At 61.0% G+C, this 228,304-nt stretch carries 220 protein-coding genes (1 of these 220 cut by a window edge); 92 read left to right on the top strand and 128 right to left on the bottom strand.

Annotation, left to right across the window (positions count from 1 at the left end; genetic code table 11):
• Positions 1-10: 10 nt before the first annotated feature.
• Positions 11-1,210 (top strand): succinyldiaminopimelate transaminase, encoded by a 1,200-nt coding sequence (gene dapC / locus ACU688_RS08960; protein ID WP_448184430.1) that lies wholly within the window; start codon positions 11-13, stop codon positions 1,208-1,210.
• Positions 1,211-1,380: 170 nt separating this feature from the next.
• Positions 1,381-2,112 (top strand): M12 family metallopeptidase, encoded by a 732-nt coding sequence (locus ACU688_RS08955; protein ID WP_448184429.1) that lies wholly within the window; start codon positions 1,381-1,383, stop codon positions 2,110-2,112.
• A gap of 29 nt (positions 2,113-2,141) precedes the next feature.
• On the opposite strand, the gene ACU688_RS08950 is transcribed toward ACU688_RS08955, so the two are convergent.
• The 39 genes from ACU688_RS08950 to ACU688_RS08760 all read right to left on the bottom strand — a co-directional run bounded on the left by ACU688_RS08950 (position 2,142) and on the right by ACU688_RS08760 (position 34,620).
• On the bottom strand, positions 2,142-3,785 hold the full coding sequence (locus tag ACU688_RS08950) for a Na+/H+ antiporter (RefSeq protein WP_448184428.1): 1,644 nt from the start codon (positions 3,783-3,785) through the stop codon (positions 2,142-2,144).
• Between the two features lie 839 nt (positions 3,786-4,624).
• Positions 4,625-5,131: a lysis system spanin subunit gene (locus tag ACU688_RS08945; RefSeq protein ID WP_448184427.1), complete on the bottom strand. Its 507-nt coding sequence runs from the start codon at positions 5,129-5,131 to the stop codon at positions 4,625-4,627.
• Positions 5,128-5,661: a glycoside hydrolase family 19 protein gene (locus ACU688_RS08940; RefSeq protein WP_448184426.1), complete on the bottom strand. Its 534-nt coding sequence runs from the start codon at positions 5,659-5,661 to the stop codon at positions 5,128-5,130. Before ACU688_RS08940 ends, ACU688_RS08945 begins: the two co-directional genes overlap by 4 nt.
• Positions 5,662-5,719: 58 nt before the next feature.
• Complete coding sequence (locus tag ACU688_RS08935) at positions 5,720-6,070, bottom strand: hypothetical protein (protein ID WP_448184425.1); 351 nt, start codon at positions 6,068-6,070, stop codon at positions 5,720-5,722.
• Entirely contained in the window at positions 6,067-7,458 is a 1,392-nt protein-coding gene (locus ACU688_RS08930) for a hypothetical protein (RefSeq protein ID WP_448184424.1), read from the bottom strand. Before ACU688_RS08930 ends, ACU688_RS08935 begins: the two co-directional genes overlap by 4 nt.
• A gap of 65 nt (positions 7,459-7,523) precedes the next feature.
• A complete protein-coding gene (locus tag ACU688_RS08925; RefSeq protein ID WP_448184423.1) occupies positions 7,524-8,180 on the bottom strand; it encodes a hypothetical protein in 657 nt (218 codons plus the stop codon).
• A 334-nt stretch (positions 8,181-8,514) separates the two neighbouring features.
• Positions 8,515-12,147, bottom strand: coding sequence for a TipJ family phage tail tip protein (locus tag ACU688_RS08920; RefSeq protein WP_448184422.1), 3,633 nt, complete (start codon positions 12,145-12,147; stop codon positions 8,515-8,517).
• Positions 12,148-12,200: 53 nt separating this feature from the next.
• On the bottom strand, positions 12,201-12,788 hold the full coding sequence (locus ACU688_RS08915) for a tail assembly protein (RefSeq protein ID WP_448184421.1): 588 nt from the start codon (positions 12,786-12,788) through the stop codon (positions 12,201-12,203).
• Entirely contained in the window at positions 12,785-13,567 is a 783-nt protein-coding gene (locus ACU688_RS08910; RefSeq protein WP_448184420.1) for a C40 family peptidase, read from the bottom strand. The genes ACU688_RS08915 and ACU688_RS08910 overlap by 4 nt, the downstream gene beginning before the upstream one ends.
• 2 nt (positions 13,568-13,569) lie before the next feature.
• A complete protein-coding gene (locus ACU688_RS08905; RefSeq protein ID WP_448184419.1) occupies positions 13,570-14,274 on the bottom strand; it encodes a phage minor tail protein L in 705 nt (234 codons plus the stop codon).
• Between the two features lie 48 nt (positions 14,275-14,322).
• Positions 14,323-14,673 carry a phage tail protein gene (locus tag ACU688_RS08900; RefSeq protein ID WP_448184418.1) on the bottom strand — a complete coding sequence of 117 codons (351 nt, stop codon included), beginning with the start codon at positions 14,671-14,673 and terminating at the stop codon, positions 14,323-14,325.
• Positions 14,673-18,101 (bottom strand): tape measure protein, encoded by a 3,429-nt coding sequence (locus ACU688_RS08895; protein WP_448184417.1) that lies wholly within the window; start codon positions 18,099-18,101, stop codon positions 14,673-14,675. Before ACU688_RS08895 ends, ACU688_RS08900 begins: the two co-directional genes overlap by 1 nt.
• 59 nt (positions 18,102-18,160) lie before the next feature.
• Positions 18,161-18,994: a hypothetical protein gene (locus ACU688_RS08890; RefSeq protein ID WP_448184416.1), complete on the bottom strand. Its 834-nt coding sequence runs from the start codon at positions 18,992-18,994 to the stop codon at positions 18,161-18,163.
• Positions 18,995-19,066: 72 nt separating this feature from the next.
• Positions 19,067-19,204, bottom strand: coding sequence for a hypothetical protein (locus ACU688_RS08885; RefSeq protein ID WP_448184415.1), 138 nt, complete (start codon positions 19,202-19,204; stop codon positions 19,067-19,069).
• Between the two features lie 113 nt (positions 19,205-19,317).
• Entirely contained in the window at positions 19,318-19,647 is a 330-nt protein-coding gene (locus tag ACU688_RS08880) for a hypothetical protein (RefSeq protein ID WP_448184414.1), read from the bottom strand.
• 39 nt (positions 19,648-19,686) lie between these two features.
• Positions 19,687-20,184: a hypothetical protein gene (locus ACU688_RS08875; RefSeq protein WP_010564196.1), complete on the bottom strand. Its 498-nt coding sequence runs from the start codon at positions 20,182-20,184 to the stop codon at positions 19,687-19,689.
• A 55-nt stretch (positions 20,185-20,239) separates the two neighbouring features.
• Positions 20,240-20,626: a DUF3168 domain-containing protein gene (locus tag ACU688_RS08870; protein ID WP_448184413.1), complete on the bottom strand. Its 387-nt coding sequence runs from the start codon at positions 20,624-20,626 to the stop codon at positions 20,240-20,242.
• Positions 20,619-21,122, bottom strand: coding sequence for an HK97-gp10 family putative phage morphogenesis protein (locus tag ACU688_RS08865; RefSeq protein ID WP_448184412.1), 504 nt, complete (start codon positions 21,120-21,122; stop codon positions 20,619-20,621). The genes ACU688_RS08870 and ACU688_RS08865 overlap by 8 nt, the downstream gene beginning before the upstream one ends.
• 3 nt (positions 21,123-21,125) lie before the next feature.
• Positions 21,126-21,296, bottom strand: a complete 171-nt coding sequence (locus tag ACU688_RS08860; protein WP_448184411.1) for a hypothetical protein — start codon at positions 21,294-21,296, stop codon at positions 21,126-21,128.
• Between the two features lie 9 nt (positions 21,297-21,305).
• Positions 21,306-21,638, bottom strand: coding sequence for a head-tail adaptor protein (locus tag ACU688_RS08855; protein ID WP_448184410.1), 333 nt, complete (start codon positions 21,636-21,638; stop codon positions 21,306-21,308).
• On the bottom strand, positions 21,635-21,952 hold the full coding sequence (locus tag ACU688_RS08850) for a head-tail connector protein (RefSeq protein ID WP_448184409.1): 318 nt from the start codon (positions 21,950-21,952) through the stop codon (positions 21,635-21,637). The genes ACU688_RS08855 and ACU688_RS08850 overlap by 4 nt, the downstream gene beginning before the upstream one ends.
• Positions 21,945-22,358: a HeH/LEM domain-containing protein gene (locus tag ACU688_RS08845; RefSeq protein ID WP_448184408.1), complete on the bottom strand. Its 414-nt coding sequence runs from the start codon at positions 22,356-22,358 to the stop codon at positions 21,945-21,947. Before ACU688_RS08845 ends, ACU688_RS08850 begins: the two co-directional genes overlap by 8 nt.
• A gap of 41 nt (positions 22,359-22,399) precedes the next feature.
• Positions 22,400-23,605 carry a phage major capsid protein gene (locus tag ACU688_RS08840; protein WP_448184407.1) on the bottom strand — a complete coding sequence of 402 codons (1,206 nt, stop codon included), beginning with the start codon at positions 23,603-23,605 and terminating at the stop codon, positions 22,400-22,402.
• 10 nt (positions 23,606-23,615) lie between these two features.
• The gene (locus ACU688_RS08835; protein WP_448184406.1) at positions 23,616-24,269 is read right to left on the bottom strand and encodes an HK97 family phage prohead protease; all 654 of its coding nucleotides are present in this window, start codon (positions 24,267-24,269) and stop codon (positions 23,616-23,618) included.
• The gene (locus ACU688_RS08830; protein ID WP_448184405.1) at positions 24,247-25,458 is read right to left on the bottom strand and encodes a phage portal protein; all 1,212 of its coding nucleotides are present in this window, start codon (positions 25,456-25,458) and stop codon (positions 24,247-24,249) included. Before ACU688_RS08830 ends, ACU688_RS08835 begins: the two co-directional genes overlap by 23 nt.
• Positions 25,458-25,649, bottom strand: coding sequence for a hypothetical protein (locus ACU688_RS08825; protein ID WP_448184404.1), 192 nt, complete (start codon positions 25,647-25,649; stop codon positions 25,458-25,460). The genes ACU688_RS08830 and ACU688_RS08825 overlap by 1 nt, the downstream gene beginning before the upstream one ends.
• A complete protein-coding gene (locus ACU688_RS08820; protein ID WP_448184403.1) occupies positions 25,646-27,373 on the bottom strand; it encodes a terminase large subunit in 1,728 nt (575 codons plus the stop codon). The genes ACU688_RS08825 and ACU688_RS08820 overlap by 4 nt, the downstream gene beginning before the upstream one ends.
• Entirely contained in the window at positions 27,374-27,859 is a 486-nt protein-coding gene (locus ACU688_RS08815) for a phage terminase small subunit P27 family (RefSeq protein WP_448184402.1), read from the bottom strand. It lies immediately after the preceding gene.
• Between the two features lie 135 nt (positions 27,860-27,994).
• Entirely contained in the window at positions 27,995-28,390 is a 396-nt protein-coding gene (locus tag ACU688_RS08810) for an HNH endonuclease (protein WP_448184401.1), read from the bottom strand.
• Positions 28,391-28,392: 2 nt separating this feature from the next.
• Entirely contained in the window at positions 28,393-28,722 is a 330-nt protein-coding gene (locus ACU688_RS08805; protein WP_046068884.1) for a phage holin, lambda family, read from the bottom strand.
• Positions 28,723-28,758: 36 nt separating this feature from the next.
• On the bottom strand, positions 28,759-29,607 hold the full coding sequence (locus tag ACU688_RS08800) for a phage tail tip fiber protein (RefSeq protein WP_448184400.1): 849 nt from the start codon (positions 29,605-29,607) through the stop codon (positions 28,759-28,761).
• 234 nt (positions 29,608-29,841) lie between these two features.
• A complete protein-coding gene (locus ACU688_RS08795; protein ID WP_448184399.1) occupies positions 29,842-30,195 on the bottom strand; it encodes an antiterminator Q family protein in 354 nt (117 codons plus the stop codon).
• Between the two features lie 3 nt (positions 30,196-30,198).
• Positions 30,199-30,516, bottom strand: a complete 318-nt coding sequence (locus ACU688_RS08790; RefSeq protein WP_448184855.1) for a hypothetical protein — start codon at positions 30,514-30,516, stop codon at positions 30,199-30,201.
• 8 nt (positions 30,517-30,524) lie between these two features.
• The gene (locus tag ACU688_RS08785; protein WP_448184398.1) at positions 30,525-30,875 is read right to left on the bottom strand and encodes a hypothetical protein; all 351 of its coding nucleotides are present in this window, start codon (positions 30,873-30,875) and stop codon (positions 30,525-30,527) included.
• 2 nt (positions 30,876-30,877) lie between these two features.
• Positions 30,878-32,173 (bottom strand): tyrosine-type recombinase/integrase, encoded by a 1,296-nt coding sequence (locus ACU688_RS08780; protein ID WP_448184397.1) that lies wholly within the window; start codon positions 32,171-32,173, stop codon positions 30,878-30,880.
• On the bottom strand, positions 32,170-32,478 hold the full coding sequence (locus ACU688_RS08775) for a DUF1364 domain-containing protein (protein WP_448184396.1): 309 nt from the start codon (positions 32,476-32,478) through the stop codon (positions 32,170-32,172). Before ACU688_RS08775 ends, ACU688_RS08780 begins: the two co-directional genes overlap by 4 nt.
• A gap of 198 nt (positions 32,479-32,676) precedes the next feature.
• Positions 32,677-33,366, bottom strand: a complete 690-nt coding sequence (locus ACU688_RS08770) for a replication protein P (RefSeq protein ID WP_448184395.1) — start codon at positions 33,364-33,366, stop codon at positions 32,677-32,679.
• Entirely contained in the window at positions 33,363-34,124 is a 762-nt protein-coding gene (locus ACU688_RS08765) for a helix-turn-helix domain-containing protein (protein WP_448184854.1), read from the bottom strand. The genes ACU688_RS08770 and ACU688_RS08765 overlap by 4 nt, the downstream gene beginning before the upstream one ends.
• Before the next feature lie 289 nt (positions 34,125-34,413).
• Positions 34,414-34,620, bottom strand: coding sequence for a hypothetical protein (locus ACU688_RS08760; protein ID WP_265085400.1), 207 nt, complete (start codon positions 34,618-34,620; stop codon positions 34,414-34,416).
• Between the two features lie 90 nt (positions 34,621-34,710).
• Between ACU688_RS08760 and ACU688_RS08755 the strand changes: the two genes are divergently transcribed.
• Complete coding sequence (locus ACU688_RS08755) at positions 34,711-35,538, top strand: S24 family peptidase (protein WP_448184394.1); 828 nt, start codon at positions 34,711-34,713, stop codon at positions 35,536-35,538.
• A 37-nt stretch (positions 35,539-35,575) separates the two neighbouring features.
• Here ACU688_RS08755 and ACU688_RS08750 read toward each other — a convergent pair whose 3' ends face one another.
• Complete coding sequence (locus ACU688_RS08750; RefSeq protein ID WP_448184393.1) at positions 35,576-35,893, bottom strand: DUF1654 domain-containing protein; 318 nt, start codon at positions 35,891-35,893, stop codon at positions 35,576-35,578.
• 356 nt (positions 35,894-36,249) lie between these two features.
• Here ACU688_RS08750 and ACU688_RS08745 point away from each other — a divergent pair, with 356 nt between their 5' ends.
• The 5 genes from ACU688_RS08745 to ACU688_RS08725 all read left to right on the top strand — a co-directional run bounded on the left by ACU688_RS08745 (position 36,250) and on the right by ACU688_RS08725 (position 38,848).
• Positions 36,250-36,633, top strand: coding sequence for a response regulator transcription factor (locus tag ACU688_RS08745; protein ID WP_448184392.1), 384 nt, complete (start codon positions 36,250-36,252; stop codon positions 36,631-36,633).
• A gap of 339 nt (positions 36,634-36,972) precedes the next feature.
• On the top strand, positions 36,973-37,254 hold the full coding sequence (locus tag ACU688_RS08740) for a hypothetical protein (protein WP_448184391.1): 282 nt from the start codon (positions 36,973-36,975) through the stop codon (positions 37,252-37,254).
• Positions 37,255-37,286: 32 nt separating this feature from the next.
• Positions 37,287-37,565, top strand: coding sequence for a hypothetical protein (locus tag ACU688_RS08735; protein ID WP_448184390.1), 279 nt, complete (start codon positions 37,287-37,289; stop codon positions 37,563-37,565).
• A 91-nt stretch (positions 37,566-37,656) separates the two neighbouring features.
• Complete coding sequence (locus ACU688_RS08730) at positions 37,657-38,004, top strand: YfdP family phage-associated protein (protein ID WP_033901780.1); 348 nt, start codon at positions 37,657-37,659, stop codon at positions 38,002-38,004.
• A 28-nt stretch (positions 38,005-38,032) separates the two neighbouring features.
• Positions 38,033-38,848, top strand: a complete 816-nt coding sequence (locus ACU688_RS08725) for a DUF2303 family protein (protein WP_448184389.1) — start codon at positions 38,033-38,035, stop codon at positions 38,846-38,848.
• A 71-nt stretch (positions 38,849-38,919) separates the two neighbouring features.
• Here the strand turns inward: ACU688_RS08725 and ACU688_RS08720 are convergent, their stop codons facing one another.
• Positions 38,920-39,519 carry a hypothetical protein gene (locus tag ACU688_RS08720; RefSeq protein ID WP_448184388.1) on the bottom strand — a complete coding sequence of 200 codons (600 nt, stop codon included), beginning with the start codon at positions 39,517-39,519 and terminating at the stop codon, positions 38,920-38,922.
• 88 nt (positions 39,520-39,607) lie between these two features.
• Here ACU688_RS08720 and ACU688_RS08715 point away from each other — a divergent pair, with 88 nt between their 5' ends.
• From ACU688_RS08715 to ACU688_RS08665, 11 genes are all read left to right on the top strand, one after another.
• Complete coding sequence (locus tag ACU688_RS08715; protein ID WP_448184387.1) at positions 39,608-41,692, top strand: DNA cytosine methyltransferase; 2,085 nt, start codon at positions 39,608-39,610, stop codon at positions 41,690-41,692.
• Positions 41,693-41,738: 46 nt separating this feature from the next.
• A complete protein-coding gene (locus ACU688_RS08710) occupies positions 41,739-42,266 on the top strand; it encodes a hypothetical protein (protein WP_448184386.1) in 528 nt (175 codons plus the stop codon).
• A 10-nt stretch (positions 42,267-42,276) separates the two neighbouring features.
• Positions 42,277-42,708: a hypothetical protein gene (locus ACU688_RS08705; RefSeq protein WP_448184385.1), complete on the top strand. Its 432-nt coding sequence runs from the start codon at positions 42,277-42,279 to the stop codon at positions 42,706-42,708.
• 94 nt (positions 42,709-42,802) lie between these two features.
• A complete protein-coding gene (locus ACU688_RS08700; RefSeq protein ID WP_448184384.1) occupies positions 42,803-43,483 on the top strand; it encodes a hypothetical protein in 681 nt (226 codons plus the stop codon).
• Positions 43,484-43,800: 317 nt separating this feature from the next.
• Positions 43,801-44,232: a hypothetical protein gene (locus ACU688_RS08695; protein WP_448184383.1), complete on the top strand. Its 432-nt coding sequence runs from the start codon at positions 43,801-43,803 to the stop codon at positions 44,230-44,232.
• A gap of 43 nt (positions 44,233-44,275) precedes the next feature.
• On the top strand, positions 44,276-44,518 hold the full coding sequence (locus ACU688_RS08690; protein WP_028619149.1) for an excisionase: 243 nt from the start codon (positions 44,276-44,278) through the stop codon (positions 44,516-44,518).
• Positions 44,499-45,602 carry a phage integrase Arm DNA-binding domain-containing protein gene (locus ACU688_RS08685; protein ID WP_198581408.1) on the top strand — a complete coding sequence of 368 codons (1,104 nt, stop codon included), beginning with the start codon at positions 44,499-44,501 and terminating at the stop codon, positions 45,600-45,602. Before ACU688_RS08690 ends, ACU688_RS08685 begins: the two co-directional genes overlap by 20 nt.
• A 50-nt stretch (positions 45,603-45,652) precedes the next feature.
• The gene (locus ACU688_RS08680) at positions 45,653-46,015 is read left to right on the top strand and encodes an ArsC family reductase (protein ID WP_038449177.1); all 363 of its coding nucleotides are present in this window, start codon (positions 45,653-45,655) and stop codon (positions 46,013-46,015) included.
• Between the two features lie 33 nt (positions 46,016-46,048).
• Positions 46,049-47,083 carry a 2,3,4,5-tetrahydropyridine-2,6-dicarboxylate N-succinyltransferase gene (gene dapD, locus ACU688_RS08675; RefSeq protein WP_448184382.1) on the top strand — a complete coding sequence of 345 codons (1,035 nt, stop codon included), beginning with the start codon at positions 46,049-46,051 and terminating at the stop codon, positions 47,081-47,083.
• Between the two features lie 64 nt (positions 47,084-47,147).
• Entirely contained in the window at positions 47,148-48,353 is a 1,206-nt protein-coding gene (locus ACU688_RS08670; RefSeq protein WP_448184381.1) for an aminotransferase class V-fold PLP-dependent enzyme, read from the top strand.
• On the top strand, positions 48,350-48,763 hold the full coding sequence (locus ACU688_RS08665) for a SufE family protein (protein ID WP_448184380.1): 414 nt from the start codon (positions 48,350-48,352) through the stop codon (positions 48,761-48,763). The genes ACU688_RS08670 and ACU688_RS08665 overlap by 4 nt, the downstream gene beginning before the upstream one ends.
• Positions 48,764-48,879: 116 nt before the next feature.
• Here the strand turns inward: ACU688_RS08665 and tcdA are convergent, their stop codons facing one another.
• Positions 48,880-49,689, bottom strand: coding sequence for a tRNA cyclic N6-threonylcarbamoyladenosine(37) synthase TcdA (tcdA, locus tag ACU688_RS08660; RefSeq protein ID WP_448184379.1), 810 nt, complete (start codon positions 49,687-49,689; stop codon positions 48,880-48,882).
• A gap of 217 nt (positions 49,690-49,906) precedes the next feature.
• On the opposite strand from tcdA, the gene ACU688_RS08655 reads away from it, so the two are divergent.
• The 4 genes from ACU688_RS08655 (at position 49,907) to ACU688_RS08640 (ending at position 55,089) form a co-directional block, all read left to right on the top strand.
• Complete coding sequence (locus ACU688_RS08655; RefSeq protein WP_448184378.1) at positions 49,907-52,498, top strand: glycosyltransferase; 2,592 nt, start codon at positions 49,907-49,909, stop codon at positions 52,496-52,498.
• Positions 52,499-52,702: 204 nt separating this feature from the next.
• Positions 52,703-53,854 (top strand): succinyl-diaminopimelate desuccinylase, encoded by a 1,152-nt coding sequence (gene dapE / locus ACU688_RS08650; protein ID WP_448184377.1) that lies wholly within the window; start codon positions 52,703-52,705, stop codon positions 53,852-53,854.
• Complete coding sequence (locus tag ACU688_RS08645) at positions 53,854-54,663, top strand: putative RNA methyltransferase (protein WP_448184376.1); 810 nt, start codon at positions 53,854-53,856, stop codon at positions 54,661-54,663. The genes dapE and ACU688_RS08645 overlap by 1 nt, the downstream gene beginning before the upstream one ends.
• 48 nt (positions 54,664-54,711) lie before the next feature.
• Entirely contained in the window at positions 54,712-55,089 is a 378-nt protein-coding gene (locus tag ACU688_RS08640) for a hypothetical protein (RefSeq protein WP_124526044.1), read from the top strand.
• A gap of 161 nt (positions 55,090-55,250) precedes the next feature.
• Here the strand turns inward: ACU688_RS08640 and ACU688_RS08635 are convergent, their stop codons facing one another.
• Complete coding sequence (locus tag ACU688_RS08635) at positions 55,251-55,460, bottom strand: cold-shock protein (RefSeq protein ID WP_017738302.1); 210 nt, start codon at positions 55,458-55,460, stop codon at positions 55,251-55,253.
• Between the two features lie 182 nt (positions 55,461-55,642).
• Between ACU688_RS08635 and plsB the strand changes: the two genes are divergently transcribed.
• Genes plsB through ACU688_RS08620 form a run of 3 tightly spaced genes read left to right on the top strand, consistent with a single transcriptional unit; the run spans position 55,643 to position 59,318 of the window.
• Positions 55,643-58,153 carry a glycerol-3-phosphate 1-O-acyltransferase PlsB gene (gene plsB, locus ACU688_RS08630; protein ID WP_448184375.1) on the top strand — a complete coding sequence of 837 codons (2,511 nt, stop codon included), beginning with the start codon at positions 55,643-55,645 and terminating at the stop codon, positions 58,151-58,153.
• Between the two features lie 51 nt (positions 58,154-58,204).
• Positions 58,205-58,606 carry a YbaY family lipoprotein gene (locus ACU688_RS08625; RefSeq protein WP_124526046.1) on the top strand — a complete coding sequence of 134 codons (402 nt, stop codon included), beginning with the start codon at positions 58,205-58,207 and terminating at the stop codon, positions 58,604-58,606.
• Positions 58,607-58,628: 22 nt separating this feature from the next.
• Positions 58,629-59,318 (top strand): DUF4197 domain-containing protein, encoded by a 690-nt coding sequence (locus ACU688_RS08620; protein WP_017738305.1) that lies wholly within the window; start codon positions 58,629-58,631, stop codon positions 59,316-59,318.
• A 36-nt stretch (positions 59,319-59,354) separates the two neighbouring features.
• On the opposite strand, the gene ACU688_RS08615 is transcribed toward ACU688_RS08620, so the two are convergent.
• Genes ACU688_RS08615 through ACU688_RS08605 form a run of 3 tightly spaced genes read right to left on the bottom strand, consistent with a single transcriptional unit; the run spans position 59,355 to position 64,123 of the window.
• Positions 59,355-59,948, bottom strand: coding sequence for a LysE family translocator (locus ACU688_RS08615; protein WP_448184374.1), 594 nt, complete (start codon positions 59,946-59,948; stop codon positions 59,355-59,357).
• Between the two features lie 2 nt (positions 59,949-59,950).
• Positions 59,951-63,016 carry an efflux RND transporter permease subunit gene (locus ACU688_RS08610; RefSeq protein WP_448184373.1) on the bottom strand — a complete coding sequence of 1,022 codons (3,066 nt, stop codon included), beginning with the start codon at positions 63,014-63,016 and terminating at the stop codon, positions 59,951-59,953.
• Between the two features lie 6 nt (positions 63,017-63,022).
• Complete coding sequence (locus ACU688_RS08605; RefSeq protein ID WP_305432910.1) at positions 63,023-64,123, bottom strand: efflux RND transporter periplasmic adaptor subunit; 1,101 nt, start codon at positions 64,121-64,123, stop codon at positions 63,023-63,025.
• A 93-nt stretch (positions 64,124-64,216) separates the two neighbouring features.
• On the opposite strand from ACU688_RS08605, the gene ACU688_RS08600 reads away from it, so the two are divergent.
• Positions 64,217-64,852, top strand: a complete 636-nt coding sequence (locus ACU688_RS08600; RefSeq protein ID WP_448184372.1) for a TetR/AcrR family transcriptional regulator — start codon at positions 64,217-64,219, stop codon at positions 64,850-64,852.
• 123 nt (positions 64,853-64,975) lie between these two features.
• On the opposite strand, the gene ACU688_RS08595 is transcribed toward ACU688_RS08600, so the two are convergent.
• Positions 64,976-65,758, bottom strand: coding sequence for a class I SAM-dependent methyltransferase (locus ACU688_RS08595; protein WP_448184371.1), 783 nt, complete (start codon positions 65,756-65,758; stop codon positions 64,976-64,978).
• A gap of 96 nt (positions 65,759-65,854) precedes the next feature.
• Here ACU688_RS08595 and ACU688_RS08590 point away from each other — a divergent pair, with 96 nt between their 5' ends.
• Positions 65,855-66,475, top strand: a complete 621-nt coding sequence (locus tag ACU688_RS08590; RefSeq protein ID WP_448184370.1) for an energy transducer TonB — start codon at positions 65,855-65,857, stop codon at positions 66,473-66,475.
• Position 66,476: 1 nt separating this feature from the next.
• On the opposite strand, the gene ACU688_RS08585 is transcribed toward ACU688_RS08590, so the two are convergent.
• The 6 genes from ACU688_RS08585 to ppc all read right to left on the bottom strand — a co-directional run bounded on the left by ACU688_RS08585 (position 66,477) and on the right by ppc (position 73,068).
• Positions 66,477-67,304: an isocitrate lyase/PEP mutase family protein gene (locus ACU688_RS08585; protein ID WP_448184369.1), complete on the bottom strand. Its 828-nt coding sequence runs from the start codon at positions 67,302-67,304 to the stop codon at positions 66,477-66,479.
• A gap of 27 nt (positions 67,305-67,331) precedes the next feature.
• The gene (locus tag ACU688_RS08580; RefSeq protein WP_448184368.1) at positions 67,332-68,192 is read right to left on the bottom strand and encodes a DUF72 domain-containing protein; all 861 of its coding nucleotides are present in this window, start codon (positions 68,190-68,192) and stop codon (positions 67,332-67,334) included.
• Positions 68,192-68,482: a hypothetical protein gene (locus ACU688_RS08575; protein WP_448184367.1), complete on the bottom strand. Its 291-nt coding sequence runs from the start codon at positions 68,480-68,482 to the stop codon at positions 68,192-68,194. The genes ACU688_RS08580 and ACU688_RS08575 overlap by 1 nt, the downstream gene beginning before the upstream one ends.
• Before the next feature lie 257 nt (positions 68,483-68,739).
• A complete protein-coding gene (gene tsaB / locus ACU688_RS08570) occupies positions 68,740-69,423 on the bottom strand; it encodes a tRNA (adenosine(37)-N6)-threonylcarbamoyltransferase complex dimerization subunit type 1 TsaB (RefSeq protein ID WP_448184366.1) in 684 nt (227 codons plus the stop codon).
• A gap of 90 nt (positions 69,424-69,513) precedes the next feature.
• Positions 69,514-70,161, bottom strand: coding sequence for an adenylate kinase (adk, locus tag ACU688_RS08565; protein ID WP_017738318.1), 648 nt, complete (start codon positions 70,159-70,161; stop codon positions 69,514-69,516).
• 279 nt (positions 70,162-70,440) lie between these two features.
• Positions 70,441-73,068 (bottom strand): phosphoenolpyruvate carboxylase, encoded by a 2,628-nt coding sequence (ppc, locus tag ACU688_RS08560; protein WP_448184365.1) that lies wholly within the window; start codon positions 73,066-73,068, stop codon positions 70,441-70,443.
• A 183-nt stretch (positions 73,069-73,251) separates the two neighbouring features.
• Between ppc and ACU688_RS08555 the strand changes: the two genes are divergently transcribed.
• From ACU688_RS08555 to lptF, 3 genes are all read left to right on the top strand, one after another.
• Positions 73,252-73,596: a pilin assembly protein gene (locus ACU688_RS08555; protein WP_124526056.1), complete on the top strand. Its 345-nt coding sequence runs from the start codon at positions 73,252-73,254 to the stop codon at positions 73,594-73,596.
• A 286-nt stretch (positions 73,597-73,882) separates the two neighbouring features.
• A complete protein-coding gene (locus tag ACU688_RS08550; protein ID WP_177343934.1) occupies positions 73,883-74,293 on the top strand; it encodes a DUF4398 domain-containing protein in 411 nt (136 codons plus the stop codon).
• Positions 74,294-74,349: 56 nt separating this feature from the next.
• Complete coding sequence (gene lptF, locus ACU688_RS08545) at positions 74,350-75,135, top strand: lipotoxin F family OmpA-related lipoprotein LptF (protein WP_207039837.1); 786 nt, start codon at positions 74,350-74,352, stop codon at positions 75,133-75,135.
• A 52-nt stretch (positions 75,136-75,187) separates the two neighbouring features.
• Here the strand turns inward: lptF and ACU688_RS08540 are convergent, their stop codons facing one another.
• The 7 genes from ACU688_RS08540 to prfB all read right to left on the bottom strand — a co-directional run bounded on the left by ACU688_RS08540 (position 75,188) and on the right by prfB (position 81,632).
• Positions 75,188-75,373 carry a hypothetical protein gene (locus ACU688_RS08540; RefSeq protein ID WP_448184364.1) on the bottom strand — a complete coding sequence of 62 codons (186 nt, stop codon included), beginning with the start codon at positions 75,371-75,373 and terminating at the stop codon, positions 75,188-75,190.
• 80 nt (positions 75,374-75,453) lie between these two features.
• A complete protein-coding gene (locus ACU688_RS08535; RefSeq protein WP_124526059.1) occupies positions 75,454-75,780 on the bottom strand; it encodes a PA3694 family proteiin in 327 nt (108 codons plus the stop codon).
• Positions 75,777-76,682 carry an alpha/beta hydrolase gene (locus ACU688_RS08530; protein ID WP_448184363.1) on the bottom strand — a complete coding sequence of 302 codons (906 nt, stop codon included), beginning with the start codon at positions 76,680-76,682 and terminating at the stop codon, positions 75,777-75,779. Before ACU688_RS08530 ends, ACU688_RS08535 begins: the two co-directional genes overlap by 4 nt.
• Positions 76,683-76,857: 175 nt before the next feature.
• Positions 76,858-78,135, bottom strand: coding sequence for a flavohemoglobin expression-modulating QEGLA motif protein (locus ACU688_RS08525; protein WP_017738326.1), 1,278 nt, complete (start codon positions 78,133-78,135; stop codon positions 76,858-76,860).
• Positions 78,136-78,178: 43 nt separating this feature from the next.
• Positions 78,179-78,895 carry a TetR/AcrR family transcriptional regulator gene (locus ACU688_RS08520; RefSeq protein ID WP_026136994.1) on the bottom strand — a complete coding sequence of 239 codons (717 nt, stop codon included), beginning with the start codon at positions 78,893-78,895 and terminating at the stop codon, positions 78,179-78,181.
• A gap of 106 nt (positions 78,896-79,001) precedes the next feature.
• Complete coding sequence (gene lysS / locus ACU688_RS08515) at positions 79,002-80,504, bottom strand: lysine--tRNA ligase (protein ID WP_448184362.1); 1,503 nt, start codon at positions 80,502-80,504, stop codon at positions 79,002-79,004.
• A gap of 32 nt (positions 80,505-80,536) precedes the next feature.
• A protein-coding gene (gene prfB, locus ACU688_RS08510; protein ID WP_102591687.1) for a peptide chain release factor 2 occupies positions 80,537-81,632 on the bottom strand; the annotation gives its coding sequence in 2 pieces (ribosomal slippage) (positions 80,537-81,559 and positions 81,561-81,632; 1,095 coding nt in all).
• A 358-nt stretch (positions 81,633-81,990) separates the two neighbouring features.
• Here prfB and ACU688_RS08505 point away from each other — a divergent pair.
• The 4 genes from ACU688_RS08505 (at position 81,991) to ACU688_RS08490 (ending at position 84,082) form a co-directional block, all read left to right on the top strand.
• Positions 81,991-83,141, top strand: a protein-coding gene (locus ACU688_RS08505) for an IS3 family transposase (RefSeq protein ID WP_448184361.1) whose coding sequence is annotated in 2 segments (ribosomal slippage) — positions 81,991-82,225 and positions 82,225-83,141 — 1,152 coding nt in all. Because the reading frame shifts where the segments join, the coding sequence is not laid out codon by codon here.
• A gap of 13 nt (positions 83,142-83,154) precedes the next feature.
• The gene (locus tag ACU688_RS08500; RefSeq protein WP_448184853.1) at positions 83,155-83,514 is read left to right on the top strand and encodes a pyocin-S2/colicin E7-DNase domain-containing protein; all 360 of its coding nucleotides are present in this window, start codon (positions 83,155-83,157) and stop codon (positions 83,512-83,514) included.
• Positions 83,511-83,762: a bacteriocin immunity protein gene (locus tag ACU688_RS08495; RefSeq protein ID WP_448184360.1), complete on the top strand. Its 252-nt coding sequence runs from the start codon at positions 83,511-83,513 to the stop codon at positions 83,760-83,762. The genes ACU688_RS08500 and ACU688_RS08495 overlap by 4 nt, the downstream gene beginning before the upstream one ends.
• A 65-nt stretch (positions 83,763-83,827) precedes the next feature.
• Positions 83,828-84,082 carry a bacteriocin immunity protein gene (locus ACU688_RS08490; RefSeq protein ID WP_448184359.1) on the top strand — a complete coding sequence of 85 codons (255 nt, stop codon included), beginning with the start codon at positions 83,828-83,830 and terminating at the stop codon, positions 84,080-84,082.
• Between the two features lie 86 nt (positions 84,083-84,168).
• Here ACU688_RS08490 and ACU688_RS08485 read toward each other — a convergent pair whose 3' ends face one another.
• The 8 genes from ACU688_RS08485 to ACU688_RS08450 all read right to left on the bottom strand — a co-directional run bounded on the left by ACU688_RS08485 (position 84,169) and on the right by ACU688_RS08450 (position 93,520).
• Positions 84,169-85,170: a diguanylate cyclase gene (locus tag ACU688_RS08485; protein WP_017738220.1), complete on the bottom strand. Its 1,002-nt coding sequence runs from the start codon at positions 85,168-85,170 to the stop codon at positions 84,169-84,171.
• Between the two features lie 51 nt (positions 85,171-85,221).
• Positions 85,222-86,232, bottom strand: coding sequence for a chemotaxis response regulator protein-glutamate methylesterase (locus ACU688_RS08480; RefSeq protein WP_448184358.1), 1,011 nt, complete (start codon positions 86,230-86,232; stop codon positions 85,222-85,224).
• Positions 86,229-88,517, bottom strand: a complete 2,289-nt coding sequence (locus ACU688_RS08475; protein WP_448184357.1) for a hybrid sensor histidine kinase/response regulator — start codon at positions 88,515-88,517, stop codon at positions 86,229-86,231. The genes ACU688_RS08480 and ACU688_RS08475 overlap by 4 nt, the downstream gene beginning before the upstream one ends.
• Positions 88,514-89,215: a chemotaxis protein CheW gene (locus tag ACU688_RS08470; protein WP_448184356.1), complete on the bottom strand. Its 702-nt coding sequence runs from the start codon at positions 89,213-89,215 to the stop codon at positions 88,514-88,516. Before ACU688_RS08470 ends, ACU688_RS08475 begins: the two co-directional genes overlap by 4 nt.
• Complete coding sequence (locus tag ACU688_RS08465) at positions 89,212-90,471, bottom strand: CheR family methyltransferase (RefSeq protein ID WP_448184355.1); 1,260 nt, start codon at positions 90,469-90,471, stop codon at positions 89,212-89,214. The genes ACU688_RS08470 and ACU688_RS08465 overlap by 4 nt, the downstream gene beginning before the upstream one ends.
• Positions 90,468-90,980, bottom strand: coding sequence for a chemotaxis protein CheW (locus ACU688_RS08460; protein ID WP_448184354.1), 513 nt, complete (start codon positions 90,978-90,980; stop codon positions 90,468-90,470). Before ACU688_RS08460 ends, ACU688_RS08465 begins: the two co-directional genes overlap by 4 nt.
• The gene (locus ACU688_RS08455; RefSeq protein ID WP_448184353.1) at positions 90,980-92,602 is read right to left on the bottom strand and encodes a methyl-accepting chemotaxis protein; all 1,623 of its coding nucleotides are present in this window, start codon (positions 92,600-92,602) and stop codon (positions 90,980-90,982) included. Before ACU688_RS08455 ends, ACU688_RS08460 begins: the two co-directional genes overlap by 1 nt.
• 210 nt (positions 92,603-92,812) lie before the next feature.
• Positions 92,813-93,520: a tellurite resistance TerB family protein gene (locus ACU688_RS08450; protein WP_448184352.1), complete on the bottom strand. Its 708-nt coding sequence runs from the start codon at positions 93,518-93,520 to the stop codon at positions 92,813-92,815.
• Between the two features lie 168 nt (positions 93,521-93,688).
• Here ACU688_RS08450 and ACU688_RS08445 point away from each other — a divergent pair, with 168 nt between their 5' ends.
• From ACU688_RS08445 to ACU688_RS08405, 9 genes are all read left to right on the top strand, one after another.
• On the top strand, positions 93,689-94,600 hold the full coding sequence (locus ACU688_RS08445; RefSeq protein ID WP_012722545.1) for a LysR family transcriptional regulator: 912 nt from the start codon (positions 93,689-93,691) through the stop codon (positions 94,598-94,600).
• Positions 94,601-94,732: 132 nt separating this feature from the next.
• The gene (locus ACU688_RS08440) at positions 94,733-96,190 is read left to right on the top strand and encodes a gamma-aminobutyraldehyde dehydrogenase (protein WP_448184351.1); all 1,458 of its coding nucleotides are present in this window, start codon (positions 94,733-94,735) and stop codon (positions 96,188-96,190) included.
• A 74-nt stretch (positions 96,191-96,264) separates the two neighbouring features.
• The gene (ydcS, locus tag ACU688_RS08435; RefSeq protein ID WP_448184350.1) at positions 96,265-97,416 is read left to right on the top strand and encodes a putative ABC transporter substrate-binding protein YdcS; all 1,152 of its coding nucleotides are present in this window, start codon (positions 96,265-96,267) and stop codon (positions 97,414-97,416) included.
• Between the two features lie 231 nt (positions 97,417-97,647).
• On the top strand, positions 97,648-98,682 hold the full coding sequence (locus ACU688_RS08430; protein WP_448184349.1) for an ABC transporter ATP-binding protein: 1,035 nt from the start codon (positions 97,648-97,650) through the stop codon (positions 98,680-98,682).
• Position 98,683: 1 nt separating this feature from the next.
• Positions 98,684-99,613 (top strand): ABC transporter permease, encoded by a 930-nt coding sequence (locus tag ACU688_RS08425; RefSeq protein ID WP_207039851.1) that lies wholly within the window; start codon positions 98,684-98,686, stop codon positions 99,611-99,613.
• Positions 99,603-100,412: an ABC transporter permease gene (locus ACU688_RS08420; protein WP_025856826.1), complete on the top strand. Its 810-nt coding sequence runs from the start codon at positions 99,603-99,605 to the stop codon at positions 100,410-100,412. Before ACU688_RS08425 ends, ACU688_RS08420 begins: the two co-directional genes overlap by 11 nt.
• A 115-nt stretch (positions 100,413-100,527) precedes the next feature.
• Complete coding sequence (locus ACU688_RS08415) at positions 100,528-101,952, top strand: gamma-aminobutyraldehyde dehydrogenase (RefSeq protein WP_448184348.1); 1,425 nt, start codon at positions 100,528-100,530, stop codon at positions 101,950-101,952.
• A gap of 177 nt (positions 101,953-102,129) precedes the next feature.
• The gene (locus tag ACU688_RS08410; RefSeq protein WP_448184347.1) at positions 102,130-103,992 is read left to right on the top strand and encodes an NAD(P)-binding protein; all 1,863 of its coding nucleotides are present in this window, start codon (positions 102,130-102,132) and stop codon (positions 103,990-103,992) included.
• Positions 103,993-104,343: 351 nt separating this feature from the next.
• Positions 104,344-105,969 carry a glucan biosynthesis protein D gene (locus tag ACU688_RS08405; protein ID WP_448184346.1) on the top strand — a complete coding sequence of 542 codons (1,626 nt, stop codon included), beginning with the start codon at positions 104,344-104,346 and terminating at the stop codon, positions 105,967-105,969.
• A gap of 51 nt (positions 105,970-106,020) precedes the next feature.
• On the opposite strand, the gene ACU688_RS08400 is transcribed toward ACU688_RS08405, so the two are convergent.
• The 3 genes from ACU688_RS08400 to ACU688_RS08390 all read right to left on the bottom strand — a co-directional run bounded on the left by ACU688_RS08400 (position 106,021) and on the right by ACU688_RS08390 (position 109,610).
• Positions 106,021-106,206, bottom strand: a complete 186-nt coding sequence (locus tag ACU688_RS08400; RefSeq protein WP_448184345.1) for a hypothetical protein — start codon at positions 106,204-106,206, stop codon at positions 106,021-106,023.
• 269 nt (positions 106,207-106,475) lie between these two features.
• Positions 106,476-107,582: an NADH:flavin oxidoreductase/NADH oxidase gene (locus tag ACU688_RS08395; RefSeq protein ID WP_448184344.1), complete on the bottom strand. Its 1,107-nt coding sequence runs from the start codon at positions 107,580-107,582 to the stop codon at positions 106,476-106,478.
• A 126-nt stretch (positions 107,583-107,708) separates the two neighbouring features.
• Positions 107,709-109,610 (bottom strand): potassium transporter Kup, encoded by a 1,902-nt coding sequence (locus tag ACU688_RS08390; RefSeq protein ID WP_017738240.1) that lies wholly within the window; start codon positions 109,608-109,610, stop codon positions 107,709-107,711.
• 386 nt (positions 109,611-109,996) lie between these two features.
• Here ACU688_RS08390 and ACU688_RS08385 point away from each other — a divergent pair, with 386 nt between their 5' ends.
• The 7 genes from ACU688_RS08385 (at position 109,997) to tsaA (ending at position 114,843) form a co-directional block, all read left to right on the top strand.
• Positions 109,997-110,317: a type II toxin-antitoxin system RelB/DinJ family antitoxin gene (locus ACU688_RS08385; RefSeq protein ID WP_448184343.1), complete on the top strand. Its 321-nt coding sequence runs from the start codon at positions 109,997-109,999 to the stop codon at positions 110,315-110,317.
• Positions 110,253-110,567 carry a type II toxin-antitoxin system YafQ family toxin gene (locus tag ACU688_RS08380; RefSeq protein WP_448184342.1) on the top strand — a complete coding sequence of 105 codons (315 nt, stop codon included), beginning with the start codon at positions 110,253-110,255 and terminating at the stop codon, positions 110,565-110,567. Before ACU688_RS08385 ends, ACU688_RS08380 begins: the two co-directional genes overlap by 65 nt.
• A 167-nt stretch (positions 110,568-110,734) precedes the next feature.
• Positions 110,735-112,075, top strand: a complete 1,341-nt coding sequence (rimO, locus tag ACU688_RS08375) for a 30S ribosomal protein S12 methylthiotransferase RimO (RefSeq protein ID WP_003231334.1) — start codon at positions 110,735-110,737, stop codon at positions 112,073-112,075.
• 107 nt (positions 112,076-112,182) lie between these two features.
• A complete protein-coding gene (locus ACU688_RS08370) occupies positions 112,183-112,680 on the top strand; it encodes a GNAT family N-acetyltransferase (RefSeq protein WP_448184341.1) in 498 nt (165 codons plus the stop codon).
• Between the two features lie 156 nt (positions 112,681-112,836).
• On the top strand, positions 112,837-113,547 hold the full coding sequence (locus tag ACU688_RS08365) for an rRNA pseudouridine synthase (protein ID WP_017738244.1): 711 nt from the start codon (positions 112,837-112,839) through the stop codon (positions 113,545-113,547).
• A 69-nt stretch (positions 113,548-113,616) separates the two neighbouring features.
• On the top strand, positions 113,617-114,078 hold the full coding sequence (locus ACU688_RS08360) for a YehS family protein (RefSeq protein ID WP_448184340.1): 462 nt from the start codon (positions 113,617-113,619) through the stop codon (positions 114,076-114,078).
• A 69-nt stretch (positions 114,079-114,147) separates the two neighbouring features.
• A complete protein-coding gene (gene tsaA / locus ACU688_RS08355; protein ID WP_448184339.1) occupies positions 114,148-114,843 on the top strand; it encodes a tRNA (N6-threonylcarbamoyladenosine(37)-N6)-methyltransferase TrmO in 696 nt (231 codons plus the stop codon).
• A 148-nt stretch (positions 114,844-114,991) separates the two neighbouring features.
• Here tsaA and fpr read toward each other — a convergent pair whose 3' ends face one another.
• Entirely contained in the window at positions 114,992-115,771 is a 780-nt protein-coding gene (gene fpr, locus ACU688_RS08350) for a ferredoxin-NADP reductase (RefSeq protein WP_124526086.1), read from the bottom strand.
• Between the two features lie 125 nt (positions 115,772-115,896).
• Between fpr and ACU688_RS08345 the strand changes: the two genes are divergently transcribed.
• Positions 115,897-116,823, top strand: a complete 927-nt coding sequence (locus ACU688_RS08345; RefSeq protein WP_017738246.1) for a LysR family transcriptional regulator — start codon at positions 115,897-115,899, stop codon at positions 116,821-116,823.
• Positions 116,824-116,826: 3 nt separating this feature from the next.
• Here the strand turns inward: ACU688_RS08345 and ACU688_RS08340 are convergent, their stop codons facing one another.
• The 3 genes from ACU688_RS08340 to ACU688_RS08330 all read right to left on the bottom strand — a co-directional run bounded on the left by ACU688_RS08340 (position 116,827) and on the right by ACU688_RS08330 (position 118,886).
• The gene (locus ACU688_RS08340) at positions 116,827-117,189 is read right to left on the bottom strand and encodes a diacylglycerol kinase (protein WP_017137081.1); all 363 of its coding nucleotides are present in this window, start codon (positions 117,187-117,189) and stop codon (positions 116,827-116,829) included.
• 75 nt (positions 117,190-117,264) lie between these two features.
• On the bottom strand, positions 117,265-117,915 hold the full coding sequence (gene erdR / locus ACU688_RS08335) for a response regulator transcription factor ErdR (protein ID WP_017738247.1): 651 nt from the start codon (positions 117,913-117,915) through the stop codon (positions 117,265-117,267).
• Positions 117,916-118,166: 251 nt separating this feature from the next.
• Positions 118,167-118,886 carry a tRNA-uridine aminocarboxypropyltransferase gene (locus ACU688_RS08330; protein WP_448184338.1) on the bottom strand — a complete coding sequence of 240 codons (720 nt, stop codon included), beginning with the start codon at positions 118,884-118,886 and terminating at the stop codon, positions 118,167-118,169.
• Positions 118,887-119,066: 180 nt separating this feature from the next.
• On the opposite strand from ACU688_RS08330, the gene ACU688_RS08325 reads away from it, so the two are divergent.
• Positions 119,067-119,501, top strand: coding sequence for a PA3611 family quorum-sensing-regulated virulence factor (locus ACU688_RS08325; RefSeq protein WP_207039862.1), 435 nt, complete (start codon positions 119,067-119,069; stop codon positions 119,499-119,501).
• Between the two features lie 290 nt (positions 119,502-119,791).
• Positions 119,792-120,904, top strand: coding sequence for an LOG family protein (locus ACU688_RS08320; RefSeq protein WP_448184337.1), 1,113 nt, complete (start codon positions 119,792-119,794; stop codon positions 120,902-120,904).
• A gap of 156 nt (positions 120,905-121,060) precedes the next feature.
• On the opposite strand, the gene recX is transcribed toward ACU688_RS08320, so the two are convergent.
• The 21 genes from recX to ACU688_RS08215 all read right to left on the bottom strand — a co-directional run bounded on the left by recX (position 121,061) and on the right by ACU688_RS08215 (position 136,049).
• Positions 121,061-121,528: a recombination regulator RecX gene (recX, locus tag ACU688_RS08315; protein WP_026136987.1), complete on the bottom strand. Its 468-nt coding sequence runs from the start codon at positions 121,526-121,528 to the stop codon at positions 121,061-121,063.
• 8 nt (positions 121,529-121,536) lie between these two features.
• On the bottom strand, positions 121,537-122,595 hold the full coding sequence (recA, locus tag ACU688_RS08310; RefSeq protein WP_017738252.1) for a recombinase RecA: 1,059 nt from the start codon (positions 122,593-122,595) through the stop codon (positions 121,537-121,539).
• Positions 122,596-122,679: 84 nt separating this feature from the next.
• Complete coding sequence (locus ACU688_RS08305; RefSeq protein WP_448184336.1) at positions 122,680-123,180, bottom strand: CinA family protein; 501 nt, start codon at positions 123,178-123,180, stop codon at positions 122,680-122,682.
• A 94-nt stretch (positions 123,181-123,274) separates the two neighbouring features.
• Positions 123,275-123,832: a glycoside hydrolase family 19 protein gene (locus ACU688_RS08300; RefSeq protein ID WP_448184335.1), complete on the bottom strand. Its 558-nt coding sequence runs from the start codon at positions 123,830-123,832 to the stop codon at positions 123,275-123,277.
• Between the two features lie 21 nt (positions 123,833-123,853).
• A complete protein-coding gene (locus ACU688_RS08295) occupies positions 123,854-124,864 on the bottom strand; it encodes a phage late control D family protein (protein WP_448184334.1) in 1,011 nt (336 codons plus the stop codon).
• A gap of 9 nt (positions 124,865-124,873) precedes the next feature.
• On the bottom strand, positions 124,874-125,086 hold the full coding sequence (locus ACU688_RS08290) for a tail protein X (RefSeq protein ID WP_448184333.1): 213 nt from the start codon (positions 125,084-125,086) through the stop codon (positions 124,874-124,876).
• Complete coding sequence (locus ACU688_RS08285) at positions 125,079-125,462, bottom strand: phage tail protein (protein WP_448184332.1); 384 nt, start codon at positions 125,460-125,462, stop codon at positions 125,079-125,081. Before ACU688_RS08285 ends, ACU688_RS08290 begins: the two co-directional genes overlap by 8 nt.
• Positions 125,462-126,568: a glycine zipper domain-containing protein gene (locus ACU688_RS08280; RefSeq protein ID WP_448184331.1), complete on the bottom strand. Its 1,107-nt coding sequence runs from the start codon at positions 126,566-126,568 to the stop codon at positions 125,462-125,464. The genes ACU688_RS08285 and ACU688_RS08280 overlap by 1 nt, the downstream gene beginning before the upstream one ends.
• Before the next feature lie 128 nt (positions 126,569-126,696).
• The gene (locus ACU688_RS08275; protein ID WP_448184330.1) at positions 126,697-127,269 is read right to left on the bottom strand and encodes a phage tail assembly protein; all 573 of its coding nucleotides are present in this window, start codon (positions 127,267-127,269) and stop codon (positions 126,697-126,699) included.
• Positions 127,270-127,422: 153 nt separating this feature from the next.
• Positions 127,423-127,929 (bottom strand): phage major tail tube protein, encoded by a 507-nt coding sequence (locus ACU688_RS08270; RefSeq protein WP_448184329.1) that lies wholly within the window; start codon positions 127,927-127,929, stop codon positions 127,423-127,425.
• A complete protein-coding gene (locus ACU688_RS08265) occupies positions 127,929-129,095 on the bottom strand; it encodes a phage tail sheath protein (RefSeq protein WP_305432879.1) in 1,167 nt (388 codons plus the stop codon). Before ACU688_RS08265 ends, ACU688_RS08270 begins: the two co-directional genes overlap by 1 nt.
• A 2-nt stretch (positions 129,096-129,097) precedes the next feature.
• On the bottom strand, positions 129,098-129,289 hold the full coding sequence (locus tag ACU688_RS08260; protein WP_448184328.1) for a hypothetical protein: 192 nt from the start codon (positions 129,287-129,289) through the stop codon (positions 129,098-129,100).
• Between the two features lie 80 nt (positions 129,290-129,369).
• A complete protein-coding gene (locus ACU688_RS08255; RefSeq protein WP_448184327.1) occupies positions 129,370-129,798 on the bottom strand; it encodes a phage tail assembly chaperone in 429 nt (142 codons plus the stop codon).
• Between the two features lie 9 nt (positions 129,799-129,807).
• A complete protein-coding gene (locus ACU688_RS08250) occupies positions 129,808-131,277 on the bottom strand; it encodes a phage tail-collar fiber domain-containing protein (RefSeq protein ID WP_448184326.1) in 1,470 nt (489 codons plus the stop codon).
• Positions 131,278-131,907 carry a phage tail protein I gene (locus ACU688_RS08245; protein WP_448184325.1) on the bottom strand — a complete coding sequence of 210 codons (630 nt, stop codon included), beginning with the start codon at positions 131,905-131,907 and terminating at the stop codon, positions 131,278-131,280.
• On the bottom strand, positions 131,904-132,899 hold the full coding sequence (locus ACU688_RS08240; RefSeq protein WP_448184324.1) for a baseplate J/gp47 family protein: 996 nt from the start codon (positions 132,897-132,899) through the stop codon (positions 131,904-131,906). The genes ACU688_RS08245 and ACU688_RS08240 overlap by 4 nt, the downstream gene beginning before the upstream one ends.
• The gene (locus ACU688_RS08235; RefSeq protein WP_448184323.1) at positions 132,896-133,228 is read right to left on the bottom strand and encodes a phage baseplate protein; all 333 of its coding nucleotides are present in this window, start codon (positions 133,226-133,228) and stop codon (positions 132,896-132,898) included. Before ACU688_RS08235 ends, ACU688_RS08240 begins: the two co-directional genes overlap by 4 nt.
• A 9-nt stretch (positions 133,229-133,237) precedes the next feature.
• The gene (locus tag ACU688_RS08230) at positions 133,238-133,849 is read right to left on the bottom strand and encodes a phage baseplate assembly protein V (RefSeq protein WP_448184322.1); all 612 of its coding nucleotides are present in this window, start codon (positions 133,847-133,849) and stop codon (positions 133,238-133,240) included.
• Positions 133,850-133,852: 3 nt separating this feature from the next.
• Positions 133,853-134,368, bottom strand: a complete 516-nt coding sequence (locus ACU688_RS08225) for a hypothetical protein (protein WP_448184321.1) — start codon at positions 134,366-134,368, stop codon at positions 133,853-133,855.
• Between the two features lie 21 nt (positions 134,369-134,389).
• Positions 134,390-134,719 (bottom strand): phage holin family protein, encoded by a 330-nt coding sequence (locus ACU688_RS08220; RefSeq protein ID WP_017738272.1) that lies wholly within the window; start codon positions 134,717-134,719, stop codon positions 134,390-134,392.
• 595 nt (positions 134,720-135,314) lie between these two features.
• Positions 135,315-136,049, bottom strand: coding sequence for a LexA family transcriptional regulator (locus ACU688_RS08215; RefSeq protein ID WP_207039880.1), 735 nt, complete (start codon positions 136,047-136,049; stop codon positions 135,315-135,317).
• 197 nt (positions 136,050-136,246) lie between these two features.
• Here ACU688_RS08215 and mutS point away from each other — a divergent pair, with 197 nt between their 5' ends.
• Positions 136,247-138,838, top strand: coding sequence for a DNA mismatch repair protein MutS (mutS, locus tag ACU688_RS08210; RefSeq protein ID WP_448184320.1), 2,592 nt, complete (start codon positions 136,247-136,249; stop codon positions 138,836-138,838).
• Positions 138,839-138,981: 143 nt separating this feature from the next.
• Positions 138,982-139,305, top strand: coding sequence for a ferredoxin FdxA (fdxA, locus tag ACU688_RS08205; RefSeq protein WP_017738276.1), 324 nt, complete (start codon positions 138,982-138,984; stop codon positions 139,303-139,305).
• A 487-nt stretch (positions 139,306-139,792) separates the two neighbouring features.
• Here the strand turns inward: fdxA and apbC are convergent, their stop codons facing one another.
• Positions 139,793-140,887 (bottom strand): iron-sulfur cluster carrier protein ApbC, encoded by a 1,095-nt coding sequence (gene apbC / locus ACU688_RS08200; protein ID WP_448184319.1) that lies wholly within the window; start codon positions 140,885-140,887, stop codon positions 139,793-139,795.
• 172 nt (positions 140,888-141,059) lie between these two features.
• On the opposite strand from apbC, the gene metG reads away from it, so the two are divergent.
• The 4 genes from metG to ACU688_RS08180 all read left to right on the top strand — a co-directional run bounded on the left by metG (position 141,060) and on the right by ACU688_RS08180 (position 145,410).
• A complete protein-coding gene (metG, locus tag ACU688_RS08195) occupies positions 141,060-143,111 on the top strand; it encodes a methionine--tRNA ligase (protein WP_448184318.1) in 2,052 nt (683 codons plus the stop codon).
• A gap of 83 nt (positions 143,112-143,194) precedes the next feature.
• Positions 143,195-144,388: an electron transport complex subunit RsxB gene (gene rsxB / locus ACU688_RS08190; protein ID WP_448184317.1), complete on the top strand. Its 1,194-nt coding sequence runs from the start codon at positions 143,195-143,197 to the stop codon at positions 144,386-144,388.
• Between the two features lie 93 nt (positions 144,389-144,481).
• On the top strand, positions 144,482-145,120 hold the full coding sequence (gene nth, locus ACU688_RS08185; protein ID WP_124526112.1) for an endonuclease III: 639 nt from the start codon (positions 144,482-144,484) through the stop codon (positions 145,118-145,120).
• A gap of 107 nt (positions 145,121-145,227) precedes the next feature.
• On the top strand, positions 145,228-145,410 hold the full coding sequence (locus tag ACU688_RS08180; protein WP_017738282.1) for a PA3496 family putative envelope integrity protein: 183 nt from the start codon (positions 145,228-145,230) through the stop codon (positions 145,408-145,410).
• An 88-nt stretch (positions 145,411-145,498) separates the two neighbouring features.
• On the opposite strand, the gene ACU688_RS08175 is transcribed toward ACU688_RS08180, so the two are convergent.
• The 3 genes from ACU688_RS08175 to ACU688_RS08165 all read right to left on the bottom strand — a co-directional run bounded on the left by ACU688_RS08175 (position 145,499) and on the right by ACU688_RS08165 (position 149,015).
• Complete coding sequence (locus ACU688_RS08175) at positions 145,499-146,131, bottom strand: response regulator transcription factor (protein WP_122719714.1); 633 nt, start codon at positions 146,129-146,131, stop codon at positions 145,499-145,501.
• A 628-nt stretch (positions 146,132-146,759) separates the two neighbouring features.
• Complete coding sequence (locus ACU688_RS08170; RefSeq protein ID WP_017738284.1) at positions 146,760-147,977, bottom strand: argininosuccinate synthase; 1,218 nt, start codon at positions 147,975-147,977, stop codon at positions 146,760-146,762.
• Positions 147,978-148,106: 129 nt separating this feature from the next.
• Positions 148,107-149,015: a flagellar protein MotY gene (locus ACU688_RS08165; RefSeq protein WP_448184316.1), complete on the bottom strand. Its 909-nt coding sequence runs from the start codon at positions 149,013-149,015 to the stop codon at positions 148,107-148,109.
• Positions 149,016-149,171: 156 nt separating this feature from the next.
• On the opposite strand from ACU688_RS08165, the gene pyrC reads away from it, so the two are divergent.
• Both pyrC and rnt read left to right on the top strand, forming a co-directional pair.
• Positions 149,172-150,218 (top strand): dihydroorotase, encoded by a 1,047-nt coding sequence (gene pyrC / locus ACU688_RS08160; RefSeq protein WP_032891786.1) that lies wholly within the window; start codon positions 149,172-149,174, stop codon positions 150,216-150,218.
• Positions 150,215-150,886, top strand: coding sequence for a ribonuclease T (rnt, locus tag ACU688_RS08155; protein ID WP_017738287.1), 672 nt, complete (start codon positions 150,215-150,217; stop codon positions 150,884-150,886). The genes pyrC and rnt overlap by 4 nt, the downstream gene beginning before the upstream one ends.
• A gap of 65 nt (positions 150,887-150,951) precedes the next feature.
• Here the strand turns inward: rnt and ACU688_RS08150 are convergent, their stop codons facing one another.
• Complete coding sequence (locus ACU688_RS08150; protein ID WP_003172097.1) at positions 150,952-151,554, bottom strand: peroxiredoxin; 603 nt, start codon at positions 151,552-151,554, stop codon at positions 150,952-150,954.
• Positions 151,555-151,795: 241 nt separating this feature from the next.
• Between ACU688_RS08150 and ACU688_RS08145 the strand changes: the two genes are divergently transcribed.
• The gene (locus ACU688_RS08145) at positions 151,796-152,014 is read left to right on the top strand and encodes a bacterioferritin-associated ferredoxin (protein WP_003208706.1); all 219 of its coding nucleotides are present in this window, start codon (positions 151,796-151,798) and stop codon (positions 152,012-152,014) included.
• A gap of 201 nt (positions 152,015-152,215) precedes the next feature.
• Positions 152,216-152,686, top strand: coding sequence for a bacterioferritin (gene bfr, locus ACU688_RS08140; protein WP_236460178.1), 471 nt, complete (start codon positions 152,216-152,218; stop codon positions 152,684-152,686).
• 68 nt (positions 152,687-152,754) lie between these two features.
• Here bfr and grxD read toward each other — a convergent pair whose 3' ends face one another.
• Both grxD and ACU688_RS08130 read right to left on the bottom strand, forming a co-directional pair.
• Positions 152,755-153,093 (bottom strand): Grx4 family monothiol glutaredoxin, encoded by a 339-nt coding sequence (gene grxD, locus ACU688_RS08135; RefSeq protein WP_448184315.1) that lies wholly within the window; start codon positions 153,091-153,093, stop codon positions 152,755-152,757.
• A 77-nt stretch (positions 153,094-153,170) separates the two neighbouring features.
• Positions 153,171-155,279 carry a molybdopterin oxidoreductase family protein gene (locus ACU688_RS08130; RefSeq protein ID WP_448184314.1) on the bottom strand — a complete coding sequence of 703 codons (2,109 nt, stop codon included), beginning with the start codon at positions 155,277-155,279 and terminating at the stop codon, positions 153,171-153,173.
• Between the two features lie 435 nt (positions 155,280-155,714).
• Here ACU688_RS08130 and argF point away from each other — a divergent pair, with 435 nt between their 5' ends.
• Both argF and ACU688_RS08120 read left to right on the top strand, forming a co-directional pair.
• The gene (argF, locus tag ACU688_RS08125; protein WP_026136991.1) at positions 155,715-156,635 is read left to right on the top strand and encodes an ornithine carbamoyltransferase; all 921 of its coding nucleotides are present in this window, start codon (positions 155,715-155,717) and stop codon (positions 156,633-156,635) included.
• Entirely contained in the window at positions 156,632-157,741 is a 1,110-nt protein-coding gene (locus tag ACU688_RS08120; RefSeq protein ID WP_448184313.1) for an ABC transporter ATP-binding protein, read from the top strand. Before argF ends, ACU688_RS08120 begins: the two co-directional genes overlap by 4 nt.
• A gap of 136 nt (positions 157,742-157,877) precedes the next feature.
• Here ACU688_RS08120 and ybaK read toward each other — a convergent pair whose 3' ends face one another.
• Complete coding sequence (gene ybaK / locus ACU688_RS08115) at positions 157,878-158,348, bottom strand: Cys-tRNA(Pro) deacylase (RefSeq protein WP_305432868.1); 471 nt, start codon at positions 158,346-158,348, stop codon at positions 157,878-157,880.
• A gap of 326 nt (positions 158,349-158,674) precedes the next feature.
• On the opposite strand from ybaK, the gene ACU688_RS08110 reads away from it, so the two are divergent.
• From ACU688_RS08110 to ACU688_RS08060, 11 genes are all read left to right on the top strand, one after another.
• Positions 158,675-159,532 carry an MIP/aquaporin family protein gene (locus tag ACU688_RS08110; RefSeq protein WP_448184312.1) on the top strand — a complete coding sequence of 286 codons (858 nt, stop codon included), beginning with the start codon at positions 158,675-158,677 and terminating at the stop codon, positions 159,530-159,532.
• A gap of 77 nt (positions 159,533-159,609) precedes the next feature.
• Complete coding sequence (gene glpK / locus ACU688_RS08105) at positions 159,610-161,115, top strand: glycerol kinase GlpK (protein WP_448184311.1); 1,506 nt, start codon at positions 159,610-159,612, stop codon at positions 161,113-161,115.
• Positions 161,116-161,198: 83 nt separating this feature from the next.
• Entirely contained in the window at positions 161,199-161,954 is a 756-nt protein-coding gene (locus ACU688_RS08100; RefSeq protein ID WP_061435475.1) for a DeoR/GlpR family transcriptional regulator, read from the top strand.
• Between the two features lie 302 nt (positions 161,955-162,256).
• Entirely contained in the window at positions 162,257-163,795 is a 1,539-nt protein-coding gene (gene glpD, locus ACU688_RS08095; protein ID WP_448184310.1) for a glycerol-3-phosphate dehydrogenase, read from the top strand.
• A 312-nt stretch (positions 163,796-164,107) separates the two neighbouring features.
• Entirely contained in the window at positions 164,108-165,034 is a 927-nt protein-coding gene (locus tag ACU688_RS08090) for a glutamate/aspartate ABC transporter substrate-binding protein (protein ID WP_010212760.1), read from the top strand.
• Positions 165,035-165,227: 193 nt separating this feature from the next.
• The gene (locus ACU688_RS08085; protein ID WP_017738299.1) at positions 165,228-165,974 is read left to right on the top strand and encodes an amino acid ABC transporter permease; all 747 of its coding nucleotides are present in this window, start codon (positions 165,228-165,230) and stop codon (positions 165,972-165,974) included.
• Positions 165,974-166,645 (top strand): amino acid ABC transporter permease, encoded by a 672-nt coding sequence (locus tag ACU688_RS08080; protein ID WP_017738300.1) that lies wholly within the window; start codon positions 165,974-165,976, stop codon positions 166,643-166,645. Before ACU688_RS08085 ends, ACU688_RS08080 begins: the two co-directional genes overlap by 1 nt.
• Positions 166,642-167,376 (top strand): amino acid ABC transporter ATP-binding protein, encoded by a 735-nt coding sequence (locus ACU688_RS08075; RefSeq protein WP_017738301.1) that lies wholly within the window; start codon positions 166,642-166,644, stop codon positions 167,374-167,376. Before ACU688_RS08080 ends, ACU688_RS08075 begins: the two co-directional genes overlap by 4 nt.
• A 201-nt stretch (positions 167,377-167,577) precedes the next feature.
• Positions 167,578-169,479, top strand: a complete 1,902-nt coding sequence (gene aauS / locus ACU688_RS08070; RefSeq protein WP_448184309.1) for a two-component sensor histidine kinase AauS — start codon at positions 167,578-167,580, stop codon at positions 169,477-169,479.
• A complete protein-coding gene (aauR, locus tag ACU688_RS08065) occupies positions 169,476-170,813 on the top strand; it encodes a two-component response regulator AauR (RefSeq protein WP_448184308.1) in 1,338 nt (445 codons plus the stop codon). The genes aauS and aauR overlap by 4 nt, the downstream gene beginning before the upstream one ends.
• The gene (locus ACU688_RS08060) at positions 170,813-171,148 is read left to right on the top strand and encodes a GlpM family protein (protein ID WP_017736168.1); all 336 of its coding nucleotides are present in this window, start codon (positions 170,813-170,815) and stop codon (positions 171,146-171,148) included. The genes aauR and ACU688_RS08060 overlap by 1 nt, the downstream gene beginning before the upstream one ends.
• A 56-nt stretch (positions 171,149-171,204) precedes the next feature.
• Here ACU688_RS08060 and ACU688_RS08055 read toward each other — a convergent pair whose 3' ends face one another.
• From ACU688_RS08055 to ACU688_RS08030, 6 genes are all read right to left on the bottom strand, one after another.
• A complete protein-coding gene (locus tag ACU688_RS08055) occupies positions 171,205-172,602 on the bottom strand; it encodes a sigma-54-dependent transcriptional regulator (RefSeq protein ID WP_448184307.1) in 1,398 nt (465 codons plus the stop codon).
• On the bottom strand, positions 172,592-174,361 hold the full coding sequence (locus ACU688_RS08050; protein ID WP_448184306.1) for a sensor histidine kinase: 1,770 nt from the start codon (positions 174,359-174,361) through the stop codon (positions 172,592-172,594). The genes ACU688_RS08055 and ACU688_RS08050 overlap by 11 nt, the downstream gene beginning before the upstream one ends.
• A complete protein-coding gene (locus tag ACU688_RS08045; RefSeq protein ID WP_448184305.1) occupies positions 174,361-175,485 on the bottom strand; it encodes a GNAT family N-acetyltransferase in 1,125 nt (374 codons plus the stop codon). The genes ACU688_RS08050 and ACU688_RS08045 overlap by 1 nt, the downstream gene beginning before the upstream one ends.
• Positions 175,486-175,564: 79 nt before the next feature.
• On the bottom strand, positions 175,565-176,476 hold the full coding sequence (locus ACU688_RS08040) for an alpha/beta hydrolase (RefSeq protein WP_448184304.1): 912 nt from the start codon (positions 176,474-176,476) through the stop codon (positions 175,565-175,567).
• Entirely contained in the window at positions 176,473-177,867 is a 1,395-nt protein-coding gene (locus ACU688_RS08035) for an aspartate aminotransferase family protein (RefSeq protein WP_305432861.1), read from the bottom strand. The genes ACU688_RS08040 and ACU688_RS08035 overlap by 4 nt, the downstream gene beginning before the upstream one ends.
• Positions 177,860-178,561: an MtnX-like HAD-IB family phosphatase gene (locus ACU688_RS08030; protein ID WP_448184303.1), complete on the bottom strand. Its 702-nt coding sequence runs from the start codon at positions 178,559-178,561 to the stop codon at positions 177,860-177,862. Before ACU688_RS08030 ends, ACU688_RS08035 begins: the two co-directional genes overlap by 8 nt.
• 217 nt (positions 178,562-178,778) lie before the next feature.
• On the opposite strand from ACU688_RS08030, the gene ACU688_RS08025 reads away from it, so the two are divergent.
• Entirely contained in the window at positions 178,779-179,549 is a 771-nt protein-coding gene (locus ACU688_RS08025; protein ID WP_448184302.1) for a MipA/OmpV family protein, read from the top strand.
• 134 nt (positions 179,550-179,683) lie between these two features.
• Here the strand turns inward: ACU688_RS08025 and ACU688_RS08020 are convergent, their stop codons facing one another.
• From ACU688_RS08020 to ACU688_RS08000, 5 genes are all read right to left on the bottom strand, one after another.
• Complete coding sequence (locus ACU688_RS08020; RefSeq protein WP_448184301.1) at positions 179,684-180,076, bottom strand: DMT family transporter; 393 nt, start codon at positions 180,074-180,076, stop codon at positions 179,684-179,686.
• A complete protein-coding gene (locus tag ACU688_RS08015; RefSeq protein WP_017736270.1) occupies positions 180,073-180,453 on the bottom strand; it encodes a DMT family transporter in 381 nt (126 codons plus the stop codon). The genes ACU688_RS08020 and ACU688_RS08015 overlap by 4 nt, the downstream gene beginning before the upstream one ends.
• Positions 180,450-181,370 (bottom strand): arginase family protein, encoded by a 921-nt coding sequence (locus tag ACU688_RS08010; protein ID WP_448184300.1) that lies wholly within the window; start codon positions 181,368-181,370, stop codon positions 180,450-180,452. The genes ACU688_RS08015 and ACU688_RS08010 overlap by 4 nt, the downstream gene beginning before the upstream one ends.
• 181 nt (positions 181,371-181,551) lie before the next feature.
• Entirely contained in the window at positions 181,552-182,205 is a 654-nt protein-coding gene (locus ACU688_RS08005) for a DsbA family oxidoreductase (protein ID WP_448184299.1), read from the bottom strand.
• 55 nt (positions 182,206-182,260) lie between these two features.
• Positions 182,261-183,280, bottom strand: a complete 1,020-nt coding sequence (locus ACU688_RS08000) for an alpha/beta fold hydrolase (RefSeq protein ID WP_124526135.1) — start codon at positions 183,278-183,280, stop codon at positions 182,261-182,263.
• Between the two features lie 182 nt (positions 183,281-183,462).
• On the opposite strand from ACU688_RS08000, the gene metR reads away from it, so the two are divergent.
• Entirely contained in the window at positions 183,463-184,380 is a 918-nt protein-coding gene (gene metR / locus ACU688_RS07995) for a transcriptional regulator MetR (protein ID WP_017736266.1), read from the top strand.
• 129 nt (positions 184,381-184,509) lie between these two features.
• Here the strand turns inward: metR and ACU688_RS07990 are convergent, their stop codons facing one another.
• The 5 genes from ACU688_RS07990 to ACU688_RS07970 all read right to left on the bottom strand — a co-directional run bounded on the left by ACU688_RS07990 (position 184,510) and on the right by ACU688_RS07970 (position 188,056).
• A complete protein-coding gene (locus tag ACU688_RS07990; protein ID WP_448184298.1) occupies positions 184,510-185,016 on the bottom strand; it encodes a GNAT family N-acetyltransferase in 507 nt (168 codons plus the stop codon).
• Positions 185,013-185,651, bottom strand: coding sequence for a LysE family translocator (locus tag ACU688_RS07985; protein WP_448184297.1), 639 nt, complete (start codon positions 185,649-185,651; stop codon positions 185,013-185,015). The genes ACU688_RS07990 and ACU688_RS07985 overlap by 4 nt, the downstream gene beginning before the upstream one ends.
• 24 nt (positions 185,652-185,675) lie before the next feature.
• Complete coding sequence (locus ACU688_RS07980; RefSeq protein ID WP_448184296.1) at positions 185,676-186,089, bottom strand: NUDIX hydrolase; 414 nt, start codon at positions 186,087-186,089, stop codon at positions 185,676-185,678.
• Between the two features lie 186 nt (positions 186,090-186,275).
• Positions 186,276-187,616, bottom strand: a complete 1,341-nt coding sequence (nosR, locus tag ACU688_RS07975; RefSeq protein ID WP_448184295.1) for a response regulator c-di-GMP phosphodiesterase, NosR family — start codon at positions 187,614-187,616, stop codon at positions 186,276-186,278.
• A gap of 167 nt (positions 187,617-187,783) precedes the next feature.
• Positions 187,784-188,056 carry a type B 50S ribosomal protein L31 gene (locus tag ACU688_RS07970; RefSeq protein WP_448184294.1) on the bottom strand — a complete coding sequence of 91 codons (273 nt, stop codon included), beginning with the start codon at positions 188,054-188,056 and terminating at the stop codon, positions 187,784-187,786.
• A gap of 181 nt (positions 188,057-188,237) precedes the next feature.
• On the opposite strand from ACU688_RS07970, the gene ACU688_RS07965 reads away from it, so the two are divergent.
• The 5 genes from ACU688_RS07965 to ACU688_RS07945 all read left to right on the top strand — a co-directional run bounded on the left by ACU688_RS07965 (position 188,238) and on the right by ACU688_RS07945 (position 198,338).
• Complete coding sequence (locus ACU688_RS07965; protein ID WP_448184293.1) at positions 188,238-189,857, top strand: FMN-binding glutamate synthase family protein; 1,620 nt, start codon at positions 188,238-188,240, stop codon at positions 189,855-189,857.
• An 11-nt stretch (positions 189,858-189,868) separates the two neighbouring features.
• Entirely contained in the window at positions 189,869-190,153 is a 285-nt protein-coding gene (locus ACU688_RS07960) for a putative quinol monooxygenase (RefSeq protein WP_448184292.1), read from the top strand.
• A 66-nt stretch (positions 190,154-190,219) separates the two neighbouring features.
• Entirely contained in the window at positions 190,220-190,516 is a 297-nt protein-coding gene (locus ACU688_RS07955; RefSeq protein WP_448184291.1) for a cupin domain-containing protein, read from the top strand.
• A gap of 124 nt (positions 190,517-190,640) precedes the next feature.
• On the top strand, positions 190,641-191,756 hold the full coding sequence (locus tag ACU688_RS07950; protein WP_448184290.1) for an OpgC domain-containing protein: 1,116 nt from the start codon (positions 190,641-190,643) through the stop codon (positions 191,754-191,756).
• A gap of 69 nt (positions 191,757-191,825) precedes the next feature.
• The gene (locus ACU688_RS07945) at positions 191,826-198,338 is read left to right on the top strand and encodes an NEL-type E3 ubiquitin ligase domain-containing protein (protein ID WP_448184289.1); all 6,513 of its coding nucleotides are present in this window, start codon (positions 191,826-191,828) and stop codon (positions 198,336-198,338) included.
• Positions 198,339-198,341: 3 nt separating this feature from the next.
• Here ACU688_RS07945 and ACU688_RS07940 read toward each other — a convergent pair whose 3' ends face one another.
• Positions 198,342-199,760, bottom strand: coding sequence for an amino acid permease (locus ACU688_RS07940; RefSeq protein ID WP_448184288.1), 1,419 nt, complete (start codon positions 199,758-199,760; stop codon positions 198,342-198,344).
• Positions 199,761-200,133: 373 nt separating this feature from the next.
• On the opposite strand from ACU688_RS07940, the gene ACU688_RS07935 reads away from it, so the two are divergent.
• The 6 genes from ACU688_RS07935 (at position 200,134) to ACU688_RS07910 (ending at position 215,492) form a co-directional block, all read left to right on the top strand.
• Complete coding sequence (locus tag ACU688_RS07935) at positions 200,134-205,014, top strand: hypothetical protein (protein ID WP_448184287.1); 4,881 nt, start codon at positions 200,134-200,136, stop codon at positions 205,012-205,014.
• Between the two features lie 85 nt (positions 205,015-205,099).
• Positions 205,100-208,213 carry a transglycosylase domain-containing protein gene (locus tag ACU688_RS07930; RefSeq protein ID WP_448184286.1) on the top strand — a complete coding sequence of 1,038 codons (3,114 nt, stop codon included), beginning with the start codon at positions 205,100-205,102 and terminating at the stop codon, positions 208,211-208,213.
• A gap of 74 nt (positions 208,214-208,287) precedes the next feature.
• Positions 208,288-209,259, top strand: coding sequence for a tyrosinase family protein (locus ACU688_RS07925; RefSeq protein ID WP_448184285.1), 972 nt, complete (start codon positions 208,288-208,290; stop codon positions 209,257-209,259).
• Between the two features lie 62 nt (positions 209,260-209,321).
• A complete protein-coding gene (locus ACU688_RS07920; protein ID WP_448184284.1) occupies positions 209,322-214,115 on the top strand; it encodes an NEL-type E3 ubiquitin ligase domain-containing protein in 4,794 nt (1,597 codons plus the stop codon).
• A 91-nt stretch (positions 214,116-214,206) separates the two neighbouring features.
• On the top strand, positions 214,207-214,728 hold the full coding sequence (locus ACU688_RS07915) for a PadR family transcriptional regulator (protein ID WP_448184283.1): 522 nt from the start codon (positions 214,207-214,209) through the stop codon (positions 214,726-214,728).
• On the top strand, positions 214,725-215,492 hold the full coding sequence (locus tag ACU688_RS07910; protein ID WP_448184282.1) for a siderophore-interacting protein: 768 nt from the start codon (positions 214,725-214,727) through the stop codon (positions 215,490-215,492). The genes ACU688_RS07915 and ACU688_RS07910 overlap by 4 nt, the downstream gene beginning before the upstream one ends.
• 114 nt (positions 215,493-215,606) lie before the next feature.
• Here ACU688_RS07910 and ACU688_RS07905 read toward each other — a convergent pair whose 3' ends face one another.
• A complete protein-coding gene (locus ACU688_RS07905; RefSeq protein ID WP_448184281.1) occupies positions 215,607-216,233 on the bottom strand; it encodes a Pr6Pr family membrane protein in 627 nt (208 codons plus the stop codon).
• Between the two features lie 4 nt (positions 216,234-216,237).
• Entirely contained in the window at positions 216,238-216,471 is a 234-nt protein-coding gene (locus tag ACU688_RS07900; RefSeq protein ID WP_017738479.1) for a VF530 family protein, read from the bottom strand.
• 150 nt (positions 216,472-216,621) lie between these two features.
• On the opposite strand from ACU688_RS07900, the gene ACU688_RS07895 reads away from it, so the two are divergent.
• Together ACU688_RS07895 and ACU688_RS07890 are read left to right on the top strand one after the other, a co-directional pair.
• Complete coding sequence (locus tag ACU688_RS07895) at positions 216,622-218,640, top strand: TonB-dependent receptor (protein WP_448184280.1); 2,019 nt, start codon at positions 216,622-216,624, stop codon at positions 218,638-218,640.
• 472 nt (positions 218,641-219,112) lie between these two features.
• On the top strand, positions 219,113-221,530 hold the full coding sequence (locus ACU688_RS07890) for a glucose/quinate/shikimate family membrane-bound PQQ-dependent dehydrogenase (RefSeq protein ID WP_448184279.1): 2,418 nt from the start codon (positions 219,113-219,115) through the stop codon (positions 221,528-221,530).
• A gap of 126 nt (positions 221,531-221,656) precedes the next feature.
• Here ACU688_RS07890 and ACU688_RS07885 read toward each other — a convergent pair whose 3' ends face one another.
• From ACU688_RS07885 to ACU688_RS07865, 5 genes are all read right to left on the bottom strand, one after another.
• Positions 221,657-222,076: a group I truncated hemoglobin gene (locus ACU688_RS07885; RefSeq protein ID WP_448184278.1), complete on the bottom strand. Its 420-nt coding sequence runs from the start codon at positions 222,074-222,076 to the stop codon at positions 221,657-221,659.
• Positions 222,076-222,933: a DUF3034 family protein gene (locus ACU688_RS07880; RefSeq protein WP_448184277.1), complete on the bottom strand. Its 858-nt coding sequence runs from the start codon at positions 222,931-222,933 to the stop codon at positions 222,076-222,078. Before ACU688_RS07880 ends, ACU688_RS07885 begins: the two co-directional genes overlap by 1 nt.
• Positions 222,934-222,944: 11 nt before the next feature.
• On the bottom strand, positions 222,945-225,293 hold the full coding sequence (locus ACU688_RS07875; RefSeq protein WP_448184276.1) for a putative bifunctional diguanylate cyclase/phosphodiesterase: 2,349 nt from the start codon (positions 225,291-225,293) through the stop codon (positions 222,945-222,947).
• A complete protein-coding gene (locus ACU688_RS07870) occupies positions 225,277-225,960 on the bottom strand; it encodes a methylamine utilization protein (RefSeq protein ID WP_448184275.1) in 684 nt (227 codons plus the stop codon). The genes ACU688_RS07875 and ACU688_RS07870 overlap by 17 nt, the downstream gene beginning before the upstream one ends.
• 222 nt (positions 225,961-226,182) lie before the next feature.
• Positions 226,183-228,304 carry the 3' portion of a putative bifunctional diguanylate cyclase/phosphodiesterase gene (locus ACU688_RS07865; RefSeq protein WP_448184274.1) on the bottom strand. The gene runs 215 nt beyond the window's last position, so 2,122 of the gene's 2,337 nt are visible here — the last part of the coding sequence; its start codon lies beyond the right edge, outside the window; it ends in the stop codon at positions 226,183-226,185.

The following is a 228,304-nucleotide window of genomic DNA, read 5'->3' as shown; positions in this document are numbered from 1 at the left end:
CGAGGCTTACATGAACAACGCTCTGAACCAGTTGCAGCCCTACCCGTTCGAGAAACTGCGCGCCCTGCTCGGCAGCGTTACGCCAAACCCGGCCAAGCGCCCGATCGCGCTGTCCATCGGCGAACCGAAGCACAAATCCCCGGAGTTCGTAGCCAAGGCCCTGGCCGACAACCTCGACCAGATGGCCGTGTACCCGACCACCCTGGGCATCCCGGCGCTGCGCGAGGCCATCGGCGCCTGGTGCGAACGCCGCTTCAGCGTGCCCAAGGGCTGGCTGGACCCGGCGCGCAATATCCTGCCGGTCAACGGTACCCGTGAGGCGCTGTTCGCCTTCACCCAGACCGTGGTCAACCGTGGCGACGACGCGCTGGTGGTGAGCCCGAACCCGTTCTACCAGATCTACGAAGGCGCCGCGTTCCTCGCCGGGGCCAAGCCGCATTACCTGCCGTGCCTGGACAGCAATGGCTTCAACCCGGACTTCGACGCCGTGTCGCCGGACACCTGGAAACGCTGCCAGATCCTGTTCCTGTGCTCCCCCGGCAACCCGACCGGCGCGCTGATCCCGGTTGAAACCCTGAAAAAACTCATCGCACTGGCCGACGAATACGACTTCGTCATCGCCGCCGATGAGTGCTACAGCGAACTGTACTTCGACGAACAAACCCCGCCGCCCGGCCTGCTGAGCGCTTGCGTCGAGCTGGGTCGCGAGGACTTCAAGCGTTGCGTGGTGTTCCACAGCCTGTCCAAGCGCTCCAACCTGCCGGGCCTGCGTTCCGGTTTTGTGGCCGGCGACGCCGACATCCTCAAGGCCTTCCTGCTGTACCGCACCTACCACGGCTGCGCGATGCCGGTGCAAACCCAGTTGGCCAGCATCGCCGCCTGGCAGGACGAAGCCCACGTATTGGCCAACCGTGACCTGTACCGCGAGAAGTTCGACGCCGTGCTGGCCATCCTCAAGCCGGTGCTGGACGTGCAAAGCCCGGACGGTGGTTTCTACCTGTGGCCGAATGTGAAGGGCGACGACGCCGCGTTCTGCCGTGACTTGTTTGTAGAAGAACACGTGACCGTGGTGCCAGGTTCTTACCTGTCGCGGGAAGTGGACGGTTTCAACCCGGGTGCCGGGCGTGTGCGCTTGGCGCTGGTTGCGCCGTTGGCGGAGTGTGTGGAAGCGGCGGAGCGGATTCGCGATTTCATTCAGCGTCGCAAGTAATCCTGTAAAACCCGCACTGTGCAACGCAGTGCGGGGCAGCCAGGCGCAAGTCGAGACGGAGCACTTTGTTCGCTGCACATGGAACCAGACACTCAGGATTAACCACCCAACGGGCGGACTCATAAACTGAATGGATGCTCTTGCCTGCCGACTACGGTCTTGGAACATTGATGATCAATAATCTCTCGCGCTACTCTTACAACGCCCCCGAACTCCCATACCCCCAAACAGCTGCCCCCGTACTAATCAGGCACGAACGTGGCATTGCCTCGACCCAACACTTATGGCCCCAAGGCTCAACGCTAAATATTTCATTGTTCGACATGCCGGATAAAGCAAAAGATTACATAAAGAAAAATATTAATCTTTGGCAGCCTTATACAAACTTGAAGTTCAACTTTATCAACACCAATGACGGTGACATTCGAATATCGGGCAAAAATGACGGTACAGGCAACTGGTCGGCCATTGGCACACAGGCAAAACAAAAGCCTCTGCACGAACCCACCCTGCACATCGACCTGATCCAGACTGCCGATATGCTCAACCACTCAATACGGCACGAATTTGGGCACGCACTTGGACTGTTACATGAACACCAACATCCGGATAACGACATACGGTGGGACAAGGAAAAACTGTACTCGGAATCCGAAAGTCTTGGTCATTCAAAAGAGGTCACCGACGAGAATTTCCTAAACCCTCCCGATTCGAAGACCACTATCACATCAGCCTACGATTCAAGGTCAGTGATGCACTACAAAGTTCCGTCGCAAGTCACAACCAATGGCGTCGGCGTGGATTTCAATGAGGATATATCGGAAGGCGATAAGCAATTTATCGCGCTCCTTTACCCACCCGATTCCGTCGACAAACCAGTGATCCATTTATTGGCCGATTAATGCTCAGCCAGGTATGGGACACAGGCGGGTCATTTCAGCGAGCCCAGGTTCGCCTCGCTCATATCCAACTCAGCTAATACCTCCCGCAGCACGTCATCCCCAATCTGGTGATGACGGCTCAAGCTATACAACTCCAGGCGCTGCGCCCGCAGGGCCTTGAGGCGTAACTTACGCTCAAGCAGGTCCATCTGTTGCGCCAGCGCCTGGGCTTCGGCCGAGTCGTTGAACACCTCCAACTGGTGCCGATATTCCGACATTAATCGCGCCTTCAACTCGGCCGCCAAAGCTGCCTGGGCGGCGTCCTGGGTTTCGGTTTCAGCGGGTTCCTCGGTTTCCAGGGCATGAATCGCGGCCACGGCGGTTTTCTTCCAAGCCTCGCGAACCTCGTTGTGGCGTTTCTCATCGGGGCTCTTTTCGATGCCACGCAACAGCAACGGCAAGGCGATGCACGCAGCAATCAACGACAACAGGATCACCCCTGCCGCGATAAAGATCAGCAAGTCGCGTTCGGGGAAGTCCTGCCCCGGCGCCAACAGCAACGGCACCGACATCACACCGGCCAACGTCACCGCACCGCGCACACCGCCGACGGTCAGCAACCAGCAGGAGCGCGCCGTCGGCACCAGCGTCAGCTCTCCTTTGCCACGCAGCCTGCGCAGCAAACCCGACAGCCGCCAGATGCTCTGCACCCAGACAAAGCGCAACACCAGCAACACCAGGAAGATCGCCACCACGTCCAGGCAGCGATACAACAACGTCGGCCACAACGTCGGCTCATGGCTGACCACCGCCTTGATGATGTCCGGCAGTTGCAGGCCCAGCAGCAGGAAGATCAGACCGTTGAAGGCAAACTCCAGCAGCGACCAGACACTGCGGTTAAGCAAGCGCGTGCTGGTCTGGCGCGGCAACAGATCGAGCCAGCTTTGCATCATCCCCGCGGCCACCGCCGACAAAATCCCCGACGCGCCCAAACGCTCGGCCAACACATACGCGGCAAACGGTAACAGCAACATAAACACCACATGCGTCGCCGGATCGTCCCAACCACGGGCGATCATCCAGGTGCGCAAGCGGCCCACCAGCCAGCTCAACGCCACGCCGACGGCCAGGCCACCGACCGCCACCAGCACAAAGGTGAGGCTGGCATCCGCCAGGGAAAACACCCCGGTCAACGCCGCCGCCAGGGCGAACTTGAAGGTCACCAGGCCCGACGCGTCGTTCATCAACGCCTCGCCTTGAAGCATATGCATCAGCGGCGTGGGCAAGCGGTTCTGGGAAATGGCCGACACCGCCACGGCATCCGTCGGCGACAATACCGCCGCCAGGGCGAAGGCCACGGGCAGCGGGATCGTAGGCAAGATCCAATGAATGAAGTAGCCAGCGCCGACCACGGTGAACAGCACCAGCCCTACCGCCAACGTCAGGATCGGCCCGCGCAGCCGCCACAATTCTCGCTTGGGCATGCGCCAGCCATCGGAAAACAACAGCGGCGGCAGGAACAGAAACAGGAACAACTCCGGGTCAAGCGCCACATGCAGCCCCAGCGTGGGCCAGGCCAACAAGGCGCCTGCGCCGATCTGCACCAAGGGCAACGGCAACGGTATGACACGCCCGACCAGACGGGAAACACTGACCAGCATCAGCAGGATAAGAACGGTGTAGGCGGTTTGCATAACGCGGGGTTCCCGGACAATCGACTTGCGAAGACACACTTGAGGCAACGACTGGCCGTTGAAGTGCCATATTCCCCGGCTATATTACTGGCCTGGCCGGCGCCTGGCATTTGCACATAAGTCGCACGCCGGCATGACGAGCGGCACCACAGGCCGCCGGTCGTGGCATAATCCGTGACCTTTCGTTTCCGTTGGTCCAAAGGGGGGCAATTCCTTGACCGCTTCAAGCAAAACCTTGCACCTTTTCGGCATCAAAGCCTGGGATGCCGCATAGAAAACGTTCAAGGCCTTTAATATCAAGGCCTTGAGACCGAAAACGCCCCCCTAAACCCCACACTTTTGTGACTCTTCTAAACCCAATAAACATTGGTCCAAACGGTTGCGTTTTGGGGAAGATGATCGCCGACAAAATCCCACCATCGGCGTCCTGCCGACGAACACCACTCCCAAATTCGAAATACCTCGATTACTGTATGCACATACAGCTTTTGAGTTACCCAGTATGAACATCGATCAAGACACGTGCGAGTGGCTCGGCTGTCCTACGCCCCTCGAAATGTACAAGCATCAGTGCGCCCTGCTCGAGGACGAGATAAGCGACCTACAGCGACACCTGGCCAAGGCGCGGGCAAATGTAGCCGGCCTGGTGCAGATGAACGACACACTGCTCATAGCCAAGGCTCGGACAGAAAGATCGCTCAAGGAGGCCCAGGACCGCTTATCAGGGGCTACCCAGGGGCAACCTGAGGCAGGGAGCTTTCGCCCCATCGACCTGGTTACAGAACAGCGCGACCAGTTGCACAGAGAGAATCAGCGGTTACTGCTGGAGCTGAGCGTGCTCAGGGGGCCACGGTCCTGACATACGCCTGGCACGCCCTCAGTGCGATCACGGCGTTATCCCCGTCGTCGGTGATGGCGACAATTCGTTGAGCATGCGCCGGGTCAAGTTGGGCTCGACGGGCTGCATGAACCACGCCGACGGCGTCGGTGGTGGTAGGCACGTCGCAGCCACTGGCTGAATCCGTGGTGTCGAGAAGGACTGACAGCCGGAGTTCAGCAGTAGCAAGGTGACCACGGATATCAGCCTGCTTGCGTTGTTCATCGGATAATTCCTTGGTGTGTTGTTGGTCCTGCACAGAGAGCTTCTGCTCTAGGGCCAGGCGCTTTCCCTGCTCGGCGCGGGCCTGGGATGCGGCGGCATTACTGATCGACGCCAAGTCATCCTTGTGCAGGCCCGCCTGCTCGGCGAGCTCCTCGCCCATCCGCCAATTCTGTACCTGCCAGGCGCCGCCAAAGCCGATGGCCAGCGCCAACAGGATCGCGACCAGGATCTGTCTGGGCGTCATGCCAGCACCGCCAGCGCCTTGTCGTACAGCACCTGGCGATCGGCCTGGCCGGTGAGCCCGCCATTGATGCGCCGGGTGATCTTCGCGAAGTCCTTCTGGTCTGCCAGGGTGTTCAGCCCGCGTGTAGACCAGAACCAGGCCGCCGACATGGCGGCGTGCTGCGGCAGCTCCAGCAACTCGGGCATGTTGATCAGGTCCAGGCCCAAGGCTTCACCGCACGCCGCGTAGTTCGCCCGACCGGTGATCTGGATAAGGCCGCGCCCACGGAACTTGGAGCCATCCCCCTTCACGGTGTTGCCCAGGTCAGCACGACCTTCGTATCCGGCCTGTTGCGCGGTCGGCCCCCAAATCTCGCGCACGTAGCGCAGCTGGCCTGACTCATGCCCCACCTGGGCAATGAATGCGGCGATATGTAGGCGCGTGACGATCCCGTACTTGCCCATGGCAGCGTTCAGCACCGGAACAAAAACGCCGGCTGGGCGGCCGGCATTGGGGAGGATCTGCAGCAACTGCTGCTCAGTGATCGGCATACGTTTCTCCAGGCAATAAAAAACCCGCTCGTGGCGGGTGTCGGTGTTCGGCTATGGGTCAGCTGGGCGCGACCGGGCGCTTGCTGCTGTCGGGGAAATCGGGGTTGGTGTCGGTCCACTTGCGCAGCTCACGCCAGTACATCTGCCACTGCTGCGCGGTGCCAAGGATTCCCTCCTCGCCGTACTCGATGGCGGTCACGGTGTCCTTTGCCCTGGGCATCTGCTCTTCACGCCACTGGTTTTCAGTGTCCGCCAGCTCCTGGGCGGTTGGCACGTACGGCGGCGGGATGTATTCGTCCCGCTTGACCAGCGTGCCGCCGATCTCTTTGACGTACTCAAAGATGTCGATGTCTGCAGCTACGGCCGTGACGCTGCCGTCTTCGCCAACAATGATGTAATCGTCCGTCATGCCCACTCTCCAATGATGACCACCTGGGTTGGCGCGCTGTTGGGGTCTACCAGGGTGGTCCCGGAAACCATCAGGACGCGAATTGCAGCAGTGTTTCCCGAGCCCGTGGTCGTCCAGTCAACCAAGAAGCTATCAACGTAGGAGGATCCACCACGGCCGCCGGTGAAGCCCAAAACCTTGAACCCAGCCTTCAGCGTCCTCGTCATGTTTATCGTGTACGTACCGACAGCTACGCGGGTTACCGACGCGATATTGTTCGAAGCGCTGAGAACTGGCGGGGCCGCCGTTGTGAAAGTGCCTACTGCAATAACCTGATTCGCCGCGACGATGTCCGACTTGAGTTGATACCTGGACAGCTCGGTCACAAACGCCGAGCTGTCGGTCGGGTAACCGGTGATGGTGCCGTACGAAACCGTGGTCGCCACGGACTTGTAAGTCCCATCCCCCGCCAGAAACTTTGCTTGATCGCCTGCAGCAGGCGCAGGAACTATGCCGGATCTGCCGACCGCGCTCGCGGTAGCCCCGAACATGGCGGGCAGTTGCGTGGCGTCCAGCACCGTCTTGCCGGTCGGATAAAGAACTAAGTAATCATCAGCACGGATGTTTTTGCCACTGGAGCGCCTGACCGCGACGGCGCTGGAGGTCCGATCAAACAGCATCATGGCCCAGTGGTATTCGTCGGTGTCGTCGGCGTACCCGATCTTGTACCCAGAAGATCCCGCATCAAATCTGGTGGTAGTGCTACCAAGCTTGTACGGGGAGTTGGCTGTATTTACACCCGTGGTAAAGCTTTTGCTGATGCCGAGATCCATGGAGTTCAAGTCTGCTGGTGAGGCTTTGAACCCAGGCACTCCCCAGCCGCTAACGGTGTTTTGGGTCTGTAGCTTGCCGATAGCCGTCAGAATTGAATCGGTTACCAGAACAACCGCCGAATTGGTGAGCACCATGCCGCCAAGGGTGCTTCCGATGGATCGCGCATTCGTCCACCAGCGGTTCGTGGTCCCTTCTGTGATTTTGTCGGTCGTTGGAAGTTGCGCTGTGGGCACGACACCTGTGACGTCCAATGAAGCGAGGCCGCCAGGCTGCGACTTCTGCCCAACAAGCTGCCACGCCGCGCTGGAGGCTTGTCGAAGCGCGTCCGCACTGTCCTTCACGTAGCCTTGCACCGGCATGATGGCGTAGACACCGGTAGCAACCGTTGCCCCCAAGTACCCAGGCGTAATGGAAAGGGTCGTGTTGCTGACGATGTTGTCTACTTCGTACCACGCACCATCGGGGCCACGGAAACCATCGCCGACCCGCGCATTGGCGAGGAACGCGGTGCCTGTACCGACAACCGCGGTCGAATTTTTCGTAACGGAAACAGTGCCCGCCCTGTACCAGCCCATACTTTTCTCCAGGCAATAAAAAACCGCACTCGGCGGTTATCGGGTTCAATTCGAAATATCAGCAGTTAGGAAATCGGCTTGGCAAAAACAACCGGGATAAACAGGGAGGTTTGCAGGTCAACACCGACCGCTTGAATTACCAGTCTGTCGTTGTGATATTCCCACACCGCGTACATATTCCCTTGCCTTGATGTACTTCCAGCAATATCCATCGCAATGTTGTTTAGAAGCATGTAATCGCCGCTCGCCAGGCTGGAGGGCGCTGTCCAGCTAAGTCGATAAACTCCCTGGCCAGTCTGAGTCGCCCCCAAATAGGTCCAGCCAGTTATTGACCTTGTGAATTGCGCACAGGGTGTGCCGCTATCAAATATCAACTTTGAGCTCGCATCCCAAATACGAAACCCAAAAGTCGCCGTCGGCTCTGACTTGAACGCCGCCGCAAACCACTTACCTGAAGTGCCTTGGCCCGCGATCCCTGCAAAGGAAAAGCCGGTCCATGCCCCCGATGATCCCTGAATCACGCAGAAACACAGCGTGTTGGACTGGTCCAGCCTGACGAAAACCAGGGGAGGCTCATCTGATGTAATGGTTTTCGGAAATGGCACATATACCCCTGTGCCATTGCCGCTCCATGTGCCTTTGCCAAGCACCACCAGTCTTGCAAATTCAGAGTCCAGCGTTACTACATCATTGTTATTGGTGAACGTGACGCCATAAGTCATCACCGAAACCTCATAACTAGAAGCCTTTGAGGGCTCAACCCAATCGGGCCCGTGGAAGTAGCTGGATTTCCAAAGTAGATCGTCACCCCTCCCGCACCAACAACGGGCGTGTATTGAATGGCATAGTTACTTTGCCCCGACGTGTCATAAGCCGCGATGGGGATGCAAACAGCCGAGTGGGTCGATGGGTCGATGCCGGGGATGGACACATACCGAGTCCTCCCTGGCGCCGGAATGCCAGCTTGAACGATCTCTGAATAAACAACCCGGACAGTAAACGAGTTTTCATCCAGCTCAAGGAGACCGGTCGGCCCCCACACCCTTACTCCATACGTCATGCGGAAAGATCCCCCCACTGGTAGCGCTTGATTCCGTTCTCGTCGAAGACCTTGCCTCCCGCGCTATTGATTACCTGCCGAGCCTGGCCACCGAAAGCGCTGTTGATTTCAAAGGTCCCGTCAAAGAACAGCTTCCAACCGGAAACGCCCGCAACATAGTTGTTGGACGCAATGTAGTTACCGATTTTGGCGTTGGTGATGGTGCCGTCCTGGATGAACGCCGAACGCATGAACACCTGGCCGTTCTGCACAGTGAACGGGGTGAACACCTGCCCGCCGGCCAATGTGGTGACGATTGCGAACCGATCAGCGCTCACCAGGAACTGGCTCCTAAGCACCTCGCCTTCGTCCTGCTCAATGCCAAGGCTAAAGCCAGCCGCGACTAATTGGCCGTTGGCGTTGACCTGCATCTTCACCGAATACATCGTTCTGAACTTGCCGTCAGTATCGCCCTGGGCCTTGCTCACGGTCTGGATATCCGCCGAGTTCCCTTCGATCTTCACGCCAACTTGCTGGATGGCCTGGGCGGTCGCCTGCCGATCCGTGGACACAACACGCTCCAAATTGGTCACGGTGCCTGCAACTTCGCCCACAGAAGCTGTGAGCTCAGTCTGGCGCTGCACAGTGGCCGCGTATTGCGAGGTGCGCACCGTCACTTCCTGCGCGAAGCTCGCCGTGGCGCTGTAACCCCCGAGCGCGTCCGCCAGGTCGCCTTCCCCATTGTCATCCCGGGAAGCCGCCTGCAAGGTCTGCAGGCTGGACGCCTGGGCCGTGACCACACCGCTCAGCTCGGTAATGCTGGTGGTGTTGGTCGCAACCTGGCGCGCCAGGCCATTGGCCGTGACCACAGCCTGGCCCACGTCCTGCCAGTAGATGGCATTCGGCGGAGGCTTGTTCGCAGGTACCGGCGCGATGGCCTGGTAGATCCGCTTGCCGACCACCACCAGGTCATCTACCAAGTAGGTCAACTTGGGATCGTAGACAGCCAGGCCGTCGAGCGCATCGATCTGCGCCTGCAAGCCAGGGATTTTGTCGATCTCGGTAATAATGTCCTTTCCGAGTTCAGTCCTGCCGATCTGGCCGGCGATCAAGTCGAGCACCGGTGCCGCGTCTGCGCTGGCCATCCCCATCACGCCGTTGCCGACGGGATAGAACGGGCCAACGTTGCCGGTGCGATCCACCAGGCGTGCCCAGAAGAAGAACTGCGCGCCGGCCTTGAGAGCCTGCATGCGGTAATTCGCCTGGGGGTAGGCCAAGTCGGAAAGCTTGGTGGCCGCCGACAGGTTGTTGGCCTGGCCATACCACAGCTCGGTGCGCTGGGTATCCTCGGCGCCGGGCGGGAAGGCCCAGCGAATGCCGATGCCGAACAGCTCGCTGGTGGTGGTCAGGGCCGCCACCGCCGGCGGCTTGCCGACCTTGCCGGCGAGGTTGGTCAGCGCAGATGCTGTTGGGATGGACGACACGTTAAGCGCGCTCACCGCGCGCACCCTGGCCATGTACTGGCCCGAGTAAATGCCGCGTACGTCAATCATCTGCTCAGCAGTGCGTGGCACGGCAATCCATTCCCGCGAGCCCCACTTCCATTCGACGTCATATGCCACGGCGTTTGGCGCCGCGTCCCAAGCGATTGACATGACCGTGATCGCAATCCCCTGCTCAATGACGACATGCTGGCTGAGCATCACGCGCGCGGGGGCGTCCTGGCTGCCGACCGGAATGCCGGTGATCGGGCGAGGATCTACCACCGCGCCGTTATCGACCGCGTCGAACTTGCTCGGGTCATGCTGGATTACTTCGAGCTGAAACTGGTGCCACTCCGGCCGCGTCACGTTGCGGACGTAAAACTGCATCAGCTTCAGATCTTCATAGTCAAGAATCCACCCGCTTTCTGCTTGGGGCTGCTCACTGAAATCAGCCATCACTGTGACGTTACGGCCGGCTACCGACTTGATCACCCGCGCTTCGGCCTTGCCGCTGGGCAGGTTGACCATCAGGCGAGCACCAACCGGGGCAACGGTATCGCGGTCCAGTGTTACAACCCGGCCAGCCGCCGCCGAGATACGCCCGCCGTTGTTTCGACCCACAAGCATTGGATCTGCAACAGCAATGACTTGGCCGGGCTTAGGAATGTCGCCGTCGAGGCCAACCCGGAACACACCGCCCTGAGTCTGTAACTTTTCGGTCAGCGCGGCCCACTGCCCGGCGCGCTGCGCCTGGCCAAGGGAGGTGCAGCCGATGGCGTCGATGGTGGTATCACGCACGATTCCGCCCAGCTCGACCATGGCTTCATCGTCGAAGACCGGCTCCTTGTCGGTTTCGAAGCCCTGATCGGGGTTGTCCCAGCCGACCATGTAGAGCGTGTGCCGGTCGCGCGCGCGGGTGCCTTCGTACTTGATGGCGCCGTTGTTCAGGATCTGCGTCTGGTTGTACGTGTAAATCGGGTCGCCGGGCATGTCGGCGTTGACCACGATCTGACTACCATCCCAGTAGGCCAGCCCGTGAAAGATCGAAGCGAGGTCTTGAAGTACAGCATAAGCCTCGGCCTGCTTCTGGAAATACAAGTTGCAGGTAAAGCGGGGCTCCTGGCCGCCCTTCCCGTCCGGCACCATCTGGTCGCAGTACTGACCGATGCGGTAGAGCGACCAGCGATCAACCATTGTCGCGTCGATTCGGTCGCCAAGGCCGTAGTACGGGTGTAGCACCAGGTCGTAGAAGATCCACGCGGGGTTATTGGTGTAGGCCTCCTTGAACGTGCCATCCCAAATCCCGTTGCTTGTACCTGCCCCCGAGGTTGCATAGGTGCGGGTGGCCGCATCGTAGTTGGCTGGTACGCGAATGATGCGCCCACGCATCAGCACGGCAATCTTGGCGATATCGCCACCGAAGGTCTGAGCGTCGTACTCAATGCAGCTCACGGCTGTGAGCGGGTATTCCTGATCGCTATCGACCACCTCGGCGATCGCCTTGACGACCATTTGGTCGGCAACCAGATCTGAGTTGGCGTTTGGGGTCAGGCGGCGAACGCGGATCGTCCACCGGCTACCCGCCGGCATCTCCAATCGGTGCGCGCGCTCGTACTCGGTAACGTTCTTGCGATCGACAAAGGAGACCAATGACTCAACGTAGGGGCCATTGTTGGTGGAAATATCCACGGCATAATCGATGCGCACGCCGTTGATGTTGCCGGCGGAATCCTGGCTGCGAAGCGTTGGCCAGCTTAGGCGCAGGCGTACCGCGTCGATCATCGGGTTGGTGATGGTGTGCAACCAGGGTGTGCCGTAAATCAGCTCCTGCTTGACGTCGATCTCGTTGCTGGACTCGGAAATACCTTCCAGGCGTTCTTGGTTGAGCTCGCCATTGCGGAACTGCCACTTCACATCCGGGTAGTTGGTCGTGCCATCAGGTGCCTGCACCTGGGTGCCGTCCAGCTTGACCGAGCGAAGACCATCCACCGGGCCAACGATTGGACCCCAGCTCCACATGTAGACGATTCGTGCAAGGGAGATCGACGGCACGCTGTTCTGGGCAATGCTCGGCTTTTTCTCTTTGGCCTGGCCGCCCTTTGCGCCCATCACTGCGCGGCGCTTGCGCGGCGTAATGCGCTGAGCCTTTTTTGCGACTGCGCTCATGCGCCCTCCAGAATGCAAAAACCCGCCGGAGCGGGTTGGTGGTGTTGGGTGAATCAGATGTTGTCCTGGGTGTAGATCCCGCCAGACTCGACGGCGCCGCCCACCTCCCGCTCCCCGTACAGCAATGGGTATGGGTTGCCCTGGGCAATGGTGGTGACCGCAGCACCGAAACCGTAACTCGGGTTGTTGCCGTCGTCGTTGTCGCCCTCGGCCGTGGCCTTGGTAGTCGGCGACAGCATCTGCACCACGCCGCCCAGGCCAACAGCAGCGCCGGCAGCGAGCAGACCCATGCCGAGGGTCGAGGTGGTGCCGCCGGTGAATAGGCCGGCGACGATCAGGACCACGCCGAGCAGCGTTTGGAACATCCCGGCCTGCTTGCTGCCCCGGATGATTGGCTGAATGCGGATGTCACCCTTGTCTCGGCCCGCCAGATCAAGCTCTTGCTCGCCCAGGTTGCGCTCATCGACAAACACTGCGAACACCAGGCCACGCTCTTCAGCGGTGCGCAGGTACTTTTCGAAGCCGGGCTTCATCATGCACAACGCGGCCATGGCGTCGCGGAAACTGTGCACGTCCAAGGTGAACTGCTTGCCGAACTTCTTGCCCAGCACGCCGCCGAGCTTGATGGTGCGCATGGTCATGGGCGGTAGTCCTTGTGCCGGAGGATCAACTTGACACGGTTTGCCATCGACCAGCCGTAGACCTCACGGACTGCGAGGCGGCCGGGCATATGGTGATAAACGAACGGGCCGGATCCGCCAAGCTTTGGGGCTGGCTCGCTGATCAGCGCGGGCTCATCGCCCAGGTAGATCCCGGCGTGGTTCGGGAAATAGCACTCACGGCCAGGCGTCGGTACCTGCAGCACCAACATGTCGCCCCGCTGCGCTTCGCTCACTTGGTAGAAGCCCGCGGCTGCAAAGTTGTCCTCGTACAGGCTTGGACCGCCCTTCTGCTCCCACCACAGATCGGAGCGCTCGAAGTTCGGCAGCTGCAGGCCCGCCTCCCGCGCGTACCAGTCACGACACGCCGCCCAGCAGTCGAGCAGGCCATGGGAGAAGTCGCGGCCCAGCAGAGGCGCCCGGAAGCCGGACGGCTTGAACCACTCAAACTCACCGCCGGGCCAGCCTACAATCCCCCAGGGCAGTTCGTGCAGCTCGCAACTCACGCGGTCGGCCATGCTGGGCGCCGGCGCTTTGTCTGGGTGGCTGTGGATGATTGCCAGCACCTCGCCGCGATCCTCGGCGGCGGCCATTTCCTTGTGATCGATCTGGAAGTGCTCACGCGGCGTGGCGGCCCGGTTGGCGCACGGCACGTACTCCCGGCCCGTCTCCGTCTTGATCAGCACCCCGCACGCCTCCGCCGGATAATTTCGCTCGGCGTGGCCGCAGATCTCGGCCTGCAATTTCTGACTGATACGCATGACTACCTCGAACTTGCGATAAGGCTCGCGCCCATGGATCCACCAAAGCGGCGGGTGTTGCCCCTCAGCTTGCAGCTGCTCCACCAACCACCGCACCGGTCCAGCGCGGGGTTGTCCGTGGGCTGGTTCTTCTTGTCAAACATGGCTGTGCCGGTATAGGCGCACGCTTCCTGCCGGTAACCGCCACGGCAGGCCCACCGGCAAAGCTTGGTGATCTGCTGGGAGGGCAGCATCTGCCCTTCCATGTCCGTGGGGCTGGACAGCGAGAACGTGACAGAGATGCTTGGCAGCGCCTCGGTCTTCTGCTCGATAAACCAGAGGTTGGTTTTCGATTGGTCGCTGGCTTCCGGGTTGCCGTCGGGGAAGTTGGCCGCGTCCAGGAAGTGGCGGAAGGTCTCGATCACCTTGACCCGGGCACCGGCCAGGTCGCGGAACTGGAAGCACAGAGCAGTGATTGCCCCGCGCACGCCGCCGAGCTCGTCGTCCACCTGCAGCGTCGGAGATGCCGGGCGGCCGTCTCCGCGAATGTCGAAGCCCTTGGCCTCAATCTGCAGTGGCGAGTACAGCTGCCCCTGCCAGATGATGTCTCCCTCATGCGCGTGTCCGTGGAAGCGCCAGAGCAAGCCGCCCAGACGCGTAGCGTCCAGCTCGTACAGCCTGATCTGGTTGCCCGGCTCAAGTTTTTGAATGTCGGAGTTGTAATTCATATGGCCCCAGAAACAGAAAGCCCCGCACTGGGCGGGGCTTGGTAAGAGTTATGGTCGGGGGTTGAACGTCTGCTTTACGGTGAAGGTGATGGTGTAGATGTTCATGCCGAGGGCTTTTTTCTTGTACCCGTTGGCCCGATACCATCCCTGAGGCTCTCCGGGCGGCGAGTAGCGGAAAGCCTTGTAGCCCTCATGCCGGTCAAGAAAGGCCAGCAGGTCGGGCAGCTCTTCTCCGGGACTGTTCTCGCCGGTGTGCACCAGGTTCCACACCTGACTCTTGGTGTTGATGCCGATGCCGCCAGCCTGAACCATGCCGTCGCCGAACTCGTTCTCCCAGGTGCGCTGGCTGATATCGCCATCGGTACCGACCTCAACGTCAAAGGTAAATGTCTCAGCCATCATCGCCTCCAAAGCCGGCCGCCCTGGCGCATCTCTGCGTCCAGGAATTTGCCGAACTGCGTTTCCAGGCCGGCAGACATCGCCTGCCCTTGACGCGCTGCATCCTGATCACTCATGCCGGGCTGAGCCTGTACGTTGATTGGTGCACTGAAGACAATCTGTGTTGGCCCGCTCGGAGCAGACTGGGCGCCGGCGCCAACCATTGCGGCCCGGCCGTCGCCAGCTGGCTCCAGGCTACCGACGCCGATTTGCGCATACGGCTGCTCGCTGCCCAGCCCCCTGTCGATCCTCGACAGCACAGCGTCAAGCTTGGCACTCGTTTGAGCGGTAGTTACCCGCTCGCCCTCTTGCAGGAACCAGGTGCCATCCTTAGGAACTGCGTCGATACCATCGTGCGCCATACCAGCCAGCGCGGTCATGCCGACTGCTGACGCCAGGGGGCCAGTGACAGCCATGGCTGTGGCCATTGCAGCAGGCGCAGCTGCCGGGCCAATGATTGGGATAGCAGCGGTCGAGGCAAAGGCGTTCAGGCCGGCCGTAAGCGACATGGCTTGCGCGTTCGCCCCCAGCGTGCCGGCGGCGCTCGCCTGAGTGGTCTTACCCACCAGCAACTGAATCCCCTGGTAGATCAACCACTGAGCCGCCATGTCACCCAATGCCTTGAGCATCGACTTGGCGAAGTTGCCAACCATGTCGCCCAGGGCGTCATCAGCATCCTCCGCCCCGCTGGCCACGTCCGAAAAGAACGTGCCCAGGCCACTGGTGCCTTCCTGCAATGCCGTGTTCGTGAGGTCTGCCGCCTGAGCCGAATAGTCACGGGCAGCATCGGCATAGTTGGCCCAGGCCTCGTTGACGCCATTCATCCAGTTGGTTTGTTGCTCATCTGTGGCGTCGTAGAAATCCTGCTGAGCCTGAAGCCGCTTGTCGAGTTCAGCCTGCAAAACTGCCGTCTCGTTCTGGTAGAGCTCCGGCGTGATCTCGCCGCTATTGCGCTGCTTTACCAGTTCGTTCACGTCAGCGGCGTACTTCTGCCGCATCGCAAGGTCGGCCCGCATCCGGTCACGGGCTTTGTCGCCCATCCCAACACCGGCCAGCTCCTGCTCAAAACCGTCCTTTGTGGTTTGGGTAGTCAGTGCCTGGGCATTCTTGAACGCTGTAAGCTTCAGGTCGTCTTCGTTGGCCTTCTTCAGTTTGTTCAGCGCATCCAGTTCGGCGGCCATACCCTGAAGCTTTTTCTTTTGTGCCTCGCTCAGCTTGCCGAGCTTGCCCTCCTGGAGTTCGAAGGAAAGCTTCATCACCTCCGTGGCTTCGTTCTGCTTGTTGCCGGTGGTGTTGATCAGTTCGATCTGGCGCTTGTAGCCTTCCTCGGCAGTATCAAACGACTTGAGTTGTTGCTTGGCGGCAGAGGTAGTCTCGGTAGCGTTCTTTCTAGTCGCCTTGGCAGCCGCATCGTCAGCGGCTTTCTGGGCGTCTTTCGCGGCGGCAGCAGAGCGAATAGCAACGATCTGCTCTTCGGTGAGCAATGTGTTCTCACGGATGAATCTGTTCGCCGCCTCAAGGCTGGTTTTGTCTTGGGCTGTGGCCAACTGCTTCAGAAGTTGATCAAGGTACTTCTGGCCTGCCTGGGCAGCGCCCGCCCGTGCAGCAGCATTATCACGCTCTGCCCGGGTGTTGGCATCCGTCTCCCCAGTGAGCTCTGCCAGCGCAGTTTTAAGCCTGGCGATGATTTCAGCCTTCTCGGCTGCAGCCCCGCCGCTCTTTTCGAGGGCGTTGGCCATCTCATCTGTGACACCTGGGACCTCCCGCACCTGATCGGCCACAGCCTTCCAGTCAACAACCATTCCAGCAGACTGATCGGAAGACGCTTTCTTGATGACGTCCATTGCCGACTGGAACTCAGCCGGTAACGGAGCGATGCCACCCATGAAACCGGACGCGCCAGCAAGGCCGGCACTCGTCAGGCTGCTCTGAAACTCGAAGGCGATCGAGCCCGCCGCAGTGGTCAGGTCGCTCTCAGCATCCTCAATGGAGGCCTTCAGCTCCCGGAGAGTGACAGACTGCGTTGCCCGGTTGAGCTTGTTGAATCGCTCAACGAGCTTATCGATCGGGTCACTGAGATCACCCAGCTTCTTCTCAAGCACGCTGGTGTTGTCACGCAGTGTGATGAATGCGGTCGCGGCACCAATAGCGAGAGCCGCTACACCAACAGGCCCGCCAAGAAGACCAAGCAAGCCACTACTTGCACGCCCAAGGCCTGCCTGTGCAGACGAGACGGCGGTGGTCGCCCTTGCCTCTGCCATGCGCGCTTCCGCAAGCTGCAGAGACATTTGAGCTTGTACGGCGGTACCTCGCGCAGCCACCGCCTCTTTCTGGGCAAGGAACACCGTTGTCTGCGCTTTTTGCTGCTCGGCCTGGGCGGCGAGGAGAACGGCGGTTGCCTGGGCTTTGCGCGCAGCCGCGTCCTTGTAGGCAGAGTACGTTGCTATTGCGGCAGAGTTTGCCGAGGTTACACCGTACCGAGTTAAAGCAGTGATGGCCGCGAAGATGGCGATATCTGCCAGGGTGGAAAAATTGTCACCGAGCACCGCGATGCCGCTGCCAAGCTTGCCAGTGAAGTCGGCGGTCTCGTCCAATTGGCCAATGTAAACGCTAAATGCATTGGACAGGTTCTGCAGCGCATCACGTACTGCAACACTCATGCTGTCAGCGAGAATACCATTGGCTTCCGAGGCCTTCTGCAATCCTGAAGTCAGGATGTCTAGGCCAAGCTTCCCCTGCGCGCCGAGACTGCGGATTTCCTCAGCTGTCTTACCCGTCGATTTGGCAATGGTGTCCACAACCGTGGGCATCGCCGCCAGAATTGATTGCCAACCGTCAGCCTCAACCTTTCCAGTCTGAAGCGCCTTCGAATAAGCATCGATGGCAGAACTGGCTTTATCTGCTGAAGCAGAGTTAGTCACCAGCAAAAAGCTAAAACTATCCATCACATCCAGCGCCTGGCTGGTGTTATAGCCCATGGATTTGAGACTGTCCGATGTGCGGATGTACAGCTCTTGAGCTTCGGCCAAAGGTCGGTAGGTGCGCTTTGCGGTATCGAGCAGGCGCTGCTGCACCAGATCGTATTCACCCACACTTACGGTCGCCATGCCGATACGATCGGACATCTGGCCGTAGGAATCAGCCGTCTCGATGATCTTGCCAATACCAGCAGCACCAATCGCTGCAGCGAGAGCCCCCTTAATCAATCCGGAAGCCTGCTGGGCGCGCTCACCGGTACGATCGAAGGCAGAATCTACACGGCCCAGGCTTTTATCGATCCTCCCCGAGGCTTGAGCAACACTGGAATCGGCACGCGCCATTTCCTGACGCAACTGGGCAGTGGTCGCCTCGATGCGGACGAGCATCCCCTGTACGTCGGTATCAGCCATGCTTTTCTCCGGGCAATAAAAAACCCACCGAAGTGGGCTTTCTTGATGAATGAATTAACTCAGAGCGTCTCTATGCTCATTTTTGCTTCGTCGTCGTATATCTGACCGGTTTTGATATTTACGACCTTAATCCAAAACACCTTTGCTTGGAAAAAGTAACTATCAATCTCTGACTCGTGCGGGCTGCTGATAGTTGGCGCGTGATAATCCCTCGCAGCCTGAACAAAGTCTGGTACCGGCATTACGGTAAAATTGACTCGAATATTCTCTCGCTGGCTCTCCATCTCTTTTGCCGATATTTTCAACTTGCCCGAAACGCTGTAGAAAAATATTGTCCCGGGTGCTTTAGGGACAGGGCTGAAAACGAGAAAATATCGGTCAATCTTCTGTCTCTCAATCAGAGCTGTAGCCCCAAAAGAGTTCTGTCCAGAGTAAGTCCCTCTAGAATAAGTATCCTCCCCAAGATCGAACGCCGGATAGTCGGTGTTGACCGCCTTCAGGGGATCCAGCCCACTCTTAAATCCACGCCCTTGAGCGTCATGCATTGAGACTCGCAACGAAAACTCACCGGTAACCCGATCAAACTTGATCGATGATGGCAGAACAACTCCGTTTACAGAAAAGTTTCCGAAGGAAGCCATCCTGCTCGCGAACGCAGCATCGGTCTCATACTCCCCTCTCGGCCCGCCAAGCCTTTTGAGTTCCCCGAGTAGGTCCTTAGCGGATGTAAAGCTCTTGGCTTGAACGTTTTTTCCAGCGGGATCGAATGTTATGAACACCTCTTTTTGAGCAGGCGCAACCTGGGCGCTGCCCGCAGAAGGCCGCACAGCAGGCTGAGGACCTGAGCACCCGTACAACACTGCCAATGCAGCAATCAAAATAGAAACACGCATCGCTTCACTCCCTGTATTTCCAGGGAATTTACCACTGCCTGATCTCAAAAAGCACTTATTGCTACCCCCATACTACTGAGCCTGCCGCCCCGTGAGCGCCTGCCGCAGCTTATCGGCCACAGTCGACGCAGATGGCTTACCGGCCTTGGCCTTGGCCTTTCCACCGCCGAAGGGATTCGTCATCTGCGCCCATTCGATCTTGGCGTCCATGGCCAGGAACAGCTCAGGAATCGGCGTAGACCAGGCAAGCTCCGGCGCCCACCCCAACCAACCAGTTGCAACCGCATAAAGCCGGTCGACGTAGCTGCCGTCCTCGACAGCACTTACGCCGCCGCCGGCGTTTCCTTTCCCGCATCAGGGCCTTTTGGGTTGTATAGCGCTACCAGGTAGGTATTGAGCTGCACGGACACGTCAAGGACGCCAGCCTTCCACACCTGCTCAGCGACGGCCTCGGCGGCCTTGCCACTCAAGCCAGCGCCGCCGGCGATGATCACCGCGCAACCGTCGACGCTCAGCGCGTTGATAGCCTGGGAGGCGCCGCGCAGCCCGCCGAAGTGGGCCTCAATGGCGCGCACCGCACCAAGCGTAGGCTTGAGGGTATAGGTCTCGCCGTCGAGTTTGATGTCGACGGTACCGAAAAGGGTCTTGCTCATACGTCGAATCCTTGGGGTTCGGGGCCGAAGCCCCTTGGGTTAAGCCGCGGCAGCCGGGAGAATTTCCAGGATGTCGGAGTTGATGCCGATGGTGACGTTGCGGCGAACCACGTTGTCAGCTGCGCCGGCGGCGACGGTGTTGTTCATCACCTTGCCACGCAGGTAGAACGTGGTCGGCAACAGGGCTGGGGTGGCATCAGGATCGCCATCGTTCAGCGTGATCTTGATGTTGTAGTCGCCCTTACTGCGATCCTTGTGAGCGATCTTCAACTTGGCTTGGCCCAGGTCGCCGTTGTCCAGGCCGACGGCCAGGGTCAGGTCACCAGCATCAGCGGTGCCCTTGTACTTACGAACTCGGCCATCGCGCAGCGACGTAAAGGTCACGGAGCTGAACGTGTCGCCAAACTCGCCCAGGTCTTCCACTTCGCCAATTTCGACGTAGGTGTCTGCCTTGTAGAGCGCTTCGGTGTCTGCGCCGTTCTTGCTGCCGATGCTGATCCGGCAGCCGGCGGCTGTGTTGAGGTTGTCGTCGGCCATGGGGGGTCCTCCAAAGGCACATTGGATAAAGCCGCGGTGCGGCCGGGTGTTTGGTTTAGTGAGTGGTGATAACGCGGACCGTGATCGATCCTTGGTAGGTAACGCCATCAGTATCGCGCTGGGCGTCGGCTTGCTCGACCCGGACCGACACTGCCCGGCCAACGGCCAGAGGTAAGCGGCGCTCATCCAGAGCAGCCACAACCTCACCGAGGATGCGCTTCACTTCGGCCTGGCCGTGGGCGTCCGACCAGACCGACAGGTAAATCAGGCGCTGTTCGCGCTTCCTGCCAGCGATGGGCGAGATGTTGGTGGATATCTCACGATCGATGGAAACGTATGGCATCGGCGAATCCATGGGTGCGCCATCGTAGACCTGGCATGAAACCTCAGCCCCAAGCCTGGCGAGCAGCGCCTCCTGCAGCGCAACAGACGGATCAGCCATTGGTAAGCCCCTTGCTCGCCTTGCTCAGCGTTCGACCGATAGCGGCCTTAATGTTGGCCACCACATACTCCCTGTTCACGTCCTTCGCCGGGCGAAGCCATGGATGCGCGGGGCGCGCCGGAATGTCAGGGTACTTGCCGAAGAAGTTAGAGCCATCGGCCTTATTCGTCGGCCGACGAGTTCTGCCTCCGGCACGCTTGTTGCCGGTGTAGCCCTTGGTCCCGTACTCGACAAACCGCAGGTAGAAGAACCGTTGCTTGCTCTTCTTGCCACGGATACCGATCTGGGCGTCCAGGCCGCTTTGGGAAACAAATACCGTCAGCGCGGCAGCAGCGGCACCAGTGTCTTTCGGGATAAGGTTTTTCATCGTCGAAAGAATCCGCTCGGCACTGTCACGCATCACCGGCGCCAACTCGTTATCCATGGATTGGTGGAGTGTGCGCAGCGTCCGCCGAAGCTTGAAGTCACCGGACATGCGCGAGCGGCGGGCGGCCATGGATTACTCCTTGGCCTTTCCGGCCTTTTCAGCGGCGGGCGGCGCATCGGGCGCAAGCTCGACCAAGCCGCGGCTTACCAGGTCGGCACCAAGCTTGGCGTCAACCGTGAATTCTTCACCCTTCTCCCGGTCGCCGGTAGCGCCGGAAAGAGTGCCCAAGGCAACTACTTTCATGTTTCACCTCTACGGATTGGGTACGTTTGAACAGAGCAATCGAAGCATGTCGCGCTCGTTGTTTGGCAGAGCGGCTTCGATAAGGTACGTGGTGGCGATACCGCTTGCCGTGTGCACCAGGCGGTTCCCAGCTACAGCATCAGGCCTGGGGCGAATGCGGACCTCGGCAGTGACCATCGCCCGCAGCTGTTCGGCTACAGGCGATACCCGCCCCGTCGGCAACGTGATCTCCGACCAGAGCTTGCCAATCTCGGCCCAAGTGATATCGAAGCCGCCTGACTTGTTCTTAGTCAGCACCGGCTTGTACATCACGCACCGGTGGCGCAGCGGTCCGGCTCTCATACATTCACCCAGCGGTGAGGCTTCCACAGAGCATTGGTTGCCATTGGCAGTTCCGCAGTGATCGTTCCGATCACCACCGTCTCGCGACTGGCGTACCAGTGGCCGATCAGCAACAGCGCCCCTTGCTTAATCGCCTTGGTCATCAGCAGCGCATTGCCGACTGGATCAGGCAAAGCCGTCTCAGGATCGACTAGCGTGCGATTGGTCCAGGTCTCAAACGCGCTGAGGGCTGCATCCGTGTAGCCCTGAATCAGCGCATTCTCGTCGTCATGGTCGACCCGTAAGTGAGCCTTGACGATGGGGAGATCAATCAACCTTCGGCACCAGCGCCTGAAGGGCTTCTTTGTTGGCGGACGGATCGAACTCGATCCCTTTGCCAACAAGCCAGGCCTTCAGATCGGGAACCTTCATCTTGAGCGGATCGGTTTCTTTCTGCGCATCGATCGCTGCGTCGATTTCTTCCTGCGAGCTGCGCGATGCGTAACCCTCAGGCGGATAGCTCAACGCCGGGTAGCCGGCCGCAACAAACTCAGCAATGGTCGGACCATCCAGCTTCAGACCATTGGCGTCCAGTTGACTGGGGTAAGACGCCACGCCCAGGTGCTCGACAGCCACAAGCGCGCAACGCTCCGAGACATCCTGCTCACCGGCCGCAACCTCAACTACATGATTGCCATCCGCAGAGAATGGGAACGGCTTTTTCACAATAATGATCGGCATAAATCCTCCAGCAGGCTGGGCGCCCGAAGGCGCCCGCCCATTTAGGCAGCGGCGCTCAGGGTGAGAATTTTCACGGCCTGGGAGTCGACCAGCATGCCGCCGACGCGCTTGGTGGTGTAGAAGCCAACGAACGGCTTGTTGGTGTACGGGTCGCGCAGCACGCGGGTCCCGATGCGATCCACCACGGTGTACGCGCGCTTGAAGTCGCCGAATGCGATGGCATTGGCGTCAGCCGCAACATCTGGCATGTCTTCGTTTTCGGTGATGCCGTAACCCAGCAGGACCGAGGGTGCGCCCGCTTCCAAGCCTGGGCGCCACAGGTAGTTGCCCTCGCTGTCCTTCAGCTTGCGGACGTAGGCAACGGTCAGGTTGCCCATCATCCAGGTGCCGTTGGCGCGATAGCCCGCCTTGAGGGCGTGAATCAGGTTGATCAGGCTGTCGCCAGTGATCGCGCCGGCGCTGCCGCTCAAGAGCTTTTGCAGAACGCCGAAGGCGCGAGCTTCGTCGTCTTTCACGTCCAGCCCGTAAGCCAGCAGACCTTTAGGCTTGTTGACACCATCACCTTTCAGGAAAGCATTGCCTTCCTTCTCAGCGAAGTCGCGGGCAACCTCGCCATTCAACCAGCCCTCGGCATCGAAGAAGATGTCGTCAAGGCTTGTCTGAGTAGCTTGTGGGTTGGCGTACAGCTCACCCATAAACGCAGAGATGTTGCCGAGCTTTGGAGTGTTGGTTGCCGGACGAGGGTCGGTTTCACCCACCCAGCCAGCGCCGTTGCCGCCGAGGTTAACCAGGCGCTTGTAGTCTGGGCTGCCGACGGTGATCTGGTTACAGACCTGACGCATAGGCGAGGTATCGCGCAGCAGCTCGATGATGCTGCGGTCCAGCTCTTCGGGAACCGCGAAACCGCCATCAGCATCAACGCCAACCTGCAATGCCTTGGCCTGCAGCTCGCCCAGGCCGGTCTCGATCCCCTTGCGCACAAATTGCATGAACGCGGTTTTGTGCTCGCTGGCAGCCTTGGTGCCAGTGCCGTCTGGGCGTTTGAGGCCCAACAGCTCTTTTTCCAGATTGCTTTTCAGCTCATCCAGCTCGCTCAGCTTTTCGTTGAGGGTATCGACCTGGCCGGACAGCTTGCCCTTTTCTTCTTCCAGGCCATCGATGCGCTTGTCATTGGTCTTTTTGAATTCGTCGAACTTCTTGCCCAGGGCTTCGGCGACGTCATCGATATCTTTCTTTTCAACAGCCATGAGAGGCTCCTTAAATGCGGGTCAACAGTGATTTGAGTGATTGCATTGCTTCGTCGGCATCCGCCTCTCGCGGTGAAACTGCGCCGTAGCCCTTGGCCATAAAGGCCTTGGCCTGGGAGCCAGAAAACCCAACCTCTCGAAGGGCTCGCTCCACTTTGCTGGGCGGTGGTGTTTCGCCGCGGGCCAGCAGAGATTTCACATCAGTGATCCGGGCCTCATCGTTCGCCGGGAACGTGACCAGGGAGAGCTCCCAAAGGTCGATTGCCTTCAGAATCCAAACGCCCTTTTCCTTGTCGTACTCGTAGTCATCGAGCATGTAACCGATTGAGGTACCGGTCAGGCTGCCTGCCTTCATGTGCGCATGCGCGCGCTTGGCAAGCGGGTCGTCGTCGATAAGTAGGCGACCTTTAAAGAACAACCCCACATCGTCCTCGCGCATCTCGGTGTAGATGCCGATCGGCTCGTTCATGTTGTGCTGCCAGAGCATGGCCGGTAGACGGCCCTTCTCTTTCCACTTGGCCAAACTGGCCGTGAATGCACCGCGAACAACCACGTCGCCGTAGCTATCCTCAACGCCGAACACCGAGCCATAGCCTTCGAACTCGCCGCTTTCGCTGACCGATTTAATCGTCAGCGGTCGGTCAAGACGCTGTTTTGTCTGCATCGTCGGCAGCCTCTGGTTTGGTGGTCATGTTCATTGGGGTGAGGTAGATGTCTCCGCCTTCGCGGGGGTTCTCGTCCTCCAGCTCGCGGCAGTCGTTGGGGCTCAAAATCCCCCACTGAATACCCTTGCCGTAGGATTCATACCGGCCCTTGAGATCGCCGCGCATCAGGGCACCGGCGTTGAACTTGGCGTAGTGAGTCAGGCGGTCTTTTTCATTTAGCAGACCGACCCGAATGCGGTGCTCGATGCGGGTCATGATCGGAACCAGCGAGTAGTTCACGAAACTCATGCCCATGTGCTCGATGTTGTTAAGCGTCATCTTCTCCATGCTGGCCACCAGGTGCGGCGGCACGCGGAACAAACCGCAGATCTGCGCCTCGGTCAGCTTCTTGGATTCGATGAACTGGGTGTCTTGGGCGCTCAGGCTGATCGGCTTCCAGTCCAGGCCCATCTCCAAGATCATTGGCTTATAGGCATTGGCCACGCCCATGTGCTCGCCCTGGAATTCCGTCTTCAGTCGTCCGAAGGCTTCGTCGGACAGTTGCTGCTCAGTTCGCAGAACACCACTGGTTACCGCGCCATTGGTAAACAGCTTGGCGGCGTGAGCATCCATAGCTTGGCCCAAGCCCAGAGCCTGGCGAGCGTAAGCTATGGGATTCAGTCCGTTGAGACCGTCGAGCGTGAACAAACGCACATGCCATATTTCATCCTGGGTTAGCGTTTTCGTACCCGATTTGAAATTGACTGTGTACTCAACCGTCCAGTCGTCTTTGAGTTTCGGTGTGACGATGTCCGGGTTGAGCGGTAGAAGCTCGACCACATTGCCCAGCGCCTTCACCTTGTAGGCGTAAAAGTTGCCACGAAGGCACAAGCAGGCCACCAGCATCTCCCAGAACTCCTGGGCGGTCATGTAGCTGTTTGGGGCCATGGTGATCAGCGGATAGAGCCTATGCGCCGTTGCCGGTAGTCGGACCCGACCAACCTGCTTTAACAGCCGGCATGGCAGCATTCCCATCGACTCGGCCAGCACCCGCACGCAGTTGAATACAACCAACTGCTGCATGGCGCTGGTAGTCGTGACGCGCTGACCAGCATTGCTTTCATAGCCAGCGCCCAGCGCTTGTGCAAGCTTCTCCGGCGTATCAATAACCTGAGGGGCGGCCTTCCTTCCAAGGAGCGAGCGAAGCATCAGCGGCCACCTCGCACAATCGAAACAATCGACAAGGTAATCAGCAGTGCCCCGCAAACTGTCAGCGCGAGCGGCTCACCCATCCATGCCCAGAGCCCTCGCGTCAACATAGCCAAACCAAGGACGCCGACGAGATCGGGAGCAGCTTCTTTCAGCGCCTCCAGTTTTGGCGGCTTGATTTCGTCGGTCATAGGGTTCGAATTCCGTGCTTTGAGATGTGGTCGGAGAGAGTGTCTTCGGGGTGAAGATTTGCCAGGACACGCCCAATCGTCATGATCAAAGCTACGGCGCCGTCAATTTTGTTGTCGTCGCCCTGCTTGATTGGGCGAACAATGTCGTCGTTGCCCGGCATGTTCTTGCCGATCACGTTGGCGATACACCAGGTCATAATCGGGTTGCCGTCATGGTGAAAACGACCCGACTCAATGGCTGCCTCCAACTCCTTCATGGGGTCGGACATGTTGGTGTAGTTCTGAGTGATCGTGATCGGCTCAAAACCCTGATCATCAAGGTCGTGACTCAGGCCGGTGGCACCGTGCGGGTCAATCGGGCATTCACGAATCGGCGCATAGCGGTTCGCTTCCTTGGTGTCCTCAAGGATTTCGCGATAGTCAACCTCTGCTCCGTCAGTCACATCTAGGTGCTTGGAGTGAATCCATGCCTGGAACCGCTCTGACATTCGTTTGTTGTCCGCATTGAACGCGGTGTCATAGGGGACCCAGAACTTCGGGGCGACGCTGTAGTAGTGGATTTTTTCATCAATCACACGCCAAAACAGTCGAGCCCTGGAGTTCATATCGAGCTTTCTCGCCAAGTCGAAACCGGCGTTCCACTCTTGCCCTTCGAACTGCTCCAGCGTCAGCGTGGTGTCTTCGCAAGACTTCCAGCTCTCCATGTTGTAGAAGCCGGATTTGGCACTCACCCAGAGGTTGAGGTGCTTTGTCTTGAAGGTGTTGGTGAATCTGGCTGAGCGAATTGCCCGGGCCTGCTGGCTCTCCAGATACTCCTGGAACACAGAGACGCCGTGGTTCGGGTTGGCCTTAGCCAGCATCTTCGGATCGGTCCAGTCATCACCCTCATCCAGCGTCCAGATCCATCCAAATAGCTCATCATCGGGCACGGTGCCCTCGAGCATTTCGATCACCTGACGGCGCTTGTCATAACAAGGACCTTCAATATCGGCGCCGGCGGTGGTGATGATGAACATCAACGGCTGCCGCCTGGCCCCCATGCCGGTGAGCATGGTGTCGTACTGGGCTGAGGTTGGGTGTTCGTGGTATTCGTCGACGATGGCGCAACTGGGTGAAGCGCCATCGCCGGGGTTGCCAATCAGCGGCTCGAAGCGACTGAAGTCCGACGGGATGTTCATGTTCGAGGCGTTCACCTCAATGCCCGCGGCCTGCACCAGCATTGGCGACTTGGTGACCATCAGCTTCGCCGGGCGAAACACTTCCCAGGCCTGTTTCTCTGTCGTGGCACCGGCATACACCTCGGCACCGCACTCGCCATCGGCTACGAACATGCTTATGCCAACACCACCAGCAACGACTGACTTTCCGTTCTTGCGGGGAACCTCCCAATAGCTTTCGCGGAAGCGCCGGTAGCCGCCCTTCTTCCTGACCCAGCCAAACGTCACCGCAATACCGAACAGTTGCCAGGCCTCAAGGGTAATAAGCTGTCGCTTGAATGCCCACTCACCCTTGGTGTGCGGCAACAGTTGCATCAGCTTGAGCTTCTTCTCCGCCTTGGCTGGATCGAACTTGAAACGGAACGCGCGCTTTCGGCTGGCAGCCACGTCATCGAAGTGGCGCTGCACTGCCTGATGGATGTAACGGCACGCAGGAACCTTCCCGCGCAACAGAGACCTGCCCCACGCCATCGCCTTATCAACGTTGGGGTGAGCGGACTTAGCCATTTAGGATCTCAGTAGTTGGGCGAATTCATTGGTTTCTTTCTCCTTGTTGCCGCCGATTAGGCGTGTCCGACTGGCCGGGTCGAGCCCAAGCATCGAACCGAACGTCACTATTTGGCGCATTGTTTCGTTGGCGGCGGTCAGTGCAGGGTTCTTTATCGGGCCGCCCTGTGCTCCAGCCACCACGATTCCGTTCTTCTGGACTGACTCCTGGGCCATGCGCCAGTTGTCATACGCAACGCAGAACGCTTCTACGTTGTGCAGATCGGTGATCGCCACGACGTTTTCGCGCAGTAACTCCGGCACAACCATGCGCCACATCTGGGCAGCGCGGTCGCTGAGCCACTCGGGCGGATCAACATCCGTGATCTTTGAAAACTCTGGCTCGGCCTTGTTGAGTGCTCGCTTGCCGGGATTTCCGGCGAGCAATTTCTTGGCCGTCGGCTTGGGTTTGCGACCACGGCCGGCGACCGTGGCGGTGCCTCCCATCGCGCAACTCCTGGATTTTTAATTTCGCGGGTGTAAGAAAAAGGCCAAGGGGACGGTCTAGCTCACGAAAAGCCTGAACTTTTCACCCTCCCCCTCCATTATTGAGAATCGACCTCATTTCGGCACACCAATCGGTCAATTCGCACGATTTCTCGATGGATTGCCCCAACCGCCGTCCTCGGATGCCGTCTTCCTGCTGTGGCAGGGGCGGCATAGGGCCTGCCAGTTCGAGCTATCCCAGAACACGGCCTTGTCGCCTTTGTGAGGGACGATGTGGTCAAGATCAGTAGCTGCGACCACCAAGCCCTGGCGCTCGCACTCAGCACAAAGCGGATGCTTGGCCAGGTAAGCCTTGCGAGCCTGCTGCCACTTGTAGCTGTACCCGCGCTGAGCGCTGGTCTCGCGCTGCCGCTCGCGGCGCTTGGCCTCCGCGCTCTTGCCGATGTCTGCGTGGTCGTCGCAGTAGCGTGGGTTGCGGGTCAGCACATTGCAGCCCTGGGCGTTGCACGGCTTCTTAGGCCTGAGCGGCATACTCAGGGCGTCCTAGTTGGCAGCTTGAAGTCCGTGACCCGGTCAGCTATCGACCGGATCTTCTCCACACCCAGGAAGCCAACCCAGCCACCAACGAAGGTGGCCATGCTCTGCGGCAGGCCGAAGAACTCCAGGCCGCTGATAATGGTCAGTGTCAGCCCACCACACAGCACACCTTCCACCAGCATCTGCCGGCGAGAACCACCACCATAGGTGATGCGCAGCACGGCCATGGCGAAGGACAGCCCGGCCGGGTAAAGGATCGGCGCATGCTGGCTCAGCCACGCAAGCATCAATGCCCAGGTGTCTGGCTTATCTGGCATGTTTGGCATCTCGATATCCTCCCGGTGAGGGAGTGAAGGAATGGATTAGCGGGAGCGGTGAAGCAGGCCGCCAGGCATGAGCTCGTTACGGATCACTGCCTTGACCTGATCGGCGAGATTCGAGCCCAGCGGATCAGCCTGCTCTTTCAGGTCACGGCCAAGCTTGGTCTCGCCGATCATGCCGGCGATGTCCTGGAGGATTTCCGAGGCGCTGCGGTCATTGATGGCGAAGCGATCAGCCGACACTAGGAACTGCGAAGGGTGGCCCAGGCCAAGTCCGCCGACGACGTACTGCCCGCTGGCGTTCACCTGCTTCTTCACCGACCAATTCACAATGGGCTTCCAGCTGATCATTGCATCAGCTAGGGCGGCTTCGCTGATGTAGACCTGGTCGCCATCAACCCTGAAGGGCAGAGGCTGATAAGGCGTAGACTCAGGCTGGTCCAGATTGCCAATCGTGTAACGCACAACGCCGTCACAACTGACGGTGGTCACGCCATTCTTGATGCTGATGTGCGAACCGGCCACCTTCGCCTTCTCCAGGCGATCAGCCAGCTCTTCCTCGGTCTCAAGGCGGGAGTAGCTCAGGAACAGGCGAGCATTGAATGACTCATCGCCGTAGCTCGCATCGAACTCTTCGAACTCTGCGGCGTGGCGGTACTCTTCCGGAACACGTTGCAGCTCAGCCTGCATGAACTGGAGAAGGTTGGCGGCATTCTTTGGCAAGTCGTACTTGCTCCAGCTGGCCACTTCTACCGACACCATCTGGCGCTCTGGCGCATTCGCCGCGCTACCGAGAGTGCAAGAGTGGATTTCGAAGTCGCCGGTCAGGGCGTTGAGCTTCCAGCCGGAAACGCCCGGCACGTAATTGCTGGATTGGATAGAGCCGGACATTTGCTGTGCCTCATAACGAGAAAAGGCCCGCCGGATTGGCGAGCCTCGATATAGATCAGCTCCAGCAGCACTCCCAGCTCAGAGCGATGGGTGTGGCGGAGCCGAAAACGAAAAAGCCCCGGCAAATGCCGAGGCTCATGGAAGTTCAGAAAGCAAAAAGCCCATCTCTGAGACGGGCTTTGCACGCGGAAAAACCGCAAAGTAACTGAAATCTATATGCAGGGACCGGGGCTGTCAAGCAGCCTGACGGCGAATGTCTAAGGCCCCATCTATCCAGGCAATGCCAGCCTTCCAAAGACCTCGCGTCTTCTCTTCGCCGAAGCCCATTTTCTTGCCGACCTCCATCAGCGACGTGTCGCGGCTGGTGTAGTAGCGCATCAGCACCTGGCCGCATTCGGGGTAGCGCTTGAGCAGGCGACCCATCAGGCCATCAATCATCAGCGCGTCGTCGTCGGTGATGATCGGCGACAGAACGGTGTTCTCGCGGGAAGCGCAGCAGGACACACCAGAGCCTAGGACGACCCAGCGGCCCCAATGCTCCAACAGATCCTCGGCGGTGCGTTCTTTAAAGCTCGGTGTGAAGGCCATGGCTCAATCCCCTGTGAAGTTGGTGGCTCCGGGGCCACGGCGGTTGTTGTCGTTGTACTGCGCTTCAGCACCGGCAGGATTGAAGCAGTTGAATTGTGCGATCTGGTGCTCGGCGGCTTGTAGACGAATGCTCAGCTGCGTCACCAACACCTCGAGCGGCAGCGCCTCGCCGGTGTCGGCGGTGACCCAGCCCGATGCATTGCACTGAGTGCAGGCCAGCTCATGGAAGACACCCTTGATCACTGCTCGACCACGGCATGCCGGGCACTTGGCCAGGTCGAGCATGGCGGTGCGGAATGCTGGGCCGTGGGACTTGCGAATCCGCTCGATCATGGTCGACCACCATCGCGCGCGCTCAGCTCACCAAGTACGAGACAAGCAATTCCGAAAGCTGGATCTCCGAGCCTTGTCACTCTGAGGATTTCGGTAAGCGCATCGCCCATCGCAACGCTTTCAGCCAGACCGCGATGAGCGCAATTTGCAAGGCGCACGTTATCCGCAATCAAAGCCAGGACAACTGCAGGAGTAGCGGCCTCACAGAACTCGATCAGCGAGCCCTGGGCGGTGTACATCGCGCCCGTGTCGCCGAGGATTTCGCTAAGTTCACAACCACTGGCTATCGCGACCTCTGCGACTCGCTTTAAATAGGCGAGGTCAGGGATTTTCTCTTGATTGTCCATTTTTAAACCTCGCCTATGGTTGTTTCTTGAATGGCCTTGCAGCCCTTGTCTTCCGTGGCTTCCAGCGGATTACCGGAATCTCCGAATCTAACGCCGGTCAACTGGTGAATCAGGGCAAAACCACGCTGGTCTAGATGCGCGTGCCACTTCTCCAGGGCTTCGCGCTTGCGGGCCATCACGTCCGATTGGATGTACACCTTCACGTTGTGGCCCATGGCGTGGTTGATCAGCAGCTCGCCAATCAGGTGATCGATGCCGATATCAGCCCATCCAGTCCTAGCCACCTTGCGCAGGTCATGGCTGGTCCATTCCCCACCTCCAAGTTTGGCGAACACGCCACTGGCCTGCCCTTCACTCAAGGCCGTGCCAGTGCGGGACGGGAATAGGAATTGACCTTCATACCCTCTGGCCTGCTGGACCTCGCGGTAACGGATCAACAGCTTGCGAACCTGGTCAGTCAGCGGCAGGTGATGCTCGACGCCGGTCTTGGTGTTCTCGGCCGGGATGAACCACTCGCGCTCAGCAATGCTGATGTGAGACCAGCGGGCCTGACGCGTTTCCCCAATACGGGTGCCATGGCAGAGCATCATCAAGGCCAGCATTCCCGACGCGGGGTAGAGCATGACCACCGTCAGCAACTGATCGAGCAGGCCAGGCAGCTGGACGCCACGCAGCCGGGACGGCTTAATCCCGACCTTGGCCTTGGAGAAGTCGCTGAACTTGATGGCGGTCATTGGATTGGAAGCGATCAGGCCCAGTTTGAACGCCTGTCGGAAGGCCAGGGCCAGCAGCTGGAATACCAGGCGCACGTAGTCGATGGACAGCGTCTCCTGAAGCGGCCACATCAGCTGGCTGTCCAAGGTGGCTTTGTCGATGCCGGTAAGCGGATGATCGCCCAGGCGCGGGATCAGGTGGCACTTGATCGCCGAGGCGCCGGTCTTCTTGCGCTTGCTCGACAGGTTGCGATCACGGGCCATGCGCTCGGCGTACCAGGACAGCAGCTCACCAACCGTGACCCACTTCGACAAACTGGAGCCCTCGCCCGCTTCCAGGCGCAGGCGGATGGTCGGCAGTGCCGCGATCACCTGCTTGGTGCTCAGGTCGGGAAAGCCACCTATGCGGTGCCATTGGCGCTTGTTCAGTAGGTACCAGGAGCCGCGCGTGCGGTTCTTGGCGAAGCGGAAGTGCAGCGCCGGGTGACTCGCGTCGCGCAGGTCGCGCACATGCTCAAGCTTGGCATTGCGGGCGATCTCCGAATCCGACAGCTTCACCGTCAGGGTCTTGATTTGGGTGCTCAAGCGCTCACCATTCCTTCTTTGATCAAAATGGCCTGAGTCCGCAAGACGGCCTCGGCGTGATAGAGGCGGATCTCGTCGTAGCTCATGCCCAGGGTGTTTCGGTTGGTACGGCCATCGCTCAGACTGTGGCAGTACTCGCAGGCCCAGGCCCCGATCAGGTCAGGCGGCTTCATGCCCGCACCGCAAATACCCGCCAGGCGGTAATGGGCCAGCACCACGGTCTCGGTATCGCCAGGACAACCCGGCAGGCGGACCTGGCAATCTCGCCCGCGCGCAGCCTTGGTCAGCTTGGTCTGGCGGGTCATGGGGCAACCCTCTGGGAGGTACGCAAATCAATCACTTGGTACGTCTCAGGCCACATCCCGCAGCCGTATCGAGCAGCCATGTTGCGGTCAGCGAAAAGCGCCATGGCGTGGTCTGGGGTGTCACCCAAGTCGAACTTGAACGAGCAGCAAAAGACCGCGTACGGGTACAGGTGGGGGTCGGGCGTAGCAAGGAGGCGGTCAGCCACGGGAACCTCCTGCGCGGCATGCGCGCAGTGCGGCCAAGGCCCTATTCCCTACATCGGGGGTGATTTTTGGTTTAGGCGCTGCAAGCTCGGCGGCCGGAACGGGCTCAAGACTCTCGCCCTGCCAGATTCGACGGCATTGGTTTAAGTACTGCTTTTCGAAGCTCGCCATGCCCAGTTCACGGGAGAGCAGCGGCAGGCTATGGAAGCCGGCGGCAGCCGTTGCGTGGTAGACGGCTGGGTGATACCACTTCGAACAGTTGCGCATGGCGGGATGGCAGTTGCGAAGCGCCTGTGCGTAAGCAGACTCGACACTCGGAAGCCCCAAACCTTCAGGAGCGAAGCACCAGCTGACAAAAACGCCGGGGGCCGGCACAAAAGCTGACTTGCTTGCACTCACCACCCTCATGCCGTGATCGATCTGTTCCATACGGCTGATGCCTGAGCGCATGAACTCTCCGAGCCACTCAAGCTTAGAGGCGTTCATGACAGCCTCGGTGGGCCAGGACTGTCGCCAAGCGCCGCATGCCCCGCGCAACCGAAGGAACAGGTCGTCGATGACAGCCTGGGTGGAGGGGTCGACAGGAACAACGGCCTGAGCCTGGTCAGGGCCCTGGTAGGCCGGATCGCATTGACGGCTAGCAACCAGTTGGCTTGCCACGACAGGTTTGTTAGCTCGGTTCATAGCCGTACCCCTTTCGATGCCCAGTCTTCACCGGCGGCGCCCTCTTCCACCAAGGCGGATCCGGCAGTCTGGGCTCGCTCGCGCTTGATCCAGCCCACCAGCTTGAAACACCAGCCAGCAGCGGTATCGAGTACGGATGTTTTTGCGACGAAGAAACCTTTGAAGCCGGCCAGCAGTTCGTCGGTCATCGAGTCGACTGGCAGACCCGCGATTTTCAGTTGAATCTGCAGCGCGTCTTCGGGCGGAAAGAAGTCGGCGAACATGGCGAAGCGCTGCCGATCATCTTGCGACTCCAGAGCCTGGCGATCTTGCTCGGCAATCAATTCCGCAAGCTCGCGCTGCTGCTGCTCTTCGGTTAATTGATGGTTAGATGATGTATTGGGTGCAGTGGCTGCACCCCGTTCTGTCGTAGGCTGCACCCCGTTCTGACCAAGGCTGCACCCCGTTACCTCTGGACGGGGTGCAGGTGCTGCACCCCGCTTTATCATGAGGTCATAGACAACTGGACGACGGTCGTGGCGGTCGATGTACACCGCAGCCAATGCCTGATTTCCGCGAACGATCAGGCCGCACTCTTCCAGTAGGTCGAGCTTTAGGCGCACGGTCCGCTCTGAAAGTCCGGTGTCATCGGTCAGCGTTTTTGCCGATGGGAATGCGCCCACGCCGTTGGAGCTGGCGTAGTTCGCCAAGCACAGCAGCACATGCCGAGCGCTGGAGTCTTTGAGGGTTTGCACGGGCAGAGAGAGCGCCCATGACATGGCTTGAACGCTCACAACGAGCTCCCTTTAAAAAATAGAGTGGCCGCAGGCGCAGGCTTGAAGTGTCGCGACACTTTTTCGGACTCGCCTGAAAGTGTCGAGACATTGCTGAAACTGTTGACTGTAGGGGCGTTTTTGATCACTATTCACCTCGAGATAAAGCTGTACTGAACCGCCCTGCCAGGCGGTTTTTTTATGTCTGCGATTTGGGTACTGGATGAATTAACAGCTCATCCAAAATCTCTATCTGCCCTTCCCGGGTTGGCGGAAAATGGCGTCATCGAACAGATTAAGCAGACTGTTTCAATGGCTGGGTCGGGTCGTCGTCTCGATTGGCGACCAACGCACCACTGGATTCTTTTTCAAGAACGCACTGCATTGGGTACGAAAATCCACCCGCCGCACGGCACTGGGAAACGCGGCTACCGCTAACGCGGAGCGCGTCACCAATGGCGCGACCGGTGCGGAAATATTTCAGGGCTTCGTCGAAGGTCATGGGGTGGGTCTCCATTGTCTTCGGCGAGTTTAGAGTTCTTAACAACACAAGGCAAGTTATCTAAACAGTGAAATGTTTAGAATCCTAAATATGGACTTTAAAGACCGCGTGACCTCGCGCATGAAGGCGCTCAACCTCAGCGCTACCGACATCAGCAAACTGACTGGCGTATCTAAGGCGACGGTCAGCTTCTGGGTGAGCGGGACCAATGGCGCAAAGGGCAAAAATCTTCTGGCGCTGGCGAAGGCTCTAGATTGCTCGCCGGATTGGCTGTCAGATGGCGTCGGTACACCAGATCAGGCTTCCAGCGACGACACTAGAGCCGGCATGTCTACGGTTGAGCTGATGGCAAAAATGCTCGCGTCTAGGGCAGGAAAGAATCTTTCCGAAAAGGCTAGGGAGACGATGCTCGCTGCAGCGGAGCAAGCTGATAGCCCATCCGAGAAAGGCGGGAATTTCGTCCCAGGCCACCTAGCGAGTCTTCGGCCAACCAACGAGGAAATCGTCATTCCTCAATACGATATTCGAGCTGCTATGGGGCACGGGCAGGTGCCGCCCGACTACACCGAGGTCGTTCGAAATCTTGTAGTGCGCGAGGAAATTCTTCGCGAGAAAGGGGTCACCTATACCTCCGCGTCATCGCTCGGCATGATCAACGGCTGGGGCGAGAGTATGGCTGGGACCATCAACGACAAAGACCTGGTAATAGTCGACAAGGGTGTCAAGGAATTCATCGGCGAGGGGATATACGTTCTCACTTGGCATGGAGAACTGTACATAAAACGCGTAATGCGCCTGGACGAAGAGTGCTACCGATTGATATCCGACAACAAGCATTATGAAAACCAAACGGCACGAATTGACGACGTAACTATCCACGCCAAAGTGCTGTTGATCTGGAATGCCCGAAAGGCATAACCAAAAGCCCGCCACCTAGCGGGCTTTTTTATGCTCATCAGAAAGGCGCGACATCTTCAATCGCATCCAACTCATCATGATCCTGGACCCGCGGATCTTCGTCCGCCGCCGCCTCCCAACTCAAAGTGACTGACTCATCCTCGTCGTTGAAGGTCATCTCAATACCGTCAACATCGGCGAGCACGCCCATAACCTCCTCCCACTCACGATCTCCATCGCTATCAAGCCTGTGGATGGTTGCCCACTTCCGGTCCTGGGCGATGGGATGGTTGATCATGTTGGAAACTCTGAGCGTCAGACGCTCAACTCCTGACACAGGTGTTTGCTGTTGAGGTTTCTTCTGCGGGCTCGCCATCAGCTGCTCCTTGATTGCTGTATATCCATACAGGTTTAAAGCAGGTTATCCGAACTTTTCTAATCGCGTAAGTCTTGACGCAGTCAGCGTTCAAGCGTACCTCAACGCCAAGAAAGTTAAGATAACTAAAATAACTGTTGACGAATTCTGTTTAGTTTTCTAAATTCACTCCATCGCCGAGCAGCAATCGGCAGAACACGACTGGTGAAGCCGCCAGATAGCTCGGGATCAGCGAAGTGATCTCCCAGCCCCTGAAAACGGGACCGACTGGACCAAGCTCTTTAAACAGAACGGAAGATTTCACTGGCTGGCCTTGGCGACAGGGCCAGACGGGAAACCAACCGGGAGTCACCACGATGGAAGCAACAATCATCAGCGGCGCATGGAAGGGTCATCTCGGACGAGGCCTTGCGCCGAAAGAATTGCAGTACCTGCTGGGCACGGCCCAGGGCATGACGGCCAAGGAGATCGCAAGGCAGTGCAATGTCGCGGCCTGCACCGTCGCCAAGCGCCTGTCCTGCGCAATGTTCAAGCTCGGCGTTACACGCCAGACCGCCGCGGTGGCCGAGGCGATGCGCCGTCAGATCATCTCGCCGATGTGCTTCGCCCTGGCGGCGCTGATCGCCATGCACGCAATGATCGGCGATGACGCAATGCGCCGTGATCGCCGGGTTCCTGAGCGCCGCACGGCTCAGGTGCGAGTGCTGCGCCAGGCGGAACGACCAAGCCTCACCGCGTAATCGAAAGCATCACTTCTGCCCATTCACTGAGTGGGCATCGGGATGCGGACGAAAACGCGGCCTATAACCGCCCACCTGCATGCAGCACCCCTTGAGAACGGTGGCCACTGCCAACCCAGTGAGCGAACAACGGAGGATTGGCAGCCATGTAAACGCGCAGAGAACCAAATGCTACAGGCGTTGACGTATGGGGGCATATGTCACGCAGCAAAAGCCCGGTTTCGACTGGGCTTTTTTACGCCTCGCCTTTATCCGTCAGCACCCTCCCCTACGCCCAACGGCAAACAGCAGGCGGTCAGGCTGCTGACGAATAAACGCAACCCCACTGAGGTATCCACCATGCACGCATCAATTAAACAGCGCGTCGACGGGGTTGCGGCCCTGCGCATTCGCTCCCGCATCGCCACCGCCGAGTTCTACGCCCTGATCGGCAAGGAGCAGCCAGTGCAACAGATTCGCTTCCAGATCAAGACGGTCGGCAACGCTTACCACATCGTGGAGCTCGCCACCGGCAAGGTGAAGGGCTTCCGCTGGAAGTGGAAGGACGCCAGCAACTTCGCTCAGGAGCTTGAATCTCGTGCGGACGGCGTGAAGGTGACGCTCTCAGGCGGTGCGCAGTGATCGGCGTTCCAATGCCCGACCCGCGGGACTCGATGATCGCCAACCTGAACGAGCAGATGAAAGCCTTCTTCGGCGAAGGCAACGAAGTGGAGCAAATCGCGCCGGGCGTCAGCGGCGAGAAGGCTGGCACCTACGGCGGCGGGCACAGCAACAAGCTGCGCGCCGAGCGCGACAAGATCGCGCCGCGCCTCAAGGCTCTCGTTGATTCAGGCGTGTCACTACACCAGGCGTGCCTGGGTGTTGGGATCGACCACAAGCGCGCCCGGCTTATCGCCCGAGAGAACGGGTTCAAGCTGCCTGACAACAAATGAGGCGGATCAGCAACCAGGTGCGCCAGCGCCTTCGCCAATCTCAATTCAACCTCCCACCCAGCGGCCTGTCGGCCATCCCGGAGAAACAGCCATGTCCACCGCAACCAACACCGCCGAATTCCTTGAAGAACTGAACGGCGGCGCCTTCGCAAGCCAGATCGGGCACGCGCTTTCCGAAGTGGCTTCCGGCGTAGTCGACCACGGCAAGGCCGGCAAGCTCGTCATCACCCTCGACTTCAGTCAGATCGGTGAGTCCAGCCAGGTGAAGATCAAGCACAAGCTCGACTACAAGGTGCCGACCAAGCGCGGCACCCGCAGTGAGAACACCAGCCTAGACACGCCGATGCACGTCGGCTCGGGCGGCAAGATCACCCTCTTCGCGGAAAAACACGACCAGCTCTTCACCCGCGAAGAAGCCCCCATCAAACCACGCACCTGATACCACCCTACCCACAAGGAACTGAAGAATGTCCCTGACCAAAGATGCGATCCAGCTCATCACCGACACCGCGCTCGAAGCGAGCGGCAAGACCCTGGCCACATTTACACCAACCGTCGTTCTGCCGGAAAACAGCCAGGTCGTGTGCCTGGAGAAATGGCAGGCCGGGCGCAGCCGCTTCCGTGGCATCTACTCTACCCACTCGCTGGCCGACTTCAGTGCGTACGTCGCCGACAGGGCCATCTCTACCGCGAAGGGCTTCATCGACCAGGATGAAATGACCTGCACTCTGCTGTTCAACCTTGGCACCGATGAGCTGCCAGGCCATGCAGATGACCGTGCAGTGCTGAAGCTGAAAGCATCGGCCGGCTATAAAGCAGCGCAATCCATCGGCGGCCGGGCCATGTCTCAGAAAGAGTTGAGCGACTGGATCGAAGACTGGCACCAGTATCTGACGCCGGTAGACGACGAAGGCAAAGCAATCCCTGTGGCCAAGGCGATCGCCGCGGTGCGCACCATCACCGTCAAGGCCACAAGCGAATCCGAAAACACCGTCGGCGATACCAGCGCCAGCCGTAGCGCCATGGACCAGATCGAGGCGCGCAGCAAAGAAACGCTGCCAGCTGCCCTGCTGTTCAGCGTGATCCCATTCGAAGGACTGACCGAGCAGCAAATCAACCTGCGAATTTCGGTGATTACCAGCGGCGCCGTACCCGCTTTGAAGCTGCGCTGGGTCGGGGAAGAAGTTCAGCGCGAAGACATCGCGCAGGAATTCAAGACTGTGCTTCAGGACAAAATTGGTAATAACGCGTCGCTCGCCCTCGGCGCTTTTGATCCGAAGTAACCAATCAGGCCGGGAAACCGGCCATTCCCAGCCCAATCAAGTAATCCCTACCACATAAGGAGGGCGCCGATCTAGGGTGATTTGGAGAGGCTTACAAGCGCCTTACACTGTTCAATTTGATGTTCCAAAACACCTACGCAAGTTGTGCTTATCCCTAACTCATAATGAAATAAGATCAAAGCATCTCGATTTGGATATAAATTGTCAGCAATTTTTAAATCAAGAGCTTCAACAGCGTATCTTGTTTCCAGAACCGCACTTACAAGCACTCGATCATGAAGCGTGAGTACGTCAACGCGATCCAGCATTGAAAGTGCTTTTTCAAGTCCGCTACGAACTTCGCGCCCGCTGATAGTGCCCTGACCTTTGCGCGGCTTGTGCTGGACTACTCGTAGAATGTGCTCAAGCAATCCGGTAACGGCTAAGCATTTCGCCACCTCTAGATTTCTACTCTCTACTTCAGCCCTAACGCTTTGTTGTCTCGCTATCCACCATGCAGCCCAAATAGAAATTATAGCGCCAACAGCCTGGACCCAACTTGCTACATCACCACTGTCAAGTTGAAAAACCCTTATGGCAAGTGCGCAGAGGTAAACACAAACCATAAATAGGCAGACGCTTTGAACGGAGCACCATGCCTGCATCAATGATTTAAAACTAATTTTTCGCATTCCTTGTCGCCTCACGAAATCTCGGCGGCAATATATCTGGTACCAGACCCCATTCCCACCGAATCACGCCAGCCGGCGAGGATCCCCTATGTCCGCACAACAGAAGAAACACCCCTTCGATTTCAAAACCCAATACGGACTCGGCTTCAACCCTCAGGACGATGAGATCGTTGTCGACTTCTTCTGTGGTGGCGGCGGCGCCGGCACCGGCCTGGAGATGGGCCTGGGCCGCACGGTGAACGTGGCGAAGAACCACAGCCCGCAAGCGATCAGCATGCACACAATGAATCATCCCGGCGCGCAGCACTTCACCACCGACGTGTTCGAGGGTGACCCTGACACAGAGTGCGGCGGCAAGGCCGTGGGCTGGTTCCACATGTCGCCGGATTGCACACACCACTCCCAGGCAGCCGGCGGCCAGCCGCGCAAGCACGAGATCCGCAACCTGTCGTGGATCGGCCTCAAGTGGGCCGGCATGAAGCGCCCACGGGTGATCAGCCTGGAGAACGTGAAGCAGATCCAGCAGTGGGGCCGCTTGATCGCCAAGCGCGACAAGGACACCGGCCGGGTGGTGACCCTGGACCTGGTGCCGCACCCAACCAAGAAAGGGAAAACCACCAACCGTGTGGCCGCTCCGGGCGAGCAAGTGCCGGTGTCGAACCAGTTCCTGGTGCCTGACCCGAAACAGCGCGGCCGCACCTGGCGCCGCTTCGTGGCCCTGCTGGAAGGCATGGGCTATGTCGTCGAGTGGAAGGTGATCAAGGCGTGCGACTTCGGCGCCCCGACCAGCCGGGAACGCCTGTTCATGATCGCCCGGTGCGATGGCCGGCCGGTGGTGTGGCCTGAGCCAACCCACGCGAAGAGCCCGGTCAAGGGCCAGCAGAAGTGGAAGACCGCCGCTGACGGCATCGATTTCACTGACCTTGGCAAAAGCATCTTCGGCCGTAAGAAAGACCTAGCCGACGCCACCTTACGCCGGGTTGCCAAGGGCATGAAGAAATTCGTCATAGACAGCCCGGCGCCGTTCATTGTCCCGATTGCGAACTGGTCGGGTGAGTCGGTGCAGTCCGCCGGGGAGCCGCTTCGCACGATCACCTCCTACCCCAAGGGCGGCGCCTTCTCGGTGGTCAGTCCGGTGATTGCACCGGCAACGCACCAGGGCAGCGACCGGATCAACGACCCGCTCGAACCACTGCCGACGGTAACCTGTGCGAATCGTGGTGAGCTGACGTTGATCAGTCCGGTGATGGTTGGGGCCGGCGGGCCGGTGTACGCCGGGCACCCGGTATCGGCAGATCAGCCAATGGGGACGCTCATGACCCGAAGCCACCGCGCGGTTGCATCAGCCTGCATAGTCCAGGCCGGCCACGGCGAAGGCTCTGGCGCTACCAAGCGCCGCTCCCACGGGGTGAACGACATCTGCGGTCCGGTCGGCACCGTCACTGCCAGCGGCGGCGGACAGTCTATCAGCACCGCTGTGATGATCCAGGCCAACGGCGGGTTCAACACCGTGCACGCCAAGGACATCCGCGACCCGATGACGACGGTGACCAACACCGGCAGCCAGCAGCAACTGGCGACGGCGCACCTGGTGCACATGCGTGGCAACTGTGATGCACGGGACGCCAACGACCCACTGCACACCATCAGCGCCGGCGGCCAGCACCACGGGTTGGTCAGTGCGTTCATGGAGCGGGCATTCGGCGGCAGCGTTGGCCAGGGCCTGGATGATCCGGCGCCGACCATCACCGCCGGTGGCGGCGGCAAGAGTTCGCTGGTGTCGCTCACCCTCTCGCCGGAACACGAAGCGGGCGCCCTGCGCGTTGCCGCCTTCCTGATCAGCTACTACGGCACCGAGAACGTCAGTGCCTGCGATGCACCAGCACCCACCATTACGACCAAAGACCGCCTCGCCCTGGTCACCGTGATGGTCAAGGGCACGCCTTATGTGATCGTCGATATCTGCCTGCGGATGCTCAAGCCTGCCGAGCTGTACAAGGCCCAGGGCTTCCCAGCCAGTTACATCATCACCCACGGCGCCGACGGCAAGCCTTTCACCATCACCCAGCAGGTGCACATGTGCGGCAACAGCGTCAGTCCGCCGCCGATGGCAGCACTCGCCCGCGCCAACGATCCATGGCGCGCAGAAGAACGCCAAGCACGCGCCGCATAACCCCCCCCCACTCCACCGCCCGGGCATGGCCCGGCAAGGACTCCCCGTGATCAACTTGTTCTGGCGCCTGATCGCCAAACTTCTTGCGCGCCCGGCGGTTGCCGCCTGGCTCATCGCCCGCGCCCAGCGCACACCGTATCTGCACATCATGTCCGCAGACGGCAAGACCCGCTACATGGGCCGCTGGTGGCTGTTCAACCCCTACTCCCGCGATACCCACAAGCCCGCGCTGTGGTGGTGCCCGTGGTCGTTCCGTGTGCACCACATCATGCGGCCCGATGAAGACCGGGACCTGCACGATCACCCGTGGGATGCCCGCACGATCATCCTGCGCGGCTGGTACAGGGAGCAGCGTCGGCATACATGGAAATCCGGAGGACACACCGACATCGATTACTGGCGAGAGCCTGGCGATACCGCGAGCCTTCGGCACGGCGAGTACCACCGAATCGATGATGTGTCGCCCGCCGGCGTCTACACCCTGTTCATCACCAGCAAGTGGCGTGGTGACTGGGGATTTCTGGTCAACGGCGTGAAGGTGCCATGGCGAACCTACACCGGCACAGACAATTGAGGTTCTAAGCATGAGCAAGGTAATTCAATCGGTTGAAGAACTGGACGCAGTGCTGCACTGGCGCGGCAAGCACGCGATCGCGGTCAGGGAGCGTGACGGCCTGCAGCTGAGCCTGAATACGGCGGATCAAACCATTGATGATCTCAGTGCTGCGGTTTCCCGGCGAACGAAGCGGGTTCGTGAACTGGAAGCGCGGCTGGCGTACGCCGTTTACGCCCTCAATGAGGTGGTCAAGGCGTCAGCTATATACGAAAAGCCCTTTGAGATTGCGACCCTAGCTATCGGTGAAATATCGGCCATGGCCGAGCAGCCCGCGCCGGTAACGGTGCGCGAGTTCGTCGCCAACCCGGTCCCAGACGATCAAATCGGCGACGACTGGACCAAGGGCTACGAAGAGTGCAAGCGCCGCGTTCTGGCTCTGATTAGTGCGCCCTCCCCATAAAATCTTAACGCCGCCGAGAAAATCTTAATTCTCGGCCCTCTCCCTCACTTTTTATTAACTCAAAGTCAGCCGCTATAGCGGCAAGGACGAAGTCATGTCTCAAGTAAAGGAGCGGCCGATCCTGTTCTCGGCGCCGATGGTGCGCGCCACCCTGGAAGGCCGGAAGACGGTCACGCACCGGGCAATCAGCCACAAGCTGACAAACCGCTTCGACGAGCCACGCGGCCAGGCAGATGTAGTCGCGGGCTATCCCCTGGTGGAGTGCGACGACGGCTACTGGCCGGCAATCAACTTCTGCCCCTACGGAAAGCCCGGCGATCGGCTGTGGGTGCGTGAGACCTGGTACTGCGATCACTTCGAAGTGATGCGCGGCCCCTACCTCAAGCCGGATGACCTGAACGTCAGCGAAGCAATCGATGACGGGACGATGGTCTACGCCGCCGACGGGCTGACCCCGTACGAAGCTGATCAGCCAATCTGGAAACCATCAATCCATATGCCGCGCTGGGCCAGCCGCATCCTGCTGGAGATCACCGACGTGCGCGTCGAGCGGTTGCAGGACATCAGCGAAACGCAGGCGATCGCCGAGGGCGTGCGCCTGATGCGCGACGGTAGCGATACGTGGGTGAGTCGAGAAGGCCCTGGAAACCTCTTCACGCCATGGCCCACCGCCAAAGAAGCATTTGGCGACTTGTGGAATTCCATCAATGGACCGCACGCATGGGCCGCCAACCCGTGGGTCTGGGCGGTTTCGTTCAAGCCGGTGACGCCATGATCGCCACCCTCTGGTTCGCCTACGTGTTCATCTACAAGGGGCCAAGGCCATGACATGCGTTCGGATTGAGCATGGGTTTATATGCCTATCTCCATTCTTCCGCTTACGTCTCGGCGACGGTACGTGCGTCTTCATGGCCTGGCATAACTACCTCGGCCCCACTTTCTACCGAGATCGGAATGAGCGCCGAGAGCTGGACGACTGGTACAAAAACCCGCTGATTTGCATTGCGCTCGACTGGTTTTGCAAACGCGGACACCGCGCCTAACCCCAAACCCCCTACATGCCTGCCGGTAAGCGGCGGGCGAGGTATTCGCATGTCTGAGAAAACTGTTAAAGCCATCATGGAACAAGCCCAGGTATTCGCCAGCAGCTGGTCGATGGTGGGCGGGCCATTCGCCGCTGACGACCAGCTCGAGCGCGCCGAAGATGAAAAATTGGAGCTGGAGAACCTCGTCAAAGGCGCGCTGGATGGCTCAGTAGGCGCCCCACAGGATGTCGGCGAGATGATCGAAGCGCTGCTTGCATGGCATAAACGGCAGACCGATCAACTGCAGATCATTACCGACAACTCCAAAGAAGGCACGACCCTTTCCCTGGGCATCGATGATCCAGTCGACATCGTTCTGACAAAAGATATGGCCAAGGGCTTGCGCATCGGGCTCGTCCTGGCAATGGATCGACTCGGCAAACTGCCCATCAGCGTCAGCCATGGCGATGATGAAGATCCTGACTCCGACGACGAATAACCCCTCCAACTTTCTGCCGCACAGCGCGGCGCGGAGCATCATCATGGCAAAAGTCACCCTGGATGAATGGGCGGCGGCCGAGTTCAAGACGCCGCCGAGCCCCAACACACTGCGCAAATGGGCCCGAGAGGGCCGAATCGCGCCAGTACCGGTCAAGCACGGGCGCAACTACTATGTAGAGTCCGACGCCCACTACCAAGAACCGGATCAGCAGCCCGTGCGGATTGTCGGCGGCAGCCTGATCAGCAGAATAGAGAGAGCACGCAATGGCGCCCAGGCCGCGTAACACCGGGTCGAAGGATCTTCCGCCCAATCTCTACCGCAAGACCGACGCCCGCAACGGCGTCACTTATTACACCTACCGCGACCCAGTCAGTGGTCGCGTGTTCGGCCTGGGCAAGGATAAGGAGGCGGCGATCCGTGAGGCCGTCGCCGCCAACCACGCAGACGCCATCAAGCCAACGCTCGCAGAGCGCATCAGCACCCCGGCGCCAGCCCCTGGCAAATTGTTCTCGGAATGGCTGGACGAATACCGCGAGCTGTTCGCCGAGCGCAAGCTGTCAGCCAGCAGCAATAAAAACGTGGGCATGAGGTTAAACCGCCTGACGGCAGTATTCGGTTCGAAGGGGATTAAGGACATAACAACGATGGATGTGGCCGATTACCTGACAGGCATGGCAAAAGAGGGAAAGGCGCAGATGGCCAGGGCAATGCGTTCGCTGTTGCGAGACGTGTTCGCCGAGGCGCAGGCGCGGGGGTGGGCAGACGCAAACCCGGTCGAGGTGACCAAGGCGGCGCGGGTGAACATCAAGCGCGAACGGCTGACGCTGGAACTGTGGAAGGCAATCTACGAGGAAGCCACGAAACCCTGGCTTCGCAGGGCAATGGAACTGGCGGTGCTCACCGGCCAGCGGCGTGACGATATTGCATCAATGCTTTTCAAGGACGTGCACGACGGCTTCCTGCATGTCGTTCAGTCCAAGACCGGGGCCAGGCTTCGGATCAGCACCGCGCTTCGCCTCGATTCGGTCGGCCTGGACCTGTCCACAGTAATAAAGCAATGCCGCGACCGCGTTCTGTCACAACACCTGGTGCACCATGCACAAGCTTCAGGTCGGGCAAAGGCTGGCCAGGCGGTAGTGCTGGACACGCTGAGCTCTGCTTTTGCTGAGGCGCGCGACAAAGCCGGCGTGAAGCTTGGGATAACTTTTGGCCGTCAGCCACCATCCTTTCACGAACAGCGCTCCCTCGCCGCTCGCCTTCACGAGCTCGAAGGCCGAGACGCCCAGAAACTGCTTGGTCACCGTTCGGCCACTATGACCGACCTGTACCGAGACAGCCGAGGCGCTGAGTGGATCGACGTGGCATAATCGACGGCTGAATTTTAGGGCGATATTGGGGAAGTTTTGGGGAAGAATTTATGCCCAATGAAATCAAGCACTTACAGCTTTACGGCATCAAAGCCTGCGACACCATGAAAAAGGCGCGCACCTGGCTCGATGAGCACGGCGTCAGCTATGAGTTCCACGACTACAAAACGGCCGGTATCGACCGTGAACACTTGACCCAATGGTGCAACGAGCACGGTTGGCAGGTGGTTTTGAACCGTGCGGGCACCACCTTTCGCAAACTCGAAGACGAACGCAAAGCCGATCTCGATCAGTCGAAAGCCATTGAATTGATGCTCGCACAACCTTCGATGATCAAGCGCCCGGTGCTGGATCTCGGTGACAGAACCCTGATTGGCTTCAAGCCAGATAGTTATTCGGCGGCCCTCAAGTAGGCCAGCCCTTTCCATTTTTGTAGAGGTAACAGCATGTCCAATTCCCTGTTCAGCCTGGGCTTCGGCGTCGGCACTCAGAACCGCCAAGGTGCTTGGCTGGAAGTGTTTTACGCACAACCGTTGCTCAACCCTTCGGCTGACATCGTCGCAGCCATCGCGCCGATCCTCGGCTACACCGAAGGCAACCAGGCAATCACCTTCACCGTCACCCAGGCCCTGCAACTGGCCGACGCGCTCAAAGGCGTCGATGCCACCCAGGCCGCCCTGCTCAGCCGCCTGGCTGAAAGCCACACCCCGCTGGTCGCCACGCTGCTGGCCGAAGACGCCGCGCTGACCTCCACGCCCGAGGCCTACCTCAAGCTGCACCTGCTGTCCCACCGCCTGGTCAAGCCCCACGGCCTGAGCCTGGCCGGTGTGTTCCCGCAACTGCCAAACGTCGCGTGGACCAGCCAGGGCGCCATCGACATCAGCGAACTGGCCGAACGCCAGCTGGAAGCGCGCCTGCGTGGCGAGCTGCTGGAAGTGTTCTCGGTGGACAAGTTCCCGAAAATGACCGACTACGTGGTCCCGGCCGGCGTGCGTATCGCCGACGCCGCGCGTCTGCGCCTGGGCGCCTACGTGGGCGAAGGCACCACCGTGATGCACGAAGGTTTCGTCAACTTCAACGCCGGCACCGAAGGCCCGGGCATGATCGAAGGCCGCGTGTCGGCTGGCGTGTTCGTTGGCAAGGGCTCGGACCTGGGCGGCGGTTGCTCCACCATGGGCACCCTGTCGGGCGGCGGCAACATCGTGATCAAGGTCGGCGAAGGCTGCCTGATCGGCGCCAACGCCGGTATCGGTATCCCGTTGGGCGACCGCAACACCGTGGAGTCGGGCCTGTACGTCACCGCCGGGACCAAGGTCGCGCTGCTGGACGAGCAGAACCAACTGGTCAAAGTGGTCAAGGCGCGCGACCTGGCCGGCCAGCCGGACCTGCTGTTCCGCCGCAACTCCGAGACCGGTGCCGTGGAGTGCAAAACCCACAAATCGGCCATCGAACTGAACGAAGCGCTGCACGCTCACAACTAAGCAGCCACTCGATGCCACTAGCGGGCCCCGCTCCTGGGGCTCGCTTATACGAGTCTTGAACACCATGCTAGTGCCCTCTCCCTGGCGCGCCGATTTCCCGGCCATCGCCACCCTGCAACGGCAAGACCAGACCTACCTGGACAACGCCGCCACCACGCAAAAACCCCAGGCCCTGTTGGATGCCATCAGCCATTACTACGCCAATGGCGCAGCCAATGTGCACCGTGCCCAACATTTGCCGGGCGCCCATGCGACCCAGGCGTTCGAAGACAGCCGCAGCAAGGTCGCGCAGTGGTTGAACGCAGGTGACAGCGGGCAGATCGTGTTCACCCACGGCGCTACCTCAGCGCTGAACCTCTTGGCTTATGGCCTGGAGCATCTATTCAATGCGGGCGATGAGATTGTCATCAGCGCCCTGGAACACCACGCCAACCTGCTGCCCTGGCAGCAACTGGCCAAACGCCGCGCCCTGGAACTGGTGATATTGCCCCTTGGCGTTGACGGCGTGATCGACCTCGCCGCCGCCGCCGCGCTGATCGGCCCGCGCACACGCCTGCTGGCCGTGAGCCAGTTGTCCAACGTGCTCGGGGCATGGCAGCCGCTGGAAGCGTTGCTTGCCCTGGCCCAGCCGCACGGTGCTGTGACGGTCATCGACGGCGCCCAAGGCATCGTTCATGGCCGTCACGACGTACAGGCCCTGGGCTGCGACTTCTACGTATTTTCCAGCCACAAGCTCTACGGCCCGGACGGTGTCGGCGTACTGTTTGGTCGCAACGAAGCCCTGCATCACCTGCGCCACTGGCAGTTCGGCGGCGAGATGGTGCAGCAGGCCGACTACCACAGCGCCAGCTTTCGCCCGGCGCCGCTGGGTTTCGAAGCCGGCACGCCGCCGATTGCCAGCGTGATCGGGCTGGGCGCCAGCCTGGATTACCTGAATTCGCTGGATCAGCAAGCGGTGATCGCCCATGAAGCGGCGCTGCATGACTACTTGCTGCGCGGGCTCAATGCGCGCAATGGCGTGCGCGTGTTGGGCACGCCTCAAGTAGCGTTGGTCAGTTTTGTGGTCGAGGGCGTGCACAATGCCGACCTTGCGCACCTGCTCACCGAGCAAGGCATTGCCGTACGCGCCGGTCATCACTGTGCGATGCCGCTGCTCAAGGCCATGCATTTGTCGGGGGCGATCCGTGTTTCGCTGGCCCTGTATAACGATTCCGACGACCTGGAGCGCTTTTTTGAGGCGCTGGATCAGGCGCTGGATATGTTGCGATGAGCTTGCCCGCTGATGCAGTGACAGCGCTTGAAGCGTTCCAGGCTGTCGGCAGCTGGGAGCAGCGCGCGCGGATGCTGATGCAATGGGGTGAGCGCATGCCTGCCCTGGCCGCTGAAGATAAGGTGGAGGCCAACCTGGTACAGGGCTGTGAAAGCCTGGTGTGGTTGGTGGGGCGTTTGCAGGATGGGCAATGGCAGTTTGCTGCGAGCAGCGATGCGCGGTTGATTCGGGGGTTGGTGGCGTTGTTGCTGGTGCGGGTGAATGGGTTGTCGGCTGCCGAGTTGCAGGCCGTGGACTTGCCCGACTGGTTCAATCAATTGGGGCTTTCCCGTCAACTGTCACCGTCGCGCAGCAATGGCTTGAATGCAGTCTTGCAGCGCATGCGAGCGTTGAGCCATACACAAAACTAAATGTGGGAGCGGGCTTGCTCGCGAAAGCGCCGTGTCAGTCGATGCATGATTGACTGAGCCACCGCATTCGCGAGCAAGCCCGCTCCCACATTTTGAATTGTGCAAGGCTCTGGAACCTAGGCGGGCTTGACCCGCTCCGAAGGCCGGCGCACCCCAGCCACAATCTTGTCCACCGCCTTGGTCGCCGCCACCATGCCAAAGCTGGCCGTGACCATCATCACCGCACCAAACCCACCGGCGCAGTCCAGCTTCACCCCATCGCCGACGAAACTCTTCTGCAAGCAAATGCTGCCGTCCGGCTTGGGATAACGCAGTTGCTCGGTAGAAAACACACACGGCACGCTGTAGTGACGGGTCACAGTGCGCGAGAACCCATAATCGCGGCGCAGGGTTGAACGCACTTTGGACGCCAGCGGATCGTTGAACGTCCGGTTCAGGTCGCACACCTGGATCAACGTCGGGTCGATCTGCCCACCGGCGCCGCCGGTGGTGATGATCTGGATCTTGCGACGCTTGCACCAGGCAATCAGCGCGGCCTTGGCGTTGACGGCGTCGATGCAGTCAATCACGCAATCAATGTTTGGCGTGATGTACTCGGCCATGGTGTCGCGGGTGACGAAGTCCGCCACCGCATGCACCGTGCAATCCGGGTTGATGCCACGCAGGCGCTCGGCCATGACCTCGACCTTGGGTTTGCCCACGGTGCTGTCCAGCGCATGCAGCTGGCGGTTGCTGTTGCTGACGCACACGTCATCCAGGTCAAACAGCGAAATCTCGCCCACCCCGCAACGCGCGATGGCTTCCGCCGCCCAGGAGCCCACGCCGCCGACGCCGACGATCGCCACATGGGCCGCTTTCAAGCGTTCCAGGCCTTCAATGCCATACAAGCGGGCGACGCCTGCAAACCGTGGATCTTCTGTACTCATGACCATTACCCCAAAAACCGGCGCGCATTATGGGCTACGCAGCGGCAAGTTTTAAGCTACAAGTTACAAGTTAAGAACTTAGATGGGCTTTCGCTGACTAACGTCCGGCTTTTCTCTGCTTGCTGTACGCTCAGGGAAGCGCCGGTGTAGGATGCGCGCCGTTCGGCGCAGGCCGACACCTCTTTTCGTTCCACACCCTTTGGAACCCGAAATAGCCATGGCATCGCGTAAATTTGGACTCAACTTGGTGATCGTGCTGGCAATCGCCGCACTGTTCACCGGCTTCTGGGCGCTGATCAACCGCCCGGTCACCACCCCCAACTGGCCTGAACAGATCTCCGGTTTTTCCTACTCGCCGTTCCAGCAAGGCCAGTACCCGCAGAAGAACCAGTTCCCGACCGACGACCAGATGCGCCAGGACCTGGCGATCATGAGCAAGCTGACGGACAACATCCGTACCTACTCGGTCGACGGCACCCTGGGCGACATCCCCAAGCTGGCCGAAGAGTTCGGCCTGCGCGTGACCCTGGGGATCTGGATCAGCCCGGACCTGGAACGCAACGAGCGGGAAATCCAGCGCGCTATCGAAATCGCCAACAACTCACGCAGTGTGGTGCGTGTTGTGGTGGGTAACGAAGCGGTATTCCGTAAGGACATCACCCCAGAAGCGCTGATTGTGCTGCTGGATCGGGTGCGCGCCGCCGTCAAAGTGCCGGTCACGACCTCCGAGCAATGGGACATCTGGGAAAAGAACCCGCAACTGGCCAAGCACGTCGACCTGATCGCCGCGCACATCTTGCCGTTCTGGGAATACATTCCGATGGACAAGGCCGGCCAGTACGTACTCGACCGCGCCAAGGACCTGAAGAAACTGTTCCCGAAAAAGCCGCTGCTGCTGTCGGAGGTTGGCTGGCCGAGCAACGGCCGCATGCGCGGTGGCAATGAAACGTCGCCGGCCGACCAGGCGATTTACCTACGCACACTGGTGAATAAACTCAATCGCCAGGGCTACAACTACTTCGTGATCGAAGCCTTCGACCAGCCGTGGAAAGTCAGCGATGAAGGCTCGGCCGGTGCCTACTGGGGCGTGTTCAACGCCGCGCGCCAGCAGAAATTCAATTTTGAAGGGCCGGTCGTCGCGATCCCGCAATGGCGCGTGCTCGCCATCGGTTCGGTGGTGCTCGCCCTGCTGTCGCTGACCCTGCTGATGATCGACGGCTCGGCCCTGCGCCAGCGTGGTCGCACCTTCCTGACCTTTATCGCGTTTCTCTGCGGTTCGGTGCTGGTGTGGATCGGCTACGACTACAGCCAGCAATACAGCACCTGGTTCAGTGTCACCGTGGGCATTCTCTTGGCGCTCGGCGCCCTCGGCGTGTTTATCGTGTTGCTGACCGAAGCCCACGAACTGGCGGAAGCGGTGTGGACTCACAAGCGTCGGCGTGAATTCCTGCCGGTCGAAGGGGACTCGGACTACCGCCCGAAGGTGTCGATCCACGTGCCGTGCTACAACGAGCCGCCGGAGATGGTCAAACAGACCCTCGACGCCCTCGCGGCCCTCGACTACCCGGACTACGAAGTCCTGATCATCGACAACAACACCAAAGACCCAGCCGTTTGGGAACCGGTGCGCGACTACTGCGAAACCCTCGGCCCGCGCTTCAAGTTCTTCCACGTCGCGCCCCTGGCCGGTTTCAAGGGTGGCGCGTTGAACTACCTGCTGCCGCACACCGCCAAGGATGCCGAAGTGATCGCGGTGATCGACTCGGACTACTGCGTGTCGCCCAACTGGCTCAAGCACATGGTGCCGCACTTCGCCGACCCGAAAATCGCCGTGGTGCAATCGCCGCAGGACTACCGCGACCAGAACGAAAGCACCTTCAAGAAGCTCTGCTACGCGGAATACAAGGGTTTCTTCCATATCGGCATGGTCACTCGCAACGACCGTGACGCGATCATCCAGCACGGCACCATGACCATGACCCGTCGCTCGGTGCTCGAAGAACTCGGCTGGGCCGACTGGTGCATTTGTGAAGACGCCGAACTGGGCCTACGGGTATTCGAGAAAGGTCTGTCGGCGGCGTATTACCACGACAGCTACGGCAAGGGCCTGATGCCGGACACCTTTATCGACTTCAAGAAACAGCGTTTCCGCTGGGCCTACGGCGCGATCCAGATCATCAAGCGCCACACCGCCAGCCTGTTGCGCGGCAAGGACACCGAGCTGACCCGTGGCCAACGCTACCACTTCCTCGCGGGCTGGCTGCCGTGGGTGGCGGACGGCATGAACATCTTCTTCACCGTGGGCGCACTGTTGTGGTCGGCGGCGATGATTATCGTGCCGACGCGGGTTGATCCGCCGCTGCTGATTTTCGCGATCCCGCCGTTGGCGTTGTTCGTGTTCAAAGTGGGCAAGATCGTCTTCCTGTACCGTCGTGCCGTGGGCGTAAACCTCAAGGACGCGTTCTGCGCGGCCCTGGCCGGCCTGGCGTTGTCCCACACCATCGCCAAAGCGGTGTTGTATGGCTTCTTCACCAGCAGTATTCCGTTCTTTCGCACACCGAAAAACGCCGATAACCACGGCTTCTGGGTGGCGATTTCCGAAGCTCGCGAAGAAATGTTCATCATGCTGCTGCTGTGGGGCGCCGCGCTGGGGATCTACCTGGTGCAGGGCCTGCCGAGCAATGACATTCGCTTCTGGGTGGTGATGCTGCTGGTGCAATCGCTGCCGTATGTGGCGGCGTTGATCATGGCGTTCCTGTCGTCGCTACCGAAACCTTCGGTAGCGGCGGAGCCTGCGGCCGCTGTGTAAAAACTTGCGCAATGCACTAAACGGCGGCCTCTGGCCGCCGTTTTGCTATAAGATAACGGCCGTTTTGCAAGACTTGGCCTGTGCCAATGCCTTATGTGCAACAGGGCTTTTGTGGAGCGGGCTTGCTCGCTCCCACATTGGATCTGCGCCAGTTTAAAGTCCTCATACGTCCTGCGCCCATTACACGCTTCCCGGAGTTTTCCCATGACGGCCCATGCCGACCTTTCGCCGACCCTTCAACTTGCCATCGACCTGATCCGTCGCCCCTCGGTGACGCCGATCGACGCCGATTGCCAGAAGCTGATGATGCAGCGCCTGGGCGACGCCGGTTTTGCGCTTGAGCCGATGCGCATCGAAGATGTGGACAATTTCTGGGCCACCCACGGCAAGCACGAAGGCCCGGTGCTGTGCTTCGCCGGTCACACCGACGTGGTCCCCACCGGCCCGGTGCAGGCCTGGCAGAACGACCCGTTCGACGCGTTGATCGATGAAAACGGCATGCTCTGCGGGCGTGGCGCGGCGGACATGAAAGGCAGCCTGGCAGCCATGCTGGTGGCGGCCGAGCGTTTCGTCGCCGACTACCCGGACCACAAGGGCTCGGTCGCCTTCCTGATCACCAGCGATGAAGAAGGCCCGGCGCACCACGGCACCAAGGCCGTGATCGAACGCCTGGCCGCACGCAAGGAGCGCCTGGACTGGTGCATCGTCGGCGAACCGTCGAGCACCACGCTGGTGGGCGATGTGGTCAAGAACGGCCGTCGCGGCTCCCTCGGCGCCACCCTGACCGTGCGCGGCGTGCAAGGCCACGTGGCCTACCCGCACCTGGCGAAGAACCCGATCCACCTGGCCGCACCGGCCCTGGCCGAACTGGCCGCCGAGCATTGGGACGACGGCAACACCTTCTTCCCGCCAACCAGCTTCCAGATCTCCAACCTGAACTCCGGCACCGGCGCCACCAACGTGATCCCCGGTGACCTGACGGCGGTGTTCAACTTCCGCTTCTCCACCGAGTCCACCGTCGAAGGCCTGCAACAGCGCGTCGCGGCGATCCTCGACAAGCATGACCTGGACTGGCACGTGGAATGGGCACTGTCGGGCCTGCCGTTCCTCACCGAACCGGGCGCGTTACTGGATGCGGTCTCGGCCAGCATCAAGGCGATCACCGGTCGCGAGACCAAGGCGTCCACCAGCGGCGGTACCTCGGATGGGCGTTTCATCGCCACCCTCGGCACCCAGGTGGTTGAGCTGGGCCCGGTCAACGCGACGATCCACCAGGTTAACGAACGCATTCTGGCCAGCGACCTCGACGTGCTGACCGAAATCTACTACCAGACCCTGATCAAGTTGCTCGCCTGATGCTCGCTTGCCCCATTTGCAGCGCCCCGCTCAACGCGGTGGACAATGGCGTCGCGTGCCCCGCCGGGCACCGTTTCGACCGCGCGCGCCAGGGTTACCTGAACCTGTTGCCGGTGCAGCACAAGAACAGCCGCGACCCGGGCGATAACCTGGCCATGGTCGAGGCGCGCCGCGACTTCCTCAACGCCGGGCACTACGCCCCGGTGGCCAAGCGCCTGGCCGAACTGGCCGCCGAACGTGCCCCGGCACGCTGGGTGGACATCGGTTGTGGCGAGGGTTACTACACCGCGCAAATCGCCGACGCCTTGCCCCAGGCGGACGGCTACGCGCTGGACATTTCCAAGGAAGCGGTCAAGCGCGCGTGCAAGCGCAACCCGGCGCTGACCTGGTTGATCGCCAGCATGGCCCGCGTGCCGTTGGCCTCAGGCAGCTGCCAGTTTCTCGCCAGCGTGTTCAGCCCCTTGGATTGGGAAGAGGCCAAGCGCCTGCTCAGCCCCGGCGGCGGCTTGATGAAAGTTGGCCCGACCAGCGGCCACCTGATGGAACTGCGCGAGCGTTTGTACGACGAAGTGCGCGAGTACACCGATGACAAGCACCTGGCCCTGGTGCCGGACGGCATGAGCCTGGCCCACAGTGAAACCCTGGAGTTCACCCTGAGCCTGGCCGAGCCTCAAGACCGCGCCAACCTGCTGGCCATGACCCCCCACGGCTGGCGCGCCAGCGCCGAGCGGCGCAGCGAAGTGATCGAGGCGGCCGAGCCGCTGTCTGTCACCGTGTCGATGCGCTACGACTATTTCGTGCTTCAATAACCGACTTTTCCGCGAATGGATTTTCGAATCCCGCAACGAGGAACATCCATGCGCCAACCCGATATCGAGATTTACCTGAAGGACGCCGACGTCGACTACAAAGCCGTCGCCGCCTGGCTGGGCGCCGCCCTGGGCCCGTGCACCGACTGGGTCCAGAAAGGCCAGACCTACAAGTGCAAGGCCGGCAACGTGCCCGTCACCTGGCTGCCCAAGGCTGTAGGCAAATGGAACAGCCTGTACCTGGAAAGCGACCAGACCCCGTGGGACGACGACATCGCCTGCGCCCGCGCCGCGTTTGCTGCGCTGAACGTCGAAGTGCGTTGCGCGCCGGGGACGTGGGTGGAAGAGGAAGGTGAGGAAAGCGCCGATCGCTGGATGCGCATCAGCGCGGATGGTGAAGAAGAAATCACCTGGAAAACTGCATAAGCCCTGAGTTGTGAACCCAATCAACTGTGGGAGCGGGCTTGTGTGGGAGCTGGCTTGCCTGCGATAGCATCACCCTGGTCTGCCTGACAGACCGAGCTGCTTGCATCGCAGGCAAGCCAGCTCCCACACAAGCCCGCTCCCACATGGGTTCAGCGGTGGTCTTAGAGACCCACCACATCCTCCGCCTGCAACCCCTTCTCGCCGGTCACCACGGCGTATTCCACCTGCTGGCCTTCGGCCAACGAGCGGTGGCCGTCACCGCGAATGGCGCGGTAGTGTACAAACACGTCCTTGCCATCATCGCGCTGAATAAACCCGTAACCCTTTGCATCGTTGAACCACTTCACATTGCCGGTTTCGCGCGTTGCCATTTGTCTTACTCCCACATGCTTTTTTATTGTTGAGTCGGTCGCATTGAACTGCCGAGTATAAGACAGGTTCAAAAACCATCAACTCAAGTTTACTTCGCTGCTTTTTTGCCGATTTTCGGCGAATACGGCACACTACCCGCCCGAGCGTCTGCTCGGTTTTTCTCACTTGAAGCAGCACGCCTATGACCCGCTCCCCGTTCCGCCGTCTGGTGTTTGGCACCTTGCGCCGACTGTTGTACCTCTGGGTTCGCTCAGAGACGATCAACCAGTCGTCCCTTACCCTCAACCTGGACCGCAGCCGGCCGGTGTTCTACGTCCTGCAATCGCCCTCCCTCACCGAATTGGCCGTGGTCGATGCCGAGTGCACCAAGGCCGGCCTGCCGCGCCCGGTGCTGCCGGTCGCGGTAGGGCCGCTGATGGAACCGGCGGCATTCTTCTACCTTACGCCCGAGCCCGACTGGCTCGGCCGCCAGGATAAGCGCGGTGCACCGCCGACCCTGACCCGCCTGGTCAACACCCTCACCGAGCACGCCGAAGAGAATGCACAAATCATTCCGGTCAGCGTGTTCTGGGGGCAGTCGCCCGAGAGCGAGTCCAGCCCTTGGAAGCTGCTGTTCGCCGACAGCTGGGCGGTCACCGGGCGCCTGCGACGCTTGCTGAGCATCCTGATCCTCGGCCGCAAGACCCGTGTGCAATTCTCCGCGCCTATCAACCTGCGTGAATTGATCGAGCACAATAAAGGTCACGAACGCACGGTGCGCATGGCCCAACGGATCCTGCGGGTGCACTTTCGCAACCTGAAGACGGCGGTGATCGGCCCCGACCTGTCCCACCGGCGCAACCTGGTCAAAGGCCTGGTCAACATGCCGCTGGTGCGCCAGGCCATCCTGGACGAAGCCGAACGGGAAAAAATCAGCCCGGAAAAAGCCAAGGCCCAGGCCCTGCGCTACGGCAACGAGATCGCCTCGGACTACACCTACACCGCGATCCGCTTCCTCGAAGTGGTGCTGAGCTGGTTCTGGAACAAGATCTACGATGGCATCAAGGTCAATAACATCGAAGGCGTGCAAAAGGTTGCCCAGGGCTACGAGGTCATCTACGTGCCGTGCCACCGTAGCCATATCGACTACCTGCTGCTCTCCTACCTGCTGTTCAAGAACGGCCTGACCCCGCCGCACATCGCGGCGGGCATCAACCTGAACATGCCGGTGATCGGCAGCCTGCTGCGCCGTGGCGGTGCGTTTTTCATGCGCCGCACCTTCAAGGGCAACCCGCTGTACACCTCGGTGTTCAACGAATACCTGCACACCCTGTTCACCAAGGGCTTCCCGGTGGAGTACTTCGTCGAAGGCGGCCGCTCGCGCACCGGGCGCATGCTGCAACCGAAGACCGGCATGCTGGCGATCACCCTGCGCAGTTTCCTGCGCTCCTCGCGCATGCCCATCGTGTTCGTGCCGGTGTATATCGGCTATGAGCGCGTGCTCGAAGGCCGCACCTACCTGGGCGAACTGCGCGGCGCGACAAAAAAGAAAGAATCGATCTTCGATATTTTCAAAGTGGTCGGCGCGCTCAAGCAGCGTTTCGGCCAAGTCGCGGTCAACTTCGGCGAGCCGATCAAGCTGGCCGAGTTCCTCGACACTGAACAACCGGACTGGCGCAGCCAGGAGCTGGGCCCGAACTACAAACCGGCCTGGCTCAACGAAACCACGAACCGCCTCGGCGAACAGGTGGCTCGTCACCTGAACGAAGCCGCTGCGGTAAACCCGGTGAACCTGGTGGCCCTGGCGCTGCTCTCCACCACGCGTCTGGCCCTGGATGAACAGGCCATGGCACGCCAACTCGACCTGTACCTGGCGCTGCTGCGCCGCGTGCCCTACTCGCCCCACACCACCTTGCCCGAAGGCGATGGCCTGGCGCTGATCAAGCACGTTTTGGACATGAACCTGCTGTCGGAACAGAGCGACGCCCTCGGCAAGATTCTGTACCTGGACGAGCAGAACGCCGTCCTGATGACCTACTACCGCAACAACGTGCTGCACATCTTCGCGTTACCGGCGTTGCTCGCGAGTTTCTTCCAGAGCAGCTCGCGCATGAGCCGCGACCAGATCCTGCGCTACACCCACGCGCTGTACCCGTACTTGCAATCAGAGTTGTTTATCCGTTGGTCGCTGGAAGAGTTGGACACTGTGGTCGATCAATGGCTGGACGCCTTTGTCGAACAAGGCCTGCTGCGCTTCGAGAACAACGTGTTCCTGCGCCCGGCGCCCAGCTCGCGGCACTTTGTGTTGCTGACGCTGCTGTCCAAGAGCATCGCCCAGACCCTGCAACGCTTCTACATGGCGATCTCGCTGCTGCTCAACAGCGGCCAGAACAGCATCAGCGCCGAAGAACTGGAAGATCTGTGCACGGTGATGGCCCAGCGGCTGTCGATCCTGCATGGCCTCAACGCCCCGGAGTTCTTCGACAAGAGCCTTTTCCGACATTTTATCCAGTCGTTGCTGGAGCAAGATGTGCTGCGCCGCGATGAAGCCGGCAAATTGAGTTACCACGACCTGCTCGGTGAATTGGCCGAAGGCGCCGCCAAGCGCGTGTTGCCGGCGGAGATTCGCCTGTCGATCCGCCAGGTGGCGCTGCACCGCGTGGATGACACGCCGGTCGAATCCGAGCCTCTCAAACCCGAAGAAAGCCGCTAGATTGAATAAGGCGCCGGGCTGTTTCCGGCGCCGCTGACAAGGAGCTGCACCATGAAAAAGATCATCCTCCTGGGCCTCACCGCCCTGCTCGGAGCCTGCCAAACCATGACGCCCGCACCCAAGGCCAGCCTCGATGGCGAAGTGTTCTACCTGCAACGCATCGCCCTGCCGCCAACCGCCACCTTGAGCGTGAGCCTGCAAGACGTGTCCCTGGCCGACGCACCGGCGGTGACCCTCGCCGAACAGAAAGGCCCGGTCAAAGGCCAGGTGCCGCTGCCGTTTCACCTGAGCTACGACCCGGCCCAGGTCAAGCCTGGCCACAGCTACTCGGTCAGCGCTCGCATCGAAGTGGACGGCAAGCTAATGTTTATCACCACCGAACGGCACTCTGTGCAGCTCAACGGCCAGGATCCACAACCGCTGCGCCTGCGCGTAGACGCCGTGGCCCACTGAACTCGATCAAAAGGAAGCGCCCATGCTCCGTAACTCCCTTCGCTTTACTGCCCTGTGTGCCGGCCTGCTGCTGGGGGCCAACGCCATGGCGCTGGACCTCTCCAGCCTGTCCCAGGGCGACGCTTCCGGCGGCCTCAAGGACGCACTGACCCAAGGCGCGCAGATCGCCGTGAAACAGCTTGGGGTACCGGGTGGTTTCAGCAACAACCCGGAAGTGAAGATCGGCTTGCCTGGCAAGTTGGGCAAAGTGGCCGACAAGCTGAAGATGTTCGGCATGGGTGACCAGGTCACGCAACTGGAAACCAGCATGAACAAAGCTGCTGAATCCGCCGTGACCCAGGCCCAGCCGATCCTGGTCAACGCCGTGAAAAACATGAGCGTGACCGACGCCAAGGGCATCCTCAGCGGCGGCCAGGATTCCGCCACCCAGTACCTGAATAAAAGCAGCCGCGAACAGATCCGCGCCAAGTTCCTGCCGATCGTGAAAGCGGCGACCGACAAGGTCGGCGTGGCCCAGCAGTACAACGCCCTGGCCGGCAAGGCTGCGGCGTTTGGCGCGGTGGATGCGAAGAGCGCCAACGTCGAGAACTACGTGACCGAGCAGGCGCTGGATGGGTTGTTCAAGATGATTGCGCAGCAGGAAGAGACCATTCGCAAGAACCCGGCGGCTGCGGCCACCAGTTTGGCGAAGAAGGTGTTTGGCGCGCTGTAAGCGTTGAACGGATCGCTCCCTGCAACGGGGAGCGATCTAATGCAGGACCGACTCCGCCAACCGCCCCACCATCAACGTGGCAAAGCAGCCAATGGCAATCGACGTCGCGCGGTTGATCTTCAATGGCGTCAGCCAGGCCTTTTGAATCCCTTCGAAACGACTGCCCAGCACGATCCAGGCAGACCCTACCGGTATCACCACCAGCGCCAGCGTGGCCATGAAGCCGGCATAACCGGGCAATGTGGCAAACGCATTGACGGGTGCGATGAACGACACGATCAGCAGGCCCTTGGGGTTCATGACCGTCAGCCAGAAGAAATACGGCCCCGAGAAACGGTCACCGCCTGAATCGACGGTACTGTTCTTGCGCTGCCAGAGCTTGTACGAGACATACAGCAGGTAACACGCCGCCGCCAGTTGCGTAGCCTTCAGCGCCCACGGCGAGAACGCCGCCAGGTACAGCAGCGCCACGCCCCACACCGAGACTTGCAGCAGGTAGGCCAGGCATTCGATAAGCGCGAGCTTCCAGGAGGCCCGGTAGCCGAACAACACACCTGCGCGAAACAGCAGCGTGTTGGTCGGGCCCGGGGCAAGCAATAACAACATCAGGGCTGAAACGGTGGCCAACATGATTACGCGACGTCCTTCCTCACTCGGAACCACGCAGCATACAGGGCCGGCAGGAACAATAGGGTCAACGCCGTCGCCACAATCAGCCCGCCCATGATCGCCACGGCCATCGGCCCAAAGAACACGCTGCGTGACAGCGGGATCATCGCCAGCACCGCCGCCAGGGCTGTCAGCACAATCGGACGGAAGCGTCGGACGGTGGCCTCGATAATCGCCTGCCACGGCGCCAGGCCCGCCTTGATGTCCTGTTCGATCTGGTCCACCAGGATCACCGAGTTGCGCATGATCATCCCCGACAAGGCGATGGTGCCGAGCATCGCCACAAAACCAAAGGGCTGGCGGAATACCAGCAGGAACAACGTCACACCGATCAAACCCAGCGGCGCCGTCAGAAACACCATTGCCGTGCGTGAGAAGCTGCGCAGTTGCAGCATCAGCAATGTCAGCACCACCACGATGAACAACGGCACGCCAGCTTTCACCGAGTTCTGCCCACGGGCGGAGTCTTCCACCGTGCCGCCGACGTCCAGCAAGTAACCGTCCGGCAGCTCGGCGCGTACGCCTTCCAGGGTCGGCAGGATTTGCTGGACCAGGGTCGCCGGTTGTTCCTTGCCGTAGATATCGGCACGCACGGTCACCGTTGGCAGGCGGTTGCGGTGCCAGATGATGCCTTCTTCGAAGCCGTACTCCAGGGTGGCGATCTGCGACAGCGCCACACTTTTACCGTTGTCGGTCGGCACCGCCAGGCTTGGCAGCAGCGACAGCTCGGTGCGTTCATGCACGGTGCCGCGCAGGAGGATCTCGATCAACTCGTTGTCCTCCCGGTATTGGCTGACGCTGGAGCCGGTGAGCGAGCTTTGCAGGAACTTCGACAGGTTGGCGGTGCTGACGCCAAGGGCGCGCGCGCGGTCCTGGTCGATATTGAGGTAGACGATCTTGCTCGGCTCTTCCCAGTCCAGGTGCACGTTGACCACGTGGGTATTTTCGCGAACCTTGGCCGCCACTTTCCGCGCCAGGGCGCGGACTTCTTCGATGTGCTCGCCGGTCACACGGAACTGCACCGGGTAACCCACGGGTGGGCCGTTCTCCAGGCGCGTAACCCGCGAGCGCAGTTCCGGGAATTGCTCGTTCAGGGTTTCGATCAGCCACGTGCGCAGGCTTTCGCGCTCTTCGATGGTTTTGGCCAACACCACGAACTGCGCAAAACTCGCCGCAGGTAATTGCTGGTCCAACGGCAGGTAGAAGCGCGGCGAGCCGGTGCCGACATAGGCCACGTAGTTGTCGATGCCGGCGTGTTCCTTGAGCAGCGCTTCCAGGCGCTTGACCTGATCGGCGGTGTTGCTCAGGGACGTGCCTTCGGCCAGTTTCAGGTCGACCATCAGCTCCAGGCGACCGGAGGCCGGGAAGAACTGTTGCGGCACAAAACGGAACAGCGCCACCGAGCCGATAAACAGCAGCAAGGTCAGGACGATCACGGTTTTGCGCCGACGCACGCACCACTCAACCAAACGTCTGACACGCTGGTAGAAGGGGGTGCCGTAGGGATCAGGTCCGTCGGTGCCGTGTTTAGCTGCGTGAATCTTCGCCAGGTCTGGCAGGAGCTTTTCCCCCAGGTACGGCACGAACACCACCGCGGCGACCCACGAGGCCAGCAACGCGATGGTCACCACTTGGAAGATCGAGCGGGTGTATTCGCCGGTGCTCGATTGCGCGGTGGCAATCGGCAGGAACCCGGCGGCGGTGATCAGCGTGCCGGTGAGCATCGGGAACGCGGTGCTGGTCCAGGCGAAACTCGCGGCCTTGAGCCGGTCGTAGCCCTGTTCCATTTTGATCGCCATCATTTCCACAGCGATGATCGCGTCATCGACCAACAAGCCCAAGGCCAGAACCAGTGCACCGAGGGAGATCTTGTGCAGCCCGATGCCGAGGTAATACATGCTGGCAAAGGTCATTGCCAGCACCAGCGGAATCGCCAGGGCCACCACCATGCCTGTGCGCACACCGAGGGAGAAGAAGCTCACCAGCAACACGATGGCCAAGGCTTCGGCCAGTACCTGGACGAATTCGCCGACACTGGTTTTCACCGCGGCCGGTTGGTCCGACACCTTGCGCAGCTCCATACCTGCCGGAAGATTCTTCTGCAGGCGTGCGAACTCGCCTTCCAGGGCCTTGCCCAGCACCAGGATGTCGCCGCCGTCGCGCATGGCCACGGCCAGGCCGATGGCGTCCGCGCCCATGTAGCGCATGCGCGGGGCCGGTGGGTCGTTGAAGCCACGGTGGATGTCCGCCACGTCGCCGATGCGGAAGGTGCGGTCACCGACGCGGATCGGGAAGTTGCGGATCTCCTCCACCGTCTTGAAGTTGCCCGACACCCGCAGCTGCACGCGCTCGGTCGGGGTTTCGAAGAAGCCGGCGGTGGAGACCGCGTTCTGCTCCTGCAAGGCCTGCTGTACCGCGGCCAGCGGCAAGCCAAGGGTGGCCAGCTTGAGGTTGGACAGTTCGATCCAGATCTTCTCGTCCTGTAGGCCGAGTAATTCGACCTTGCCCACATCCGGCACCCGTTGCAGTTGAATCTGGATGCGGTCGGCGTAGTCCTTGAGCACGGCGTAGTCAAAACCGTCGCCAGTCAGGGCGTAGATATTGCCAAAAGTGGTGCCGAATTCATCGTTGAAAAACGGCCCCTGGATATCCGGTGGCAGGGTCTGGCGGATGTCGCTGATCTTCTTGCGCACCTGGTACCACAGCTCGGGGATCTGCGCCGAGTGCATGGAATCGCGGGCCATAAAAGTGACCTGGGATTCACCGGGGCGCGAGAAGGACACGATGCGCTCGTACTCACCGGTCTCCATCAGCTTTTTCTCGATGCGCTCGGTGACCTGGCGCGAGACTTCCTGGGCCGTGGCGCCTGGCCAGTTGGTCTTGATCACCATGGCCTTGAAGGTGAACGGCGGGTCTTCGCTTTGTCCCAGCTTGGTGTAGGACAAGGTGCCGACCACCGCCAGCAGGATCATCAGGAACAGTACGATCTGGCGATTACGCAACGCCCATTCGGAAAGATTGAAACCCATCGGGGACTACTCCTTGGCCGCCAGATTCACCACTCGGTTGGAGCGGTCCACCGGGCGCACTTGCTGGCCCTCATGGAGCACATGCACACCCGCTGCGATCACCCAGTCCGTGGGGCTCAGGCCTTCCAGCACTGGCACGCTCTTCTCGCCAAACGCGCCGATGCGTACCGGCGTGCGTTTAAGGGTGTTGTCCGCCTGTACACGCCAGACGTAGGAATCGCCATTTTCTGCACTGAGGGCAGACAGCGGCACCGACAGGGGAATCACGCCGTCGGCCTGTATGAAAACACGAGCGCTTTGCCCCAGTTCAGCGGGGACCTTGCCACCGGTGAACGCCACACGCGCAGCGAAGGTGCGTGATTTTGGATCAGCGGCCGGCGACAACTCACGAATACGCCCGGCAAAACGCTGGTCGGGCTGGCTCCACAACTCGACGGACACCGGCTGGCCGATCTTGAATCGACCGAAACCTTGCTCCGGCAAGCTGATCAACACTTCACGCTCGCCATCGGTGGCCAGGGTGAACACCGTCTGGCCGGCAGACACCACTTGGCCCACTTCCACCGCACGCTTGGCGACAACGCCGTCCTGCGGCGCGCGCAACGTGGCATAACCGGCCTGGTTGCTCGACACGTCGAACTCGGCCTTGATCTGCTTGAGGCGCGCTTCGCCGGATCGGTAGAGATTTTCCGAATTGTCGTACTGGGAACGGCTGACCATCTGACGGTCCATCAGGGTCTTGTAGCGGTCACGCTCGGCGCGCACCAGGCTCAGGTTGGCCTCGGCGGCAGCGACCTGGGCGCGGGTGGCTTCCAGTTGCAGGCGCACGTCTTGCGGGTCCAGCTCGGCCAGCGGCTGGTTGGCCTTGACCCGCTCGCCCTCCTCCACCAGGCGCTTGCTGACTTTGCCGCCAATGCGAAAGGCCAGGTCCGGCTCATAGCGCGCACGCACTTCGCCGGGGTAGCTGTCCGTCGCCTGCGCCGAAGGTTGCGGTTGCACCACCATGGCCGGGCGGATAACGGTCTGGGGTGCTTCCTCGTGACCGCAGGCGGCCAGCAGGAAAGCCAAGCTGACAGGCAACGCAAGGGGCAGGAAAGTGCTGCGCATGCTGAAGGACCTTTCGCAAATGGAGCTAGGAATAATTATACTGGCCGGTATGTTATTAATACCAAACTCGCCAGTCCAGTATTAAAGGTGAAAATGTCCGACAATCCTGTAAACACCAATAGCCCCGGGCGTCCCAAGGACATGGCAAAACGCCAGGCTATCCTCGAAGCAGCGAAAATCCTGTTTTTGAGCAATGGTTACGCCAGTACCAGCATGGACGCGGTGGCACTGGAAGCCGGCGTGTCGAAGCTGACCGTCTACAGCCACTTCACCGACAAAGAGACCTTGTTCACCGCTGCCGTGGTGGCAACGTGCGAGGAACAACTGCCGGTGATGTACTTCGAGCTGCCCGCTGGCATACCCGTGGAGACGGTGTTGCTGAATATCGCGCGGGGGTTCCATCGGCTGATCAACAGCGAGGAATCGGTGAACCTGCACCGCCTGATGATGACCACCGGCAATCAGGACGTGAAACTCTCGCAGATCTTCTTCGAAGCCGGGCCGATGCGCATGCTGCAAGGCATGGAGCGCCTGTTGAGCAAGATCGACCAGAGCGGTGCGTTGAGCATCGACAAGCCGTTTACGGCGGCCGAGCACTTCTTTTGCCTGCTCAAGGGCACGGCGAATTTCTGCTTGCTGTATGGCTGTGGCGGGCAGTTGAGTGAGGAAGCCGCCGAGGCGCATGTGCGGGATGTGGTGGGGTTGTTTATGCGGGCTTATCGGGCCTGAGGCCTTGTGTTGTCTGGGCTGGCGCCATCGCAGGCAAGCCAGCTCCCACATTTTGATTTGTGAATACTTTCAAGTGTGGGAGCTGGCTTGCCTGCGATGAGGCCCTAAAGGCCACTAAACAACTCAGCCCTTGAGCGCCTTCTTCGGATAAATGTCATACCGGCTGGACTTGCCATCCAACGCGTGGCTCGGCTTGGGCCCCTCGATGCAAGGCGCCTTGCGTGGCCGCTTCACCACCACCCGGTGGCTAGCCAGGGCCAACGCCGCAGCGAGCAAGGCCGGGGCATCCGGGTCATCGCCGACCAACGGCCGGAACAGGCGCATTTCCTTCTTCACCAGGGCGGTTTTCTCACGGTGCGGGAACATCGGGTCGAGGTAGATCACCTGCGGCGGCTCGCCCTCCCAATTGCGCATCACGTCGATGGAATTGCCCTTGAGCAGCTTCATGCGCGCCACGATCGGCGCCACTTCAAAATCATCCGCTCCACGTGCCAGGCCGTCTTCGAGCAAGGCGCCGATCAGCGGCTGGCGCTCGATCAGGCTCATGTCGCAGCCCAGGCTGGCCAGCACGAAAGCGTCCTTGCCCAGCCCCGCCGTGGCGTCCAGCACCCGTGGCCGCACGCCTTGGGCGATGCCCACGGCCTTGGCAATCATCTGCCCGCTGCCGCCGCCGTACAAACGCCGGTGCGCCGCGCCGCCTTCGACGAAGTCCACGCGCACCGCCCCCGGTGCATCAGGCCCCAGCTGTTGCAGCTGTAGGCCTTGCTCGCCGACTTGCAGGGAAAAATCCGCATCCGCCAGTTGCAAAGGCAGGTCAAGCCGCGTCGCCCATTGTTCGGCAAGGGCCTGGAAACCCTCGGCCAAGGCCTCGACCCGGATGCGGCTGGCCGCTGGTTGTTCGCTCATCAATCGCTACGCTCAAAAATATTAAGGATCGGCAAACAACGGCCGATAAAACCAACAGTCAGGTATTTTGCCAGAGCTGAGCGTCGACCGAGAAAAATGTCAGACATTCTTCCCCAAACCATCGGTGTACTGCCGACCCATAACCACTACGGCCTGCGCAATACCCAAGCGCTGGCCGGGGTGAGTCATGTGTGGCAGGACTTCTTCGCCCGGGCGTTGGCCGAGCAGCTCGGCGGCACGCCGGACGCGCTCGCCGCCCAGGCGCCGGAACCGCTGGACCCGGAAGTTGAACCGCGCGCTGGCGCCGACCTGCTGTCACAGATCCTCACCCAGCGTGAGTGCGACGTGAAAGACACCGAGATCGCCCCGCCTGAGCCGCTGTTCCTGCCGATTGCCGAGTTCGAGACCGAATTGCTGCCACCGGCGGCCACACCGTTCCCGGACGACGAAATCGTCGCCCAACAGCGCCAGCAGAATTTCGACAGCGGTTGGGTCCGTCCCATCGTATTGACCGCCGGCCAACCATTGCCGGAGCCCGGCCCGGCCCCCGAACCGCGCCCGCTTCACCTGCCCATCGCCGAGTTCGAACTGGACCTGCTGCCACCCGCCGCCACGCCGTACCCGGACGAAGAACTGGTGGAGCAACAGAAGGCCCTGGACTTCGACTACTACTGGGCGCGCCCGCTGGTCACACAGAACCTGCGCCTGGCCGCCTGACTCAATCCTTGAAGAAAGCGTTGGCCTGGCTGAACGGCATCTTGCGTTCGGTGAAGGTAAACGTGCCCAACTCATACACCTCCTGCGCCGCCCGATAGAACTCGCCATACGCCGCCAACGCCAGGGCCGAGCCGACGCTGATGCGCCGCACGCCCATCTCGCTCAACTGCGCCACGCTTAGGTTCAGGCCGCCGGACATCAACACATTCACCGGCTTGGGCGCGACAGCCTTGACCACCGCCAGCACTTCCTCGGCACTGCGCAAGGCCGGCGCGTAGAGCACGTCGGCGCCGGCTTCGGCGTAGGCTTGCAGGCGGCGGATGGTGTCAGGCAAATCCAGGCGGCCATGCAGGAGGTTTTCTGCGCGGGCGGTCAGGGTGAAGGGAAATGGCAGGCTGCGGGCTGCGGCAACGGCGGCTTCCACGCGCTCTACTGACAAGTCGAAGGGATAGATCGGGTCAACCGCAATGCCGGTGGCATCTTCGATGGAACCACCGACGATACCGCTGGCCGCCGCGCGCAGGATGGTCTGGGCGCAGCCTTCGGGGGTGTCGCTGAAGCCGTTTTCCAGGTCCGCCGCCACCGGTAACGCGGTCGCCTGCACGATAGCGCTGGCATTACTCAAGGTGTCTTCCAGGGACAACGCGCCTTCCGCATCCGGGCGGCCGAGGCTGAATGCATAGCCGGCACTGGTGGTGGCCAGGGCTTCAAAACCGAGGCTGGCGAGCATGATCGCGGAGCCGGCATCCCACGGGTTGGGCATCACGAAGGCGCGATCACGCTCATGCAAGGCCTTGAAGGTTTCGGCGCGAAGGGTTTGGGCATCCATGTCTGGCTCCTGGCGAAAAAAGGAGCCTTAGAGTAACCCCAGTTGTTCCACAGCGGGCGCTCGATTCAGGGTCGGCAGCGGCGGCAGGCCGGGCAGACGCCCCATCAGTTGATCGTGGAAGCGCAGGGCCAGTTGCGCGGCCAGGCGGTTGTCCGAGGTGTGCAGGAACACGTAGGGCGTGCGGCCCTCTTCGATCCAGTCGGCGACTTTCGCGACCCACGGGACCAGGAACGGATCGTTGGCTTCCAGCTCGGGATGACCGATAAATCGCACTTGGGGAAACAGCGTCAGCGCTGCCGGGCGTGGCGGCACCTTGGGTTTTTTCGCTTGGGCATGCAGCACCGCCGCCGAAGTGGACGTGCAACTGAACAGCGCACGCGGGTCCAGGCAGATGCGCTCAACGCCCCTGTCCCGCAATAGCCGGTTGAGCATGCGCTCGGCATCGCCCTTGGCGAAGAACTCCGGGTGGCGCACTTCCACCGCCAGCGGGCGTTCCAGGCCGTCGATAAACCCGGCCAACTCGGCGAGCCGCTGTGGCGAGAACGTCGCCGACAATTGCAGCCACATCGGCGATACACGCTCACCCAGCGGGCTCATCAAGCCGACAAAACTTTCCGCTGCCGGCAACTGCTCGCGCAAGTCGCCGCCATGGCTGATATCACCCGGGAATTTCGCGGTGAAGCGAAAATCCTCGGGCATGATCTCGGCCCAGCGCTGCACCGTGGCGGCTGAGGGCCGCGCATAAAACGTGGTGTTGCCTTCAACGGCGTTGAAGACCTGGGAATAGAGGGCAAGGTAATCGCTGGAACGCGCATCGGCCGGGTACAGGTACTCGCGCCAGGCGTTTTCACTCCAGGACGGGCAACCGATGAAATAAGGCAGGCGCATCAGATGTGGATGTCGAGACCCAGCACTTCCATATCCCAATCGACAAAGCCGGCGGTGGTCAGGTAGCTGGCCAGGGCGGTGGCAACGCTTTTGCTCATGGAGCGGGGGAAGACCATGTCTTGCTGACGGGCGGGAAGACCGCTGATACGCGCTTGGGCATTGGCCTGCGCATCGGCTTGGACTTCGATGAAGTCCGGCGAATCCTCGACAGCGTCGTCCACCGTCGCGTTTGCCTTACGCGGCTTGCGCTTGATTGGGTAGGACTGTGAGGAAAAGCCATCAATACGCATGGGCGCGAACTCGCTATCGGTAATGGCATTTTAGTGGCGCAATCCGTAGCGCGCAAATGCTCTGGTGATAACTAGAACACATAATTTGAAAAAGGTTTAAAAGCTGGGGCAAATTCTGACGATTGGCGCATTTAGCGGCGCGTTTACGCTCGCGGAGGACCTGTGGCGAGGGAGCTTGCTCCCGCTGGAGTGCGCAGCGCTCCCGCTTTTTTTGGGGCCGCTACGCAGCCCAGCGGGAGCAAGCTCCCTCGCCACATTTACAGGCCGCGTTCGGCCTTGGTCTGCGCGACTTTATCGCGCAGGTAAACCGGCGCGGCCTGGTCGGCGGGAATCCCTTCGCCACGCTCGAAAGCGAAGCGGGCCAAGGTCAGCAGGTCTTCGGCGTGGGGCAACATCGCTGCATCCTGGCCCACCAACTGCACACCGATACGCTCGCCATAACCCCAGCCGGTGCCAGCACCGAACCAGTCACCGCTGGCGTCCTGCGGCAATACCGACGCCTCCGGCGGCTGCACGGCTTCGACGCCCACCAGGCGCATCTCCCCCGCCGTCTCGCGATAGCAGCCCCAATAGACTTCATCCATGCGCGCATCAATGGCCGCGGCCACCTGCTGGGCACCGTGCTCGCGCAAGGCGCGCTGGGCCAGCACGGCGAGGTTGGACACCGGCAACACCGGGCGCTCCAGGGCAAACGCCAGGCCCTGCACCACGCCAATAGCGATACGCACACCGGTAAACGCACCGGGGCCACGGCCGAAGGCGATGGCATCGACGGCAGACAGGGTGGTGCCGGCATCTTCCAGCAGCTGCTTGATCATCGGCAACAGCTTCTGCGCATGCAGGCGCGGGATCACCTCGTAGTGGCTCGTGACCTTGCCATCGTGCAGCAGGGCAACGGAGCAAGCTTCAGTCGCGGTGTCCAGGGCCAGCAGGGTGCTCATCGGTGTGGGTTTCCAAGTCGAAAAAAAGTGCGCCAGTATAAACAACAACGGCCCGCAAGCGGGCCGTTATAGATGAAGCAAATCGAGTGATCAGCTCAGTGCTTGCAGCACTTTGGCAGTGATCGCCTCGACCGAGCCAACACCTGGGATGTGGCTGTACTTCGGCTTGCCTTGGGCAGCCGACAGCTTCTGGTAGAAATCCACCAGCGGCTTGGTCTGGGAGTGGTAGACCGACAGGCGATGACGCACGGTTTCTTCGGTGTCGTCTTTGCGCTGCACCAGCTCTTCGCCGGTCACGTCATCCTTGCCTTCAACCTTTGGCGGGTTGTAGATGGTGTGGTACACGCGGCCCGAGGCTTCGTGAACGCGACGACCGGCAATACGCTGGACGATTTCTTCGTCTTCAACCGCGATTTCAACCACTGCGTCGAGTTCAACGCCCGCCTTCACCAGGGCTTCAGCCTGGGGAATGGTGCGTGGGAAGCCGTCGAACAGGAAGCCGTTCTTGCAGTCTTCCTGGCTGATGCGTTCCTTGACCAGGTTGATGATCAAGTCATCGGACACCAGGCCACCGCTGTCCATCACGCTCTTGGCGATCAGGCCCAGCTCGGTGCCGGCCTTGACCGCTGCACGCAGCATGTCGCCGGTGGAGATTTGTGGAATGCCGAATTTTTCAGTGATGAACTTTGCCTGAGTACCTTTACCGGCCCCGGGAGCTCCCAGCAGAATGACGCGCATTGATGTGCTCCTCAATTTTTTATAGAGATGATGCTCGGATTCGCCGCGTGGGGCCAATCGCGTAAAAATAGGATTCGGGCCGCCCAAACGGCCAAAGGCTGATCAAGATACACAGCGGGCCGTCACCATACAAGCCGCCAAAAGTCGCAGGAACCCGCGCAGGGCATGCGTCATAGGTAGGGTGTGCCTGGGTGCAACCCACCGCCACAAACGCCGACCGCCCATTTGCGGGCGGCCGCCGTGGTTTATCTGCAAGCCGTTGAGAACCCTTGGAAAACCTTAGCCGGTGTTGCGCAAACCAGCGGCAATACCGGCCACGGACACCAGCAGCGCCTGTTCCAGAGGGCTGTCCTGCGCCGCCTCTTGTTGGCGCGAACGTGCCAGCAACTCGGCCTGCAACAGGTGCAAGGGGTCGAGGTAGGTGTTGCGCAGGCGGATAAACTCCAGGGTGTCTGGACTGTGCGCCAGCAGTTGCGACTGGCCAGTCAGGCCAAGCACCACGCTGCACGCCTGCGACAATAGGTCGCGTAAGTGCGCACCCAATGGCAACAGGTCTGGCTGCACCAAGCGTTCGTCATACAGCCGGGCAATGTCCGCATCGGCCTTGGCCAGGACCATCTCCAGCATGTCGATGCGGGTGCGGAAGAACGGCCACTGCTCGCGCATCTGCCCCAGCAATTCACCTTCGCCACGCTCCAGCGCCTTGCTCAACGCGGCTTCCCAGCCGAGCCAGGCGGGCAGCATCAGGCGGGTTTGGGTCCAGCCGAAGATCCACGGAATTGCGCGCAGGCTTTCGATGCCCCCCGCACGGCGCTTGGCCGGGCGACTGCCCAGGGGCAAGCGGCCCAGTTCCTGCTCCGGGGTGGACTGGCGGAAGTACTCGACGAACTGCGGGTTTTCCCGCACCACGGCGCGGTAGGCGCTGACGCCGTCTGCCGCCAATTCGTCCATCAAATGGCGCCACTCCGGTTCCGGCGGCGGCGGTGGCAGCAAGGTCGCCTCCAGCACCGCTGCCAGGTAGAGATTGAGGTTTTGCTCGGCGATGTCCGGCAGGCCAAACTTGAAGCGGATCATTTCGCCTTGTTCGGTGGTGCGGAAGCGCCCCGCCACCGAGCCCGGCGGCTGCGACAGGATCGCCGCGTGGGCCGGCCCGCCGCCACGCCCGACGGTGCCGCCACGCCCGTGGAACAACAGCAGTTCCACCTGCTGCTCGCGGCAGATGTCCACCAAGCGCTCCTGTGCGCGGTATTGCGCCCAGGCAGCGGCGGTGGTGCCGGCGTCCTTGGCCGAGTCCGAGTAGCCGATCATCACTTCCTGCGGGCCTTGCAGGCGCGCGCGGTAGCCCGGCAGCAGCAACAGGCGCTCGATCACCGGGCCGGCGTTGTCCAGGTCGGCCAGGGTTTCGAACAACGGCACCACACGCATTGGCCGCTGCACGCCCGACTCTTTGAGCAGCAGTTGCACCGCGAGTACGTCCGACGCAGCGCCGGCCATGGAGATGACATACGAACCCAACGAAGCAGCAGGCGCGGCGGCAATTTCCCTACAGGTATTCAAGACCTCGGCGGTGTCTGCCGACGGTTTGAAGTAACCCGGCAGCAGCGGTCGACGGTTAGTCAGCTCCTTGGTCAGGAAGCTGATGCGCGCATCTTCGTCCCAGTCCTCATAACGGCCCAGGCCGAGGTAATCGGTGATTTCAGTCATGGCCGCCGAATGCCGACTGGAGTCCTGGCGCACATCCAGGCGCACCAGGAACAAACCAAAGGTCACGGCGCGGCGCAGGCAATCGAGGAGCGGGCCGTCGGCGATCACGCCCATGCCGCATTCGTGCAGCGACTGATAGCACAGCTCCAGCGGGTCGAGCAGGTCACGGTTGTTTTGCAGGACCTCGACCGGCGCCGGGGTCGCGGCGGTCAATGACGCGTGGGCCCATTGCCGCGTTGCACGCAGGCGTTCGCGCAACTGTTTAAGCAACGCACGATACGGCTCGACGCTGTCGCCGACCTTGGCCTGCAACGCCGGGCTGGCCTGCTGCATCGACAGCTCCGAGGCCAGGTGGTCGATGTCGCGCAGGTACAGGTCCGCCGCCATCCAGCGTGCCAGCAACAGCACTTCGCGGGTCACCGGCGCGGTGACGTTCGGGTTGCCGTCGCGGTCGCCGCCCATCCAGGAAGCAAAGCGAATCGGCGCGGCCTCCAGGGGCAGGCGCAGGCCGGTGGCGGCGTGCAGGGCCTGGTCGGCCTTGCGCAGGTAATTGGGGATGGCGTGCCACAGCGAATGCTCGATCACCGCGAAGCCCCACTTGGCTTCGTCGACAGGCGTGGGGCGCACGCGACGGATTTCTTCGGTGTGCCAGGCCTCGGCGATCAGCCGTTGCAGGCGCTCGCGGATCTGCTGGCGCTCGGCCGTGGTGAGGTCGCGGTGATCCTGCAACGCCAGTTGCGCGGCAATCGCATCGTATTTCTGGATCAGGGTGCGGCGCGCCACTTCGGTGGGGTGGGCGGTGAGTACCAGTTCGATCTCCAGCCGCGCCAACTGGCGGGCCAGGGATTCATTGCTGTGGCCTTCGCTTTGCAGGCGCGCCAGCAGCTCGGGCAGCACGCGGGATTCGAACGGCGCCGGCTGCGACTCATCGCGCCGGTGAATCAGTTGGTACTGCTCGGCGATATTGGCCAGGTTGAGGAACTGGTTGAAGGCCCGGGCCACCGGCAGCAGCTCGTCTTCCTGCAACTGGTTGAGACTGGCGCTCAATTCATCGCCAGCGCCACGCCGGTCGGCCTTGGCGCCCTTGCGGATCTGCTCGATCTTGTCGAGAAAACCGTCGCCGTACTGCTCTCGAATGGTATTGCCTAACAGTTCACCCAGCAGGTGAACGTCCTCACGCAAGCGTGCATCGATATCACTCATCAGCCAATCTCCAGCAGGATTCCGGGACGCGCAGGTCTGCCAGAGTGCCGCCAGCATCCATTTCTGACAAGACTTTAAACCTTGTGGGATGCAGCTAGTCTCAACACTGAGTCGCCGCGTTTATCCACGCGCGCGGCTGGTCACTCATCACCGCCTGCTATCGCGGGCTTTATTGAGGTTGCCATGAAAATTCGAGAACTGGCCCAACATTGGGAAGAGAACGCCAAGGGTCGCTTGACCAAGACCGAGTACGCGATCCATCTGGATATGGAGTCCGCCGCACGGCTGGCGGCCATCGCCGAGATGTACCCCAAGCGCCACCCTGAGGAACTGCTCGGCGAGCTGATCGGCGCCGCCCTTGAAGAGCTGGAAGCGAGCTTTCCCTACATCAAGGGCCAGCAGGTGATTGCCACCGATGAAGAGGGCGACCCGCTGTACGAAGACGTCGGCCCTACCCCGCGCTTCCTCACGCTGTCGCGCCGCTATCTGCATGATTTGTCAGCGGGAGCCGACGAACCGAAACACTGACACCTTGCGGTAAACCCCTTGTATTCCGGGCCTTTCGCAGGCCCGGCGTACCCCTGCGCAACGCAGAAGTTCCAAGTTTTTTCGCTGACCAATCAGTCAGATATTTTTTTAGGCAAATCGCCATCTTCTCTGAACTATTCAAAAAAGCCTCCGGTCACAGCCAGTAAGCCATCACTTGGAACGGCCGTTTGAACTGGCGTCATGTGCCTTATCCGCCGGGCCCGCAACCGACCTCCCAGGATGGATTTTGAAGTTTTTCAGGAGTTATCCAATGGAGTTGAAGACGATGAAGACCAGCACTGCCAAATCCTCGTTTAACCACCTGCGCGGGCTTAAATTGGCCGCGCTGGCAATCGGCACCAGCTTCGTTCTCGCGGGCTGCGCCGGCAACCCGCCGACCGAGCAATACGCGGTGACCCAGTCTGCCGTGAACAGCGCGGTCAGCGCTGGCGGTACCGAGTACGCCGCCGTGGAAATGAAGTCGGCCCAGGACAAGCTCAAGCAAGCCGAAATCGCCATGCACGACAAGAACTACGACGAAGCCCGTCGCCTGGCCGAACAAGCCGAATGGGACGCTCGCGTTGCAGAGCGCAAAGCCCAGGCCGCCAAGGCTGAGCAGGCTGTGAAGGACTCCCAGAAAGCTGTTCAGGAGCTGCGTCAGGAAGGCATGCGCCCGGCTGTGATCAAACAGCAATAAGCCGCCGCCACCCGATTGCATTGCACCCGATATCGAATTGAAAGGACGACATGACTATGCGTAAACAATTGATGATCCCTGCCCTGCTGGCGATGAGCGTTGCCCTGGCGGCCTGCTCCACCCCGCCGAACGCGAACCTGGAAAACGCACGGACCAACTACTCGGCCCTGCAAACCAACCCGCAAGCCACCAAGCTGGCGGCGCTGGAAACCAAGGACGCCAGCGAATGGCTGGACAAGGCCGACAAAGCCTATCGCGACAAGGAAGACCAGAAGAAGGTCGACCAGTTGGCCTACCTGACCAACCAACGCGTTGAAGTGGCCAAGGACACCATCGTTCTGCGCGAATCCGAAGCCAAGCTGAAAAACGCCGGCGACGACCGTGCCCGCGCCCTGCTGGAAGCCCGTGACGCACAGATCAAGCAACTGCAAGACAGCCTGAACGCCAAGCAGACCGATCGCGGTACGCTGGTGACCTTTGGTGACGTGCTGTTCGCCACCAACAAGTCCGACCTGAAATCCAGCGGCCTGGTGAATATCACCAAGCTGGCGCAGTTCCTGCGCGATAACCCGGACCGTAAAGTGATCGTCGAAGGCTACACCGACAGCACCGGTTCGGACGCTTACAACCAGAGCCTGTCCGAGCGTCGTGCCGCTTCCGTACAACGTGCACTGGCACAGCAAGGCGTGGATATTTCGCGCATCGTGACCCAGGGTTACGGCAAGGAATACCCGGTTGCCGACAACGGCAGCGTGTCGGGCCGTGCCATGAACCGTCGGGTGGAAGTGACCATTTCCAACGACAACCAGCCGGTCAAGCCACGGTCTTCCGTCGCTAACTGATTGATTGGCGCAGCATAGAAAAACCCACCGTGAGGTGGGTTTTTTTTGACGCTCAGAATTTGATCTGACGGCCGCTATCTTCGTCCGGCAGTATCAGGCTTGGCGTGCCGTATGAATTGTCCGAAAGCTTGGCCAGCAGCGTCTTGAGCGCCTGCTCCTGCGCGTCGCGGCGCTCCAACGCCGCTTGCCCCCTGGCCATGTCCAACATGTTGCGTATCGCACCGATCGTTATCGCCACGTTCCACCCCGTCCCGTGTAAGTTGTGTCACCTTGTGTGGTGCCTTACACAAAACGGTTCCAGATATTTCTGCGCGCGACTTACTGCTGCAACTGCGGTGTTTCCTGGCCCATGCAGCGCACCGCCTGTTTCTTGTTGTTCACCAGCACGCCACTGAGGCCTTTCTGGTCGGTATCAAACATCACCAACACGCCATCCACGCACTGTGCCACTTGCGCGGCCGGCGTCAGGGAAATCTTGTAATCCTCGCCGGGCACGGTCTTGAGCATGGTGAAGTCGCTGAGCAGCAGCGCGTCTTCCGGCTTGGCAAAGTGCAGGTAGCCGTAGAACCACAGGCAGCCGACGGTGCCGATAATGGTGCCGATGCCGGTGAGGATCAGCGGGATCATGTTGCGTTCTTCGCTCATTGCGGGCTCTCTGATGAATCAACTTTGGGAAGGGGATAATTCGGAATCTCGCCCAGGCGGCGTAGGCCGTTGAAGTGCTGGGGGTCGTCCAAGTAGCGCAGCATCACGGTTTGCCAGGTCTTGTCGGCAAAGGTCTGCACATGACCGCCACGGGTCAGTTGCAGCACTCGCGGCGGTGGCGCCGCTTGGTACAGGCGGATCACGTTGGCCACCGGCACAATCGGGTCGTCCAGGCTGTGGAACAGCAGTTTCGGCACACCGGTCAGCTTCGGCATGGCCTGGATCGCGCTGTCGGTGTCCGGCACCAGCCAGGACAAGGGCACCTGCAACGGCCATGTTAACCAGGAGGTGCTCAGGGCGAATTGTCCTACGTCACGATAACTGGCGGGCACGCCGTCCAGAACCAAGGCCTTGAGTTGCGGCTGACGCTCCGGGTGGGCCGCCAGGTAATGCACCGCCAGCGCACCGCCTAGGCTTTGGCCGAGGACGATCAAAGGCTGGTTTTGCGTTTCGGGAGCCTTGTCGAGCCAACTGAACGCGGCGTCGATGTCCTGATAAACCGCCGGCAATGACGGCTTGCCTTCGGACAGGCCATAGCCGCGATAGTCCAGCAGCAGTACTTGATAGCCCTGTTCCGGCAACCACCAGCTACCGCCCAGGTGCCAAGCCAGGTTGCCGCCGTTGCCATGCAGGTGCAGCACCGTGCCCTTGAGCGGTACGCCGGGTTTGGCCGGTAGCCACCAGGCGTGGAGTTTTACTCCATCGGCGGTGGTGAGGGTGATGTCACGGTAGGCCAGATGGGCTTTTTCCGGGGTGAACGGCAGGCCGGGTTCGGGGTAGAACAGCAGGGAGCTGCAGCCGTTCAAGGTCAGTAGCAGGCACAGAATGCCGAGGATTCTCATCCGTTGAAGCCTCGCTGAAATGTTGGACTCATCTCTCAAGCACAAATGAGATCAACTGTGGGAGCTGGCTTGCCTGCGATAGCGGTGTATCAGTCACAACTGTTTCAACTGAAAGACCGCTATCGCAGGCAAGCCAGCTCCCACATTTTTGATCCGGTTTCGTCAGGCAGATCCTTCAAAGAATGTTGGAGTAATCCGCCTCGATCCGATCCAGGCTCAAGTGGTTGAGGAAGTTGGAGAAGCACATCCACGCCGCCAGCGCGTTCATGTCGCGGAACTGCTCCGGCAAATACTTGGGCGGCACTACCAGGCCTTCGTCCACCAATTGGCGCAGGGTGCGCATATCTTCCAGGGTGGTTTTGCCGCAGAACAGCAGCGGCACTTGTTCCAGCTTGCCTTTGCGCACGGCGAGCTGGATGTAGTTGTAGACCATGATAAAGCCCTTGAGGTAGGACAAATCCTTGGTAAACGGCAGACCCGTCGGCACCGAGCCACGGAATACGCGGCTGGCGTTGCCGTAGCTTTCGGCCATTTCAAAGCCCTGTTCACGGAAGAACTCGAACACCTGCAGGAAGTCGGCGCCCTCTTCCACCATATGGATCGCGCGGGTGCGGTTGGTCAACTTGCGCAGGCGGCTCGGGTAGGAGGCGAAAGTGATGATCTCCATCAGGATCGCCAGGCCTTCCTGGGTCACGGTGGACGACGGCGGGCCCTTGGACAGGAACGTGCAGATCGGCTGGTTCTGCCCGTTGAGGGTGGTGCCGACGTGCACCAGGCCTTCATGCACTTCCAGGGCGCGTACGTCGCGGTCGTTGAACATCGCGTCTGCGCGGATCTTGATGTAGTCGGCGCCCGCCGCCGCGTCAGCGACGATACCGTCGGACTCGAACACGCGGATGGTTTCCTCGGCCTCGCCAAACACCTTGTTCAGGCGAGTTTGCAGCAGGGCCACGGCGTCCTTGGCGGTGAGGGTCTTGGCCTCGTCCTTCAAGTCGCCACGGCCGTCGATGTTGTTCAGGTAGTCGGAGAGCATCAGGCCGAGGTCGGCCAGGGTCGGGTCGCCGGCGTGGAACGCATCGGAGGCGGCGCCGTAGAGCTCCTGGGAGATCAGGCCGAAGTCTTCGGTGCCACGCGCTTCGAGCATGCGTACCACCATGCGGTACTCGCGGCACATGCGGCGCATGATCTGCCCCACCGGGCTGAACTGGCCAAGGCGACGGGTGATGTCGCGCTCGATGTTCTGGAACTCCAGCTTCACCGCACTGGAGTCGAACGACAGCGGCCGGTTGAGGTAATAGTCACGGCTGACGGCCGGCATTTCCTTGCCCTTGGCCTTGAGGAAACCCTGGCGAATGCTGTCGTCCCACTTCACGGCGTCGAGGACGCGAATCGGTGTTTGCGCCAGCACAATGCGATCAGACAAGGTGCGTATCGTCTGCTGGTAATCGTCCACCTGGAACTTCCTCTTTAAACGTTATGTGCCCCAGCAGCCTACGTCAGACCGACGCCAACACCAAATGCATATAGCGCTTGAGGATCTCAAGCATCTCTTCACCGGTCAGGCTGTCTGCACTGCCGAGCAGGCCCTGATACTCCATCCGACCGATTATAGCCGTCAACACCTTGGCATCCTGCTGCGGCTCGCGCGAACCCAACACCTGAAAAAACTGCCCGGTACCCTGCAACAGGATCTGCTGGTGAGAGCGCACCAACTCGGCCAGACGCGGGTTCAACAAGGCTTCCTGGCGAAACGCCTGCTCGGCCATCAAGTGTTCACGACGGTTGGTCAACTGGCGCATCACGTAGTCGGCCGTCAGCCGTGCGATGTCATCGGCCAGTTGCGAGCGCGACTGCGGGCTGCCATCACCGTAGGCGACCATCTCCCGCAACAGGCCTTCGTTGCGCACCCACAGCTTGCCCATGAACGCGGCGCTGCGTTCAACGTATTGGGCGAAGGTATCGGTGAGCAGGTCGTCGATGTCCTTGAAATAGTAGGTGGTGGCCGACAGCGGCACGCCGGCCTCTGCCGCCACTGCGCGATGGCGAACGCCACGTACGCCGTCACGCACGACGATGCGCATGGCCGCATCGAGAATATCTTGCCGGCGCTGCTCGCTGCCCCGGCGACTGGCCTTGCGGCCTTGGTACTGGACACTTTCCGCCACGGCAGCAGCAATGCCGGCGGCGCCTTCTTGAGCCATAACGCGGTTCACCACACACATCCTTGAATAGATCAAAACCTGGCGCTGTTTGCTTGACGCTTAATTACGCCGCATAAAAAAGCCGCCTTATAAAAGGCGGCTTCGGATTTCGCTACGCTTACGCTTGTGGCCGCATGTGCGGGAACAAGATCACATCGCGGATCGACGGCGAATTGGTCAACAACATCACCAGGCGGTCGATGCCGATGCCTTCACCAGCGGTCGGCGGCATGCCGTATTCCAGGGCACGGACGAAGTCGGCGTCGTAGTGCATGGCTTCGTCGTCGCCGGCGTCCTTGTCGGCCACCTGGGCCATGAAGCGCTCGGCCTGATCTTCCGCGTCGTTCAACTCGGAGTAGGCGTTGGCGATTTCACGGCCGCCGATGAACAGCTCGAAACGATCGGTGACGTTCGGGTTGTCATCGTTGCGACGGGCCAGCGGCGACACTTCGAACGGGTACTGGGTAATGAAGTGCGGCTGTTCCAGCTTGTGCTCCACCAGTTCTTCGAAAATCATCACCTGCAGTTTGCCCAGGCCTTCGAAGCCCAGCACCTTGGCCCCGGCTTTCTTGGCGATGGCGCGAGCCTTGTCGATGTCGGTCAGGTCGTCAGCGGTCAGCTCAGGGTTGTACTTGAGGATCGAATCGAACACCGACAGACGCACGAACGGCTCGCCGAAGTGGAACACCTTGTCGCCGTAAGGCACGTCGGTAGTCCCAAGAACAAGCTGCGCCAGTTCGCGGAACAGTTCTTCGGTCAGGTCCATGTTGTCTTCGTAGTCGGCGTAAGCCTGGTAGAACTCCAACATGGTGAATTCTGGGTTGTGACGAGTCGAAACGCCTTCGTTACGGAAGTTGCGGTTGATCTCGAACACTTTCTCGAAGCCGCCAACCACCAGGCGCTTGAGGTACAGCTCCGGCGCGATACGCAGGAACATTTCCATGTCCAGCGCGTTGTGGTGGGTTTCGAACGGCTTGGCCGCAGCACCACCAGGGATGGTTTGCAGCATCGGCGTTTCGACTTCGAGGAAGTCACGCGCCATCAGGAAGCTGCGGATGTGCGCGATCACTTGCGAACGCACACGGAACGTGTGGCGCACGTCTTCGTTGACGATCAGGTCAACGTAGCGCTGGCGGTAGCGCTGCTCGGTGTCGGTCAGGCCGTGGTGCTTGTCCGGCAGTGGGCGCAGGGATTTGGTCAGCAGGCGTACGTTGGTCATCTCAACGTACAGGTCGCCCTTGCCGGAACGGGCCAGGGTGCCTTCGGCGGCGATGATGTCGCCCATGTCCCAGGTTTTCACCGCGGCCAGGGTTTCTTCCGACAGGGTTTTACGGTTGACGTAGACCTGGATGCGCCCGGTCATGTCCTGGATCACCATGAAGGAGCCACGGTTGAGCATGATGCGACCTGCCACCTTGACCGGGATCGCAGCCTCTGCCAGCTCTTCCTTGGTCTTGTCGGCGTATTGCTTCTGCAACGCATCGCAGTAGTTTTCGCGACGGAAGTCGTTGGGGAAGGCATTGCCCTTGGCGCGCTCGGCAGCAAGCTTTTCCTTGCGCAGGGCGATCAGGGAGTTTTCTTCCTGTTGCAGGGCTTGCGGGTCGAGTTGTTGGTCGCTCATGTCTTTAAATCTTCCATCACAGAATTAGGGTGTTACAGGCCTGATTTCAGGCTCGCTTCCAGATACTCGTCGATGTCGCCGTCGAGCACCTTGTCGCAGTCGCTGCGTTCGATGTTGGTGCGCAGATCCTTGATCCGCGACGCATCGAGCACATAGGAACGGATCTGGTGACCCCAGCCGATGTCCGACTTGGTGTCTTCCAGCGCCTGGGAAGCGGCGTTGCGCTTCTGCATTTCCTGCTCGTACAACTTGGCCCGCAGCATTTTCATGGCGGTGTCTTTGTTGGCGTGCTGGGAACGTTCGTTCTGGCAGCTGACCACGGTGTTGGTCGGTACGTGGGTGATACGTACGGCCGAGTCGGTGGTGTTTACGTGCTGGCCACCGGCACCGGAGGAGCGGTAGGTGTCGATGCGCAGGTCGGCCGGGTTGATCTCGATCTCGACCTTGTCGTCGATCTCTGGCGACACGAACACCGCGCAGAACGAGGTGTGGCGGCGGTTGCCGGAGTCGAACGGGCTCTTGCGCACCAGGCGGTGTACGCCGATCTCGGTACGCAACCAGCCAAAGGCGTATTCACCCTTGATGTGCACGGTCGCACCCTTGATACCGGCGACTTCACCGGCGGACAGTTCCATGATGGTTGCTTCGAAACCGCGCTTGTCGGCCCAGCGCAGGTACATGCGCAGCAGGATGTTGGCCCAATCCTGGGCCTCGGTGCCACCGGAGCCGGCCTGGATGTCCAGGTAGGCGTTGTTCGGGTCCATCTCGTGGCTGAACATACGGCGGAATTCGAGTTTGGCGAGGTTTTCCTCGAGACGGGCCAGCTCGGCGACGACATCGCCCACTGCGCCTTCGTCGTTTTCTTCGACGGCCATGTCCAGCAGGTCACGGCAATCGGCCAGACCGGTGTTCAGCTCGTCGAGGGTATCGACGATCTGCGCCAGCGCAGCGCGCTCGCGGCCCAGTTCCTGGGCGTATTCAGGTTTGTTCCAGACAGCAGGATCTTCAAGCTCGCGATTGACTTCGGTCAGACGCTCATGCTTTTGATCGTAGTCAAAGATACCCCCGAATAGTTTCGGAGCGCTCGGACAGGTCCTTGATGGTGTTAAGGATCGGGTTGATTTCCATGGCGGGCAGCACTCGTTGGCGAACTTTTGAAAGCCGGCGAGTATAACGGCAAACGGGGGGAAGCGGCAGTCCGCTTGGTCGATTGTGGTGTGGAGACTTTCATCGGCGCCACCACTGGGGGCTGATCGGGTGACGCCAGCTGATTTGGTCGAAACGCTGATACCCGGCAAAAGCATACCGCTCATCTGTTTATTCAAATAAAAAATTAATGCTCTGTGAATGGCGCTCAGAGATCGCCGAGAAAACAAACCAAAGCCGCACTTTTTCTAAAACAAATACTTAAGCCTCCCCAGCCTTGAATCGCCCCCGGTTTCCTAGACACCTCTTTGCCTTAAACTGAGGCCAATTAGGAGGTGCCATGAGCAACCCACATTATCCCGAAGAATTCAAAATCCAAGCGGTCAATCAAGTGACCGAAAAGAAGCTGCCTGTCGCTGATGTGGCGGCGCGCCTTGGCGTGTCGACGCATAGCCTCTATGCCTGGATAAAGCGCTACAGCAAACCTCAAGCAGAACGGCAGCAAGACGACGATCAGCACGCTGAACTGCGTCGCCTGCGAGCAGAGCTCAAGCGCGTCACTGAAGAGCGAGACATCTTAAAAAAGGCCGCCGCGTACTTTGCCAAGGAGTGCGGTTGAAGTACGCCTTTATCAAGCAGCGAGCCGGCGACTATTCCATTCGACGGCTTTGCCTAACGTTAAAAGTCCATCCCAGCGGTTATTACGCCTGGTTGTCTGAGCCGCAATCTGCACGCGCTAAAGACGATCAGCGACTGCTGGGTTTGATCAAGCATTCATGGTTGGAGAGCGGAGGCGTTTATGGCTATCGCAAAATCCATGACGATCTGCGCGAGGTTGGTGAAGTTTGCGGGCGCCATCGTGTGGCAAGGCTGATGGGTCTTGAAGGGCTGCGCTCTCAGACAGGGTATCGACGCCGCCCTGGAAAGTACGGCGGTAAGCCAGCGGTCGCCTCACCCAATTTGCTGAAGCGCCAGTTTGATGTCGTGGAACCCAACAAGGTTTGGGTAACCGACATCACCTATATTCGTACGTATGAAGGCTGGTTGTATTTGGCGGTGGTGCTGGATCTGTTTTCTCGTCAGGTCGTTGGCTGGTCAATGAAGTCGCAGATGACCAGTGATTTGGCCATTGATGCTTTATTGATGGCGGTTTGGAGGCGTAAACCGAAACAAGAGGTAATGATTCATAGTGACCAAGGCAGCCAGTACAGCAGCTCCGATTGGCGTAGCTTTTTGAAGGCAAACAATTTGGTTGCCAGCATGAGTCGCCGAGGCAACTGCCATGACAACGCTGTGGTCGAGAGCTTTTTCCAGCTTCTGAAACGGGAACGGATCAAGCGAAAAATCTACACCACGCGGGAAGATGCTCGTAGTGATGTGTTCGATTACATCGAGATGTTCTACAACGTAAAACGCCGCCATGGTTTCAACAATCAGCTGTCATCGGTAGAGTTTGAAAAGCGTTACGCAATGAGCTTGCAAGGTGTCTAGATAATCCGGGGCGATTCAAAGTAGCTGGCTTGCAGGCGCGTATGAGGGTGAAGGCGCCCCAATTCCATCTCAAATTGCTGATCAGTTGAGAGGACAGCGGTTCAAAAACTTCAAATCATTTAGAGAAACGCTCTGGAAGCCAGTTGCCCAAGATTCAGAATTGGCACCACATTTCGATTATAGCGCTTTAGCGACAATGAAAAATGGACGAGCGCCCATTGTGAAAGAGAGTGACCAGCGGGGCAAAAGAATAAGGTTTGAGCTCCACCATAAAACATATATTTCTGCTAATGGCGAAGTGTACGGTATCGACAACATCGCGATACTGACTCCAAAAAACCACTTCAATACTCATAAGGAGCAAAAAAGATGAGCACACAAATAAGCGACATGACAGAAAATGAGTTCCTAACGCTCGTTGTAAAAATCCACAACGACGAGTACGCCACAGAAGAAGAGCACACCAATGCAATTCTCGCGTTCAAAGCCTTAGCTGAACACCCTACGGGCTCTGACCTGATATTTTATCCAGCGCCAGGAAAAGCCGGCCCCGAAGCTGTTGTAAAAGAAGTCAAAGAATGGCGATTGGCCAACGGCAAGCCTGGTTTCAAAACAGAGTAGGCACCAACCTTAAAACTTCGCCGTCGAGAAAATACCGATGGCGAAGACAAGAAAGGTAATTAAAAGTGAAAACTTCAATCTCCGACTACACCGAATCCGAATTTCTAAACTTTGTAATTTCTCTTTGTGACAGTAGCATTCGCAATGAGGAAGAAGACGTAAAAATGGTTTTCGAGTTTGAGCGTCTGGCCGAGCATCCCGAGGGATCTGACCTCATTTACTATCCACGAAAAGATAGAGAAGATAGTCCGCAAGGCATCGTAAAAGAAATAAAAGAATGGCGCCTGACCAATGGCAAGCCAGGCTTCAAAGCAGAGTAATTTACAAACTTAACTTCGCCACTGATTATGTATCGGCGGCGAAGTTTTTTATCTTCTAATACCGCCGAATTTTCCAGCGGAAAGGTTCACTCAATCCCCACCTGATTCCGCCCATTATGCTTGGCAGTGTAAAGCCCCTTATCCGCCGCCAATATCAATTGCCGACAATCCGTCCCCTGCTGCGGCGTCACCGTAGACAAGCCAATACTGATCGTCAGGCTAGCCCCCTCAGCCGGCGCAATATGCGGAATCTTCAACGCCGCCACCGCCATACGCAGCTTCTCCGCCACCAACCGCGCCCCACCCGGTGACGTATTCGGCAGCACGAGCGCAAACTCCTCTCCGCCATAACGCGCCGGCAAATCCGAAGGCCTACTGCTGGCGTCACGGATAGTCGCCGCCACTTTGCGCAGAGCTTCGTCCCCTTCAACGTGACCAAAGCTATCGTTATAGGTCTTGAAAAAATCCACATCAATCATCAACAACGACAACTGCGTTTGATCACGCATGGCACGGCGCCATTCCAGCTCCAGGTATTCGTCGAAGTGACGACGATTGGACAGCCCGGTCAGCCCATCGGAGTTCATCAGGCGCTGCAACACCAGGTTGGTATCCAGCAACTGCTGCTGGCTGACCCGCAGCGCGCGATACGCCGCATCCCGCTGCAACAGGGTCATGTAGGAGCGAGAGTGATAGCGAATACGCGCCACCAGCTCGATATTGTCCGGCAGCTTGACCAGGTAATCGTTGGCCCCAGCAGAGAACGCCGCGCTTTTAATCAGCGGGTCTTCCTTGGTGGAAAGCACGATGATCGGGATATTCGCCGTGGCCGGGTGGTTGCGGTATTCGCGCACCAGGGTCAGGCCGTCAAGGCCGGGCATCACCAGGTCTTGCAGGATCACCGTCGGCTTGATGCGGATCGCCTGGGCAATCGCCTGGTGCGGGTCGGCGCAGAAATGGAAGTCGATATTCTCTTCATGGGACAGGCCACGGCGTACGGCTTCGCCGATCATGGCCTGGTCGTCGACCAGCAACACCATGGCGGCGTTTTCGTCGGTCTTGATGTCGTCGATCTGTAAATCATTCATGTGCAGTCACCTGAATTACTACCTGCAAGCCAGCACCGCCGGGGGTCTTGATCATTTTGCAAAGACCTCCAGCAATCGGGGCGCAATTCTATCCAATGGGCGAATTTCAACAGCGGCATCAATCGCCGCCGCCGCTTTGGGCATGCCATACACCGCGCAGCTCTGCTGATCCTGGGCGATGGTCAAATATCCTTGTTCACGCATGAGCTTGAGCCCCTGGGCGCCGTCGCGCCCCATGCCGGTCAGCAATACACCGACCGCGTCGCCGTTCCAGTGGCTGGCGACGCTCTCGAAAAACACGTCGATGGACGGCCGGTAGATCTCGTTCACCGGCTCGGCGGTGTAGGCCAAGGTGCCATTTTTCAGCAGCCGGATATGGTGGTTGGTGCCGGCCAGCAACACCACGCCACTTTGCGGCGGCTCGCCTTCGCGGGCCAGGCGCACCGGCAGGCCGGAGGCGCTGCTCAGCCATTCGGCCATACCGGCGGCGAACACCTGGTCCACATGCTGCACCAGTACGATGGCCGCGGAAAAGTCCCGGGGCAAGCCCTTGAGCAGGATTTCCAGGGCGGCCGGGCCGCCCGCCGACGAACCGATCGCCACCAGGCTCTCGCGTTTGCCGGTCGCGCGCTGGGGCGCTGTTTCGGCCCGCACGCGGCTGCCGCGCTGGCCGATCAGCCAGCCAATATTGAGGATCTTGCGCAGCAACGGCGCCGCCGCGTCCTTCGGATTGCCCACACCGAGCGCCGGCGTGTCCACCACATCCAGGGCGCCATGGCCCATGGCTTCGAACACACGGCTGACGTTAGCCTGACGGTCTACGGTGACAATCACGATAGCGCATGGCGTCTCGGCCATGATCTGGCGCGTCGCCTCCACGCCGTCCATCACCGGCATAATCAGGTCCATCAGGATCAAGTCCGGGGTCACTTCAGCGCAACGCTGCACCGCTTCCAGCCCATTGTTCGCCACCCACACAACCTGATGCGCCGGCTCGAAACTCAGGGCACGGCGCAAGGCCTCCACGGCCAGGGGCATGTCATTGACGATCGCAATCCTCATCCCCGCGCCCCTCCAATCAGCTCCATCACCGCGTCAAGCAAGGCGTCGTCGTGGAAGCTGGCCTTGGCTAAATAATAGTCGGCGCCGGCGTCGAGGCCACGGCGTCGGTCTTCTTCACGATCCTTGTACGACACCACCATCACCGGCAACGATTGCAGGCGACTATCACGACGCAACAATGTGACCAATTCAATACCGTCCATGCGAGGCATATCAATATCAGTGATCAACAGGTCGAAATCCTCGGAGCGCAAGGCGTTCCAACCATCCATGCCATCCACTGCCACCGCGACTTCATAGCCACGATTGAGCAGCAATTTGCGTTGCAGTTCACGCACGGTGAGCGAGTCATCCACCACCAGCACGCGTTTGCGCGGCGCTTCGGTGGCCTGCTGGCTGCGCCGGGCGATCCGCTCCAGGCGGCCGGTGTTGAGCAGCTTGTCCACCGAGCGCAGCATGTCTTCGACATCGACGATCAACACCACCGAGCCGTCGTCCAGCAAGGCGCCAGCGGAAATATCCTGGACCTTGCCCAGGCGATCATCCAGCGGCAACACCACCAACGTGCGCTCGCCGATAAAACGTTCCACGGCAATCCCGTACACCGCATCGCGCTCGCGGATCACCACCACCTTCAACGTGTCCGACGGGCTCTGGCCGGCCGGGCGCTGCAACAACTGGCTGGCCGCGACCAGGCCGACATGCCGGCCCTCGTGCCAGAAATGCTGGCGGCCTTCCAGTTGCACGATGTCGTCGGGCGCCAAGTCGCACATGCGTTCGATATGCGCCAGCGGGAACGCATAGGCTTCTTCGCCGACCTCCACCACCAGGCTGCGCACCACCGACAAGGTCAGCGGCACCTCCAGGTGGAAACGGCTGCCCTGCCCCGCCGTCTGCTCCAGCACCACCGCGCCGCGCAGTTGGCGCACCATGTGTTGCACCGCATCCAGGCCGACGCCACGCCCGGACACCTCGGTGACCTTGTCGCGCAGGCTGAAACCCGGCAGGAACAGGAACGTCAGCAGTTCCTCTTCGCTCAGGCGCAGGGCTGTTTCCAGCGGCGACAAGTGCCGATCAACGATGGTGCCGCGCAGGCGTTCCAGGTCCACACCATTGCCGTCATCACTCAATTCCAGCACCAGCAGACCGGCCTGGTGGGATGCGCGAAGACGGATCAGACCTTCGGCCGGCTTGCCCGCCAGCAGGCGCTGCTCGGGCATTTCGATGCCGTGATCGACGGCATTGCGCAATAAATGGGTCAGCGGCGCTTCGAGCTTTTCCAGCACGTCGCGGTCAACCTGGGTCTTTTCGCCCTCGATCTCCAGGCGCACCTGTTTGCCCAGGCTGCGGCCAAGGTCGCGGACCATACGCACTTGCCCGGCCAACACGTCGGCAAACGGGCGCATGCGACAGGCCAGCGCCGTGTCGTAGAGCACTTGGGCGCGCTGCCCGGCCTGCCAGCCGAACTCGTCCAGCTCGGCGGTTTTTTCCGCCAGCAGGGCCTGGGCTTCGCTGAGCAAGCGGCGGGTATCGGCCAGGGCTTCCTGGGCTTCGAGGTTCAGGTCCAGGGTCTTGAGTTGGCCGTCCAGCGTGTCCAGGGCGCGCGCGCTCTGGCTTTGGATGCGCTTGAGGCGTTGCATGCTGGACAGGTAGGGCTTGAGCCGCTGGGTTTCCACCAGGGATTTGCTGGACAGGTCCAGCAGGCTGTTCAAGCGCTCGGCGGTCACGCGCAAGACGCGCTCGCCGCCTTCGGTCATGCGGCGGTTCTGGCGCGGCGGCTCAGCGGTGACCGGCGGCGCGGGCTCGGGCTCCGGCGGCAGCTCTTCAACCAGCGGCGCAGGTGCGGGCTCGGGCGCTGGTGGCACTGGCGGTGGCGCGGCCTTGACCGGCGCCTGGGACGGATCGAGCAAGCGCTCCATCAACGCCACATAGGCTTCGATATCCGCCGGGCCCACGGTGTTGCCCGGCGTGGCGATGCGCATCAGCAGGTCGGTGCCTTGCAGCAACGCGTCGATATGTTCGGGTTGCAGGTACAGCCGGCTTTCCTGGGCGCTGACCAGGCAATCCTCCATCACGTGGGACACGCTGACCCCGGCATCCACCCCGACAATCCGCGCTGCGCCCTTGAGCGAGTGGGCCGCGCGCATGCAGGCTTCAAGCTGGTCGGCCTGGGTCGGGTTGCGTTCAAGGGCCAGCAGGCCCGCGCTCAACACCTGGGTCTGAGCGTCGGCTTCCAGGCTGAACAGTTCCAGCAGCGAGGCGTCGCGCATCTGGTCGGGGGTCATGTGAGGCTCCGGGTCACGGCAGACAACAATTGCGCCTCGTCCAGCCATCGCAGGCTGCGGCCTTTCCACTGCAACACACCCTGGGTAAAGCGTGCGCTGGCCTGGGTGCCGGAGGCCGACGCCGCCTTCAAGGTGCGCTCGTCGATGGCATGGATGCCATCCACTTCATCCACCGGCACCACCACCGGGCCGTCCTGCGCGGCGATGATCAACATGCGCGGCATGATCCGCCCGCCGCTGGCACCATTGCTGGTGGCGTCCAGGCCGAGCAGTTCCACCAGCGACAGGCACGCCACCAGCGCGCCGCGCACATTCGCCACGCCGAGCAAGGCGCGGGAACGTTGGTGCGGCAGGGAATGAATCGGTTGCAACGGCGCCACTTCCACCAGGCAGCGGGTCGCGATGCCCAGCCATTCCTCGCCGAGACGGAACATCAACAGCGAACGCGTGACCACGTCTTCGTCGATTTCGACGGCGGCTTGCGGGCGCTGGTCGTCCTGCTGCAACGCATAGCGGTCCAACAACCGCGTGGCGGCGGCGGAGTACACCGCGCAATTGCGGCAATGAATATGCTCCGCCAGCAACGGGCAGGACTTGTCGCCATGGATGCCGATGCGGTTCCAGCAGTCGTCGATGGCTTGGGTGTCGGCCAGGGTCAGGTCCAGGCCAGCGGTGTCGAGCGCGTGTGGGCTACTCATCGTTTGGACTCACTGTCAGCTCGCTCGCTACGCGCGGCACGCGCCTGCAAACGGCGCGCCCCCGCACTGTCGCCCTGGGATTCAAGCAACGCGGCCAGGTGCATCAAGGCCTGCGGGTGCTGGGGTTCCAGGTACAAGGCTTTGCGGTAAAACCCCTGGGCTTCCAGGGCACTGCCCGCCACGTCGCTGAGCAGCCCCAGCCAGTAAAACACCTGGGCGGCCGGCGGGTGGTTGCTCAAATAGCGTTCACACGCGGCGCGGGCCTCGGCGCTTTTGCCTTCGTTGGCCAGGGTGGCGATCTGGCTGAGCAGATCCGCCGCGTCGGACGGCGGCGCCTTGATCGGCACCACCTGGGCACTGAACGAGCTGAACGGGCGCGGCTTGACCGGCAACGCCGCTGCACTGCGCGGCGGCGGCGGCGCGGGAATCGGCACAAACACCGGCTCCGGCTTGACCGGCTCGACATGCCGGCTGAACGCAAACGACTGCGGCACGCCAATCGACTTCATGCCGTGACGCCCCAACAGGCTGCCCTCGGCTGGGCCGATGAACAGCACTCCGTCCTCGTGGGTCAGGCCCTTGAGCACATCAAACACTTGCTTCTGGGTCGGCTGGTCGAAGTAGATCAGCAGGTTGCGACAGAACACAAAGTCATAGCTCGCCTCGTTCGCCAGCAGCGTCGGGTCGAGCAGGTTGCCGACTTGCAGGCGCACTTGCTCACGCACACGCTCGCTGATGTGGAAGCCGTCGGCGGACTCGTTGAAATGGCGGTCGCGAAACTCGATATCGGCGCCGCGAAACGAGTTCTTGCCATACACCCCGCGCCGCGCGCGCTCCACCGACAGCGGGCTGACGTCCAGGCCCAGCACCTTGAACTGGTGCGGCGCCAGGCCGGCGTCGAGCAAAGCCATGGCAATCGAATAGGGTTCTTCGCCGGTGGAACACGGCAGGCTGAGGATGCGCAGCGCACGCATCTGCTTGATCTCGGCCAGGCGCGCCTTGGCCAGGCGGGCCAGGGTGGCAAAGGATTCGGGATAACGGAAAAACCAGGTCTCGGGGACGATCACCGCTTCGATCAGCGCCTGTTGCTCGTCATGGGAGCGTTGCAGTTGCTGCCAATAATCATCGGGCGTCTGCGCCTGCACGGCCTGGCTGCGCTGGCGCACGGCGCGCTCGATGATCGCCTCGCCGACGGACGCGACGTCGAGGCCGATGCGCTCCTTGAGGAAGTTGAAGACGCGCGGGTCGCTGCTCATATGCTCAACTCGGCAGAGAACAGCAAGGCGCGCACGTCGTCGGTGAGCAGGTCACTCACGCCAATCCATTGCATCAAGCCCAGGGCATCTTCACGCACCGGCCCCAGGTACGGCGCCTGGCGGTTGTCCAGGCCATAGGCCTGGAACTCGGCGGGGTCGCAGCGCAGGGTGTCGGTGGCCTGTTCGAGGATCAGCCCCAGCCAGCGCGGCGCAACCTCGGCGCCTGGCTGGTAATTGACCAGCACCAGCCGCGTGCTGGTGCGCGCCTGGGCCGGAGCGCCAAAGGTCAGCGCGCTGAGGTCGATCACCGGCACCAGCGCGCCGCGATGGGCAAAGATCCCGGCGACCCACGCCGGCGCATGGGCGATGGGCTTGAGTGGCAGGCGCGGCAACACCTCGGCCACTTCCGTGGCCTTGAGGGCGTAGCGTTCGCTGCCGATGTGGAACACCAGGAACAACGCCTTTTTCGCTGCCGGGACGGCGCCGCGTTTAGCCGCGAGGTCGCTCATCAGACTTTGAAACGCGACACGCCGCTGCGCAGACCGACCGCAACCTGGCTCAGTTCATCAATCGCAAAGCTGGCCTGGCGCAGGGACTCGACGGTCTGGCTGCTGGCATCGCCCAACTGCACCAACGCATGGTTGATCTGCTCGGCGCCGGTAGCCTGGGCCTGCATGCCTTCGTTGACCATCAACACCCGCGGCGCGAGGGCCTGTACCTGATGGATGATTTGCGACAGCTGCTCGCCGACCTGCTGCACTTCAAACATGCCGCGACGTACTTCTTCGGAGAACTTGTCCATGCCCATCACACCCGCCGACACTGCCGACTGGATCTCACGCACCATCTGTTCGATATCGTAGGTGGCCACGGCGGTCTGATCGGCCAGGCGGCGCACTTCGGTGGCGACCACGGCAAAACCGCGCCCGTATTCACCGGCCTTCTCGGCCTCGATGGCGGCGTTGAGCGACAGCAGGTTGGTCTGGTCGGCGACCTTGACGATGGTCACCACCACTTGGTTGATGTTGCCGGCCTTCTCATTGAGGATCGCCAGCTTGGCGTTGACCAGGTCGGCGGCGCCCATCACCGAGTGCATGGTTTCTTCCATACGTGCCAGGCCTTGCTGGCCGGAGCCGGCCGCTACCGAGGCCTGGTCGGCGGCGGTGGAGACTTCGGTCATGGTGCGGACCAAATCCTTGGAAGTGGCGGCGATCTCACGCGATGTAGCGCCGATCTCGGTGGTGGTGGCCGCTGTTTCAGTGGCGGTGGCCTGTTGCTGCTTGGAGGTGGCGGCAATCTCGGTGACCGAGGTGGTCACCTGCACCGACGAGCGCTGGGCCTGGGATACCAGGGCCGTGAGCTCGGTCATCATGTCGTTGAAGCCGGTCTCGACCGCGTTGAATTCGTCCTTGCGCTCCAGGTTCAAGCGCTTGCTCAGGTCGCCGTCGCGCATGGTGCCGAGGATTTCGACGATGCGCTGCATCGGCGCCATGATCGCGCGCATCAGCAGCAGGCCGCACAGACCGGCCGCCAGGATCGCCACGGCGAGGGACAGGAACATGCTCAGTTTGGCGGCAGAGACGGCATCATCGATGGCGTTAGTAGCGCGATCGGCGACGTTCTTGTTTTCGGTGATGATGTCATTGAGCTTCATGCGGCCTGCGGTCCAGGTCGGCGTGAGCTGGCTGTCGAACTCCTTGCGCGCGGCCACGAGGTCGCCGCGTTGCAGGCTGTCGAGCACCGTGGCCAGGCTCTTGTTGTAGGCCTGATGCAGGGCTTCGAAGCGGTCGAACTCGGTACGGTCCTCGCTGCCGGCGATGGTTTGGGCGTAGTTGCTCATCTGCTGCACGATGCGCGCTTCGAAGGATTTGAACTCGGCCTTGTCGGCGTCGCTGAGCTTCTTGTCTTCGCGCAGGCCAAGCAATTCGAGGGTTTGCAGGTAGCTGTCGACCCAGGCGCTGCGAATCATCGAACTGAGGTAAACCCCTGGCACCGCGTCGTCGCGCACGGCGACTTCACTGTCTTCGATCTTCAACAACCGTGAATAAGAGACCACAACCATTAACAGCATGATGGCGATAATGACCGCAAAACTTGCCAAGATCCGTTGGCGCAGGGTCCAGTTCTTCACAGTAATTCCTCGCAGGGCCATTCAAATGGAGGGGAGTATAGCTGAGCAGAAGCCCTCATTAATCAACGGGTTTTGATGGAATGTTCACATAAAACAACTGTGGGAGGGGGCTTGCCCCCGATAGCGGTGTGCCAGCCACCTGTAAATTGGCTGATACATCCTATCGGGGGCAAGCCCCCTCCCACATTTTGATTGGTCTTTAGCCTGTGTTTATTGGCTCAAACGCACCTGTTTTTCCAATTCAGCCTTTAAACCCGGCTCAAGCTTGAGCTGGCGCGCCAACTCATCGAGGTAGGCCTTTTCCATAAAGTTTTCCTCGTCCACCAGCATCACGCTGGCGATGTACATCTCGGCGGCCATTTCCGGGGTGCCTGCCGCACGGGCGACGTCGGCCGGGTCCAGGGGTTTGTTGAGTTCGGCGTGCAGCCAGCTTTGCAGCTCGCGGTCGTTGTCCAGCTTGGTGAATTCACCTTCGATCAACGTGCGCTCGCGCTCGTCGACATGGCCGTCAGCCTTGGCGGCGGCGACCAGCGCCTTGAGGATGGCCTGGCTGTGTTGCTCAACCTGGGCCGGTGGCAGGCGGTCGATGGTTTGCGGCTCGCCCTTCGGCGCGTTGGCCTGTTGCGCCTGCCAATTGCCGTAGGCCTTGTAGGCAATCACGCCCAACGCGGCCAGGCCGCCGTAGGTCAGGGCCTTGCCGCCGAAGCTGCGCGCCTTTTTATTGCCCAGCAGCAGGCCCATGGCCCCGGCCGCCAGGGCGCCACCGCCCGCGCCGCCGAGCAAACTGCCCAGACCGCCGCCGCCCAGGAGCCCGCCGAGCGCACCTTTGTCGTCCTGCTTACGCTGACCGCCAGCCTTGTTTTGCAACATGTCCTGGCCAGATTTGAGCAACTGATCGAGCAATCCACGGGTATTCATTCGTAGCCTCCAGACACTTGGGTTCATAGGACCAATAGGCCCCCAGCGTAAAACTAAGTGCCAAAAAGCCCCGATCTAGAGTGCTTCCAGATGTAACGCGGCGACCCTTCGCTAAAACCGATATACACTCGAACAAATCTATAAAAACACCCCACTGGTAATTCCAGCATGATGACCTTGCGTCAAATCCGGCACTTTATCGCCGTGGCCGAGACCGGCTCGATCTCCGCCGCTGCGCAGACCGCCTTCATTTCCCAATCCACACTGACCCTGGCGATCCAGCAACTGGAGCAGGAAATCGGCGTCAACCTGTTCAACCGTCACGCCAAGGGCATGACCCTGACCCACCAGGGTCATCAATTCCTACGCCAAGCCCACCTGATTCTTGCCACCGTCGATAACGCCAAGCGCAGCCTGCAACAGAGCACCGACCAAGTGGCCGGGCAGTTGATCATCGGCGTAACCAGCCTGGTGGCCGGCTATTACCTGGCGGATCTGCTCACGCGATTCCAACGCGCCTACCCCAATGTGGAAATCCGCGTCATGGAAGACGAGCGCCCGTACATCGAGCACTTGCTGGTCAGCGGCGAAATCGACGTAGGCGTGCTGATTCTCTCCAACCTCGAAGACCGCCACGCCCTGCAAACCGAAGTGCTCACCCACTCCCCGCACCGCCTGTGGCTGCCGGCGCAGCACCCGTTGCTGGAGCACGACAGCATCAACCTCGCCGACGTGGCGCGCGAGCCGCTGATCCAGTTGAACGTCGATGAAATGGGCCACAACGCCCAGCGCCTGTGGGCCGGCGCTGGCCTACAGCCACGCGTAACCTTACGCACAGCTTCCACCGAAGCCGTCCGAAGCCTGGTGGCGGCAGGCCTGGGCGTGTCGATCCAGCCCGACATGACCTACCGCCCCTGGTCGCTGGAGGGCGACATTATTGAAGCGCGGCCGATTGCCGACCTCAGCCAGACCCTCGACGTCGGCCTGGCCTGGCGCCGTGGCACCGCGCGGCCGGCACTGGTAGACCCATTCCTAACCGTTGCCCGCGAACAGCCGCACCCACGCAAGCCATCTATTTAATCGAATGCTGCATTCAGTATTTAGTATTTGTTGACCTCGCGCCTGACCTCTAGTCTCTGTGCATCCATAAGAGAAAGGTCAGGCCCTCGTAAGAGAACGCCCATGGCCACACAAGAAAAGAGATCGCGAAAAATGTCCGGCGCGCCCACCCCGCTGCTCACTGCGTTGCTGATCGACGGCGAACTGGTCCAGGGCCAGGGTTTTGCCGAGCCGATCCTCAACCCGGCCACCGGTGAAGTCCTCACCCAGATCGCCGAAGCCAGCACCGAGCAAGTCGAAAGCGCGATCCTCGCCGCCCACCGCGCCTTTGCCGGTTGGTCGCGGACCACGCCGCAACAACGCTCGAACATCTTGCTCGGCATCGCCGATGCCATCGAAAAACAAGCCGATTACCTGGCCCGCCTGGAATCCCTGAACTGCGGCAAGCCGTTGCACCTGGCGCGCCAGGATGACTTGAGCGCCACCGTCGATGTGTTCCGCTTCTTCGCCGGCGCCGTGCGCTGCCAGACCGGCCAGCTTAGCGGCGAGTACCTGCCGGGCTACACCAGCATGGTGCGCCGCGACCCAATTGGTGTGGTCGCCTCGATTGCGCCGTGGAACTACCCGCTGATGATGGCCGCATGGAAAATCGCCCCGGCCCTGGCCGCCGGCAATACCCTGGTGTTCAAGCCTTCGGAACACACGCCGCTGTCGATCCTGGCCCTGGCGCCGGCCCTCAGCCAACTGCTGCCGCGCGGGGTGATCAACATTCTGTGTGGCGGTGGCGAAGGTGTCGGCAGCCATTTGGTCAGCCACGCGAAAGTGCGCATGGTCTCGCTGACCGGCGATATCGTCACCGGGCAAAAAATCCTGCAAGCCGCGTCGAAAACCCTGAAACGCACGCACCTGGAGCTCGGCGGCAAAGCGCCGGTGATCGTGTGCAACGACGCCGACCTGCAAGCCGTGGTCGAGGGCGTGCGCGCCTATGGCTACTACAACGCCGGCCAGGATTGCACCGCCGCCTGCCGCATCTACGCCCAGGCCGGGATTCACGACAAGTTGGTCGCCGAACTGGGTGCCGCGGTCAGCAGCCTGCGCTTTGCCGGCAAACGCGACGCCGACAACGAACTCGGCCCGCTGATCAGCACGCGCCAGCGCGACCGCGTGGCCAGCTTTGTCGAACGTGCCCTCGGCCAGCCGCATATCGAACGCGTCACCGGCGCCGCCGTACATTCCGGCGCAGGCTTCTATTACCAACCGACCCTGCTGGCCGGCTGTAAACAGAATGATGAAATCGTCCAGCGCGAAGTGTTCGGCCCGGTGGTCACCGTGACCCGCTTCGACGAACTGGAACAGGCGGTGGACTGGGCCAACGACTCCGAATACGGCCTGGCCTCCTCGGTGTGGACCCAGAACCTGGACAAGGCCATGCAGGTCGCGGCGCGCCTGCAATATGGCTGCACCTGGATCAACAGCCACTTCATGCTGGTCAGCGAAATGCCCCACGGCGGCTTGAAGCGCTCCGGGTATGGCAAGGATCTGTCCAGCGATTCGCTACAGGACTACAGCGTGGTGCGCCACATCATGGCGCGCCACGGCCAGCATCTCTAAAACAACAACTAAGCTCATGCGTCACCGGTTTGCGAAAAACTGCCCCGACCATAATTAAAGAAGAGGGAACCCCCATGTCCGCGCACAAGACCGCACTGCTCAGTGCCCTGGCCACCGCGCTGCTGGCCAGCGCCAGCCTGCAGGCCGCCGAACCGCTCAAGGCTGTTGGCGCTGGTGAAGGCCAGCTGGATATCGTCGCCTGGCCCGGCTATATCGAACGTGGCGAAAGCGACAAGGCCTACGACTGGGTCACAGGTTTCGAGAAGGAAACCGGCTGCAAGGTCAACGTGAAAACCGCCGCCACCTCTGACGAAATGGTCAGCCTGATGGCCAAGGGCGGTTATGACCTGGTCACCGCCTCGGGCGACGCTTCGCTGCGTTTGATCGGCGGCAAGCGCGTGCAGCCGATCAACACGACGTTGATCCCGAATTGGAAGAACATCGACCCGCGCCTCAAGGATGCGCCGTGGTACGTGGTCGGCCAGCAAACCTACGGCACCCCGTACCAGTGGGGGCCGAACGTGTTGATGTACAACACCGACGTGTTCAAGACCGCGCCCACCAGCTGGAACGTGCTGTTCGAGGCGCAAAACCTGCCGGACGGCAAGCCAAACAAGGGCCGCGTGCAGGCGTATGACGGCCCGATCTACATCGCCGATGCGGCGCTGTACCTCAAGTCGACCAAGCCGGAGCTGGGCATCCAGAACCCGTATGAACTGACCGAAACCCAGTACAAAGCCGTGCTCGACCTGTTGCGCGCCCAGCAACCGTTGATCCACCGCTACTGGCACGACACCACCGTGCAAATGAGTGACTTCAAGAACGAAGGCGTGGTGGCATCCAGCGCGTGGCCGTACCAGGTCAACGGCCTGGTCAACGAGAAGCAGCCGATTGCTTCCACCATCCCGAAAGAAGGCGCCACCGGCTGGGCCGACACCACCATGTTGCACAGCGAGGCCAAGCACCCGAACTGCGCCTACAAGTGGATGGACTGGTCGCTGCAACCGAAGGTACAGGGCGATGTCGCGGCCTGGTTCGGCTCGCTGCCGGCGGTGCCTGCGGCGTGCAAGGAAAGCGAACTGCTCGGCGCCGAGGGTTGCAAGACCAATGGTTTCGACCAGTTCGACAAGATCGCCTTCTGGAAAACCCCGCAGGCGGAAGGCGGCAAGTTCGTGCCGTATAGCCGCTGGACCCAGGATTACATTGCGATCATGGGCGGCCGCTAGTTTTCTGAGCTGAAGGCGCTCTCCCTGTGGGAGCCAGCTTCTGTGGGAGCTGGCTTGCCTGCGATGGCATCACCCCGGTGCAACTGATACACCGAGGTGCCTGCATCGCGGGCAAGCCCAGCTCCCACAGAAAAGCGCCCACATTGCTGACCGCGTTCACTGATTCCCAGATTTTTCAGAAGTCCAGGCCGGGCCGCTGCGACGACCCGCGCCTTTTCGGAGCACCGCACCATGACGCTTGCAGTCCAATTCACCCACGTTTCCCGTCAGTTCGGCGAAGTGAAAGCCGTTGACCGGGTTTCCATCGATATCCAGGACGGCGAGTTCTTTTCCATGCTCGGCCCTTCCGGCTCGGGCAAGACCACGTGCCTGCGCCTGATCGCCGGGTTCGAGCAACCGAGCGCAGGCTCGATCCGTATTCATGGCGAGGAAGCCGCAGGCTTGCCGCCGTATCAGCGCGACGTAAACACCGTGTTCCAGGATTACGCGCTGTTCCCCCATATGAATGTGCGCGACAACGTCGCCTATGGCCTCAAGGTCAAGGGCGTCGGCAAGACCGAGCGCCTCAACCGCGCCGAAGAAGCCCTGGGCATGGTCGCCCTCGGCGGTTACGGCGAGCGTAAGCCGGTGCAACTGTCCGGCGGCCAGCGCCAGCGTGTGGCCCTGGCCCGCGCCCTGGTCAATCGCCCGCGCGTGTTGCTGCTGGATGAACCCTTGGGCGCCCTCGACCTCAAGCTGCGTGAGCAGATGCAAAGCGAGCTGAAAAAGCTGCAACGCCAGCTCGGCATCACCTTTATCTTCGTGACCCACGACCAGACCGAAGCGCTGTCGATGTCCGACCGGGTGGCGGTGTTCAACAAAGGCCGCATCGAACAGGTCGATACCCCGCGCAACCTGTACATGAAGCCCGCCACCACCTTTGTCGCCGAGTTCGTCGGCACCTCCAACGTGATTCGCGGCGAGCTGGCCCAGCGCCTGAGCGGCAACCCCCAGCCGTTTTCGATCCGCCCGGAGCACGTGCGGTTTGCCGAAGGCCCGCTGGCTGCCGGCGAAGTGGAAGTCAGCGGCCTGCTGCATGACATCCAATACCAGGGCAGCGCCACGCGCTATGAGCTGAAACTGGAAAACGGCCAGGCCTTGAACATCAGCCAGGCCAACAACCAGTGGCTGGACATCAGCAGTGGCCATCAGGTCGGCCAGTCGATCACCGCCCGCTGGGCCCGTGAAGCCATGACGCCACTGACCGACATCGCAGGCGAGGTGTGACATGAGCCTGGCCCTTTCCCAACCGCCGATGCGCAGGTTTTCCAACCTGCTGTACCGCAAGCCCAACCTGTACCTGGCGATGTTGCTGATACCGCCGTTGATCTGGTTCGGCGCGATCTACCTCGGCTCGCTGCTGACCTTGCTCTGGCAGGGTTTCTACACCTTTGACGACTTCACCATGGCGGTCACGCCGGACCTGACCCTGGCCAACTTCGCCGCGCTGTTCCAGCCGTCGAACTTCGACATCATCCTGCGCACCCTGAGCATGGCGATCGTGGTGTCCATCGCCAGCGCCGTGGTGGCCTTCCCCATTGCCTACTACATGGCGCGCTACACCACGGGCAAGACCAAGGCGTTTTTCTACATCGCGGTGATGATGCCGATGTGGGCCAGCTACATCGTCAAGGCGTATGCCTGGACCCTGCTGCTGGCCAAGGGCGGCGTGGCGCAGTGGTTCGTGCAGCACCTGGGCCTGGAGCCGGTGTTGCAATTCGTGCTGGGCATTCCCGGCGTGGGCGGCAGCACCTTGAGCACCTCGCACCTGGGGCGATTCATGGTGTTCGTCTACATCTGGCTGCCGTTCATGATCCTGCCGATCCAGGCCTCGCTGGAGCGTTTGCCGCCGTCATTGCTGCAAGCCTCGGCCGACCTGGGCGCCAAGCCGCGCCAGACCTTCATGCAGGTGATTCTGCCGCTGTCGATCCCGGGGATTGCCGCCGGCTCGATCTTCACCTTCTCGCTGACCTTGGGCGACTTCATCGTGCCGCAGCTTGTCGGGCCGCCGGGTTACTTCGTCGGCGGCATGGTCTACGCCCAGCAAGGCGCCATCGGCAATATGCCCATGGCGGCGGCGTTCACCCTGGTGCCAATCGTGCTGATCGCGGTTTACCTGTCCATCGTCAAACGCCTGGGGGCCTTCGATGCACTCTGAGAAATCTTCGCTCGGTCTAAAGATCGCAGCCTGGGGCGGCCTGGTGTTTTTACACTTCCCGATCCTGATCATCTTCCTATACGCCTTCAACACCGAAGAAGCCGCGTTCAGCTTTCCACCCCAGGGATTTACCTTGAAGTGGTTCAGCGTGGCCTTCGCCCGGCCGGACGTGCTGGAAGCGATCAAGCTGTCGTTGCAGATCGCTGCCATCGCCACGCTGATCGCCATGGTGCTCGGCACGCTGGCCTCGGCGGCCTTGTATCGCCGTGAGTTCTTCGGCAAGCAGGGTGTGTCGCTGATGCTGATCCTGCCGATTGCGCTGCCGGGGATCATCACCGGTATCGCGTTGCTGGCGACGTTCAAGACCCTGGGCATTGAGCCGGGGATGTTCACCATCATCGTCGGCCACGCGACCTTCTGCGTGGTGATCGTCTACAACAACGTGATCGCCCGTCTGCGCCGCACTTCCCACAGCCTGATCGAAGCCTCGATGGACCTCGGCGCCGACGGCTGGCAGACCTTCCGCTACATCATCATGCCCAACCTCGGCTCGGCACTGCTGGCCGGCGGCATGCTCGCGTTTGCGCTGTCGTTCGACGAAATCATCGTCACCACGTTTACCGCTGGCCACGAGCGCACCTTGCCGTTGTGGCTGCTCAACCAGTTGAGCCGCCCACGGGATGTGCCGGTGACCAACGTGGTCGCGATGCTGGTGATGCTGGTGACGATGTTCCCGATTCTCGGTGCCTATTACCTGACGCGCGGCGGTGAAAGCGTGGCGGGGAGTGGCGGTAAGTAACTGACAACACATTGCCACTGTGGAAACGCGGTCAATGTGGGAGCTGGCTTGCCTGCTCCCACAGTTGAACCGGGTTTCTTCAGGGAAATATGAATAGTTTGTGGAGAGCTGAATCATGCAAACCAAATTACTGATCAACGGCCAACTGGTCACAGGCGAAGGCCCGGCCCAAGCCATCTTCAACCCGGCACTCGGCCGCGTGCTGGTGGAAATCAACGAAGCCAGCGAAGCCCAGGTAGACGCCGCCGTGCGCGCCGCCGATGCGGCCTTTGAAGGCTGGTCGCAAACCGCACCAAAGGACCGCTCCCTGCTGCTGCTAAAACTGGCGGACGCGATCGAAGCCCACGGCGAAGAGCTGGCCAAGCTGGAGTCGGACAACTGCGGCAAACCCTACAGCGCCGCGCTGAATGACGAGATCCCGGCGATTGCCGACGTGTTCCGCTTCTTCGCCGGCGCCAGCCGTTGCATGAGCGGGTCGGCCGGTGGCGAGTATTTGCCCGGCCACACCTCGATGATCCGTCGCGACCCGGTGGGCGTGATCGCCTCCATCGCGCCGTGGAACTACCCGCTGATGATGGTCGCGTGGAAAATCGCCCCCGCCCTCGCCGCCGGTAATACCGTGGTGCTCAAACCGTCGGAACAAACCCCGCTGACCGCGCTGCGCATGGTCGAACTGGCCGCAGAAATTTTCCCGGCAGGTGTACTCAATCTGGTATTCGGCCGTGGGCCAACGGTGGGCAGCCCGCTGGTGAACCATCCGAAAGTGCGCATGGTGTCGCTGACCGGCTCCATCGCCACCGGCGCGAACATCATCTCCAGCACCGCCGACAGCGTGAAGCGCATGCACATGGAGTTGGGCGGCAAGGCGCCGGTGATCATCTTCAACGACGCCGATATCGACGCCGCCGTAGAAGGCATCCGCACCTTCGGTTTCTACAACGCCGGCCAGGATTGCACGGCCGCCTGCCGAATTTACGCCCAGGCGGATATCTACGACGCGTTTGTCGAGAAGCTCGGCGCGGCAGTCGCCAGCATCAAGCATGGTTTGCAGGATGATCCGACCACCGAGCTGGGGCCGCTGATCACCGCGCAACACCGCGACCGCGTGGCCGGTTTTGTCGAACGCGCCGTGGCGCAGTCACATATCCGCCTGATCACCGGCGGCAAGGCCGTGGAAGGCAATGGGTTCTTCTTCGAGCCGACCGTGCTGGCCGACGCGCAACAGGACGATGAAATCGTGCGCCGCGAGGTGTTCGGGCCGGTGGTGTCGGTGACCAAGTTCAGCGATGAAGCCCAGGTGCTGGGTTGGGCCAATGATTCGGACTACGGCCTGGCGTCATCCGTATGGACCGCCGACGTAGGCCGCGCCCACCGTTTGGCCGCGCGTTTGCAGTACGGCTGCACCTGGGTGAATACCCACTTCATGTTGGTCAGCGAAATGCCTCACGGCGGTCAGAAACTGTCGGGGTATGGCAAGGACATGTCCATGTACGGGCTGGAGGACTACACGACTGTTCGGCATGTGATGTTCAAGCACTGACATTTCCCCTGTAGGAACCGGCTTGTTGTGGCGAGGGAGCTTGCTCCCGCTGGGCTGCGCAGCGGCCCCAAAAATATTGGGAGCGCTTCGCACTCCAGCGGGAGCAAGCTCCCTCGCCACAACAGCCCGCTCCCACATGGATCTCCCTATAACAATAAATATTCGTAGGTTTTCCCCATGGACATCACCCGCCGCGACTTCCTCAACGGCGTCGCCATCACCCTTGCCGCTGGCATGACCCCGCTGCAAATCCTGCAAGCCGCCCCCGATGGTCGCTACTACCCGCCCGCCCTCACCGGCCTGCGCGGCAGCCATGTCGGCTCGTTCGAAGTGGCGCACCAGATGGGCTGGGAAAAGAAGGTGTTCGACACCGAAAAGCTGCCGATCAACGAGACCTATGACCTGGTGGTGGTCGGCGGCGGCTTGAGCGGTTTGTCGGCGGCGTGGTTCTACCGCGAGAAGCATCCCAAGGCGAAGATCCTGATCCTGGAAAACCACGACGACTTCGGCGGCCACGCCAAGCGCAACGAGTTCCAGGCCGGCGGCCGCATGATCATCGGTTATGGCGGCAGCGAGGCGTTCCAGTCGCCCAACCACCTCTATAGCAAAGAGGTAAACGGGCTGTTGAAGAAACTCGGGGTGAATATCAAGCGCTTCGAAACCGCCTTCGACCGCCAGTTCTACCCAGGCCTGGGCCTATCGCGCGGGGTGTTTTTCGACAAGGAAAACTTCGGCGAAGACAAACTGGTGACCGGCGACCCGACGCCGATGGTGGCGGACGATGTGGCGCCAGACCAACTGAATGCGCGCTCCATCAGTGACTTCATCCATGACTTTCCGCTGCCCGAGGCAGATCGTCTCGCCTTGATCGAATTGCACACCGCGCCCAAGGATTACCTGCCGGGCAAGAGCGCCGAAGAAAAGGCCGACTACCTGGCCGCCACCAGCTACCGCGACTTCCTACTGAAGAACGTAGGGTTGTCGCAAGGTGCGGTGAAGTACTTTCAAAGCCGCACCAATGACTTCATGGCGTTGAGCATCGATGCCGTGGCTTCGGCTGACGCTTATAGCGTGGGTTTCCCAGGCTTTGCCGGGATGAACCTGGCGCCGATCAGCGAAGAAGCGGCGGCAGAGATGGAAGAGCCTTACATCTATCACTTCCCCGATGGCAACGCGTCGGTGGCGCGCCTGTTGGTGCGCAGCCTGATCCCGGGCGTGGCGCCGGGGCACACCATGGACGATATCGTGCTGGCGCCGTTTGACTACGCCCGGCTCGACCAGCCGACGTCCGCCGTACGGTTGCGCCTGAACAGCACGGCGGTCAGCGTGCGTAACGTTGGCGACGGCGTGCATATCGGCTACAGCCGTGGCGGACAACTCGCACAGGTGCGTGGCAAGCGCTGCATCCTGGCCTGCTACAACATGATGATTCCGTACCTGTTGAAAGACCTGCCGGCAACCCAAGCCCATGCCTTGAGCCAGAACGTGAAATACCCGCTGGTGTACACCAAGGTGGTGATCCGCAATTGGCAGTCGTTCCAAAAGCTCGGGGTGCATGAGATCTACGCGGCGACCCAGCCTTACAGCCGGATCAAGCTGGACTACCCGGTGAGCATGGGCGGCTACGACCACCCGCGCGACCCGACGCAGCCGATTGGCTTGCACATGGTCTACGTGCCCACCAGCCCCAACAGCGGCATGAACGCCCGCGACCAGGCGCGCGCCGGGCGTGGCAGGTTGTATGGGCAGACGTTCGAGCAACTGGAAGCGCAGTTGCGTGACCAGTTGCAACGCATGCTCGGGCCGGGTGGGTTCAACCATGAAACGGACATCCTGGCGATCACTGTCAACCGCTGGTCACATGGGTATGCGAGCTTCTCCAACAGCTTGTTTGATGACGCCGAAGAGAGCGAAGCGTGGATGGACCTGGCGCGCAAGCCGGTGGGGCATGTGAGCATCGCCAACTCGGATGCGGCGTGGAGTGCGTATGCTCATGCGGCCATTGACGAGGCTTACAGGGCAGTCGGTGAAGTGAGCTGAAATACATTCTAAATGTGGGAGCTGGCTTGCCTGCGATACAGGCACCTCGGTGTGTCAGTCATACCGTGGTGATGCTATCGCAGGCAAGCCAGCTCCCACAGAAGCCAGCTTTCACATTGGATCTTCATCTTTCTTGAGTAATGTGTCCGGCTGCGGTCCCGGAAATGTCTTGTCGCACTTGCAATGCCATCACCCCGCTATCAATCATTTTTCCTACACCATCGAACCGCTTAAGCTATCCGGCGTCTGTTTATTGTCCGTTGCGTTTGGCCGAAGGCATGTCCGAACCGTAATTTCTGATCCGCTACGTGCCAGGAACGGCGCGGGATTTGCTCACGACAGGTTGTCTCTATGCACCGCAGGAATTTGCTCAAAGCGTCCATGGCCATTGCGGCCTACACCGGGTTGTCGGCCAGCGGCCTGCTCGCCGCGCAGGCCTGGGCCGGAAACCGTGCCGCCGACGGCAAGGCTGTGACATTCGATTTTGAAACCCTCAAGGCCCAGGCCAAGCAACTCGCCGGCACTGCGTATAAAGACACCAAGCAGGTGCTGCCGCCGACCCTGGCGACCATGAGCCCGCAAAATTTCAACGCCATCGGCTATGACGGCAACCATTCGCTGTGGAAGGACTTGAACGGCCAACTGGACGTGCAGTTCTTCCACGTCGGCATGGGCTTCAAGACGCCGGTGCGCATGCACAGTGTCGATCCCAAGACCCGTGAGGCCCGCGAGGTGCATTTCCGCCCTTCGCTGTTCAACTACGAAAAAACCACGGTCGATACAAAACAACTGAAAGGCGACCTGGGTTTCTCCGGCTTCAAGCTGTTCAAGGCACCGGAACTGGATCGCCATGATGTGTTGTCGTTCCTTGGCGCCAGCTACTTCCGTGCGGTGGACAACACCGGCCAATACGGACTGTCCGCACGCGGCCTGGCGATTGATACCTACGCGAAAAAACGCGAAGAATTCCCGGATTTCACACAGTTCTGGTTCGAAACCCCGGACAAGGACGCCACGCGTTTTGTGGTCTACGCCCTGCTCGACTCGCCGAGCGCCACCGGCGCCTATCGTTTCGACATCGACTGCCAGGCCACCCAGGTGGTGATGGCCATCGACACCCATATCAATGCGCGCACCGCCATCGACCAACTGGGCATTGCGCCGATGACCAGCATGTTCAGCTGCGGCACCCATGAACGCCGCATGTGCGACACCATCCACCCGCAGATCCACGATTCGGACCGCCTGGCGATGTGGCGCGGCAACGGCGAGTGGATCTGCCGCCCGCTGAACAACCCGGCCAAGCTGCAGTTCAACGCCTTCGCCGACAAAGACCCGAAAGGGTTCGGCCTGGTGCAGACCGACCATGAGTTCGCCAGCTACCAGGACACCGTGGATTGGTACAGCAAGCGCCCAAGCCTGTGGGTCGAACCAACCACGGCGTGGGGCGAAGGCTCCATCGACCTGCTGGAAATTCCTACCACCGGCGAGACCATGGACAACATCGTGGCCTTCTGGACACCGAAAAAACCCGTGGCCGCCGGCGATTCGCTCAACTACGGCTACAAGCTGTACTGGAGCGCCTTGCCGCCGGTGAGCACGCCGTTGGCGCAAGTCGATGCCACCCGCTCCGGCATGGGCGGCTTCACCGAAGGCTGGGCACCGGGCGAACACTACCCACCGGTGTGGGCCCGTCGCTTTGCCGTGGACTTCAAGGGCGGCGGCCTGGATCGCCTGCCGGCCGGCACCGGGATCGAACCGGTGGTGACCTGCTCCCATGGCGAGGTGAAGGATTTCAGCATCCTGGTGCTCGATAACATCAAGGGCTACCGCATCCTGTTCGACTGGTACCCCACCAGCGACAGCGTGGAGCCGGTGGAACTGCGTCTATTCATTCGCACCCAGGACCGCACCTTGAGCGAAACCTGGCTGTACCAGTACTTCCCGCCGGCACCGGACCAGCGTAAGTACACCTGATGCAAAATGTGGGAGCTGGCTTGCCAGCTCCCACAGGGTTCAATTGTGCTTTCAGAACCGCGACACACTCTTCATCGCCCCAATCAGATACCGCATCGCCACCTGATCGTTTTCGGTCAGGGCGCGATACTGCGCCAGTAATTCGGCCTCATCCGAACTCAATCGTCGACCCCATAAAGACATTCTGCGGGTCACAAAAAACGCCACTGCACCCACAACACCATAGGACTTGGCCATGGACTACTACTCCTGAATTCAATCAACTGTTCCTGATGCCCATCAACCGCCTCCCGTGAAGCGCAATGCCTCAGCGGACAAACAGACTGACTCCCCGGGCCAGAAATCAGACTTACCCTAAGCGTAGAAACGATCTCGGTAACCGTGCGATTTTTTTAGAGTAATCACTTAAAAAATTATCGCGGTAACAAATACCTACAGTCACATCCCACGCACCCAGGCAAAAAAAAGCCCACCGGGTCAGGGTGGGCTCTGATGCCGCGTAGGGCTTAATCCCTCAAGTCAGACTCATGAATCGGCTGGTCCCGATGAGTCGCCCGCTGGTACTGCGCCGGCCAGATGGCCTTGCGCCCGCCCAGGTCGTCGTCGGCATGCAAGGGCCAGTACGGATCGCGCAGCAGTTCGCGGGCGAGGAAGATGATGTCGGCCTGGCACGTGCGCAGGATGTGCTCGGCCTGGGCCGGTTCGGTGATCATGCCCACGGTGCCGGTGGCGATGCCCGCTTCCTTGCGCACACGCTCGGCGAAGCGCGTCTGGTAACCGGGGCCGATGGGGATCTCGGCGTTGGCGGCGGTGCCACCGGAGGACACGTCGATCAGGTCCACGCCGAGTGCCTTGAGGCGGCTCGCCAGTTCCACGGTTTCATCCGGGTTCCAACCGTCTTCGACCCAGTCGGTGGCCGACACCCGCACAAACAATGGCAGTTCTACAGGCCAGACTTGGCGCACGGCCTCTGTCACTTGCAGCACCAGGCGGATGCGGTTTTCAAACGAGCCGCCGTACTGGTCCTGGCGCTGGTTACTGATCGGCGAGAGAAACTGATGCAACAGGTAACCATGGGCGGCGTGGATCTCAACCACCTCAAACCCCGCAGTCAGTGCGCGCTTGGCGGCGGCGACAAAGTCAGCGATCACTTGCTGGATCTGCCCTTCGTCCAGCTGTTTGGGCTGCGTGTGCTGGGGGTCGAAGGCTATCGGTGATGGGCCCACTGGCACCCAGCCGCCGTCGTCCGGCTTGACGCTGCCGTGCTTGCCGATCCATGGCCGGTGGGTGCTGGCCTTGCGCCCGGCGTGGGCCAGTTGAATCCCGGCCACCGCGCCTTGGGCCGCGATAAAACGGGTGATGCGTTGCAGCGGTTCGATCTGTGCGTCGTTCCACAGGCCCAGGTCCTGGGCGGTGATGCGACCGTCGGCAGTCACAGCGGTGGCTTCGGTGAAGATCAGCCCGGCGCCCCCCACGGCGCGGCTGCCGAGGTGCACCAGGTGCCAGTCATTCGCCAGCCCCCCTTCAGCGGAGTATTGGCACATCGGCGACACCGCGATGCGGTTGAGCAGGGTCAATTGACGGAGGGTATAGGGTTCGAGCAGCTGGCTCATGGCGCACCTCTTCTGGGTTCTATGGGCACTGTTCAACAGTGCTTAGAGCCTAGTCGACAACGGTGGATTGCACAGGGTTCAGAAAGGAAAGCAGGGGCCGATTGCCGGCCCCTGTGTTGCAAGAAACTACATTTCGACCTGGGTGCCCAGTTCGATCACCCGGTTTACCGGGAGCTTGAAGAAGCGCAGGTTGCCGTTGGCGTTCTTCAACATGAAGGCGAACAGGCTTTCTCGCCAGCGCGCCATGCCTTCGATCTTCGACGCGATGACCGTCTCACGGCTGAGGAAGTAGGTGGTGCGCATCGGGCTGAAATCCAGGTTATCCAGATGGCACAGCTTCAGCGCTTCGGGCACATCCGGCTCATCGGTGAAACCGAAGTGCAGGATCACGCGGAAGAAGCCGTCGCCAAAGGCGTCCACCTCGAAGCGCCGCTCGACCGGCACCCGTGGGATGTCTTCGTAGACCACCGTCAGCAGCACCACTTGCTCATGCAACACCTGGTTATGCAGCAGATTGTGCAACAGCGCGTGGGGCACGGCGTCTGGCCGCGCGGTGAGAAACACCGCCGTGCCCTGCACGCGATGGGGCGGCTGCACGCGGATGCTGCTGATGAAGATCGGCAGCGGCAGGCCACCTTCGTCGAGACGCTCCACCAGCAATTGCTTGCCGCGCTTCCATGTCGTCATCAAAACAAACAATACGATCCCCGCCAGCACCGGGAAAGCGCCGCCCTGGATGATCTTCGGCACGTTGGCGGCAAAGTACAGCCCATCCACCAACAGGCAGCAGACCAGCACCGGCACCGCCAGGATCGGTGGCCACTTCCACAGCAGCAACATCACCGCCGACACCAGGATGGTGGTCATCAGCATGGTGCCGGTCACCGCCACGCCGTAGGCCGAGGCCAGGGCGTTGGAGGACTCGAAGCCCAGCACCAGCAGGATCACGCCGACCATCAGCGACCAGTTCACCGCGCCGATGTAGATCTGGCCCTGTTCGGCACTGGAGGTGTGCTGGATGTGCATGCGCGGGATGTAACCCAACTGGATCGCCTGGCGGGTCAGGGAGAACGCGCCGGAGATCACCGCCTGGGACGCGATCACCGTGGCCAGGGTGGACAACACCACCAGCGGGATCAGCGCCCAACTCGGCGCCAGCAAGTAGAACGGGTTGCGCGCGGCTTCCGGGTCGCCCAGCAGCATCGCGCCCTGACCGAAGTAGTTGAGCACCAGTGCCGGCAAAACAAGGATGAACCAGGCACGGGCGATGGGCTTGCGGCCGAAGTGGCCCATGTCGGCGTACAGCGCTTCGGCGCCGGTCAGTGCCAGCACCACCGCGCCGAGAATCGCCACGCCAATGCCCGGGTGCGCCTCGAAGAAACGCACGGCCCACATCGGGTTCATCGCACTGAGCACTTCGGGGTGCAGGGTGATGCCATACACACCGAGGCCGCCCAGCACCAGGAACCAAGTCACCATCACCGGGCCGAACAGCTTGCCGATGTGGTCGGTGCCGTGTTTCTGGATCAGGAACAGCGCCACGAGCACGACCAGGGCGATGGGCACGACCCATTTCTCCAGGCCGTCGAACGCCAGTTCCAGGCCTTCCACGGCCGACAACACGGAAATCGCCGGGGTGATCATGCTGTCGCCATAGAACAGCGCCGCGCCGCACAGGCCACACACCACGAGGAAGCTGCGCAGTTTCTTGCGCTCCCCCGCCGCCCGCCGCGCCAGCGCAGTCAGGGCCATGATGCCGCCTTCGCCCTGGTTATCGGCGCGCAGCACAAACAGCATGTACTTGATCGACACCACCCAGATCAGCGACCAGAAGATCAGCGCCAGGATCCCCAGCACGCCGTCATGGTTGACTTGAACCCCATAACCGCCGTTGAACACCTCTTTAAGGGTGTAGAGCGGGCTGGTCCCGATATCGCCGTAAACCACCCCGACCGCTGCCACCAGCATGCCAATCGGCTTAGTGGTGGAATGCGCGGCGCCTGCCGCCGGACTACTTGCCTGACCCATCAACCACTCCTGCCCTTTGACCTGAGGTCTTTTATAAACAGCGCGTCTCAACTGACCGTAGCATGCGCTGTTTTACTTCTCGTAACAGACGTTTTATTGACCTTGGCGTTTTACCTGTGGGCAACGGCGCGAAGCATAGCGCAGCGGTTGGGGGATTTCGCGGTTCGCGTGTGTTGGCCTACAGAGATGAAGGCCATTTGAGCGCTATTTGCCTGCATTGAACTCTCTTATCGACAAGGCTACTTTGGCCTCCCTCTACGGTTTCCGACGCACGGATTGCTTGACCTCGTGTTCAACAGAAAAAGCGTTTGATCAAGTCTGTTGGGTGACCCCATACTGAAAACGTAGCCACGATGTAGCTACATTTTTTGTAGAGGAGTCCTGATATGTCCGCATTACTGAAAACCACTGACGTGCGTTGCCGCATAGACGAGGATTTGAAAGAGCGTGCCACTGCTGTGCTCAACGCGTGCGGGCTTAGCCTCAGTGAAGCCTTGCGCCTCTTCCTCCATCAGGTCGTGACAACGCAGGGTCTGCCCTTTGAGGTGCGCGTCCCTTCGGAAAAAACCGCTCGTGCCATGGCACAAGCGCGTGAGATTCGTCGCCAGTTCGACTCAATCGACGAAATGCTAGGGGACGCTGATGGCGAAACCGCAGAAGAAGCAAAAACGCGCCGACCTGCCAAAACAATGCGCACAGACGCCTGAATTCAAAAAGTCCTGGGAACGCTACAAGCGGGCCGGGCGCCGAGATATGAATGAAGTACGGACAGTGATGGTGCTGCTGTTCCTGGGCGAGCAGCTTCCCGCCGAATACCGCGACCATGCACTTACCGGCAATTGGGAGGGCTTCAGGGAGTGCCATATCGGTGGCGACTTTCTGATGATTTATGAAAACTCGCGGGCCGACTTGATCACCTTTGTGGATTTGGGGAGCCACGCTGAATTGTTCGCGTAGTCATTGGCGAATTCGATAGTGCCGCACTCGTCGCATTTCCCCGCATAAAGCTGGTCAAGCGCGTTGCCCATCGATAGAATTGCGCACTTTTTGATCAGAGGCACACCAAGTGCCCGTCCGCTGCCTGCCCTTCACGGCGGCGGCGTCATTCAATACCGAGGTTAGACATGTCCACCACCATCGCAAAAGCCAACCCCAAGGTTGGCTTTGTTTCCCTGGGTTGCCCGAAGGCGCTTGTCGATTCCGAGCGCATCCTTACGCAACTGCGTATGGAAGGCTATGACGTCGTGTCCACTTACCAGGATGCCGATGTGGTGGTGGTCAACACCTGCGGTTTCATCGATTCGGCCAAGGCTGAGTCCCTGGAAGTGATCGGCGAAGCGATCAAGGAAAACGGCAAGGTCATCGTGACCGGCTGCATGGGCGTGGAAGAAGGCAATATCCGCAACGTGCACCCGAGCGTGCTGGCGGTGACCGGTCCGCAGCAGTACGAGCAGGTGGTCAACGCCGTGCACGAAGTCGTACCGCCGCGTCAGGATCACAACCCGCTGATCGACCTGGTGCCGCCGCAAGGCATCAAACTGACCCCGCGTCACTACGCGTACCTGAAGATTTCCGAAGGCTGCAACCACAGTTGCAGCTTCTGCATCATCCCGTCGATGCGCGGCAAGTTGGTCAGCCGTCCGGTCGGTGATGTGCTGGACGAGGCCCAACGCCTGGTCAAATCCGGCGTAAAAGAGCTGTTGGTGATCTCCCAGGACACCAGCGCCTACGGCGTCGATGTGAAATACCGCACCGGTTTCTGGAACGGCGCGCCGGTGAAAACCCGCATGACCGAACTGTGCGAAGCCTTGAGCAGCCTGGGTGTGTGGGTGCGCCTGCACTACGTTTACCCGTACCCGCACGTCGACGAGCTGATCCCACTGATGGCCGCCGGCAAGATCCTGCCGTACCTGGACATCCCGTTCCAGCACGCCAGCCCGAAAGTCCTGAAAGCCATGAAACGCCCGGCCTTCGAAGACAAGACCCTGGCGCGCATCAAGAACTGGCGCGAGATCTGCCCGGAGCTGATCATCCGTTCGACCTTCATCGTCGGCTTCCCCGGCGAAACCGAAGAAGACTTCCAGTACCTGCTGGACTGGCTGACCGAAGCGCAGCTGGACCGCGTGGGTTGCTTCCAGTACTCGCCGGTGGAAGGCGCTCCGGCGAACCTGCTGGACCTGGCCGTGGTGCCGGACGACGTCAAGCAAGACCGTTGGGAGCGTTTCATGGCGCATCAACAGGCCATCAGCTCGGCGCGCCTGCAACTGCGCATCGGCAAGGAAATCGAAGTGTTGATCGACGAAGTCGATGAACAAGGCGCCGTAGGCCGCTGCTTCTTCGATGCGCCGGAGATCGACGGTAACGTGTTTATCGACGATGCCAGCGGTTTGAAGCCGGGCGACAAGGTCTGGTGCACCGTGACCGACGCCGACGAATACGACCTGTGGGCCGAAAAGCGCGACTAACGCTGTAAAGATTTGAAAAAGCCCTGCCTCTGGACAAGATGCGGGGCTTTTTTACGTCTATCGTTTTGCCCATCGACGCCAATCATATTCGGCAAGGGGCAGCAGGCATGCGTCAGCATTCGGTTATCCATACACCTAAAACCAGCGACTACGCGGAGTTGGCGCGGATTTGGGAAGCTTCGGTGCGGGCCACCCATGACTTTCTGCCGGACAGCTACATCGTGTTACTGAAAGACTTGGTGCTGAGCCGTTACCTGGACGCTGTGATGCTGATCTGCACCAAGGATCTGCGCCAACGCATCACCGGGTTTGCCGGCGTGGCGGCGGGAAAGGTGGAGATGCTGTTTATCGACCCGCAGCATCGGGGCCAGGGGCTTGGCCGGCAGTTGCTGCGTTATGCCATCGAACACATGAATGCCGATGAGCTGGACGTCAACGAACAGAATCCGCAGGCGCTGGGTTTCTACTGCAAGCAGGGCTTCGAAGTCATCGGACGGACGGAGCATGATGGTTTGGGCCAGCCTTATCCGTTGCTGCACCTGCGCCTGCGCTCTTCTGTGGGAGCTGGCTTGCCTGCGATGCGGGCAACTCGGTCATTCAGTTAAACCGAGGTGATGCCATCGCAGGCAAGCCAGCTCCCACACAAGCCAGGTCCCAGCAATGCCAGAGCTTCCACAAAAAACACCGGCACTGAAATGGGGCCGGGATTAACCGGCGCCAGGCAGGTACAATAGCCGCCCCCTTTTGTTACGGCCCTTGTCATGACTGACCCCATACGCCTCTCCAAACGCCTTATCGAACTGGTCGGTTGCTCCCGTCGGGAGGCTGAGCTGTTTATCGAAGGCGGCTGGGTCTCGGTGGACGGTGAAGTGATCGACGAGCCGCAGTTCAAGGTCACCACCCAGAAGGTCGAGCTCGACCCGGACGCCAAGGCCACCGTGCCAGAGCCGGTGACCATCCTGCTCCACGCGCCGGTTGGCGTGGATGCAGAAACGGCGATGGCCTCGATCAGCGCCGATACCCTGTCCGAAGAACACCGCTTCAGCAAGCGCCCGCTCAAGGGCCACTTCCTGCGCCTGACCGCCAGCGCCGACCTGCAAGCCAAGGCCAGCGGCCTGCTGGTGTTTACCCAGGACTGGAAGATTCTGCGCAAGTTGACCGCCGATGCCGCCAAGATCGAGCAGGAATACGTGGTGGAAGTGGAAGGCGACATGGTTGCCCACGGCCTCAACCGCCTGAACCACGGCCTGACCTACAAAGGCAAGGAGCTGCCGGCGGTCAAAGCCAGCTGGCAGAACGAAAACCGCCTGCGTTTTGCGATGAAAAACCCGCAGCCGGGCGTGATCGCGCTGTTTTGCGAAGCGGTGGGCCTCAAGGTCATTGCCATCCGTCGCATCCGTATCGGCGGCGTGTCCATCGGCAAGGTGCCGGTCGGCCAGTGGCGCTACCTGTCGGCCAAAGAGAAGTTCTAAGCCGCCGCCCCTTTCTCGACACCGCCGGATTTGGGCGGTGTCCTCAGTTGAATACCAGGATTACCCACCATGATTCACAACGACGTACTGCGTAGCGTGCGCTACATGCTCGACATCAGCGACAACAAGATGGTCGAGATCATCAAGCTCGGCGGCATGGACGTGACCAAGGACGACCTGCTGACCTACCTCAAGAAAGACGAGGAAGAAGGCTTCGTGTTCTGCCCGGACGACGTCATGGCGCACTTCCTCGATGGCCTGGTGATCTTCAAGCGCGGCAAGGACGAAAGCCGTCCGCCGCAGCCGATCGAACCCCCGGTGACCAACAACATCATCCTCAAGAAGCTGCGCGTGGCCTTCGAACTGAAAGAAGACGACATGCACGCCATCCTCAAGGCCGCCGAGTTCCCGGTGTCCAAGCCTGAACTGAGTGCGCTGTTCCGCAAGTTCGGCCACACCAACTACCGCACCTGCGGCGACCAGTTGCTGCGCAACTTCCTCAAGGGCCTGACGCTGCGCGTCAGAGCTTAAAGCAGCCACAAGCTTCAAGCTGCAAGTGAAAAGCTTGTGGCTCGCAGCTTGCAACTTGAGGCTCCAAAAATGCCCTACAACGTCTCACCCGTCGGCTTCGTGCGCTCCTGTTTCAAGGAGAAGTTCGCCATCCCGCGCCAACCGCAACTGGCGCCTGCCGCCCGTGGCGTGCTGGAGTTGGTGGCGCCGTTCGACGGCGGCGAGGCGGTGCAGGGTCTGGAGCAGGTCAGCCATGTGTGGCTGCTGTTTCTGTTCCACCAGGCTCTGGAAGACAAGCCGCGCCTGAAAGTGCGCCCGCCACGCCTGGGCGGCAACACCTCCATGGGCGTGTTTGCCACCCGTGCGACGCACCGGCCCAATGGCATCGGCCAGTCGGTGGTCAAGCTGGACAAGGTGGAGCCGGGGCGGCTGTGGATTTCCGGGATCGACCTGCTCGACGGCACGCCGGTGCTGGATATCAAGCCGTATGTGCCCTACGCAGACATCATCAGCACGGCCACCAATGACATGGCCAGTGGTGCGCCCACGCTGATTCCCGTGCAGTGGCTGAAGACTGCGCTGCACCAGGCACAAAACCACGCCCAGCGGCTGGATGAGCCGTTGGTGGCGCTGATTGAGCAGTGCTTGGCGCAAGACCCGCGGCCGGCGTATCAGACGCCTGGGCCTGAGCGCGAGTACGGCGCGCAGTTCTGGGATGTGGATGTGCGCTGGCACTATCCCGAGGCTGGGACGATATGTGTGCTGGAAGTACTTCCAGCAGAGTAAGTGCCGGAAACAAATGTGGGAGCCGCTTGTGTGGGAGCTGGCTTGCCTGCGATAGCATCACCTCGGTGTAACTGAAAAACCGAGTTGTATGCATCGCAGGCAAGCCAGCTCCCACACAAGCCGGCTCCCACATTTTTCTGAGCGGTGTTTACTTCTCGACGAACGCACGCTCGATCAGGTAATCACCCGGCTCACGCATGCGTGGCGAAACTTTCAGGCCGAAGCTGTTCAACACTTCGCTGGTCTCGTCCAACATGCTTGGGCTGCCGCACAGCATGGCGCGGTCGTCCTCGGGGTTGATCGGCGGCAGGCCGATGTCGGTGAACAGCTTGCCGCTGCGCATCAGGTCGGTCAGGCGGCCTTCGTTTTCGAACGGCTCGCGGGTCACGGTTGGGTAGTAGATCAACTTCTCACGCAGGGCCTCGCCGAAGAATTCGTTCTGCGGCAGGTGCTCGGTGATGAACTCGCGGTAAGCGACTTCGTTGACGTAACGCACGCCGTGGCACAGGATCACTTTTTCAAAGCGCTCATAGGTTTCCGGGTCCTGGATCACGCTCATGAATGGAGCGAGGCCAGTGCCGGTGCTGAGCAGGTACAGGTGTTTGCCCGGCTTCAAATCGTCAAGCACCAGGGTGCCTGTCGGTTTTTTGCTGATGATGATCTCGTCGCCTTCCTTCAAGTGCTGCAATTGGGAAGTCAGCGGGCCATCCGGCACCTTGATGCTGAAGAACTCCAGATGCTCTTCCCAGTTCGGGCTGGCAATGGAGTAAGCGCGCATGAGCGGGCGGCCGTTGGGTTGTTGCAGGCCGATCATCACGAACTGACCGTTCTCGAAGCGCAGGCCCGGGTCGCGGGTGCACTTGAAGCTGAACAGAGTGTCGTTCCAGTGATGAACACTGAGGACACGCTCGTGGTTCATGTTGCTCATGTACGGGGAACTCCTGGAAATAGGTCTGCGCCAAAGAGATAGATGCGCAATTGCACAGCATTCTAATGGCGGCGACAATATCTGTTAACTGGATTATTAAGATAAGGGTTATCGGTTATATCGATATGCGATTTACTCTCCGTCAACTGCAAGTCTTCGTCGCCGTCGCCCAGCAGGAAAGCGTCTCCCGCGCTGCTGGCCTTCTGGCCTTATCTCAATCCGCCGCCAGCACTTCGATCACCGAGCTGGAGCGCCAATCCAGCTGCCAATTATTCGACCGCGCGGGCAAACGGCTGAGCCTAAACGCCCTCGGCCATCAGCTGCTGCCCCAGGCTGTGGCGCTACTGGACCAGGCCAAGGAGATCGAGGACCTGCTCAACGGCAAGTCCGGCTTCGGTTCCCTGGCGGTCGGCGCCACGCTGACCATCGGCAATTACCTGGCCACCCTGCTGATCGGCAGCTTTATGCAGCAACACCCCGAGAGCCAGGTGAAGCTGCATGTGCAGAACACTGCGCATATCGTGCACCAGGTCGCGCACTACGAAATTGACCTGGGTCTAATCGAAGGCGACTGCAGCCACCCGGACATCGAGGTGCAAACCTGGGTTGAAGATGAATTGGTGGTGTTTTGCGCGCCCCAGCATCACCTGGCCAAGCGTGGCGTGGCGAGCATGGATGAGCTGACGCGTGAGGCGTGGATCCTGCGGGAGCAAGGTTCGGGCACGCGCCTGACGTTTGACCAAGCCATGCGCCATCACCGCAGCGCACTGAATATCCGCCTGGAGTTGGAGCACACCGAGGCGATCAAGCGCGCCGTGGAGTCAGGGTTGGGCATTGGTTGTATTTCGCGGCTGGCGCTGCGCGATGCATTCCGCCGTGGCAGCCTGGTGCCGGTGGAAACCCCGGACCTGGACCTGGCCCGGCAGTTCTACTTCATCTGGCATAAACAGAAGTATCAGACCTCGGCCATGCGCGAGTTCCTGGAGCTGTGCCGCGCCTTCACCGCTGGGGTTCAGCGCAGCGACGAGATCGTGCTGCCGAGCATTGCCTGAGCGTTAGATCAGGATCACGGCCCACACCAGGGTGATCATGGTCAGCGCGACGAATTGCGCGGCGCTACCCATGTCCTTGGCGTTTTTCGACAAGGGGTGGCGGTCCAGGGAGATCCGGTCGATCGCCGCTTCCACCGCCGAGTTGAGCAACTCGACGATCAAGGCCAGCAGGCACACGGCGATAAGCAAGGCGCGTTCGACCCGGCTGACATGCAGGAAGAAGCTCAATGGGATCAGGATCACGTTGAGCAACACCAACTGACGGAAGGCCGCCTCGCCGGTGAAAGCCGCACGCAGGCCATCCAGGGAATAGCCCCCTGCATTGAAGATACGTTTGATACCGGTTTGACCCTTGAAAGGCGACATAGACGTAGGCAACTGAACCAAAGAAGTGGGAAAACTAGATCACGCCAAGTCAAAAAAGCGTGAATCGGTAACAACTTAATGCTGCGAAATTGACTCAAGTTGTTGCAAGAGCAGCGCCGCCTGGGTCCGCGTGCGCACCCCCAGCTTGCGGAAGATCGCCGTGACATGGGCCTTGATGGTCGCTTCCGACACGCTCAGCTCGTAGGCAATCTGCTTGTTCAGCAACCCTTCGCAGACCATGGTCAGCACACGGAACTGCTGGGGCGTCAGGCTGGCCAGGCCATCACGGGCCGCCTTGGCTTCGTCAGACACATTGATTTCTTCAAACGCCTGCGGCGGCCAGGACACGTCGCCATCCAGCACACTGCGCACGGCGTTCTGAATGTCTTCCATGGCGCTGGATTTCGGAATGAAACCGCTGGCGCCAAACTCCTTGGAGCGCACCACGACATCGGCTTCTTCTTGCGCCGAGACCATCACCACCGGGATCTGCGGGTATTGCCCACGCAACAGCACCAACCCCGAGAAGCCGTAGGCGCCCGGCATGTTCAGGTCGAGCAGCACCAGGTCCCAGTCGGATTTTTCGGTGAGGCGGGCTTCCAGTTCGGCAATGCTGGCCACTTCGACCAGGCGCACGTCCGGGCCAAGGCCCAGGGTCACTGCTTGGTGCAGGGCGCTGCGAAACAGCGGATGGTCATCGGCTATCAGGATTTCGTATGTGGCCATTGATTAAATGATCCTGTTTTTTATGGGAGCCCTGATGGGTTCAGGGTTCGCCAATACACTAGGCGACGGCCAGGCAGCCATCGCCACAGGGCAAGTTCGACGTCAAAAGCACGTGGAACGACGTCGAAAATTCACGGTTGCGCCCCAATCGGCGCTCAGCATGCCCAGCGTAGCCTGGGGGGTCAAGCACTACGCCCTTGGGCATTTTAGCGGCGCGGGGTTTACGGTGCCATCATGCAAACGTCGTCTGGCTATACCGCTGGGATATAGGGTGCAAGACGAGTATGGACGCTGTCGGTCGGGTCCAGGGGTAATTGAAATTTGGCGGCCAGGTAATGGGTGCTGAAGACGTCAAGGTAGGCGTCCAGCACTTCACTGGCGGCGCCATCATCGGCCAGTTCCAGGCACAGCGCCGCGACCTCCGCAGTGCAGAAATGATCATCACGCTTGGAGCGGCGCAGCTTGTAGCGCGACAGTTGCTCAGGCGCCAGGCTCAGTACCGGCAAATGCTCCAGGTACGGGCTTTTGCGGAACATCTTGCGCGCTTCGCTCCAGGTCCCGTCCAGCAGGATGAACAGCGGGCGCTTGCCCTCCTCCACCTGCACTTGGCTGACAACCCGCTCGGGCACCACGAATTCGCCGGGGAATACGATGTAAGGCTGCCATTGCGGGTCTGCCAACAAGGTCAGCAAATTGGGGTCAACCTCGGTGCGCGACCAGGCGAACGCGGTGGTGTCGTCGATTACATCGGCGATCAGCCAGCCGGTGTTGCTGGGTTTCATCGGCTCAACGTCATGCATCAGCAGGCACATCGCCGACCTGGCCGCGACTTTCGGTCGCCAGGCGCACAGGCAGTACTCGGGAATAACTCGGCAGCCGGAGCAACGCTCGGCGCGGGAACCACGATTCAGGAACGGCCTGACGGCGCGTGCCAGACGCTGGGTGCGCAGGCGGGAGACGGCGTGGCTCATCGGATGCGCCGTTGGGACGGGTAAATCGACACGGTGAAAACTCGTGGAGGGCTTTAAGTGCCGGCAGTTTACCAGCGATACGCCTGGCTGTAGTGGCAACGGCTCACCTATAATTGCGCGCCACTGAACGCACAGCGCAGTGGCTGGTCTATGCACCAGTACCCGAATCAGGAGAGTTTCATGTTGCGTTCCATGCTGCGCCTTGCCGCCCCGTCCATCGCCCTCGCGCTGGTATTGCCTGTGGGCGCCCAGGCGGCCTCGCTGCTGGAGGCCCAAATGAACCGCAAGCTGCAAAGCGTCGCAGCTGAAAGCAACAAGGACCTGCCCCGGGAAATCGACGAAAAGACCCTGGAAGTGGCCTACACCGTTGAAGGCATGCAACTGATCGATCACCTCAGCGTACTGCCCGACCGCGCCGAACAGATGCGCGCCAACCCCAAGGCCGTATATTTCCAGCTCGGCCAGAGCGTGTGCCTGAACAAGGGTTACCGCGAGTTGATGGCCAAGGGGGCGGTAATGCGCTATGAAATCACTGAGAACAAGACCAACCGCCCCGTGGCGTCGGTGAAGTTTGTCGAAGCAGATTGCCCTGCCCCGGCGAAGAAGAAAAAGTAACGGCATGACCTTCGCGCACTGCCGTCCGGTGGTGCGCACTCCCCCGCCTCAAGTCCTTTCGGGCAGCTAGACTCTCTCTCGAGCAACCAATAAGTGGTTGCCAGCCAAGGGTTTTCCGGCTCATGATCAAGCCATCCCTACCCTTCAATCACAGCATTTCCCCTGCTGTTCTGTAACATTTTCAGGGCAAAAGAAGGTTGCCCCCAGCGGCAAGCAGCGACACATGCAGTGTCGTCGCCTCCGGCGAATGGCTCGTCGGCCACCCGGGCCCTGCAAGAAGGAGAAGTTGAATGCCTTACGAACCGAATGACCGCCTGCTCCAACATTTTGAACAAAACGGAGCCGACCTCACCCAGCAGGTCGAAGCGCAACTCCAGCTAATTGCCCCCAACAGCCCGAATACCCCTCTTTATCGCGACATGATCCTCACCGTGCTGCGCATGGCCCAGGACAACGGTGACCGCTGGAACGCGAAAATCACCCTGCAAGCCATCCGCGAATTGGACAACGCCTTCCGCGTGCTGGAACAGTTCAAGGGCCGGCGCAAAGTCACGGTGTTTGGCTCGGCGCGCACGCCCGTCGAAAGCCCGTTGTATGCCCTGGCCCGTGAAGTCGGTGCAATGCTCGCAAAATCGGACCTGATGGTGATCACCGGCGGCGGCGGCGGCATCATGGCCGCTGCCCATGAAGGCGCCGGCCTGGAACATAGCCTGGGCTTCAACATCACTCTGCCGTTTGAACAGCACGCCAACCCGACCATCGACGGCACCGACAACCTGCTGTCGTTTCACTTCTTCTTCACTCGCAAGCTGTTCTTCGTCAAGGAAGCCGATGCACTGGTGTTGTGCCCAGGCGGTTTCGGCACCCTGGATGAAGCGCTGGAAGTGCTGACACTGATCCAGACCGGCAAAAGCCCATTGGTGCCCGTCGTGTTGCTGGACGCTCCCGGTGGCGGCTTCTGGCAAGGCGCGCTGGACTTTATCCGCAGCCAGCTGGAAGCCAACCGCTATATCCTGCCCACCGACCTCAAGCTGGTGCGCCTGGTGTACAGCGCAGAGGACGCGGTGGCGGAGATCAATCAGTTCTACGCCAACTTCCACTCCACGCGCTGGTTGAAACGCGAATTCGTGATGCGCATGCATCACCCTCTCAGTGATCGAGCACTGGCCCATTTGCAAAGCGAATTTGCCAGCCTGCGATTAAGCGGGGAATTCCAACAACTCGCTTATACCGGCGAGGAACATGACGAGCCAAGGTTCAGCCATCTGACGCGGCTGGTGTTCAACTTCAACGGTCGCGACCAGGGCCGATTGCGAGAGCTGGTGGATTTCATCAACTTGCCGGAGAACTGGGCGCAGGCTCAGGGCAAGGTGCAGCAGAGAGTGGCGCCGGAGCCGGCGTGATTTTTTGAGCAAAAAAAAAGGCCCACTATTTCATAGTGGGCCTTTTTATGGATGGCTTGTAGTGGAGTGGTTGGGGCTGCTGCGCAGCCCAGCGGGAGCAAGCTCCCTCGCCACAACAAGCGCCCTCATCACAACAAACGCCGTCAAGATAACAACTCAGTCGTCCATGTCTCGCCCACTGAGTAGGCGGCTGATCATTTCCATCGAGAACCCACGATAACTCAGGAAGCGGCCTTGTTTCGCACGCTCCCTGGCATCGATAGGCAGATGACCAGAAAACTTGCGCCGCCAGGTCTCTTCCAGCTGCGACTGCCAACTGATACCGCACTCACGCAGGGCAAGGTCGATATCAGCACGTTGCAGGCCCCGCTGACTCAACTCTTCACGAATCCGCGCCGGGCCGTAGCCAGAGCGGGCTCGATAGGACACAAAGCTTTCAAGGTAACGGGCTTCCGACAGCAGCCCCTCTTCCGTCAAGCGGTCGAGAGCGGTGTCGATCATCTCGGGCTCCGCGCCGCGCTGACGCAGCTTGCGCGTCAGCTCGACTCGACCATGCTCGCGGCGAGCGAGCAGGTCCATCGCAGTGCGCCGAACGGCGACGAGTGTATCCAGTACAACTGTCATCGTTTGCTTCAGATATCAGTGTCGGCTTCTTCTACTTCTGCAACCGGCTCGCGGTTGGCGGCAGCCTTCACGTCTGGCGCTGCGGTCAGCAGCTTATCGCGGATCTGCTTTTCAAGCGTGGCGGCGATATCCGGGTTTTCCGCAAGGAACTTGGCCGAGTTGGCCTTGCCCTGGCCGATCTTGCTGCCGTTGTAGGCATACCAGGCGCCGGACTTCTCAACAAAGCCGTGCAGCACGCCCAGGTCGATCATCTCGCCGTTCAGGTAGATACCCTTGCCGTAGAGAATCTGGAACTCAGCCTGACGGAAAGGCGGGGCCACTTTGTTCTTCACGACTTTAACGCGGGTTTCGCTACCAACAACTTCGTCGCCTTCTTTCACCGCGCCAGTACGGCGGATGTCCAGACGGACCGAAGCATAGAACTTCAGCGCGTTACCACCGGTGGTGGTTTCCGGGCTGCCGAACATCACGCCGATCTTCATACGGATCTGGTTGATGAAGATCACCAGGCAGTTGGCGTTCTTGATGTTACCGGTGATTTTACGCAGTGCCTGGGACATCAGACGGGCTTGCAGGCCCACGTGCATGTCACCCATCTCGCCTTCGATTTCAGCCTTGGGTACCAGGGCAGCCACGGAGTCGACCACGATCACGTCGATGGCATTGGAGCGCACCAGCATGTCGGTGATTTCCAGGGCTTGCTCACCGGTATCCGGTTGGGAAACCAGCAGGTCGTCAACGTTGACGCCCAGCTTGCCAGCGTATTCAGGGTCGAGGGCGTGCTCGGCGTCAACGAACGCGCAGGTGGCGCCCATTTTTTGTGCCTGGGCAATCACCGACAGGGTCAGGGTGGTTTTACCGGAAGATTCAGGACCGTAGATTTCAACGATACGGCCTTTTGGCAACCCGCCAATGCCGAGCGCGATGTCCAGACCCAGAGAGCCAGTGGAAATAGCCGGGATCGCCTGACGGTCGTGATCGCCCATACGCATTACGGCACCCTTGCCGAATTGACGTTCGATCTGACCCAGGGCCGCAGCCAAGGCTTTCTTCTTGTTGTCGTCCATTAAAGTCCTCACGTAATCAATAAGGCCGGGGCGGCCAACACCTGTATAAGTAGACAGTATTGTTCCACAAAGATCGGGGATCGCCTACCCCTGATTTTCTATTTCTGCTGCAGCTCGTCGCAACAAGCCCTCTAGCGCGGCCTTTACCGTTTGTCGGCGGACCTCATCGCGGTTGCCGGTGAAGTGCTCAAGCTCGGCCGTGACGTCATCACCGACACCAAAGGCGAGCCATACAGTGCCCACCGGTTTGTCCGGCGAACCGCCATCCGGCCCCGCGACACCGCTGACCGCCACGGCAAAACGCGCCAGGCTTTTTTCCTGGGCGCCACGGACCATCGCCTCCACCACCTCCTGGCTGACGGCGCCAACTTTCGCAAACAAGGCTTCCGGCACATTCAGTTGCCGGGTCTTCTGGCGATTGGAATAGGTGACATAGCCCGCCTCGAACCAGGCCGAACTCCCCGGAATCCGCGTGATCGCTTCGGCAATACCGCCGCCGGTGCAGGACTCGGCGGTGGTGACGTGGGCATTGAGCACCTGTAGACGGCGTCCCAGTTCAGCGGCCAGTTGAGTAATTTCCTTCACGGTTGTCTCCGGAGGTAAGCGGGGGGTTCGCCTACCCTACAGGAGCCAATCGCACGTGCAAGTGACAGGCTGACACGCGCACATCCGCCGTTACCTAAAAAACACACAGAACCGCCTTCGCCCGCGCCCACAACCGCAATCGGTCCTCCAGCCCGTTGAGCCCGCCATTGATACGCCGCGTGATCGTGGTGAACTGGTCCTTGTCGGCCAGTTCATTCAGACCGTTGTTCTGCCAGAACCAGGCGGCCGACGCGACGGCCCATTGCGGCTGCTCCAGCAGCGTCGGTTCCCGCAACAGGCGATCATCACCGAACAACGCCTGGCTGCAGGCCAGGTAGTTGCGCCGGCCAGTGATCTGGATCAGGCCACGGCCGCGGTACCGCTGGCCATCGCCGTCCTGTTCTGGCGTGTTGCCCAGGCGCGCGGCCAGCAACCCCGTGTCGTACTTGCTCAGATACTGCTCGCTCCCAAGCTCACGTACGTAGCGCAATTCGCCGGACTCATGCCCGATTTGCGCGATAAACGCAGCGACGCGTCGGGCACTGTCGATCCCATACAGGGCAAACGCGGCATTGAACCCAGGCAAAAAAACGCCCGCGCCAAGGCGGGTTCCCGGCAGGATTTGCATCAGTTGCGCCAGTGTGATCTGCATCAATCGCTCCCTGAAAAGTGCCTATTCCGACAAACCGCCGGCAGTGATCGAGCTGCGATACCCCGCCACCGGGTCGCTCGAATTCACTACCTGGGTGATCGACCACCGCCCCTGCATGTAACCCGGCCAGGTCTCATCGAGCCGCAACAGCCCTTCGGCGGCCAGTAACGGATTCCCAGGGCAATCGATCACCAACTCCAACCCCTCGCGCCCGACCCTGCGCAGCTCAGCTTCCGCGACGGCACGGGCTTCCGCCGCGTTTTGACAGCGCTGGCGCACGGCCTTGAACGGCGCAATACCCACTTCAACCACATGCTGCTTGCCCCCCGCCGAATCCCACCAGGTGACACGGCTGCCCTGGTATTTCGCGCGCGTCTTGTCGTTGAGCGTGGCGGTGATAAAGGCCGGATCACCGGGGCGATTGTCCTGGGTCACGGACAATTTCACCTCCGGCAACTGTTGCAGGGTCAATGTCCGGGTTTTGCCGGCTTCGGCGAGGACATACAGTTCGTTGAACGGCTTGGTGATCGCGCAGTAGCGCTTGGCCAGCCGGGTAATGAAAGCCATGTCGCTTTCATTGGACTGGTCGATATGCGGCACCGGAACGCTTTCCAGCGACGGCGCCACACGCGGCGAAAACCCGTGCCGGCTGACCAACTGGCGAAACAGCGCACCCAGTGTGGTGGGCCCATAGCTGGCCGATCGACGCTGGCGATAGCCGCTCGCGTCCTTCTCGCTGAACGGTGCTGCTGTCGCGACAATCAGCAGGCGCATGGGAAACAGCACGGGAGTGCGCTGACTGATCAGAAACTGACCTTTTTCCACCAGCCCCGTTTCTTTGAAACCCACGCGCAAGCCAATCTTGCCGCTCAAACTCGGCAGGCCTTCCAGCCCCTCGATATTGAGGGTCAGTTCCAGCCGGTCAGACTGGATGCCGACCCCATCGGTATGGCTCCAGCGCATGATCCGCTGGTTGAGCAAGGCCGCGTTGGCGCCGTAAAATTCCACGATTGGCGTAAATCCCTGTGACATGCAGCCTCCTTAATCCCACGCCAGAACGGGGCGCAGCGCCGTCGGCCGCGCTTGCATTTCCGGCACGATCACCCAGACACCCGCCGGCAGCACCGGGCCGTACTCGGCAAGCTTGGGGTTCAGGCGCCACAGGGTTTCTTCGGCCGCATCATCGCAACGCCCCAGCTCGCGGTAGAGCAGCAGGTTGACCGAGTCACCGGCGATACTTCGTACTCTACGCATTGACGAATTCCTCCAGCTCAAGGGTCCAGGTCATCAGCATCGCCGTGCCGTCATCGATCACGTTGCTCTGGGTTTCCTGCACCGAATTGATCCGCCACAGGCCCCAGTTGCGGCCGATGCCATCCACCAGCGGCAACGGTGTGCGCAAGCCTTGCAGGGCACGCAACTCATCCAGGCGTTGCATGCCGATGCCATACATGGCCTTGCCGCTGAAGGTGAGCTTTTCCAGCTTCTGTCCGCTCTGGCGCGACTGCGGCTTGCTGGCAATAATCGCCAGGTCGCTCCAGCCGCCGTCGCTGTTACGGATCAGCGAGGCATAGGCAAAGCCCCGGGACAAACCAAAAATGAAATCGCCCAAAACCATCTGTTGTCGCATCAATCACCTCCTAGGTCGGCGAGAGCCGCATTGCGGCGAACCCCCAGCGCGTCCGTGACCATCGGCATGCATTGAAATTGCAGGGCGTGGATCACCTGGCTGACCACCTGTTGGGCGTCGGCTGGGTTCACACCGGTGATCTGGATACTCGGCGCAATGGAAACCTGCACGTTATCCGCGCGGGCACTGTTGAGCTCTTTGCTCACGGCATTCGGCGCTGGCAGACGATCACTGGGGCCGAACAACTTGTCACCCAGCCAGGCGCCCGCTTCGCTGCCCAGCAAACCACCGATTGCACCGCCGACCGCTGTACCGACACCGGGAAGAACCAAGGTGCCGATGGCCGCCCCCGCAGAGGCGCCCGCCCACGCTCCACCCGCAGTGCTCAGGCCGGAGCCGATGGCGTTGGCATCGCCGTTGCGTACGCCCTGGATCACATCCACGGCAGCTGCGGCGGCTCTCAATGGCCCGAGCCGGCGAATGCCGACGGATTGCAGTGCGCCGACAGCATCGGCCAAGGCGCCTGCACTTAGGTTGGGTGCGCTAGTGGCAACGCTAGCCCCGGCAAAGGACTGAAAACGTTGCGAGTTCGGCCCCCGCTGAAAGCTGTTTGACTGGCCCCCCAAGGCCTGGCGATTTCGCTTGGACGGACTGCGCCTGCCTGCGCTGCGCCCAGCGTTTTTTTTGCGCTCTTTGAATTGATTGACGGCCTCGTCCATGACCAGATCAACCGCTTTTTCTATGACCTTGTCTTTGATCGTGTCCAACAAGCCAGCGCCGGCAGCCTCGGGCTGATCCTGCGGCGAGCTCGCGGCCACATCGGCAGCCTTGGGCACCAGCGCATCGCCGTTGATGAACAGCGTGCTGTTGAGCGTCTCCAACGTCTCGCGCAGCCGCACGTTTTCCTGGGCCAAGGCGTTGATATCCACACTGAGCGTGACCAACGCAGAGCGCAGTTCCACCTGCGGCTGCGGGGCCCCATCCACGCTGACAGGAGCCACAGCGCTGGCGGAAAACGGCGCCAGCACATTGCCAAGGTCGGCGTCGCCGATCATCCAGCGCAAGTCCTCCTGGGCGAGCCTCATCCCATATTTAGTGTCTTGCATCCCGCTCTACTCCTGTTTGACGCCAAGGCGAGTGATCGCGATGTCGTAGCGGCGCATGGCTTTGGCGGCGTCCCATTCCAGGATCTCCGCTTCATTGACCGAGTAAACCAGCGGCACCACATCGAGGATTACGTCAATGTCCCGTTGCGAAAGAAGGCCGCCGGTTGATTTAAAAAATCGTCAATGCGCTCCTGCAACCCCGTCCAGTCGGGCACGGTCAGGCCGGCGAGATCGGGGATCATCAGCCCGGTGCAATGGGCGGTAATGAATTCGGCGCGGTCTTTGGCGGTGGCGAGTTTTTTCATCACCTTGGTCGCGCGCAGGGCGGGCATTTCCAGCTCGAGTTCGGCATGGGTGCGACCGGCGGCATCCACCGGCAGCAACAGTTGAACCGGTTGTTCGTGGCTCGATGGCGCCGGCTCGCCGAGGAAGAACGACGAAGGACGGGTCGACATCTCATGCACGAATTGGGCGATGGTCACGTAGTCCGGGCGCTTGAGTTGGTCGAGCTCTTTTTCCGACAGGCCGGTGGCGAGTTTCGCCAGTTCGAAGAACTGATCGTCCTCATCCTCACCGGCCCGGGCCAGCGCGTCTTTTTGCGCGGCGTAGTACAGCGGCTTGAGTTGAACCTGCTCGATCGTCGCGCCAGTGTCGGCGGTGATTGGCGAGAGCAGGCGGTGCAGCGGTGGCATCCAGGCCATGGGGCAAACTCCTTGGGTAACGTTGTAAAAAAGGGCGAGCGCCGGTCCCTGTGGGAGCTGGCTTGCCTGCGATGCAGGCGACTCGGTCATTCAGCTAGACCGAGGTGATGCTATCGCGGGCAAGCCCGGCTCCCACAGGGAACTCGATCGGCCTTAAGGCATCAGCACGGCGCGGCGTGCATCGCCGAGGATATCGACGCCATTGAGCACGAACTTCTGGGTGCGCACGTCGATGTCGATCACCGGGATGCCGTTTTCCAGGCGGTTGTAGGTGCGGCAGGACAGCTCCAGAGTGGTGGTGGCCTTCTCGCCCATTTTCAGCTTGGCTTCCGCCAGGGATTTGAGCTTGCCGCCGACCGTGTGGTAGGTGAAATAGGTCTTGCCATCCTGGTCCTGGCCGGCTTCGCGCACGTTCAGCAGGATGTCGTCACCCAGGCGCACACCCAGGGCCAGCATGATTTCCGGGCCGGCCCCTTGCAGGATCAACGTGGCATTGAGCACCTTGCCGCTCTTGGCCATTTCCTCGGCGATAAAGCGCCCGCCGGACATGGGCTCCATCTCAAACTCGATCGTCGGCGGGGTGAATTCCTCCACCGTCGCGGACAACGGCAGGCCTTGAAGGGTGGCCGCAATGGCCTGTCTGACTCGATTGGTAAACATTAGAGAACGTCCTCCAGGAACTGCTCGATGATTTCATCGCGGGCATTGAGTTGATAAATCATGTGTTCGTTCGGCGCGTAGCGGCCGTAGTCGATGACGATGAACCAGGTGCCGTTCTTGTACTTCTCGACACTGTTCAGTTCCGGGTGCAGGTACACGCTGCCGCCGGGGATGGTTTCGTCGGCGACCAGGGTTTGCAGCCAGTCGTTGATGCGCTTGACCTCCTGGTCCATGAAGGACTTGGTGAGGTTCTTGGCCATCGCTTTCTGGCCGGCCTTGACCAGCTTGCGGCTGATGGCATCTTCCAGGCCGACATAGCTGATGAACTTGCCGGTGATGGAGCGGTTACCCAGCAGCGAAAAACCGCCGAGGATGGTGCGGGCGTAGTAGCTCACACCGTAGCGGTTGAGCAGGTCGCCTTCGGTGGAGGTGTCGAGGATGTTGTACTCGACCACGCGGGAAACATCCTCGGCGAACGTCACCTGATTGCCCGGGCTTTCCCACTGCTTAACCTTCGCCAATGCGGCGATCGCCAGGGACGACGGCGCGAGGAACACATTCTTCTTCGCCGCCTTGGAGTACACCGACGGCATGTTGTGCACCAGCAGGCAACGGTCGAAGCCAAGGTCGGCACCGCCCAGTTCGCCGCTGTAGGTCACTTGGCCGGCGACCGCCACGTCCTTGCCATCCAGCACCACACGGGCCTTGATGCGCTTGCCGAAGGCCGCGAACTCACCGGCCACCGCCTTGACGCCGGTGAAGCCCGGGGCGCCGATGATGGTCAGGTCTTCCGGCACGCTGGCCAGTGCCGCCAGGCCCAGCTTGCGCCCGGTAACCGGCTCGTCACCGCCGATCACGTTGTTCTGGGTATCGGCCGCCGTTGCGCCCTCCTCCACGATCACCACGTAGACCGGCACCTTCACCACCTTGAGGATCTGGTACACCGCATGAAACAGCGTGCCCGACTCGGCGCCGGTAGGATCCAGCAACGCCTGGGCGGTGAAACTGTTGATACGGAACGGCGAATTTTTCGGGATCGACGCGTGGGCTTTCGGCGCGGTACCGACCAGGCCGATCACGTTATCGCCCAGGCCACCCATGGCCTCGGGGGATTCGGTCGCGTTGACGGTGATGCCGTTGTGCTCGAAGTTCAAAACCTCAGCCATGATTAGTCAGCCTTCTGGGTAGTGGCCTGTTTGGCCGGGGTGGCGTTAAGGACGCTGGTCAGTTCCAGGCGGCCAGCGGTGCGCAAGGCGGTTGCTTCGACGTCCAGCAGGTCGAGTTCCTCGCCGACGACAGACCAATGGCCGGCGTGGGTAGGGAATGGGACGAGGACGGTGTAGGTTTGGCGGGTGGGCATATGCACTCCATGCACAAAAAAGCCGCTCGAGGCGGCGGGGGTTGAATCAGGAAAGAAAACGCCCCGTCAGGGCGGGGCGTTTATTCGGTTTGGTTGGCGAGCCAGGATGGCGCTACTGGCCGCTGCTGGTCATTGGGGAAGTTCGGCGATTGCGGCCAATCGCGCAGTGATTGCACGTACAGCAGCAATTCAGAAAACTGCTCAGTGGTCAGCGTTGTGTTACCACCGATCTCAAGTTCGTCGCGATGACGCTCGCGCAGCCATTTAGCACTTTCAATTTCAGCGTCTCGCCACAGGCGCTCTACGACCGCAAGGTCGATCTCAATGACTGGCGCACTGATCAAATAGGGCTGGCCGTTATCATCGTGCGCCCGGATCTTGCCGAGCTCCGGGTTTGCAATAACCTGCAGAAAAACCTCATCCGAGATTTCTACTGCATCACTCGGAATATTCTCGCCATGGATCGCAGGCAAATACGTGCAGCCTGTCGATGGACTGTAAAAACGCATAAATTCTCCTTATCTGCCGAAAGCAAACCAGCGCGCAACAACCGTTGCCGCAGAGGTGACTTGTTTATCGCACGTCAAGGTCATGCCTTTTTTCGTGACCTGGTAAACGTAAGATCCGATCACTGAGCTCAAGATGTCGCTATCAACAGTCCAGTCGGCATAGAGCACAGAGTAGGGAAACTCAACGGGAAACGAGACGGGTAGCAAGCTATCGCCGCTTGTCTGGTAGTCAACGACGCCCCATTGAATGACCAAGCCGCCAAGCCAACTTGGGAAAACGAAATAGCCTGTTGGGGTAAAGCTTGAGGCAAAGCCGAGGCGCAGCTTCTTCGGCGTGACCGTGACCAGATCATTGGTGCTATCAAGCATTTGCACAGCCGTGGCGACTTTCGTTGTGCCTTGCTTGAGCTCGGTTGCCTGCGAGGTCAGTGATGCCAGTGCCGAAACGTCGATGACGCCCTGATTGACTGGGGCGCTCCACGCTTTGATGCACCAGATGACCGCCAGGTTTCGCGGGCGAGTACCGCCCAAACCGACGTTCTGGGTGGTCTGGGTACCGGTCGTATAAATGGAATAGCTGACGGGATAATCACTTTGCACAATAGGATCAAGGCCATGTCCACTCAAGGCCGCGCCGTTCGGCCCTGTATGCCACAGCCCCCCAACAGCCAGGCTTTCGGTGCTGTAGTCAAACGCCTGTAGCGTGCTTTTTTGCCAGCTGCCAACTTCTCGGCCTGCGTCAACGCCACGGCCATGATCCCAGCCGCGCAAGAATTCGCCGCGAGACTCAGGCAGCCGGAAGTTTCCGACACCTTCATCCCCCTTGTTGAACGCACCCCCCAGAAATCCGGACAAGTCGGGATAAGCTGCAGCGCTTTTGATACTCCCATCGATCTCAAGAAAGCCAGGCGGAACTTTATTCACGGGAAAGGCGATGACCGAGCCGACCGGCAACGCCGAGGCTTTGGCAATCATCGTATCGACCTCAGCCTTCGAATAAGTCCTCTTCTCCACGTAGTCCATCACCCACGCCCGAGTCGCCTTCACCACCGTGTCATCAATCAACAACGTCACATTGGCGGCATTGGTCGTCTCGAAAATCGAGCGGATGTAAAACTCTTTGCCGGCCCCCGACGTCGTCAACACCGGCTTGTACGACTCCGGGTATTTGACGATGGCGTACAAAATCCCGCTATCCGTCCACAGCCCGGCTTCCCGCACATACCAGCCGCCGACATTCGACGGAATGGTGACTTCGGCCATCAACCAGTTGGCGTTTTTTTCATCTTGAAACAGCGCGGTCAACGGCCCACGCCAGACTTCGCGTTTCAGCGCTTTTGCGTTGGCATCAGGGTTATAGACAGCGCCGTTGCCGTCGCCGACGGAGATCTGCGCCAGTTTGATCGGTACGCCCGCGGCCTTGCAGGCGGTTTCGTAGGCGATACCCGCGTTGGTGAGCAGGGTGTAATAGTCAGCCATTTAGTGCTCCAGTGGATAAAGGGTGGTGGTTTCGACGGTGTAGAGCGCGGCCGCCATGAAGGCGCGGCCGGAGGACTCGACCCCTGCCAGCACGTTGGGGTAGATCGCGGTGAGTTCGCCGCACAGCGTCGCAGCGCCGATACTGTGGCTTCCAGATGCACTGAGGCCCACCGAGATCGAGAGGATGTCGCGCTCGCTCTTAGCGTCGGCCAGTCGGCGGTCGAGCCGGGCATCGATGGTTTCGCTGTAAGGCAATTCGGTCCAGGCCCGCACGGCAAAGCTGTAGGGCACGCCCTTGGGCTTTTGCTCGTACCAAGCGCGCACTTCAGGGCTTAGTTGCAGGCCTTTGGCGGCGTTTTCCAGGGCTTGGCGAGTGCCAGCCTGGCGAGCGGTGGGCCAGGCGAGTTTGACCGTCAGGCGCTTCTCGGCCTCGGGGGCGGTGGTGCTCCATTCGTTCACCGCGCGGTCCGCTGCCAGGTAGGGCAAAAACGCTGCCGGCGTACGATCCGGGTCCATCAGTTGGGGAAATGGCGGTGTGACCCGTTCCAGCAAGTAGCCGAAGCCCAGATCCAGGGCCTTTTCGAGTGGTGAACTGTTGGCGGGCAACAGGCTCGTCTTGGGCTCACTCATAGCGTGCGCACCTCCACCTCGACGCCCGTGCAGTACGGGGCCTGGAACGCCGAACTGATGATCGGCGCCAGCGGTTCAAGGATCTGCAGTTGCGCAGCGCCGGCGCTGTGGATGGCGTAGTCGATCCAGCTCGGATCGACCCGACCCTCCAGGCGATGACAGGAATCGGCGTAGGTTTGCAGCAACTGTTGCGCGGCAACCTGGGTCAATCCCGAATCGGGGCCCGCGTTGATCTTGGCGACCACGCGGATCTTGTAGCGTTGGATCTGCGCGCCCTGGACCGTGACCAGATCGGTTTCCGGTCGTACATCGGGCCGTGCGAAATGTCGACGCACGCCGTCAAGCAAATCGGCAGAGGCGCTGCCATCGCCGTCCCGGGAGAGCACGGTGACCATCACCTCGCCAGGCGCGGTACGCCGACCGTTGCCATCCTTGATCCGTGCGGCATAGCCGTCTGGGTTGAAGGTGTAGCTGACCGTCACCACGCCCGGCGCGGCGCTTTGCACCTTGACCGCTGGCCGCTCGCCCAAGGTGAACACTTCGCGGCGATATTGCATGCGCGAGCCCGCCGCTGGGGCGTGGGGAGCCAGGTAATAGCGCAGGCGAGCGTCATCGTCGCTTTCCAGCGTCGGCGGCACAGGCGGGAAAGCCGCCGGGTCGCCAGGGTCAAGCACCTGGCGCTCCAGGCCCATGTCCGCGAGGCGCGCATCCAGATTGCTACCGGTGGCCCACCACGCCAGCATCTGCTTGATACGCGCGTTGTATCGGCGCTCGTGGGTTTGCAGGCGTACGCAAAACGCTTCCAGGGCCAGGGTCAGCAGCTCGCTTTCATTGTCGAGGCTGAGCTTGAGTTTGGCCGCACTTTGCGGCGCGCGGGTGGCCACGTAGTCGACGACGAACGCCTTGAACTCCGCCAATAGCGGCTCGAAGGCGTCGACCGCGATAATCGCCGGTTCCGCCAGTTGGTTCTGGCCAGGGATCAACATGCTCATGTAACGACCTCGAAAGATTGTTGGCGGTTTTTCCAGGTGCCGGCAAAACGCAGCAGCAAGCCGGCGCCCTGGCGGGTCGCGACGATGACCTGGGGTTGAAAGTCGGTGATGCCGTTTTGCGCGTTGTAGAACGCATCGGCGGCATGGCTCTGGGCGAGGATCAACAGGTCGTCGCCCAGGTTCTGGCCGAGCAGTTGCGGTATCTTCGAGCCATACAACGGGCGCTTCTGGCGAGTGCCTATGGGGGTGGTCAGCGCTCGGGTGGCACGCTGTACGAATTGCAGCCAGTCATCGACCGCTGCCCCGCTGTTCCTATCGATTCCGATCATGGCAAATCCTTATGCGCTGCTGATCACACGGCCGTGGTGGTCCACCACCGGGCCGCTCAAATGCACGCCGGCGGCATCCAGCAGCAAGCCGCTGGCGCCGAGTTGCAGGGTGATGCTGTGCTCTGTCAGCGTCAGCGTGGCGGCACCGACAGTCACGTTCAGCTGTTCACGGGAACCGCTGACGATGGTCGGCCCGTTGCTCCATTTGAACGTGTGGCTGGCATCGTCATAGTCGCTTTGGGTGCCGTCCTGATAACGGCGCCGGGTCAGCGAGGCCACGCCGGACACCGGCGGAAACAGACTACTGTTGAGGCCGAACAAGGCCACAGATTGTGCTCCGCCTTCGCCGCCGCCGTAGTTGAGCAACAGGCATTGCTCCCCCACCGAGGGAATGCGGGTTTCGCTCTGCGCACCGGCGCTGGGGTTGAAAAAACGGATGGCCGGGCTGAGTAAATCCCCATGACTGACCTTGCAGGTGTTGCTGGCGGCGTCGACCTCCTGGCACACGCCGATCCGGCAGAAACTTTCCGCACGGCGATACAGGTCTTCGAGCTGGGCTTCCATTTCCACCAGGCGCTCGACGATCGGCCCGAGTTGCATGCGCAGCAATGCGTCGAACATGGACTACTCCTGAAGTGGGCGATATTGATCCGGGTCGTTGATGTCGGAGACTTCCCAGGTGCGGGCAAATAACGGTTTGCCTGTGGGATCTTCGAGGAGGCGCGGGCCGAGGTAGAGGGTCTGGCTGAAGGACACGGTCCAGGTGTCGTAGTCCGTTTCCGCGCCGATCAACGCGGAAGGTGCTGCGACGATGGCCGTGGGCAAATCGCACTGATCCGGCGGCAGGCCCCAGCGGTTGTCCAGGGCCAGGTCCATCAGTTGACTGGCCAGGTCGCATGCGTCAAACGCTGCGGCCCCGCTGGCAACCATGACTTTGAGTGAAACCGACAACACATGCGCCTTGCGCCCCTCAAGGGAGCGTATGCCAGGGCCATTACGCTCCATGCCAATAAGCACGCCGGTCTTATCGCCGGTGCCAGTGAAGTCCTGGTGATTACCTACACGCAATTGTGGGAAAGCGCTCTTCAGCGCATCCTCAATCGCCATGGGCAGTTGGGAGGTTTTTTCAATAGAGGTCATCTTGTTGCGTCCTTGCAGCGGTTACTGCTGATCCGGGCGGTTGACGCCGATACGTTTGGCCGCCCAACGTTCATAAAGGCCGATGGCCACGTCTGCGCCGGCCATGGCGGTCAGACACCCCAGGGCGGCGGCGGTCCAGACCGACAGGCCGGCGGCGTACAACAGCATCACCGCCGAGACCCCGCAGACCATGCACGCCCCAGACCGCAGGGCCAGCCGGCGTACCAACGACCAGCCCCGGGCGCCCTCCTTGTCGGCGCGCCACATTTCACCGCTGACCCCGCCGATCAGGGCCAGCACGATCACCAGCCAGATCGGCATTTCCGCTAACGCTTGCTGCTCGTTTGTCATATCACGCCTCCTGGCTGAGCAATGCCGGCACGGTGCCGGGGTTTGAATACTTCCGTGTGTCGGTAGGCATTCCAAAAAGCCCGGCTGCCCAGGCTTTTCAGTAATGCGTCCCGCGAACTGTCGGCGCTACTGGCGCGGTACGGTTCTTCCCTCGATGTTTTTCCGACCACGATCCCTGTCTGCCGGATAACTGCTTCTGGTGCTTTACGCTGCACACCCGGGTCAGTTGCCAACCCTCTGAACCGTTGAGGCCGGTTCATCGCTGCCTGTTCTTGTCATGCGGTGTAACTAAAGAGCGTCGGCATCCTTGCCGGTGTTTCCTGGCGTCCTTGCCATCGCTCTGGTGGCGTCCGTGCCAATGTTGCGTGCCTTCCTTGTCTTCCTTGGCAGCATCCTTGCCGCCTCCACCAGGCCTTCTTGGCTGGCTTGAGATGGAGAATATGCATGTATGGATATACAGTCAATGCATTAATGCATTTATTTGCGAGCACTCAATGCGTATACGCATTAGAACCCTTGTAGGCATTGGCCCTGCCGGCTTTTGTCAGGCGAAAAAAAACCCGCACATGGGCGGGCTTTGTCTTACGCAAAGAGGTTAACGGGCGTACATACCCCACCAAAACACATGGCCGAGGATGCTGATCTGCTCATCCTGGATGTCCTGGAAACTGTAGTCCTCGTCCGGGTGTTCATCGCGATTGAAACTGCGCAGGCGAATCCCGGAAGGCAGGCGATAGAGCTGTTTCACCCGCAGTTGACCGTTATGGTTGATGGCGTACAAATCCCCATCGACGATATCGCCAATCCCGCTCTTGCCCGCGTTGACCCCAACCGTCGCCCCGTCACGCAGCACGGGCAGCATGCTGTTGCCACGTACGGTCACGCACTTGGCCTGGTCAAACTGCACACCGTTATGCCGCAGGCTGCGTTTGCCAAACCGCAAGCTGGCCTTCTCGCTTTCCTCGATGACGAATCTTCCTGATCCAGCAGCCAATTCAACCTCGCGCAGAAAAGGGATCGACACCTCGTCATCATTCACCGGGGTGTCATCGTCCCACAGGCTAATGTCCTTGAGTTCCGAATGGGTTGGGTCACGCAGGTCTTCGCGCAAGGCGCCGATGGCTACGCGTCCGCGCAGTTGGTCGGTGCTGACGCGAAAGTACTCGGCGATACGCGAGATGTGCTTGTCCGAGGGATCGACGATCTTGCCGCTAAGGATCCGGGACAGCGTGGATTGAGGCACGCCAGTGCGCCGGTGAAGCTCCATGGGGGAGATCCGGTCGCGGTCCAGCAGTTCTCGTAAGACGATAGAAACATTGCGTTTTTGCATAGCGCGGATAGTGACGAGAGTTTTTTGGGTTGGCAAATGCTAATCCGCATATTTTTTGCATTCGTAGCGCCTGTACACCTATCCGCTTGCGACCTGCGAAGCCCCGACCTTGCGTGTTAACCTTGCCGCCATCGCAAAATCAGCAGGGCCAAGCGCCCCTTTGCCCCACTCCTTTTAACGAATTTGCCTACTACCCAATGAGTAAAAACACGTCCGACTTGTCCTCCCACACCCCAATGATGCAGCAGTACTGGCGCCTCAAGAACCAGCACCCTGATCAGTTGATGTTCTATCGCATGGGCGACTTCTACGAGATCTTCTACGAAGACGCGAAGAAGGCCGCCAAGTTGCTGGACATCACTCTGACCGCCCGTGGGCAATCGGCCGGGCAGTCGATTCCGATGTGTGGGATTCCTTACCATTCGTTGGAAGGTTATCTGGTCAAGCTGGTGAAGCTGGGCGAGTCGGTGGTGATCTGTGAGCAGATCGGCGACCCGGCCACCAGCAAGGGGCCGGTAGAACGTCAGGTGGTGCGCATTATTACGCCGGGGACGGTGAGTGATGAGGCGTTGTTGGATGAGCGTCGCGATAACCTGATTGCTGCGGTGTTGGGCGATGAGCGTTTGTTTGGCCTGTCGGTGCTGGACATCACCAGCGGCAATTTCACTGTGCTGGAGATCAAGGGCTGGGAAAACCTGCTGGCCGAGCTGGAGCGTATCAATCCGGTGGAGTTGTTGATCCCGGATGATTGGCCAAAGGACCTGCCAGCGGAAAAACGTCGTGGGGCCAAGCGCCGTGCGCCGTGGGATTTTGAGCGTGACTCGGCGCTGAAAAGCCTGTGCCAACAATTCTCCGTGCAAGACTTGAAGGGCTTTGGTTGCGAAACCCTGACCCTGGCCATCGGCGCCGCCGGTTGCCTGCTCGGCTACGCCAAGGAAACCCAGCGCACCGCCCTGCCGCACTTGCGCGCCCTGCGCCATGAGCGCCTGGACGATACCGTGGTGCTGGATGGCGCCAGCCGTCGCAACCTGGAGCTGGACACCAACCTGTCCGGCGGGCGCGACAACACCCTGCAATCGGTCGTCGACCGTTGCCAGACCGCCATGGGCAGCCGCTTGCTGACCCGTTGGCTGAACCGTCCGCTACGGGACTTGAGCGTGCTGCAAGCGCGTCAGTCGTCTATTACCTGCCTGCTGGACGGTTACCGCTTCGAGAAGCTGCAACCGCAGTTGAAGGAAATCGGCGATATCGAGCGCATCCTCGCGCGGATTGGCCTGCGCAATGCGCGCCCCCGCGACCTGGCGCGGCTGCGCGATGCCCTCGGCGCCCTGCCGCAACTGCAAGCGGCGATGACCGAACTGGACACGCCGCACCTGCAACAGTTGGCCGTGACCACCAGCACCTACCCGGAACTGGCGGCACTGTTGGAAAAAGCCATCATCGACAACCCGCCGGCGATTATCCGTGACGGCGGCGTGTTGAAGACCGGATACGACAGCGAGCTGGACGAGTTGCAATCCCTCAGCGAAAACGCCGGGCAGTTCCTGATTGACCTGGAAGCCCGCGAAAAAGCCCGTACCGGCCTGGCCAACTTGAAAGTCGGGTACAACCGCGTGCACGGCTACTTTATTGAATTGCCGAGCAAGCAGGCCGAGTCGGCGCCGATCGACTATCAGCGTCGCCAGACCCTCAAAGGTGCCGAGCGCTTTATCACCCCGGAACTCAAGGAGTTCGAAGACAAGGCGTTGTCAGCCAAGAGCCGCGCCCTCGCTCGGGAAAAGATGCTGTATGAAGCCTTGCTCGAAGACCTCATCGGCCAACTGGCGCCGTTGCAAGACACCGCCGCCGCCCTGGCCGAGCTGGACGTGCTGAGCAACCTCGCCGAACGTGCGCTGAACCTTGACCTGAACTGCCCGCGTTTTGTCAGCGAGCCGTGCATGCGCATCGTGCAGGGCCGCCACCCGGTCGTCGAGCAAGTACTGACTACACCGTTCGTCGCCAACGACCTGTCGCTGGACGATGACACCCGCATGCTGGTGATCACCGGTCCGAACATGGGCGGTAAATCCACCTACATGCGTCAGACCGCATTGATCGTGCTGCTGGCGCATATCGGCAGCTTCGTGCCGGCGGCCAGTTGTGAGTTGTCGCTGGTAGACCGGATTTTCACCCGGATCGGTTCCAGCGATGACCTGGCCGGCGGCCGTTCGACCTTTATGGTGGAAATGAGCGAAACCGCCAACATCCTGCACAACGCCACCGAGCGCAGCCTGGTGCTGATGGACGAGGTCGGTCGCGGCACGAGCACCTTCGATGGCCTGTCCCTGGCATGGGCCGCAGCCGAGCGCTTGGCGCACCTGCGGGCCTACACGCTGTTCGCCACCCACTATTTCGAACTGACCGTATTGCCGGAAAGCGAACCGCTGGTGGCCAACGTGCATCTCAATGCCACTGAGCACAACGAACGCATCGTATTCCTGCACCACGTGCTGCCTGGGCCGGCCAGCCAGAGCTACGGCCTGGCGGTGGCGCAACTGGCCGGCGTGCCGAACATCGTGATCAGCCGCGCCCGCGAGCACCTCAGCCGCCTGGAAACCACGGCATTGCCCCATGAAACCGTGGTCACCAGCCCAGCCAAGGCCGCGAGCAAAAGCGCCGCACCGCACCAGAGCGATATGTTCGCCAGCCTGCCCCATCCGGTGCTGGAAGAGTTGGCAAAGCTTGACCTGGATGACTTGACGCCGCGTAAAGCGCTCGAAATGTTATATGCACTGAAGGTTCGGATATAACGCTGGCGCTTGCAAGCTGGTAGACTCTCGCGCGGTTTGGGATGCTGCAGGCTTTTTAGCCTGGCCTGCAGACTATCGCTCCCGAACCTCGCGAGCCCTGCCACAAAGGGTTTCGCTGCCGCCGCCTGAGGAGAGAATTAGAAATGACCTTCGTCGTCACCGACAACTGCATCAAGTGCAAGTACACCGACTGCGTGGAAGTATGTCCGGTGGACTGCTTCTACGAAGGCCCGAACTTCCTGGTCATCCACCCGGATGAGTGCATCGACTGCGCCCTGTGTGAACCAGAATGCCCGGCCGTCGCTATTTTCTCCGAGGACGAAGTCCCGGCAGAGATGCAGGAATTTATTCAGTTGAACGTCGAGCTGGCGGAAATCTGGCCGAACATCACTGAGAAGAAAGACTCGCTGCCGGATGCAGCAGAGTGGGATGGCGTCAAAGGCAAGATCAAAGACCTCGAGCGCTAACAGCGCCGCCGCCAGACAAAAAAAGGCCCTTAGGGGCCTTTTTTGCGTCCGGAGACTTTTCTACGGGCAAAAAAAAGGGGCGGTATGACCCGCCCACATTTTTTCCCTAGTCCCTGTATTCCTTTTCATCATCCTGATGAATCGCATCCTGCGACGTTCCTTCAAACCATCGTTCCTTGATGGCTGTGTCAATCCGTGGACACAGGGCTGATCTTAGAGACTTCCAAGGGAAGTACAACGGGATCCAACCCGTGGAATGGCACACAAAAACGCTCAACACGATTTAATTAATTGTTTAATTTCAAAAGCTTAGAAAAAACTCTCAGCGTTTCGAGGCGTACATGTCCGGTAAAAAAACCAAACACTTACGAAAAAGTAAGCAAATGCTTACACGAGCAATTGGGCAAAAGCGTAACGGCCACGTCCGGGGCATCTTCCGGGTATGAAAAAGCCCCGACGCTGTCGGGGCTTTTTCCCTTCACGCCTCTTAGTCGTCGCTGACAGTAATCGTCGGCATTGCCGGCGCCGCGGCTTCCTGCAAGACAATGCGTGCGCCAACATGACGGGCCAGTTCCTGATAGATCATGGCAATCTGGCTATCAGGTTCGGCCACTACGGTGGGCTTGCCACCGTCAGCCTGCTCGCGAATCAGCATCGACAGCGGCAGCGAGGCCAGCAGTTCAACACCGTATTGCGTGGCCAGCTTCTCACCGCCGCCTTCACCAAACAGATGCTCGGCGTGGCCGCAGTTGGAGCAGATGTGCACCGCCATGTTTTCGACAACGCCCAGCACCGGGATATTGACCTTGCGGAACATCTCCACGCCTTTCTTGGCATCGAGCAGGGCCAGGTCCTGCGGCGTAGTGACGATCACCGAACCGGCCACCGGGACTTTCTGTGCCAGGGTCAGCTGGATATCACCGGTGCCTGGCGGCATGTCGATCACCAGGTAGTCCAAATCGCCCCAGGCCGTCTGGGTGACCAGTTGCAGCAGGGCCCCGGAGACCATCGGCCCGCGCCAGACCATCGGCGTGTTGTCGTCGGTGAGGAAGGCCATGGACATGACTTCCACCCCGTGGGAGTCGATCGGCACAAACCACTTCTGATCCTTCACCTTCGGCCGCGTGCCTTCGGCAATACCGAACATCACACCCTGGCTCGGGCCGTAGATATCGGCGTCGAGGATACCCACGCGGGCACCTTCACGGGCCAGGGCCAGGGCCAGGTTGGCTGCGGTGGTGGATTTGCCCACCCCCCCCTTGCCGGAGGCTACGGCGACAACGTTCTTGACGTTGGCCAGCCCCGGGATCTGAGCCTGGGCCTTGTGCGGCGCAATCACGCACTGGATGTCGACCTTGGCCGCACGCACGCCGTCCAGGCCTTCGATGGCCATTTGCAGCATCTGCGCCCAGCCGCTCTTGAACAGGCCTGCGGCATAGCCCAGCTCCAGCTGGACCGACACCTGGTCGCCCTGTACCTCGATGGCACGTACACAGCCGGCACTGACCGGGTCCTGGTTCAAATAAGGGTCGGTGTACTGGCGAAGAACGGCTTCCACCGCTGCGCGATTGACGGCGCTCATGGGCTACTCCCGAAAAAAGACTGACTGAAACAGGCGGCTATCCTAACCGTTCCCGCCGTTCAGCGGCATGCTTTCGCAGGTCAGGAAGATGCTGAAACAGCTCCACGGGGTGAAATATATTTCCCGGCGCTTTATAGTGGCCGACCTCCGTTTCATCAAGTAGCCGAGCCCCATGTCCGAGCCACGCAAGATCCTCGTCACCAGCGCCCTGCCCTATGCCAATGGTTCCATCCATCTTGGCCATATGCTTGAGTACATCCAGACCGATATGTGGGTGCGCTTCCAGAAGCATCGCGGCAACCAATGCATTTATGTCTGCGCGGACGACGCCCACGGTTCGGCAATCATGTTGCGCGCCGAAAAGGAAGGCATCACCCCGGAACAACTGATCGCCAACGTGCAGGCTGAACACAGCGCCGACTTTGCCGAGTTCCTGGTGGACTTCGACAACTTCCACTCGACCCACTCCGAAGAAAACCGCGAGCTGTCGAGCCAGATTTACCTGCGCTTGAAAGAAGCCGGGCACATCGACCAGCGGTCGGTCACCCAGTATTTCGACCCGGAAAAGAAAATGTTCCTGGCCGACCGCTTCATCAAGGGCACCTGCCCGAAATGCGGCACCGAAGACCAGTACGGCGACAACTGCGAAAAATGCGGTGCAACCTACGCGCCTACCGAGTTGAAGGACCCGAAATCGGCCATCTCCGGTGCCACCCCGGTGCTCAGGGATTCCCAGCATTTCTTCTTCAAGCTCCCGGATTTCCAGCAGATGCTGCAAAGCTGGACCCGCAGCGGCACCCTGCAAGATGCCGTGGCCAACAAGCTCGCCGAATGGCTCGACAGCGGCCTGCAACAGTGGGACATCTCCCGCGATGCGCCGTACTTCGGTTTCGAGATCCCTGGCGAGCCCGGCAAGTACTTCTATGTGTGGCTGGATGCACCAATTGGCTACATGGCCAGCTTCAAGAACCTGTGCGATCGCACGCCGGAGCTGGACTTCGACGCGTTCTGGAACAAGGACTCCACGGCCGAGCTGTACCACTTCATCGGCAAGGACATCGTCAACTTCCACGCCCTGTTCTGGCCGGCGATGCTTGAAGGTTCGGGCTACCGCAAGCCGACCGGCATCGCGGTGCACGGCTACCTGACGGTCAACGGCCAGAAGATGTCCAAGTCCCGTGGCACCTTTATCAAGGCGCGCACCTACCTGGACCACCTGTCGCCGGAATACCTGCGCTACTACTACGCGTCCAAGCTGGGCCGTGGCGTTGATGACCTGGACCTGAACCTGGAAGACTTCGTACAGAAGGTCAACTCGGACCTCGTGGGCAAAGTCGTCAACATCGCCAGCCGTTGCGCCGGGTTTATCCACAAGGGCAACGCCGGCTTGCTGGTGGCGGAAAACGCCGCACCGGAACTGACCGATGCCTTCCTGGCCGCCGCACCAAGCATTGCCGACGCCTACGAGGCCCGTGACTTTGCCCGCGCCATGCGCGAGATCATGGGCCTGGCCGACCGCGCCAACGCCTGGATCGCCGACAAGGCACCGTGGTCGTTGAACAAACAGGAAGGCAAGCAGGCTGAAGTCCAGGCGATCTGCGCCACGGGCGTCAACCTGTTCCGCCAGCTGGTGATCTTCCTCAAGCCGGTGCTGCCACTGCTAGCCGCCGACGCCGAGGCGTTCCTCAACGTCGCACCACTAACCTGGAACGACCACGCCAGCCTGCTCAGCAACCATCAGTTGAACGAGTTCAAGCCGCTGATGACCCGCATCGACCCGGTAAAAGTCCAGGCCATGACCGACGCTTCGAAAGAAGACCTGGTCGCCAGCCAGACCGACACCGGCTCGGCTGCACCCGCTGGCAATGGTGAATTGGCCAAAGACCCGCTTTCCCCGGAAATCGACTTTGACGCTTTCGCCGCCGTGGACCTGCGTGTCGCGCTGATCATCAAGGCCGAAGCGGTGGAAGGTGCCGACAAGCTGCTGCGCCTGACACTGGATATCGGTGACGAGCAACGCAATGTGTTCTCCGGGATCAAGAGCGCCTACCCGGACCCGTCCAAGCTGGATGGTCGCCTGACCATGATGATTGCCAACCTCAAGCCTCGGAAGATGAAGTTCGGTATTTCCGAAGGCATGGTGATGGCGGCGGGCCCTGGCGGTGAAGAAATCTACCTGCTGAGCCCTGACAGCGGCGCCAAGCCAGGTCAACGCATCAAGTAAGCCTGCAAAACAGCCCTGTCGTTTCGGCGACAGGGCTTTTCCGCTAGTCCACTCTTCTCGCTTGCCGGATAATCAGGCTCTGTTTGTCTAGCCGGCATGCCAATGATCCCAGCATGAACCTCATTCAACGTATCGACGCGCTGCTGCCGCAGACCCAATGCGGCAAATGCGGGCACCCGGGCTGCAAGCCATACGCCGAAGGCATCGCTAAAGGCGAGGCGATCAACAAGTGCCCGCCGGGTGGGCAGGAGACGATCGTCGGCCTGGCGCACCTGCTGAGCATCCCCGTGCTGACGCTGGACGCCAGCCGGGGCGAAGCTCCAGCGCAGGTTGCCTACATTCGCGAAGCCGAGTGCATCGGCTGCACCAAGTGCATCCAGGCGTGCCCGGTGGACGCCATCGTGGGTGCCGCGAAACTGATGCACACAGTGATCAGCGACGAGTGCACGGGCTGCGACCTGTGCGTGGCGCCTTGCCCGGTCGACTGCATCGATATGCGGCCGCTGGTTGACCTAATACCGATGGTAGGTGGGTTGGCTGCCAACCAACATGAGCACCACGCACGCAGCCTCAAGCGTGACCGGGCGCGGCGGCGTTTTGAACAGCGCAACGGGCGCTTGCAGCGCGAAGAGCAACGCCAGCTGGCAGAGCGCCTGGCACGGGCCAAGCGCGCGGTGCCGACGCACACGGCACCCGCAGATGCAGGGCAGGCTGCCTCGGATGCAGCTATCAAGAAAGCCAAGATCGGCGTCGCCATGAGCCGTGCGCAGCTGCACAAATCCTTGAAAGCCTTCGGCCATCCGCCAACGTTTGAGCAACAATCGCAACTGATCATCCTGCAACAACAGTTCGAAGCGGCGGAGCAGGCACTCGCTGCGCTGGAGGCGAGCAGCCCACCGCCGCTGCCGGCCAACAAAGACCCAGAGCTCAAGCGCGCGAAAATCCAGTTGGCCATGCGGCGCGCCGAGTTGAAAAAGGCTCAGGAACAGCACGCCGACGAACAACAGCTGGCAACACTCAGCGCGGCATTGACCGCTGCCGAGCAAGCCCTGCATGACGCCGAGGCGATCTCCGAGCAACCCCGCCCCGACTTGCAGCGCGTGGAAAAACGCCCCATCGATGCCCAACTGCGCCAGCTTAAAACCGCCCTGGCCTATGCCCGTGCGGACGTCAGCAAGTTGCAGCGCCAACCGGGCGTCGACGCAGAAGCGCTGGCTGCGGCGCAACACAAACTGGAAGAGGTGCAGCGCCAGGTCGATACCCATGTCGGCGCCTGACCTCTATCCTGTTGAGGTTGTTGCATATAGGGCTCCGTGCCTGGAACCGCTTTTCACACTTACGCCGACCGTCTGCAAGGAACTGCCTGCCCCATGAACGCCGTAAAACGCCTGGAAATTTTCCGCAGGTTTCACGAAGACAATCCAGAACCGAAAACCGAACTGGCCTACTCCTCGCCGTTCGAGTTGTTGATTGCGGTGATCCTGTCGGCACAATCCACTGATGTGGGCGTGAATAAGGCCACGGCCAAACTGTATCCGGTGGCCAATACACCGGAGGCGATCCATGCCCTGGGCGTCGATGGCTTGTCCGAATACATCAAGACGATTGGCCTTTACAACAGCAAGGCCAAGAATGTCATCGAGACCTGCCGGATGCTGGTGGAGTTGCACGGCGGTGAAGTGCCGCAAACACGCGAAGCCCTGGAAGCGCTGCCCGGTGTAGGCCGCAAAACTGCCAACGTTGTGCTCAACACAGCATTTCGCCAGCTGACCATGGCGGTGGACACCCACATTTTCCGGGTCAGCAACCGGACGGGCATCGCCCGCGGCAAGAATGTGGTGGAGGTGGAAACCCAGTTGATGAAGTTCGTGCCCAAGCCCTATCTGCTCGACTCCCACCACTGGTTGATCCTGCACGGGCGCTATGTTTGCCAGGCACGCAAGCCACGCTGCGGCAGCTGTCGCATCGAAGACCTGTGTGAATACAAGGACAAGACGTCCGACGATTGAGTAATCATTGTTTTTTTCGATCAGTCGATTGAAAAAATCTTTTTTACCCATTCATGGATTATCGTTATAAGGAGCGCCAACGGCAGTCTTAGCCCGGAGTGAACCTTATGAGCACTGGCAAAGAACAACTGGATGTAGAAGACGACCTCGTTGCAGAATCGGAAGACGATGGCGAAGCCCCCGTTGCGGAGGTAGCCAAGACCAATCTAAGCAAACGTCGCACTATCGACAATCTTCTGGAAGAGCGACGCTTGCAAAAACAACTGGCCGATTACGACTTCGACCTCTGACCTGCCCGTTGACGACCAGAAGCCTCCCTGACGGAGGCTTTTTTCTGGCGGTCTCACTGGCCGGATATCACGTCAGTTGATGCCCCCCCTATACGAGCCCGTTGCGTTGGGCCAACTCAATCAGGTCGACCAGCGAGCGTGCATTGAGCTTGAGCAGCAAACGCGTCTTGTAGGTACTGACGGTCTTGTTGCTCAGGAACATGCCGTCGGCGATCTCCTTGTTGGTTTTACCGCGCGCCAACTGCTGCAGCACCATCATCTCCCGGCCCGAAAGGCGCTCGACCATATCGGCCTCACTCGCGTTGCCCATGGTTGAGCGCACCGAATTCAACGCCTGGTTCGGGAAATAGCTGTAACCAGAGAGCACCGCCTTGATGGCGCTCAACAACTCAGTCAAGTCCTGCTGCTTGCATACGTAACCCGCAGCGCCCGCCTGCATGCAACGCATGGAGAAATGGCCAGGCGCCTGAGACGTCAGCACCAACACCTTGAACGGCGCCGGCTGCTTGACGGAGGAAAGCCGGCAGATAACTTCCAGCCCATCGAGCTTTGGAATGCCAATATCCAATATAACGATGTCCGGCATATGTTCCCGTGCAAGTTGCAACGCATCGACACCGTTATCGGTCTCGGCAACGACCTCATAACCATGACGCTCCATTAGCATACGTACAGCAAGACGAATGACGGGATGATCATCCACGATCAGCACTTTATTCATAAGAAAGTCCAATTTCGCTGTTCGAATTATTCAGAGCAAACACAATAGCCTAGTCGTTTCCTGGTTGGCATAGCGTTCCCCCCTGAGTAACTGCACGCAGAGACCCAACCCACAACGATATAGGAATAAGCCTACAAAAAAACACTAACTCGGATGTATCGAGTTTTACGGAGGCTTTCAGACTTTTCTGGAACCACACATATCTTGAATGAAATATCCAACGACTCAGGGGTAGGAGGTAAAGGTAGCGCACACGACTTTCAGCAAATGTCCCTTGCTTAACGCCTTCGCGCAGATAAGTCGGCAAGAAAAACCCTGTCATTTCAGTTCCCTTAAACACATTCACTTACACCATAATTTCCTACAGATATTTCACTCAGAAACACCTATATCACACCTACATGAGTGAATTATCTGTAAGACATAGTTCCTATCCTGGTGTAATTAATTCATTTTCCACTTAATACGCCGACCTCTAACCCTTTCCTACCGCCATCAAATTCTCAAAAGACAACTTTCAACACTTTTTAAACATTAATAAACACAAGCCCTGACTCGCCTCTCATTTTTCAACAAGCAAAAAAAAGGCCCCTTGAACAAGGGGCCTCTCTTAAAGCGTCTGGGACACTCAGAACAACTTGCGACCTTTGTTGGCCGCAATGCGCATGCGCAATGCGTTCAACTTGATAAAGCCCGCTGCGTCCGCCTGGTTGTAGGCGCCGCCGTCTTCTTCGAAGGTAGCGATGTTGGCGTCGAACAGCGACTCATCGGACTTGCGACCAGTGACGATCACGTTGCCCTTGTACAGCTTCAGGCGCACAACGCCGTTCACGTGGGCCTGGGAGGCATCGATCATCTGTTGCAGCATCAGACGCTCAGGGCTCCACCAGTAGCCGGTGTAGATCAGGCTGGCGTACTTGGGCATCAACTCGTCTTTGAGGTGAGCCACTTCGCGGTCCAGGGTGATGGACTCGATAGCACGGTGGGCACGCAGCATGATGGTGCCGCCCGGGGTTTCGTAGCAGCCACGGGACTTCATGCCCACGTAACGGTTCTCGACGATGTCGAGGCGGCCGATGCCGTGTTCGCCACCGATACGGTTCAGGGTCGCCAGCACGGTGGCCGGAGTCATTTCGACGCCGTCCAGCGCGACGATGTCGCCGTTGCGGTAGGTCAGTTCCAGGTACTGCGGCTTGTCTGGAGCGTTCTCCGGGGAGACGGTCCATTTCCACATGTCTTCTTCGTGCTCGGTCCAGGTGTCTTCCAGCACGCCGCCTTCATAGGAGATGTGCAGCAAGTTGGCGTCCATCGAGTACGGGGACTTCTTCTTGCCGTGACGTTCGATCGGGATTGCGTGCTTTTCAGCGTAATCCATCAGCTTTTCACGGGACAGCAGGTCCCATTCACGCCAAGGGGCAATCACTTTCACGCCTGGCTTGAGGGCGTAGGCGCCCAGTTCGAAACGTACCTGGTCGTTGCCCTTGCCGGTGGCGCCATGGGAAATGGCGTCAGCGCCGGTTTCGTTGGCGATTTCGATCAGGCGCTTGGCGATCAGCGGACGTGCGATGGAGGTACCCAGCAGGTACTCGCCTTCGTAGACGGTGTTGGCGCGAAACATCGGGAAAACGAAATCGCGGACGAATTCTTCGCGCAGGTCGTCAATGTAGATCTCTTTCACGCCCATGGCTTGCGCCTTGGCACGTGCAGGTTCGACCTCTTCGCCCTGACCCAGGTCAGCGGTGAAGGTCACCACTTCACAGTTATAAGTATCCTGCAGCCACTTGAGGATCACCGAAGTGTCCAGGCCGCCGGAATACGCGAGAACGACCTTGTTTACGTCGGCCATGCCATCACTCCACGGGGTTGTACGGAAAGGCGACGATTCTACCGATCAAAACCGTGAAATTACAGGGGCGCGACAGCAAATGAAGATAAAGCGACAGATTATGTCGAACGAGCGACCGATGGTCACACGTTATGAGGTAGCGGCTGGGTTGCTTGGCCCAGTGGCCGTGGGCGCCGGCTTCTCGGGGGCTGCCACCCGTTCCAGCTGAATATTGACGCGGCGGTTGCGCGCCCGGTTGGCGGCATTGGTGTTGGGCGCCAGCGGGTAGCTTTCGCCGTGGAAACGCAGGGTGACCTGCGACTCCTGGATGCCGTTGACCTTGAAGTACTCCATGACTGCCAAGGCGCGCCGACGCGAAACATCGCGATTGGTCAGGCGATTGCCGCTGTTGTCCGAATGGCCATTGAGTTCGATGTGGTTGACGGTAGGGTCAGCCTTCATGAACTCAAGGATCACCGCCAGCTTCTGCTTGGCTGCGGCGTCCAGCTCAATGCCACCACCAGGGAAGCCGACTTCCGTCTGCTTGACCTGGTCGTAGTTCATCGGCAGCAACTTGGCGGTACACAGTTGGTAGTCGCTGTAGGCCTTGTTGAAGCGCACCGGCAACAGGCGGATTTCCGAGTAGCCGCCTTCGCGCCCGTAGTGCCGGACCGTCGGCGAGCGCCCCTCCAGCAAGCCGTTGAACAACCGCCCCGCCTGGGCCTGGGAACTGTTGAACAACACATCGCCACTGCCGGCCCGCACCGCACCCAGGTTGATATCACCCCGGCCAGGCTGCCACGGTGCAGCGGCGGCCAACAAGGTGGCCGAGCCTGCCCCCAGCGATCCGCCATAGGCTTTCAGACGAAATGTCGCCTGCTCGCCCGCCCGGCGCACGAACTCACCCGAACCGAAGTCGGTGATCGGCTGGGTCAGACGGCACTCAAACTTGTCGCCCTCCACCTTCCACTCAATATTCTCCAGACGTGTCTGGAACGTGAGGGCCATCGCAGGCAGGCTGGCGAACACACTGAGCAGGGCTAGATATTGCTGGCGCACGGGAGGCTCCACTGGTTTCTACAACACTTCAAAGCGTCATACATCGATAAGGCATACGAAAGGCTATCGGATGCATCCTGCAAAACTTGATAGCGAGTGCCTGCAAGAGTCTTTTCCGGTAGCATTCCCACCAGATTGACCCGCCTGGAATCCCCAATGTCCGACCGCCTGACCCTGCTGCGTCCCGACGACTGGCATATTCATCTTCGCGATGGTGCTGCGTTGCCCCAAACCGTGGCCGATGTTGCGCGCACGTTTGGCCGCGCCATCATCATGCCTAACCTGGTACCTCCGGTGCGTAATGCCGCTGAAGCCGACGCCTATCGCCAGCGTATCCTCGCTGCGCGGCCGGCCGGCAGCCGCTTCGAACCGCTGATGGTGCTCTACCTCACCGACCGCACCCAGCCCGAAGAGATTCGTGAAGCCAAGGCCAGCGGCTACGTGCACGCCGCCAAGCTGTACCCGGCTGGCGCGACCACCAACTCCGATTCCGGCGTGACCAGTATCGACAAGATCCTGCCGGCCATCGAAGCCATGGCCGAAGTCGGCATGCCGTTGCTGATCCACGGTGAAGTCACCCGTGGCGACGTCGACGTGTTCGACCGCGAGAAGATCTTCATCGACGAGCATATGCGCCGTGTGGTCGAGCTGTTCCCGACCCTCAAGGTGGTGTTCGAACACATCACCACCGCCGATGCCGTGCAGTTCGTCACCGAGGCTTCGGCCAACGTCGGCGCGACCATTACCGCCCATCACCTGCTGTACAACCGCAACCACATGCTGGTGGGCGGGATTCGGCCGCACTTCTATTGCCTGCCGATCCTCAAGCGCAACACCCACCAGGTGGCGTTGCTGGATGCGGCGACCAGCGGCAATCCGAAATTCTTCCTCGGCACCGACTCGGCGCCCCACGCCCAGCACGCCAAGGAAGCCGCGTGCGGCTGTGCCGGTTGCTACACCGCCTATGCGGCGATCGAGCTGTACGCCGAAGCGTTCGAGCAGCGCAATGCCCTGGACAAGCTTGAAGGTTTTGCCAGCCTCAACGGCCCGCGTTTCTACGGCCTGCCGGCGAATACCGACCGCATCACCCTGGTCCGTGAAGACTGGACCGCCCCTGCCAGCCTGCCGTTTGGCGAGCTGACCGTTATCCCGCTGCGCGCCGGTGAAACACTGCGCTGGCGCCTGCTGGAGGAAAGCAAGTGAGTGAAGACCATTACGACGACGAACACGAGCACAGTGGTGGCGGCTCCCGCCACCCGATGGCCGAGCGGTTTCGCGGCTATCTGCCGGTTGTCATCGACGTAGAAACCGGTGGTTTCAATTGCGCCACCGACGCGTTGCTGGAAATTGCCGCGACCACGATCGGCATGGATGAGCAGGGTTTTGTGTTCCCGGAACACACCCACTTCTTCCGCGTCGAGCCGTTTGAAGGCGCGAATATCGAAGCAGCCGCTTTGGAATTCACCGGCATCAAGCTCGATCACCCACTGCGCATGGCCGTGAGTGAAGAAGCAGCGCTGACCGATATCTTCCGTGGCGTGCGCAAGGCATTGAAAGCCAATGGCTGTAAACGCGCGATCCTGGTCGGGCACAACAGCAGCTTCGACCTGGGCTTCCTGAACGCCGCCGTGGCGCGGTTGGACATGAAGCGCAACCCGTTCCACCCGTTCTCCAGCTTCGACACCGCCACGTTGGCGGGCCTGGCTTACGGCCAGACCGTACTGGCCAAAGCCTGCCAGGCAGCCGGTATCGACTTTGACGGTCGCGAAGCCCATTCGGCGCGCTACGACACCGAGAAGACGGCCGATCTGTTCTGCGGCATCGTCAATCGCTGGAAGCAGATGGGCGGCTGGGAAGATTTCGGCGACTGAAGCCATTTCCCACCCATAAAAAAACCGGCCTTCTCAGGCCGGTTTTTTTGTACCTCGACTCTGGCTTACAGCTTGCCAGCGTTCTCGGTCAGGTAAGCCGCAACGCCTTCTGGCGAAGCGTTCATGCCTTTGTCGCCTTTTTTCCAGTTGGCTGGGCAGACTTCGCCGTGCTCTTCGTGGAATTGCAGAGCGTCGACCAGGCGGATCAGCTCTTCCATGTTACGACCCAGTGGCAGGTCGTTGATGATCTGGGAGCGTACAACGCCCTTGTCATCGATCAGGAATGCGCCACGGAAAGCCACGCCGCCTTCGGACTCTACGTCGTAGGCCTTGGCAATGTCGTGCTTCATATCGGCAGCCATGGTGTATTTGACTTTGCCGATGCCGCCATCATTGATGGCGGTGTTGCGCCAGGCGTTGTGGGTGAAATGGGAGTCGATGGAAACGGCTACCACTTCAACGTTGCGCGCCTTGAAGTCGTCCATGCGGTGGTCCAGAGCGATCAGCTCCGAAGGGCAGACGAAGGTGAAGTCCAGCGGGTAGAAGAACACCAGGCCGTATTTGCCTTTGATGGCTTCAGACAGCTTGAAGCTGTCAACGATTTCGCCATTGCCGAGGACGGCGGGTACGTCGAAATCCGGGGCTTGTTTGCCGACGAGTACGCTCATTGGGTATCTCCTGATGTTGGGGTGACGATTGAAGTAAAAGGACCCGCCCAGTCTGGCGCGCTTAAGCGACAGCCCTGTGACGCAGTCACGCTTCGTGAAGACCGACCATCATACACTGAAAAAACCGTTCGTCAGCGAAGGGGGCGTAGCAGCGAATACCCTACGAATCTACTTTGACAATCATTCTCGTTAACATTAAGATCCACCGCACTTAAGCCTTAAACCCGCGACGGTTCTCCCTATGTATGTGTGCCTCTGTACTGGCGTCACCGACGGACAAATCCGCGAAGCAATCTACGAAGGTTGCTGCAGCTACAAGGAAGTGCGTGAAACCACCGGCGTTGCCAGCCAGTGCGGCAAATGTGCCTGCCTCGCCAAGCAAGTCGTACGGGAAACCCTGACACAGCTGCAAACAGCCCAGGCCGCGATCCCCTATTCAGCAGAATTTACACACGCTTAAATAGGCGTGTTTTAAAGAACCGGACTTAGTGTCCGGTTTTTTTATGCCCGCAATTCAATTAGTTAGCGCCGAGACGCGGAACACAAACATTCTTATTCCGATTAATTTTCATTTATTATTCAATAACTTAGGTTTGACACTAAGGTTTTCGCCGCTCAAACTCCGCCTTATACACAGCGATTACAGGGCAGGACCCCAGTCATGAAAGGCGACATCTCAGTCATCCAGCAACTCAACAAAATCCTTGCCAATGAACTGGTCGCGATCAATCAGTACTTCCTGCATGCACGCATGTATGACGATTGGGGCCTGGAAAAGCTCGGCAAGCGCGAATACAAAGAGTCCATCAAGGCCATGAAGGACGCCGACGCGCTGATCAAGCGCATCCTGTTCCTCGAAGGCCTGCCGAACGTGCAAGACCTGGGCAAGCTGAACATCGGCGAGCACACCCAGGAAATGATCAGCAGCGACCTCAAGTTCGAACAGAAGAGCCACAGCGACCTCAAGGCCGCCATCGCTCACTGCGAAACCAAAGGCGACTTCGGCAGCCGCGAACTGCTGGAAGATATTCTGGAAGACCAGGAAGAACACATCGACTGGCTGGAAACCCAACTAGGCCTGATCATCAAAGTCAGCCTGGAGAACTACCTGCAATCGCAAATGGGCGAATAACGCCTAACGCGCAGGTACAAAAAAGCCCCGCTCTCTCACGAGAAGCGGGGCTTTTTATTGCAAGCGCATCAAGCGTCGGTCTTGGCCGCCGCGTTTGCCGCTGCGTCTTTGATCAGCGCTTGCAGTGAACCATCAGCCGCCATCTCAACGATGATGTCGCTACCGCCGACCAGCTCACCGGCCACCCACAGTTGTGGGAACGTAGGCCAGTTGGCGTACTTCGGCAGGTTGGCGCGGATTTCAGGGTTTTGCAGGATATCCACGTAAGCGAATTTCTCGCCGCACGCCATGATGGCCTGGGACGCCTTCGCGGAGAAACCGCACTGAGGAGCGTTAGGTGCGCCCTTCATGTAAAGCAGAATGGTGTTGGCAGCAATCTGCTCTTTGATCGTTTCGATGATATCCATGGAACACCTCGGCTGGAACTTTGCGACTCACAGGTCGGCACGGTGGCGCATTGTAACGCAAAATTCCAGCCGGGTGCTCAGGCAGCTGCGACCTGCACCGGAACGCCATTGAGCGCAGCGTTGCCCGACAACTCGTCCAATTGCCGTTCGTCGGTCAAGTCGTTCGCACTCGCCCCCGGCTGCCCACTGGCGATACTCATCTGCACGCCCGGGCGGCCATGCCCCCAACCGTGAGGCAGGCTGACTACGCCGGGCATCATGTCGAGGCTGGCCAGCACTTCCACCTCGATCATGCCGATGCGCGAGCTCACACGCACCCGCTGGCCATCACTCAACTGCCGGCTGGACAGGTCATCGGGATGCATCAACAGCTGATGCCTCGGCTTGCCCTTCACCAAGCGGTGATAGTTATGCATCCAGGAATTATTGCTGCGTACATGCCGGCGCCCAATCAACAACAGCTCGTCAGCCCCAGGCAGCGGCTGCGCTGCAAACCGCGCCAGGTCGGCAAGGATCACCGCTGGCGCCGCCTGCACCTTGCCATCTACGGTTTTCAGACGCTGGGCAAGGTTGGCCCTGAGAGGCCCCAAATCCACGCCATGGGGATGATCGGCCAGCATCGCGACGGACAGCTTATGCTCGGACGCTTCACCGTACGCCCCGGCCCGTAGTCCAAAGTCGATCATCTGCGCCGGCGCCATGGTCGGTTTAAGCGCCGCCCCCGTCCGCGCGGCGAACGCCTGGGCCAAACCGACAAAGATCTCCCAGTCATGCAACGCGCCTTGCGGCTTGGGCAAGATCGCCCGGTTGAAGCGGGTGACATTACGCACGGCGAACATATTGAAGGTGGTGTCGTAGTGATCGTTTTCCAGGGCCGAGGTGGACGGCAGGATCAAGTCCGCGTAACGCGTGGTCTCGTTGATATAGAGGTCGATGCTGACCATGAACTCCAAGCTATCCAGGGCCTGCTCCAACTGACGGCCGTTCGGCGTGGACAACACAGGGTTACCGGCAACCGTCACCAGCGCGCGGATTTGCCCTTCGCCCTCCGTCAACATCTCTTCGGCCAAGGCCGACACCGGCAACTCGCCGCCATATTCGGGGCGCCCGGAAACCCGGCTCTGCCAGCGATTGAAATGCCCGCCGCCGGTGGATGCCACCAGGTCCACCGCTGGCGACGTGCACAACGCACCGCCGACCCGATCCAGGTTACCGGTGACCAGGTTGATCAACTGCACCAGCCAATGGCACAGCGTGCCGAACGCCTGGGTCGAAACCCCCATGCGCCCATAACACACAGCCTTGTCCGCCGCGGCGAAGTCCCGCGCCAACTGGCGGATCTGCTCGGCCGGCACCGCACACTGGCGGCTCATGGCCTCAGCAGTAAACCCGGCAATGGCGCGTCGCACATCCTCCAGGCCTTCGACGGGCAAATGGCTGTCGCGGGTCAGGTTTTCACTAAACAACGTGTTGAGTACTGCAAACAGCAACGCCGCATCCCCACCAGGGCGCACAAATATATGCTGGTCGGCCATCGCCGCCGTCTCGCTGCGCCGTGGATCGACCACCACCACCTTGCCACCCCGGGCCTGGATGGCTTTCAGGCGTTTCTCTACATCGGGCACGGTCATGATGCTGCCGTTGGACGCCAGCGGGTTGCCGCCCAGGATCAGCATGAAGTCGGTGTGGTCGATATCCGGGATCGGCAATAACAAGCCATGACCGTACATGAGGTGACTGGTGAGGTGATGGGGCAACTGGTCCACCGAGGTTGCGGAGAACCGGTTGCGCGTCTTGAGTTGGCCGAGGAAGTAGTTGCTGTGGGTCATCAGCCCATAGTTGTGCACGCTAGGGTTGCCCTGATACACCGCCACCGCATTCTGCCCATGCCGGGCCTGGATGCCTGCCAGACGCTCGGCTACCAGCGCAAACGCTTCTTCCCACGGGATAGGCTGCCACTCGCTGCCCACGCGCAACATCGGTTGGTGCAGGCGATCGGGGTCATTCTGGATATCCTGCAACGCCACGGCCTTGGGGCAGATATGGCCACGGCTGAACGTGTCCAGCGCGTCACCCTTGATCGAGGTGATCGCCAGGCTGCCGTCGTCGGCGCGGGTGGTTTCCAGGGTCAGGCCGCAAATGGCTTCACACAGATGGCAGGCACGGTGATGGAGAGTCTTGGTCATGGCCAGTCTCTTTATTAGGGCTTTGATTCAACTATGGGCCGCGACCGGCTGGGGCGCCACCAAGGTTCGCCCCGTGAATCGGCGTACATCAGGCCAAGCCATGGGTAAGCATGAGTAAATGTTTCAGAAACTTCGCACATCGCCGCTGAAACCGACACAACCCGGCCCAGGCCCGCCCCGGCGGATTGCAAAAGGTTGCGGGGCCAGTGTACAAATGGCGCGCTGCTGTCAGGAATTCGTCTTCAAAAGCGCTCAGGCGCCCTTCTTGAACACCCCTAAAAACGTAGCCCCTATTGGTAAGACGCGACATTTAATGTCAATATCGCGCCTTCCCCTATTTCGTCGCCCCGTGCGGCTTTCGCCGCAGGTCTCGCCCGTTGTCACAATAAACAAGGCTTTGAGTATCTGCGGTCTGTTGCAAAAAGGTAGTTAATGATGAGCGCAAGGCACTTTCTCTCCCTGATGGATTGCACGCCCGAAGAGCTGGTCAGCGTGATCCGTCGAGGCATTGAGCTTAAAGACCTGCGTAACCGCGGCGTACTGTTCGAGCCTTTGAAAAACCGCGTGCTCGGGATGATTTTCGAGAAATCCTCGACCCGCACCCGCGTGTCTTTTGAAGCCGGCATGATCCAACTGGGCGGCCAAGCCATCTTCCTGTCATCGCGCGACACCCAACTGGGCCGTGGCGAGACCGTCGCCGACAGCGCCATCGTGATGTCGAGCATGCTCGATGCGGTGATGATCCGCACCTTTGCCCACAGCACCGTCACCGAATTTGCCGCCCACTCTCGCGTACCGGTGATCAACGGCCTGTCCGATGACCTGCACCCCTGCCAGCTGCTGGCCGATATGCAAACCTTCCTTGAGCATCGCGGTTCGATCCAGGGCAAGACCGTGGCCTGGATTGGCGACGGGAACAACATGTGCAACAGCTATATAGAAGCGGCGATCCAGTTCGACTTCCAACTGCGCGTTGCCTGCCCGGAAGGCTACGAGCCTGACGCCCGTTTCCTGGCACAAGCCGGCGAGCGCGTCACCGTTGTACGCGACCCACGCGAAGCAGTGATGGGCGCGCACTTGGTCAGCACCGACGTCTGGACCTCCATGGGCCAGGAAGAAGAAACCGCCAAGCGCCTGGCCCTGTTTGCGCCGTTCCAGGTGACCCGTGCCCTGCTCGACCTGGCCGCACCGGACGTGCTGTTCATGCACTGCCTGCCGGCTCACCGTGGCGAAGAAATCAGCCTGGACCTGCTGGACGACAGCCGTTCGGTCGCCTGGGATCAAGCTGAAAACCGCCTGCATGCGCAAAAAGCCCTGCTCGAATTCCTCGTCCCGCCGTCGTACCACCACGCATGAGCCAGCCATTCCTGCTGAACCTGCGCAATCTGGCATGCGGCTATCAAGATCAACGGGTGGTGCAGAACCTCAATCTGCACCTCAACGCCGGCGACATCGGCTGCCTGCTGGGCTCTTCGGGCTGCGGCAAGACCACCACCCTGCGCGCGATCGCCGGGTTTGAGCCGGTGCACGAAGGGGAAATCAGCCTGGCGGGCGAAGTGATCTCCAGCGCCGGTTTCACCCTGGCACCGGAGAAACGTCGCATCGGCATGGTGTTCCAGGACTACGCGCTGTTTCCCCACCTCAGCGTGGCGGACAACATCGCCTTCGGCATTCGCAAGCACCCGCAAAAAGACCGCGTGGTCGCCGAGCTGCTGGAACTGGTCAACCTGAAAAACCTGGGCAAGCGCTTCCCCCACGAGCTTTCCGGCGGCCAGCAACAACGTGTTGCCCTCGCCCGCGCCCTGGCGCCGGAGCCGCAACTGCTGCTGCTGGATGAGCCGTTCTCCAACCTCGACGGCGAACTGCGGCGCAAGCTCAGCCACGAAGTGCGCGACATCCTCAAGGCGCGCGGCACCAGTGCGATCCTGGTGACCCATGACCAGGAAGAAGCCTTCGCCGTGAGTGACCAGGTCGGCGTCTTCAAGGAAGGCCGCCTGGAGCAATGGGACACGCCCTACAACCTCTATCACGAACCGCAGACAACCTACGTCGCGAGCTTTATCGGCCAGGGTTATTTCATTCGTGGCCAATTGAGTTCGCCGGACTCGGTCAGCACCGAACTGGGCGACCTGCGCGGGAACCGGGCCTATCCTTGGCCAACCGGTGGTGCCGTGGATGTATTGCTGCGCCCCGACGACATCGTCTACGCGCCAGACAGTGCCTTGAAAGCGCGGATCGTGGGCAAGACCTTTCTCGGCGCATCGACTTTGTACCGCCTGCAACTGCCGACGGGCGCGCAGCTGGAGTCGATTTTCCCGAGCCATGCCGACCACCAGGTGGGTGCGGATGTGGGGATTCGGGTGGCGGCTGAACACCTCGTACTGTTCCAAGCGTCAGGCAGTGTTGCGGCGCAGATCCCGCAATCCGACTCAGGCGTACGCCGCTACAGCGCTGCTCACTGACAAAACCGAATCAAGAAATGTGGGAGCTGGCTTGCCTGCGATAGCGCCGTATCAGCCACTGCATCTTTGGCTGACACTCCGCTATCGCGGGCAAGCCCGCTCCCACAGTTAGATTTTCTGACATTTCAAAACAGGTTCAAGCCCGCCCAATCGGCGCAAATTTGGCCTGGGTATGCTCAGCCAGCACCGCTGCCGGCAACTCCACCTCCAACCCCCTTCTCCCCGCACTCACAAAAATCGTCGCGAACGGCTGCGCCGTCTCGTCGATAAATGTACGCAAGCGCTTCTTCTGCCCCAACGGACTGATCCCGCCCAGCAAGTAACCGGTAGAGCGCTGCGCCGCCGCCGGGTCGGCCATCTCGACTTTCTTGACACCTGCAGCGTGAGCTAGCGCCTTCAGGTCCAGACTTCCGACGACCGGCACCACAGCCACCAATAATTCGCCCTTCTCACTGCTGGCCAGCAAGGTCTTGAACACCTGCGCTGGGTCCAGCGCCAATTTCTCCGCAGCCTCCAGCCCATAGGATGCCGCCTTGGGATCATGTTCATAACTGTGGATACGATGTTCGGCGCGAACTTTTTTCAACAGGTCCAATGCAGGGGTCATGCTGGCTCCAGGCGTGGCAAACAGATGGCCAATTCTAGGCCAACCCCGCGCAAAACGCTCTACTGCGCACGCTTCGCCGTACACACACAATGTTACAAGCGTGATCATTCACCCGATCAATAGTTTGAAAGTGACCAATGGTTCACTTTCGACCTTTGACAGCCGTCATTCTTGTCTATATTTTTTCGTTTCCGAATGCTGTAGGAATGCACCTACAGCACTCGAGCAGTAAGCCGTGTCCGGGATGGGGATCCTTGCCACGGTGAAAATCGCGCAACACTCCGTTGAGAGCGTGCGCCAGACAAGAACAACAACTGAGGTTTTCCATGACAACTGCTCTTCAACAGCCTTCACTTTCGAGCCAATGCATGGCCGAATTCCTGGGGACTGCGCTTCTGATCTTCTTTGGTACAGGATGCGTCGCTGCGCTCAAGGTCGCGGGTGCCAGTTTTGGTTTGTGGGAAATCAGCATTATCTGGGGGGTTGGCGTCAGCATGGCGATCTACCTGAGCGCCGGTATTTCCGGGGCTCACCTCAACCCGGCGGTGAGTATCGCCCTGTGTATTTTCGCCGACTTCGAAAAGCGCAAACTGCCCTTCTACATTCTCGCCCAAGTCGCTGGCGCCTTCTGCTCGGCCGCCCTGGTGTACACCCTCTACAGCAATCTATTTTTCGATTACGAACAAACCCACCATATGGTGCGCGGCTCCCAGGCCAGCCTGGAGTTGGCGTCGGTGTTCTCCACCTACCCCCATGCGCTGTTGAGCACCGCCCAGGCGTTCCTGGTGGAAGTGGTCATCACCGCGATCCTGATGGGCGTGATCATGGCCCTCACCGATGACAACAACGGCCTGCCACGCGGCCCGTTGGCTCCGCTGCTGATCGGCCTGCTGATCGCCGTGATCGGTAGCGCCATGGGCCCGTTGACCGGCTTTGCGATGAACCCGGCGCGGGATTTCGGGCCCAAGCTGATGACCTTTTTCGCTGGCTGGGGTGAAATAGCCTTTACCGGCGGCCGCGATATTCCTTACTTCCTGATTCCTGTTTTCGCGCCGATTGTCGGCGCATGCCTGGGTGCTGCGGCCTATCGCGGGTTGATTGCCCGTCATCTGCCAAGTGCCGCTCCTGCTATAGCTGAAGAAACACCTGACACGGCTGTCAACGGCAAGACCCGTATTTCCTGATAGCGCCAGCCTGGACGTACCTGCCCTTTTGCGGCCCAGGCTGATTACCGACTTTCTTATTTCCCAAGGCATTCGACATGACCGATATTCAGAATAAGAACTACATCATCGCCCTCGACCAAGGCACCACCAGCTCGCGAGCGATCATCTTTGATCGTGACGCCAACGTGGTGTGCACCGCCCAGCGCGAATTCGCCCAGCATTACCCGCAAGCCGGCTGGGTCGAACATGACCCGATGGAAATCTTCGCTACCCAGAGCGCGGTGATGGTCGAGGCCTTGGCCCAGGCCGGCCTGCACCATGACCAGGTCGCCGCCATCGGTATCACCAACCAGCGTGAAACCACCGTGGTGTGGGACAAGATCACCGGCCGCCCGATCTACAACGCCATCGTCTGGCAGTGCCGCCGCAGCACCGAGATCTGCCAGCAGCTCAAGCGCGACGGCCACGAGCAGTACATCAGCGACACCACCGGCCTGGTCACCGACCCGTACTTCTCCGGCACCAAGCTCAAGTGGATCCTCGACAACGTCGAAGGCAGCCGCGAGCGTGCGCGCAACGGCGAACTGCTGTTCGGCACCGTCGACAGCTGGCTGATCTGGAAATTTACCGGCGGCAAGACCCACGTCACCGACTACACCAACGCCTCGCGCACCATGCTCTTCAACATCCACACCCTGGAGTGGGATGCGAAGATGCTGGAGATCCTCGACATTCCGCGCGAGATGCTGCCGGAAGTGAAGTCGTCGTCGGAAATCTACGGCCGCACCAAAAGCGGCATCGCCATCGGCGGTATCGCCGGCGACCAACAGGCCGCGCTGTTCGGCCAGATGTGCGTCGAAGCCGGCCAGGCCAAGAACACCTACGGCACCGGCTGCTTCCTGCTGATGAACACCGGCGACAAGGCCGTAAAGTCCAAGCACGGCATGCTCACCACCATCGCGTGCGGCCCGCGTGGCGAAGTGGCCTACGCCCTGGAAGGCGCTGTATTCAACGGCGGTTCCACCGTGCAGTGGCTGCGTGATGAGCTGAAAATCATTAACGACGCCCATGACACCGAATACTTCGCTGGTAAAGTGAAAGACAGCAACGGCGTGTACCTGGTGCCCGCCTTCACCGGCCTGGGTGCTCCGTACTGGGACCCGTATGCCCGTGGCGCACTGTTCGGCCTGACCCGTGGCGTACGCGTGGATCACATTATTCGTGCAGCCCTGGAGTCCATTGCCTACCAGACCCGTGACGTGCTCGACGCCATGCAACAGGACTCCGGCGAACGCCTCAAAGCCCTGCGTGTGGACGGCGGCGCCGTGGCCAACAACTTCCTGATGCAATTCCAGGCCGACATCCTCGGCACCCAGGTCGAGCGCCCGCAAATGCGCGAAACCACTGCACTGGGCGCGGCCTACCTGGCTGGCCTGGCGTGCGGCTTCTGGGGCAGCCTGGACGAGTTGCGCGGCAAGGCGGTGACCGAGCGCGAATTCGAACCGCAGCTGGACGAAGCGGCCAAAGAGAAGCTCTACGCCGGCTGGCAAAAAGCCGTTAGCCGCACCCGCGACTGGGAGCCCCACGAAGGCGCCGAATAAGCCAACGTCCGGTTGTAACTGGCCGGGAGCGGATTCCTGCGGCATCATGGGCCACTTTTGTATGGCAGCCCAAAGGACGCCCAATGAATCTGCCTCCCCGCCAACAACAAATCCTCGAACTGGTCCGCGAACGCGGCTACGTCAGTATCGAGGAAATGGCGCAGCTGTTCGTCGTCACCCCGCAAACCATCCGCCGCGATATCAACCAGCTGGCGGACGCCAATCTGCTGCGCCGCTACCACGGCGGCGCGGCCTATGACTCCAGCGTCGAGAACACCGCGTACGCCATGCGCGCCGACCAGATGCGCGACGAGAAACAGCGTATCGGCGAAGCCATTGCCGCACAGATCCCCGACCACGCCTCGTTGTTCATCAATATCGGCACCACCACCGAATCCATCGCCCGCGCGCTGCTCAACCACAACCACCTGAAAATCATCACCAACAACCTCAACGTCGCCACCATGCTCAGCGCCAAGGACGACTTCGACGTGCTGTTGACCGGCGGCAACGTGCGCCGTGATGGTGGCGTGGTGGGCCAGGCCAGTGTGGATTTCATCAACCAGTTCAAGGTGGATTTTGCCTTGGTGGGCATCAGCGGCATTGATGAAGATGGCAGTTTGCTCGACTTTGACTACCAGGAAGTGCGGGTATCCCAGGCGATTATTGCCAACGCGCGCCAGGTGATTCTGGCAGCGGACTCGAGCAAATTCGGGCGAAACGCCATGATTCGCTTGGGGCCGATCAGTTTGGTGGATTGTTTGGTCACCGACCAACAGCCGGTGCCGGCGTTGGTGCAGTTGTTGAGTGATCATAAGGTGCGGCTGGAAGTCGTTTAAACCTTCAGCTTCTCCGGCGACTGCACCGCTGCCTTCGCGAGCAAGCCCGCTCCCACACTTGACCGAGTTCCAGCTTAGGAATGCGATCAAATGTGGGAGCGGGCTTGCTCGCGAATGCGATCCACCTAGCACCAACCTCCCAAGCCTGCATCAGGCTCATGTTCACAAATTTTCCTTCCCCACCCCTTCGATGAATTTTTTCAATCAAAGTCGGGTGGCTGCGCGCGCGTTTATCAGCTACCATTTTCGCAATTGAACATTAATGTTCGAATTCCAAGACGAAAAAATCGCGAGGCCAGCCGATGAACCCTTCCACCTTGCCTGCTCCACCGCTTGCCGAAGTCTATGATGTCGCCGTAATCGGCGGCGGGATCAATGGCGTTGGCATTGCAGCAGACGCAGCCGGGCGCGGTTTGTCGGTGTTCCTTTGCGAAAAGGACGACCTGGCCAGCCACACCTCCTCCGCCAGCAGCAAGCTGATCCACGGCGGTCTGCGCTACCTCGAACATTACGAATTCCGCCTGGTGCGCGAAGCCCTCGCCGAACGTGAAGTGCTGCTGGCCAAAGCCCCGCACATCGTCAAGCAGATGCGCTTCGTATTGCCGCACCGCCCGCACCTGCGCCCGGCGTGGATGATTCGTGCGGGCCTGTTCCTGTACGACAACCTCGGCAAGCGGGAAAAACTCGCCGGTTCGAAAAGCCTCAAGTTCGGCCCCGACAGCCCGCTGAAAAGCGAAATCACCAAAGGCTTCGAATACTCCGACTGCTGGGTCGATGACGCCCGCCTCGTGGTGCTGAACGCCATGGCCGCCCGTGAAAAAGGCGCGCATATCCACACCCAGACCCGCTGCATCAGCGCGCACCGCAGCAAGGGCCTGTGGGAAATGAACATGGAACGTGCCGACGGCAGCCTGTTCTCGATCCGCGCCCGCGCACTGGTAAACGCTGCTGGCCCGTGGGTCGCCAAGTTCATCAAGGATGACCTCAAGCTGGATTCGCCCTACGGCATCCGCTTGATCCAGGGCAGCCACCTGATCGTGCCGAAACTCTACGAAGGCGCCCACGCCCACATCCTTCAGAACGAAGACCAGCGCATCGTCTTCACCATTCCGTACCTGAACCACCTGACCATCATCGGCACCACCGACCGCGAATACACTGGCGATCCGGCGAAAGTTGCGATCACCGAGGGTGAAACCGACTACATGCTCAAGGTGGTCAACGCCCACTTCAAGAAGCAGCTGAGCCGCGACGACATCGTGCACACCTACTCCGGTGTACGCCCGCTGTGCAACGACGAGTCCGATAACCCGTCGGCCATTACCCGCGACTACACCCTGGCGCTCTCCGGCGGCACGGGCGAGGCGCCGATCCTGTCGGTGTTCGGCGGCAAGCTGACCACCTACCGCAAGCTCGCCGAGTCGGCGATGGCGCAACTGGCGCCGTACTTCACGCAGATGCGCCCAAGCTGGACCGCCAAGGCCAGCCTGCCTGGCGGCGAGGACATGACCACGCCCGAAGCCCTGGCCGAAGCGATTCGCCAAAAGTTCGACTGGGTACCGAGCGAAATCGCGCGCCGCTGGTCCACCACCTACGGCAGCCGCACCTGGCGCCTGCTAGAAGGCGTGCAGTCGCTGGCGGACCTGGGTGACCACCTCGGTGGCGGCCTGTACACCCGCGAAGTCGATTACCTGTGCACGGAAGAATGGGCAACCCAGCCTCAGGACGTGCTGTGGCGTCGCACCAAGCTCGGCCTGTTCACCACCCCGGAGGAACAGGACAACGTGCAGCGTTATCTGTCCAAGGTTGAGCGCAATCGCGGCAAGATTGAAGCGGCCTGACAGACCGATCGTACAAAAGCCCCTGCACCGTAAGGTCCAGGGGCTTTTTTATGCGCTCGATCATTCGGTTTTCCGAACGCAACTCCCGCACCTATTCGGTTTGCCGGATCAATTTTTGGAAAACCCACCGTCACACAAAGTTAATCACCTTATAAATCATAGAGTTAACCTTTTATTTAAGGTCTGGCACGACTCATGCTCTACACTCCATGACGATTGCCTGAGACGCCTCAGGAGCCGTCACGGGCATTCGCTGTACAAGAGAGCCGTCTAGCCGGCTTCATAAAAAAAACAAATGTCGAGGAAGTATTGATGCGCATCGTTCCCCATATCCTGGGCGCAGCTATCGCTGCTGCTCTGATCAGCACTCCAGTTTTCGCCGCCGAACTCACCGGCACACTGAAGAAAATCAACGACTCCGGCACCATCACCCTCGCGCACCGCGACAGCTCCATTCCGTTTTCCTACATCGCGGATGGTTCGGGCAAGCCAGTGGGCTACTCCCACGACATTCAGTTGGCCGTCGTTGAACAACTGAAAAAAGACCTGAACAAGCCCGATCTGAAGGCCAAGTACAACCTGGTGACTTCGCAAACCCGTATTCCGCTGATCCAGAACGGCACCGCGGACCTCGAGTGCGGCTCCACCACCAACAACGCCGAACGCGCCCAGCAAGTTGATTTCACCGTCAACATCTTCGAAATCGGCACCCGCCTGCTGGTCAAGAAAGACAAGGATGGCAAGCCGTCCTACGCTGACTTTGCCGACCTGAAAGGCAAAAACGTGGTGACCACCGCCGGCACCACCTCCGAGCGCATCATCAAGGCGATGAACGCCGACAAGCAGATGGGCATGAACGTCATCTCCGCCAAAGACCACGGCGAATCCTTCCAGATGCTGGAAAGCGGCCGCGCCGTAGCCTTCATGATGGACGACGCCCTGCTGGCCGGTGAAGAAGCCAAGGCCAAGAAGCCGGACGACTGGGTCATCACCGGTACTCCGCAGTCCTTCGAAGCCTACGCGTGCATGGTGCGTAAAGACGACCCAGCCTTCAAGAAAGCTGTGGATGACGCCATCGTCGCCCTGTACAAATCCGGCGAGATCAACAAGATCTACAGCAAGTGGTTCGAGAGCCCGATCCCACCAAAAGGCCTGAACCTGAACTTCCCGATGAGCGACAAGGTGAAGGAGCTGATCGCCAACCCAAGCGACAAACCAGCGCCTGACGTAAAAATCTGATACCTGACTAAGCTTATCTCCTGAGGGAGCCAACCCTCCCTCAGGCGTCTGTTACTACCTGCTGGCTTTATTTGGAACACTCGACCTGGCGGTTTTCGAGCCGATCTTGTGTGCCTGGCGTTCACCGTCGGGCGGGAATGGATTTTCCCCAAGCGGGTGCTTGTACATTGATCGACTTCGAGGGGAGACCCTAATGAATTACAACTGGGACTGGGGCGTGTTCTTCAAGTCCACCGGCGTGGGCAGCGAGACTTATCTCGACTGGTACATCGCCGGCCTGGGCTGGACCATTGCCATCGCTGTCGTGGCATGGATTATCGCCTTGCTGCTGGGCTCCATTCTGGGGGTCATGCGCACCGTGCCAAACCGCCTCGTATCGGGCATCGCGACCTGCTACGTGGAACTGTTTCGTAACGTGCCGCTGCTGGTGCAGCTGTTCATCTGGTACTTCCTGATTCCCGACCTGCTGCCGCAAAACCTGCAGGACTGGTACAAACAAGACCTCAACCCGACCACCTCGGCCTACCTGAGCGTTGTCGTGTGCCTGGGCCTGTTCACCGCCGCCCGGGTGTGCGAGCAAGTGCGTACCGGCATCCAGGCGCTGCCACGCGGCCAGGAATCCGCCGCGCGCGCCATGGGCTTCAAGCTGCCGCAGATCTACTGGAACGTGCTGCTGCCCCAGGCCTACCGGATCATCATTCCGCCGCTTACCTCGGAATTCCTCAACGTGTTCAAGAACTCCTCCGTGGCGTCCTTGATCGGCCTGATGGAATTGCTGGCGCAGACCAAGCAGACCGCCGAATTCTCGGCCAACCTGTTTGAAGCCTTCACCCTGGCCACGCTGATCTACTTCACCCTGAACATGAGCCTGATGCTGCTCATGCGCCTGGTCGAGAAGAAAGTCGCAGTGCCCGGCCTGATCTCCGTGGGGGGTAAATAATGGAACTCGATTTCAGCGGTATCATCCCCGCTATCCCGGGCCTGTGGAACGGCATGGTCATGACCTTGCAGCTGATGGTCATGGGCGTGGTCGGCGGCATTGCGTTGGGTACGGTCCTCGCACTGATGCGCCTGTCGTCCAACAAACTGCTGTCGCGTGTGGCTGGCGCTTATGTGAACTACTTCCGCTCGATCCCGTTGCTGCTGGTGATCACCTGGTTCTACCTGGCGGTACCGTTCGTGCTGCGCTGGATCACCGGCGAAGACACCCCGATCGGCGCGTTCGCCTCCTGCGTCGTGGCGTTCATGATGTTCGAAGCCGCGTATTTCTGTGAAATCGTGCGGGCCGGCGTGCAGTCGATCCCCAAGGGCCAGATGGGCGCAGCGCAAGCGATGGGCATGACCTATGGCCAGACCATGCGCCTGATCATCCTGCCCCAGGCGTTCCGCAAGATGACCCCGTTGCTGCTGCAACAGTCGATCATCCTGTTCCAGGACACCTCGCTGGTCTACACCGTGGGCCTGGTGGACTTCCTCAACTCCGCCCGCTCCAACGGCGACATCATCGGCCGCTCCAATGAGTTCCTGATCTTTGCCGGTGTCGTCTACTTCATCATCAGCTTTTCCGCCTCGCTGCTGGTCAAGCGTCTGCAAAAAAGGTTTGCCGTATGATCTCTATCAAGAACATCAACAAGTGGTATGGCGACTTCCAGGTGCTGACCGATTGCAGCACTGATGTCAAAAAAGGCGAAGTGATCGTGGTGTGCGGGCCGTCCGGCTCGGGCAAATCCACCCTGATCAAGTGCGTCAACGCGCTGGAACCGTTCCAGAAGGGCGACATCATCGTGGACGGCACCTCCATCGCCGACCCGAAGACCAACCTGCCGAAACTGCGCTCGCGCGTGGGCATGGTGTTCCAGCACTTCGAACTGTTCCCGCACCTGACCATCACCGAAAACCTGACCATCGCGCAGATCAAGGTGCTGGGCCGCAGCAAGGAAGAAGCCACCAAGAAAGGCCTGCAACTGCTTGAGCGCGTGGGCCTGTCGGCGCACGCCCACAAGCATCCCGGCCAGCTCTCCGGCGGCCAGCAACAACGGGTGGCGATTGCCCGCGCGTTGGCCATGGACCCAATCGTCATGCTGTTCGACGAACCGACCTCGGCCCTCGACCCGGAAATGGTCAACGAAGTGCTCGACGTGATGGTGCAACTGGCCCAGGAAGGCATGACCATGATGTGCGTGACCCACGAAATGGGCTTCGCCCGCAAAGTGGCCGACCGCGTGATCTTCATGGACGCTGGCAAGATCATCGAAGACTGCCCGAAAGAAGAGTTCTTCGGCGACATAAGCGCCCGCTCCGAACGTGCGCAGCACTTCCTTGAGAAAATCCTGCAACACTAAAAAGCAGCCCCGTTCTCCCTGCGGGAACCGGGCCTGTGCAGGCACTGGCTCTTGTGTGGGAGCTGGCTTGCCTGCGATGCAGACACCTCGGTGCAGCAGTGACACCGAGGCGATCCTATCGCAGGCAAGCCAGCTCCCACACAAGCCCAGCGCCCACACAAACACCGGGCCAACAGCTCTGGTTGACCCAAGGCATCTGTGATGAAATGCGACCCCAACCAATTTCGCGCCGCACCGCCATCACTTGCCGTGAAACCACGCCTGATTCGCCAACTGTTCCTGCCGCCGTTGATCATCGCCCTGATGATCGGCCTGGGTTATGTCGGCTTCTGGATCAGTGAGTACTATGGCATCCGCACCCTCAGCGATAACGGCGAACGCCAGCTGGAGCTGCACGCCCGCACCGTCGAAAGCGAACTGAGCAAATACACCTACCTGCCAAGCCTGCTGGAGCTGGAAGCCAGCGTCTCCAAGCTGCTGGCCGAGCCGAGCCAGGAAACCCGCAAATCGGTCAACGACTACCTTGAAGGCCTGAACCGACGCAGTCGCAGCCGGGCCATCTACGTGATGGACACCACCGGCCGCGTGCTGGCCACCAGTAACTGGCGCGATGCCGACAGTTACCAGGGTGAAGACCTGTCCTTTCGCGCCTATTTCCAGAACGCCGTACGCGGCCAGCCCGGGCGTTTCTACGGCATCGGCAGCACCAACGGCGAGCCCGGCTACTACCTGGCCCATGGCCTGGAAGAACACGGCAAGATCATCGGCGTGGCCGTGGTCAAAGTGCGCCTCGAAGCCCTGGAAGAGCGCTGGCAGCGCGCGCGTCTCGAAGCGTTTGTCAGCGATGAGAATGGCATCATCATTCTTTCCAGCGACCCGGCCCGCCGCCTCAAGGCCGTGCGCCCGCTGAGCGATGACACCAGGGACCGCCTGGCCCACAGCCTGCAATATTACTGGGCGACGCTCAACGAGCTGGAACCCCTGGCCCGCGAACGCCTCAACGAAGGCACCGAGAAGCTCACCTTCCCGGCCAACAGCGAAGTGGTCAACGACGAGCACGAAGTCAGCTACCTGGCGCAGACCCGCCCGCTCAACGACACGCCGTGGAACTTCACCCTGCTCACCCCGCTCAACGACCTGCGCCGCGCTGCGATCAACCAGGGCATCCTGGTGGCCGTGGCCTTTGGCCTGGTGGCCTTCCTGCTGATCGCCTGGAACGAGCGGCGCAAGGTCATCGCCACCCGCCTGGCCGCGCGGGAAGCCTTGCAGGAAGCCAACAGCCAGCTGGAGCGTCGGATTGCCGAACGCACCACCGACCTGCGCGCCAGCAACGAACGGCTCAAGGGCCAGATCCGCGAACGGCGCCAGGCCGAAGAGACCCTGCGGCGCGCCCAGGATGAGCTGGTACAGGCCGGCAAACTGGCGGCCATCGGCCAGATGTCCACCAGCATCGCCCACGAATTGAACCAGCCGCTGGCCGCGCTGCGCACCTTGTCCGGCAATACCGTGCGCTTCCTGGAACGCGGCGCCCTGGACACCGCCAGCGCCAACCTCAAGACCATCAACGAACTGATCGACCGCATGGGCCGTATCACCGCCAGCCTGCGCTCGTTTGCCCGACGCGGTGACGACCAGGGCGAAGCCAACTTGGGCAAGGCGGTGGACGCTGCATTCCAGGTCCTTGGCGCCCGCCTGGACAGCCTGCCGTTGACCGTACACAGGGACTTTTCCCACGCCCAATTGCAGATTGATCAGACGCGCCTGGAGCAGATCCTGGTCAACCTGATCGGCAACGCCCTCGACGCCATGCAAGCCCAGCCCGCCCCCGAACTGTGGCTGGACGGCAGCAGCGCCGACGGCAAATACCGCCTGCACGTGCGCGACAACGGCCACGGCATCGACGCCGAGGCACGCAAGCATTTGTTCGAACCGTTTTTCACCACCAAACCCGGTGAGCAAGGCCTGGGCCTGGGCCTGACCCTGTCCGCCAGCCTCGCTGCGGCCACCGGCGGCAACCTTGCCGTGGAGCACCCGGTGGGTGGTGGTACCGCCTTTGTCCTGTGCCTGCCGTTGGTAGGCGCTCAAAAAGCTGAGCCGACATGACTACTGATCCCAAAGACCTCACCGTCCTGATTGTCGAAGACGATCCCCACGTGCTGCTGGGCTGCCAGCAAGCCCTGGCCCTGGAAGATATTCCCAGCGTCGGCGTGGCCAGCGCCGAAGAGGCGCTCAAGCGTATCGGCGAGAACTTCGCGGGCATTGTCATCAGCGATATCCGCCTGCCGGGCATCGACGGCCTGGAGTTGCTGACCCGCCTCAAGGCCCTGGATAAGAGCCTGCCGGTGGTGCTGATCACCGGGCATGGCGATATCTCCATGGCCGTCGGCGCGATGCGCAACGGCGCCTATGACTTTATGGAAAAACCCTTCTCCCCCGAACGCCTGGTGGACGTGGCCCGCCGTGCCCTGGAGCAACGCGGGCTAGCGCGGGAAGTCTGGGCGCTGCGCCGTCAACTGGCCGAGCGCGATTCCCTGGAAGGCCGCATCATCGGCCGCTCGCCGGCCATGCAGAACCTGCGCGAGCTGATCGCCAACGTTGCCGACACCTCGGCCAACGTGCTGATCGAAGGCGAGACCGGCACCGGCAAGGAACTGGTCGCCCGTTGCCTGCATGATTTCAGCCGCCGCCACAGTCACCAATTCGTCGCCCTGAACTGCGGCGGCCTGCCGGAAAACCTGTTCGAAAGCGAAATTTTCGGCCACGAAGCCAACGCCTTCACCGGCGCCGGCAAACGCCGCATCGGCAAGATCGAACACGCCCACGACGGCACGCTGTTCCTCGACGAAGTGGAAAGCATGCCGATCAACCTGCAAATCAAATTGCTGCGGGTGTTGCAGGAACGCACCCTCGAACGCCTCGGTTCGAACCAGAGCGTGGCCGTGGATTGCCGGGTGATCGCTGCCACCAAATCCGACCTCGACGAGTTGAGCCGCGCCAGCCAGTTCCGCAGCGACTTGTATTACCGCCTCAACGTGGTGACCCTGGAACTGCCGCCCCTGCGCGAACGCCGTGAAGACATCCTGCAACTGTTCGAACACTTCTTGCAGCAGTCATCCCTGCGGTTCGACCGCGCCGCGCCGGAGCTGGACAACCAGACCGTGTCGAGCCTGATGAGCCACGACTGGCCGGGCAACGTGCGCGAACTGCGCAACGTCGCCGAACGCTTCGCCCTTGGCCTGCCAGCGTTCAAGAAAAGCGGCGCCACCGGCAGCGGCCAAGGCCTGGCCTTCACCGAAGCGGTGGAAGCCTTCGAACGCAACCTGCTGGGCGACGCCCTGCAACGCAGCGGCGGCAACCTGACCCAGGCCAGCCTGGAACTGGGCATGGCCAAGACCACCTTGTTCGACAAGGTCAAGAAATACGGGTTGAGCCACTGATGGATCTATTCTTGAAAGCCGCCCTGGGCGCGGCCGTCGTGTTGATCCTCGCCGCGCTGGCCAAGACCAAGAACTACTACATCGCCGGCCTGGTGCCGCTGTTTCCGACCTTTGCGCTGATCGCCCATTACATCGTCGGCAAAGGCCGTTCGGTGGAGGATTTGAAGACCACAATCCTGTTCGGGATGTGGTCGATCATTCCGTATTTTGTGTATTTGGCGACGTTGTATGTGGTGGTGGATCGGTTGCGGCTTGAAGCATCGCTGGCCGTAGCAACGGTGGCGTGGTTGATGGCAGCAACGGTGCTGGTCAGCATCTGGACACGACTCGGTTAAAAATGTGGGAGCTGGCTTGCCTGCTCCCACATTTGGATCAGTGATCAACAGAAAGATCAGCGAACTATTTTGTCGACTTGGATACCGAGCTTTTTCAGGCGATACCAGAAGCTCCGCTCCGAAATCCCGATCTTCTGCGCAGCCGCCGCCTGCACCCCATTGCTCTCCTGCAACGCCGCCAGAATGTAAGCCTTTTCCACCTCCGCCAGCGCCGCATCCAGGTCCTGCGGCACCCCCGGCCCATCACTGAGGATCGCCGCAACACCGCCCTCACTCGGCCGCGACGCAAACAGATACCCCGGCAAGTCGATGTCTTCGATCACCGGCGTAGCCGCCACAATCGTCGCCCGTTCCACGCAGTTTTGCAGCTCACGGATATTGCCTGGCCAGTGATACGCCGCCATCGCCTGCAACGCCTCGGCGCTGAAGCCGGTGATGCGCTTGCCGGCCGTGGCGCTCAGGGTCTGGGCGAAGTGGCGGGCCAGCGGTGCGATGTCTTCCACGCGCTCGCGCAAGGCCGGCAGGGGAATCGGGAACACGTTGAGGCGGTAATACAGGTCTTCGCGAAACTCCTTGTTGGCCACCGCCTCCAGCAGGTTCTTGTTGGTGGCGGCGATCACCCGCACATCCACCTTGCGCTCGCGGGGGTCGCCTACCGGTTCGATCACCCGCTCCTGCAACGCCCGCAGGATCTTGGCCTGCAACGCCAACGGCATGTCGCCCACTTCGTCGAGAAACAGCGTGCCCTTGTCCGCCTGCTGAAAGCGCCCGATCCGGTCCGACACCGCGCCGGTAAAGGCGCCTTTGCGATGGCCGAACATTTCGCTTTCCAGCAAACCCTCGGGGATCGCCGCGCAGTTGACCGCCACGAACGGTTTGTCGGCACGGCTGCCGTGCTTGTGGATGGCCCGCGCGACCATCTCCTTGCCGGTGCCGCTCTCGCCGGTGAGCAGGATGGTCGCGGCGCTGTCACGCACGGCGTCCACCGCCTGCAACACGCTGCGGAATGCCGGGCTGTCGCCCACCAGGCTGTCGAACTGGGCGTGTTCATCCAACTCGGCGCGCAGGCGCGCGTTGTCGCGCAGGATGTCGCGAAACTGCAAGGCCTTGGCCACCGTGATGTCCAGCTCGTCGATGTCGAACGGTTTGGCGATGTAGTCATAGGCGCCGTTGCGCATCGATTGCACAGCGTTCTTCACCGTGCTGTAGGCGGTCATCACGATCACCGGCACCTGGGGATAGCGCACCTTGATCTCGGCCAACAGCGCCGGGCCGTCCATGCCGGGCATACGCCAGTCGCTGATCACCAGGTCTATGTCTTCCTGCTCCAGCACCTTGAGCGCGTGCAAGCCGTTGCCGGCGACAAACACCTGCACCTCGTTCTGGCCCAGGGCCGATGCGAGCAAGTCGCAGAGCTTGGGCTCGTCATCGACTACCAGAATGTTATGCGTCATGACTGTCCTCGTCGTCTTCGCCGATAGCCGGAATGTACAGGCTGAACGTGGCGCCGGCATCTTTCTCGCTGACGCACTCGATGCTGCCGTCGTGACTTTCCATGATCGAGTAGACCTTGGCCAGCCCCAGGCCGGTGCCCGAGGCCTTGGTGGTGACGAACGGGGTGAAGATGCGCTCGATCATTTCCACCGGGATACCCTGGCCAGTGTCGGCGATGCTGATCAGCGTGTTGTCGCCGACGCTGCGAATGCCCAGGGTCAGGCGCCCGCCGTCGGGCATGGCGTCGATGGCATTGAGGATCAGGTTGAGGCACGCCTGCTTGAGTTGCTTGGCGTCCGCGTAGATCGTCGCGCCCGGCGCCTGGTCGTCGACCTGCACATCGACGTTGTGCGCCGCCAGTTCCGGCGCGCAGAAGCCGAGGATCTCGTCCACCAGCGGCCGCGCCGGCTGCAACACGCGCAACGGCGGGTTGGGCTTGGCGAAGTCGAGAAACTCGGTGATCAGCTCGTTGATGCGGCTGACTTCGCTGACCACGTATTCCAGGTGGCGCTTGTCGGTGTCCGCCAGGTCGGCACGCCGGTGCAGCAGTTGGGTGGCGGTCTTGATAATGCCCAGCGGGTTGCGGATTTCGTGAGCCAGGCCCATGGCGACTTCGCCCAGGGCATGCAGGCGATCACGCCGGCGCAGTTGCGCTTCGAGGTGATGCAACTCGCCCAGGCGCTCGGTCATGTGGTTGAACGTGCTGCTCAGTTGCGCCAGTTCATCGCCACCGCTGACCGCCACGCGGTGCTGGTAATTGCCGGAAATCACCGCATCCACGCCTTCGGACAAGTCGCGCAAGGGCCGGGTCAAGCGCCGTGACACCAACACGCCCGCACCCAGGGACAGCGCCGAGCTGACCAGGAAGATCAGCACAAACAGATTGCTCTGGTTCACCAACCCCACCAGGCTGGAATGACGCAACAGGCCGCTGAAGATCACGCCCTGCAAATCGCCGGCGTCGTTGAAGATCGGCCAGTACAAACCGCTGTAGTTGTTGGTGAACTGCTCGCTCGGCTGCTTGGTATTGCGCATCGCCGCTTCCACATCCTTGGGGATGCGCGAAGGGTGATCCTGGAAACGCTGGGTGGAGAAAATCTCCGAGAAGCCTTTCGGATTGGCCAGGTACAAACGCAGGTCGAGTGAATGCACTTCGGCCACGCTGGTGAGGAAACTGCTGTCCAGGTAGGTCGCCACCAGCAGCAAGTAATCGACGCCTTCCTTGCTGGTTTCGAAGGTCGAGACCACGATCCCGGTGTCCACCCCCGACACGCTCACCGTTTGCAGCACTGCGTTACTGGTCAGGCTGATCTGCTTGACGATGTCATCTGAGGCCGTGCTGAACATGATCTTGTGGTCGCTGACGCGAATCAGCGCGACCACATCGATGTCCGTCGCATCGGCAATGTCGGCGGTCAAGCGGTCGTGCTTGGCGGCCAGGCGGTCCGAGGGCGGGCTGGCGTAGCGCAGGAACAGTTTGGCCATGCGCGCGTTGTCGTGAACGATGTCACCAATCTCGTCCTTGACGATGCGGGTGGACTCTTGCAGCCAGATCCGCACGTTGCTGTCGAAAATCTGCGACAGGGTGGTCGCGGCCAACTCGGCGGCGATCATCGTCGGGATCACGCTGACCAGCCAGAACGCCAGCACCAGCTTGCGCTGGACGCTCCAGCGTGAAATCGCAAACGGACGGGCTTTCTGGCGGGTCTTGGTGATCATCAGGTTTCGCTTATCGCAGCAGCCATGGCAGGGTCGGAACGATCCGGTCGAATAAACAGTTTTACAAGCTTGAGCAGGCCGTTGACCAGCCGGTTGCGGTGGCGGAAGAACACACTGTTGCCCTGGAACTCGCAGCCCAGGCGCAGCTTACTGGCATACCCGGCCTGCCCGCACTCGTACAACGCAATATTGTGTTCAATACAGTAGTCCACATTGGTCAGCCAGCTGCGGAAGTACAGGTTGTAGTCGCGGGTGAATTCGACGTCATGCCCGAAGAACTTGTCCACCAGGCGGTGCTCGTCCACCAGGATCAGGTTGAACGCCACCAGGTTGTCATCCACCCAGTACAGAACACACACCGCGCGTTCTCCGAGGCGTTCGAGCACACCGGTGAAGTAGCCGGCGGGCAGGCGCTCGAACTGCAAGTCGGCGCGGGTGAGCGTGGCTTCGTACAAGCGCATGATCTCGGGCAGCACGTCGTCGATAGTGCGCCGCCACTCCACCCGTGGCCCCGGTGCGCGCAGTTTGCGCCGCAGGTCCTTGCGCGTGGATTTGCCCAGGGAACCGAGGTAAGCGTCCACCGAGCCGTAGGGCAGCGGCAACACGCCCGTGGGCAAGCTCGGCATGCTTTGGAAGCCGGCGGCGCGACAGCTGTCGGACCAGTGTGGATCGTTGCTCGGTGCGTCCTTGACCGCGACGAGGCCGATGCCGAACTCATCGGCGTCTCGGCGTGCGGCGGCGAGCAGGTGCTTGAGCAACAGCGGGCGGCGCGATTCAGGCACGCTGCTGGCGAAACCCACATCGCAGCGCTCGGCCACCGGTGAGCCGAGGGCATACAAGCCCAACTGCAAAAGCCCCGGCCACAGTCGGTCCAGGCGTTCGGTCAAACGCTTGCCGGCGCCTGACACCGTGGTGTCGAGGCGGTAATGGGTGATGAACGCGGCACCTACGGCCACCAGCGCTCCATTGTCGTACACCGCAAGGTATCGCCATTGGAAATCCGCGATGGCGGCGTTTTCCACGGCGACGTAATAGTCCCAGTCCTCCAGGGCACCGGGAAAACAGTCGTTCCAGGCAGCACGTTGGATCGCCCGGATACTCGCAAAGGCTTGACTCGTAATCACATGTGATCCCTTTGTGGCGAGGGAGCTTGCTCCCGCTGGGCTGCGCAGCAGCCCCATCAATGCCACTGAGCTTTTCCGGTTAAATCGAGGTGGCTGTTTTTAGGGCAGCTTCGCTGCCCAGCGGGAGCAAGCTCCCTCGCCACGAAAAGCCAGGGGCCACAACAGAGGTGTGTTGCTCGACGAATTGCGCACTCAGCTCAATGACCCGGCGGTATTGCAGGTCCACAGTGATCATGTGGTAGCAGTTGTCCAACAGGATCTTGGTCACCGGCCCGCCCAGGTGGCGCTCGACGTAATCGGCGTTCCAGCGGCTGGTGATGTCGTCCTCGATGGAATGCAACACCAGCGCCGGCACCTTGACCTCGGGCATGCGTTTCTTGACCACGGCGTTCATCCGGTGCAACTCGCGCACGGTGATGCCCTCCATGGTCAGCAAGCCCGCCTCGCTGCTTTCGCCCTCCTTCATCTGCCGTTCGACGATGGCCCGCAGGCGTTCGTTCTTGATGCCGTAGGGCGGCTTCTCTTCGAAACTGCAGATATGCACGCCGAATGGAATCTTCATCAGCAACGGCGTGAGGAACGCCAGTTTGTTGATGCTCCAACCGTCGTACTTCAAGGTGGTGGAATACATCAGCAAGCCGGCGACTTGCCCCGGATGCTCGGCGGCCACGTACATCGACATCACCGCGCCCATGGACAAGCCACCGACAAACACCTGCTCATGCCGCTGCTTGACCTGGACGAAGGTCTTGCGCACGCCTTCGTACCAGTCGCGCCAGCCGGTGGCCTGCAAATCGCTGTTATCGCCGCAATGCCCGGCCAGGGTGGGCACGTACACCGTGCAGTTGCCCGCCTTGGCCAGGCCCTTGGCGACCTGACGCAATTCCGTCGGCGTGCCGGTCAGGCCGTGGATCAACAGGATCCCGACCGGACCTTCACCGAGAACGAAACCGGCATCGCCTTCACCGAGGTCGATCTCGATGTTGCTCACCGTTTGGTCGCCCGCACCAGCAGTTGCTCCAGGAGTTTCAGGCCCAGGTCGATTTCCGGGTAGCTGATTTCCAGGGACGGCGCCAGGGTGATCACGTTCTTGTAGTAGCCGCCCACGTCGAGGATCAGGCCGAGTTTCTGGCCGTCCACGATCATGTCGCCTTTCATGCCTTCTTCGACCATGTAGTCCAGGGTCGCCTTGTCCGGGGTGAAGCCGTCCGGGCCGCAGATTTCGCAGCGCAGCGCCAGGCCGAGGCCGTCGACGTCGCCGATGATCGGGAAGCGTTTTTGCAGGTCTTGCAGGCCTTCGAGGAAGTATTTGCCCTTGGCCATGACCATCGCGCCGTAGTCGACTTCGCTGGTCATCTTGAACATTTCCAGGCCCACCGCCGTGCCCAACGGGTTGGAGGCGAAGGTGGAGTGGGTCGAACCTGGCGGGAAGACCTTCGGGTTGATCAGCTCTTCACGGGCCCAGATGCCGCCCAGCGGGTTGAGGCCGTTGGTCAGCGCCTTGCCGAACACGATCACGTCCGGTTGCACGTCGAAGTGCTCGATCGACCACAGCTTGCCGGTGCGGTAGAAGCCCATCTGGATTTCATCGCTGACCATCAGGATGCCGTGCTGGTCCAGCACGTGCTTGAGCTCGCGGTAGAAGTTCATCGGCGGGATCACGTAGCCGCCGGTGCCCTGGATCGGCTCGACGTAGAACGCGGCGTATTCACACTGATTGGTCTTCGGGTCCCAGACGCCGTTGTATTCGGTCTCGAACAAGCGGGCGAATTGCTGCACGCACTGGCTGCCGTATTCTTCCTTGGTCATGCCTTTCGGGCCGCGGAAGTGGTACGGGAACGGGATGAAGTTGGCACGCTCACCAAAGTGGCCGTAGCGGCGACGGTAGCGGAAGCTGGACGTAATCGACGAGGCGCCGAGGGTACGGCCGTGGTAGCCGCCTTCGAAGGCGAACATCAGGCTCTTGCCGTTGGACGCGTTACGCACAACCTTCAAGGAGTCTTCGATGGACTGCGAACCGCCGACGTTGAAGTGCACGCGACCGTCGAGACCGAACTTGTTCTTCGCGTCGACCGCGATCATTTCCGACAGCTCGATCTTGCCCTTGTGCAGGTACTGGCTGGCGATTTGCGGCAGGGTGTCGATCTGTTGTTTCAGCGCATTGTTCAGGCGCGGGTTGGCATAGCCGAAGTTGACGGCCGAGTACCACATTTGCAGGTCGAGGTAGGCCTGGTCTTCGGTGTCCCACACGTAGGAGCCTTCGCAACGGCTGAAAATGCGCGGCGGCTCGATGTAGTGGACGGTGTCGCCGTAGGAGCAGTACTTGGCTTCTTTATCCAGAAGGATCTGGTCTTCGGCGGTAGCGATGCGGATATCAGACATGGTGGAAGAGTTCCTGGTTGTCGGCAGCAGTAAAGGAGGTGGCGTTGGCGGCGTTGCCCTGAGGGAGCAGCGCCAGCAATGCAGGCACTTCGGCAAAGGTGTGGAAGCGCGCATGGGGAATCTGGTGGGTGACGCAGTAATCGGCGAGGCTGCCCTTGGCAAACACGAAGTCGGCGGTGGAGGCCACGCACATATCGGACTTGCCGTCGCCGATCACCAGCACGCGCTTGTTGCGCGGCGTGGATTTGCACTTGCAGTTGCCGGACGCGGCACGGCAGGCATCACTGGAATACGGGAAGTCGATGCGCCAGCTATTCTGGTCAACCTGGCGCAGGCGGTTGGCGAGGATCGGCAGCAAGGTCACGTAGTTGCGCGACAGGATGCGCGCGATGCCCTGCTCGATGCCGTCACTGACCACTTCGATGGACGCGCCCTGGCCGATGACCTGATCGACGAAATCGGGGAAGTCCGGGTCGATCTCGACGCTGTCGAAGTACGCCAGAAGTTCGGTTGGGGTGGCCTTGATCAGCGCCAGTTGGCGGCTCAGGCATTCGCGTGAACCGATATGCCCATCCAGCCATTGCTGCTCGATGGTTTCCCACTCGGGGCCGGCGAAGCGTTGGAGGACGTTGTCGATGACATCGGTGGGGGTGATGGTCCCGTCGAAGTCGCACACGATATGCCAGTCAATCATTGTGGTTACCTTGAAGAGGAGCGCGCTGTGTGCGCTTTCACAAGGGGTAGAGCAGGGACTGTGCCAACCGGCGAATCCCCAGCGGGGCTGGGCTTGCGGGCGGGTCTGTGTCGTGGGAGCTACAATTTTTGTAGCTTGCTACAAACAAGATCAGTGCTTGCGCGAAGACCGCCCTTCGCGCGTTCATGCGCGCATGTCTAGAGAAGGAAGCCGTTCCATGCATAAGGTCAGTGTTGCTGTATTCGCCGGTTTACTCGGGCTGTGGGGCTTTGCCAGCGCGGCCCGGGCCGAAGGCATCAGCGGCGAAGTGGGCGCGGGCCTCAGCTACCAACCCCACGACCCCACCGGCAGCCGCTACGAAACCCGTCCCGTGCCCTATGTGGATTTGGACTGGGGCAACGTCAGCCTGAGCACCGATGACGGCCTGAGCTGGAGCGCGCTGAATACCCAGGGGTTTACCGCCGGGCCCTATATCAATTACTTGCAGGGGCGTACGTCCAACGGCTCGCTGCAAGGCCTGCGCAATGTCTCGGACATGGCCGAAGTGGGCGGTTTCATCCAATACGCCCCGGCCGAGTTCTGGCGCGTGTACGCCCAGGTGGGCCAGGCCGTTGGCGGCGGGCGCGACCAAAGCGGCGTGCTCGGCAAGGTCGGCGGCGAGCTGGGCTACCCGCTGGGCGGCGGGATCATCGGCAGCAGCGGCCTGATGGCGCACTTTGCCGACGCGCGCCAGACCCAGACTTATTTTGGTGTGGACGCCAATGAGTCTGCTGCGTCGGGGTTTCGGCCCTATAACGCCAGTGCGGGGTTCCAGAACCTGACGCTGACGCAAAGCTTCGAGTTTCCGCTGGCGCCCAATTGGTCGTTGCTGACCAGTGCCAGCTGGGTGCATTTGGTGGGTTCGGCGGCGAACAGCAGCATCGTCAAGGACACTGGGGATGTGAACCAGGGGCAAGTGCAGACCGCCATCAGCTACAAATTCAACTGACTCACCGCAGAGCAAAAAATGTGGGAGCTGGCTTGCCTGCGATGGCGGTGGATCAGTCAGTACAGCAATAACTGATAGACCGCTATCGCAGGCAAGCCAGCTCCCACAGGGGTCCGCATTTCATGGCAGGTGTTTTAGTTTTCTTCGCCTTCGGCCAGCAGCGCAATCCCGCCAATAATCACCGCCACTCCCACCCAGTGCAGCGGGCTGATATGTTCCCCCAGCCCCAGCCACGAGCCGAGCAACACCACCACAAACACCAATGAACTCAGGGGAAACGCCAGGGACAAACTGCTGCGCCGCAAGATCAGCATCCACACAAAAAACGCGCCGATGTAGCAGGCAATCGCCGCGAGAATCCCCGGGTTGCGCGCCACATCCGCCAGCCACTGCCAATTGAAATCCATCTGCCCCAATTGATCGCCGGCCATCTTGGTAAACAACTGCCCGGCGCTTTCGGTGCAGATCAGCAAGGCCCACAGCACCACCGTGCCGAAGCGCCCATGCAACCACGCGTGCGTATTCATGCCTGCCCTCCTGCAATCGCCACCAACATCACGCCCAGGGTAATCACCCAGGTCCCCGCCCAACGGCGGCGGCTGACGGTCTCGCCCAAAACCACTTTGCCCACCAGTACCACCCCGCAATAGGCCAACGCTGCGGCCGGAAACAACAGACTCAACGGCGCGCGGGACAAGGCTTCCAGCCAGACAAAAAACTCGATGACGTATGCCCCGATCCCCGCCCACAACAGCGGCGCATTGAACACCTGGCCCCAGAACGCATTCAGGCGAAAGCCGCCTTCCAGCTCCGGCAAGCGGTCCAGGCCGAGCTTGAAACACAATTGGCCGATCACATCGAGCACGATGGAAAACGCCACCAGCAACACTACGGTCAACGTCACGGGAACAGCTCCTCAAACAGGTCGATCAGGGCTTCATTGGTCGCGGCATTGCGCTGCAAATCCTCGGCGCTCCAGCGCTCGGCCGGTGGTTGGTCGGACTTGGCCTCCCAACGCTTGAACGCGTTGCTGAACGCCGGTTGTGCAAACTCGCCACACACGTCGATACCAATGATCCGCTTGCCCGCCGCCAAGGCGCGCAGGGCTTGCAACAGATGGGTCAGGCGCATGCCGCCCTGGTCCCAGTTGGTGGCGGCGTCTTCACTGGCCAGCACGTCTTTGTCGATGGTGATCCAGATCGCTTCGGTGGGCAGGCTGGCGATCATCTGCTCGAGAAACACGCCCCAGTCCAACTCGGCGAGGTTGCGCCAATGCAGGTGATTTTCCTGCTGTTGGTGACCGGCGCCGTCCCCGACCCGGCCCCAGACTTTCGACGGCGGATGCTGCCAGGGAAACAGCTGCAAATGCCCGCGCTTGAGCGCCCCCAGGTTGCCGCCGCGCAGTTGCGGGTTGTGCAGGTCATCGCTGCACGGGCCGAGGGTGACGATGCGTTTGATCGCCGGCATTTTCAACGCGCGGTTGACCCACGAACCACAGTGCCGCTTGGGCGCAAAGCGCACCCAGTCGGGGTGGTTGTCGAAGTGGATCAGGCTGATGGGTTCTTTGAGGTCGGCGAGAAACGCCGGCGTGAGGTGGTGATAGTCGCCGGAGCCGACAAACAGGATTTCCGGGCGTGCATCCACCGGCCGAGGGCGCTGGGCCAGGCGCGCGGCGAAGGAGTTCCAGGTTTTTTCGGTGGACCACAGGCGCAGCTTCGGGCCCAGGTCCAGCAGATCGAGGCGCGTGGCCTGACCGCTGGCCAGACGCCGGGCAATCGGTGCCTGGCCGGTAAGGCTGTGGTCGAGATCAAGAATATTCAAGGCAGAGGTGCCCCCTTTATGGCTTCAGGGGGTCAATGCAAGGGCCGGGCCAGCACTTATCTCAAGCACAACGAGGAACCCATGTGGGAGCTGGCTTGCCTGCGATAGCGGCAGTGAATCTTGCATCGCTATCGCAGGCAAGCCAGCTCCCACATAAGCCCGTGCCCACATCGGAACGGTGTCAGGATTTGGCGTCGTTGATGATCTGCCGAATCGCCCCCACAAACGCCTCGGCCGGCTGCCCGCCGCTCACCGCGTACTGGTCGTTGAACACAATGGTCGGCACCGATGTCACCCCACGGGACACCCACAACTCCTCCTGCTCACGCACCTCGGCAGCGTATTCATCAGACGCCAGAATCTCAGCCGCGCGCTTCAAGTCCAACCCAACGCTTTCGGCAATGATCGCCAGGGTCGCGTGGTCGGAAGGGTCCTGGCCGTCGCTGAAATACGCCTTGAACAGCGCTTCCTTGAGGTTGTACTGCAAGCCTTCCAACCCGGCCCAATGCAACAGGCGGTGGGCGTCAAAGGTGTTGTAGATACGGCTCTGCCCATCGGTACGGAAGGCGAAGCCCAGCGCGGCGCCCATGTCGCGGATGCGCTCGCGGTTGGCCTGGGATTGCTCGGCGCTAGCGCCGTACTTTTCAGTGATGTGTTCGACGATGTTCTGCCCTTCTGCGGGCATGTTCGGGTTCAGTTCGAACGGCTGGAAATGGATCTCGGCCTGCACCTCGGCGCCCAGTTGGTCGAGGGCTTCGGTCAAGCCGCGCAGGCCGATGATGCACCAGGGGCAGGACACGTCGCTGACGAAATCGATTTTCAGGGGAGTACTCATGGCTAACCACCTCGTAGGCAAAAACGCGCCGCAAAGGTTGCACGATACACCAATGTCACAACACCTTCGAAGGCTCGCCCAGGTCAATCTGCGCCCAGTGCGCGGCGTCTTCGCGATGGGCTTGCAGGTACGGCAACACCGCTGTGAGCAACGGCGCCTTGAACGCTTCCTGGAAACGGTGGGCCATGCCGGGAATCAGCTTCAATTCGCTGCCCTGGATATGCGCGGCCAAATGCACGCCGTGCATCACCGGCAACAACGGGTCGGCGGTGCCGTGCACCACCAGGGTCGGCACGCGCAGTTGGTTGAGCAACGGCACGCGGCTTGGCTCGGCAAGGATCGCCATGATCTGGCGCTTGACGCCGTCCGGGTTGAACGCGCGGTCGTAGGACAGCGCCGCCTGGTGCAGCAGGGCCTGACGATCATCTTTCACATTCGGGCTGCCCAGGGCCGCCAGCAGATCGGCCTGTTGCTCCAGCGCCACTTCGCGATTGGGTGCGCTGCGCCGGGACAGCAGTTGCACCAGTGCCGCATTCGGTGCCGGCAGGCCTTCAGCGCCGGAGCTGGTCATGATCAACGTGAGGCTTTCAACGCGCTGCGGGGCCATGGCGGCCAGGTGCTGGGCGATCATGCCGCCCATGCTCGCGCCCAGGACGTGGAATTGGCGGACCTGCAACGCGTCCATCAGGCCGAGCGCGTCGTCGGCCATGTCGGTCAGCGTGTACGGCGCCGACACCGGCAGGCCGAGCTTGTAGCGCAGCACTTCAAAGGTCAGGTTGGCACTGGCCGGTGCCTGGCGCCAGGTGGACAGGCCGACGTCGCGGTTGTCGTAGCGGATCACCCGGAAACCCTGCTGGCACAGGGCGACGACCACTTCATCCGGCCAGTGGATCAACTGCCCGCCCAGGCCCATCACCAGCAGCAACGCCGGATCGGACGCACGGCCGATGCTCTGGTAGGCAATGCTTACCTGAGCCAGATCGACCGTTTGGGTCGGGACATTGACATCACATCGAGAAGCCGCAAAAGACGGCAGGCCGAACAATAGAGCGGCCAGTAAAAGCAACACGCGCATGAAAAACACCGAAACGCAGAACCCCAGTAGAGCGCGAGTCTGATGAAGTTTGTTCAAGCGCGCTGCCACAGTTCCATGACAGTTTAATGAAGAGTGCCCAGCGGTCATGGTCGACACAACCGGCAACATGAGACAAACTCACGCGATTGCGCTTCGTCACAAATTGCCTTCATGGAGAGCCCGTGCTCGAGATCCGTCACCTCAAGACCCTGCACGCCTTGCGCGAAGCCGACAGCCTGGTGGAAGCCGCCGAGCGCCTGCACCTGACGCAATCGGCGTTGTCCCACCAGTTCAAGGAGCTGGAGGAACGCCTGGGCATGCAGCTGTTCGTGCGCAAGACCAAGCCGCTGCGCTTCACCAGCGCCGGCCTGCGCCTGCTGCAACTGGCCGATGCGGCCCTGCCGCTGCTGCGCGGTGCCGAGCGTGACATCGCGCGGCTGGCCGGCGGCACCGCCGGGCGCCTGCACATGGCCATCGAATGCCACAGCTGTTTCCAATGGCTGATGCCGACCATCGACCAGTTCCGCGACGCCTGGCCGGAAGTCGAGCTGGACCTGGCCTCCGGTTTTGCCTTCGCGCCGCTGCCAGCCCTGGCCCGTGGCGACCTCGACCTGGTGGTGACCTCCGACCCGCTGGAGCTGCCGGGCATCACCTATGTGCCGCTGTTCACCTACGAAGCCATGCTCGCGGTGGCCAACCAGCATGCGCTCGCGGGCAAGTCCTACATCGTGCCGGAAGACCTGCTGACAGAAACCCTGATCACCTACCCGGTGGAACGCGACCGCCTGGACATCTTCACCCGCTTTCTCGAACCCGCTGACGTGGAACCGGCCCAGGTGCGCACCTCGGAACTGACGGTGATGATGATGCAACTGGTGGCCAGCGGCCGTGGCGTGTGCGGCATGCCGCACTGGGCGCTGCATGAATACAGCTCGCGCGGGTATGTGAAGGCCAAGCGTTTGGGTGAGAAAGGCTTGTTTGCGACGCTGTATGCGGGGATTCGTGCGGACATGCTGGATGCGCCGTATATGCGCGATTTCTTGCTGACGGCGAAGGACACGTCGTTTTCGACATTGGATGGCGTCAGCGCCGTTCGCTGAACGAGCGCTCTCTCACAAACAAAGTGATCCAACTGTGGGAGTTGGCTTGCCTGCGATAGCGGTGTATCAGTAGCAGATGTGCAAGCTGACCCACCGCTATCGCAGGCAAGCCAGCTCCCACAGGGGTTATCACTGGCCCGAAAGTTCGCGCCACATGTGGATCTTGTCGAAGTACTCCACGCCCACCCGCACCGCCAGCGGTTCCAGGCCGTATTGGATGAAACCGCAACGCTGGTACAGCGCAAACGCCGCGTCATTGCCGGCGGTGACAGTCAGTTGGATGACCTTGAGGCGCGGCTGTTTGCGCGCCTCGTCCAAAGCTGCCTCGACCAACTGACGGCCCAGGCCTTGTTGCTGATGAGCGGCATTCACATACATGCCAAACAACGTCACCTTGTGCTTGGCCTTCTCCCGAGGCTCATACGCCAGGCCGACAATACCGACCAGTTCATCCCTGGCAAAAGCACCGAGCAAGCAATCCAACGGGCTGTCCAGGCGCTTCTCCCACCAGCTCAACGGCATCCGCGCGCGCTCGGCCACGCTGGAGGTGAACGCCTGGGGATAAACGCCATACGCTTGCAGCATCAACGCCCGATACGCCTCGGCATCCTGGGGCGCCAGCGTGCGGATGATCATGCGCTGCGGCGCTGCTCAAGCATCAGCCGCACCGCCAGCGCCGCCAATACAAAGCCCATGAAATAGCGCTGCACCGCCAGCCAGGTCGGGTTGTTGATAAACCAGCTGGCGATGCTCGCGGCGAACACCGCGATCAGCGCGTTGACCATAAAGCTCACGCTGATCTGGGTGAAGCCCAGCATCACGCTCTGGGTGAACACCGAACCGTGCTCCGGGTTGATGAATTGCGGGAACACCGAAAGGTAGAACACCGCGATCTTCGGGTTCAGCGCGCTGGTGAGAAAACCCATGGTCACCAGCTTGCGCGTGGAGTCGGGCGGCAGTTGCTGGGCTTCGAACGGCGAACGCGCGCCGGGTTTGACCGCCTGCCAGGCGAGCCATAGCAGGTACAGCGCACCGGCCCATTTCAGCACTTCGTAGGCCATCGGCACCGCGAGAAACACCGCCGTCAAACCCGCCGCTGCGGCGAACAGGTGCACAAAGAACCCCGCCACCACGCCCAACAACGAGACCAGGCCCGCCTTGCGTCCCTGGCAGATCGAACGGGAGATCAGGTAGATCATGTTCGGACCGGGGGTCAACACCATCAGCAGGCAGGCGGCGGCGAAAATCAGCAACTCGTTGAGTGGGATCACGGTTCAGTCCTTTGCGCCTGCACGTCAGGCAGTGGTGGTCAGCGATGCGCGATAAAACGGCAGGATCAGGTCACGTGTCAAGGGCGCCAACACCAGGCCGCCATCGCCGGCCGGGTCAATCCAACGGACTTCTTCGATTTCAGCGGCGGGGTGCACCGGTACGTCGATATTCACCTGGAACAGTTGCGCGTCCACGGTGAAACCCGGCTCGTTGGCCGCCGGTGCCGAGAAGTGGCCGAGGTAGACGGCAGCGCTTGGGTCGATACGCAAGTTGAGTTCTTCGTGCAACTCGCGCGCCAGGGCCTCGGCCGGTTGTTCGCCGGCATCAATCTTGCCGCCCGGCTGCATGAACGCCTGGGTACCGCGCTTGCGCACCAGCAGGGTCTGGCCGTCGCTGCCGATCAGGAGGGCGGCGGCGATGCGGATGGTGGTTGGCATTGGGAGGGCTTCCTTGGCTGCGTAAAAGGGCGCAAGGATCACATGATCGTTGGGAACGCCGCAATCCAATGTGGGAACCGGGGTTGTGTGGGAGCTGGCTTGCCTGCGATAGCATCACCTCGGTCTACCTGAACAACCGAGTTGCCTGCATCGCAGGCAAGCCAGCTCCCACATTTTTTACTGCGTTCAACCTGGAGTTTCAGCGTGGTCCTTGATGAACACGCTGTACCGCGCGCCTTCCATGGTCTCGAAGGCAATCAACTTATCCACCAACGGCAAGTTCAACACCTTGCCCGCATTAAGCAGCAACATGCCGTTATCCGCATTCAAACTACGCGCCAGCACCATGCCCTCCGCAAGCTCCCGGGTGCCGAGCACTTTGACGTTGGGGTCGCCCAGGGTCACGTCATTGAGGTAAGTGGCACAGACCTGCACAAAGTCCTCGACCATCACCGGGTCGTACAGGCGCCCGGCGTATTTGCGGATGTACAGCAACGCCTCATCGCTGTTCATCTGCCGCTCCAGGATCAGGCCCTTTTGCAGCTCGATGAAATCCACCGCCAGTTTCAACAGGCGCGAACCCGCAGGAATCGCCTCGCCCTTGAGGTGATCCGGGAAACCGCTGCCGTCCCAGCGTTCCTGGTGATGGCGGATCAGCCGCGCGGCGTCTTTCATCGGGTCCAGGGTCATCAGCAGCGATTCGCTCTGGGTGGCGTAGGCGCGATACCGCTCGCGGTCACTGCTGTGCAGCAGGTCCGAGGGCGAGGCCATCATGCTGTCGCTCCAGCTCAACTTGCCGATGTTGTAGAGCGCGGCGGCCATGGTCAGGTCGCGGTTGCTGGCGTCATCCACGCCGTGGGCCACGCACCAGGTGCGCACCAGTTCGATGATCTGCCGGTTGGTCTGCTTGGCGCGCGGCAGGCGCAGGTTGGCCAGCAGCGAGAACACTTCGGTGCCAGTGGCGTAGCTGTGTTTGAGTTCTTCGTAGGCCAGGTCGAGCATGTCGGCGGTTTGCTGCAATTCACTGGTGCGCGCGGCCACGTGTTTTTCCAGGGAGGCGTTGAGCTGCTTGAGTTCGTCGTTCTGTTGCCGGGTCAACTGCTCAAGACGCAGGCGTTCACGCTCGGAATGCTGATGGGCCAGAGATTGGCGCAGGGCCAGCAGCAACTCCTCGTCGTTCCAGGGTTTGCTGAGGTAGCGATAGATCTCGCCTTCGTTGATGGCTTTGACGATCAGGGTCAGGTCGGTTTCACCCGTCAGCAGGATGCGCACGGTGTGCGGGTAGTGCTGGTGGATATGCGCCAGCAGCGAGGCACCGTCCATGTCCGGCAGGCGCGCAGCGCTCATCACCAGGTCGATCGGTTGGCTGGCGAGAATCGTCAAGGCGTCAGCGGCGCAGGCGGCGCTGTACAGGTCGAAGGGCTCCAGCCGCAGCAGTTGGGTGAGGCTGTGGAGGACGTCCGGGTGGGCATCGATCAACAGCACCACGGCACGGTCGGCATCGGTAAAGGTAACGGACTCTCCCATGGGACACCTCGGATCGTCGGTGTGCGTTCCTTAGGGTATGGGCCTGCCTTCCTGGCGATTACTGAGTAGTTTAGTAGGTTTTTCTAAAAATGATGGCCTTTAGATATCAACGCATAAAAAAGCCGCTCCCAAAACAGGAGCGGCTTTCGCAGTGAATCCGACACGCCTCACGCGTCGGCTTTTTTCGGGCTTGAGCCAAACGACGCAAAACGCTTGTTGAACCCGGCAATCCGGCCTTCGACCTGGGTCTTGCGCTGTTGCCCGGTGTAGATCGGGTGCGAGGCACTGGATATGTCCAACGGAATGTAGGGATAGGTATTGCCATCGCTGTGTTTGTGGGTGCGGTCGCTGTCGGCGGTGGAGCCGATCAGGAAGAACACGTCAGCGGCGGTGTCGTGGAACAGCACGGTGCGGTAGTCGGGATGGATTCCAGCTTTCATAGGGCCTCCGGGGCATACTTAGTGTTATACAGTAACGCAAATAATGCACCCAAACGAGAACCGATTGCAATAAGAATAGACCTGCGGATTCTATGCGGAACAATCCCTTAGGTTGTCTGTGGTTTCCTTACTGGCGCAGAATGGCGGATCGACCTCAAGCGTCCGAACCCAAGGAAACCGTATGAGCCTGTCTTTGCTAAGCCGTTACGCCTTCTTTGCCGTGTGCGTCATTTTCACCCTCGCCAGCCTTCCGTTTATCCAGCATGAGTGGCTGTGGCCGATCACCGTGGTCACCGGCATTCTCAGCCTGATCGGCATCTTCGACCTGCTGCAAAGCCCCCATGCGGTGCGCCGCAACTACCCGATCCTGGGCAATATCCGTTACCTGGTGGAAGCCATCCGCCCGGAAATCCGCCAGTACCTACTGGAGTCCGACAGCGACGCCCTGCCCTTCTCCCGCGCCCAGCGTTCGCTGGTGTATTCGCGGGCCAAGAACGAATCCGCCGACAAACCCTTCGGCACCCTGATCGACGTGTATCAGTCTGGCTTCGAGTTTATCGGCCACTCCATGCGTCCGGCGCCGTTGAGCGACCCCAGCGCGTTTCGCGTGATGGTCGGCGGCCCGCAATGCAAGCAGCCGTATTCGGCGTCGGTGTTCAACATCTCGGCGATGAGTTTTGGTTCGCTCAGTGCCAACGCGATCCGCGCGCTCAACCAGGGCGCCAAGCTCGGCAACTTTGCCCACGACACCGGCGAAGGCAGCATCAGCCCCTACCATCGTGAAAACGGCGGCGACCTGACTTGGGAGCTGGGCAGCGGCTATTTCGGCTGCCGCACCAGCGACGGCCGCTTCGACCCGGAACGCTTTGCCGTGCAGGCGCAGAACCCGCAAGTACGCATGATCGAAATCAAGATGAGCCAGGGCGCCAAACCCGGCCATGGCGGCATCCTGCCCAAGCACAAGGTCACCCAGGAAATCGCCGAGACTCGCGGCATCCTGATGGGCGAAGACTGCATCTCGCCGTCGCGTCACAGCGCGTTTTCCACGCCGATTGAATTGATGCAGTTCATCGCCCAGTTGCGCGAACTGTCGGGCGGCAAACCGGTGGGCTTCAAGTTCTGCCTGGGCCACCCGTGGGAATTCATGGGCATCGCCAAGGCCATGCTCGAAACCGGCATCCTCCCCGACTTTATCGTGGTGGACGGCAAGGAAGGCGGCACCGGCGCGGCACCGGTGGAGTTCACCGACCATATCGGCGTGCCGCTGCGCGAGGGCCTGCTGTTTGTGCACAACACGTTGGTGGGGCTGAACCTGCGCGACAAGATCAAGCTCGGCGCCAGCGGCAAGATTGTCAGCGCGTTCGATATCGCCAGCGTCCTGGCCATCGGCGCCGATTGGGCCAACTCGGCGCGCGGCTTTATGTTTGCCATTGGCTGCATTCAGTCCCAGTCGTGTCACACCAACAAATGCCCGACCGGTGTCGCCACCCAGGACCCACTGCGCCAGCGCGCCCTGGTGGTGCCGGACAAGGCCCAGCGGGTGTTCAACTTCCACCGCAACACCCTCAAGGCCCTCGCGGAAATGCTTGCAGCTGCCGGCCTCGATCACCCGTCGCAACTGTCGGCCAAGCACTTGGTGCGGCGCATGTCGGCGACCGAGATCAAGCTGTTCTCGCAACTGCATGTGTTCCTCAAGCCCGGTGAATTGCTGACCGGCGAGGTGAATGGCGAGTTCTATTCGCGCATGTGGCAGATGGCGCGGGCCGACAGTTTTGAACCCCATGAAGTTGTTGCCGCTTAAGGAGCCGCACTGTGTTGAAGGTCATCGCCGAAGATTTCATCAAGCCCGAACACGTGGAAACCGTGCGCGGGTGGTACGCCGAACTGGTGGAAAAAACCCGCCTGGAACCGCTGTGCATCGCCTACGATCTGTTCATTGATCAAAAAGACCCCGGGCACTTTGTCTTCATCGAGCTATGGCCCGACCAGGCTGCCCTCGACACCCATTGCCAGACCGAACACTTCACCCGCCTGGTACCGCAGATCAATGCCTATCAAGCCCAGCCATGCCGAGTGCTGCTGATGGATGCGTTCTGAGTCAAACACCTACCCCTCCCTGCTGAACCGGACCACCGACGGCATCGTTGAAACAAGGAGATTCACATGCCGTTACTGGACTTCGTTGCCATTGCCGAACAGTTGCCCGAAAGCTGGAAATCCACGCGCCTGGGCCAGGTCGGCCCGGCGCACATCAAGGTGTTGCGCATGGATGCGCAGGCGTATGAGGAAGAGACCCACGCTTACAACGAAGGGCTGCTGGTGATCAGCGGCCAGTTGCTCTTGAACCTTGCCGATCAGGTCATCCGCGTCGAGGCCGGCCAGATGTACCTCGTGGAGGCTGGCGTTGCCCACGGGGTCCTCGCCGGCAGCCATGGCACTTTGGTAATCATTGATGTCTAGAGACATTCAGTAATACCCAACCTTTGCATTTGCTTACAAATACCGCCAACCTGCGCCCGCCCGACGTGAGGCGCCCTCGCGCCTGCCCGTCATTACTCAAAAATTTGTACAAGAGCCCGCTGCCATGCTGAACGGACGCGACCCACGCATCGATTTTTTTCGGGGCTTGGCGTTGATCTTCATTTTCTGGGATCACGTCCCCCACAACCCCCTCGGCCAGATCACCCTGCGCAACATCGGCTTCAGTGATGCGGCAGAAGTCTTTGTGTTCCTCGCCGGTTTTGCTTCGGTGCTGGCCTACGGCAAGGTCCTGCAACGCGAAGGCTATTGGATGGCCTGCCTGAAAATCCTGCGGCGCACCTGGGTGCTGTACGTGGTGCACATCTTTTTGCTGGCGATGCTGATGGGCATCGTGTTTTTCGCCAACAGCCATGTGGAAACCCGCGACCTGGTGCAAGAGATGGGCATGACCCATTTCATCACCCACCCGCAGCAGGCGTTGCTGGATGAGCTGCTGTTGCGCTTCAAGCCCAACCTGATGGACCCGTTGCCGCTGTACATCGTGTTGCTGGCCAGCCTGGCGCTGGTGTTGCCGCTGATGCTGCGCTGGCCCCTGGCGGTGGTGGCCGTGTCGCTGGCGATTTACCTGCTGGCGCCGTGGATGGGCTGGAACCTGCGGGCCATTGAGGATGGCGTGTGGTACTTCAACCCGGTCACCTGGCAGCTGCTGTTTGTGCTGGGCGGCGCGGCGGCGATTCGCAGCGGGCAACCCAAGCCAGCCCAGAGCCCGCCGTTGCAGCGCCAGCCGCTGTTTGTCGCGGCAGCGGTGTACGTGGTGGTCACCGGCCTGATCACCGTGGGGTGGCGCTGGCCCGAGATCCATGACGCGCTGATGCCAGCACTGATCAGCGACTTGATCTACCCGATCAGCAAGACCGACCTGTCGCCGGTACGCCTGTTGCACTTCCTTGCCCTGGCCTACGTCACCGCCAAATTGCTGCCCGGCGCCGGTTGGACGCACAACCTGGTCGCCGCACAGGTGTGCCGCATGGGACGCTTTTCCCTGGAGGTCTTCTGCCTCGGCGTGCTGCTCGCGCCGTTGGCCGACATGCTCAATGCCATGGCCGGCGATGCAATGGCGATGCAACTGCTGACGGCCGTGGTGGGGGCGTTGCTGATGGCTGCACTGGCCGCCTGGCTGGACTTGAACAAACGCCTGAGCCAACGCCGCGCTACATAGGTAGCGCCCGTCACGGTTGGGCGAGTGTTCCCATTTCCTTCCACATCTCACTGTGAAAGGAAAAGGCCCATGCCCAACCACCACCTTCTCAACGGCCTGTCCGGCCATTTGCAGTCCAGCGAGTCCTGGGGCCGGCAACAGGCCCTGGAACTGCTGCGCCACATCCTGGCGCAGTCGATGAACAGCCTGACGCTCGAACAACAGCGTGAGTATGTAAGCCTGCAACGCAACGCCATCGCCGCGCTCAAAGCCGTCGAAAGCGAAAACACTCGCCTGGTCGAACAATTCAAGACCAGCGGCCTGGCCCAGCTACGCAGCAAGCTCGGCGGTCTCGACCCGCAAAAGATCTTCATCAATACCCGTTATCTGGAAAAACTCGATACACCCTTGCCGTGGGAACCACGCAGCAGCGCCATCGGTGGCTTGACCCAATCCCCACGGTTCCGGCGCGCCGTGGATGAATGGAAGTACCGCGCACACGTCTCACGAATGTCGCTATGGGAGGCGGCGTGCCTGAACTTCGATTTCGGCACCGGCAACCCGCAGGCGTCCGGGCACAGTTATGTGGATGCGTCCTACCTGACCGGCGTCGACGAAAAACAACTGAGCGTCAGCCAATTCATTGCCATCTGCCGCGAACTGGACCTGGGCGGAAAACTGCACACCCGCCTGGCTGCCACGCTGGGAGCGGGCGGCACGTTGCAAGGTTTGATCGAGACCTGCGCCCGCGCCCATCTGCGCTTCGAAGCACTGGAGGCCTATCGCAGCCGCGCCAACAGCGGTGTAACGCAAGCCACCTACGACGCGCTGGTGGGCACCATCGAGGGCACCGGCACGGCGCTGCCCTTCGACACGTTGAGCATGGACATCGACCACACACTCCTGGCTGCGGTGCCCTTTACGCCATCCGGCACCAGCATCCCCGTACCTTTGTTGCTGATCCATGTGGGAAGCCTGGGGGTGGTGTCCTACTTCCCGTTCCGCCCCGGTGGCGCCATGCGCTTTCATCTGGACGCCCAAACGGCGGGGGCGCAGTTTCTGGCCGACCTCAAGGCCAGCCACGCCGCAGGCGACCTGGGCTGGTTCTCACGGCAGTTACCCATCACCGAGATCAACCAGTTCAGAGACCTGTTGCGCGAAGAACCACGCCCCGAAGGCCTGAGCCTGGTGGCGGGCTATCTCTATGACAGCTTCCACAGCCTGTTCCCGCAGAGAACCCTGGAGCACTTGCGGTTCATCAACGACCCCAAGCCGGCGCGCGCGCTCAGCCTGGTGCAAGCCCTTACCTATCGTCATACCCAGCACTACCAGGCCAATCTCGGCATGCTCGCCACCGGGCGGTCAGAGCGCGACTTGCAGGGCGTCATCGACGGTGCGGCGGCCATGGCCACCGAGATCATGGAATTGCTGATGACCCCCGTACCCGGTGGCGTTACCGGCCTGAACCGGCTGATGCAACTGGTGGTGTTCGGCAACCTGGCCTACAGCCTGATCATTGGTATCAACGAGGCTGCCAAGGGTCAGGCCAGTGATTTCGCCGCAGCCATGACCGATGTAGTGGATCTGGCCATCAATGGCCTGTTGATCTCAACCGCCGGGCGGGTGCACCGCCAACGCATCGAGGGGCTGCTGCAACGCCTGGGAGACCCGCGCAAAGTACCGCGCAGCGACGGCACCCTCGAGCTATGGAAACCCGACATCACTCCTTACGCCATCGCCAACCAGCGCTTGCTCGACGGCCAGATGCCGAATGCCCAGGGCCTGTACCTGATCAATGGCGAGCAATACGCGCTTGTGCAACAAGGCTCGTTGAAAGTGGTAGCACAAGTCACTGCCAACCCCAAAACCCTGGGTTTCGTGCTCAAGCGCAAGAACGGCAACGGCTTTGCCGCACCCGTGGTGTTCAACCCCAAGCTGCAAGCCTGGGTGCTGGACCTGCATGGCGCCGGCCAACTCACCGACGCTCAACTGATCGGGCAAATGCTGCCTAACGGCGAAGCCCCGGTGCCCGCCGAGCAAGTGCGGAACCTGCTGCGCAGCACCGCCGTGCCCCGCGCCATCCTTGACAGCATCTGGGCTGGCGAGCCGCCGCCGGTCAACCTGGTTGAAGCCAGTCGACGGGTGCAGGTAGACCGGGTCATCGAGCAACTGAGCAGCAGTTTTCATCGCAGCGGATCGATGCCAGCCCATGCCGGCAGTGCGGTGTTCGGCTTGCTGGTGCAACTGCCGGGCTGGCCCGCTATTGCGGCCATTCATGTACACGACCAGCAAGGCCGCCTGCTGGAAAGCCACGCCGCCAACGAAGCCACCACCCACGCCATCAACCTCAAGCGCAAGGACGACGGCACCTACATCGCCCTCGATGCGCCGACCACATCCGCACCGACCCAGGAGGCGCTGTTCGAGCTGATCATCCGCCAGCAACCCGCCAACTCGACCCTGGGCAAGGAAGGCAGCCCGAACCTCACCGAGGCCCAGCGCATTGCCCGCCTGCGTCTGCAAATCAGCGGCCTGGCGAGCAAGGAACGCATTGCCTTGTTCCGCGCTCTGACTCGTTATGCCGGACAGGCCCGGCACCAAGTCCCGGCCGACGACCCAGCGCGGATATTCGTGCCGATCAAGGCACGCATCGAAGGCGTGGAAGTCACTCCCCTGCTGAGCAAACTTCAGGCGCAGTTCCAGCCATTGAGCCCGGCCAACCTTTATCAGTTGCTGGAAAAAACACCGCTGGACCCCAAGCAGCAAAGCGCCTACCTCAACGACGCCACCTTACCTGCAAACGTACGCGAACACCTTGAGCAACACCGCACCGCGTTGCGTATCGACGCGGTGATCGACGGCCTGTACCACCCGCGAGCGTTCAGCCGCGACACCGACCAATGGGCGCGGGAGTTCACCGCCAGCCTGCTGCTGGAGCGTCTCAAGCGCCACTTCACCGTCACCGAGATCGTCGACGGCCAGGCGCAAAACCGCTACAAGAACACCGGCCCCGACGACACCACCGTCGAACTGCTGCACTACGGCGACGGCCGCTACGAAGCCTACGACATGCGCAATGCCGGGCCGATCCCGGTATCGCCGGCCGTCGACAGTTTTTACCTGGCCATCGCCTCAGTGCTGCAACCCCACGAACGCACGTTGCTCGGCATGACATCGGCCAGCGACGCCCAAGGCCTGCGCAATACCTTGGGCGACCTGATGAGCGAACGCCGCAGCCCTGCTGGCCTGGTGAGCCTGCTCGACTATTCGCTGGGCCAATACCAACAGAACCTGGTGCTGCCCCTCGACCTGCAACCCAACCCCGAAGGCTTGTACGACTGGGAGGGCAACCAACTGCTGCCGCTGTACGGCGCGTTCTACCCGGTGACTTACGATCAGAACGTGCGCAAGTGGCGCCTCAAGCACCCGCAAAAAGTCGGGGTCGATACCCCACGCCTTGAGCACAACCGTCACGGCGCCTGGCGCCTGGACAGCGAAAGCCCACTGGCATGGGATGACCATCACCTGTTCTCACGCCTGGGCAGCGTCGATTTCAACGTCGACCAACTCACCGCCGAGCGCATCCTGAAGATTACCGATACGCCCAGCCGGGCCTTGCGAGAGGTACATTGTGCCGCGCTGCCACCGCCGCCCTTGCTCAAAGACAGCAGCAAACGCTTTGGCATCGAGCGTCAGGTCCTGCATTTCATCAAGGCCATGACCACCTATTCGGCCACCCGCACCGCGCGCCCGTCTCTGCAATTGCTGCTGGTGTGCGGGCTGCCCCAGTGGCCCCAGAGTCATGTGCTCGAACTGCACGACGACAGCGGTCGCACCGTTGCCCATTACCCTGCGGCCAATGCTGCTGCACCGCAGAAGATCCGCCTGTCCCAAGAGCAAAGCCGCAGCGTGGAGCCGCTGACCCATCTTGTACGTGACGATGCACTGACCCGCGCTCTGCTCGATGAATTGCCCGAGGGCCAAGAGGAGCGCTTGTTCAAGTTGGCAAAGAAAATCGCCGAACACGCTTACCGCGAACGCGACCAGTTGTTCAACACCCTTTATGCCCAAAGCGAGCGCAGCAGCCACCCCCTGCACAATCGCTTGCGCAGTCATTACCCAGCGTTACCCACCAGTGCCCTCCAGGCCTTGCTCGACCACGCCACCCCCAAGGAAATCAAGCAGCTGAACGACAAGGACCAGGTGCCGTTGCGCCTGAAAGAACAGGCCAGGCTGACTACCAATGACCTGCGCCTGAACCGCGCTTTCGAAGGCTTGTACCTGAGCACCTTGAATAACCCCGACAGCGAAAAAATCATCCTGCATGCGCTCAAGCTGGTGCCCGGCTGGCCCACCGATCTGCGGGTCGACATTCATCAAGGCAGCGCCGCCGGCCCGTTGCTGGAAAGCGCCGGCTACCTGGCAGGCAGCCAGCGCAAAATCCTTGCGAGGGTCGACGGTCGTTACCAGGCCTACGACGCCGAGGGCAGATTGATCACCGATGCAGGAGACGTCACCACCGACCTGCTCACCGCCCTGTGGCGCACACTGGATGACAGCCAGCTCACTGCCCTTGGCCTGGATGACAGCGGCGACCTGACACCGCTGCGCACCGCCATCGCCGACCTGGCGCTCGACCAGCGTGTGGCCATCAAGGATCTGCTGGGCTTGCCGCACATCCCTTATTGGTTGCAACCGCCAATGCCCGTACACAGCACCTTCACCGCCTACCCGTTCAGCCTGCGCAATCTATGGCCATTCGGCGGTACCCAGGCGGCAGACCTGGTAAGCAAGGTCCGCGAGCTTTACCCCAGGATGAGCCGTGCCGATGCCAACCAATTCATCGACTCCCTGAATATGAATGAGCCGGCGGCACTGCTGGAGCTGGAGCGGCGCAAGGCGGAATACCAGGCCCTGGAATTCGGCCTGGATCGGTGGGCGAACGCCGAGTATCCCAACGATGCCAATGATCCGCTGGGCCTGAACCTTGGGCGCCGACGGCTTACAGCGCAGCAGATTCTGCGCGCCTGGCGGCGCGAGACACGGCAGACAATCTACGGCGGCCTGTTCGATGCTCATGGCCTTGAGCTGCAATTGAACGGCAACAACCTGCCGGATGCGGACTTTATCCTGGGCACTCGGGGCTTCGAGCATATCGAGTACCTTAAGATTTCCGGCGATGCCTTCCCACCGACGGGCAACGACTTCCTGGGCAAATTCACTGGACTCAAATCGCTGCGGCTGGACTGCATGATCACCGAACTGCCCAACAGCATCACCAATATGCTGCAACTGGAGCAGCTCGACCTGAGCGACAACAACATCACGCTCACAGGAGAATCACGGCAACGTTTGGCCGGCATGACGCGCATGGAAGAGCTGAACCTGGACGGCAACCCGCTGGGCTTGACGCCGGACGTCTCGGCCATGAACCACTTGCTCAACCTGAGCCTGCAACAGACCGGTATCAGCCAATGGCCCATTGGGGCCGAACGACTCACGCAGTTGCACAGCCTGCTGCTACAGGACAACCAGATCACCACCATTCCCGAGTCGCTGTTCACCAACGCCGCGATGCGTACGGCCAATCGCGGCACCATCCTGCATGACAACCCGCTGAACGCCGCCACCCTGCAACGCTTGACCGAATACAGCATGAGAACCAACACGGTACTGGGTGGGGCAATGCCGGGCGCCTTGCATGTGTCGCCAGCGCCGACCGACTTCAATGCTTGGCTTGAAGGAGTGCCCACACGCGACCATGCACAACGCAAAACGGTGTGGGAGCAGCTCAAGAACCATGAAGGCGCAAGCCCCGATGATGTGTTCCGCGTGCTGCGGGACCTGACCCTGGCCCATGACTACCGAACAGCTTCACGGACAGCCGCCCTGGTTGCCCGGGTATGGCGCGTGCTGCAAGGCATGGCCGAATCCCATGAACTGCGCGAGACCATATTCCTCAACACCTACCTGGCGGGCACCTGTGGCGACGGCGCCATCCTGGCCCTGAGCAACATGGAAATCCTGCACCGCCAACACCAGGCCATGGTGCGCCCCAACTCCAACCAGGCCAACCGGGACCTGCTGGAATTGGCCGAAGGGCTGTTTTACCTGCGCAGCCTGGATCGACTGGCCGACGACCACCTGATTGCGTTGCGCAATGAGCGTGGCCCCCAAGGACAGCAGCCGGATGACGTGGAGGTCAAGCTGTACCTGCGCCTGCACTTTCGAGAGACCTACAACCTGCCGTTGCAGCACGAAGAGCGGCTTTACGCACCGGGTCACGACCTGACGAACCTGGCCCTGACCCGAATCACTCAGGCGATGGCCGCATTGAAGGCCACCAGCGGCGCCGCGAACTCCATATTGATGGAGGAATTCTGGATCAAGTACCTGGAACGCAGCCTGCCGGAGCCCTTCGCCACCATCGATGAGGTGGCGCGCTCCAAGCTCGAAATACTGAAACAGGAAGTGCCCGACACCCGCTCCATGGATTACCAGGAGCGACGCCAGTCCATCAAGGAGGAAAAAGCAGCCGAGCTCAACCGCCTGGTCAGCCAGCTGACCCGTGCGGCCAAAAGCGGCGCGCAGCGGGCCGATTGAGTCTCACAGCGATTGCGCGGCGACACTGCTGGCGTTGGTCGGCTGCAACTTGAATACGTAGTACAACACCGTCAGCAGCACCAGGAATGCCGGCCCCACGTAAAGCGCAACGCGGGTATCCGGGAAGTACGCCATCAGGCCCACCACCAGCACCAGGAATGCCAGTGCCAGGTAGGAACTGACCGGGTACAACCACATGCGGTACTTGAGCCCCGCCTGCTCGGCCGGGCTCAGGCTTTTGCGGAACTTGAGCTGGGCCAGCAGGATCATCAGCCAGGTCCAGATCGCACCGAAAGTGGCAATGGAGGTGACCCACACAAACACCTGATCCGGCACCAGGTAGTTGAGCAACACGCCCAGCAACAAGGCAAAGATCGACAACAGCAGCGCCTTGCGCGGCACGCCATTGCTGGAGGTGGTGCCGAAAGTGGCGGGGGCCTGGCCGTTCTGCGCCAGGCTGTAGAGCATGCGCCCGGTGCTGAAGATACCGCCGTTGCACGACGACAACGCAGCGGTAATCACCACGAAATTGATGATGCCAGCGGCGGTCTTGATACCCAGGCGCTCGAACGTCATCACGAACGGGCTGCCCTGGGTGCCGATTTCATTCCACGGGTAGATCGACAAAATCACGAACAACGCGCCGACGTAGAACAGCAGGATGCGCCAGAACACCGAGCCGATGGCACTCGGAATGGTCTTCTGCGGGTTCTTCGCTTCGCCGGCGGTGAGACCGATCATCTCCACGCCCAGGTAGGCGAACATCACCATTTGCAAGGACATCAACACGCCCTGCACGCCGTTGGGCATGAAGCCGCCATGACTCCACAGGTTGGAAATACCCAGCGCCACGCCGTCGTTGCCAAAGCCGAAGGCGATGATGCCGACGCCGCCGATGACCATCGCAATGATCGTGACGATCTTGATCAGCGCGAACCAGAATTCGAATTCACCAAAGGCCTTTACCGCGATCAGGTTGATCGTGCCCATGCTGATCAGAGCCGCCAGGGCCCAGATCCAGCGCGGTGTGTCGGGGAACCACACGCCCATGTACACGGCGACGGCAGTGATCTCGGCAACGCAGGTCACCAGCCACAGGAACCAGTAGTTCCAACCGGTGAGAAAGCCCGCCAGGGGGCCGAGGTAGTCTTGGGCATAACGGCTGAACGAACCGGCGACGGGGTTGTGCACCGCCATTTCGCCGAGGGCGCGCATGATCACCAGGATGGCCAGACCGCCGATGATGTACGACAGCATGATCGCCGGCCCGGCCATCTCGATGGCCTTGGCCGAACCGAGGAACAGGCCGACACCGATACAGGCGCCAAGGGCCATCAGGCGAATGTGCCGTTCACCGAGTTCGCGTTTGAGCGGGCCGCCTTGAGCGGTCTCGCCGTGGGGCAGTGGGTTGCCGACTGGCATAGGGGTACAACCTCATTTTGTTATTGGATTGACCGTCGCGTCTGCGAGGGGCAAGCCGGTAAGCCTGCACCTTTACCCAGACCGGGCTGCTTCGTGAACGAGCCCTTCGAGCGGGGGTGCAGTATAAAAAGCCAGACCCAGTGCCATTCACCATAAAAGCCTGGAAATTGAGTGAAAGTGCCTGATAAACAACTCAATTACAGCACTGTTGGCCTGCATCGAGGGGCAAAACACCTGATTGAACAGCGCAAAGTATCGCACGCCAGCGTCATACCCGCCTAAGTGCGATCCCCCATGGACAACTCGGAAGTGTCGCGCTGAAACCTCCACGCTCACTGGGCACGATGGGGTTTCCCCGCTCAGGACTTCACACATGGATACCCCTCAACGCGCCCTCGGCGACCAACTGCTGATTGACGACCTGATTGACCACCTTGCTGCGGGGCTGGCCGACGGCCCGCTTTTGGTCCCCGCCCATTCCTCACCCGGCCAGTGGTTGCAGCGCTACCAACAGGCGGTCGGACATCCTTTGCGCCAGCAAACCCTGCAATGGGTAATCGACCCCGACGGGCTCGGCCTGCCCGCAGGCGACCCGCCGCCACTGACTGCTCGCCAGGTGCTCAGGTTCTACGGTTACCCATCGCCCCGCACACCGGCCCAACGCGGCGTGGTGCTTGACGCCCTGCGTCAGGACAAAAGTTTTGCCGGCCCCATGTTGCCGGAAGCGTTCGCCCGTCTGCACCAGGATGTGCAAACCCTGGTCACACAATTGCGCACGCTTATCACTCGGCTGGAATTGGCCGACGAGCCCTTCAACTTAGCGGCGTTGACCCAAACCCGATGCACATTGACCTCCGGTTCATTCTGGGCAGAAACGATGGACAACGCGGCGGCGTGGCTGCAAGCGACAGTCGAACACCCAGCGTTTCTCGCCCTGGCACCCGTCCAGGGTCTGACGCCACACGACTATGAGTTCGACCCCGGCACAGGCGCCATCAGCGGCACGCGTGCTGATGGCTCGCGGGTCGAGATCGACCACGCACAGCTGTTGGCATTGCCCCTGGCAGGCCAGTTCGACCAACTGAACATGCTCGGCACACAGTTGAATCTACGCATTCGCCAGGACGCACGCTGGAGCCTGGCGCAACTGCTCACGCTGCATCAGCTACCCCTGCCCACAGATCGCGAAAGCGCCTGGGACTTGCAAGAGCGGCTACAACAAGCCCGTCCCGTGGCGATACCGCTCGCGTGTGACTTCGCCAATTCCGACATTGCCTTGCAGCACTACGCACAGGCATCTGAAGCCTTGCCGGCAAAACCGCGTTGGGGTAACTACTGGGAAACCCTGGAACCGGGTGCCCTCATGCTGACAGGCGAACAGCGCATCCAGGTGATAAACACGGTGACGCGCTTTTTACCCAGTTCCGACACGCGCCTGCTAGACCTGCTGCTGGGCACGTCGGTGCTGGATGAGCCGGACGCCTGCCTGCATCGCCTGCTCAACAGCGCGACGGCGCAACAGTTGGCGCGACAGTTACTCGTGGCCGTGGGCTGGTACGGCCAGCGCGCAGACGAATCGACCAGCCACGCCAGCTATGACGCGTTGGTGCTCGGCGCACTGATCCTGAGCCTTGACCGGCAGGCCGGTGAAGTCCGCTACCGCGTCGCGGGGATGGACCTGAACCACGCACGCTTCTGGGGACACCGTTATGCAGACCTGCGCGACGAAGTGGCCATGCACCTGGTCAACTGCGGCGTCGCCAGCGCCCGCACTGCCCCACTTGCCACCCATCTCATGCTCGCTGGCGTAGCGCCCGAATGCCTGGTGCGCGACATCCCAGGCTCGCTGTACTTCATGCGCTCTTATGCATGGATGATCTTCAAGCAAGGCGTGCTGCAAGCCGAAGCGCTGGCCCGCGGGGTCTCGCGGCAACTGAGCTACATCGACGTGATGACCCTGGGGGCCAGCGAAGGCCCCGCCGACGAACAGCCCTGGCGCGAGCATTGCGCCACCGTCAGTCTGATCGACTGGGGCGTAGCAAATGCACGACTGCATCCCGGCCGCCAGAGTGTCGAGTTGGCAGCGGTGCAAGCGCTCAAACAGCACCTTGCCACGCGCGTCAACGCCCTGCGGCACGCCAGCGCAACCCTGGCCACAGCGCTGACCACACGCTACGCCGTCGCCCTGGCGGACTTGCAACGGGTGTTTCCCGACCAGCCGCTGCTGGAACGGCCCTGCCTGCTCTGGTCCGGCGGCCCCATGAACCCGCCGCCGTACAAGCCAAAAGACGGTGGGCCGCAATTGAGCCTGGTTCATTTGCACATGAGCGGGCATTTGAACCCCATCGACACGATGTGGCGGGCCAGTGACTCAGCGCTGTCGTTGAGCACCCTCAAGCCCCGCTTCAATCAGTTGGGCAACGTCAACGCGTTGTTCAATCAGGCGGCGCAAGCCCATGTCACGCGGCTCAAGCAGGCCTACAGCCTGACCCTCCAATACCTGCTGGTGCAGTTGCCGCTGTTTGACCGCCAGGCCGTGCAACAGGGCGAGGTACAGATATTGGTCGTGCGCCAGCCGGCCAAGGTGCCGCTGGACCTGGAGCCTGCCGTCGACAAGCAGGCGCGAACCGGGCGCTTTGGGGTGCTGTTACGGTGTGATTTTCGCGATCAGACGCGCTACTACGAACTCTTCCCGTTGATCAACCAGGTTCAGTACAACCCGCGCCTGCCTGCCGATCTGGACATCGGCGGCAAGCCGCTGCATATCGTCACCGGCAGCCCAACCAGCACGCGCCCGCAAAGCGTGCTCATCACCGGGACTACGGCCGCACTCGACTGGCAGGCGTACGCCAGCGGCAATGTGCCCAGGCCCGACCAGACGGCCACGGTGGTGATTGACCGGCTGCCCCAGCCACTGCCGGCGGACACCGCCGACGACCTGAGCTTCGACTCACCACGCAGCATCGCCCTGGCGCAGGCGATCGCCAACCAGCACTTTTTTCTCGACATCGATACCTTACTGGAGGCGGCGCGTGGCTCCACGGTGCTGGAAGACCAGCAACGCGCCCTCGACGCCCTGGTCCAGGGTATTTTGAGCCTGGTGCCCTTTTTTGCCTGCGTCCCCGAACTGGCGTCAGGGGATACCCGTCGCGTTATCGACGGCAGCTGGCGATGCCTGTTCGATGTGCTGGGCCTGTTCGCCCCCACGCGACTGTTCGTCTCGCGCAGCCTGGCAAGCCTGAAAAGCGCCCTGCCGGCAAGCCGCAGGCTGCTCCAGTTGACCGCCTTCAGCACCCGCTATCTGAATGCCACACTCAACCCACTGGACAGCGTGCCAAGCCTATTGAACCTCGGCCGCCTGGGCTGGCTGCAACTGAACCAGGCGGGCGAGCACCTGCTGGACACCGCCGTGGGGCTGGCACGCAAACGACGGGTGCAAGGCGCCGGTATCGACTACAGCCGCCTGCTTGATCGGGCCGATGTCGGCCTGGCCAAGTTGCCCCAGGCCGAGGGCATCACCTCGCTGTTAGTCGTGCACCGATCGCAGGCCTGGCATGGGTTTGATCCTTTCAGTGGCAAACCCTACGGCCCCGCCCTTGAGCCTCTGCACCTGGATTCAGCACTGCCAGTGATACCGATGCACAACGCCGACGGCTATAAGGCCTGGGTGGTGGAGCCATCGTTCGACACCCCACCACTGATCATTCATCGCGGCGACGCCATCGACCTGCTGCACAACAACCGCCTGTGGCGACTGAACCCGCAACGGCCGGCCCAGCTCAACGAACTCGCCTCGCCCGCGTACCTGCAACTGGCCGAAACGTTCGCGACCAGTTGCCCCACAAGCCGCGCCAAACGCAGCCCGGTGCCGCTGCTGTGCTTCAGCAAAAAGCTCTACTGGTTTCACCGTTCGATTCATAGGCGCCGCGTACAAGCCCTTGACCACCTGCGCGTGGTGCCGGGGCCAAGCATCGGCGGGGCCGCCCGCAAGTTGGTGCTGCACCGTCGGGTGTACGAGGTGGCACCACGGGAGGGCGAGTTCCAACTCATGGCCCTGCGTCCTCGCGAACCGCTGGTCTACCGCCAGCACGTGAGTGCCCGACGTATCGACCACGAGCCGCAATTCGGCCTGCCCGGTGATGAACTGGACAACCTGCTGGAGAACCAGACCCAAGTGCTGAATCTCGCGGGCATTGTCGATGGCATCGACGACAGCCGCACGCTCAGGGCATTGGATGTGACCTTGCCAGGCGTATTCACGCAGCCGCAATGGGTGGTCGAAGCCGATACCGGGGTGTTTTATCGAACGCCTGCCACCCCCACCGGCCCCGACACCCTGCAACTGCAACAACTGGACTACAGCCGTGGCGGCACTGACCAGGCGCTGATTGACGCATTCTGCCAATGGCGCCATCAGCACCTGAAGGCGGCGGGCCTGATTCCCGACCAACCGCTGGTGATGCTGCCGCCCCTGGAAACCCTTTACCTCCAGCTGACCCGGCGCGGCATCGAACCCGAACGCTTGGCCCGGATCCGCGAACAGGCCGCCAGCCTGAGCGTGATGAAACAACGTGAACTGCTGTTGAACCTGTCCGACCAAGGCCGTCACCTGGACATCACCGTGGTCAGCCGCCCGGTCCAGCTCGACATCTGGCCGCCGCGTCCGCCCGCCGCCAGCGGCCTGTCGATCAACCGCTATCTCGCCGAACAAGCCAGCGCCAGCACCTTGGCGCAGGTGGAAAAGACGGGCATCGGCTCGGCCAATATCATGGGGCCCACCCTCCAGGATGCCCGCCGCATGCAAGTGGCCGAACCCGTGGTGATGTGGCAGTACAGCAAACTCGGCGATGCCGATTACACGGAAGTCATCCTCAAGACCGGTGCCGGGAACTGTGACCAACTGGCCCATATTGCCCATGAACTGATCCGCACCAACGGCGGCACGGCAACGATCTGGCACACGGTGCCTGCGGCCCACGCCTTTGTTGTCGTCGGTGCTCACCCCCTGTCGTTGACGCACACCTGGCATTTCAGCGAAGCCGCCTGGAGCGGGCTGTGGATATGCGACCCCTGGACCTCGATCACCTGTCATGCCCCGGATTACCTGCGTGTACTGCGCGCCAAAATGTTCGAGTGGGACTCCCAAGCCATTGCGGTGCAATTCAATGATGCCGGGAACCAGCGCTGGGCCAGGGCCAGCGATCCACGCTGGCTGCAACTGCTGACGGACAGCCGCAAATACCCGCGCGCCTGAGGCGCGCAGAATTCCCTCACACCTTGCGCCCACCGACTAAGCTTCAACCAAGTCCGATCAATCTGCGTGCAGGGATCAATCGACTATGGGCGCACTGTGGCAAACCGAATCAAGCAAGGCTGCGAAAGTACAGGGCAGTTCGGACCCAGCGCCTTTACCCCAAAATAAACCTCGCCCGCGCTATTGGCTGCGACTGTTCTGGCTGATCGTCCTGCTCGCCCTGATTGCCCTGGGCTTTGCCGCCAACAAAGAGATGCGCACCTCACGCTTGCAGGCCCAGGAACTCAGCCGCCTGGCCCGCGACCTCACCTACCAGGTACAACCCGGTGCCAGTGACGCCATGGTCTATCCCGGCGCCGGCCCGTTCGACCGACGCCTGGGCTACAGCGACCTCGGCACGTTCCTGCCACGCCTGCTCAAGCGCGGTTATGTGATCCAGGCCCAGGCGCGCTTCTCACCGCAACTGATGGACTACAGCGCCAAGGGCCTGTTCGTGCCCTATGCGGAAAAGATCCAGGCCGGGCTGTCCATCACCGATTGCCGCGCCGTGCCGTTGTACCGCTACAACTACCCGCAACAGCTGTATGACAGCTTCACGTCGATCCCGCCGCTGGTGGTCGACAGCCTGTTGTTTATCGAAAACCGCGACCTGCTTGACCCCGCCCAACCCCAAGCCAACCCTGCCGTGGACTGGCCGCGCTTTGCCAAGGCAGCGTGGTCGCAAGCCGCCAAATGGCTGCACTTGCCCGGCCAGAGCGCCGGTGGCAGCACCCTGGCCACCCAGCTGGAAAAATACCGGCACTCGCCGGACGGCCTGACCTTGTCGGGCGGGGAAAAACTGCGGCAGATGTTTTCTGCCGCCGTGCGCGCCTACCAGGACGGGCCCGATACGTTGCCCGCGCGCCAGAACATCCTGCGCGACTACCTCAATAGCGTGCCCCTGTCGGCAGTGCCCGGGCATGGTGAAGTGCATGGCATGGCGGAGGGGTTGCGGGTGTGGTACGGCGCCGACTTCAACCAGGTCAACCAGGCCCTGCGCGGCCCGGTGAACGCTGAGCAAGGCCTGGCCCTGAGGCAAGTGTTGTCGCTGATCATCGCCCAGCGCCGGCCTTCCCATTACCTGGCCAAAGGCCGCGATGAACTGGCACAGCTCACCGACAGCCACCTGCGCCTGCTGGCCCAGAATGGCGTGATCGAACCGGCGCTGTTGAAGGCGGCGCTGGCGAGCAAGGTCACTTATCGCGACTGGGTGCAGCAACCCACCGTGCAGCCGATAGAAACCAACAAGGGCATCAGCGTCGCGCGCAGCCGCCTGGCCGCCCTGCTCGATCGGCCGCTGTACGATCTCGACCGCCTCGACCTGTCCGCCACCAGCACCCTGCAAGCGCAATTGCAGGGCCAGGTCAGCGACTACCTCAAGCACCTCGCCGACCCCGATTACGCCCGCCAGATCGGCCTGCTCGGCGAGCGCCTGCTCACCCCCACCAGCACCGCGCAAGTGCGCTACAGCTTCACCCTGTTCGAACTGACACCGGACGGCTCGCGGGTGCGCGTGCAAACCGACAACACCGACCAACCCTTTGACATCAACGAAGGCAGCAAGCTGGAACTGGGCTCCACCGCCAAGTTGCGCGTGCTCACCACCTACCTGCAAATCATCACCGAACTGCACGCCAAGTACGCCGCACAAGCGCCTGCGGCGCTGAAAAAAATCCCCGTGGACGACCAGGACCGCCTGAGCCGCTGGGCCCTCGACTACCTGATCCAGGCGCCGGACAAATCCCTGGCCAAGATGCTCGATGCCGCACTCGACCGCACTTATTCCGCCAATCCTGGCGAACGTTTTTTCACCGGCGGCGGGCTGCACACCTTCCACAACTTCCGCAGCCAGGACAACGGCCGCAACCCGACCCTGCGCGACGCCCTGCGTGAGTCGATCAACCTGCCGTTCATTCGCCTGATGCGCGACGTGGTGCGCTACGTCACCTACTCCGGCGAGAACAACAGCGCCGAATTGCTCAAGGACGATAACGACCCACGCCGCCAGGAATACCTCGCCGGTTTTGCCGACCGCGAAGGCACCACCTTCCTGCGCAAGTTCTGGAAGAAGTACCAGAAGAAAGACACCCAGGCGCGACTCGACACCTTCCTCGACAGCCTGCGCCCCACGCCGATGCGCCTGGCGGCAGTGCACCGCTACCTGCTGCCCAATGCCAGCCAGGAGAGCTTCAACCTCTTCGTGCGCGCGCACTTGAACGGCGTCAAAACCACGGAAAAACTCACCGACGAACGCCTGCAAAAACTCTACAAGGATTACGGCCCCGGCACTTACGACCTGCCGGACCAAGGCTATATCGCCAAGGTCCACCCGCTGGATCTATGGCTGCTGGGTTACCTGCTCAACCACCCCGACGCGACCTTCACCGACGCGGTCAAGGCCAGCCAGTTCGAACGCCAGGAGGTCTACAGTTGGCTGTTCAAGAGCCGCCATCAAAGCGCGCGGGACAGCCGCATCCGCACCATGCTGGAGATCGAGGCGTTCCTCGATATTCATCAGCGCTGGCAAGCCGTGGGCTACCCTTTTGACCACCTGGTGCCGTCACTGGCCACCGCCATCGGCAGCTCCGGCGACCGCCCGGCGGCGCTGGCGGAACTGATGGGGATCATCCTCAACGACGGCGTTCGGCCCCGCGTATTACGCATCGACACCCTGCTCTTCGCCGCCGATACGCCCTACGAAACCCGTGTGCTCAACGACCCTGCGCCGGGCAAGCGGGTAATGCCGATCGAGGTGGCCCAAGCCTTGCGCGGCGCGCTGTCCCAGGTGGTGGATGCCGGTACGGCCAAACGCGTGGCCGGCAGTTTCAAGCTCGACGATGGCACCGCCCTGGCCATGGGCGGCAAGACCGGCACGGGGGATAACCGCATCGAAGCCATCGGTGCCGGTGGGCGGATTCTCAGTTCAAAATCCATCAACCGCACGGCGACCTTTGTGTTCTACCTGGGCGAGCATCACTTCGGCACGCTGACCGCCTTCGTGCCCGGCCAGTCAGCCGAGCATTTCACCTTCACCTCGGCGTTGCCGGTGCAAGTGCTCAAGGGCATGGCACCGATCCTGCTGCCGTACCTGCAACCGGGCGAGCTGACCCAATGCCTGCCCACGGCCTTACCCATCGCCACAGCAGTCTCCGACAACTAGCGTCTCTTTGGATGATGGTAGGCACACAGCAGGGTTTCTAGATTGAGCACACATCAATCCAACAGAGACCCGCCATGAATATCCGGATCAACCACCGCCACATGACCCGTGAGCAGAAAACCCAGTTTATCGAGGCCATCCTGCGCTTGAAAAACGACACCCCCAGCGTGCTGCGCCCAGGCCTGCAAAGCCGTTATGACGACTTTGTCCAGGTGCATAGAAATGCCTTGGGCGGCCCCGATCAGTTCCAACCCATGCCACACCGCAGCCCGTTGTTTTTTCCCTGGCACCGGGTGTTTCTGCGCCAGTTCGAGCGCGCCTTGCAAACCGCGGCGAATGATCCAAACGTGACCCTGCCGTTCTGGGACTGGACCTCGCACGGCCCCAGCGATCCGTTCACACCGGCCTTCCTGGGCGGTAACGGCGACCGCGAGCAGAACCAGCGCGTGGTCAACGGCCCGTTTGCCCTTCAGGGCGGGCGCTTTGAAGTGAAAGTCTGGGACACAGAACTCGGCGACCCCGGCTTGCGCCGCGATTTCGGCGGTGAAAGCGGCGCGTACCTGCCCAATACCGATCACCTCAATGTCGCGCTGTCCAAAACCCCCTACGCCTCGGGGCCCGACACCTGGTTGAATGTCTGCGAAGGCATGCTGCATGACCCGGTACATCGCTGGGTGGGCGGCAATATGGGCTTTGCGTCCTCACCGAATGACCCGGTGTTTTTCCTGCACCATTGCTACCTCGACCTGCTGTGGGAACGCTGGAAGCAACAGCACCCCACCATCGAGCCGTACTTGCCGCAAACCGGTTGGGCAGGCCTGGACCTGAACGCCACCCTGGTTTTCAACGCGCCCGATAAACCGGCGCCCTGGACCCAGATCTGGACCGTGCGCGACGTACTCACGACCGACGCGCTGGACTACACCTACGGCCTGTTCCGCGCTGTCACCCCCAACTGCCCGGTCACCCTGACACCCATGCCCACGCGCACGCCCACGCCCACCGGGACAGTGATTGACGTCATCGGCGACGATCTAATTATCTAACCCCAGCCATCCATTCGCCGGCCCTAGGCTGATGACCTTGTCCAGATCCAAGGTCATCCGCCATGCCTAAAGGCCCGCACTACCCGCTGATCCAACGCAGCCTGCCCGACTGGCTGCACACCACCGCCTGGCCTCGGGCGCAAGCGCTGAGCCAGGTGCCACTGACACGCGTGCCGGCGCTGTTGCGCACCGCTGCCCGGGACCATGCTCCCCTCAAGGCCGCCAATGCACGGGCATGGCGTACACAAAACAGCGTCGACAAACGCCTTGAACAGCTGCAAGACCTTCACGCCTTCGCCATCCCCTTGCTCAGCCAAGCGCTGCGGGAACGCTATGGGCTCGCCCTCGATGTACGCGCCACGCACCTGTTCCTGGTGATCGCCAAGGGTGCGCTGGTCAAGGGCAGCACCAGCCGCACCCTGTCGCTGCTGGAGGCGGCGCTGCAAAACTTCGCCAGCGATGAAACCTTTACCGACAGCTCCAGCTACATCACGCGGCCGGACGCACGCGGTCACTTCATGATCGAGGCGCACAAGGAGCAGATCAGCATCGCGCAGTTTGTCGCGCTGTGCCGCGAACTGGACCTGGGCGCGCAATACGCGCGGCACCTGCAACAGCACTTGCTCACCCCGCCGGAGCTGCAAGCCGAGGTGATCGCCAGCCAGCAAGCCGCACTGAGCAGCGCCGCGCACCTGGCGCTGCTGCACGGCGCCATCCCGCCGGCCACCTTCCACCTGCTGCAACATGCGGTGAAGGGCGAACGCGGGGTGATGCAGTGTTATCGGCTGCGCCTGCAAAACACCCTGCTCACCGGCATCCTGCTGATTGCCGCCGACCTCGACCTGGCCACGGACGCCGCCCGCGTCGTGGTGTACATCCCCCATGATCCCCACGGTGCAATCGAGGATTACCCCAGCACCGTGGCGTTCCGCACGGCACTGCTGGAGAAGTTGAAAGCCCCGGCGTACCGTGAGTTTTTCAGCCAATTTGTCGACCAGTCGCAACGCGCGACGTTTTTCAGCAGCCTGCAACAGCGCCCCAGCTTTGCCGCCACACGTATTGACGGTGAACTGTGGCCGCAGCTCTACCAGGCCGCGCTGAACAAGATCCTCAATGACGGCCGCGCGCTTGCCGTCTCCACCGCCGATGCCGACCGTCGTGCGCGCTGGGCCTGGTGGGACACACTCGGGCAAACCCTCGAAGGCGCGCTGAACGTGGCGCTGTTGGTGGTCACTCCGTTCGTGCCGTTGCTCGGTGAAGTGATGCTGGCTTACACCGCCTACCAATTGCTCGATGAGTTGGTGGAAGGCGTGGTTGACCTTGCCGAGGGTCAGGCGATGGAAGCCGCCGGGCACTTGGTCGGGGTAGTCAGCGATGTGGTGCAACTGGCGGCGTTCGGCGTAGGTGGGCACTTGGCGCAATCGGTGTTCGTCGACGGGCTCAAGGCGGTCGAGGTCAATGGCAAGACACGCTTGTGGAACCCCGATCCACGGCCCTATCGACAAAACCTGCAACTGCCTGCCGACTCGACCGCCGATGCCATCGGGCTGCACACACACCTCGGGCAGCGGATCCTGCCGGTTGAGGGCGAGCACTACGCCGTGCAGCTGGACGCCGGCGAGTACCGCATCCAGCACGCCACCCGCGCCGACGCCTATGCGCCACCGATTCGTCGAAATCTCAGCCCGCGAGCCTGGAGCGATCAGCGTCGCCTGGCAGAGCTTGGGCCGCTGCCCGAACAGGTTCTGCGCACCAGTGGCCACGACCACGCCACGCTGCGCGCCGTGCAGACGGACAACCTGGCGGCGCCCCTGCTGGAGGACACGCTCAAGCGCGTGCGCCTCAACCGTCAGGCCGATGCGCTGCCCGACCAATTGCGCGCGGGCCTGCCGGTGGACCAGGACACCTACTGGAGCCCCCATATCGCCTGCGAACTGCCGGGCTGGCCAGCGGACCGGGCAATCCGGGTGTACGAACACAGCGACCTGAGCGGCGATCACCTGCACTTTGGCGAGGCCGACGCGCAACACACCCTGGCCATCAGCCGCGACGACTTGAACCTGGGCAAACTGCCGCAACGGCTGGTGGACTTCCTTGATGCGCCCCAACTGAGCGCGCTGCTCGGCACACTGCCGGATGACCGCGCCGCGCAGATAGGGCTCCTGCGCAATCGCATGGCCGACCACCTCGCCCAGCGCCGAGGGGCGATGTTTGCCTACCTGTATCGCCACAGTGAAGACCTCACCAGTACACGTGGCCTGCTGGTCCGCGACACCTGCCCAGGCCTGCCGAAAGCCTTGGTCAACGAGGTGCTTGCCCAGGCACGGCCCGATGAACTGGCAATCATGGACAGCGAAAAACGCCTGCCCCTGCGCCTGAAAAACCTCGCCCGCGAGCAACACTTGCAGGCACGCGGCGCCCACGCGTACCAGGGCTTCTACGACCCCGCGCTGTTCGGCCCCGCCACCGAGCAAATGGTGCTCGACACCCTGCGCCTGTACAGCGACAGCCTGGAGGATTGCCGCATCGAGATCCGCCAGCACACCTTCATCGCCAACCTGCGCGCGAGTGCCGGGCCACTGGGCGCCCAGCACCGTCGCCTGTTGCTGAAAACCGATGGGGTCTACGAGGTATACGATCACCACCAGCAACGCCTGCAACCCGCCGGAAATTTTTTCGATGCGCTGCTCAGCGCCTTGCCCGTGGCCAAACGCCCGGTGCCCGAGCCCACGGCATTCAAAGGCTGGGTGATGGACACCCTGCGCGCCCGCGAACCCCGTCGTACCGTGCTGGCCGACCCGCTGAGCCGGGCAACACCGCCCAAGGATGCCCAAGTGCTGGTGCAAAAACCCATGCATTCCCTAGGTGCCTGGGTCAGCCAACTGTTCCCCGGCAGCCTCGAACAACGGGTCAAGGCGCTCTACCCCTACGCCGACCAGGCCACTATCGACACCTACCTGCCAACCCTCGACGACCCCCTCCAGCGCCAACGCTTCGAGGCCCGCGAAATCGAAAAAGCTGAGTTACAGCACGACCTCAGCAACTGGATCAACACAGCCCCCGCGCACGAAACGCCGAACCAGGGCCAACAACGCCTGTACCTGGCCAAGGCATTGCTGCGCACCTGGGAAGAGCACCTCGGCGCCGATGCCAGCGGCGTCCGCTTGAGCCTGCAAGGTGTGCGGCTGACCGGCTTGCTCGCCGACTTGCGCCTGCGCGCCAACTTCGAACATGTCCTGCACCTGGAAATCATCGACGGCCAACTGCTCAATAGCGACACGCCGTTACTCAATCATTTCCCCCACTTGCTCAGCCTCAGCCTGCGCAACAATCAGTTGACCCGGTTGCCACAAGGCTTGAGGGGCATGGCCTCACTGACACACCTGAGCCTGGAGGCCAACCCGATTCAATGGGACGCGGCAAGCCTCGGGCAACTCAGCGGTTTCAGACGCTTGCGTCAGCTCTCCCTGGCGTACAACCGTCACTTGGTGCGTGCGCCGGACATCGCCGGGCTGTCGCACCTGGAAGCCTTGAGCCTGCGCAACACGGCCATCAACCAATGGCCCGACGGGCTGTTCGCGCAGCCCCGGCCCCAGGGCTTTTACCTGGATGTGCAAAACACGGCGATCGACAACCTCCCCCAATTCTTGCCCTGGCAACCCCAGGCCGAGTTGCTCGCGCGGGCCCGCCTGGACCGCAACCACCTGAGCCCCGAGGCCGAGCAGCGCCTGGTCAGCTACCGCCTGGAAGCCGGCCTGGACCCGTATCGCAGTTACCCGCCGAAGGGCGATGCACGCTTCTGGCTGGAATTGGAACAACCGGAACACCAACCCTGGATGCAGCAATTGTGGCAGGACATTGAAGCAGAACACGGCTCCCAAGGTTTCTTCGAAGTACTCAAGAGCCTGGAGCCCTCGGCGTTTTTTGAAGATGAAGGCGACGCCACGCTGTATGAGCGTGGTCGCGAAGACTTGGCCGACAAAGTCTGGCGCATGCTGCTGACCATGGAGGGCGACCAAGACCTGCGCACACGGCTCTTCCAGATGGCCAGCAACCCGTTGACCTGCGCCGATGCGGGGGCGCATACCTTCAATGCGATGGGCTTTGAGGTGCAACTGGCGGAGATCAACCGCGACCTGCGCGGTGAGTTGCAGACACTGAAACTGGCCCACCTGGCCAGGGGCAAGTCACGCCTTGAGCGCCTCAACAGGACCGCGCAGGCCGATATCCGCCAGCGCATCAAGCCGCGAGAAGACGGTGGACTGGGCCTGCGTTTCAGTACAGAGATGATCGACGGCGAACCCGGCACCGTCGATGAAGTGGAGGTGTACCTGGCGTATCACAGCGGCTTGAAGGGCCGGTTGAAGTTGCCATGGGTGTCGCCACATATGCGCTATCGCGAAACCGCAGACGTCAGCCTCACGCAGCTCAACCATGCCTTCGACCAAGTGATGCGCCTGGAAGCGCACGGCGGGCTGGCGGACGGCATGCTGGAGCAAGGGTTCTGGGACCGGCACCTGCGCGAAACCCACGCCGCACGATTCCAGGCCAGCATTGAGCGCGCCAACGCCTTGATCGACCCCCTCGACGATCTGTTGTTTGCCCAGAGCGAATGGGCCAGTGCCAGCGAAGAAGAACGCAGCGTGCTGCAACCGCGCTTGCTGGGCCTGGCCGATGCCCTGAACGTCCCACACGCCGATGTCCTCACCGGGCAACCGATGCAAACGCAGACCTACGAACGCCTCCTGGCTGCCGGCTTTACCGAAGACATGCCCAGCGAACAAGACCTCGCCCGCCGCCTGACCCGGGACGTGCTGTTGCGGTTGGAGACCTACGAGGCCGGGCCCGATTCATGACCGAGGAGGGATCACCGTCCGTCGGACGACCTTGCACGCTCAATAAGATATATCTTACGTTATATCTAGACACACACAGAGGCTCCTAACCATGCGAGACCATCCTCACCAGCGCGACGGCTTTGACCCGCGCGCAGGCCGCGGTCGCGGCCCCCGGGTATTTGCACCCGGCGACTTGAAATTACTGCTGCCGGCGCTGATCGCCGAACAGCCGTGCCACGGCTATGACCTGATCCGCCGGATCGAAAGCCTGTTCGACGGCGCCTACACCCCCAGCCCCGGCGTGATCTACCCGACCCTGACCTTTCTGGAAGAGAGCGACTTGATCCAGGGCGACGCCGATGGCGGAAAAAAGCGCTACACAATCACCGACGCCGGTCGTCTCTTCTTAAGCGAGCAACAGGTGGCGTTGGACGGCGTGCGCATGCGCATCGACGTGAGCAAACGTTCGCTGCGCGGCCATGACCGCCCGCCCGAAATCCACGAGGCGGTGCACAACCTGCGCCATGCCTTGCACTCGCACCACGGGCGCTGGAGCCCGGAAGAAATCGTTCGTGTCGCGGCGCTGCTCAATCGCACCGCTCAAGCCATTGCCGACGGGAAAGACCAATGAATAGCCAAGTGATCCACCGCGTCAGTCACGAAATCAAACGCCGCCGCCTCGAAGTGCTGCGGGTGGTCGATATCACCCCGCGCATGCGCCGCATCACCTTGGGCGGGCCTGAACTGGCGGGGTTTGTCAGCCTGGGCAGCGACGACCACATCAAGCTGCTGTTCCCGCAGAACGCAGCGGAACAGGCCGCACTGGAAAGCCCGACCTTCAGCATCAAGGGCGACGGCCCGCAACCGGCGATGCGCGACTACACGCCACGGCGGTTCGACCTGGACATCGGCGAGTTGGACATCGATTTTGTGCTGCACGGCGATGGCCCTGCGTCCACCTGGGCCGACCAGGTGCAGGTCGGCCAGTACCTGTATATCGGCGGGCCACGGGGGTCGATGATCGTGCCGGATATCTTCGACAGCTACCTGCTGATCGGCGATGAAACCGCCCTGCCTGCCATTGCGCGACGCTTGGAGGAATTGCCGGCTGGGCGCAAGGTGCTGGCCGTGATTGAGATCGCCAATGCCGCAGAAAAGCAGGCGCTGCAAAGCGCTGCCGATGTTGAAGTGATCTGGGTGATTCGCGGTCAGGATGACCTGCTCGATACCGTGCAGAAGCTGACGCTGCCGAGTGGCTCGCTGTACAGCTTTGTGGCGATGGAAACCAAGGTGTCGCGCCAGGTACGGCGCGTGTTGCTGGATACGCACAAGGTCAACGAAGAGTTCCTCAAGGCCGTCGGCTACTGGCGTGCCGAAGGCAGTGAAGAAGACTAACTTCCTGAGGAAGAGTAACCCCTGTGGGAGCGGGCTTGCCCGCGATAGCGGTAGGTCAGTGCCAGATGTGCTGACTGACACTGCGCTATCGCGGGCAAGCCCGCTCCCACACTTTTAAGCCTGCGGTGATTTCAGGACTTTATCCAGCCCCACCACCGCCAGCGCAATCACCACAACCCCCACCAAAATCCCCCCGGCATTCACAAACACCTGTGGATATCCAAGGCTGTCCACATCAATGAACGGGTACTGATACTGCCCCAGCAAATGCCCCCGCAGCAGCACATAGGCGAAGTACACCAACGGGTAAATCACCCAGGCGCCGATGTGCTTGAGCCGCAAAGTGCCCTTCGGCACACACCGCCACCAGTAGATCAAGAACAGCACCGGCATCACGTCGTGGAGCAATTCGTCGGCGATAAATTGAAAGCCTTCGGGCTGCCATAAATGCCGCAGCAACAGGCTGTACGCCAGGCCCACCACCGCGATGCTCACGGCAATACCGCTGCTGATCGCGGGCGCGAGAAAAAACCGCTTCGCGGGCGAGTCACGCGTTACCAGCGCATAACTCAACACCACCACCGCCAACGTGTTGCTCAGCACCGTGAAGAAACTGAAAAAGTTGACCAGCCCGCCCAACAGGCTGGCGCCGCTGGACCAGCGCGAATAGAAAATCAGGTATTGCTGGATCGCCAGCCCCACCCAACCCGCCAGCGCCGCCGCCGCGACAAAGCGCTTCACCGGCTCAATCCAGCGGGCGTTTGGTGCGCATCAGCTTGACGTACAACCCTTCGACTTTTTCCCGCGCCCACGGGGTCTTGCGCAGGAACGTCAGGCTCGACTTGATGCTCGGATCGCTCTTGAAGCAGCGGATATCAATGCGCTCGGCCAGGCCGTCCCATTCGTAGTGTTCCACCAGGGTGGTGAGGACGTGTTGCAGGGTCACGCCGTGGAGTGGGTCGTTGCTTGTCGCGGTCATGCCGGGCCTATGAAAAATGTGCTCACGAAGGCGCACACCTTATCACCCCGCCAACCCAGTTATAAAAAGTTCCCGTTCCCAGCGAAAAAGAGATGTTATATTGTAACCATTACTTTCAAATCTTTTCGTCGTTTTGCCAAGGAATATCCGATGTCCCTCTCTTCTCTGTGGCGCCTGTCCCCGCTTGCCGCCGCCCTGCTGATCAGCTCCCACGCCCAGGCCCTTGAGCTGCAACCCCAAGTCATCACCGGCAACCCGCTGGGCAGCGAACAGCTCGCCTCGCCCACCACCGTGCTGGAAGGTGATGACCTGACCCTGCAACAAAAAGGCAGCCTTGGCGAAACCCTGAACAAGCAGCCTGGCGTGTCGTCGTCGTACTTTGGCCCAGGTGCCAGCCGGCCGATCATCCGTGGCCAGGATGGCGACCGCATTCGCATCCTGCGCAACGGCGTCGGCGCACTGGATGCGTCGTCGTTGTCCTACGACCACGCGGTGCCGCTGGACCCGGTCAACGTTGACCGCATCGAAATCGTCCGTGGCCCGGCGGCCTTGTTGTACGGCGGCAGCGCCATCGGCGGCGTGGTCAATACCTTCGACAACCGCATCCCCACCGAAGCCATCGAAGGCATCCACGGCGCCGGCGAACTGCGCTACGGCGGCGCCGACACCACCCGCAGCAGCGCGGGCCGCCTGGAAGCCGGCAACGGCACGTTCGCCCTGCACCTGGACGCCAACGCGCGGGAGTTCAACGACCTGAAAATCCCCGGCCAGGCCCGCAGCCGCCACGCCGCCGAGACCGAAGATGTACCCGGCAAAAACGGCCGCCTGGGCAACAGCGACGGGCGCCAGGACGGTGGCGCCGTGGGCGGTTCCTACACCTGGGATGACGGTTATGCCGGCCTGTCCTACAGCAGCTATGACGCGAACTACGGCTCCCCCGCCGAACAGGACGTGCGCATCCGCATGAAGCAGGATCACTACGCGTTCGCGTCAGAGATCCGCAACCTGCAAGGCCCGTTTACCTCGGTCAAAGTCGACGCCGGCTACACCGATTACGAACACCGCGAAATCGAAGGCGGCGAGACCGGCACGATCTTCAAGAACAAGGGTTATGAAGCCCGCGTGGAAGCGCGCCACCAACCCATCGGCCCGTTCAACGGCGTGGTCGGCGCGCAAGTGACCCGCAACGAATTCTCGGCCCTGGGCGAAGAAGCCTTCGTGCCGCAGACCGATACCAACGCCGGCGCGCTATTCATCCTCGAAGAAATGCAGGCCACCGAGCGCCTCAAACTGAGCCTCGGCGGGCGCCTGGAACACACCAGCGTCGATCCGAATGCCAAGGGCAACGAGCGCTTCGCCGGCGCCGACAAATCCAATGACTTCACCGCTGGCAGCCTGTCGTCGGGCGCGGTGTACACCCTCACACCGATCTGGTCCCTCGCCGCGACCCTCGGCTACACCGAGCGTGCGCCGACGTTCTACGAGCTGTACGCCAACGGCGCCCACGTGGCCACCGGCACCTACGAGTTGGGCGACGCCACCCTGAAGAAAGAAAAAGCCGTGTCCAGCGACCTGGCCCTGCGCTTTGACAATGGCACCCACAAGGGCAGCTTCGGCGTGTTCTACAGCCACTTCTCCAACTACATCGGCCTGCTGGGCAGTGGTCGTACGTTGAACGACGAAGGTGAAGAGGACGCAGATGGCATCCCTGAGTACAAATACTCTGGCGTGCGCGCGCGTTTCGCCGGCTTTGAAGCCCAGGATCACTGGAAACTTGGCGAAAGCGCCTACGGTAAATTCGCCCTGGAGCTGTCGGGCGACTACACCCGCGCCACCAACCTCGACACCGGCGAAGCCTTGCCACGTATTGCGCCGCTACGTTTGAACAGCGGTTTGCTGTGGGAACTGGACCGCTGGCAGGCGCGGATCGACGTGGAACATGCGGCGGGCCAAGGCCGTGTGCCGGATAACGAAAGCGGCACCGACGGCTACACCACCCTGGGCGCGAGCGCGGGCTATCGCTTCAACGTCGGTGGCAGCCAGTGGCTGGCGTTTGTGAACGGTGAAAACCTGACCAACCAAACCGTGCGCTATGCCAGCTCGATCCTGCGCGACATCGCCCCGGCACCGGGCAGAAGCGTGCAGTTAGGCATCCGCACTACCTTCTAACAAACACAGCAACTCCCCTGTGGAAACTGGGCTTTTCTGTGGGAGCTGGCTTGCCTGCGATAGCATCACCTCGGTGTCACTGATAAACCGAGGTGCCTGCATCGCAGGCAAGCCAGCTCCCACAAAAGCCCACCCACACCCGCCTTTTCGCAGCGACGTTCTGTCACTGTTACCAATTCAGAAATGATGCATATCGCGATTCGCCCTTTCTCTCCAACACAACTCGCTTTATCCTTCCCGGCAACAACCTGAAACGTTTCACTCTCCCGGTCGATCCCATCTTGCCGAATTCCCCTCCGAGCAAAGACAGCGCTGTCTTACACCCCTCCGCGCCTGGGAATCCATCGCCCGCCTGTGGATAACCCGCTTTATCCACAGAAAAACCGAATATCGCTGAACCAAGCCTGTGCTGAATCGTCATCTACAGTGAAGCACGGGGTTACATAATTCCAACGTAACGGAGAAACACACTATGAGCACTGATGGTGCTTCAAGTCCAAGCCGCTTGCTGCCCAAGCTGCTAGGCGTCTTGCTGCTGATCATGGGCCTGGCCTTGCTGGCCGGCGGCGTCAAGCTGAGCATGCTTGGCGGGTCGTTGTACTACCTGCTGGCCGGTATCGGCGTCGGCCTGACCGGCATTCTGCTGCTGGCCAACCGCCGCGCGGCGCTGGGTCTGTACGCACTGGTGTTGTTCGCCAGCACCGTGTGGGCACTGTGGGAAGTCGGCCTGGACTGGTGGCAGCTGGTGCCGCGCCTGGCCCTGCTGTTCGCCTTGGGCATCGTCATGTTGCTGCCGTGGGTCCGTCGCCCGCTACTGAGCGGCCAACCGGCGCCACTGGGCACCGGCGCGCTGAGCGTGGCCGTGGTCTTGGCAGGCGCTACCGCGCTGGCCAGCCAATTCACCAACCCAGGTGAGATGGTCAAAACCGGCCAACTGGACCGCGACGCCGTACCGGGCATGGCCAGCGCTGCGCCGGCCCAGGCCGATGGCGACTGGAATTCCTACGGCCGTTCGGCCTTCGGTGACCGTTACTCGCCACTGGCCCAGATCACCCCGCAAAACGTGAGCAAGCTGGTACCCGCGTGGACCTACCGCACCGGTGACCTGCCTGGCCCGAACGATCCAGGCGAGACCACCGCGGAAAACACCCCGCTGAAAGTCAACGGCATGCTCTACGTGTGCACCCCGCACAGCCAAGTGATTGCCCTGGACCCGGACACCGGCAAGGAAATCTGGCGCTTCGATCCGAAGATCAGCAGCATGGGCGCCGAGAACTTCAAAGGCTGGGCCCACATGACCTGCCGTGGCGTGTCGTATCACGATGACGCCGTCTACGCCTCCGAGCAGAGCCCAACCGGCAGCGCCAGCCCGGCCGCCGCACCGAATGCCTGCCCGAAACGCATTTTCGTACCGACTGCCGACACCCGTCTGATCGCCCTGAACGCCGACACCGGTAAGATGTGCGAAGACTTCGGTGACAAAGGCCAGGTCGACCTGCGCGCCAACATCGGCGGCTTCGCCCCAGGTGGTTACTACTCCACCTCGCCACCGGCTGTGACCAAGAACCTGGTGGTGATCGGCGGCCACGTCACCGACAACGTCTCCACCGACGAGCCGAGCGGCGTGATCCGCGCGTTCGACGTGCACACCGGCAAGCTGGTGTGGAACTGGGACAGCGGCAACCCGGACGACACCACCCCGTTGGCCGAGGGCAAGACCTACACCCGCAACTCGCCGAACATGTGGTCCATGTTCTCGGTGGATGAAAAACTCGGCATGCTCTACCTGCCGATGGGCAACCAGATGCCCGACCAATACGGCGGCGACCGTACCGAAGATTCGGAAAAATACAGCGCCGGCCTGACCGCCCTGGACATCGACAGCGGCCACGTGAAATGGACCTTCCAGTTCACTCACCATGACCTGTGGGACATGGACGTGGGTGGCCAACCGTCGCTGATCGACATCAAGACCGAAGCCGGCGTGAAGCAGGCGGTCATGGCATCGACCAAGCAAGGCAGCATCTACGTGCTCGACCGTGCCACTGGCCAGCCGGTGGTGCCGATCCACGAGATCGCCGTACCGCAAGGCGCAGTCGCTGGCGACCGCACCTCGCCGACCCAGCCCAAGTCCGACCTGAACTTCATGCCGCCGCCGTTGAAAGAACGCGACATGTGGGGCGTGACCCCGTTCGACCAACTGCTGTGCCGGATTGATTTCAAATCCATGCGCTACGACGGCCCGTTCACCCCGCCGTCGCTGCAAGGTTCGATCGTGTACCCAGGCAACTTCGGCGTGTTCGACTGGGGCGGCATCTCCGTCGACCCGGTACGCCAATTGGCCTTCGTCAACCCAAGCTACATGGCGTTCAAGTCCAAGCTGATCCCGGCTGCCGACATCGCCAAGCAAGGCCCACGCGTCAGCGAAACCGAAGGCGTGCAGCCGAACAAAGGCGCGCCATACGGCGTGATCCTCGAAGCGCTGCTGTCGCCACTGGGCCTGCCGTGCCAGGCACCGGCCTGGGGTTATGTGGCAGCGGTCGACCTGACCACCCACAAAACCATCTGGATGCACAAGAACGGCACCGTGCGCGACAGCTCGCCGGTTCCAATCCCGCTGAGCATGGGCGTGCCTAGCCTGGGCGGTACGTTCACCACCGCCGGTGGCGTCGCGTTCCTCAGCGGCACCCTGGACCAGTACCTGCGTGCCTATGACGTGAAAAACGGCAAGCAACTGTGGGAAGGCCGCCTGCCAGCCGGCGCGCAAACCACACCGATGACCTACACCGGCAAGGACGGCAAGCAATATGTGCTGGTCGTGGCGGGCGGTCATGGTTCCCTGGGTACCAAGCAGGGTGACTATGTGATGGCGTTTAAACTGCCGGATTAAGCTTCACTGGCAGCAATAAAAAGGCGGCGACCTATTGAGGGTCGCCGCCTTTTTCATGCCCGGTGCAATTCAAAATGTGGGAGCTGGCTTGCCTGCTCCCACATTTGAGCATCATTGTCTGGGAGGTCAGTGTTCGATCACTTCGCCGCGCATCACCGCCAGCCGGGCGATCAGGCGATTCTGTACCGGCACCGAAATCCCTTCTTTATCCATCGCTGCGATCAAGTCTTCGACCAGCGCATTGAAGTCACTGCGGCTCACATGCTGGCCCTTGTGACTCTCCGCCATGCTGTCCCCGGTATAGGTGCACGGCCCGCCCGCCTCGACGCAAAACTGTTCGATCAGCTTGTTGCGCAAACGCTGGATATCAATGCGCCGAAACCGCTCGACGATGCGTTCATCCCGGGCGATGTTCAGCAGCAGGCCTTCAACAATCCGCGTGATGCCGGGCATGGCACCAAGGTCGCGGTACAGGCTGTCATCCTTCGGTGGTTGTTGCGCGCAGGCGCTCAGGCATACGACGAGTACCAGCGGTAACCAGCGCATCAGAAACTCCCCTGCACAGACAGATAAGTGCCGTTCTGGTTATCCAGCGTGGCGATTTCGCCAAGGCGCGCGTAAGCCAATACAAACGACACATGCTTGTTCGGGAAGTAGCCGACGAACACATCGGCCCAATCGCTCTCACCGGCAAACGACAGGTTGTCGGGCTTTTCGCGGTATTCCACGCCCACCGCCCAGCGCGGGTTGAACAGCAGCGCCACCGAGCCTTCCTTGAGCAGGCTGCGGCTGTCACGGCGGTCGCCGCCAAAGCCGAGCAGGCCGGTTTCATTGGCGCGGCTGTAGCGCAGGCTGCCGTTGACCAGCACGTTGTAGCCAAAGGCCGCGCCCATGAACAGGCGGCTGGCGGCGAGGTAGCCTTCGACGTCGCTGTCGCGCTTCGCGCCCACGAGCTTGGGAATATCGAAGTTGGTCTGGTGCTTGTACTCCAGGCCCAGGGACACTTGGGGCAAATCGTCGTAGATCACATCGCCAAACAGCCGCACCTTGAGGCCGAGCACGTCCTGGCCGAGGTTGTCTTCGGGCAGGTTCAGCTTATGCACCAAGGTGCCGAGGTCGAAGCGCTGACGGGCAAAGGAGACTTCGACGCGGTTGTCATAGGCCAGCGCCAACCCGGCCACGTCCAGCCGATAGTCCGGCAGGTTGACCGTGGTCGCGAACGCCGTGGCGCCCCACTCGTGTTTTTCGCCGTAGCCGGCCAAGACCGCCCACGGCGTAATCCCGCCGCCCGCCGTGCCTTCGATGCTGCTGGCGCCGCCGGTGGCGATCAGGCGGCCGTTGTCAGCCAGCGCCGTTTGCAGGGTCAGGGCGCCAAGGCAGCCGATCAGAAAAGAAACACGCACGCTCAGGTCACTCAATGGATCAGGGAAGTTTGCGCACTGAGGGGCAACGCCACCCAGGCTTCGAAAGCGTCGGCGCTCAAGGGCCGACTGATCAGGTAACCCTGGGCCGTGTCGCACTGCCAGCGTTCCAGCAGGCGCAGGCTGTGGGCGTATTCGACGCCCTCGGCGACCACCTTGAGGCCCAGGTTGTGGCTCATCTCGATGGTGGAGCGCACGATCACTGCGTCTTCACTGGTTTCATCGAGGTTGCGCACAAAGGATTGGTCGATCTTCAACTCTTGCACCGGCAGGCGCTTGAGGTGCGCCAGCGACGAGTAGCCGGTGCCGAAGTCATCCACAGACAGGCTGATGCCGCAGTCGCGCAACAGGTGCAGGACTTTCAGGGCTTTTTCCGGCTCGCGCATCACCGCGCTTTCGGTGATTTCAAACAGCAGTTGTTCCGCCGGCAAGCCATAACGACGCAACAACGCCGAGACCCGATGCGCCAGCTCGTCACCGAGCAAATCATCGGCCGAGATGTTCAAAGACAGTTGCAGGCACAGGCCACGCCGGTTCCATTCGCACAGTTGGCGAATGCCCTCCTCGATCACCCAGTGGGTCAACAATTGGATGCTGCCCGAGCGTTCGGCCAAGGGGATGAATTCCGCCGGCGACACCATGCCGAACTGCGGGTGCTGCCAGCGCAACAGGGCTTCGGCCTGGCGTACGTGGCCCTGGCGGATGTCGAGTTTCGGTTGGTAATGCAGCAGCAACTGGCCTTGGTTGGGCGCGTGGCGCAGGTCGCGGATCAGGGTGATCTGGCGGCGGTGAGCGAGGTCGCGGCCGTGTTCGTAGATCTGCAAGCGGCCGGGTATTTGTGCTGCGTCTTTCATCGCAATCGCCGCGCGCTCCAGCAAGGTGTGTGCGCTTTCGCCGTCGGCCGGATAAGCCGCGATGCCCAGGCGGCAATCCAGCGCCAGGTCATGGCCATTGATGCGGCGCGGGCGCAGCAGCAGCTGTTGCAATTGGTCGGCCAGGCCCACCGCTTCGTCGCAGCCGGCGCCTTCGAGCAGCAGCAGAAATTCGTCGGCGATCAGATGCGCCAGGGTATCGCCGGGGCGCAGCGCGGCTTGCAGGCTGCGGCTGACTTCCAGCAACAGCTGGTCCACCGCGTCCGGCCCGGCGGTTTCGCTGGCGGCGCGCAGGTTGTCGATGCCCAGGTAGATCAGCGCCATTGGCCGGTGCATGGCGATGGCACTGCCCAGGCGCTCCATGGCCAACGCACGGTTGGGCAAGCCGGTGAGGCGATCATGCAAGGCGTTGTGCGCCAGTTGCTGTTCACGTTCGGCGATACCGCTTTGCATCGAATTGACCGCGTTGGCCAGGCGCCCCAGCTCATCACTGCGCTGCAACACCACGGGCGTCTGGTAGTCGCCCTGGCCGATGCGCTCGGCGGCGAGGGCCAGGGCCTGCACCGGGCGCGACACGCCACGGGCCAGCAACAAGGCACCGATCAACGAGGCAATCAGCGCGATCAGGGCAATGCCGAGGATTTTTTCATCCAGCGGTGCAAAGGCCTGCATCGCCGCGTCCAACGGGCTCTGCAACAAGGCCAGGACCTGGCCGTCGGCATCGCTGGCCAACACCAGCGATTGGCTGAGAAAACTGTGTTCCAAGTGCTCGGTGGTGGCCACGCCATGCTGGCGGCCTTGCTCCAGCATCAGATTGGTGAGGCTGTCGCGCAGCACCTGGGGTTGGGTGCTGACCAACTCCCCCGGTTGCTGGCGGTCGATGGTGAGGAACGACACTTCCAGGTTGCTCAGCGAACGCAGTTCTTCGGCGAACGCGCTGTCCATGCGCAAGCCCATCACCACCCGCGCAATGGGCAGCGGCGCCAGCACTGGCGCTTCCACCAACAGGTGCGGCATGCCTTGCAGCGGCACCATCAACATGGTCTGGCGATTGCGCCGCGCGTCACGCAGGGCCTGGTCGTAACGAAAAATCGAACCCTCGGGGACATCATCGAGAGTACTGGCGAGGACGGTGCCATCCATGCCCAGCAGGATCATGTCGCTGGCATTGATGCGCTTGCCGTGGTTGAACAGCACCGAGCGCATGGTCGCCGAATCGCCGCTGGCTACCGCATCGCGAAAACCGAAGTCCGCCGCCAGCAGTTGCACGCCATCGGCCAGGCGCCGGCCGCGCACGTCGAGCAAGCGTTCGAACACCCGCGCGCCGACGTCCAGTTGCGCCTTGGCCTGGCTGCGCACGGCGTCGCCCGTCGCGGCTTTCACGCTGAAGTACAGCGCGCCGATCACTACCAGCAACAGCAGGATCAGCACACTGGCGACACGCGCCTGGAAACTACTGCGCAGTTTCACGGGCAGCTCGGTTGAAGGCATCGCCAAAGGCCGTCGGCGTAGGTGTGGGCGGCAGGTCGGCGGACGGTGGTTCCAGGCTCAGTTGCACGGCGTGGCTCAGGCCTGCCGCTGGAATGTTCAGCGTGCCGCCGTCCAGCGGTTGCATGTCGGCCAATTGCGGGTGCCACAGGGTGACGTGGTAGGCGCCGGCCGGCAGGTCGTCCAGGCGCACGCGGCCCTGGGCATCGCTGACGCCGAAGCGTGGGTCATCGGTGACGTAGACGTAGCCGAGCATCCAGTCGTGGATATTGCAGCCGAGCACCACCACGCCGGGCTTGTCGAACAGCAGCGGGTCGGTGGGCGTGCCTTCGTACAGGCGCAGTTCGAAGCGCTTGGCCGCCGAAAACGAATAGACCTGGTGACGGATGTTGTCACTGTTGGGGAAGCGCACCTGGGTGCCGGTGTGCACCGCCAACACATGGGGCGCGAACTTCTGGCCGCGTTGGTCCATATCGGCCTTGAGCGCACCGGCCGGCGCGCCGACAGGGCCTTGCAGGGTTACCACGGCGTCGCTGACGGGTGTCTGGTCGGCCTGGCGCAGCACCACGTCGAGGGTCGCAGCACGCGCCAGGTCATGGGCCGAAAACAGCAAGGCAGCGAAGGAAAGTTGCAGGAAAATCCGATTCATCAAGGGTCCGCACGGCAATGGAAAAATAGGCGGCCTGCCTTGGCACTGAAACTGGGGCAATGCGTGTCACGACGCAGATGATGCCGCAAACAAGGCCAATTGCCATCATTGAATTTACGGCAAAGCCTGACCGTTGGTCGGCAAAAACCTATGCAACCGGTCAAGGTATGTAGAGCTTATCGGCGCAGCCCGCAGAATCTGTAGGCGCGCAAAAGGCCTTTTCTAGAGCGGCACCCGCTCGCGGCGCATCCACATCTCGAACGCCATGGCGTTCAAGGGACGGCTGATCAGGTACCCCTGGGCGGTGTCGCACTTCCACTGCTTGAGCAGCTTCAGGCTCGGCGCGAACTCCACGCCTTCGGCCACCACCTTGAGCCCCAGGTTGTGGCTCATCTCGATGGTGGAGCGCACGATCACCCCGTCGCCGCTGGTGCTGTCGAGGTTGCGCACAAAGGATTGGTCGATCTTCAACTCCTGCACCGGCAGGCGCTGCAATTGCGCGAGGGACGAATAGCCGGTGCCGTAGTCATCCACCGACAGGCTGATACCGCAACCGCGCAGTTGCTCCAGCACGTTCAGCGCCTGTTGCGGGTTGTGCATGATCGCGCTTTCGGTGATCTCGAAAATCAGCTGCTCGGCCGCCACGTCGTATTGCATCAACAAGGCAGTGACACGAATCGCCAGGTCATCATCGGCCAAATCGTCCACGGAAATATTCACCGACAGCTGGATATGCAACCCCCGCTGCCCCCACTCGGCGATCTGGCGCACGGCTTCTTCGATCACCCACAGGGTCAGGCTGCCCATGCTGCCGGTGCGTTCGGCCAGGGGAATGAATTCGGCGGGCGACACCTGGCCCAGGGTCGGATGCTGCCAGCGCAGCAAGGCTTCGGCCTGGCGCACATGCCCATGGCTGAGGTCGAGCTTGGGTTGGTAGCACAAGAACAACTCGCCCTCGACCACGGCGCGGCGCAGGTCGCGGATCAGGGTGATCTGGCGTTGGTGCGCCAGTTCGCGGTGCTGCTGGTAGATCTGCAAATGCCCCGGCAGGCTCGCTGCATCATGCCGGGCAATCGCGGCGCGGCTGATCAACTCTTCCACCTGCTGGCCATCGACGGGGTAAGCGGCGATACCGATGCTGACTTCGTGGCGCAGTTCGTCGTTGCCGACGCGCTGGGGCTCGGTGAGCAGCGCGTAGAGACGGTCGGCGCGCGCGACGGCGCGGTCGATCTCGGTGTTTTCCAGCAGCACCAGGAACTCACTGCCGGTGATGCGCGCAGCGGTGTCGCTGGCCAGCAGGCTCATGGACAAGCAGCGGCTGGCTTCGCGCAGCATCTCTTCCACGCCTTCGGGGCCAAAGCCTTCGTTGATGACGCGATAGTTTTCAATGCCCACGTACAGCAACACCACGGGCCGGCGGGCGCTGATCGCACTGCCCAGGCGCTCCATGGCCAGCGCGCGGTTGGGCAGGCCGGTGAGCGGGTCATGCAACGCGTTGTGCGCCAGTTGCCGCTCGCGCACGGCAATGCCGCTTTGCATGGCGTTGAAGGCACGGGCCAGGAGGCCGAATTCATCGTGGCTGCGCACCCGCACCGGCGTGCGGTAGTCACCGGCACCGATGCGCTCGGCCGCCTCCACCAACGCATTCAACGGCCGCGACACGCGCCGCGCGAGGAACAACGCCCCCGCCAGCGACACCAGCAGCACCGCCAGGGCAATCCCGAGGAACTGGCGGTCCAGCGGCGCAAAGGATTCCAGGGCATGGTCCAACGGACTTTGCAGCAGCACCCGCACCTCATCGCTGGCACCGGTATTGGCCAGCGACAGCACTTGGCTGAGCATGCGCTGGCCGTGGAAGCCTTCGATATGGGCCTCGGGGTTGACCTGCGGCTGGCGCAACGTCGTGACGATATCCGGCTGGACGGTGTCGGGCTGGGTGGTGAACAACGGCCCGGGGCGGCCGTCCTGCACGGCGAGGAACGACACTTCGAGGTTACTCATGGAACGCAGTTCGTTGGCGAACTGCGTATCCATCGGGAAGCCCATGACGATGCGCGCCACGGGCTGCGAGTTGACGACGTCCTTTTGCACCAGCAGGTACGGTCGCCCATCCATGGCCACGATGAGCATTTGCAGGCCACTGCGCCGCGCATGGCGCAAGGCATCGTCTTGGGGGAACGGCGTGCCACGGGTAAACAGCGGCAAGGTGCTGACCATCACCTTGCCGTCGAGGCCCAACACAAACACCTCGCTGGAACCGATGCCCGTGCCGTGGCGGTCCAGCGCCGCGAGGATCGGCGCAGGCTTGCCCTCGGCCACCGCTTGTTTGAAAGGTTCGTCCGCC

The organism is Pseudomonas acericola (SeqCode) (assembly GCF_053456465.1).
The sequence above is the reverse complement of the archived record's forward strand: the minus strand, read 5'-3'. Positions and strand labels throughout refer to the sequence as shown.

Coding starts and splice junctions, on each gene's coding strand:
- dapC (WP_448184430.1), top strand. CDS start 11: ATGAACAACGCTCTGAACCAGTTGCAGCCCTACCCGTTCGAGAAACTG.
- ACU688_RS08955 (WP_448184429.1), top strand. CDS start 1,381: ATGATCAATAATCTCTCGCGCTACTCTTACAACGCCCCCGAACTCCCA.
- ACU688_RS08950 (WP_448184428.1), bottom strand. CDS start 3,785: ATGCAAACCGCCTACACCGTTCTTATCCTGCTGATGCTGGTCAGTGTT.
- ACU688_RS08945 (WP_448184427.1), bottom strand. CDS start 5,131: ATGACGCCCAGACAGATCCTGGTCGCGATCCTGTTGGCGCTGGCCATC.
- ACU688_RS08940 (WP_448184426.1), bottom strand. CDS start 5,661: ATGCCGATCACTGAGCAGCAGTTGCTGCAGATCCTCCCCAATGCCGGC.
- ACU688_RS08935 (WP_448184425.1), bottom strand. CDS start 6,070: ATGACGGACGATTACATCATTGTTGGCGAAGACGGCAGCGTCACGGCC.
- ACU688_RS08930 (WP_448184424.1), bottom strand. CDS start 7,458: ATGGGCTGGTACAGGGCGGGCACTGTTTCCGTTACGAAAAATTCGACC.
- ACU688_RS08925 (WP_448184423.1), bottom strand. CDS start 8,180: ATGACTTATGGCGTCACGTTCACCAATAACAATGATGTAGTAACGCTG.
- ACU688_RS08920 (WP_448184422.1), bottom strand. CDS start 12,147: ATGAGCGCAGTCGCAAAAAAGGCTCAGCGCATTACGCCGCGCAAGCGC.
- ACU688_RS08915 (WP_448184421.1), bottom strand. CDS start 12,788: ATGACCATGCGCACCATCAAGCTCGGCGGCGTGCTGGGCAAGAAGTTC.
- ACU688_RS08910 (WP_448184420.1), bottom strand. CDS start 13,567: ATGCGTATCAGTCAGAAATTGCAGGCCGAGATCTGCGGCCACGCCGAG.
- ACU688_RS08905 (WP_448184419.1), bottom strand. CDS start 14,274: ATGAATTACAACTCCGACATTCAAAAACTTGAGCCGGGCAACCAGATC.
- ACU688_RS08900 (WP_448184418.1), bottom strand. CDS start 14,673: ATGGCTGAGACATTTACCTTTGACGTTGAGGTCGGTACCGATGGCGAT.
- ACU688_RS08895 (WP_448184417.1), bottom strand. CDS start 18,101: ATGGCTGATACCGACGTACAGGGGATGCTCGTCCGCATCGAGGCGACC.
- ACU688_RS08890 (WP_448184416.1), bottom strand. CDS start 18,994: ATGCGTGTTTCTATTTTGATTGCTGCATTGGCAGTGTTGTACGGGTGC.
- ACU688_RS08885 (WP_448184415.1), bottom strand. CDS start 19,204: ATGGACGCCAAGATCGAATGGGCGCAGATGACGAATCCCTTCGGCGGT.
- ACU688_RS08880 (WP_448184414.1), bottom strand. CDS start 19,647: ATGAGCAAGACCCTTTTCGGTACCGTCGACATCAAACTCGACGGCGAG.
- ACU688_RS08875 (WP_010564196.1), bottom strand. CDS start 20,184: ATGGCCGACGACAACCTCAACACAGCCGCCGGCTGCCGGATCAGCATC.
- ACU688_RS08870 (WP_448184413.1), bottom strand. CDS start 20,626: ATGGCTGATCCGTCTGTTGCGCTGCAGGAGGCGCTGCTCGCCAGGCTT.
- ACU688_RS08865 (WP_448184412.1), bottom strand. CDS start 21,122: ATGGCCGCCCGCCGCTCGCGCATGTCCGGTGACTTCAAGCTTCGGCGG.
- ACU688_RS08860 (WP_448184411.1), bottom strand. CDS start 21,296: ATGAAAGTAGTTGCCTTGGGCACTCTTTCCGGCGCTACCGGCGACCGG.
- ACU688_RS08855 (WP_448184410.1), bottom strand. CDS start 21,638: ATGAGAGCCGGACCGCTGCGCCACCGGTGCGTGATGTACAAGCCGGTG.
- ACU688_RS08845 (WP_448184408.1), bottom strand. CDS start 22,358: ATGCCGATCATTATTGTGAAAAAGCCGTTCCCATTCTCTGCGGATGGC.
- ACU688_RS08840 (WP_448184407.1), bottom strand. CDS start 23,605: ATGGCTGTTGAAAAGAAAGATATCGATGACGTCGCCGAAGCCCTGGGC.
- ACU688_RS08835 (WP_448184406.1), bottom strand. CDS start 24,269: ATGCAGACAAAACAGCGTCTTGACCGACCGCTGACGATTAAATCGGTC.
- ACU688_RS08830 (WP_448184405.1), bottom strand. CDS start 25,458: ATGCTTCGCTCGCTCCTTGGAAGGAAGGCCGCCCCTCAGGTTATTGAT.
- ACU688_RS08825 (WP_448184404.1), bottom strand. CDS start 25,649: ATGACCGACGAAATCAAGCCGCCAAAACTGGAGGCGCTGAAAGAAGCT.
- ACU688_RS08820 (WP_448184403.1), bottom strand. CDS start 27,373: ATGGCTAAGTCCGCTCACCCCAACGTTGATAAGGCGATGGCGTGGGGC.
- ACU688_RS08815 (WP_448184402.1), bottom strand. CDS start 27,859: ATGGGAGGCACCGCCACGGTCGCCGGCCGTGGTCGCAAACCCAAGCCG.
- ACU688_RS08810 (WP_448184401.1), bottom strand. CDS start 28,390: ATGCCGCTCAGGCCTAAGAAGCCGTGCAACGCCCAGGGCTGCAATGTG.
- ACU688_RS08805 (WP_046068884.1), bottom strand. CDS start 28,722: ATGCCAAACATGCCAGATAAGCCAGACACCTGGGCATTGATGCTTGCG.
- ACU688_RS08800 (WP_448184400.1), bottom strand. CDS start 29,607: ATGTCCGGCTCTATCCAATCCAGCAATTACGTGCCGGGCGTTTCCGGC.
- ACU688_RS08795 (WP_448184399.1), bottom strand. CDS start 30,195: ATGGCCTTCACACCGAGCTTTAAAGAACGCACCGCCGAGGATCTGTTG.
- ACU688_RS08785 (WP_448184398.1), bottom strand. CDS start 30,875: ATGGACAATCAAGAGAAAATCCCTGACCTCGCCTATTTAAAGCGAGTC.
- ACU688_RS08775 (WP_448184396.1), bottom strand. CDS start 32,478: ATGACCCGCCAGACCAAGCTGACCAAGGCTGCGCGCGGGCGAGATTGC.
- ACU688_RS08770 (WP_448184395.1), bottom strand. CDS start 33,366: ATGAACCGAGCTAACAAACCTGTCGTGGCAAGCCAACTGGTTGCTAGC.
- ACU688_RS08765 (WP_448184854.1), bottom strand. CDS start 34,124: ATGTCATGGGCGCTCTCTCTGCCCGTGCAAACCCTCAAAGACTCCAGC.
- ACU688_RS08760 (WP_265085400.1), bottom strand. CDS start 34,620: ATGACCTTCGACGAAGCCCTGAAATATTTCCGCACCGGTCGCGCCATT.
- ACU688_RS08755 (WP_448184394.1), top strand. CDS start 34,711: ATGGACTTTAAAGACCGCGTGACCTCGCGCATGAAGGCGCTCAACCTC.
- ACU688_RS08750 (WP_448184393.1), bottom strand. CDS start 35,893: ATGGCGAGCCCGCAGAAGAAACCTCAACAGCAAACACCTGTGTCAGGA.
- ACU688_RS08745 (WP_448184392.1), top strand. CDS start 36,250: ATGGAAGCAACAATCATCAGCGGCGCATGGAAGGGTCATCTCGGACGA.
- ACU688_RS08740 (WP_448184391.1), top strand. CDS start 36,973: ATGCACGCATCAATTAAACAGCGCGTCGACGGGGTTGCGGCCCTGCGC.
- ACU688_RS08735 (WP_448184390.1), top strand. CDS start 37,287: ATGATCGCCAACCTGAACGAGCAGATGAAAGCCTTCTTCGGCGAAGGC.
- ACU688_RS08730 (WP_033901780.1), top strand. CDS start 37,657: ATGTCCACCGCAACCAACACCGCCGAATTCCTTGAAGAACTGAACGGC.
- ACU688_RS08725 (WP_448184389.1), top strand. CDS start 38,033: ATGTCCCTGACCAAAGATGCGATCCAGCTCATCACCGACACCGCGCTC.
- ACU688_RS08720 (WP_448184388.1), bottom strand. CDS start 39,519: ATGCGAAAAATTAGTTTTAAATCATTGATGCAGGCATGGTGCTCCGTT.
- ACU688_RS08715 (WP_448184387.1), top strand. CDS start 39,608: ATGTCCGCACAACAGAAGAAACACCCCTTCGATTTCAAAACCCAATAC.
- ACU688_RS08705 (WP_448184385.1), top strand. CDS start 42,277: ATGAGCAAGGTAATTCAATCGGTTGAAGAACTGGACGCAGTGCTGCAC.
- ACU688_RS08700 (WP_448184384.1), top strand. CDS start 42,803: ATGTCTCAAGTAAAGGAGCGGCCGATCCTGTTCTCGGCGCCGATGGTG.
- ACU688_RS08695 (WP_448184383.1), top strand. CDS start 43,801: ATGTCTGAGAAAACTGTTAAAGCCATCATGGAACAAGCCCAGGTATTC.
- ACU688_RS08690 (WP_028619149.1), top strand. CDS start 44,276: ATGGCAAAAGTCACCCTGGATGAATGGGCGGCGGCCGAGTTCAAGACG.
- ACU688_RS08685 (WP_198581408.1), top strand. CDS start 44,499: ATGGCGCCCAGGCCGCGTAACACCGGGTCGAAGGATCTTCCGCCCAAT.
- ACU688_RS08680 (WP_038449177.1), top strand. CDS start 45,653: ATGCCCAATGAAATCAAGCACTTACAGCTTTACGGCATCAAAGCCTGC.
- dapD (WP_448184382.1), top strand. CDS start 46,049: ATGTCCAATTCCCTGTTCAGCCTGGGCTTCGGCGTCGGCACTCAGAAC.
- ACU688_RS08670 (WP_448184381.1), top strand. CDS start 47,148: ATGCTAGTGCCCTCTCCCTGGCGCGCCGATTTCCCGGCCATCGCCACC.
- ACU688_RS08665 (WP_448184380.1), top strand. CDS start 48,350: ATGAGCTTGCCCGCTGATGCAGTGACAGCGCTTGAAGCGTTCCAGGCT.
- tcdA (WP_448184379.1), bottom strand. CDS start 49,689: ATGAGTACAGAAGATCCACGGTTTGCAGGCGTCGCCCGCTTGTATGGC.
- ACU688_RS08655 (WP_448184378.1), top strand. CDS start 49,907: ATGGCATCGCGTAAATTTGGACTCAACTTGGTGATCGTGCTGGCAATC.
- dapE (WP_448184377.1), top strand. CDS start 52,703: ATGACGGCCCATGCCGACCTTTCGCCGACCCTTCAACTTGCCATCGAC.
- ACU688_RS08645 (WP_448184376.1), top strand. CDS start 53,854: ATGCTCGCTTGCCCCATTTGCAGCGCCCCGCTCAACGCGGTGGACAAT.
- ACU688_RS08640 (WP_124526044.1), top strand. CDS start 54,712: ATGCGCCAACCCGATATCGAGATTTACCTGAAGGACGCCGACGTCGAC.
- ACU688_RS08635 (WP_017738302.1), bottom strand. CDS start 55,460: ATGGCAACGCGCGAAACCGGCAATGTGAAGTGGTTCAACGATGCAAAG.
- plsB (WP_448184375.1), top strand. CDS start 55,643: ATGACCCGCTCCCCGTTCCGCCGTCTGGTGTTTGGCACCTTGCGCCGA.
- ACU688_RS08625 (WP_124526046.1), top strand. CDS start 58,205: ATGAAAAAGATCATCCTCCTGGGCCTCACCGCCCTGCTCGGAGCCTGC.
- ACU688_RS08620 (WP_017738305.1), top strand. CDS start 58,629: ATGCTCCGTAACTCCCTTCGCTTTACTGCCCTGTGTGCCGGCCTGCTG.
- ACU688_RS08615 (WP_448184374.1), bottom strand. CDS start 59,948: ATGTTGGCCACCGTTTCAGCCCTGATGTTGTTATTGCTTGCCCCGGGC.
- ACU688_RS08610 (WP_448184373.1), bottom strand. CDS start 63,016: ATGGGTTTCAATCTTTCCGAATGGGCGTTGCGTAATCGCCAGATCGTA.
- ACU688_RS08605 (WP_305432910.1), bottom strand. CDS start 64,123: ATGCGCAGCACTTTCCTGCCCCTTGCGTTGCCTGTCAGCTTGGCTTTC.
- ACU688_RS08600 (WP_448184372.1), top strand. CDS start 64,217: ATGTCCGACAATCCTGTAAACACCAATAGCCCCGGGCGTCCCAAGGAC.
- ACU688_RS08595 (WP_448184371.1), bottom strand. CDS start 65,758: ATGAGCGAACAACCAGCGGCCAGCCGCATCCGGGTCGAGGCCTTGGCC.
- ACU688_RS08590 (WP_448184370.1), top strand. CDS start 65,855: ATGTCAGACATTCTTCCCCAAACCATCGGTGTACTGCCGACCCATAAC.
- ACU688_RS08585 (WP_448184369.1), bottom strand. CDS start 67,304: ATGGATGCCCAAACCCTTCGCGCCGAAACCTTCAAGGCCTTGCATGAG.
- ACU688_RS08580 (WP_448184368.1), bottom strand. CDS start 68,192: ATGCGCCTGCCTTATTTCATCGGTTGCCCGTCCTGGAGTGAAAACGCC.
- ACU688_RS08575 (WP_448184367.1), bottom strand. CDS start 68,482: ATGCGTATTGATGGCTTTTCCTCACAGTCCTACCCAATCAAGCGCAAG.
- tsaB (WP_448184366.1), bottom strand. CDS start 69,423: ATGAGCACCCTGCTGGCCCTGGACACCGCGACTGAAGCTTGCTCCGTT.
- adk (WP_017738318.1), bottom strand. CDS start 70,161: ATGCGCGTCATTCTGCTGGGAGCTCCCGGGGCCGGTAAAGGTACTCAG.
- ppc (WP_448184365.1), bottom strand. CDS start 73,068: ATGAGTGATATCGATGCACGCTTGCGTGAGGACGTTCACCTGCTGGGT.
- ACU688_RS08555 (WP_124526056.1), top strand. CDS start 73,252: ATGAAAATTCGAGAACTGGCCCAACATTGGGAAGAGAACGCCAAGGGT.
- ACU688_RS08550 (WP_177343934.1), top strand. CDS start 73,883: ATGAAGACCAGCACTGCCAAATCCTCGTTTAACCACCTGCGCGGGCTT.
- lptF (WP_207039837.1), top strand. CDS start 74,350: ATGCGTAAACAATTGATGATCCCTGCCCTGCTGGCGATGAGCGTTGCC.
- ACU688_RS08535 (WP_124526059.1), bottom strand. CDS start 75,780: ATGAGCGAAGAACGCAACATGATCCCGCTGATCCTCACCGGCATCGGC.
- ACU688_RS08530 (WP_448184363.1), bottom strand. CDS start 76,682: ATGAGAATCCTCGGCATTCTGTGCCTGCTACTGACCTTGAACGGCTGC.
- lysS (WP_448184362.1), bottom strand. CDS start 80,504: ATGAGCGACCAACAACTCGACCCGCAAGCCCTGCAACAGGAAGAAAAC.
- ACU688_RS08495 (WP_448184360.1), top strand. CDS start 83,511: ATGAGCACACAAATAAGCGACATGACAGAAAATGAGTTCCTAACGCTC.
- ACU688_RS08485 (WP_017738220.1), bottom strand. CDS start 85,170: ATGAATGATTTACAGATCGACGACATCAAGACCGACGAAAACGCCGCC.
- ACU688_RS08480 (WP_448184358.1), bottom strand. CDS start 86,232: ATGAGGATTGCGATCGTCAATGACATGCCCCTGGCCGTGGAGGCCTTG.
- ACU688_RS08475 (WP_448184357.1), bottom strand. CDS start 88,517: ATGACCCCCGACCAGATGCGCGACGCCTCGCTGCTGGAACTGTTCAGC.
- ACU688_RS08470 (WP_448184356.1), bottom strand. CDS start 89,215: ATGAGTAGCCCACACGCGCTCGACACCGCTGGCCTGGACCTGACCCTG.
- ACU688_RS08465 (WP_448184355.1), bottom strand. CDS start 90,471: ATGAGCAGCGACCCGCGCGTCTTCAACTTCCTCAAGGAGCGCATCGGC.
- ACU688_RS08460 (WP_448184354.1), bottom strand. CDS start 90,980: ATGAGCGACCTCGCGGCTAAACGCGGCGCCGTCCCGGCAGCGAAAAAG.
- ACU688_RS08450 (WP_448184352.1), bottom strand. CDS start 93,520: ATGAATACCCGTGGATTGCTCGATCAGTTGCTCAAATCTGGCCAGGAC.
- ACU688_RS08445 (WP_012722545.1), top strand. CDS start 93,689: ATGATGACCTTGCGTCAAATCCGGCACTTTATCGCCGTGGCCGAGACC.
- ACU688_RS08440 (WP_448184351.1), top strand. CDS start 94,733: ATGTCCGGCGCGCCCACCCCGCTGCTCACTGCGTTGCTGATCGACGGC.
- ydcS (WP_448184350.1), top strand. CDS start 96,265: ATGTCCGCGCACAAGACCGCACTGCTCAGTGCCCTGGCCACCGCGCTG.
- ACU688_RS08430 (WP_448184349.1), top strand. CDS start 97,648: ATGACGCTTGCAGTCCAATTCACCCACGTTTCCCGTCAGTTCGGCGAA.
- ACU688_RS08425 (WP_207039851.1), top strand. CDS start 98,684: ATGAGCCTGGCCCTTTCCCAACCGCCGATGCGCAGGTTTTCCAACCTG.
- ACU688_RS08420 (WP_025856826.1), top strand. CDS start 99,603: ATGCACTCTGAGAAATCTTCGCTCGGTCTAAAGATCGCAGCCTGGGGC.
- ACU688_RS08415 (WP_448184348.1), top strand. CDS start 100,528: ATGCAAACCAAATTACTGATCAACGGCCAACTGGTCACAGGCGAAGGC.
- ACU688_RS08410 (WP_448184347.1), top strand. CDS start 102,130: ATGGACATCACCCGCCGCGACTTCCTCAACGGCGTCGCCATCACCCTT.
- ACU688_RS08405 (WP_448184346.1), top strand. CDS start 104,344: ATGCACCGCAGGAATTTGCTCAAAGCGTCCATGGCCATTGCGGCCTAC.
- ACU688_RS08400 (WP_448184345.1), bottom strand. CDS start 106,206: ATGGCCAAGTCCTATGGTGTTGTGGGTGCAGTGGCGTTTTTTGTGACC.
- ACU688_RS08395 (WP_448184344.1), bottom strand. CDS start 107,582: ATGAGCCAGCTGCTCGAACCCTATACCCTCCGTCAATTGACCCTGCTC.
- ACU688_RS08390 (WP_017738240.1), bottom strand. CDS start 109,610: ATGGGTCAGGCAAGTAGTCCGGCGGCAGGCGCCGCGCATTCCACCACT.
- ACU688_RS08385 (WP_448184343.1), top strand. CDS start 109,997: ATGTCCGCATTACTGAAAACCACTGACGTGCGTTGCCGCATAGACGAG.
- ACU688_RS08380 (WP_448184342.1), top strand. CDS start 110,253: ATGGCGAAACCGCAGAAGAAGCAAAAACGCGCCGACCTGCCAAAACAA.
- rimO (WP_003231334.1), top strand. CDS start 110,735: ATGTCCACCACCATCGCAAAAGCCAACCCCAAGGTTGGCTTTGTTTCC.
- ACU688_RS08370 (WP_448184341.1), top strand. CDS start 112,183: ATGCGTCAGCATTCGGTTATCCATACACCTAAAACCAGCGACTACGCG.
- ACU688_RS08365 (WP_017738244.1), top strand. CDS start 112,837: ATGACTGACCCCATACGCCTCTCCAAACGCCTTATCGAACTGGTCGGT.
- ACU688_RS08360 (WP_448184340.1), top strand. CDS start 113,617: ATGATTCACAACGACGTACTGCGTAGCGTGCGCTACATGCTCGACATC.
- tsaA (WP_448184339.1), top strand. CDS start 114,148: ATGCCCTACAACGTCTCACCCGTCGGCTTCGTGCGCTCCTGTTTCAAG.
- fpr (WP_124526086.1), bottom strand. CDS start 115,771: ATGAGCAACATGAACCACGAGCGTGTCCTCAGTGTTCATCACTGGAAC.
- ACU688_RS08345 (WP_017738246.1), top strand. CDS start 115,897: ATGCGATTTACTCTCCGTCAACTGCAAGTCTTCGTCGCCGTCGCCCAG.
- ACU688_RS08340 (WP_017137081.1), bottom strand. CDS start 117,189: ATGTCGCCTTTCAAGGGTCAAACCGGTATCAAACGTATCTTCAATGCA.
- erdR (WP_017738247.1), bottom strand. CDS start 117,915: ATGGCCACATACGAAATCCTGATAGCCGATGACCATCCGCTGTTTCGC.
- ACU688_RS08330 (WP_448184338.1), bottom strand. CDS start 118,886: ATGAGCCACGCCGTCTCCCGCCTGCGCACCCAGCGTCTGGCACGCGCC.
- ACU688_RS08325 (WP_207039862.1), top strand. CDS start 119,067: ATGTTGCGTTCCATGCTGCGCCTTGCCGCCCCGTCCATCGCCCTCGCG.
- ACU688_RS08320 (WP_448184337.1), top strand. CDS start 119,792: ATGCCTTACGAACCGAATGACCGCCTGCTCCAACATTTTGAACAAAAC.
- recX (WP_026136987.1), bottom strand. CDS start 121,528: ATGACAGTTGTACTGGATACACTCGTCGCCGTTCGGCGCACTGCGATG.
- recA (WP_017738252.1), bottom strand. CDS start 122,595: ATGGACGACAACAAGAAGAAAGCCTTGGCTGCGGCCCTGGGTCAGATC.
- ACU688_RS08300 (WP_448184335.1), bottom strand. CDS start 123,832: ATGCAGATCACACTGGCGCAACTGATGCAAATCCTGCCGGGAACCCGC.
- ACU688_RS08295 (WP_448184334.1), bottom strand. CDS start 124,864: ATGTCACAGGGATTTACGCCAATCGTGGAATTTTACGGCGCCAACGCG.
- ACU688_RS08290 (WP_448184333.1), bottom strand. CDS start 125,086: ATGCGTAGAGTACGAAGTATCGCCGGTGACTCGGTCAACCTGCTGCTC.
- ACU688_RS08285 (WP_448184332.1), bottom strand. CDS start 125,462: ATGCGACAACAGATGGTTTTGGGCGATTTCATTTTTGGTTTGTCCCGG.
- ACU688_RS08280 (WP_448184331.1), bottom strand. CDS start 126,568: ATGCAAGACACTAAATATGGGATGAGGCTCGCCCAGGAGGACTTGCGC.
- ACU688_RS08275 (WP_448184330.1), bottom strand. CDS start 127,269: ATGGCCTGGATGCCACCGCTGCACCGCCTGCTCTCGCCAATCACCGCC.
- ACU688_RS08270 (WP_448184329.1), bottom strand. CDS start 127,929: ATGTTTACCAATCGAGTCAGACAGGCCATTGCGGCCACCCTTCAAGGC.
- ACU688_RS08265 (WP_305432879.1), bottom strand. CDS start 129,095: ATGGCTGAGGTTTTGAACTTCGAGCACAACGGCATCACCGTCAACGCG.
- ACU688_RS08260 (WP_448184328.1), bottom strand. CDS start 129,289: ATGCCCACCCGCCAAACCTACACCGTCCTCGTCCCATTCCCTACCCAC.
- ACU688_RS08255 (WP_448184327.1), bottom strand. CDS start 129,798: ATGCGTTTTTACAGTCCATCGACAGGCTGCACGTATTTGCCTGCGATC.
- ACU688_RS08250 (WP_448184326.1), bottom strand. CDS start 131,277: ATGGCTGACTATTACACCCTGCTCACCAACGCGGGTATCGCCTACGAA.
- ACU688_RS08245 (WP_448184325.1), bottom strand. CDS start 131,907: ATGAGTGAGCCCAAGACGAGCCTGTTGCCCGCCAACAGTTCACCACTC.
- ACU688_RS08240 (WP_448184324.1), bottom strand. CDS start 132,899: ATGAGCATGTTGATCCCTGGCCAGAACCAACTGGCGGAACCGGCGATT.
- ACU688_RS08235 (WP_448184323.1), bottom strand. CDS start 133,228: ATGATCGGAATCGATAGGAACAGCGGGGCAGCGGTCGATGACTGGCTG.
- ACU688_RS08230 (WP_448184322.1), bottom strand. CDS start 133,849: ATGTTCGACGCATTGCTGCGCATGCAACTCGGGCCGATCGTCGAGCGC.
- ACU688_RS08225 (WP_448184321.1), bottom strand. CDS start 134,368: ATGACCTCTATTGAAAAAACCTCCCAACTGCCCATGGCGATTGAGGAT.
- ACU688_RS08220 (WP_017738272.1), bottom strand. CDS start 134,719: ATGACAAACGAGCAGCAAGCGTTAGCGGAAATGCCGATCTGGCTGGTG.
- ACU688_RS08215 (WP_207039880.1), bottom strand. CDS start 136,049: ATGCAAAAACGCAATGTTTCTATCGTCTTACGAGAACTGCTGGACCGC.
- mutS (WP_448184320.1), top strand. CDS start 136,247: ATGAGTAAAAACACGTCCGACTTGTCCTCCCACACCCCAATGATGCAG.
- fdxA (WP_017738276.1), top strand. CDS start 138,982: ATGACCTTCGTCGTCACCGACAACTGCATCAAGTGCAAGTACACCGAC.
- apbC (WP_448184319.1), bottom strand. CDS start 140,887: ATGAGCGCCGTCAATCGCGCAGCGGTGGAAGCCGTTCTTCGCCAGTAC.
- metG (WP_448184318.1), top strand. CDS start 141,060: ATGTCCGAGCCACGCAAGATCCTCGTCACCAGCGCCCTGCCCTATGCC.
- nth (WP_124526112.1), top strand. CDS start 144,482: ATGAACGCCGTAAAACGCCTGGAAATTTTCCGCAGGTTTCACGAAGAC.
- ACU688_RS08180 (WP_017738282.1), top strand. CDS start 145,228: ATGAGCACTGGCAAAGAACAACTGGATGTAGAAGACGACCTCGTTGCA.
- ACU688_RS08175 (WP_122719714.1), bottom strand. CDS start 146,131: ATGAATAAAGTGCTGATCGTGGATGATCATCCCGTCATTCGTCTTGCT.
- ACU688_RS08170 (WP_017738284.1), bottom strand. CDS start 147,977: ATGGCCGACGTAAACAAGGTCGTTCTCGCGTATTCCGGCGGCCTGGAC.
- pyrC (WP_032891786.1), top strand. CDS start 149,172: ATGTCCGACCGCCTGACCCTGCTGCGTCCCGACGACTGGCATATTCAT.
- ACU688_RS08150 (WP_003172097.1), bottom strand. CDS start 151,554: ATGAGCGTACTCGTCGGCAAACAAGCCCCGGATTTCGACGTACCCGCC.
- ACU688_RS08145 (WP_003208706.1), top strand. CDS start 151,796: ATGTATGTGTGCCTCTGTACTGGCGTCACCGACGGACAAATCCGCGAA.
- bfr (WP_236460178.1), top strand. CDS start 152,216: ATGAAAGGCGACATCTCAGTCATCCAGCAACTCAACAAAATCCTTGCC.
- grxD (WP_448184315.1), bottom strand. CDS start 153,093: ATGGATATCATCGAAACGATCAAAGAGCAGATTGCTGCCAACACCATT.
- ACU688_RS08130 (WP_448184314.1), bottom strand. CDS start 155,279: ATGACCAAGACTCTCCATCACCGTGCCTGCCATCTGTGTGAAGCCATT.
- argF (WP_026136991.1), top strand. CDS start 155,715: ATGAGCGCAAGGCACTTTCTCTCCCTGATGGATTGCACGCCCGAAGAG.
- ACU688_RS08120 (WP_448184313.1), top strand. CDS start 156,632: ATGAGCCAGCCATTCCTGCTGAACCTGCGCAATCTGGCATGCGGCTAT.
- ybaK (WP_305432868.1), bottom strand. CDS start 158,348: ATGACCCCTGCATTGGACCTGTTGAAAAAAGTTCGCGCCGAACATCGT.
- ACU688_RS08110 (WP_448184312.1), top strand. CDS start 158,675: ATGACAACTGCTCTTCAACAGCCTTCACTTTCGAGCCAATGCATGGCC.
- glpK (WP_448184311.1), top strand. CDS start 159,610: ATGACCGATATTCAGAATAAGAACTACATCATCGCCCTCGACCAAGGC.
- ACU688_RS08100 (WP_061435475.1), top strand. CDS start 161,199: ATGAATCTGCCTCCCCGCCAACAACAAATCCTCGAACTGGTCCGCGAA.
- glpD (WP_448184310.1), top strand. CDS start 162,257: ATGAACCCTTCCACCTTGCCTGCTCCACCGCTTGCCGAAGTCTATGAT.
- ACU688_RS08090 (WP_010212760.1), top strand. CDS start 164,108: ATGCGCATCGTTCCCCATATCCTGGGCGCAGCTATCGCTGCTGCTCTG.
- ACU688_RS08085 (WP_017738299.1), top strand. CDS start 165,228: ATGAATTACAACTGGGACTGGGGCGTGTTCTTCAAGTCCACCGGCGTG.
- ACU688_RS08080 (WP_017738300.1), top strand. CDS start 165,974: ATGGAACTCGATTTCAGCGGTATCATCCCCGCTATCCCGGGCCTGTGG.
- ACU688_RS08075 (WP_017738301.1), top strand. CDS start 166,642: ATGATCTCTATCAAGAACATCAACAAGTGGTATGGCGACTTCCAGGTG.
- aauS (WP_448184309.1), top strand. CDS start 167,578: ATGAAATGCGACCCCAACCAATTTCGCGCCGCACCGCCATCACTTGCC.
- aauR (WP_448184308.1), top strand. CDS start 169,476: ATGACTACTGATCCCAAAGACCTCACCGTCCTGATTGTCGAAGACGAT.
- ACU688_RS08060 (WP_017736168.1), top strand. CDS start 170,813: ATGGATCTATTCTTGAAAGCCGCCCTGGGCGCGGCCGTCGTGTTGATC.
- ACU688_RS08055 (WP_448184307.1), bottom strand. CDS start 172,602: ATGACGCATAACATTCTGGTAGTCGATGACGAGCCCAAGCTCTGCGAC.
- ACU688_RS08050 (WP_448184306.1), bottom strand. CDS start 174,361: ATGATCACCAAGACCCGCCAGAAAGCCCGTCCGTTTGCGATTTCACGC.
- ACU688_RS08035 (WP_305432861.1), bottom strand. CDS start 177,867: ATGTCTGATATCCGCATCGCTACCGCCGAAGACCAGATCCTTCTGGAT.
- ACU688_RS08030 (WP_448184303.1), bottom strand. CDS start 178,561: ATGATTGACTGGCATATCGTGTGCGACTTCGACGGGACCATCACCCCC.
- ACU688_RS08025 (WP_448184302.1), top strand. CDS start 178,779: ATGCATAAGGTCAGTGTTGCTGTATTCGCCGGTTTACTCGGGCTGTGG.
- ACU688_RS08020 (WP_448184301.1), bottom strand. CDS start 180,076: ATGAATACGCACGCGTGGTTGCATGGGCGCTTCGGCACGGTGGTGCTG.
- ACU688_RS08005 (WP_448184299.1), bottom strand. CDS start 182,205: ATGAGTACTCCCCTGAAAATCGATTTCGTCAGCGACGTGTCCTGCCCC.
- ACU688_RS08000 (WP_124526135.1), bottom strand. CDS start 183,280: ATGCGCGTGTTGCTTTTACTGGCCGCTCTATTGTTCGGCCTGCCGTCT.
- ACU688_RS07990 (WP_448184298.1), bottom strand. CDS start 185,016: ATGATCATCCGCACGCTGGCGCCCCAGGATGCCGAGGCGTATCGGGCG.
- ACU688_RS07980 (WP_448184296.1), bottom strand. CDS start 186,089: ATGCCAACCACCATCCGCATCGCCGCCGCCCTCCTGATCGGCAGCGAC.
- nosR (WP_448184295.1), bottom strand. CDS start 187,616: ATGGGAGAGTCCGTTACCTTTACCGATGCCGACCGTGCCGTGGTGCTG.
- ACU688_RS07970 (WP_448184294.1), bottom strand. CDS start 188,056: ATGAAAGCTGGAATCCATCCCGACTACCGCACCGTGCTGTTCCACGAC.
- ACU688_RS07965 (WP_448184293.1), top strand. CDS start 188,238: ATGAGCCTGTCTTTGCTAAGCCGTTACGCCTTCTTTGCCGTGTGCGTC.
- ACU688_RS07955 (WP_448184291.1), top strand. CDS start 190,220: ATGCCGTTACTGGACTTCGTTGCCATTGCCGAACAGTTGCCCGAAAGC.
- ACU688_RS07950 (WP_448184290.1), top strand. CDS start 190,641: ATGCTGAACGGACGCGACCCACGCATCGATTTTTTTCGGGGCTTGGCG.
- ACU688_RS07945 (WP_448184289.1), top strand. CDS start 191,826: ATGCCCAACCACCACCTTCTCAACGGCCTGTCCGGCCATTTGCAGTCC.
- ACU688_RS07940 (WP_448184288.1), bottom strand. CDS start 199,760: ATGCCAGTCGGCAACCCACTGCCCCACGGCGAGACCGCTCAAGGCGGC.
- ACU688_RS07935 (WP_448184287.1), top strand. CDS start 200,134: ATGGATACCCCTCAACGCGCCCTCGGCGACCAACTGCTGATTGACGAC.
- ACU688_RS07930 (WP_448184286.1), top strand. CDS start 205,100: ATGGGCGCACTGTGGCAAACCGAATCAAGCAAGGCTGCGAAAGTACAG.
- ACU688_RS07925 (WP_448184285.1), top strand. CDS start 208,288: ATGAATATCCGGATCAACCACCGCCACATGACCCGTGAGCAGAAAACC.
- ACU688_RS07920 (WP_448184284.1), top strand. CDS start 209,322: ATGCCTAAAGGCCCGCACTACCCGCTGATCCAACGCAGCCTGCCCGAC.
- ACU688_RS07915 (WP_448184283.1), top strand. CDS start 214,207: ATGCGAGACCATCCTCACCAGCGCGACGGCTTTGACCCGCGCGCAGGC.
- ACU688_RS07910 (WP_448184282.1), top strand. CDS start 214,725: ATGAATAGCCAAGTGATCCACCGCGTCAGTCACGAAATCAAACGCCGC.
- ACU688_RS07900 (WP_017738479.1), bottom strand. CDS start 216,471: ATGACCGCGACAAGCAACGACCCACTCCACGGCGTGACCCTGCAACAC.
- ACU688_RS07895 (WP_448184280.1), top strand. CDS start 216,622: ATGTCCCTCTCTTCTCTGTGGCGCCTGTCCCCGCTTGCCGCCGCCCTG.
- ACU688_RS07890 (WP_448184279.1), top strand. CDS start 219,113: ATGAGCACTGATGGTGCTTCAAGTCCAAGCCGCTTGCTGCCCAAGCTG.
- ACU688_RS07885 (WP_448184278.1), bottom strand. CDS start 222,076: ATGCGCTGGTTACCGCTGGTACTCGTCGTATGCCTGAGCGCCTGCGCG.
- ACU688_RS07870 (WP_448184275.1), bottom strand. CDS start 225,960: ATGAATCGGATTTTCCTGCAACTTTCCTTCGCTGCCTTGCTGTTTTCG.